The 211181-nt window shown below is 62.1% G+C and carries 186 protein-coding genes and 14 pseudogenes; 120 read left to right on the top strand and 80 right to left on the bottom strand.

Going from position 1 to position 211181, the window contains the following annotated elements:
* On the bottom strand, positions 1 to 751 hold a 751-nt coding region (locus FJ930_RS13730), incomplete at its 3' end, for an NmrA/HSCARG family protein (RefSeq protein WP_141838272.1).
* 119 nt (positions 752 to 870) lie between these two features.
* Between FJ930_RS13730 and FJ930_RS13725 the strand changes: the two genes are divergently transcribed.
* From FJ930_RS13725 to FJ930_RS13680, 10 genes are all read left to right on the top strand, one after another.
* Positions 871 to 1764 carry a LysR family transcriptional regulator gene (locus FJ930_RS13725; RefSeq protein ID WP_141838270.1) on the top strand — a complete coding sequence of 298 codons (894 nt, stop codon included), beginning with the start codon at positions 871 to 873 and terminating at the stop codon, positions 1762 to 1764.
* The gene (locus FJ930_RS13720; RefSeq protein ID WP_141838268.1) at positions 1736 to 2236 is read left to right on the top strand and encodes a hypothetical protein; all 501 of its coding nucleotides are present in this window, start codon (positions 1736 to 1738) and stop codon (positions 2234 to 2236) included. Before FJ930_RS13725 ends, FJ930_RS13720 begins: the two co-directional genes overlap by 29 nt.
* A 166-nt stretch (positions 2237 to 2402) precedes the next feature.
* Entirely contained in the window at positions 2403 to 3425 is a 1023-nt protein-coding gene (locus FJ930_RS13715; RefSeq protein WP_140746066.1) for a LacI family DNA-binding transcriptional regulator, read from the top strand.
* Positions 3426 to 3617: 192 nt separating this feature from the next.
* Positions 3618 to 4631, top strand: coding sequence for an SIS domain-containing protein (locus FJ930_RS13710; protein WP_141838266.1), 1014 nt, complete (start codon positions 3618 to 3620; stop codon positions 4629 to 4631).
* Positions 4632 to 4659: 28 nt separating this feature from the next.
* The gene (locus FJ930_RS13705; RefSeq protein WP_141838264.1) at positions 4660 to 5982 is read left to right on the top strand and encodes an extracellular solute-binding protein; all 1323 of its coding nucleotides are present in this window, start codon (positions 4660 to 4662) and stop codon (positions 5980 to 5982) included.
* Between the two features lie 128 nt (positions 5983 to 6110).
* On the top strand, positions 6111 to 6953 hold the full coding sequence (locus FJ930_RS13700; protein ID WP_246676910.1) for a sugar ABC transporter permease: 843 nt from the start codon (positions 6111 to 6113) through the stop codon (positions 6951 to 6953).
* Positions 6950 to 7810, top strand: a complete 861-nt coding sequence (locus FJ930_RS13695; RefSeq protein WP_140746074.1) for a carbohydrate ABC transporter permease — start codon at positions 6950 to 6952, stop codon at positions 7808 to 7810. The genes FJ930_RS13700 and FJ930_RS13695 overlap by 4 nt, the downstream gene beginning before the upstream one ends.
* 23 nt (positions 7811 to 7833) lie before the next feature.
* Positions 7834 to 8688, top strand: a complete 855-nt coding sequence (locus FJ930_RS13690; RefSeq protein ID WP_141838262.1) for a sugar phosphate isomerase/epimerase family protein — start codon at positions 7834 to 7836, stop codon at positions 8686 to 8688.
* On the top strand, positions 8685 to 9545 hold the full coding sequence (locus FJ930_RS13685; RefSeq protein WP_141838260.1) for a PfkB family carbohydrate kinase: 861 nt from the start codon (positions 8685 to 8687) through the stop codon (positions 9543 to 9545). The genes FJ930_RS13690 and FJ930_RS13685 overlap by 4 nt, the downstream gene beginning before the upstream one ends.
* 2 nt (positions 9546 to 9547) lie before the next feature.
* Positions 9548 to 10966 (top strand): FAD-dependent oxidoreductase, encoded by a 1419-nt coding sequence (locus FJ930_RS13680; RefSeq protein ID WP_141838258.1) that lies wholly within the window; start codon positions 9548 to 9550, stop codon positions 10964 to 10966.
* 78 nt (positions 10967 to 11044) lie between these two features.
* Here the strand turns inward: FJ930_RS13680 and FJ930_RS13675 are convergent, their stop codons facing one another.
* From FJ930_RS13675 to FJ930_RS13665, 3 genes are all read right to left on the bottom strand, one after another.
* Positions 11045 to 11929, bottom strand: a complete 885-nt coding sequence (locus FJ930_RS13675; protein WP_140746082.1) for an SMP-30/gluconolactonase/LRE family protein — start codon at positions 11927 to 11929, stop codon at positions 11045 to 11047.
* Positions 11930 to 12035: 106 nt separating this feature from the next.
* Positions 12036 to 12806, bottom strand: a complete 771-nt coding sequence (locus tag FJ930_RS13670) for an SDR family oxidoreductase (RefSeq protein WP_246676909.1) — start codon at positions 12804 to 12806, stop codon at positions 12036 to 12038.
* Between the two features lie 170 nt (positions 12807 to 12976).
* Complete coding sequence (locus tag FJ930_RS13665; RefSeq protein WP_140746084.1) at positions 12977 to 13753, bottom strand: SDR family NAD(P)-dependent oxidoreductase; 777 nt, start codon at positions 13751 to 13753, stop codon at positions 12977 to 12979.
* Between the two features lie 204 nt (positions 13754 to 13957).
* Here FJ930_RS13665 and FJ930_RS13660 point away from each other — a divergent pair, with 204 nt between their 5' ends.
* Complete coding sequence (locus FJ930_RS13660) at positions 13958 to 15352, top strand: NAD(P)-binding domain-containing protein (RefSeq protein WP_141838256.1); 1395 nt, start codon at positions 13958 to 13960, stop codon at positions 15350 to 15352.
* 9 nt (positions 15353 to 15361) lie between these two features.
* Here FJ930_RS13660 and FJ930_RS13655 read toward each other — a convergent pair whose 3' ends face one another.
* The gene (locus FJ930_RS13655; protein ID WP_246676908.1) at positions 15362 to 16435 is read right to left on the bottom strand and encodes a helix-turn-helix transcriptional regulator; all 1074 of its coding nucleotides are present in this window, start codon (positions 16433 to 16435) and stop codon (positions 15362 to 15364) included.
* Between the two features lie 84 nt (positions 16436 to 16519).
* Here FJ930_RS13655 and betI point away from each other — a divergent pair, with 84 nt between their 5' ends.
* From betI to FJ930_RS13620, 7 genes are all read left to right on the top strand, one after another.
* Positions 16520 to 17149 carry a transcriptional regulator BetI gene (gene betI, locus FJ930_RS13650; RefSeq protein WP_141838312.1) on the top strand — a complete coding sequence of 210 codons (630 nt, stop codon included), beginning with the start codon at positions 16520 to 16522 and terminating at the stop codon, positions 17147 to 17149.
* Positions 17150 to 17263: 114 nt separating this feature from the next.
* Complete coding sequence (locus tag FJ930_RS13645; RefSeq protein ID WP_141838255.1) at positions 17264 to 18073, top strand: SDR family oxidoreductase; 810 nt, start codon at positions 17264 to 17266, stop codon at positions 18071 to 18073.
* A gap of 57 nt (positions 18074 to 18130) precedes the next feature.
* Complete coding sequence (locus tag FJ930_RS13640; RefSeq protein WP_141838253.1) at positions 18131 to 19066, top strand: ABC transporter substrate-binding protein; 936 nt, start codon at positions 18131 to 18133, stop codon at positions 19064 to 19066.
* 38 nt (positions 19067 to 19104) lie between these two features.
* Positions 19105 to 20244, top strand: a complete 1140-nt coding sequence (locus tag FJ930_RS13635) for an ATP-binding cassette domain-containing protein (protein WP_246676907.1) — start codon at positions 19105 to 19107, stop codon at positions 20242 to 20244.
* The gene (locus tag FJ930_RS13630; protein WP_141838251.1) at positions 20241 to 22331 is read left to right on the top strand and encodes an ABC transporter permease subunit; all 2091 of its coding nucleotides are present in this window, start codon (positions 20241 to 20243) and stop codon (positions 22329 to 22331) included. The genes FJ930_RS13635 and FJ930_RS13630 overlap by 4 nt, the downstream gene beginning before the upstream one ends.
* Positions 22332 to 23237: 906 nt before the next feature.
* Complete coding sequence (locus tag FJ930_RS13625; RefSeq protein ID WP_140746098.1) at positions 23238 to 23498, top strand: ribbon-helix-helix domain-containing protein; 261 nt, start codon at positions 23238 to 23240, stop codon at positions 23496 to 23498.
* Positions 23498 to 23842 carry a type II toxin-antitoxin system RelE/ParE family toxin gene (locus FJ930_RS13620; protein WP_141838249.1) on the top strand — a complete coding sequence of 115 codons (345 nt, stop codon included), beginning with the start codon at positions 23498 to 23500 and terminating at the stop codon, positions 23840 to 23842. The genes FJ930_RS13625 and FJ930_RS13620 overlap by 1 nt, the downstream gene beginning before the upstream one ends.
* Positions 23843 to 24414: 572 nt before the next feature.
* Here the strand turns inward: FJ930_RS13620 and FJ930_RS13610 are convergent.
* The 4 genes and pseudogenes from FJ930_RS13610 to groES form a co-directional block, all read right to left on the bottom strand.
* A pseudogene (locus tag FJ930_RS13610) lies at positions 24415 to 24645 on the bottom strand (transposase); the annotation flags it as partial.
* Between the two features lie 30 nt (positions 24646 to 24675).
* On the bottom strand, positions 24676 to 24897 hold the full coding sequence (locus FJ930_RS13605) for a hypothetical protein (RefSeq protein ID WP_140746107.1): 222 nt from the start codon (positions 24895 to 24897) through the stop codon (positions 24676 to 24678).
* 65 nt (positions 24898 to 24962) lie between these two features.
* Positions 24963 to 26591, bottom strand: coding sequence for a chaperonin GroEL (gene groL, locus FJ930_RS13600; protein WP_141838244.1), 1629 nt, complete (start codon positions 26589 to 26591; stop codon positions 24963 to 24965).
* 57 nt (positions 26592 to 26648) lie between these two features.
* A complete protein-coding gene (gene groES, locus FJ930_RS13595; protein WP_141838242.1) occupies positions 26649 to 26963 on the bottom strand; it encodes a co-chaperone GroES in 315 nt (104 codons plus the stop codon).
* A 325-nt stretch (positions 26964 to 27288) separates the two neighbouring features.
* Between groES and FJ930_RS13590 the strand changes: the two genes are divergently transcribed.
* The 3 genes from FJ930_RS13590 to FJ930_RS30095 all read left to right on the top strand — a co-directional run bounded on the left by FJ930_RS13590 (position 27289) and on the right by FJ930_RS30095 (position 28288).
* Entirely contained in the window at positions 27289 to 27636 is a 348-nt protein-coding gene (locus FJ930_RS13590) for a hypothetical protein (RefSeq protein WP_246676906.1), read from the top strand.
* Between the two features lie 13 nt (positions 27637 to 27649).
* Entirely contained in the window at positions 27650 to 27928 is a 279-nt protein-coding gene (locus tag FJ930_RS13585; RefSeq protein WP_140746116.1) for an usg protein, read from the top strand.
* A gap of 222 nt (positions 27929 to 28150) precedes the next feature.
* Positions 28151 to 28288: a hypothetical protein gene (locus FJ930_RS30095; RefSeq protein ID WP_181763373.1), complete on the top strand. Its 138-nt coding sequence runs from the start codon at positions 28151 to 28153 to the stop codon at positions 28286 to 28288.
* 364 nt (positions 28289 to 28652) lie between these two features.
* On the opposite strand, the gene FJ930_RS13575 is transcribed toward FJ930_RS30095, so the two are convergent.
* The 16 genes and pseudogenes from FJ930_RS13575 to FJ930_RS13505 all read right to left on the bottom strand — a co-directional run bounded on the left by FJ930_RS13575 (position 28653) and on the right by FJ930_RS13505 (position 45435).
* Positions 28653 to 29114 carry a phasin gene (locus FJ930_RS13575; protein ID WP_141838240.1) on the bottom strand — a complete coding sequence of 154 codons (462 nt, stop codon included), beginning with the start codon at positions 29112 to 29114 and terminating at the stop codon, positions 28653 to 28655.
* A gap of 337 nt (positions 29115 to 29451) precedes the next feature.
* Positions 29452 to 29594, bottom strand: a pseudogene (locus FJ930_RS30470) (IS110 family transposase); the annotation flags it as partial.
* A 257-nt stretch (positions 29595 to 29851) separates the two neighbouring features.
* Positions 29852 to 31051 (bottom strand): mandelate racemase/muconate lactonizing enzyme family protein, encoded by a 1200-nt coding sequence (locus FJ930_RS13570; protein WP_141838238.1) that lies wholly within the window; start codon positions 31049 to 31051, stop codon positions 29852 to 29854.
* Positions 31051 to 31962, bottom strand: a complete 912-nt coding sequence (locus tag FJ930_RS13565; protein ID WP_141838236.1) for a D-2-hydroxyacid dehydrogenase — start codon at positions 31960 to 31962, stop codon at positions 31051 to 31053. Before FJ930_RS13565 ends, FJ930_RS13570 begins: the two co-directional genes overlap by 1 nt.
* Positions 31959 to 33464: an aldehyde dehydrogenase gene (locus FJ930_RS13560; protein ID WP_141838234.1), complete on the bottom strand. Its 1506-nt coding sequence runs from the start codon at positions 33462 to 33464 to the stop codon at positions 31959 to 31961. The genes FJ930_RS13565 and FJ930_RS13560 overlap by 4 nt, the downstream gene beginning before the upstream one ends.
* A 29-nt stretch (positions 33465 to 33493) precedes the next feature.
* Complete coding sequence (locus FJ930_RS13555) at positions 33494 to 34237, bottom strand: ABC transporter permease (protein WP_141838232.1); 744 nt, start codon at positions 34235 to 34237, stop codon at positions 33494 to 33496.
* A gap of 49 nt (positions 34238 to 34286) precedes the next feature.
* Positions 34287 to 35054, bottom strand: a complete 768-nt coding sequence (locus FJ930_RS13550; protein WP_141838230.1) for an ABC transporter ATP-binding protein — start codon at positions 35052 to 35054, stop codon at positions 34287 to 34289.
* A gap of 64 nt (positions 35055 to 35118) precedes the next feature.
* On the bottom strand, positions 35119 to 36117 hold the full coding sequence (locus FJ930_RS13545; RefSeq protein WP_141838228.1) for an ABC transporter substrate-binding protein: 999 nt from the start codon (positions 36115 to 36117) through the stop codon (positions 35119 to 35121).
* 51 nt (positions 36118 to 36168) lie between these two features.
* A complete protein-coding gene (locus FJ930_RS13540; protein WP_246676905.1) occupies positions 36169 to 37089 on the bottom strand; it encodes a dihydrodipicolinate synthase family protein in 921 nt (306 codons plus the stop codon).
* A gap of 141 nt (positions 37090 to 37230) precedes the next feature.
* A complete protein-coding gene (locus FJ930_RS13535) occupies positions 37231 to 38334 on the bottom strand; it encodes an ABC transporter ATP-binding protein (RefSeq protein ID WP_141838224.1) in 1104 nt (367 codons plus the stop codon).
* Positions 38321 to 39472, bottom strand: coding sequence for a sialidase family protein (locus FJ930_RS13530; protein ID WP_181763371.1), 1152 nt, complete (start codon positions 39470 to 39472; stop codon positions 38321 to 38323). Before FJ930_RS13530 ends, FJ930_RS13535 begins: the two co-directional genes overlap by 14 nt.
* A gap of 42 nt (positions 39473 to 39514) precedes the next feature.
* Positions 39515 to 40723 (bottom strand): sialidase family protein, encoded by a 1209-nt coding sequence (locus tag FJ930_RS13525; protein ID WP_141838220.1) that lies wholly within the window; start codon positions 40721 to 40723, stop codon positions 39515 to 39517.
* A gap of 41 nt (positions 40724 to 40764) precedes the next feature.
* Positions 40765 to 42234, bottom strand: a complete 1470-nt coding sequence (locus tag FJ930_RS13520; protein ID WP_141838218.1) for an aldehyde dehydrogenase family protein — start codon at positions 42232 to 42234, stop codon at positions 40765 to 40767.
* Complete coding sequence (locus FJ930_RS13515) at positions 42231 to 43097, bottom strand: carbohydrate ABC transporter permease (protein ID WP_141838216.1); 867 nt, start codon at positions 43095 to 43097, stop codon at positions 42231 to 42233. The genes FJ930_RS13520 and FJ930_RS13515 overlap by 4 nt, the downstream gene beginning before the upstream one ends.
* Positions 43097 to 43999 (bottom strand): sugar ABC transporter permease, encoded by a 903-nt coding sequence (locus tag FJ930_RS13510; RefSeq protein ID WP_141838214.1) that lies wholly within the window; start codon positions 43997 to 43999, stop codon positions 43097 to 43099. The genes FJ930_RS13515 and FJ930_RS13510 overlap by 1 nt, the downstream gene beginning before the upstream one ends.
* Positions 44000 to 44094: 95 nt before the next feature.
* Positions 44095 to 45435, bottom strand: a complete 1341-nt coding sequence (locus FJ930_RS13505; protein WP_141838212.1) for an extracellular solute-binding protein — start codon at positions 45433 to 45435, stop codon at positions 44095 to 44097.
* Between the two features lie 191 nt (positions 45436 to 45626).
* Between FJ930_RS13505 and FJ930_RS13500 the strand changes: the two genes are divergently transcribed.
* Positions 45627 to 46700, top strand: coding sequence for a helix-turn-helix domain-containing protein (locus FJ930_RS13500; RefSeq protein ID WP_181763370.1), 1074 nt, complete (start codon positions 45627 to 45629; stop codon positions 46698 to 46700).
* A 321-nt stretch (positions 46701 to 47021) separates the two neighbouring features.
* Here FJ930_RS13500 and FJ930_RS13495 read toward each other — a convergent pair whose 3' ends face one another.
* Together FJ930_RS13495 and FJ930_RS30465 are read right to left on the bottom strand one after the other, a co-directional pair.
* Positions 47022 to 47207 carry a hypothetical protein gene (locus FJ930_RS13495; RefSeq protein WP_141838208.1) on the bottom strand — a complete coding sequence of 62 codons (186 nt, stop codon included), beginning with the start codon at positions 47205 to 47207 and terminating at the stop codon, positions 47022 to 47024.
* A gap of 282 nt (positions 47208 to 47489) precedes the next feature.
* Positions 47490 to 47885 (bottom strand): hypothetical protein, encoded by a 396-nt coding sequence (locus FJ930_RS30465; protein WP_246676904.1) that lies wholly within the window; start codon positions 47883 to 47885, stop codon positions 47490 to 47492.
* A 1046-nt stretch (positions 47886 to 48931) separates the two neighbouring features.
* Here FJ930_RS30465 and ligD (FJ930_RS13475) point away from each other — a divergent pair.
* Positions 48932 to 50701, top strand: a complete 1770-nt coding sequence (gene ligD, locus FJ930_RS13475; protein ID WP_141838206.1) for a DNA ligase D — start codon at positions 48932 to 48934, stop codon at positions 50699 to 50701.
* Positions 50702 to 51055: 354 nt separating this feature from the next.
* Here ligD (FJ930_RS13475) and FJ930_RS13470 read toward each other — a convergent pair whose 3' ends face one another.
* The gene (locus FJ930_RS13470; protein WP_141838204.1) at positions 51056 to 52231 is read right to left on the bottom strand and encodes an acetyl-CoA C-acetyltransferase; all 1176 of its coding nucleotides are present in this window, start codon (positions 52229 to 52231) and stop codon (positions 51056 to 51058) included.
* A 131-nt stretch (positions 52232 to 52362) separates the two neighbouring features.
* Between FJ930_RS13470 and FJ930_RS13465 the strand changes: the two genes are divergently transcribed.
* The 20 genes and pseudogenes from FJ930_RS13465 to FJ930_RS13370 all read left to right on the top strand — a co-directional run bounded on the left by FJ930_RS13465 (position 52363) and on the right by FJ930_RS13370 (position 72770).
* Positions 52363 to 54300 carry an acetoacetate--CoA ligase gene (locus tag FJ930_RS13465; RefSeq protein ID WP_141838203.1) on the top strand — a complete coding sequence of 646 codons (1938 nt, stop codon included), beginning with the start codon at positions 52363 to 52365 and terminating at the stop codon, positions 54298 to 54300.
* Positions 54297 to 55448: a thiolase family protein gene (locus tag FJ930_RS13460; RefSeq protein ID WP_140746181.1), complete on the top strand. Its 1152-nt coding sequence runs from the start codon at positions 54297 to 54299 to the stop codon at positions 55446 to 55448. Before FJ930_RS13465 ends, FJ930_RS13460 begins: the two co-directional genes overlap by 4 nt.
* Positions 55448 to 55888, top strand: a complete 441-nt coding sequence (locus FJ930_RS13455; protein ID WP_141838201.1) for a zinc ribbon domain-containing protein — start codon at positions 55448 to 55450, stop codon at positions 55886 to 55888. Before FJ930_RS13460 ends, FJ930_RS13455 begins: the two co-directional genes overlap by 1 nt.
* On the top strand, positions 55885 to 56337 hold the full coding sequence (locus FJ930_RS13450) for a MaoC family dehydratase (protein ID WP_140746187.1): 453 nt from the start codon (positions 55885 to 55887) through the stop codon (positions 56335 to 56337). The genes FJ930_RS13455 and FJ930_RS13450 overlap by 4 nt, the downstream gene beginning before the upstream one ends.
* Positions 56334 to 57578, top strand: a complete 1245-nt coding sequence (locus FJ930_RS13445; RefSeq protein WP_141838198.1) for an MFS transporter — start codon at positions 56334 to 56336, stop codon at positions 57576 to 57578. The genes FJ930_RS13450 and FJ930_RS13445 overlap by 4 nt, the downstream gene beginning before the upstream one ends.
* Positions 57579 to 57650: 72 nt before the next feature.
* Positions 57651 to 58487, top strand: a complete 837-nt coding sequence (locus FJ930_RS13440) for a GntR family transcriptional regulator (RefSeq protein WP_140746193.1) — start codon at positions 57651 to 57653, stop codon at positions 58485 to 58487.
* Positions 58488 to 58689: 202 nt separating this feature from the next.
* On the top strand, positions 58690 to 59466 hold the full coding sequence (locus FJ930_RS13435; protein WP_140746196.1) for an SDR family oxidoreductase: 777 nt from the start codon (positions 58690 to 58692) through the stop codon (positions 59464 to 59466).
* Positions 59467 to 59493: 27 nt separating this feature from the next.
* Positions 59494 to 60153 (top strand): L-fuculose-phosphate aldolase, encoded by a 660-nt coding sequence (locus tag FJ930_RS13430; protein ID WP_140746199.1) that lies wholly within the window; start codon positions 59494 to 59496, stop codon positions 60151 to 60153.
* Between the two features lie 63 nt (positions 60154 to 60216).
* Complete coding sequence (locus tag FJ930_RS13425; protein WP_210245358.1) at positions 60217 to 61218, top strand: sugar ABC transporter substrate-binding protein; 1002 nt, start codon at positions 60217 to 60219, stop codon at positions 61216 to 61218.
* Positions 61219 to 61283: 65 nt separating this feature from the next.
* Complete coding sequence (locus FJ930_RS13420; protein WP_181763368.1) at positions 61284 to 62810, top strand: sugar ABC transporter ATP-binding protein; 1527 nt, start codon at positions 61284 to 61286, stop codon at positions 62808 to 62810.
* Positions 62807 to 63838 (top strand): ABC transporter permease, encoded by a 1032-nt coding sequence (locus FJ930_RS13415; protein ID WP_141838196.1) that lies wholly within the window; start codon positions 62807 to 62809, stop codon positions 63836 to 63838. Before FJ930_RS13420 ends, FJ930_RS13415 begins: the two co-directional genes overlap by 4 nt.
* Positions 63835 to 64821 carry an ABC transporter permease gene (locus FJ930_RS13410; RefSeq protein ID WP_141838194.1) on the top strand — a complete coding sequence of 329 codons (987 nt, stop codon included), beginning with the start codon at positions 63835 to 63837 and terminating at the stop codon, positions 64819 to 64821. The genes FJ930_RS13415 and FJ930_RS13410 overlap by 4 nt, the downstream gene beginning before the upstream one ends.
* A 20-nt stretch (positions 64822 to 64841) precedes the next feature.
* Positions 64842 to 65807, top strand: a complete 966-nt coding sequence (locus tag FJ930_RS13405) for a sugar kinase (RefSeq protein ID WP_141838192.1) — start codon at positions 64842 to 64844, stop codon at positions 65805 to 65807.
* Positions 65804 to 66571 carry an SDR family NAD(P)-dependent oxidoreductase gene (locus tag FJ930_RS13400; RefSeq protein WP_141838190.1) on the top strand — a complete coding sequence of 256 codons (768 nt, stop codon included), beginning with the start codon at positions 65804 to 65806 and terminating at the stop codon, positions 66569 to 66571. Before FJ930_RS13405 ends, FJ930_RS13400 begins: the two co-directional genes overlap by 4 nt.
* Positions 66572 to 67510: 939 nt before the next feature.
* On the top strand, positions 67511 to 69172 hold the full coding sequence (locus tag FJ930_RS13395) for a choline dehydrogenase (RefSeq protein WP_141838188.1): 1662 nt from the start codon (positions 67511 to 67513) through the stop codon (positions 69170 to 69172).
* Between the two features lie 171 nt (positions 69173 to 69343).
* Complete coding sequence (locus tag FJ930_RS13390) at positions 69344 to 70069, top strand: TIM barrel protein (protein WP_246676903.1); 726 nt, start codon at positions 69344 to 69346, stop codon at positions 70067 to 70069.
* 102 nt (positions 70070 to 70171) lie between these two features.
* Positions 70172 to 70326 (top strand): annotated as a pseudogene (locus FJ930_RS13385) (IS110 family transposase); the annotation flags it as partial.
* Between the two features lie 195 nt (positions 70327 to 70521).
* On the top strand, positions 70522 to 70887 hold the full coding sequence (locus tag FJ930_RS13380) for a nuclear transport factor 2 family protein (RefSeq protein ID WP_141838184.1): 366 nt from the start codon (positions 70522 to 70524) through the stop codon (positions 70885 to 70887).
* 46 nt (positions 70888 to 70933) lie between these two features.
* Entirely contained in the window at positions 70934 to 71536 is a 603-nt protein-coding gene (locus tag FJ930_RS13375; protein WP_141838182.1) for a DsbA family protein, read from the top strand.
* 64 nt (positions 71537 to 71600) lie between these two features.
* Entirely contained in the window at positions 71601 to 72770 is a 1170-nt protein-coding gene (locus tag FJ930_RS13370) for an MFS transporter (RefSeq protein ID WP_141838180.1), read from the top strand.
* Between the two features lie 492 nt (positions 72771 to 73262).
* Here FJ930_RS13370 and FJ930_RS13365 read toward each other — a convergent pair whose 3' ends face one another.
* Complete coding sequence (locus tag FJ930_RS13365; RefSeq protein WP_246676902.1) at positions 73263 to 73835, bottom strand: DUF6101 family protein; 573 nt, start codon at positions 73833 to 73835, stop codon at positions 73263 to 73265.
* Between the two features lie 531 nt (positions 73836 to 74366).
* Here FJ930_RS13365 and FJ930_RS13360 point away from each other — a divergent pair.
* From FJ930_RS13360 to FJ930_RS13350, 3 genes and pseudogenes are all read left to right on the top strand, one after another.
* Positions 74367 to 74953, top strand: a pseudogene (locus FJ930_RS13360) (IS110 family transposase); the annotation flags it as partial.
* A 598-nt stretch (positions 74954 to 75551) separates the two neighbouring features.
* Complete coding sequence (locus FJ930_RS13355; protein ID WP_141838178.1) at positions 75552 to 75779, top strand: hypothetical protein; 228 nt, start codon at positions 75552 to 75554, stop codon at positions 75777 to 75779.
* 466 nt (positions 75780 to 76245) lie between these two features.
* Positions 76246 to 76575, top strand: coding sequence for a hypothetical protein (locus tag FJ930_RS13350; RefSeq protein ID WP_141838175.1), 330 nt, complete (start codon positions 76246 to 76248; stop codon positions 76573 to 76575).
* Between the two features lie 212 nt (positions 76576 to 76787).
* Here the strand turns inward: FJ930_RS13350 and FJ930_RS13345 are convergent, their stop codons facing one another.
* Together FJ930_RS13345 and FJ930_RS13340 are read right to left on the bottom strand one after the other, a co-directional pair.
* The gene (locus FJ930_RS13345; protein ID WP_141838174.1) at positions 76788 to 77483 is read right to left on the bottom strand and encodes a thermonuclease family protein; all 696 of its coding nucleotides are present in this window, start codon (positions 77481 to 77483) and stop codon (positions 76788 to 76790) included.
* Positions 77484 to 77629: 146 nt separating this feature from the next.
* Positions 77630 to 78238, bottom strand: a complete 609-nt coding sequence (locus tag FJ930_RS13340; protein ID WP_141838173.1) for a hypothetical protein — start codon at positions 78236 to 78238, stop codon at positions 77630 to 77632.
* 28 nt (positions 78239 to 78266) lie between these two features.
* Between FJ930_RS13340 and FJ930_RS13335 the strand changes: the two genes are divergently transcribed.
* Genes FJ930_RS13335 through FJ930_RS13275 form a run of 13 tightly spaced genes read left to right on the top strand, consistent with a single transcriptional unit; the run spans position 78267 to position 91089 of the window.
* On the top strand, positions 78267 to 79283 hold the full coding sequence (locus tag FJ930_RS13335; RefSeq protein WP_246676901.1) for a lytic transglycosylase domain-containing protein: 1017 nt from the start codon (positions 78267 to 78269) through the stop codon (positions 79281 to 79283).
* Between the two features lie 11 nt (positions 79284 to 79294).
* Positions 79295 to 79633: a TrbC/VirB2 family protein gene (locus tag FJ930_RS13330; RefSeq protein ID WP_140746000.1), complete on the top strand. Its 339-nt coding sequence runs from the start codon at positions 79295 to 79297 to the stop codon at positions 79631 to 79633.
* 3 nt (positions 79634 to 79636) lie between these two features.
* A complete protein-coding gene (locus FJ930_RS13325; RefSeq protein WP_141838171.1) occupies positions 79637 to 79936 on the top strand; it encodes a VirB3 family type IV secretion system protein in 300 nt (99 codons plus the stop codon).
* A gap of 2 nt (positions 79937 to 79938) precedes the next feature.
* A complete protein-coding gene (locus FJ930_RS13320) occupies positions 79939 to 82353 on the top strand; it encodes a VirB4 family type IV secretion/conjugal transfer ATPase (RefSeq protein ID WP_141838169.1) in 2415 nt (804 codons plus the stop codon).
* The gene (locus FJ930_RS13315) at positions 82350 to 83414 is read left to right on the top strand and encodes a lytic transglycosylase domain-containing protein (RefSeq protein WP_141838167.1); all 1065 of its coding nucleotides are present in this window, start codon (positions 82350 to 82352) and stop codon (positions 83412 to 83414) included. The genes FJ930_RS13320 and FJ930_RS13315 overlap by 4 nt, the downstream gene beginning before the upstream one ends.
* A 32-nt stretch (positions 83415 to 83446) precedes the next feature.
* Complete coding sequence (locus tag FJ930_RS13310; protein WP_246676900.1) at positions 83447 to 84145, top strand: type IV secretion system protein; 699 nt, start codon at positions 83447 to 83449, stop codon at positions 84143 to 84145.
* Positions 84142 to 84360 (top strand): hypothetical protein, encoded by a 219-nt coding sequence (locus tag FJ930_RS30460; RefSeq protein ID WP_141838163.1) that lies wholly within the window; start codon positions 84142 to 84144, stop codon positions 84358 to 84360. The genes FJ930_RS13310 and FJ930_RS30460 overlap by 4 nt, the downstream gene beginning before the upstream one ends.
* A gap of 9 nt (positions 84361 to 84369) precedes the next feature.
* The gene (locus tag FJ930_RS13300; protein WP_141838161.1) at positions 84370 to 85371 is read left to right on the top strand and encodes a type IV secretion system protein; all 1002 of its coding nucleotides are present in this window, start codon (positions 84370 to 84372) and stop codon (positions 85369 to 85371) included.
* A gap of 50 nt (positions 85372 to 85421) precedes the next feature.
* On the top strand, positions 85422 to 86117 hold the full coding sequence (locus tag FJ930_RS13295; RefSeq protein WP_141838158.1) for a type IV secretion system protein: 696 nt from the start codon (positions 85422 to 85424) through the stop codon (positions 86115 to 86117).
* On the top strand, positions 86114 to 86926 hold the full coding sequence (locus FJ930_RS13290; protein WP_141838156.1) for a TrbG/VirB9 family P-type conjugative transfer protein: 813 nt from the start codon (positions 86114 to 86116) through the stop codon (positions 86924 to 86926). Before FJ930_RS13295 ends, FJ930_RS13290 begins: the two co-directional genes overlap by 4 nt.
* Positions 86926 to 88143 carry a type IV secretion system protein VirB10 gene (virB10, locus tag FJ930_RS13285; protein ID WP_141838301.1) on the top strand — a complete coding sequence of 406 codons (1218 nt, stop codon included), beginning with the start codon at positions 86926 to 86928 and terminating at the stop codon, positions 88141 to 88143. Before FJ930_RS13290 ends, virB10 begins: the two co-directional genes overlap by 1 nt.
* Positions 88124 to 89149: a P-type DNA transfer ATPase VirB11 gene (gene virB11, locus FJ930_RS13280; RefSeq protein WP_141838154.1), complete on the top strand. Its 1026-nt coding sequence runs from the start codon at positions 88124 to 88126 to the stop codon at positions 89147 to 89149. The genes virB10 and virB11 overlap by 20 nt, the downstream gene beginning before the upstream one ends.
* Positions 89146 to 91089: a type IV secretory system conjugative DNA transfer family protein gene (locus tag FJ930_RS13275; protein WP_141838152.1), complete on the top strand. Its 1944-nt coding sequence runs from the start codon at positions 89146 to 89148 to the stop codon at positions 91087 to 91089. The genes virB11 and FJ930_RS13275 overlap by 4 nt, the downstream gene beginning before the upstream one ends.
* Positions 91090 to 91414: 325 nt before the next feature.
* Here the strand turns inward: FJ930_RS13275 and FJ930_RS13270 are convergent, their stop codons facing one another.
* The 6 genes from FJ930_RS13270 to FJ930_RS13250 all read right to left on the bottom strand — a co-directional run bounded on the left by FJ930_RS13270 (position 91415) and on the right by FJ930_RS13250 (position 94451).
* Positions 91415 to 91696: a hypothetical protein gene (locus FJ930_RS13270; RefSeq protein ID WP_141838150.1), complete on the bottom strand. Its 282-nt coding sequence runs from the start codon at positions 91694 to 91696 to the stop codon at positions 91415 to 91417.
* A 243-nt stretch (positions 91697 to 91939) separates the two neighbouring features.
* Entirely contained in the window at positions 91940 to 92260 is a 321-nt protein-coding gene (locus FJ930_RS13265) for a hypothetical protein (RefSeq protein WP_141838147.1), read from the bottom strand.
* A 37-nt stretch (positions 92261 to 92297) separates the two neighbouring features.
* On the bottom strand, positions 92298 to 92471 hold the full coding sequence (locus tag FJ930_RS30090) for a hypothetical protein (protein ID WP_181176492.1): 174 nt from the start codon (positions 92469 to 92471) through the stop codon (positions 92298 to 92300).
* A 33-nt stretch (positions 92472 to 92504) separates the two neighbouring features.
* The gene (locus FJ930_RS13260) at positions 92505 to 93632 is read right to left on the bottom strand and encodes a WD40 repeat domain-containing protein (RefSeq protein ID WP_141838145.1); all 1128 of its coding nucleotides are present in this window, start codon (positions 93630 to 93632) and stop codon (positions 92505 to 92507) included.
* Between the two features lie 19 nt (positions 93633 to 93651).
* On the bottom strand, positions 93652 to 93978 hold the full coding sequence (locus FJ930_RS13255) for a hypothetical protein (RefSeq protein WP_141838143.1): 327 nt from the start codon (positions 93976 to 93978) through the stop codon (positions 93652 to 93654).
* A complete protein-coding gene (locus tag FJ930_RS13250) occupies positions 93975 to 94451 on the bottom strand; it encodes a hypothetical protein (protein ID WP_141838141.1) in 477 nt (158 codons plus the stop codon). Before FJ930_RS13250 ends, FJ930_RS13255 begins: the two co-directional genes overlap by 4 nt.
* Positions 94452 to 95015: 564 nt before the next feature.
* Between FJ930_RS13250 and FJ930_RS13245 the strand changes: the two genes are divergently transcribed.
* The 10 genes from FJ930_RS13245 to FJ930_RS13200 all read left to right on the top strand — a co-directional run bounded on the left by FJ930_RS13245 (position 95016) and on the right by FJ930_RS13200 (position 105389).
* Positions 95016 to 96683: an aromatic/alkene/methane monooxygenase hydroxylase/oxygenase subunit alpha gene (locus FJ930_RS13245; RefSeq protein ID WP_141838139.1), complete on the top strand. Its 1668-nt coding sequence runs from the start codon at positions 95016 to 95018 to the stop codon at positions 96681 to 96683.
* Positions 96684 to 96739: 56 nt separating this feature from the next.
* Complete coding sequence (locus FJ930_RS13240) at positions 96740 to 97801, top strand: 2Fe-2S iron-sulfur cluster binding domain-containing protein (protein ID WP_141838137.1); 1062 nt, start codon at positions 96740 to 96742, stop codon at positions 97799 to 97801.
* A 49-nt stretch (positions 97802 to 97850) separates the two neighbouring features.
* Complete coding sequence (locus FJ930_RS13235; RefSeq protein WP_141838135.1) at positions 97851 to 98909, top strand: aromatic/alkene monooxygenase hydroxylase subunit beta; 1059 nt, start codon at positions 97851 to 97853, stop codon at positions 98907 to 98909.
* Positions 98910 to 98925: 16 nt separating this feature from the next.
* A complete protein-coding gene (locus FJ930_RS13230; RefSeq protein ID WP_140745962.1) occupies positions 98926 to 99297 on the top strand; it encodes an MmoB/DmpM family protein in 372 nt (123 codons plus the stop codon).
* Positions 99298 to 99375: 78 nt separating this feature from the next.
* The gene (locus FJ930_RS13225) at positions 99376 to 100398 is read left to right on the top strand and encodes an amidohydrolase family protein (protein ID WP_141838133.1); all 1023 of its coding nucleotides are present in this window, start codon (positions 99376 to 99378) and stop codon (positions 100396 to 100398) included.
* 5 nt (positions 100399 to 100403) lie between these two features.
* Complete coding sequence (locus tag FJ930_RS13220) at positions 100404 to 101201, top strand: iron-sulfur cluster assembly protein (protein WP_141838131.1); 798 nt, start codon at positions 100404 to 100406, stop codon at positions 101199 to 101201.
* Between the two features lie 78 nt (positions 101202 to 101279).
* Positions 101280 to 102911, top strand: a complete 1632-nt coding sequence (locus FJ930_RS13215) for a molecular chaperone GroEL (protein ID WP_141838129.1) — start codon at positions 101280 to 101282, stop codon at positions 102909 to 102911.
* 39 nt (positions 102912 to 102950) lie between these two features.
* Entirely contained in the window at positions 102951 to 103994 is a 1044-nt protein-coding gene (locus FJ930_RS13210) for an NAD(P)-dependent alcohol dehydrogenase (protein WP_115144037.1), read from the top strand.
* A gap of 71 nt (positions 103995 to 104065) precedes the next feature.
* Positions 104066 to 104755: an MIP family channel protein gene (locus FJ930_RS13205; RefSeq protein WP_141838127.1), complete on the top strand. Its 690-nt coding sequence runs from the start codon at positions 104066 to 104068 to the stop codon at positions 104753 to 104755.
* 136 nt (positions 104756 to 104891) lie between these two features.
* Positions 104892 to 105389, top strand: coding sequence for a DUF1097 domain-containing protein (locus FJ930_RS13200; protein WP_141838125.1), 498 nt, complete (start codon positions 104892 to 104894; stop codon positions 105387 to 105389).
* Between the two features lie 848 nt (positions 105390 to 106237).
* Here the strand turns inward: FJ930_RS13200 and FJ930_RS13195 are convergent.
* The 3 genes from FJ930_RS13195 to FJ930_RS13185 form a co-directional block, all read right to left on the bottom strand.
* Complete coding sequence (locus FJ930_RS13195; protein WP_141838123.1) at positions 106238 to 108316, bottom strand: sigma-54-dependent Fis family transcriptional regulator; 2079 nt, start codon at positions 108314 to 108316, stop codon at positions 106238 to 106240.
* A gap of 83 nt (positions 108317 to 108399) precedes the next feature.
* A complete protein-coding gene (locus tag FJ930_RS13190; protein ID WP_141838121.1) occupies positions 108400 to 108873 on the bottom strand; it encodes a hypothetical protein in 474 nt (157 codons plus the stop codon).
* Between the two features lie 194 nt (positions 108874 to 109067).
* Entirely contained in the window at positions 109068 to 109373 is a 306-nt protein-coding gene (locus FJ930_RS13185) for a ribbon-helix-helix domain-containing protein (protein WP_140745948.1), read from the bottom strand.
* Positions 109374 to 109593: 220 nt separating this feature from the next.
* Here FJ930_RS13185 and FJ930_RS13180 point away from each other — a divergent pair, with 220 nt between their 5' ends.
* Positions 109594 to 109989, top strand: coding sequence for a VOC family protein (locus FJ930_RS13180; protein ID WP_141838119.1), 396 nt, complete (start codon positions 109594 to 109596; stop codon positions 109987 to 109989).
* 648 nt (positions 109990 to 110637) lie between these two features.
* Here the strand turns inward: FJ930_RS13180 and FJ930_RS13175 are convergent.
* From FJ930_RS13175 to FJ930_RS13165, 3 genes and pseudogenes are all read right to left on the bottom strand, one after another.
* A pseudogene (locus FJ930_RS13175) lies at positions 110638 to 112059 on the bottom strand (ISNCY family transposase); the annotation flags it as partial.
* Between the two features lie 449 nt (positions 112060 to 112508).
* Positions 112509 to 112727 (bottom strand): annotated as a pseudogene (locus tag FJ930_RS30455) (flavin reductase); the annotation flags it as partial.
* Positions 112728 to 112799: 72 nt separating this feature from the next.
* Positions 112800 to 113273, bottom strand: coding sequence for an Lrp/AsnC family transcriptional regulator (locus tag FJ930_RS13165; protein ID WP_141838117.1), 474 nt, complete (start codon positions 113271 to 113273; stop codon positions 112800 to 112802).
* A gap of 125 nt (positions 113274 to 113398) precedes the next feature.
* On the opposite strand from FJ930_RS13165, the gene FJ930_RS13160 reads away from it, so the two are divergent.
* Complete coding sequence (locus FJ930_RS13160; RefSeq protein WP_141838116.1) at positions 113399 to 115795, top strand: transketolase; 2397 nt, start codon at positions 113399 to 113401, stop codon at positions 115793 to 115795.
* 12 nt (positions 115796 to 115807) lie between these two features.
* Here FJ930_RS13160 and FJ930_RS13155 read toward each other — a convergent pair whose 3' ends face one another.
* The gene (locus tag FJ930_RS13155) at positions 115808 to 118060 is read right to left on the bottom strand and encodes a hypothetical protein (protein ID WP_141838114.1); all 2253 of its coding nucleotides are present in this window, start codon (positions 118058 to 118060) and stop codon (positions 115808 to 115810) included.
* Positions 118060 to 118434 carry a plasmid mobilization relaxosome protein MobC gene (locus tag FJ930_RS13150; protein WP_246676899.1) on the bottom strand — a complete coding sequence of 125 codons (375 nt, stop codon included), beginning with the start codon at positions 118432 to 118434 and terminating at the stop codon, positions 118060 to 118062. The genes FJ930_RS13155 and FJ930_RS13150 overlap by 1 nt, the downstream gene beginning before the upstream one ends.
* A gap of 297 nt (positions 118435 to 118731) precedes the next feature.
* On the opposite strand from FJ930_RS13150, the gene FJ930_RS13145 reads away from it, so the two are divergent.
* From FJ930_RS13145 to FJ930_RS13130, 4 genes are all read left to right on the top strand, one after another.
* The gene (locus FJ930_RS13145; RefSeq protein WP_140744731.1) at positions 118732 to 119430 is read left to right on the top strand and encodes a ParA family protein; all 699 of its coding nucleotides are present in this window, start codon (positions 118732 to 118734) and stop codon (positions 119428 to 119430) included.
* Positions 119427 to 119762 carry a hypothetical protein gene (locus FJ930_RS13140; RefSeq protein ID WP_141838112.1) on the top strand — a complete coding sequence of 112 codons (336 nt, stop codon included), beginning with the start codon at positions 119427 to 119429 and terminating at the stop codon, positions 119760 to 119762. Before FJ930_RS13145 ends, FJ930_RS13140 begins: the two co-directional genes overlap by 4 nt.
* A 183-nt stretch (positions 119763 to 119945) precedes the next feature.
* The gene (locus FJ930_RS13135) at positions 119946 to 120428 is read left to right on the top strand and encodes a helix-turn-helix transcriptional regulator (protein ID WP_140744729.1); all 483 of its coding nucleotides are present in this window, start codon (positions 119946 to 119948) and stop codon (positions 120426 to 120428) included.
* A gap of 181 nt (positions 120429 to 120609) precedes the next feature.
* Positions 120610 to 120855 carry a WGR domain-containing protein gene (locus tag FJ930_RS13130; RefSeq protein ID WP_140744728.1) on the top strand — a complete coding sequence of 82 codons (246 nt, stop codon included), beginning with the start codon at positions 120610 to 120612 and terminating at the stop codon, positions 120853 to 120855.
* Between the two features lie 216 nt (positions 120856 to 121071).
* Here FJ930_RS13130 and FJ930_RS13125 read toward each other — a convergent pair whose 3' ends face one another.
* The 13 genes and pseudogenes from FJ930_RS13125 to FJ930_RS30085 form a co-directional block, all read right to left on the bottom strand.
* On the bottom strand, positions 121072 to 121398 hold the full coding sequence (locus FJ930_RS13125) for a DUF736 domain-containing protein (protein WP_141838110.1): 327 nt from the start codon (positions 121396 to 121398) through the stop codon (positions 121072 to 121074).
* 641 nt (positions 121399 to 122039) lie between these two features.
* Positions 122040 to 122351, bottom strand: a complete 312-nt coding sequence (locus FJ930_RS13120; RefSeq protein ID WP_141838107.1) for a hypothetical protein — start codon at positions 122349 to 122351, stop codon at positions 122040 to 122042.
* Entirely contained in the window at positions 122332 to 123261 is a 930-nt protein-coding gene (locus FJ930_RS13115) for a DUF2493 domain-containing protein (RefSeq protein ID WP_141838105.1), read from the bottom strand. The genes FJ930_RS13120 and FJ930_RS13115 overlap by 20 nt, the downstream gene beginning before the upstream one ends.
* 344 nt (positions 123262 to 123605) lie before the next feature.
* Entirely contained in the window at positions 123606 to 124646 is a 1041-nt protein-coding gene (locus FJ930_RS13110; RefSeq protein WP_141838297.1) for a toprim domain-containing protein, read from the bottom strand.
* Positions 124646 to 128952: pseudogene (locus tag FJ930_RS13105) on the bottom strand (strawberry notch-like NTP hydrolase domain-containing protein). The gene FJ930_RS13110 and the pseudogene FJ930_RS13105 overlap by 1 nt, the downstream one beginning before the upstream one ends.
* A gap of 172 nt (positions 128953 to 129124) precedes the next feature.
* Positions 129125 to 129391, bottom strand: coding sequence for a DUF6117 family protein (locus FJ930_RS13100; protein ID WP_140744723.1), 267 nt, complete (start codon positions 129389 to 129391; stop codon positions 129125 to 129127).
* On the bottom strand, positions 129388 to 129807 hold the full coding sequence (locus tag FJ930_RS13095; protein ID WP_140744722.1) for a hypothetical protein: 420 nt from the start codon (positions 129805 to 129807) through the stop codon (positions 129388 to 129390). Before FJ930_RS13095 ends, FJ930_RS13100 begins: the two co-directional genes overlap by 4 nt.
* A gap of 84 nt (positions 129808 to 129891) precedes the next feature.
* Positions 129892 to 130137 (bottom strand): hypothetical protein, encoded by a 246-nt coding sequence (locus FJ930_RS13090; RefSeq protein WP_140744721.1) that lies wholly within the window; start codon positions 130135 to 130137, stop codon positions 129892 to 129894.
* A 188-nt stretch (positions 130138 to 130325) separates the two neighbouring features.
* Positions 130326 to 132449: a ParB/RepB/Spo0J family partition protein gene (locus tag FJ930_RS13085; RefSeq protein ID WP_141838295.1), complete on the bottom strand. Its 2124-nt coding sequence runs from the start codon at positions 132447 to 132449 to the stop codon at positions 130326 to 130328.
* A 331-nt stretch (positions 132450 to 132780) separates the two neighbouring features.
* Positions 132781 to 132912 (bottom strand): DUF2958 domain-containing protein, encoded by a 132-nt coding sequence (locus FJ930_RS30450; protein WP_246676911.1) that lies wholly within the window; start codon positions 132910 to 132912, stop codon positions 132781 to 132783.
* 123 nt (positions 132913 to 133035) lie between these two features.
* A pseudogene (locus FJ930_RS13075) lies at positions 133036 to 133941 on the bottom strand (zincin-like metallopeptidase domain-containing protein); the annotation flags it as partial.
* 508 nt (positions 133942 to 134449) lie between these two features.
* Positions 134450 to 134629, bottom strand: coding sequence for a hypothetical protein (locus tag FJ930_RS13070; RefSeq protein ID WP_141838103.1), 180 nt, complete (start codon positions 134627 to 134629; stop codon positions 134450 to 134452).
* A 106-nt stretch (positions 134630 to 134735) separates the two neighbouring features.
* Positions 134736 to 135050 (bottom strand): hypothetical protein, encoded by a 315-nt coding sequence (locus FJ930_RS30085; protein ID WP_181763366.1) that lies wholly within the window; start codon positions 135048 to 135050, stop codon positions 134736 to 134738.
* Positions 135051 to 135227: 177 nt separating this feature from the next.
* Here FJ930_RS30085 and FJ930_RS13060 point away from each other — a divergent pair, with 177 nt between their 5' ends.
* From FJ930_RS13060 to FJ930_RS13010, 11 genes are all read left to right on the top strand, one after another.
* Positions 135228 to 135560, top strand: coding sequence for a hypothetical protein (locus FJ930_RS13060; RefSeq protein WP_246676898.1), 333 nt, complete (start codon positions 135228 to 135230; stop codon positions 135558 to 135560).
* Positions 135561 to 136789: 1229 nt separating this feature from the next.
* Complete coding sequence (locus FJ930_RS13055; RefSeq protein WP_141838101.1) at positions 136790 to 137578, top strand: class I SAM-dependent methyltransferase; 789 nt, start codon at positions 136790 to 136792, stop codon at positions 137576 to 137578.
* Between the two features lie 343 nt (positions 137579 to 137921).
* Positions 137922 to 138773, top strand: coding sequence for a hypothetical protein (locus FJ930_RS13050; RefSeq protein WP_348642723.1), 852 nt, complete (start codon positions 137922 to 137924; stop codon positions 138771 to 138773).
* A gap of 57 nt (positions 138774 to 138830) precedes the next feature.
* Positions 138831 to 139811: a quinolinate synthase NadA gene (nadA, locus tag FJ930_RS13045; protein ID WP_141838097.1), complete on the top strand. Its 981-nt coding sequence runs from the start codon at positions 138831 to 138833 to the stop codon at positions 139809 to 139811.
* Complete coding sequence (locus FJ930_RS13040; protein WP_141838095.1) at positions 139808 to 141349, top strand: L-aspartate oxidase; 1542 nt, start codon at positions 139808 to 139810, stop codon at positions 141347 to 141349. The genes nadA and FJ930_RS13040 overlap by 4 nt, the downstream gene beginning before the upstream one ends.
* The gene (gene nadC / locus FJ930_RS13035) at positions 141346 to 142215 is read left to right on the top strand and encodes a carboxylating nicotinate-nucleotide diphosphorylase (RefSeq protein WP_141838093.1); all 870 of its coding nucleotides are present in this window, start codon (positions 141346 to 141348) and stop codon (positions 142213 to 142215) included. The genes FJ930_RS13040 and nadC overlap by 4 nt, the downstream gene beginning before the upstream one ends.
* A gap of 403 nt (positions 142216 to 142618) precedes the next feature.
* Complete coding sequence (locus tag FJ930_RS13030) at positions 142619 to 143326, top strand: gluconate 2-dehydrogenase subunit 3 family protein (RefSeq protein WP_246676897.1); 708 nt, start codon at positions 142619 to 142621, stop codon at positions 143324 to 143326.
* 3 nt (positions 143327 to 143329) lie between these two features.
* Positions 143330 to 145099: a GMC family oxidoreductase gene (locus FJ930_RS13025; protein ID WP_348642722.1), complete on the top strand. Its 1770-nt coding sequence runs from the start codon at positions 143330 to 143332 to the stop codon at positions 145097 to 145099.
* The gene (locus FJ930_RS13020) at positions 145096 to 146349 is read left to right on the top strand and encodes a cytochrome c (protein ID WP_141838089.1); all 1254 of its coding nucleotides are present in this window, start codon (positions 145096 to 145098) and stop codon (positions 146347 to 146349) included. Before FJ930_RS13025 ends, FJ930_RS13020 begins: the two co-directional genes overlap by 4 nt.
* Positions 146350 to 146866: 517 nt before the next feature.
* Positions 146867 to 147418 (top strand): hypothetical protein, encoded by a 552-nt coding sequence (locus FJ930_RS13015; protein ID WP_246676896.1) that lies wholly within the window; start codon positions 146867 to 146869, stop codon positions 147416 to 147418.
* Entirely contained in the window at positions 147406 to 147753 is a 348-nt protein-coding gene (locus FJ930_RS13010) for a hypothetical protein (protein WP_141838087.1), read from the top strand. The genes FJ930_RS13015 and FJ930_RS13010 overlap by 13 nt, the downstream gene beginning before the upstream one ends.
* Here FJ930_RS13010 and FJ930_RS13005 read toward each other — a convergent pair.
* Positions 147750 to 148553, bottom strand: a complete 804-nt coding sequence (locus FJ930_RS13005) for a plasmid partitioning protein RepB C-terminal domain-containing protein (protein WP_141838085.1) — start codon at positions 148551 to 148553, stop codon at positions 147750 to 147752. The two genes, FJ930_RS13010 and FJ930_RS13005, sit on opposite strands and share 4 nt — an antisense overlap.
* A 23-nt stretch (positions 148554 to 148576) precedes the next feature.
* On the bottom strand, positions 148577 to 150142 hold the full coding sequence (locus tag FJ930_RS13000; RefSeq protein ID WP_246676895.1) for a recombinase family protein: 1566 nt from the start codon (positions 150140 to 150142) through the stop codon (positions 148577 to 148579).
* Between the two features lie 246 nt (positions 150143 to 150388).
* Here FJ930_RS13000 and FJ930_RS12995 point away from each other — a divergent pair, with 246 nt between their 5' ends.
* The 5 genes and pseudogenes from FJ930_RS12995 to FJ930_RS30445 all read left to right on the top strand — a co-directional run.
* Positions 150389 to 150709: a YMGG-like glycine zipper-containing protein gene (locus tag FJ930_RS12995; RefSeq protein ID WP_140745712.1), complete on the top strand. Its 321-nt coding sequence runs from the start codon at positions 150389 to 150391 to the stop codon at positions 150707 to 150709.
* Positions 150710 to 150824: 115 nt separating this feature from the next.
* The gene (locus FJ930_RS12990; protein WP_140745714.1) at positions 150825 to 151445 is read left to right on the top strand and encodes a methyltransferase domain-containing protein; all 621 of its coding nucleotides are present in this window, start codon (positions 150825 to 150827) and stop codon (positions 151443 to 151445) included.
* 528 nt (positions 151446 to 151973) lie between these two features.
* Positions 151974 to 152837 carry a Ku protein gene (locus FJ930_RS12985; protein ID WP_141838084.1) on the top strand — a complete coding sequence of 288 codons (864 nt, stop codon included), beginning with the start codon at positions 151974 to 151976 and terminating at the stop codon, positions 152835 to 152837.
* 15 nt (positions 152838 to 152852) lie between these two features.
* Complete coding sequence (locus FJ930_RS12980; protein ID WP_141838082.1) at positions 152853 to 153662, top strand: Ku protein; 810 nt, start codon at positions 152853 to 152855, stop codon at positions 153660 to 153662.
* A gap of 88 nt (positions 153663 to 153750) precedes the next feature.
* A pseudogene (locus FJ930_RS30445) lies at positions 153751 to 154005 on the top strand (ATP-dependent DNA ligase); the annotation flags it as partial.
* Positions 154006 to 154022: 17 nt separating this feature from the next.
* On the opposite strand, the gene ligD (FJ930_RS12970) reads toward FJ930_RS30445, so the two are convergent.
* Entirely contained in the window at positions 154023 to 156668 is a 2646-nt protein-coding gene (gene ligD / locus FJ930_RS12970; RefSeq protein WP_141838080.1) for a DNA ligase D, read from the bottom strand.
* Between the two features lie 335 nt (positions 156669 to 157003).
* Here ligD (FJ930_RS12970) and FJ930_RS12965 point away from each other — a divergent pair.
* Positions 157004 to 157220 (top strand): annotated as a pseudogene (locus FJ930_RS12965) (DUF1173 family protein); the annotation flags it as partial.
* A 129-nt stretch (positions 157221 to 157349) separates the two neighbouring features.
* Here the strand turns inward: FJ930_RS12965 and FJ930_RS12960 are convergent.
* Both FJ930_RS12960 and FJ930_RS12955 read right to left on the bottom strand, forming a co-directional pair.
* A pseudogene (locus tag FJ930_RS12960) lies at positions 157350 to 157574 on the bottom strand (hypothetical protein); the annotation flags it as partial.
* Between the two features lie 138 nt (positions 157575 to 157712).
* Complete coding sequence (locus tag FJ930_RS12955; RefSeq protein WP_141838281.1) at positions 157713 to 158570, bottom strand: GNAT family N-acetyltransferase; 858 nt, start codon at positions 158568 to 158570, stop codon at positions 157713 to 157715.
* Between the two features lie 277 nt (positions 158571 to 158847).
* On the opposite strand from FJ930_RS12955, the gene argE reads away from it, so the two are divergent.
* The 6 genes from argE (at position 158848) to FJ930_RS12925 (ending at position 165430) form a co-directional block, all read left to right on the top strand.
* Positions 158848 to 159972: an acetylornithine deacetylase gene (gene argE, locus FJ930_RS12950; RefSeq protein WP_141838078.1), complete on the top strand. Its 1125-nt coding sequence runs from the start codon at positions 158848 to 158850 to the stop codon at positions 159970 to 159972.
* Positions 159973 to 159985: 13 nt separating this feature from the next.
* Positions 159986 to 160909, top strand: a complete 924-nt coding sequence (locus tag FJ930_RS12945) for a glyoxylate/hydroxypyruvate reductase A (RefSeq protein ID WP_140745736.1) — start codon at positions 159986 to 159988, stop codon at positions 160907 to 160909.
* 24 nt (positions 160910 to 160933) lie between these two features.
* Positions 160934 to 161287, top strand: a complete 354-nt coding sequence (locus tag FJ930_RS12940; protein ID WP_141838280.1) for a cupin domain-containing protein — start codon at positions 160934 to 160936, stop codon at positions 161285 to 161287.
* A 150-nt stretch (positions 161288 to 161437) separates the two neighbouring features.
* Positions 161438 to 162901: an aldehyde dehydrogenase family protein gene (locus FJ930_RS12935; protein ID WP_141838076.1), complete on the top strand. Its 1464-nt coding sequence runs from the start codon at positions 161438 to 161440 to the stop codon at positions 162899 to 162901.
* Between the two features lie 10 nt (positions 162902 to 162911).
* Positions 162912 to 163955, top strand: a complete 1044-nt coding sequence (locus tag FJ930_RS12930) for a tartrate dehydrogenase (RefSeq protein WP_141838074.1) — start codon at positions 162912 to 162914, stop codon at positions 163953 to 163955.
* A 17-nt stretch (positions 163956 to 163972) separates the two neighbouring features.
* Positions 163973 to 165430 carry an NAD-dependent succinate-semialdehyde dehydrogenase gene (locus tag FJ930_RS12925; RefSeq protein WP_141838072.1) on the top strand — a complete coding sequence of 486 codons (1458 nt, stop codon included), beginning with the start codon at positions 163973 to 163975 and terminating at the stop codon, positions 165428 to 165430.
* A gap of 12 nt (positions 165431 to 165442) precedes the next feature.
* On the opposite strand, the gene FJ930_RS12920 is transcribed toward FJ930_RS12925, so the two are convergent.
* Together FJ930_RS12920 and FJ930_RS12915 are read right to left on the bottom strand one after the other, a co-directional pair.
* Positions 165443 to 166717 (bottom strand): FAD-binding oxidoreductase, encoded by a 1275-nt coding sequence (locus tag FJ930_RS12920; RefSeq protein ID WP_141838278.1) that lies wholly within the window; start codon positions 166715 to 166717, stop codon positions 165443 to 165445.
* Positions 166718 to 166733: 16 nt separating this feature from the next.
* Positions 166734 to 167402: a haloacid dehalogenase type II gene (locus tag FJ930_RS12915; RefSeq protein ID WP_141838070.1), complete on the bottom strand. Its 669-nt coding sequence runs from the start codon at positions 167400 to 167402 to the stop codon at positions 166734 to 166736.
* A 317-nt stretch (positions 167403 to 167719) separates the two neighbouring features.
* Between FJ930_RS12915 and FJ930_RS12910 the strand changes: the two genes are divergently transcribed.
* The 7 genes from FJ930_RS12910 (at position 167720) to FJ930_RS12880 (ending at position 176116) form a co-directional block, all read left to right on the top strand.
* Positions 167720 to 168559 carry a GNAT family N-acetyltransferase gene (locus FJ930_RS12910; RefSeq protein WP_141838068.1) on the top strand — a complete coding sequence of 280 codons (840 nt, stop codon included), beginning with the start codon at positions 167720 to 167722 and terminating at the stop codon, positions 168557 to 168559.
* 13 nt (positions 168560 to 168572) lie between these two features.
* Positions 168573 to 169946 carry an aspartate aminotransferase family protein gene (locus FJ930_RS12905; protein WP_141838066.1) on the top strand — a complete coding sequence of 458 codons (1374 nt, stop codon included), beginning with the start codon at positions 168573 to 168575 and terminating at the stop codon, positions 169944 to 169946.
* 236 nt (positions 169947 to 170182) lie between these two features.
* The gene (locus FJ930_RS12900; RefSeq protein ID WP_141838276.1) at positions 170183 to 170905 is read left to right on the top strand and encodes an HAD-IA family hydrolase; all 723 of its coding nucleotides are present in this window, start codon (positions 170183 to 170185) and stop codon (positions 170903 to 170905) included.
* Between the two features lie 64 nt (positions 170906 to 170969).
* On the top strand, positions 170970 to 172580 hold the full coding sequence (locus FJ930_RS12895; RefSeq protein ID WP_141838064.1) for an ABC transporter substrate-binding protein: 1611 nt from the start codon (positions 170970 to 170972) through the stop codon (positions 172578 to 172580).
* Between the two features lie 85 nt (positions 172581 to 172665).
* Positions 172666 to 173616 carry an ABC transporter permease gene (locus tag FJ930_RS12890; RefSeq protein ID WP_141838062.1) on the top strand — a complete coding sequence of 317 codons (951 nt, stop codon included), beginning with the start codon at positions 172666 to 172668 and terminating at the stop codon, positions 173614 to 173616.
* Positions 173613 to 174464: an ABC transporter permease gene (locus tag FJ930_RS12885; RefSeq protein WP_140745758.1), complete on the top strand. Its 852-nt coding sequence runs from the start codon at positions 173613 to 173615 to the stop codon at positions 174462 to 174464. The genes FJ930_RS12890 and FJ930_RS12885 overlap by 4 nt, the downstream gene beginning before the upstream one ends.
* Positions 174461 to 176116 (top strand): ABC transporter ATP-binding protein, encoded by a 1656-nt coding sequence (locus tag FJ930_RS12880; protein ID WP_141838060.1) that lies wholly within the window; start codon positions 174461 to 174463, stop codon positions 176114 to 176116. Before FJ930_RS12885 ends, FJ930_RS12880 begins: the two co-directional genes overlap by 4 nt.
* Here FJ930_RS12880 and FJ930_RS12875 read toward each other — a convergent pair.
* Both FJ930_RS12875 and FJ930_RS12870 read right to left on the bottom strand, forming a co-directional pair.
* Positions 176117 to 176230 (bottom strand): annotated as a pseudogene (locus FJ930_RS12875) (Lrp/AsnC family transcriptional regulator); the annotation flags it as partial.
* A gap of 106 nt (positions 176231 to 176336) precedes the next feature.
* Positions 176337 to 178412, bottom strand: coding sequence for an NADH:flavin oxidoreductase (locus FJ930_RS12870; protein WP_141838058.1), 2076 nt, complete (start codon positions 178410 to 178412; stop codon positions 176337 to 176339).
* Positions 178413 to 178484: 72 nt separating this feature from the next.
* Here FJ930_RS12870 and FJ930_RS12865 point away from each other — a divergent pair, with 72 nt between their 5' ends.
* Positions 178485 to 179426, top strand: coding sequence for a LysR substrate-binding domain-containing protein (locus FJ930_RS12865; protein WP_140745764.1), 942 nt, complete (start codon positions 178485 to 178487; stop codon positions 179424 to 179426).
* Between the two features lie 43 nt (positions 179427 to 179469).
* On the opposite strand, the gene FJ930_RS12860 is transcribed toward FJ930_RS12865, so the two are convergent.
* On the bottom strand, positions 179470 to 179946 hold the full coding sequence (locus FJ930_RS12860; protein ID WP_140745766.1) for an Lrp/AsnC family transcriptional regulator: 477 nt from the start codon (positions 179944 to 179946) through the stop codon (positions 179470 to 179472).
* Positions 179947 to 180170: 224 nt separating this feature from the next.
* Between FJ930_RS12860 and FJ930_RS12855 the strand changes: the two genes are divergently transcribed.
* Positions 180171 to 181496 (top strand): FAD-binding oxidoreductase, encoded by a 1326-nt coding sequence (locus tag FJ930_RS12855; RefSeq protein WP_141838056.1) that lies wholly within the window; start codon positions 180171 to 180173, stop codon positions 181494 to 181496.
* 46 nt (positions 181497 to 181542) lie between these two features.
* On the opposite strand, the gene FJ930_RS12850 is transcribed toward FJ930_RS12855, so the two are convergent.
* The 5 genes from FJ930_RS12850 to FJ930_RS12830 form a co-directional block, all read right to left on the bottom strand.
* Positions 181543 to 182910 (bottom strand): FAD/NAD(P)-binding oxidoreductase, encoded by a 1368-nt coding sequence (locus tag FJ930_RS12850; RefSeq protein ID WP_141838053.1) that lies wholly within the window; start codon positions 182908 to 182910, stop codon positions 181543 to 181545.
* Positions 182907 to 183209, bottom strand: coding sequence for a (2Fe-2S)-binding protein (locus tag FJ930_RS12845; protein WP_141838051.1), 303 nt, complete (start codon positions 183207 to 183209; stop codon positions 182907 to 182909). The genes FJ930_RS12850 and FJ930_RS12845 overlap by 4 nt, the downstream gene beginning before the upstream one ends.
* Positions 183206 to 185191: a hydantoinase B/oxoprolinase family protein gene (locus FJ930_RS12840; protein WP_141838049.1), complete on the bottom strand. Its 1986-nt coding sequence runs from the start codon at positions 185189 to 185191 to the stop codon at positions 183206 to 183208. The genes FJ930_RS12845 and FJ930_RS12840 overlap by 4 nt, the downstream gene beginning before the upstream one ends.
* Before the next feature lie 4 nt (positions 185192 to 185195).
* On the bottom strand, positions 185196 to 187274 hold the full coding sequence (locus FJ930_RS12835) for a hydantoinase/oxoprolinase family protein (RefSeq protein WP_141838047.1): 2079 nt from the start codon (positions 187272 to 187274) through the stop codon (positions 185196 to 185198).
* An 89-nt stretch (positions 187275 to 187363) separates the two neighbouring features.
* The gene (locus FJ930_RS12830) at positions 187364 to 188269 is read right to left on the bottom strand and encodes a LysR family transcriptional regulator (RefSeq protein WP_141838045.1); all 906 of its coding nucleotides are present in this window, start codon (positions 188267 to 188269) and stop codon (positions 187364 to 187366) included.
* Positions 188270 to 188484: 215 nt separating this feature from the next.
* On the opposite strand from FJ930_RS12830, the gene FJ930_RS12825 reads away from it, so the two are divergent.
* On the top strand, positions 188485 to 189603 hold the full coding sequence (locus tag FJ930_RS12825) for an FAD-binding oxidoreductase (RefSeq protein ID WP_141838043.1): 1119 nt from the start codon (positions 188485 to 188487) through the stop codon (positions 189601 to 189603).
* Positions 189604 to 189973: 370 nt separating this feature from the next.
* On the opposite strand, the gene FJ930_RS12820 is transcribed toward FJ930_RS12825, so the two are convergent.
* Positions 189974 to 191101: a helix-turn-helix transcriptional regulator gene (locus FJ930_RS12820; protein ID WP_141838041.1), complete on the bottom strand. Its 1128-nt coding sequence runs from the start codon at positions 191099 to 191101 to the stop codon at positions 189974 to 189976.
* Positions 191102 to 191577: 476 nt separating this feature from the next.
* Here FJ930_RS12820 and FJ930_RS12815 point away from each other — a divergent pair, with 476 nt between their 5' ends.
* Positions 191578 to 192321, top strand: a complete 744-nt coding sequence (locus FJ930_RS12815) for a DUF1194 domain-containing protein (protein WP_181763365.1) — start codon at positions 191578 to 191580, stop codon at positions 192319 to 192321.
* Positions 192322 to 192769: 448 nt separating this feature from the next.
* Here the strand turns inward: FJ930_RS12815 and FJ930_RS12810 are convergent, their stop codons facing one another.
* The 4 genes and pseudogenes from FJ930_RS12810 to FJ930_RS12795 all read right to left on the bottom strand — a co-directional run.
* On the bottom strand, positions 192770 to 193903 hold the full coding sequence (locus tag FJ930_RS12810; protein WP_141838037.1) for a substrate-binding protein: 1134 nt from the start codon (positions 193901 to 193903) through the stop codon (positions 192770 to 192772).
* A gap of 84 nt (positions 193904 to 193987) precedes the next feature.
* Positions 193988 to 194260, bottom strand: a complete 273-nt coding sequence (locus tag FJ930_RS12805) for a hypothetical protein (protein WP_027024197.1) — start codon at positions 194258 to 194260, stop codon at positions 193988 to 193990.
* A gap of 90 nt (positions 194261 to 194350) precedes the next feature.
* Positions 194351 to 195928: an HD domain-containing phosphohydrolase gene (locus FJ930_RS12800; RefSeq protein ID WP_141838035.1), complete on the bottom strand. Its 1578-nt coding sequence runs from the start codon at positions 195926 to 195928 to the stop codon at positions 194351 to 194353.
* Positions 195929 to 196111: 183 nt separating this feature from the next.
* Positions 196112 to 196514: pseudogene (locus tag FJ930_RS12795) on the bottom strand (nucleotidyl transferase AbiEii/AbiGii toxin family protein); the annotation flags it as partial.
* Positions 196515 to 196526: 12 nt separating this feature from the next.
* Between FJ930_RS12795 and FJ930_RS12790 the strand changes: the two are divergent.
* The 11 genes and pseudogenes from FJ930_RS12790 to FJ930_RS12735 form a co-directional block, all read left to right on the top strand.
* Positions 196527 to 196681: pseudogene (locus FJ930_RS12790) on the top strand (IS6 family transposase); the annotation flags it as partial.
* Entirely contained in the window at positions 196626 to 197210 is a 585-nt protein-coding gene (locus tag FJ930_RS12785) for a hypothetical protein (protein WP_181763364.1), read from the top strand. The pseudogene FJ930_RS12790 and the gene FJ930_RS12785, both read left to right, overlap by 56 nt.
* Positions 197211 to 198036: 826 nt before the next feature.
* Positions 198037 to 198219, top strand: coding sequence for a hypothetical protein (locus FJ930_RS12780; protein WP_141838031.1), 183 nt, complete (start codon positions 198037 to 198039; stop codon positions 198217 to 198219).
* Between the two features lie 30 nt (positions 198220 to 198249).
* A complete protein-coding gene (locus FJ930_RS12775) occupies positions 198250 to 198432 on the top strand; it encodes a hypothetical protein (RefSeq protein WP_141838029.1) in 183 nt (60 codons plus the stop codon).
* Between the two features lie 387 nt (positions 198433 to 198819).
* The gene (locus FJ930_RS12770; RefSeq protein ID WP_181763363.1) at positions 198820 to 199854 is read left to right on the top strand and encodes a sigma-70 family RNA polymerase sigma factor; all 1035 of its coding nucleotides are present in this window, start codon (positions 198820 to 198822) and stop codon (positions 199852 to 199854) included.
* Entirely contained in the window at positions 199851 to 200309 is a 459-nt protein-coding gene (locus tag FJ930_RS12765; RefSeq protein WP_141838025.1) for a hypothetical protein, read from the top strand. The genes FJ930_RS12770 and FJ930_RS12765 overlap by 4 nt, the downstream gene beginning before the upstream one ends.
* Positions 200306 to 202894, top strand: coding sequence for an ATP-binding protein (locus tag FJ930_RS12760; protein WP_141838023.1), 2589 nt, complete (start codon positions 200306 to 200308; stop codon positions 202892 to 202894). Before FJ930_RS12765 ends, FJ930_RS12760 begins: the two co-directional genes overlap by 4 nt.
* Before the next feature lie 90 nt (positions 202895 to 202984).
* Entirely contained in the window at positions 202985 to 204745 is a 1761-nt protein-coding gene (locus tag FJ930_RS12755) for a molecular chaperone HscC (protein WP_210245356.1), read from the top strand.
* Positions 204746 to 204756: 11 nt separating this feature from the next.
* Positions 204757 to 207510, top strand: coding sequence for an SEL1-like repeat protein (locus FJ930_RS12750; protein WP_141838021.1), 2754 nt, complete (start codon positions 204757 to 204759; stop codon positions 207508 to 207510).
* A 1548-nt stretch (positions 207511 to 209058) separates the two neighbouring features.
* On the top strand, positions 209059 to 209733 hold the full coding sequence (locus FJ930_RS12740) for an ankyrin repeat domain-containing protein (protein ID WP_141838017.1): 675 nt from the start codon (positions 209059 to 209061) through the stop codon (positions 209731 to 209733).
* 195 nt (positions 209734 to 209928) lie between these two features.
* The gene (locus FJ930_RS12735) at positions 209929 to 210210 is read left to right on the top strand and encodes a hypothetical protein (RefSeq protein ID WP_141838015.1); all 282 of its coding nucleotides are present in this window, start codon (positions 209929 to 209931) and stop codon (positions 210208 to 210210) included.
* Between the two features lie 128 nt (positions 210211 to 210338).
* Here FJ930_RS12735 and FJ930_RS30730 read toward each other — a convergent pair whose 3' ends face one another.
* A complete protein-coding gene (locus tag FJ930_RS30730) occupies positions 210339 to 210689 on the bottom strand; it encodes a nucleotidyl transferase AbiEii/AbiGii toxin family protein (RefSeq protein ID WP_281408907.1) in 351 nt (116 codons plus the stop codon).
* Positions 210604 to 211181 (bottom strand): nucleotidyl transferase AbiEii/AbiGii toxin family protein (locus FJ930_RS30725; protein WP_281408906.1); only part of this gene is annotated, 578 nt, incomplete at its 5' end. The genes FJ930_RS30730 and FJ930_RS30725, both read right to left, overlap by 86 nt.

Below are 211181 nucleotides of genomic sequence, written 5' to 3'. Positions count from 1 at the left end.
GCTCGGCATTTAGGCGCATCTCGTAGGCCGTCCATTTCGGCATGAAGCTCGCCATGTTCTGCTCGAACGCGCCGGGATCGTCGCCCCCATAGACCACCGGGCGATCCAGAAGCTCCGACCAGATCTTAGCCACGTCGGGGCCGCTCAGCGTGTCGGGCCCAACCACGTTGATGGTCTCGATCGGCAGCTTGCCGGGTGCGGAGTCGCGGCGGATCAGCTCGATCGCTGCTACTTCGGCGATGTCACGGGCGTCCACCATGGCTACGCCCTTGCTGCCAATCGGCATCGGATAGACGCCGTGCTCCACAATGACGTCCCTTACCATCGACTCGTTGTCGATGAAGTAGGTCGGACGCAAGATGGTGGCGCTGAAGTTCATCTGCACCAGCATGCGCTCGGCGCCGAACTTCACGGCGAAATGCGGGACGTTCACCGCCCGATCGGCTTCGAACACCGAAAGATAGACGACACGGTCGACGCCCGCTTCGCGAGCAACATTGAGCGCGATGATCGCCTGGGCAAATTCGTCACCCGTGACGGCATTGAGTAGGAAGAGCGTACTCACGTCTTTGAAGGCGCTGCGCAGTGCATCGATGTCGAGGAAATCGCCCTTGGCGACGTCGACACCGGTCGGGAAGCTGGCTTTCGCGGGGTCGCGGGTCAGCACACGCACCGTCGCGCCGCGCTGAAGGAGTTGGTCGACGACATGGCGGCCGACGCGGCCGGTGGCACCTGTAACGAGGATGGTCATTGGGGTTCACTTTCTGTTTGAGTCAAAAGGCACGCTCAAAATGAGTGATCCACATACATCCCGATAGATGGTATGTTTGGACACATCGTCTCATTGGCGGAACAGCAAAGAACAAAATCGTGGATCTTCTCGCTCTTGCCGACTTCAACCTGGTGGCCCGCCACAGCGGGTTCGGAAAGGCCTCACGTGCCGCCGGCCGGCCAAAGGCGACCCTTTCCAGACGCGTGGCCGATCTCGAGGCAAGTCTTGATCTGCGCCTGTTCGAACGTGGTGCGCGGACGCTCAAGCTCACGGAGGAGGGACGAGCCCTGTTTGAACGAACGGGCTTTCTGCTCACAGAACTTGATGAGACGGCGAAAGCGATCGCTTCGGGCGGCCATAGCCCGCGTGGCCGGCTACGCATCAGCGCGCCACTGCTCTTTTCTCAGACCGCGGTCGGAAAGCTCGCGGCCGGCTTCGTCCTTAGATACCCGGAGGTTCGGTTGGAGATCACCACGGAAGACAGGGCCGTGGACATGATCGAAGAAGCCTACGACCTCGTCATCCGGGTCAACCCGGAGCCGGATGCCACCCTTGTTGGGCGAGTGTTCCTGCGCGATCGGCTAGTGGTGGTGGCTAGTCCGCACCTGACGCCCCCAACCTCGGGAAGTCTCGTTCCCGCGATCAGTCGAGGCTCGTTGAACGAGTCCGAAGCCTGGCAAGTCACGACCTCGTCCGGCAAGTCGACGATTAACGCCAAGCCAGTGCTCAGCCTGGCGTCGTTCGTCATGGTCCGGGATGCGGTGCGCATGGGGCTCGGCGCCGCGCGCCTTCCGTTGTCGCTTGCCAGCGGCGATTTGGCTGCCGGCACGCTAGTGCATTGGGGGGATGTGTCAGGGCCCGAGACGGCGCTTTGGGCCCTTTATCCCTCGAGGCGTTTGCTCAGCCCCCGCGTGTCAGCGTTCCTCGACTACTTGAAGGAAGCCTTTCCGCAGGGGACGGCTGATGAATTGGCAGCCTATGTCGCGGACTGAACAATCCGGCACCCTTCCCTATGAACCCACCTCTACAGCGATCAAAAAGGCGAACAAGCCAAGCGGATCAAGTGGGGAAAACTCCCCGTGGCGCAACACGCTCAACACCGCAGCCGCCATGACTCTGCGAAGCAGACCGACCGGTTTCGGCCCCATTTCAGTCATTCCAATCGCCGGCCTGTGGGCCTTTCTGCGAGCAATATATCGTTTCAGCGAGCGGCGATTGCCGATATGTCCGGCGCTCAGCAAATTCGTTAAAGGGTGCAGTGACGCGAAATCGACGCTGCGCCCTCGCAGATCGCTGGCTATATTTGCGATCTGTCAACCGTCGCACGACGGTGAGCCAAACTCGCAAATCTATGATTCGAGGGAAATTGGGGAGGAGGTGGCCGGCTCAATCTTCGAATACGGCGTCGGAGGAGGTGCACGGCATCCGGTACAGGCGTCGCACATCGGAGGGGTGGATGGCTGACAACAGCGGAATGGTTGCCGCAAGTGAAAGAATCCCCCAATACGCTTGTGCCCGGAGCCTTGGCACGAATGTTGGTGCCGTGACTATATGCGGCACAACGGCGGATGCAGCGCCGAGGCGGAAGGCGGCCTGGCACAAAATCCTGGTCGCGGGAGAACCATGAACCGTGACGCAAAAAGGGATCACCTTGAAAGACGTTGCCGCCGCGGCCAATGTCTCGCGAGCAACGGCGGCGCGGGCGCTCAACAGCTACGGTTATGTCGGTGACGAGACGGCGCTTCGGGTGATGGAAGCCGCCGATAGATTGGGCTATCGGGGAAATCTCGTTGCTCAGGCGCTCCGCAGCGGCCAGTTGCCGATCGTCGGTTTCGTGCCCGGCGATATCCAGAATCCCTTCTTCGCCCGAATCGCCCACGACATCGAGGTGGAACTGCGTAAGCATCGTCACAATCTGCTGATCGCCAGCAGCGAGGAGAATGTCGAACTGGAAAAGGAATTGCTGGACAGCCTGCGCGCCCTCAGCGTCCGCGGCTTCATCCTGGCCCCAACATCGGCAACCGACAGCGAGCATATCGTGCAGTTGGCGCGTGCAGGTTCGCCAATCGTGCTGATCGACCGCGTCGTCAAGGACTTGCAATGCGACAGCGTGGTCGTCGACAATGAAGGGGGAGCGCGCGAGGCGGTCGAGTACCTCGTGGCCAACGGTCATGAGCGAATCGGTCTGCTGCGGGACGATTCACGGATCTTCACCGCGCAAGAGCGTCTCGCCGGCTACCAGAATTCGCTGAAATCGCATGGCGTTGCGTTCGACGAATCGCTGATCGGCGTGTCGCGTTCGACTGTCGAGCATGCGGTGGAGGCCACTATAAGGCTGTTCAGCCGCCGCAACCGCCCTACCGCACTGTTCACCGTGGACAGCCTGATGACCCAAGGCGCGCTTCTCGGCCTGCGCTCGATGGGTCTGTCCATCCCCCATGACGTGTCGCTGGTCGGCTTTGACGATTTCAATCTCGCAACCTTCACGGATCCACAGATCACGGTCATCGCCCAGCCCATCTCCGAGATCGGGCCACTTGCCGCCAAGCTGCTGCTCGAAAGGCTGGCCGGCAAGAAGGTCGCGCCGCGCGATATCCGGTTCCCGACGCGCCTAATCGTGCGTGGATCGGTAGCTCGACCCCACAGGCGCTGACCGGCGCCCCAGCTTCCAGCATTGGCAAAACTGCGGTGAGGGGCTTGCAAAGCGCAAAAATGCGTGCCCACTATCGCCATGTGAGATCGATCTCATGTCATATGAGCCGATCGAAAAGGCTGGTTAAGACGGCGCATTGATGCTCGCGCCTGGGCAAAGGCTCTGCCGCATCCGAGTACAAGGAAGAACGACATGCTGAACTTTGATAAGGACCGCTTCATAAGGATCCAGAGCGGTGCGATTTCCATCGCCGGCCAGGCGCGCTCGCTCATGCGCACGCTGCTTTCGGAAGGCGTCGAGCGGCTGTTTTTCATGGGAACCGGCGGCGTGCAGCTTCTGACGCTTCCCGCGATAGAACTGGCGAAACGCCATTCGACATTTCCCGTGAGCGCCGAGTATCCCGCGCAGGTCGTTCTCGATCCACCGGCCGGCCTCGACAACAAGGCCGCGGTCGTCATTCCGTCACTATCGGGCACGACCAAGGAAAGCGTCGAACTCATGACTTTCCTGAAAAAACGGGGCGTGCGCACGATCTCGCTCACGGGTCATTTGGACACGCCGATCGCGCGGGAAGCCGACCACAACTTCACGAACTTCGCCGAGGACGACACCTCCTCCGAATCCTTCTACCTGCAGACGATGCTGATCGTTCTGGCGCTGCTGGCCGAGCGCGGCGAATATGATGGTTTCGACACCGCTGTCGCCGAGCTCAAGCTCCTGCCGGGCCTGCTCGCCGACGCAAAAGCCGACTTCGAGGACAAGGCCGCCGAACTGGCCAAGACCATCAAGGACGAGACCTATCACATCTTCACCGGCGCCGGTTCGGCTTGGCCGGAAGCCAATTACTACGGCATGTGCATCCTGGAAGAAATGCAGTGGATCCGCACCCGCCCGGTGCATGCCGCGGACTTCTTCCATGGCACCCTCGAGCTGGTCGAGCCGGGTGTCAGCGTCTTCGTGTTCAAGGGTGAGGATGCCCTTCGCCCGCTCGCCGACCGGGTCGAGAATTTCGCCCGGCGCTACACCGACCGCGTCCGCACACTGGATGCCGCGTCGGTCAAATTGCCGGCCATCTCCCAGCAGGTGCGCGGCATGATTTCGCCGGTGTTGCTCGCCACGCTGCTCGAGCGGTTGAGCGCGCATCTTGAGGTGCTGCGCAACCACCCGCTGACCACACGTCGCTACTACAAACGCGTTGAATACTGATCCACTCTCACCTCGGAAGGAGCTGCTTATGAAACGTTCGCTGCATGTCGTGGCGGTCACAGTGGCCGCGGTATCATCATTGGGGCTGTCGATGAGTGGCGGTTCCGCCGCTTCGCCAGCGGTCGCGGCCGATCCCAACGCCAAGGTCGAATATAGTGGCACGCTGTCGATCCTGACCAAGTTCGGGCTGCAGCAGCTGTCGCCTTATTTCGTCAACATGGCGCAGGCCTACGAGAAACTCCATCCGGGCGTGAAGGTCGAACTCATCCAGGAGAGCGACGACAGCGTGAAGGGCAAGACCAAGACGCTGGTCGCCTCCAACTCGCTTCCCGACATCTATTTCTCGTGGACGGGCAGTTGGGGCGGCAATTTCGTGCGCGGCAACCGTGCCGTCGACCTGAGCAAGGTCATCGGTCCGGACACCGACTGGGGCAAGACACTGTCGCCCGCCGCCGTCAAGGCGTTCGAATACAACGGCAAGTTCTATGGCATTCCGCTTTACCAGGATGCCAAATTCATGGGCTACAATAAGCAGACGTTCGCAAAGCTCGGCCTGAAGGCACCCGCGACTTTCGAAGAGCTGCTGACCAGCTGCGATGCCATCCGCAAAGCGGGCACGACACCGATCTCGCTCGGCAACAAGGAAGCGTGGCCGGCGATCCATTATGCGGGCCAGTTGCTCGCCTACAATGTGCCGCAGGCGACATTGGAACGCGATTTCGATCCCGCCACCGCCCAATATACGGATCCAGGCTATGTCGCGGCGCTCAAGCAGTACCGTCAGCTTGTCGAGCGTTGTACCGACGGCGCCGGCGTCAATGGCACGTCCTATGCCTCGGCTTTGCAGGCTTTCACGAATGCGCAGTCGGCCATGTACTATCAGGAAATCATCGAGTTCGATCAGGCCGCCACACCGGACTCGGCATTGAAGCCGGCCGATTTCGGCTTCTTCAGACTGCCCGTGCCCGAGGGCGCCAAGGGCGATCCCAAGTCGATCGAGGGCGCTCCCGAGGGTTACATGATCAATGCGGCCTCGAAGAATATTCCGCTGGCGATCGACTTCATGAAGTTCGTCACCTCGAAGGAAAACGCGCAGGTCTTGTCCGCGCCTCCGTACGGCCAGCCGAGCGCCACCATCGGCGGCGCATCGGAATCCAACATGAGCGCGTCGATCGTCGATGGACTGAAGGACATCAACGCGGCTTCGTTCCTCATGCCTTGGTTGGACACGGCCAATCCGCCGCGCGTCGCCGCTGTCTGGCTATCCAGCCTGCAGGCGCTGACGGGCGGCTCGATGACGCCCGAGCAAGTGATGGACGAGGTGCGCAAAGCCGCCTCGGCAGCCAAATAAAGCGGACCATGGTCAGGGCATCGGATACAATAGAAAGCGGCGCCGTCATTCTCGGCGCCGCCAGGCGGCGAAGGTCCAGAAGCCTGCGGACCCGCTTCCGAAATCTGTTGTCGTTCCGATGGGCGGCGATGGCGCTAATCCTCATCGGCTGGTTCGTCTATTATCCGATCGTCGACAATTTCGTCGTCAGCACCACCGATCAGGACATCTATACTGGCGAGGTCACCAATGTCGGCTTGGCCAATTATGACCGGCTGCTGCATGACCCGATCGTGCTGGTCGCACTCTGGAACAATTGCCTCTACGCCGTCATCTCCGTCATCTTCCAGGTCTTCGGCGCGTTTCTCCTGGCGGCCATCATCGAAGATTTGAGGAACGAGCGCTGGCGTCGGCTATGGCGCGCCGTCTACTTCGTGCCCTCGGCCATCTCGATCACCGTCACCGGACTGCTGTTCTATTTTATCTACCAGCCGCAGATCGGCTTGCTCGATGCCGCACTCAGCCGCCTCGGTCTCGGTCAGTTCGTCCTGCCCTGGCTCGGCGATGAGCACACGGCCATTTACGCCATCATCGCCATGAGCCAATGGCAAGGCTTTGGCTATTCGACGCTGTTGTTCGCCATCGCGATCCAGAAAATTCCGCGCGACCTCTACGACGCCGCCACGATCGACGGAGCCGGCCCGCTGCGCCGTCTTTGGAGCATCACCTTCCCACTGACCCGGGAAATGACCGGGCTGATGATCATCGTCACCATCACCGGCGCGTTCCAGGTGTTCAACGAGGTCATGGTCATGACCGCCGGCGGGCCCAACAACAGCAGCCAGGTCCTGGGCACATGGCTCTATCAGAAGGCGTTTATCGAAGACAATTTCGGCTATGGTGCCGCGATTGCCGCGGTCATCTTCGTGCTGACCATGCTTACCGGCGCGGCACAGCTCTGGTATACGAAGCGTCGCCGGGTGCAGCTATGAGCGCGACCCTCGCAGTCGCACGCAGACGGCAGGTCAACGTCTGGTCCGTCGTTGCCAGGACGTTCCTCTATTCGTTCCTCGTCTGCCTCGGCGTCGTCGTCATCTATCCATTGATCTGGATGGCTCTCAGCGGCTTCAAGGACAACGCGCAAATTTTCGGCGATCCCTTCGCCCCGCCGTTGCACTGGTCCTGGAACAACTATGTGCAGGCCTGGAACCAGGGCGTTCGTGGCTATGTGACCGTCTCCGTCCTGGTGACCGTTGCCTCGGCCGTTTGCACCGTGCTCATCAGCGCATGGACGGCGTTCGGCTTAACCCGGACCAGGATGCCGGGAAAATCACTGGTCGTCGCCGTCGTGCTGGGTGGGCTGATGCTCAGCCCTACAGTGGCGATCATCCCGCTGGTGAAGATGTTGCAGGCGCTCGGGCTCTACAACACTTACTGGGCGCTGATCATTCTCTACACGGCGTTCCGGGTGCCGTTCACCACCTTCCTCATTCGCGCCTACATGCTGGACCTGCCCAGCGATCTCGACGAGGCGGCGACGATGGACGGAGCCAGCGAAGGTCAGATCTTCTGGCGCATCACCTTGCCGCTGTGTCGGCCGATCATCATCTCGTGCGTCATCCTGCACGTCCTGTTCGCCTGGAACGAGTATCTGTTCGCCATGGTGTTCACGAGCGGCAGCGATGTGCAGACGCTGCCGGTCGGCCTCACTTCGATCATGGCAACGCACGGGACCAACTATGCCGTCGTGTTCGCGGCCATGACGATCTCGGCGCTGCCCATCGTCGTCGTTTTCTTTGCCGCGCAGCGCTACTTCATTCGTGGCCTATCCGAAGGCATCGGCAAGTAGCAATTCCCCTGAAAGGACCCTTCATGCCGCAGCTTGCCTTTCATCAGCTGATCGGAGCCAACTTCAGCTTTCAGCACTTTCCGTTCGACCAGGTCGCGAGGACTATTCGCGACTTCGGAATGCGGGAGATTGAATTGTGGGGCGTTGCCCAGCATCTCGACCTCTTCCACGCCACGGATGCGCGCGTCGACGCCGTCGGTCGCGTGCTGGCCGACAATGGCCTGTCCACCTGGTGCTTCACCCCCGAACAGGTGCTGTATCCCATCAACATCGCCTCTGGTGATGCGGATCTGCGCCGCGACAGCATCGAGCGGTTCCGCCGCGCCGGCGACATCTGCGCGATGCTCGGCGCGCGCTATCTATTCCTGACCCCAGGACGGGGATTCGAGAGCGAAGCACAGCAGCCGGCGTGGGACCGCGCGCTCGAGGCGCTCGGCGAGATCGCAGCGCACGCTGGCCGAAATGGCGTGCGCTGCCTTCTTGAACCGCTGCAGCGGTTCGAGACAAATATCGTCAACGATGCGGCAGGCCTGCGCGGGATGCTGGACATGCTCGACGCGGACAATATCGACGTGGTGCTGGACACTGTCGCCATGGCCACGGCGGGCGACACGGTGGCGAGCTATATCGACCTGTTCGGTTCCCGTTTGGCGCATGTCCAACTCGTCGACGGCTCGCCTGGCGGGCATCTTGTATGGGGAGACGGCTCGCTGCCGCTCGGCCGGTACGTCAGCGAATTGGCAAATCTGGGATACGCGGGGAAAATTACCTTCGAGCCCTTCGGCAACGGCTCCTACGCGCTCGATCCGGTCAAGGCTTGGACACGCTGCCTCGACGCCCTCGAGCCTTACCTGGACCGCGCGGCGGTGCCGGCATGACACGGATGCAGAACCTTGTCGCGGTCGGGGACAATTGCCTCGACGCCTATCTCAGCCATGGCCTGCTCACCGTTGGCGGCAACGCCCTGAACGTAGCCGCGCAATGGCGGCGCAGCGGCTTGGCCGCACGGTACTTCGGTGCGGTCGGCGAGGACCCCGAAGGCGAGGTGGTGCTTGCCGGCCTGGCCAGCGTCGGCCTGTCGCCGGACGATGTTGAGCGCCTGCCCGGCGACACCGCCGTTACCTTGCTTCGCGAGGAGTCCGGCGACCGGAAATTCCTGCATGAATCCTTTGGGGTCGGCGAAAATTACATGCCTTCGGCGGAGCACTACGCGCTCGTCGCCAGGGCGGACTGGGTGCATCTTGGCACCAATGCCAACAAGGACCTCGTCCGCCGGCTGGTCGCCGATCATGTGCCCTTCAGTGTCGATCTCTCGACGGCGCATCTGGCGCTGCCGCTCGAAGGCGTGCCCCTGCTGTTTGCCTCCGGGCCCGATGCCGCCGATGCTCCTGTCGAGCCGTTGTTGACCGCGCTCAGGGCGGCTGGTGCAGGACAGGTGGTGCTGACCTGCGGTCGACGCGGCTCCTACTTCGACGATGGCGCGAGCGTCGTGCACGCGCCGGCCACGCTGATCGATGTCGTCGATACGTGCGGTGCCGGCGACAGCTTCATCGCCACGTTCCTGACCGGCTTCCATTTCGATGGCCTTCGCGCTGTGGATGCGTTGCAAAAGGCTTCGATCGCGGCTGCGCAAACCTGCACCCATCTCGGCGGGTTTCCCCAGGAGCCGCGTCCCCTCCCGGGTTGGCTTCCGGCCAAATATGCCAGCTTCATCACAGACCCCCAAGGAGCCTGATCGTGACGACACTTCGTTTGCGACAGCCGGCGGTGGCGCTTCCGTCCGACCGGTCGTTCTGGCTGCAGGACATCGGCGCCGACGCTGTGACTGAGCCGATGCAAGGCAGCGAGCGCGCCGATGTGCTGATCGTCGGCGGCGGCTATACCGGCTTGTGGACGGCGCTGCGCATCCGTGAGCTCGCGCCGGAGACGCGGGTCATCGTGCTGGAAGCCGATCTCTGCGGTTCGGGTGCGTCGGGCCGAAATGGCGGCCAGGTTCATTCTTGGTTCGCCGAACTCGACCAGATCAGTGCCGTCGTCGGCCTCGAAGAGGCGCGGCAACTGTGCGCCGACACGGCGACTTCGATCGCCGAACTGAGAGGGCTGCAGCAAAGCGGCACGATCGACATGGATCTGCGGCTGGACGGATGGCTGTGGACCGCCAGCTCCAAAGCCCAGGAAGGGGCGTGGGATCGCGCGGTTGCCATGACGGCAGCGGTGGGCGAGGACCGTTTCAAGCCGCTGACGGCCGACGATATCAAACGCCGCACCGGGTCATCGGCGTCCTATGTAGGCGTCGTCGAGACCAATGCCGGCACGGTCCATCCGGCCAAGCTGGCCGCCGGATTGCGGAAACTGGCATTGACGCGCGGTGTGATCATTCATGAACGCAGCCCCGTCCTCGACATCGAGACGGGCAAGATGTGCAGAGTGCGCACGGCGCTGGGCACAGTGCAGGCAGAAAAGGTGGTGCTTGCCGCGAATGCATGGCTCTCGGCGCTGCCGGAACTGCGCCGCCATCTCTATGTCGTCGGCAGCGAGGTGATCGCCACCGCCGCCATTCCTGAACTGCTGGACGGCATTGGCTGGCGTGACGGTGCATCGATTTGCGATTCCCAAGCTCAGGTCCTCTACTACCAGCGTACCACCAAGGGCAGGGTCGTGTTCGGCCGCGGCAGCGGCGACGTTGCCTTCGGCGGCAATTTCGGCGGCGGCTTCAACCGCAGTCCGCGGCACGGCCGCGACAACCTTCGTGAACTGCACCGGGTCTATCCGGAGTTGCGCGGCGTGCGGATCGACCATGACTGGGCCGGCCCCATCGACTGTGTGCCGGAGCACGTTCCCGTCTTCGATCATCTGCGCGATCACCCCAACATTTTCTACGGCATGGGGTTCAACGGAACCGGAATCGCGCAGACGGCGATCGGTGGGCGCATCCTGGCCAGTCTCGTCCTGGAGCGTAAGGATCGCTGGAGCGCCAGCGGCTTGGTCGGCATCGGGCGGCGCATGGCGCTGCCGCCGGAGCCGTTCCGCTATCTCGGCGCCCGCCTCGTCGGTAGCGCCGTGCGTCGCAAGAATGAGGCCGAGATCCACAACCGGAAGGCGGACAAGATCACCAATCTGCTGTCTCGGCTGAAGCCGGGCTATCGCAAGAAATAGGGCGGTCATTGGACCTGCACTTTGTATGTCCGGGAAGCAGCCGATCCGTTGACCCGATCCGCAAAGGCCATCGCCAGGCTAGAGGGCTAAAATAGGCTCAGGTAGTCCAGCAATATCAACAGGCCGCATGAAGACTGCGCCACCGACATCGTTTGCCTTTGTCACCTCCGTCGTGCTGCTGTCCCAACCGGTAGTGACGCACAGGGCCTTGAGCTCTGGTCCCGCGAAACATAGGCTCGTGACGAAAGCGGCTGGCAAATAGAGTGACCGACGGAGTGTCCCCTTGGGGTCGATGCATACGACCTTGCTGCCGCCATACAGTGCACACCACACATTGCCTGCACTATCAACCGCAAGGCCGTCCGGCATTCCATCGATGTTGGCAAAAGCGAAGAACACCCGACGGCCTGATATCGATCCGTCATCGTCAAGGTCGTAGGAGAAGATACGACGGCCGACTGTGTCGCTGAAATATAGCTTGCGATTGTCAGGCGAGAAAGTTGGGCCATTGCAAATGACGAAGCCTCTGTCGCCGACTTCCCAATCAGAGCCAGGGACCATGCGATAGAAGAGAGCGTTTGGAACTCTCTCCGACACATCGTAGGTTCCCACCCAATAGCGCCCCGCGCGGTCGACCTTCCCGTCATTGTAAACAAGGTTCATTTTTCCTTGCTTGGGATCCGCAAAAAAACGCGCCTTCCCAGTATGTGTGTCGAGGAGATGCAGCCCATGATCCACAGCGAGAAGCAGGCCTTTGTCGGTAAGTACGAGCGACCCAATCGTCTCAGCGAAATCCAGCTTCCAGCTTTCGACAAGGCCGCTGCCTTGCCTTTGCCGATGGACAACCGGGCCGTAGAAGTCGATCCAATAGAGCGCTTGCTCTGCGGGGTGCCACAGTATGCTTTCGCCCAGCCGATCGCGCGTCGGGGCACAGATATTCCATTCTGCCTTGGACAGCGGCATGTTCCCGATCCTCCGGCCATTATAGTCGATCGTCGATCGGGCACAGGCGGCGATGAACCTTCTAGAGCCCGGCCGGCAGATGCCCGTGAAAAATAGAATCGGAGCTTCAGCTACCGATGTGGAAAGCCTCCGTGTGGCCGTCCACTGCTATAGCCTGACCTGTCACCATCTTTGCAGCCGGCGATGCGAGGAACAGACACATCTCAGCAATTTCCTCGGGATTGACAAAGCGCTTGATCGATTGGGATTGGACGTACTCCCTTTCCACGATATCGATAGCCATTCCGCGGCTCTCGGCCTCAGCCTTGATCACCTGTCGCATGCGCGTGCCGTCGACGGAACCTGGGCAAATTGCATTGGCGCGTACATTGTGGGGGCCAAGTTCCACAGCGAGTGATTTGGTGAATCCGATGACGGCCCATTTGGCTGCGGCATAGGGCGTTCGAAGGCCGTAGCCGTAAAGGCCCGCTGTCGAGGATATGTTGATGACGCTACCCGAACCCTGAGTCTTCATGACAGGCGCCGCACGTCGGGCACACATGAATTGCGCATCGAGACAGATGCCTACGCATTCTCGCCAGTCTTGAAGTTTGAGCTCCTCGACATAACCGGTGGGGCCCTTAGTGCCGGCATTGTTGATGAGAACATCCAGGCCTCCGAGATCGCCAAGAGCATCGTCGAACCAATCGTCGATCGCACTCTCATCGGATAGGTCCACTTTTCGTGCTGCGATCTTGGGATATGTCTGCGCGACAGTTTGCAACGCGCGTTCATCGACGTCACAAATATGAACCCTGGCGCCACTGTCGGCGAACGTCTTTGCGATAGCCCAGCCAATGCCTGAACCCCCCGCAGTGATCATCACTCGCTGGACCATTCTTCCGTCTCCTTCGCAATGGACGATCGGCGTCGCCTCTTAAGACTTAACCGATACCTGTAGGCGTGTTCCGATCGTCGGCGTCAGCCTCACACGATTGTCAACAGGCCGACACCTGTCTGCGTGTTTGGGCTTGCGGGCTGAAATCTCGGGGCGCGGCAGGTTGCCAGTCAGCGTGAAAGCTCGCCCCCGTCCACCACGATATTGGACCCGTTCACGTATGAGCAGAGACCTGAACAGAGTGCCACGGCGACGTAGGCGATTTCCTCGGGTTGCGCGAAGCGGCCCATCGGAATGGCCGCCTCATAGCCGGCGCGAATTGCCGCCGGGTCAGTGCCAGATTGTCGTGCTATGTTTGCCGTTGTTGTCGCAACCATCTCCGTATCGACACTGCCCGGTGAGATCGTATTCACGCGTATCCCGCGCGGTGCGAGCTCTCCCACAAGCGCATCGGCAAGTCTCAAGACACCCGCCTTGGATGCGCAATAGGCGCCCCAAAGAGGCCAGCCCTTCAGACCATACTGCGATGCGATAAGGACGAGATTACCACCCCGAGGCAGATGCCGTGATCCTTCCCTCGCGACAAGAAAGGCGCCCGTCACGTTCACGTCGAGCACGCGCCGGAAATCGGCCACGGGCATGTCGGCCAGGGGAGCGACAGCGCCGATGGCGGCAGCGTGAACGATGTCATCGATCGGACCATCGCGGGCTATCTTGGCCAAGACGCTTTTGACGGATTCCTCATCCGCAATGTCACAACGGTGAACCACGTCTGACGAATTGATATCAAGGCGGAAAACGGTTGCCCCGGCTTGGTCGAACGCGTCCGCGATTGCCTTGCCAATTCCGCGCGCGGCGCCCGTGACGACGGCGCGTCGTCCAGCAAGCAGGAGGGGCACCTGGAACAGCGAAGAGGACTTTTCCCGCGACGGGGTGTCGAGTGTCATTTGATGGCTCCGGCAAAGCGTTTTTGGCTGTGGCGGAGGCTATTTCACCTACGGTTGCCCCAGCAATGGTGCCGACGGTCACCATTCCATTATCGCTACGCCTGACCTGTGGCGCCGATGGTGACCGTCGGCACCATTGTTGGCGTCTCCGGGCCTGAATTAGGCTCCTGCCACGATCACGATTGTCTTGCGGGAGCCATTGCCATGAAGCCAGATACCCTTCCCAAATGCTGCATTATCGGAGCAGGCTGCAGTGGGATTGTCACCGCCAAGGCTCTTACCCAACGCGGCATTCCCTTCGATTGGTTCGAGATGAGCGATCGCGTTGGCGGTCAGTGGGCATTCGAGAACCCCAACGGGAAGTCGGCGGCCTATAGGTCCCTGCACATAGACACGTCGAAGCTGCAACTACAGTTGGCCGATTTTCCAATGCCTGCCGATACGCCGCATTATCTGCATCACACGCAGGTACTGTCCTATCTGATGGCTTACATGGATCATTTTGGCCTGTCAGGTAAGGTCAAACTCAATACCGAAGTCGCGAAGGCCGAACGTGACGCGGACGGCACCTGGCAAGTCCGGTTGGGCGACGGTCAGACGCGCCATTATGATGCGCTGTTCGTGTGCAACGGACATCATTGGGATTCCCGTCTGCCCGAACCGGCTTACCCGGGCAACTTCGACGGGGTCCAGATTCACTCCCACGGCTACCGCGACCCCTTCACTCCCGTTGATTTCAGGGGCAAAAGCGTCCTGGTGGTCGGGATGGGCAATTCCGCGATGGATATCGCTAATGAGCTCTGCCCACGTCATATCACGAAGAAGCTGTTCGTCAGCACCCGTCGCGGTGCTCACATCTTCCCACGTTTCCTGCTTGGCAAGCCTGCCGACAAAGGCAAGCTGTATCCCTGGTTGCCGCTGTCGCTGCAGCGCTGGGTCGGTCGCCGGATTTTCCATTTCGCGGTCGGTCACATGGAAGACTTCGGGCTGCCCAAGCCGGACCACCGCGTGTTCGAAGCGCACGTCTCGGTCTCGGATACGTTTCCGACGCTGGTCGCTTCCGGCGATATCGAAATTCGTCCCGGCATCAGGGAACTTGACGGGGATAGCGTCGTCTTCGAGGATGGGCGCCGTGAAAAGATCGACATCATCGTCTGGGCCACGGGCTACAAGGTCAGCTTTCCGTTCTTCGATCCATCGTTCATCTCGGCGCCGGGCAATCGATTGCCACTGTTCAAGCGCGTCCTCAAGCCTGGGATTCCGAACCTCTTCTTCATCGCCCTGGCTCAACCGAGCATCACCCTTTTCGCGCTAGCAGATCGCCAGGCAAAGTGGATCGCCGCATACCTTGCGGGTGACTATGCACTGCCCACGGTGGAGGAGCAGAAGCGTACCATTGTCGCCGATGAAAAGAAGCATATGAGCCGCTACTACGCGTCGGCCCGACACACGATGCAGCTCGACCAGGAGATCTATTTTTCGGAGCTGGAGGGTGAACTCAAACGGGGCCGAAAGCGCGCCCGATCCCTCGGGTTTGGCCACGTCCGGCTGCCTGTCCCAAGGACATCTGATGCCGAGTTTCGCTCCGCGGCAGAATGACGGGCACTGTCACGTGCCGGTCGCTCGCAAATGCTGGACATAAGTCAGAAAGAGTTCGCGTTCGGTTGTGATATCGAGCTTTTGGTACAAGCGCAGACGATGGTTCTTGATCGTTCCGCGCTTTACCCCCAATCGATCTGCTATACTGGCGATGGGGTGGCCTTCGAGAGTCAGTTCGACAATTTGCCGCTCGCGATGGGTGAGGGTGGCGAGCCAGGCATTGCGATCGGCACGGGGTGCATGCATGGCCGAAACTTCGACCTGGTCGCATTGGCCACCTGGTGCTGCCCCGAAATCGGCACCAAGGGCTGATCTCACAATAAGCCGACCGTCAGGCAGCAAAGCTTGCCTTTTGCCCGAGCTGGCCAACTCGACCAACGCCTCCACCAACCCTCCATCCGGCGCGGCGACCAGTCTGCGCCACGCGCCGTTCGCGGCAAGTTCGTCGCCGCGCCGGTCGAGAAGTCGCAATGGTTTTTCGGTTGCGTCAGCTGCCAGGCCATGGCTGATGATGGCCTTCAGGTGGGCATCATGCAGCCCGGCCAGCAAAGGAAAAGCGTTGTCTATTGTCGCCAGTTCGGTCGCAGTGAACTCACCAACGGCACGGTCGACAATGAGCGTCGGACTGGCGCCGCCAATTGGTGGCAGGAACACGGCAATCTCGTCGCTGATGCTGGCCGCGCGCAGGAACTCCAGAGCGTAACGGCTCTTCCACATTTCCGCCGGGGCCATCTGGCGCAAGGAACACACGGCCGGCAACCCGACAGTTCGCCAGTAGTCATGAAATGGGTCAAGCGCGTAGAGACCGGAGGCGTAAGGTGCTGCAACCTCGCTGCGAATTTCGCGCGGGATAATCAGGTCCGGCGCTCCAGAATTCGAATACCGGACCAAGGAGTGCTGATCGGCTTCCACCAAGGAGGTCATCACGTCGAGCATCCGGTCGTAGAAATCTTCTTCGCCAATCGCCGCACTGGCGCGTCCGATTGCCGTGCAGAAGCCGAGCTTTGCCATACTGTTCGGCATCTCGAAGCGAATCTGGCTGTGATCTGGAGCAAGCCTGCTCACCGGAGAATGGATGTTCATCTCTCCTCCCTTGGCCTTCTGGCCCAAAAATTGGTCAGTGGGCCAATTCTTGATCCTTTTGGCCAAACATGTCAATGTGGCCCTATGAGCCTGACAAAAATCAGTGACATTCGACGCCGCGAATTGCGGCACGCAGCGTTTGAGGTCCTGCAAAGCGAGGGGATGGCTGGCGCAACAATAGAGAAGGTTGCCCAGAAGGCAGGAGCCTCAAAAGGCATTGTTCATCACTACTTCAAAACCAAGCAGGAGCTCTTCGAGCACACAATGCGCCATTCGAATTCGCTGCTGCGCGATGAAGTCATTCGGCAGATGCGACTCGCACGGAGCCCCGAAGAACGATTGTGGGCCATCATCGCCGGCAATTTCAGCACAGCGTTCTTCACGCCGGGAATCTGTCACGCTTGGCTGGCGCTCTGCGCGGAAGTTCCGCGCGAGCCGCAACTGGCGCGAATCCAGCGTGTCGTTCACGCCCGAATGCATTCGAATCTGATGAGCGCCCTGTCCGAGCTTGTTCCGGTCGATCAATGTGAAGCCGTCGCGCTTGGCATAACAACGATCATCGATGGCCTTTGGCTAAGGCTTGGGTTGCGACCGGCGAGGATTTCAGCACTCGAAGCCCTTGCACAGGTGAGTGATTACCTGACCCACCGCATCCCTCACATCCGTTGGGACGAGCATTTGTCGCGAACGGATCCCAGCCGTCAGTTAGGCTGAATGGTGGTCGGCTCTCGGATCGGCCTGCGCTGGGAATGGTGACCGTTGGCACCATTGTTGGGCTCTGGATGGCTGAATACGCTTTGCGGGAGCTGAACTGGAAGGAACGACATCATGGCCGCGCGGCTATCGGAGAGAGTAACCCTCATCACCGGAGCGGCCTCTGGCATCGGCCGGGAAACGGCCAGACTATTTGCGCAAGAGGGCGCCACGGTATTCCTCGGCGATATCGATCGCGGCCGCGGGGAGGCGGCGGCCGCCGCCATAGGAGCGTCCGCGTCCTATGTCTCGCTCGATGTGACGAAGGAGGATTCTTGGTCGGGTGCTGTCGAAACCGTCGTGCAGCACGCCGGTCGGCTCGATATCCTGGTCAACTCCGCGGGTACTTGGAGCGACGGTGATTTCATTACCTACTCGCTGGCAGAATGGCAGCGCACAATGGAGATCAACGCCACCGGTACATTCCTCGGCTGCCGTGCCGCCGTTGCTGTGATGAAGGAAAAGGGCAATTCTGGTTCGATCGTCAACATCTCCTCGGTCTACGGAAACATCGCTGCGGATGACGCGGTAGCCTATGCTGCCAGCAAGGGCGCGGTCAGGATGCTGACCAAGGGAGTCGCCATTTACTGCGCTGCGAACGCGCTGCCCATTCGCTGTAACTCGGTTCATCCAACCTATGTCGACTCGGAAATGCTTGCGAGCTTCGCTCAGGAGGTCGGCGGGCGCGAAGCGGCGGTGGCCGGGTTGAGTGGGGTGGTGCCGATGCGCAAGCTGCCGGTCCCCTTGGACATCGCGGAGGCGATCTTGTTCCTGGCGTCTGACGCAGCTCGGCTCGTGACGGGGGCTGAACTGCCTGTCGATGGGGGGATGCTTGCCGGAATCTTTGCACCTGTCAGCGTTCCGACACGCCATCTCGGTGCTTGAACACCCCGGGAACCGGAGTTCGAAAACAAGAACGAATGACAATGGGAGAAAGAAATCATGATCGGTCGAAAAATTGCACTGTGGACACTCCCCCTTGCCGCGGGTCTCGCGATCGCCCCGCCGGCGATAGCGAAGCCCCTGGGCGATACGGATACCTCGATTAAGATCGCCATCAACGAATGGACCGGCCAGAACCTGTCCGCGCATATCGCCGGCAAGTTGCTGGAAAAGCTCGGATACAAGGTGGAATATATCACTGCCGGCACGTTGCCCCAGTTCACCGGTATCGCAAGCGGCAGCCTGTCTGTGTCGCCAGAGGTCTGGCCGAGCAACCTGGGTGATGTCTACCCGAAGGCCAAGGCCGAAGGAAAGCTCGAGGAGATAGGCGAACTCGGTCTCGACACAAAGGACGGGTGGCTCTACACCGCCGACACCAAAACAGTCTGTCCTCAATTGCCCGATTGGACTGCGTTGAAGGATCCAGCCTGTGTGCAGGCGCTGGCAACGCCGGAAACGTTCCCGAATGGGCGTCTTCTGGATTACCCGGCGGATTGGGGTTCGGCGAGCGGGCCAGAGCTGAAGAATGCAGAGATTCCATTCACGCCGGTGCCAGCTGGATCCGAGGGTGCGCTCGTCGCTGAGTTACAAGCGGCCGTGGCGGCTCACAAGCCATTGTTGATGCGCTTCTGGGCCCCGCATTGGGTGCTGGCCGAAGTGCCTGTGGAATGGCTCAAAATGCCGCCTTGTGACGAAAAGAACCTGGCCGAATGCATCGTGGCGCCGCCGGTGATCAAGGTTGTGTGGGCCGGATTCCACGAGAAGTGGCCAGCCGGATATGAGCTGATGAAATCACTTCAAATCCATGCCGATGACCAGCAGAAGATGATCTACGCCGTGGATAAGCAGGGCAAGAATCTCGATCAGGCTGTCGACGGTTGGATCGAGGAACACCAGAGCGACTGGCAAGCTTGGGTGAAAGCGGCTCAGAACTGATTTTGAGCGAGGCCAATCGCAGCTGGTGAAAGCTGTGATTGGTCGTGACCCTTCTGCAACCGGCTGAAGAAAAGTTGGATATGACCAATCCTGTTGGTGGATCAGAGACCCCGAGCAAGGCGACCGCCAAGCTCAGGTCTCGCAATCTTTGGAAGATATATGGACCGCGGCCGGCGAAGGCGCTTGAGATGGCGCTCTCATCGAGCGAGCCTGTCGCCGCGCTTAAGCGCCGGCTGGAGGCGAGTGGGAATTTTCTTGCCTTGGCGGATGTCAGCTTCGACGTTCAGCAAGGTGAGATTTTCGTTGTCATGGGCCTTTCCGGCTCAGGCAAGTCAACACTGGTGCGGTGCCTGTCCCGCCTGGTCGAGCCAACACATGGCGAGGTATGGCTTGGCCAGGAAAACCTCCTGTCCGCCACCGAGCGCCGATTGGTGGAAATGCGCCGCAAAGTCATGGGCATGGTCTTCCAAAGCTTCGGATTGCTTCCCCATCTCAATGCCCTCGACAATGTGATGTTTCCGCTGCGAATGGCAGGCATGCCACTGGCGCAGCGCTTGAAAACCGGCCGGGAAATGATCTCGCTCGTCGGGCTGCAAGGGCGCGAGCGCAGCATGCCGCACGAACTTTCCGGCGGTCAGCAGCAGCGCGTTGGCATCGCTCGTTCGCTCGCTGTCAATCCCGAGCTGTGGTTCCTTGACGAACCATTCTCAGCTCTTGATCCGCTCATCCGGCGCCAGATGCAGGACGAGTTCCTACGGCTGCAGCGCATGCTGCAAAAGACGATTGTGTTCATCACCCATGACATCCAGGAGGCCTTTCGCCTGGCCGACAGGATCGCAATCATGCGAGAAGGCCGGATCATTCAGATCGGAACCCCGGCCGAGATCATGCTTCACCCGGTCAACTCCTATGTGGCAAGCTTCACCGAGGAGGTCTCGCTCACCAAGGTGGTAACTGCTGGCTCTGTCATGGAGGTGATCCCCGCGGACTGGACTGGCGGTGAAGGCGTTCATGAAATCGATGCGGCCGTGCCGATCGAGGCCCTGTTGCCTCGAAGCATTGCCGGCACCCGATCATTTGTGATTACGCGAGAAGGTGAAGGTCGGGTTGGCCTTTTGCGATCCGAGGTCATCGCCAAAGTGCTGGCAAATGACACAATACAGCGGGGTGCAACGTGAGCGCTCAACAGGCTGTGTTTGCACCAAACGAAAGCGTGCCGATCAAATCGAGGCAACTTTTGTGGCTCGTCGTTCTGGCCTTCATCGCGATTTGCATCGCAATGCGGCCCGCGTTGCCATGGCTTGTGACCTATCCAAGCTCTTGGTTGCTGCCGGTCCCATCCATCATAAACAGCGTCTTTGGCTTCCTAATTCCTTTGCTAAAGCCGATCTGCGCGGTCTTGGCGATCATCTTGCGAGCAGCTTTGGATGCCTGCAGCGCAGCGCTCCAATGGATGCCTTGGCCGGCGATGATCCTCTTCTTCGCCATCCTGGGTTGGTTGGCACGAGGTTGGCAACTCGCGCTGTTTACGGCGGTAGGCCTCGGTTATGTGGTGATGGCCGGCTACTGGGAACAGGGCATGAATACCTTGTCGCTGGTCACATTGGCGGTGCCGCTGGCAGTGGGCTTTGGTTTCCTGCTCGGTGTGGCTGCTCACTCATCGCGGTATGTCCGCGGCATCACGATGGTCGTGCTCGATCTGCTGCAGACGGTGCCGGCCTTCGCGTTCTTGATCCCGCTGCTGCTGCTTTTCGGTTTCGGACCGATCGTCGGCCTGATTGCCTGTCTTGTCTATGCAGTGGCCCCCATGGTCCACTGCACCATGCTCGGGCTAGAGCGTGTTCCTCCCTCACTTCTTGAAGCGGCTAGCATGGCGGGCTGCACGCGCCGGCAACGGTTCTGGCATGTCATCCTGCCGACCGCCAAACGGGAGATCTTGACGGGCATAAACCAGACAACGATGGCGGCCTTCAGCATGGTCATCATGGCGGCCATCATCGGGGGCTTCAACGACGTCGGTTGGGAAGTGCTGAACTCCATGCGGAAGGCAGAGTTTGGCCAGAGCCTATTGTCCGGCCTCGTAATAGCGGTCCTGGCGATGGTCGTTGACCGTATCACCTTCGGCATGGCCCAGCCGGCGCGTGACAGAACACAGACGACATTGCGCAACGGCCTGCGAATGGCAGTCATCCTGGGGCTGCCACTTTTTGTTGCGTTCTTGTTAAATGCCTCGCCCTCCACCATGGCCTGGGCCGATAAAGCGCAAGGGGTCATAGACCCGTCCGGTTTGAACCGGGTTGTTATCAGGTTTGTGCAAGACTTCTCTGCACCGCTGGACGCCTTCAAGGTGTTCGTCCTGTATCATTTCATGCTGCCGCTTCGTATTGGTCTGGTTGGCGCCGTAACGCCCTTCACATGGGGGTTTGCCTGGACATTTCAGGTCAGCACCATTTATTGCGGACTCTCGCTGTCGCTCGCTGTCTGGCTATGGTTCAGAGGCCAATGGCAGGGTGGCGCCGGCGTTTTGATCGGCTCGACATTGTTGCTGCTGGGTTTCAATGGGTTTCCCTGGCCGGCGTTTGTCATCGTCGTCACTGCCTTGGCGTGGTCGGTAAGCGGTGCGCGCCTGGCATCTCTGGCGGGCCTCGGAACTTGCTTTATTGTTGGCGCCGGCCTTTATGGCCCGCTCGGTCAGTCTCTCTATCTGTGCCTTCTTGCCGTTTTGATATGCATGTTTGTCGGCGGACTTCTAGGTGTCGCGGCAGCCAAGAGCGATCGCTTTTCAGCTGTTTTGAAGCCCGTATGTGACGCGCTCCAGACCATGCCCCAGTTCATATTTCTCATCCCTGCCTTGATGTTTTTTCAGGTGGGCGAACTCACCGGCCTGATTGCCATTGCGTTGTACGCAATCGTGCCGCCAATCCGCTATGTGGAATATGGGATAAGAAGCGTGCCAGCCGATCTCGTCGAGACATCGCGGCAGATCGGATGCACCGCATGGCAACGTTTGATCCATGTTGAGTTGCCAGTCGCCAAGCCGGTCGTTGTGCTTGGCGCAAACCAGACGATCATGGCTGCCCTTTCGATGCTTCCGGTGGCGGCGCTGGTCGGCACGAAGGATCTCGGACAGCAGGTCTATATCGCACTCAGCAAAGCGGATGCAGGCCTAGGACTGGTCGCAGGCCTATCGGTTGCACTGGTCGCCATGATTTCAGATCGCATCATGCGAGCGACTGTCTCAAACACGGGGGGCGCATTGGATTAGGCTGCTAGGGTGCCTTGAATCCTTGCTCCCTTGCAGCTTTGAGCCAAGCTGGTCCGGATTTACGTGCACCATAACTTCCAATTACTCGTACGGGGCGGAGAGCCTAACCCCGGCCGGAATGAAAACGCGCCGGCGTGAAGGTCTTCCCGACTCAACGGCTCCTTTGGGTTCGCTGAGATCTAAATCCGCCGCTTCGAAGTCGGCCCCTAAGCGGATGGTCCGCAACGCGCCTTCGTGTGGCCGTAAAGGCAATTTTGTGAGCGCCCAGAAGCGGACTTCGCGGATGACCATGCTGCAGGTCGCAGCGCGCCATCGACATTCCAGGAGCAACCGAGCGATGTGTCCAGGCTTGCAAGAAGAGTTCGGCCGCAGACCATCTTTTGAGTGGGAAGATGGCTAGCGGCCGACCCGCTGAGTGGATTGTCGGCATCCGTCGGCGCGCGCGCCGACATGCGGGTTTTTGACCCGTCTCATGCAAGTGAACACTGCCGGCCTTATGACGGCCAGCGTTGCGATGACCCAAGACCCAACCAACGCCAAAACTTCCTTGCCTATGCGGTTGCGCTCCGCCCCATCCCATCGGGCGTCACCTTCGAGAACTCCTCCGTGACGACCCCGATCGGCCATCCCGGCAACAATCCCCATAGCGCCAGATCACCCGGCGGCTTCGCTCAATCCGGCTTGCAATGAGATCCGATGTTGAGGCCGCGTGCCAAACCAGTGTCTCGGACCTCACAGAACCCTCCAGATTGAACCCTCCAGATTCCCATGAGCGAGAATATCTGATTCATCATTTCTGCTGGATATGGACGCCAGCAGGCATGGTTAAGCTGGGTCATCCTCGCAACTTCGATTGACGGCACGGAGCGAATTTGTAATACTGCGTATTACAAATGGAGAAGTGCAATGCCTAAATCAAATCTTTCTGACCCGATCACAATGCGCTTGCCGGAGGAGGTCTTGGCTGCAATCGAACAGATTGCTGAAACCTGCGACAGGTCGCGCAGCTGGGTGATGGTCAGGGCGCTGAAACTATACCTTGCAAGCGAAGGATCTGACATCCTCGCTGTTAGGAAAGGCCGGGAGCAGGTGGTCGACGGCGATGTCCATGACATGGATGAAGTTCTCGGAGAGATCCACGAGATCGTTAACCGCAAGGTCGCCTGATGAAGGTGCGTTTGTCGGGAGATGCGCGGGCTTATCTTAGACAGGAGGCCGCTTATCTTCAGAAGCACAGTCAGAAAGCAGCCAAGGCATTCGTCGACAGGATGACTGAAGCTCGCAAGAATCTGGCTCGGTTTCCAGAGATAGGCAAAACGTTTGATCGCCTGCCGATTCCGGGTTCCCATCGATTGGTCGTTGGGGACTATCTTCTCGATTATGATCTAACCGATGAAGAAGTGGTCATCCTTTCAATACGTCACGGTCAACAGCAACCATTGACTCCAGAAATTGAAGACGACTTCGATTACGAAGAGAATGCCGCGAAGCCATCCGACCCCAAGCGGTAAATGGGCTTAACCTTCAGCCCGATCGATTTCTGGCAGCGAGAATCTGAGACCAAGGGTTTGTTGTCCGGACTAGCCGGTGCTGCAGCTTCGTCGCTCTGCATGTAGTCTCAACGTCAGAAGCGCCTAGTGTTGACAAAGGTGTCGTGTGCTTCCGCGGCGTCCTTGAGAAGCTTGGATTTCTCCTCGGCGCTGAAGAGATCCTTCGCACCGGCCAGGTCCGAAAGCTCCAGCGTTGCCAGCAAATCGGGGGCGGTGGCCGACAGACAGACCCGAGTGGAAGCCGGGTTGGCGGAAACCGAGACCGCCCTTGCGGCAGCGCAAGCACGCTGGGATCGGGAAAAGGCACTTGTGACCGACCTGCGCGACTTCATCGAGGCCCATAAGCAGGGAGTATCCTGCCACGTCTGCGGCGAAATGGCCGCAAGGCGGCGATGCACTCGTCGTTCGGTCACAGGCAAGATCAGAAGGAAGAAGATTGTATGAATGACCGCCCGCCAAGTCTACAAGCGAGACCGGCGTTTGGACACCAAAACCAAGCCGTCACAAGTGCGGCGTGTTAGAGTGGGATGAGATTACTTCCGGTCATATCCTGAGTTTTCGAAGTAGTTTGAGCACTCCATTGGTGTGACGCGGTCGAGGGTTTGGCCGATCGCGTCGCAAACCGTTTCAATGGTGCGCCTTGCGGCCATTCTCAGCCAGTGCTTGAGCTTTGAGAAGAGCTGTTCGATCGCATTGAGATCGGGCGAGTATTTCGGCAGGAAGAAGAGCTTGGCGCCGGCGGCGCGTATGGCGCGGCGCACCGCCGGCCTTTGTGTGAAGGGGCCTGATTTCGCTCAGCTTCGCGCGGATGCTTCGGCGGCCGACACCTGCTGTGCGGCAAGAAACATTAGCGCCGAGGCGACGGTCCGGCGGTTCCATCCGGCAGACTCGGCCGTGTCGAGCAAGTCTGTCAGCAGCGGCTTCAGCGCGCTTCGGCATTCGGCCTCATGGGCCAGGAATTCGCTTGCCGGATGCGTCGGGGGCGGAATCGAGCCACTGCCGCTCATCATATTCATGAGGGCCTCCCATTGTTGTTGGCGAAGCGCCCGCTCCCGGCCGGGAGCGGGCTTCCGTCTGCGTCTCAGAAGTCCATGCCGGCGCCCGCCGGCATGGCCGGGGCGGTTTCCTTCTTCGGCTTTTCGGCCACCATCGCTTCCGTGGTGACCAGCAGGCCGGCTACGGAGGCAGCGTCCTGAAGGGCCGCGCGCACCACCTTGGCCGGATCGATCACGCCTTGGCCGTAGAGATCGCCAAATTCGTTGGTCTGGGCATTCCAACCCCAGCCGAACTCGCTCCTTTCGCGCAGCTTTCCGACGATAATTGAGCCCTCGGCGCCGGCATTCTCGGCGATCTGCCGAACCGGCGTTTCGATCGCGCGACGCACGATCTCGACGCCGGTTTTCTGGTCCGGGTTGTCGGTCTGCACAAGGTCGAGCGCCTTCGCGGCCCGAAGCAGTGCGACACCGCCACCGGGCAGCACGCCTTCCTCGACGGCGGCCCTGGTGGCGTGAAGGGCATCGTCGACGCGGTCCTTGCGCTCCTTGACCTCGACTTCGGTCGAGCCGCCAACGCGGATTACCGCGACGCCGCCGCCAAGCTTGGCTAAGCGCTCCTGCAGCTTTTCGCGGTCATAGTCCGATGTCGTTTCCTCGATCTGCGTCTTGATCTGGGCAACGCGGCCTTGGATTTCTTCCTTGCGGCCGACGCCGTCAACGATGGTCGTGCTCTCTTTCTCGATCACAACCTTCTTGGCGCCTCCCAGCATCTGCAGCGTTACATTCTCAAGCTTGATGCCGAGGTCTTCCGATATCGCGGTGCCACCGGTGAGGATCGCAATGTCCTCCAACATGGCCTTGCGGCGGTCGCCGAAACCGGGGGCCTTGACGGCCGCCACCTTCAGCCCGCCGCGTAGCTTGTTAACGACGAGCGTCGCCAGCGCCTCGCCCTCGACATCCTCGGCGATGATCAGCAGAGGTTTACCTGACTGGACCACGGCTTCGAGTACGGGCAGCAGAGCCTGGAGGTTTGACAGCTTCTTCTCGTGAACCAGGACATATGGCTCGTCGAGCTCGACACGCATCTTGTCCTGATTGGTGATGAAATAGGGCGAGAGATATCCGCGATCGAACTGCATGCCTTCGACGACTTCAAGCTCGGTCTCGGCGGTCTTGGCCTCCTCGACGGTGATCACGCCCTCATTGCCGACCTTCTGCATCGCCTCGGCAAGGAAGCGGCCGATCTCCGCATCCCCATTGGCCGAGATGGTGCCGACCTGGGCGATCTCGTCGTTCTTGGTGACCTTGCGGGCGTTCCTCTTGAGTTCCTCGACCACCGCATCGACCGCCTTGTCGATGCCGCGCTTCAGATCCATCGGGTTCATGCCCGAGGCGACAGCCTTCGCGCCTTCGCGCACGATCGCCTGGGCAAGCACGGTGGCCGTCGTGGTGCCGTCGCCGGCGATGTCGCTGGTCTTCGAAGCGACTTCGCGGACCATCTGGGCGCCCATGTTCTCGAACTTGTCCTCAAGTTCGATTTCCTTGGCGACGGTGACGCCGTCCTTGGTGATGCGCGGGGCGCCGAACGATTTGTCGATGACGACGTTGCGGCCCTTGGGGCCGAGCGTGACCTTCACCGCGTCGGCGAGGATGTTGACACCGCGCAGCATGCGCTCACGGGCGTCGGAATGGAATTTGACTTCTTTGGCAGCCATTGGATCACTCCTTCACTCTAGGCAGCTTTCATTGACTGGTTGGATTCCGAGAAGCCCTCAGGCGGCCTTCTTTACTTGCGCGGTCTGCTCGATCACGCCCATCACGTCGCTTTCCTTCATGATGATGAGGTCTTCACCGTTGAGCTTGATCTCGGTGCCGGACCACTTGCCGAACAGGATACGGTCGCCGACGTTGACGTCGAGGGGCACGAGCTTGCCGCTGTCGTCGCGGGCGCCCGGACCGACAGCGATGACTTCGCCTTCCTGCGGCTTTTCCTTGGCAGTGTCGGGGATGATGATGCCGCCGGCCGTCTTCTCCTCGGCCTCGATGCGGCGGACCAGGATACGGTCGTGCAGTGGACGGAACGTCATATCGTTCTCCTTCAGGACAAACAGATTGCGAGAAGCTCCTCCGCTCCGGACCGGCAGGACCGGAGCGGGCCTCGCGCGACCCTTTCGGCATCGCGCGCATGTCGAGTTAATTTTGCCTTCTTCTACTTTCAAGGGGCGCCGCAAAATTTTTAGCACTCTCGACCGTCGAGTGCTAGCCCGCTGAAAACATGCGGTAAATTCGATCGTGCGAACCAAATGAGAGGCTTGAATTCGCTATTGAGCTGAACAAGATTAATCGGCGCCCGGCACCGCCGGGACCGCTGAGACAAGCCAAACAAGGAGTTTTTGGATACGGAGGACAGAAATGAACCGACAGACGCTTTCGCCGATTATTCCTTCCCTGACTCGCGAAATATCAGATCTTTCGCTCGACCGGCTGCTGTCGCCGGCCAGCCATTTTCAGCACCCGCAGGACGTGCTGGAAGACGGCTCGCTCGACCTATTGGATAAGCGGGCGATCCTTTCGTCCTGGGCATCCGACGCTTGCGCCGTGGAATCGATGCCAGCGCTGCGCCAACCACCGGGCACCGAGCGGCCGGTTTGCTTCGACGACATCATGGATGCGTTGCGTCGGCTGGATACCGCTGCCCCGCCGCCTCGCAGCCCCGCCGATGACGACCACCGGCAGCTGTTCGACCGTCTGAGCGCGTGAGGCGCGGAAGGCGATGGCGAGCGCGGTCAGCAGGGAATTCCGCTTGCAGATGAATGGCTACGGCTTGACCACTGCCGAAATCCACTACTATCTGCCCGACCATCCGAACCTGCTGCAGCTTTACGTCTGGCAGGACTACGATGTCGCCCCGGATTTCCCCGCGCTGAGGGACTTCCTGGGCTTTTGGGAACGCGAGCTGGAGGGTGGCTTGCACTCTGTGCGCGTCGCCCACCATGGGCTTATCGGGCCATCCGAATGGCGGGCCGTCGACGGGATCATCGCGATCAATTGAAGATCACCCCGGCGGCGCGCCAAGGGCGCCCGCAAATCATCATCGCGTGCCTGCTGCAGGCAGGCGAGGATGGCGGCTTTTCACGACCTTGACGATGGCTTCCGCCGGGCCTAGGCGTCCAGGCTCGGAATCCCCAGGCCGGTGCTTGAGAGACCGGCAAGGTCAAGGGGCGCCGCTTCCTTGGCGTTCCTCGTATATTGTTGCTCAAGGGAGGATATAGCTATGAGAACCACGTTTGACTTCGGTCCCCTGTTCCGGTCGAGCATCGACTTCGATCGGATCCTCATCGAGATCGCAGCCGCCAAGGCGATGCCCAAGGGCACGACAAACAAGATCGAAGCCGAGAAGCAGGCCGCCTGAGGACGTTCCTGTGACGGCGTGACGCGATTATGCCGGACCGTCAGTGTGAGGTCGGTTTCTTGCCGCCTCAAGAGCCTTGATGGCGTTATAGACGGCCTGACGCTTGGACTCGGCGGGCTCGTTGGGATGGAAACGAGCCTGCCCCAGCCGGGTGAAAGCCACCGTCAGGTCGGCAACACGGTCGCGTCCTTGCTGTCCACTTCCTTCCTCTCGATCCTGGGAGGGTCGATCGGGTTACCACGGCAACTGATAAAGCTCACTGCTTAGGCGACAGAGTTCCTTTGCTTCGCCACGCTTCGGGGGAAAATGGACGAAGACCGGCCGGCGCGAAGAGCCGGTCTTCGTCTCCCATCGCGTGAGGCAGTCAGGCCGCCTTAAGCCCCTTCAAAGCCTTCTCGAAGGCGGACTTGACCGGCTTGGATACGTCCTCGACGGCTTTGGTCGTGACGGCTTGGAGTTCCTTGGCCTGCTCGACGGCCGTTTCAACCTGCTTGCGGACAAAGGCGATTTGCAGGTCAATGAATTCGGACGGCGACTTAACGGCAAGCAGGGCTTCAAAGTGCGAGAAGGCGGCTTCAGTATTGGCGCGCAGAACAGCAATTGTCTTCAGCGACACATCGCCGCCAACGGCTTTGGCCGTTTCGAAGCTCGACTCGAGAGCGTTCTGGGCGTCTTCAGAGCCCGCCTTGAACCTGGCAAGAACTTCTTTTGACTGTTCGACGCCTCTTTCAGCTGCAGCGCGGAACTCAGCCGCAGCCTTGGACGGGTCAAAGGTCGGCAACGCGGCGCCTTCGATATTATCAGGGGTCTTTTCAGCCGTGGACATGGTTCCATCCTTCCGTGGGCAGCCCCAAAACGCCTCCTCAATTTATGAAACCCGCTCGAACCGATAGCAATGCTTTTGTGCGCTGCACTATGAATTTCTTCCCTTGCGGTAACTAAGCGCTGAAGGCAGGGCCATCGCATGAGACGTGGCACCCACAAGGTTCGAACTTGTGCCCTGCCTTTGCGGAGGGCAGGCTGTCTTGATTGGCGACGTTCGCGCTTTCGCTGAACGTCGCCGAAAATAGAAGAGAGTTTGCTCGATAGTGGGTCTCACGATTTAGCGGTCCTCCGCGACCAATCGCCCGTGCATGCCAAGCGCCCCACTGGCCACGATGCAAAGTAAGCCCGAAGCAGGCCGCGACGACAGGCAAGCCGCGGGAAGGGAAGTCTTGTCGATCGCCGTCATGAAGGAGAGCGCCGTCACCGGGCCGACCCCAGGGTTCGCCATGCAGCGGCGGCATGGATCACTGCGCGCGATGATCTTCTAGTGTTGTGACCCTCTTATCACCGTGATCCAAAGTGATGCGCAGACTTGTTCGTCCCATGTCATTGCCACAGGTCTGTTGCCGTTGATGGGCAGCACCGGGACGAATAGGCCAAGAGACGACGGTTGATCGAGCTCTTATCCGCGGATTGGCTACCGCAGTTCCGTAACTCAGATCGGGGCAGCGCTGATCGCGGCTTATCGCGTTGCCGCAAAACGTCGGTTTCGACCAACATCCGCGACCGAATTTACCGTCAGTCCTGCCAGTAGCTGTCCGGGGGAGGGCCCCAGTCGGTCAGTACACAGGAATAGACGGCGGTCTCGTCAAACGGATAACGCGCTTCCATCTCCGGGGTGAGCGTTAGGCCGAGCCCTGGCGCGGTTGGGCGGATCAGCCTTCCGTTCTCTATACGGCCCTGGTCGCCGATCATCTCGGCGCCTAGCGGAAAGTCGAGCATCGGGTATTCGACCAGGGTACCGCCGGCTGCGAAGGCCGCGTGGTAGCTCGCCATGATCGCAGCCGCCCCGCCCCAGGCGTGCACCACAACGCCGGTGCCCTTGGCCTTGGCTGCCTCAAACACCTCCATTACCGCCGAAATTCCACCCATGACGGATGCGTCGGGCTGGACGAAATCATAGACGTCGGCGTTGATCCGCTCGATCATCTCCTTCGGCGTGGTGACGATCTCGCCACCGCAGACCGGAACGTCAATTCGCCCGCGCAATTCGCGAAAGGCGTCGGGTTGATCGGGGCCGAGCGCCTCCTCGACGAACACCATGCGCTGGTCGGTGATGGCGTGAACGGCCGTGACGAAGGCGACCACGTCGTCGACCGCCTGCGGCGGATCGGCAAGGTTCTGGCACATGTCGACACCCACTTTGATGCCGCGCCGTCCGGCCTCCTCAAGCACCCAGGCAGTGCGCAGGATGTCACGCTTGACCGAGCGGATCTTGTAGATCTCGATGCCGAGCGAATTCAGCATGTCCATCTCGCGAAGGAATTGGCTCTTGGCGTCGCAACAACCGCCCGAGCCGTAAATCTGAATGGACGAGGCCCGCGCGCCGCCCAGGAGTGTGTAGACCGGAATGCCCAGGCTCTTGGCCTTGGCATCCTGCAACGCGATCTCGAATGCCGCGATGACGTGGCGGGCCGCCCCTTGAAGAGACCAGTAGTCGCACAGACTGCGAAGGTCCTTGACCCGACGGTCAATGTCGAAGCCATCGCGCCCCAGCACCTGCGGACGGCAAAGGTCGACGATCGATTGGAACACCAATGGCGCGAAGACCGCGAGATAACCTTCGCCAAGCCCGGTCACGCCGTTGTCCAGCGTGACCTCGACCATGCCGATGGTGCGCTTGGGACCGTTGGCAAAGCATTCCTTTATTTCCGGATCGTCGGCGTCGGCGTAGGGCGACGACAGCAGGACGCAGCGAATATTGGTGATCTTGGCCATCAGTATCCTCTTGAGAAATTGACGATGCCTTCGAGCGGCGCACCGGCACGAAACCGCCCGAGGTTCGCCAGGAAGACATCGATCTTGCGGTCAAGCTCGTCCATGGTGCCACCGCCGGAATGCTGCGTGAGGATGATGTTCGGGCAGGTCCAGAATCTGTGTTGCGCGGGCAAAGGCTCATCGCGAGTGACATCGATCACCGCGCCTCCCAGCCGGCCTGTCTCCAACGCGTCGGCAAGTGCATCCTCATCCAGGATCGACCCGCGCCCGAAATTGCAGAAGACCGTGCCCCGGCGCATCATTGCAAGACGGGCGACACCGAACAGCCCCGCGGTGGCAGGGGTGGAAGGCGCAGTGCAGACGACAAGATCAGCGTCGGCAATTGCGCTGTCGAGCGCTTCCAGCCCGCCGGCGCGCGTGATCGGCGTGATAGCGCACCCAAAGGGTGCCAGCAGGTCCGCCAGCCGCTGGTTAATCGCGCCGTAGCCGAACAGCACGACGCGCGCTCCACGCAGGACCCTGAGCCCGGTCCGGATCGGGTCGCCGACCCAACGCTTCTGCGCCTGAAGCCCGACAAGCCGGTCAATGCCTCGGTAGAGTGCGAGTATCCCTGCAAGCGCGGATTCGGCGACCGGATCGGCGAAGAAGCCGGCAAGGTTCGTGACCACAATATCACCATGGCTGCGCGCGAGGTCGAGCCCGGCATACTCGCCGAAACCCACCGATTCGAGCTGCATCCAACGCAGTTTCGTATTGCCCGCGACCATTTCCGGTTCCGGATTGCCAAACACGATGGCGCAATCGCATGGCTCATGCGCCGCCACCAGCCTGACGGGAAGATCAGCGGCGCCTTGCCTCAGCCTCGCCACCTGATCGTCCGAAAATACACCGCAGACGCCGATCTCCATCATCGGGATGCCGCTGGAATCTTGGTGCTGATCCAGATCGTCTTTGTCTGCAGATACTGGTCCATGGCCTCGGTGCCATTGTCGCGCGCCAGCGAGCCGGAACGCTTGTAGCCGCCGAAGGGTGTCTTGACGTCGCCTTCAGAAAAGCCGTTGACCGAGACCGTCCCGCAAGGCAACCGCCGCGCCATATGGATGGCGCGGTCGATGTCCTTGGTGAACACGGTCGCGTGCAAGCCGTAGTCGGTGTCGCGCGCGATCCGTAGCGCCATCTCCATTCCGGCCACGGGTAGGATGCCCAGGACAGGGCCAAAGATCTCCTCGCGGGCAATGCTCATCGTGGGCGTCATGTCGGCAAACACAGCGGGCTCGATGAAGCAGCCTGGCCCTGTCTTGCCGCCGCCGGTCAGCAAGCGGGCGCCTTCGGCCGATCCGCGCTCAATGTAGCCCATCACACGCGTCTGGTGTTCGGCGGTGACCATGGCGCCGATGTTGGTGGCGGGATCGAGTGGATCGCCGACACGGAATGCCTTGGCGCGGAGGGTGACGCGGTGCGCGAACTCCTCGGCCAAGCTGCGGTCGATGAGCTGCCGCATGTTCGCGGAACAGTTCTGTCCGCCATTCCAGAACGCTGACATAGCGGCATGCTCGATCAGGTCGTCAGTGAGATCGGCATCATCGAGTACGATGAACGGGCTTTTGCCGCCCATCTCCAGGCCAATCACCTTGAGATTGCTTTCGCCGGCATAGCGCAGGAAATAGCCGCCAACCTCGGTCGACCCGGTAAACGAGACGATGTCGATATCGGGGTGACGGCCGATCGCCTGACCCGTGGTTTCGCCGAGGCCGGGCAAGACGTTGATCACACCATCGGGGATCCCGGCTTGCTGTGCCAGTTCGGCAAGGCGCAGGACGGATAATGGCGTCTGCTCGGCGGGCTTCACCAGGACGGAGCAGCCGGCGGCGAGCGCGGGCGCCATCTTCCAGGCCGCCATCAGCAGCGGGAAATTCCATGGCAGGACCAGGCCGACGACGCCGGCAGGCTCCTTAACGATAAGCGCCAGTGCATTCTCACCCGTGGGTGCGACCTTGCCGAATGACTTGTCGGCGAGTTCGCCATACCACTGGAAGAAGTTCGGAACCTCGCGCCCGATCTCGTTGGCACAGTCGGTGACGGTTTTGCCGCTATCGATGCTTTCGAGGACGACGAGCTCGTCGGCATGGGCGCGTACGAGGTCGGCGAGCCGCAACAGCGCTTCCTTTCGAAACTCGGGAGCCGCCCGCGACCAGGCACCGTCGTCGAAGGATCTGCGGGCAGCCCTGACGGCGCGATCGACATCGGTGCCGCCGCAGTGCGCCACAGCTGCAATGACCTGGCCGGTGGCCGAGCTGGTGGTATCGAATGTCGCACCATTGGCCGCCGCGGTGAACTTGCCATCGATGAAGGCGAGACCGTTCGGGGCCAGCTTCGAAGCGATCGCATGGGCGCTGTCTTTGCTCAGGGTCACGTCTTGTCTCCGTCGGATGCGTTGAGAGTTCAGTGTGACTGGCGCCGCACCGAGATGTGCCAGGGAATGAGAAGGCGTTCGGCGAGCGTCACCACGCCGAATAGAGCGAGGCCCAGGACTGTCAGGAAAAAGATGCCCGCGAAGGCAAGGTCTGGACGCATGTTGCCGGTGACGATCTGGATGTAGAAGCCGAGCCCCTGGTCCGAGCCGATGAACTCCGCGATGGCGGCGCCGACCGTCGCGTTGATTGCGGCGTATTTGAAGCCGACGAAGCATTGCGGCAGCGCGGCCGGCAGCCGGACCTTGACGAAGGTGCGCCATACGCCCGCGCCGGTCGAGACGCTGAAGCGCGACAGCTCCTCGCTAAGCGAACTGAACGCGAGAATGGCGTTGAGCACGATGGGAAAGAAACAGACCAGAAAGACGATGATGACTTTTGGCAGCAGGCCAAAACCCAGCCACGAGATGAAGAGCGGCGCGAACGCGATCTTGGGCACCATTTCGACGCAGACGAAAAACGGATAGATCGTGCGGCGCAGGACAGATGAGAATGCGATGGCGAGGCCAAGCGGTAGCGCCAGAATGACCGCCACCCCGTAGCCTAGCAGCACCTCCACGCCGGTGATCCAGGTGTAGTAGAGCAGCCTGTCGATATCCGCCCAGCCCTTCATGACGATGACCGAGGGAGGCGTGAGGATGTAGCGGGGGATTTCGAACCAGACCGTTGCATATTGCCAGATCAGGAAGAATGCCGCGAAGAAGGCGATGGACATCCAGGACCGCGCAATCCAGCGGGCGGCGCGCTCCGGTGACGGGTGTCGATCAGAGGACGCCATAGCCGCGAAATATCTCCTGTGCCTGCCGGACGTAGCCAATGAATCGCGGGCTGCTCTTGACCTCGAAATCGCGCGGATAGGGCAGATCGACGGAAATTATGCGTTCGATGCGTCCGGGGCGCGGCGTGATGATGGCGACGTGGGTCGAGAGCTGGATAGCCTCCTCGATCGAGTGGGTGACGAACACAACTGTGGGATGGCGTTGCATCCACAGCGCCTGCAGGTCGGTGCGGATTGCTTCCCGGGTCATGGCGTCGAGCTTGCCGAGCGGCTCGTCGAGCAGCATGGTCGCGGGCTGATGCACCAATGCCTGGCAGAACGCGGCACGCTGCTGCATCCCGCCGGAGAGCTCGTGCGGGTAGCGTCGTTGGAAATCCTGGAGGTGGACAGAAACAAGCAATTCGTCCACGCTGGCGCGATGGTCGGCCAGCGACAGGCCTCGCAGTTCCAGCTGCAGCTCGATGTTTCCTCGCACGGTGCGCCACGGCACCAGCGTGTTGTCCTGGAACATTATGCCGATGTCGGTCTGCGGTCCGGCGACGGTGCGCCCGTCGATGGCGATGCGCCCTCTCGTAGGGTTGAGCAGTCCGGCAATCATGAGCATGAGGGTGGATTTGCCGCATCCAGACGGCCCGAGCAGCGAGACGAACTCACCCTTCTCGACCTTTAGGTCGACCGGTCCGAACGCGTGCAGGGCGCCGGGGCCTGATCCGAACACTTTCTGCACGCCCTCAAGTTCGATAAGCGGATTCATCGGTCCAATCTGTTACTGCACGGCGCGAGGACCGGAGTGACGGCAAGCCACTCCGGTCCGCCGATTACTTGACGAAGTCGTTGGTGTAGAACTGCGTGGCCGCGACCTTGGGGTCGAGATCATTGTACTTCTTCATGAGGGTCACCATGCTTTCCCAATCGGAGGGCACGTTGAGGCCGAGCGTCTTGTCCTTGTTCGCGGCCGAATAGAGAAGGCTGAGCGTCACATCGAGCACGGCGCGGGCCTGCGCTTTTCCCTCATCCTCGTTCATCGTTCCGCCGACGATGTCGCCGATTGCCGCGATCGCGGCATCAGGATTAGCCGCGGCCGCCTTGTATGACTTGATGGTCGCCTGCACGAACCGTTTCACGAGGTCCGGGTTTTTCTCCACCATCTCCTTGCGAGCCACGATGCAATATCCGATCTGGTTCACTCCATAGCTCGAATAAGGAAAGACTACCGGCGCGGCTCCGCCGTTCTTCTTGATCTCGGCCGGCTTGTCGTCGATGCCGCCAAGCATGCCCACCGCGTCGCCGGCACCTTGCAGATAGCTTGATACGAGCGCGCCATCAGGCACGTTGGTGAGCGTGATGTCGGAAGGCGCAAGGCCGGCCGTGGACAGGACGATCGGAAAGAACGTGTTGACGCCGGCATTGGATGTGGTGAGCAGCTTCTTGCCCTTGAGGTCGGATATCTTGGTGATGGCAGCGTCGGGACGAACCAATATCGCATCCGATCCCATCGCATCGATCACCGCGACCGAGATCAGCGCGGCACCTTGCGAGGCGAGGTTCACCATCGATCCGCACGAGCCATAGGAAAAATCGCTGTCGCCGTTTGCGACCAGGCGATGAGCGGAGCCCGAACCGTTGCCTGAACGGATATCGAGATTGATTCCGGCATCCTTGTAGAAACCCTTCACCTTGCCGAGGGCGAAGCCGGCATGGGAGCCGTAATACATCCAGTTGAGGCGTAACTTCACATCGTCGTCGGCTTTGGCGGCGCTGACGAGCAACATCGTGGTTGCCACGGCTCCGAGCATCAAATTCTTCAAATTGGTCATAGCAGTCGCTCCTTTTGGTTTGTCGCTTCTTGTTATGTTCCCTATGTTTTTCTAATTGGCCACGAGGCGTGGCACGCCCGCGGCCCGCATCATGTCAAGTGTCCTGGCACGATAGTTCTGGCGAATGTCACGCGTCGGCGGGCGGCAGCGGCTCGACGGCAGTCCGATCAATTCCATGCACAATTTGTCGAGATAGCCGTCACCGCTCGTGTAGCCTTTCTCGATCTCGACCCATAGCTTATAGAACGGCATGGCCTCCTCCACCATCATGCGCGCGATCTCGGTGTAGTTCTGCGCCTTGACCTCGTCGATCAGCTTTATTCCCCATTCCGGCCAGTAGTTGCACAGATGCACCTCGAAGGCTTGCGCGCCCAGAGACGGCATCGCCGAGTAGGGAAAGAACAGATTGTTGTCGATGATGGTGAAGCGCTTGGAGAAATTGGACGTGACGTCCTCGAACTCCATGGCGTCCGTTCGCGGCGTCGCCCATTTCAGCCCGACGACATTGTCGATCTTGGCAAGGCGGTCGATCATGCCGAATGACAGGCTCGTCGACGTCCAGAACGTATTGTAGACAATGATGCCGATGCGGGGCGCCGCCTTTGCCGCAGCCACGACGAACTCCTCGAAATCGGCTTCCGTGTGGGTGAAGTAGAACGGGCACGAGACCTGCAGGAAATCAAACTCCATCGACTGCGCCGCCTGGGCCAGCCGCACCAGTTCCAGCGTGCTGGTCGATTGCCCGCCGAAGGCCAGGGGAACACGCCCCAGTGCTTCGTCGACAACGGTTTCGCCGACGCCGATCCGCTCCTCGAACGACATCGTCGAAAAGTCGCCCGCCGCCCCGCCAGCCAGCAGCGTGGCATATTCAGTGTTAAGGCCATTTTCGATCAGGAAGCGCACATAGGCCCTGATCGCCTGATGACTAACCGGAAAGCCGGTGCTGTCCTCGAATGCCGTGGGTATCGTCACGTAGCAACCCGCGAGGCGTGATTTCAATTTTTCGAAGTCCAAAGTCATCTCCCTTGTGCAGGCCGTAGGTCGCGCTGCTCGCCACTGTTCGTTCGCGTTGACCGCGGCCTCTCCAGGCTTCTGGATTGACAGCAGCTGGATCTAAGGCTCTCGTTTAAGCGGAATTGCTCCTCCGTCCCGCGCGAACAGATGCGCCTTGCGCCAGTTCACGCCGATCTCGTATTTGCCCGCACCGGAGCCTCTGTCGTTCTCGTCGCTCTGGCGCATGACCAATGCGCCAGCCGGATGCGCGGGCGCATGCAGGAAACTCTCCCCGCCAAGCCGTTCGACGAACTCGACATCGGCCAACAACCGGGGGCCGGCTGCTCGGCGCGCATTGAAATGTTCCGGCCGCAAGCCGACCACCACGCCGCCCGTCAGCGCTGTGGGGCGCTCTAACTCGAGTTCCACGCCGCCGCCGGTCGTCCCGGCGATCTGAAGCATCAGCCGTGTGCCTTCCACGCGCTCGATGAAGGCCTCGAGGAAGCTCATCTTGGGCGAACCCATGAAGCCGGCCACGAAGCGGTTGCAGGGCGCGTCGTAGATCTCTGTCGGGGTTCCAAACTGCTCGATCACGCCGTCCCGGAGCACGACAATCCGGTCGGCAAGCGTCATGGCCTCGGTCTGATCGTGCGTGACATAGATCATCGTGGCGCCCAGGCTTCGATGCAGCTTGGCAAGCTCGAGCCTCATCTGCACGCGCAACTCGGCGTCAAGGTTCGACAGCGGTTCGTCGAACAGGAAGACCTCCGGTTCACGCACGATCGCCCGGCCTATCGCCACGCGCTGCCGCTGCCCTCCCGAAAGCTCCTTGGGAAGCCGGCCAAGCAGCGGTCCAAGTTGAAGCGTTTCGGCAACGACCGCGACGCGCCGGTCGCGCTCGGCCTTCGGCATGCCCTGCATCAGCAGCGAGAACGCCATATTCTCGGCGACCGTCTTGTGCGGGTAGAGCGCATAGCTCTGGAACACCATCGCCACGCCGCGCTTTGCCGGCGGCACGCCGCGCATCGGCTTGCCGCCAATCACAACCATTCCGGCACTGATCGGTTCAAGCCCGCAGATCATGCGCAGCAGCGTTGATTTTCCGCAGCCCGACGGTCCGATGAAGACCAGGAATTCGCCATGCTCCACGGTGAGATCGACACCATGGATGACCGCCTTTTCGCCGTACTTCTTGCTGACGCCCGAAAGTTCAACCTTGGCCATGGGATGGTCCTTCCTGGCGCCAGCCCTCAGCATCGGGCACGAGGACGCTGGCATGGATGCCCGTCACGCCTTCGCTATCCTGTGCGTAGTAGACGATGAACAGACTGCCATCTTCGCGCAGTGCGAGCGACGGATAGCCGAGATCCCGGTTGGGCAGACCCGAGCGCACCGCATGGGAGCGCGCCGGATTCCAGCTGTTTCCCTGGTCATTGGACATGTAGAGCGTGATGCCGAACGGCTCACGGCGCCGGCCGGCGACGCAGGCGATGCGGCCATCGGCGAGTTCAACCATGTCGGCCGGATAGTCGTGGATTCCCGTCGGCGACGGTGCGCTCCAGGAATGTCCCGCGTCGGTGGATGAGACGACATGCAGGACGCGGGTGAGATTGTCGCGCAGCAGCATGACGATGCGGCCGCCGCGCAGCAACAGCGGCGCCGGTTCCTCGAACTCATGGCCTTCGCCCGCCGCGACAAGTCGCGGCTTTGACCAGCTTTCGCCGCCATCGCTCGACCGCACGGTGAAAACCGCGGCATAGTTCGGCACGTCGCAAAGCGGCAGCACGATCTCGTCGGCGAGATCGACGCCGCCACGCATGCCGTATCCGCCACTGAACGGCGCCGTGTCGATGCGTGTCGACGCGGTGAAGGTCTTGCCGCCGTCGTGCGAACGATGCATCCAGGTTTCGCCGCCGCCGCGTGCCCAGGGATAGCGCTCGGCGATGGTCGCTTTTTCGGGCGTCCAATCAGCGAGTTCGGCAGCCATGGCGTTCGCCCCGACCAGTTCCTCGGGCCGCTTGTAGCAGTCGCGGGCGAGGTTTGCCTCCGCGTAAGCCAGCGTGTGCCAGTCGAACCGCCACTGGTTCAACAACACCACGCCGGACCGCAATGGGGTCAGCCCGGCGCATTCCACGCCTTGCCAGCCGAAACCGGGCACGACGGAAGGCGCCGACCAGCTTCTGCCTTCGTCCGCCGAGCGCATCAGCATGTTGCGGTACAGCGGATCCTGCGGCGGATGCAGCACCCCGGCGCGGCGACGAGACTGCGTGAAGACCAGCAGCCAGTTGTCGTTGGCGGCAACCGCGAGATGCGGATGCGCGCTATAGGCATGCGGATCGCGATGGATCGTTTGGTGATCCATCGACCGTCTTGGGTTTACCGCGCCGGGTTTCATCGCCTGGACTCAGATCCGGAAGCGTGTGCAGCGGACATATTGCAGCGGTTTGGGATCATCGCTCCATTCGTGGTACGAGCACACGATGGTTCCATCCGTCGCCTGGACGACGCTTGGATAGCCGATGTGCTGATAGATGCCTGGGTGGTTCCAGTCGACGCCGCCGCCTTCGATCTTGCCCGATGCCGGCGACATGCGGCTCGATCCGTGCGTTTCGGTCACCGTCTGGCCGGGCACGCCGCCTTCGCGGATGACGAATTCGTTCTTCACATCCCAGGTGACGCCGTCATCGGAGATGATGGCGCGCACGCCGTAAGGAGGCCGGCGATAGCCGTAGACCATCAAGTAGCGGCCGTCCTGAAGCGCGATCAGTTCCGGCGGATAGCCCCAGATGTTGGTCCACTTCGGCGGCGTCCAGCTGAAGCCGTCATCCTCCGAGACGATCATGACCATGTTCTTGGCATCGCTCGTCGGATTGACATGCGTGCGCATGAAGCAGACCAACCTGCCGTCGGCGAGCCGCACCAAGCCAGGCTCCTCATAGTCGATGATGCTGGCCGGGTCGTAACCGAGCGTGGAGAAGTATTCCCAATTGTCGCCGCCATCGTCCGAGCGCATCAGCGCCGAACGCGTGCTTTCGCCCTCACCCTCTTCCTCATAGCCATGGATGCGGCCGTAGAGCCCCATCAGCAGCGAGCCGTTCGGGAGCTCCCAGCAGCCGAGCCGGCAGCCGCCATGCTTGAGCGGGCGAACATTGACCGGGATCGGCTGGGTCCAGGTCTCGCCGCCGTCCTTCGACTTGACGAGGAAAGTGCCGAGCCAGGCCTGCGTCTTGTAGGCCCAGGTCCAGTCACCCCATTCCTTGGTGTTGGGGTGCGAGCTCCACGACGGCTGCTCGGGCTTGATGCCCCGCTTGAAGAAGCCGGTTATGGTCAGATTGACGATCAGCGTGCCGTCATGCATCTCACAGATGCCGCAGTCCCAGTTGCCCTGCGTTTCCGACCAGGGCAGAACGACCTTTGGCGCACTCCAGCTCTTGCCTCCGTCCTTCGACCGGGTCATCAGGGTCTGGCCGCTGTCGTGATGGAACGGAAACCGCTCCTCATTGAAGACGGCCAATATGTCGCCGTTCTTCAGAAGTCTGGTCGCGATCTGGTTGACGCAATGCTTCGGATCTTTGAAGATCGTGAAGTGCTCAACGTCTTTTATAACAGTCATTCCGTGGTTTCCTCTATTGGGACGTCTTGTTTTTCCGGCCTCTAAAGCCGAATTCCGATGTTCTTGGTGCTGAGGTAATTGCGTATGCCCGGCAGGCCGCGCTCGCGGCCGATGCCGCTGTCCTTGATGCCGCCGGTCGGCGCCTGCGCGCCGCCGATGAACCAGCCATTGATCCACACCGAGCCGGCTTCGATATCGCGGGCAAACGACAGGGCGCGGGAAATGTCGCGGCTGTAGACGCCGGCGACGAGCCCGAAATCGAGACCGTTGGCCATGTCGAGCGCCTCGTCGGGGGCGTCGAACGAAAGGGCGACGGCGACCGGGCCGAATATCTCTTCGCGGGCGAGGGCGCTGGCCGGATCGACGGCGTCGAATATGGTCGGCTCGACGAAGTATCCAGCATCGAGCCCGCGCGGGCTGCCGCCGCCGAGACGCAGTTTTGCGCCAGCCCTGCTGCCCTCCTCGATATAGGACCGCACCTTGGCGTATTGTTCTTGCGAAACCAGCGGTCCGAGATCGCAATTGTCCAGACCTCGACCGACGGTCAGCTTCGCGGCGCCTTCCGCCAGCCTGTCGAGGAACTCGTCGCGGATCGAGCGATGCAGCAGGAAGCGCGACGACGACGAACAGACCTGACCGCTGTTGCCGAAGCAGCCGTCGAGCGCATCGAACGCCGCCCGTTCCAGATCGGCGTCCTCGAACACGATCATCGGGTTCTTGCCGCCGAGTTCCAGGACAACGGGCTTGAGCCCCAGGGCAGCACCGGAATAGATCTTACGGCCGGTTGCGACCGACCCGGTAAAGGTGATGCCGCGCACCAGCGGATGCGAGACCAGCGCGGCCCCGGCGTCTTCGCCAAACCCGGCCACGACATTCACGACGCCATCGGGAAAGCCCGCACGCTGGCAGAGTTCGGCGAAGGCGAGGGCGGTGAGCGGTGACTGTTCGGCGGGCTTGATCACCGCCGTGCAGCCAGCGGCAAGCGCAGGCGCCACCGAGCGCGCCACCATGCCTAGCGGGTAGTTCCAGGGCACGATATGCGCGGTGATGCCGACCGGCTCCAACATGGTGAAGTCGACGAAGTCGCGGCCGAGCGGAACTGTCTGGCCTTCCATCTTGTCGGCCGCGCCGGCATTGTAGCGCAGCGTCGCGCAGACGCCGCGGACATCGCCGAGCGCCTCCCTGACCGGCTTGCCGACGTCGAGCGTCTCGAGCAGCGCGAAGCGCTCGGCATCCATTTCGAGCATATCGGCGAGCTTGAAGATCAGCCGGCCGCGCTCGGCCGGCGAAACATCGCGCCAGTCGCCACGCTGGGCCCGATGCGCGGCCTCGACGGCCTTGTCGATGTCGCTCGCATTGCCGCGCGCCACCTTTGCCAGGACCTGCTCGCTGCTGGGGTCGATGGTTTCGAACGTCCGGCCGTCGGCGGATTTGCACCATTGGCCGGCGATGAAATGCGCGTCGGGGATCGGACCCCCGAGATCCGCGCGGGAATAGGCTCTTTCGGTCATTGCTTGACGCTGCCTTGCGACAGTCCCTGAATGAAGTAGCGTTGCAGGAAGCAGAACAGCAGCAGGCTCGGGATGCTGAGGATGGTCACCGCCGCCATCGCGATGCTGAAACCCTCGATCTGCGTGCGTGTTCCAACGACCGGGGTGAAGGCGGCGACGCCCACAGGGAGGGTTTTCATCGACTCGTCGAAGGTGACGAGCAGCGGCCAGAGGAAATTGTTCCAGTTCAGCGTGAAGATGATGACCGAAGCCGCGATCGCCGGCGCCCTGGCAAGCGGAAGCGCGATGCGAAAGAATAGGTTGAACGGGCCAGCGCCGTCCATCTTGGCGGCCTCCTCCAATTCCTTTGGAAACGACATGAAGAACTGGCGAAAGACGTAGACGCTGAAGACATTGCCGATCGAAGGCAGGATCAGCGCCTGATAGGTGCTTGCCCAGCCGATCTTGACGAAGCCGAGCAGCAGCGGGATCACAGACACTTCCGTCGGGATCATCAGCGACGCCAGGAAGATGTAGAACAGCATGTCGCGGCCGGGGAACCGCATCCGCGCCAGCGCATAGCCCGCCATCGCGCCGAACAGCACGCAAAGGAAGGTCGACACCGTCGCCTGTACGACGCTGTTGATGCCCCAGCGCACCACCGGGTAGTCGAACACCTTGATGTAATTGTCGAATGTGACACGCCTGGGCAGCCACTCGATATCCCTGGTCATGACGTCGCCCGGAAGTTTGAACGACGTTGAAACCATCCAGACGAAGGGCAGTGCCCAAAGTACCGCGACCGCCATGCCGAGTGGCCAGATCAGGAGATCGGCCCGTTCCAGACCGCGCTCGTCGAGCTTCGCGTCAAGCCACGCCTTCATCACACGCGCTCCCTGAGAAGGAACCGCTGCACCACCGTGATGGCCAGGATCAGGGCGAACAACAACAAGGATACGGCGGCCGCGTAGCCGAACAGGTTGCGGACGATAGCGAGGTTGTAGATGTAGTGGATAGGCGACGACGACGAACTGGCCGGGCCGCCATTGGTCATGACGTAAACCTGGCTGAAAATGCGCAGGGTTGCGATCAGCTGCAGCGTCACGACCATGCTGATGACGGGCCGCAAATGCGGCAGGATGACATGCCTGAAGCGCTGCCAGCGGCCTGCGCCGTCCACCCGCGCCGCATCGATGATCTCGCCCGGAATGTCCTGCAGGGCGGCCAGGAACAGCACGAAGGCCAATCCCAGGTCCCACCAGATCGAGGCAATGCTGACGCCGACCAGCGACCACCGCGTGGATGTCAGCCAGGGCACATCGTCGAAGCCGAGAAAGGAGAGGTAATAGTTGATGAGGCCGTATTGGGTGTCGAGCATCCAGACCCAGACGAGCCCGATCACCGTCGCCGAGACCACGGTCGGGGCAAAGAACAGCGTGCGCGCCAGGCCTGACAGCGGATAGCCCTTGTTGACGAAGAGCGCGAACAGCAACCCCAGCACCGTCACACTGGGAACGATGATGGTGCCGTAGAGAAAGACGTTCCTGAAGGCCTCGGCGACCCACTGGTCCTTGAAGGCAGTGGCGTAGTTGCTGAAACCCACCCATTTCGGCGAGCCCACGATGCTCCAGCGCGTGAAGGAAACGTAGACGCCGAAGAGGACGGGAAGGATGTTGAAGAGGAAGAACGGCACCGCGAAGAACGCGACCAGGACATAGCCCGCCCCATCGGTCTGACGGCGCTCGGGCATGGATCCGGCGCTGCTTTGTGCGGTTGTCATCGTCATGTCGATCGGTCTTCCGCGACGATTGTATGACCCGTCGCGATCGTGGTCGCGACGGGCAGGCGGGTCGGCGATGTGCCGACGATTGCCGTCCCGGCTCAGCCCTCGTCGAGGTCAGCCTGCCATTGGGTCTGGATCTGCTGCATGGCCGCGTCGATCGTCGTCTGCCCGGACCAGACGCCCTCAAGCGTCTTGGCAAGGAAGTTCCCACCCGAGTAAATGGTGAAGTTCGGGCCGTTGACGACGGGGATTTCGCCGATCGAGGCGAAGGACATGCCATCGACGAAGGCGCCTCGGATATCCCATGGGCTGCCGGCGGTCTTGTAGTCGGGACGTGTCAGCAGGGATTTGCGTGGTGAGGCGCCCCGTCCAACAGTCGTCCACAGGAACGAGTTGTCCGACAGCCATTTGACGGCCTGCATCGTGGCCTCCTGGCGCCCCGTATCGGCCTGCTTGTAGAGCTCGAGCCCGCCCATCTCGAAATAGGTGACGAGCTTGCTGCCGATCTTGGGAAACAGAACTGTTTTGAAGGGCAGTTTCTGCGCCACGTACCCGGCAAGTGTCCATGGGCCGGTCCAGAAGATCGAGCCCTGTCCGGTGCCGAAAGCCTTGTAACGGTCGGTGACGTCGCGGGTCGAAACCTTATGCTTGTCGAAAAGGTCGAGCACCCATTGCATCGCCGCCTTGCCTGCCTCCGGGTTGACGCAGGCGGTCTTGAGGTCGTTGCTGGCGCGCTGGAAGCCCATCTGCTCGGCGACGATACCCCAGGTTACCGTCGGCTGGACGCCCGAGCCGGTCATCATGATGCCCGAGCGTGTGACCTTGTCACCTTCGCGCTTGGTCATCGCCTTTGCCCATTCCAGAAGCGTGGCGCCATCCGTTGGCGGCTTGCTGATGTCGAGCCCGGCTTCCTTGACGTGGTCGGTGTTGATTTCCGGCTGCAGGCTCATCAGATCCATCGGGACCATGAAGATCTTGTTGTCATATTTGGGATAGCGTGAAGCGGCGATCGACGACGCACTGAAATCGGTCAGGTCGAGGCCCGAGGCGGCGATCAGGTCGTCAAGCGGCACGATGACTTCGTCGCGTGCCAGCTGAGCGCCCTTGCCGGCCGTGCCCCAGCCGAAATCCGGCGCCTTGCCCGTGGCCGATGCCGCGAGCACCTTGGTGACATACTGCTCTTCGGGGACCACCTCCATGCGGATCTGGACGCCCTTGTCCTTGTGTGCATCGTTGAAATTGGCGATCATTTTAGCCCAGACTTCGCCATCCGAAGCCGCCAGCCAACTCCAGTGGACGATCTCGATCGGATTGGCCGCGCAGGCGCGACCGGTCCAGAAGTATGGAACGGCAAGACCTGCTCCCGTAAGCGCGGCCGTTTGCAGAAGCGTTCTGCGATTCACCGGAACCCGCGGTTTGTTCAAGAAATTGAAATCCATGACAATCTCCCTCGCGGCAAGCGATGGCCTACCACGTTTGTTCAACCTGATTTTCTATGTTCCCTCGCCGATCACCATCCCAGGAAGTGCTTTCGGCGTGTGTAGTGTTGGTCAATCCGCCGCAAGATAGTTGACCGACAGCGTCAATTATTCTACGTACAACGTCAGAATTCATTTTCTCGGGAATGACCTTGCACGTCGAGCAAAATCCGGTCATCGCCGCCGCCTCCAGCCGGCGACCTCGGTTCGCCTTCATGCTGCAGCCCGAATTCCCGATGAATGCGCTCATCATGGCGACCGAGGCGCTGCGGATCGCCAACCAGAACAGCGGTCAGGATCTTTTCGAGTGGACCATGATTTCGGATCAAGGCGAGGCTGTGCGCGCCAGCAATGGCATGTGGGTTTCGACGCACCATGATCTGGCCGACTTTCCGCGCTGCGACTTCCTGGTCGTGCTGGAGGGCAACCTGCCGACGCAGAACATTTCGGCTGGTGTGCGCGGTGCGCTCCGCAACGCCTATCGACATGGTTCGATGATCGTGGGTATCGATACCGGCGCCTTCGCGATCGCGGCGGCGGGGCTTACGGGCGATCGCGCACCGGTCGTCCACTGGGAGGCCGCCTCGTCCTATCACGAGCATTTTCCCGATTCAGGAACCAAGAACCAGATCTATTCGATCGACCGTCAGCTCGCCTTCTGTGCCGGCGGTGTGGCGACGCTCGACCTGATACTGGACCTGATCGGCAGGCTGCGCGGCACCGTGCTTGCCAGGGAAGTCGCGAACGCGCTGATCCATACGCCGCGCAACGACATTCACCCGCAGCGAACCGACGACAACGAGGCCGGCGAAACCAAGCCTTCGCTCTCGCGCCGCATCGTCGCCCTGATGGAAGGCAATCTCGATTTTCCGCTGGAGCCGAAGAGCCTCGCCCGCCATCTCGGCATTTCGGTGCGAACCTTGGAGCGCTGTTGCCTGACGCGGTTCGGCCAGACGCCGAACCAGCTTTATTTGCGCACCCGGCTGCAGGCGGCGCGCAATCTGCTCTTTTACGAAGAGCGCGAGATCAAGGATATCGCCGTCGCCTGCGGCTTCTCCTACCCGTCGGTGTTCTCCAGGGCCTTCTCCGCCCAGTTCGGCCAGTCGCCGCGAGCATTCCGCCGGGCGTTCCGGGAGACGCAGCTTACCGTGCGGCCAGAAATCATGCGAATGTCGCGAACCTATCGGTCCGACCCAGAAGTACTTGCCGAAAAAGCCACTCGGTGAGCAACCGGTCGCATTTCAGCCGAGATCATCCGACCGCATTCCAGTTGGAGGCTCATGCTTGTCGGTCCCGACATGGAAGCGGGGTTAATGTAGCAACTCGCTGATCGCGACATGCTTCATGCGAAGCGGAAGCGCCCGATGGAGGCGAGTTTAGGCACGAGCAGAGCTGATGTTTCTCGTCATGGGTAAAGTAGCTCGCCTCCAGTGAGCAGGGACGTCAAAGGGTCGGCTCGGCCTCGCCTGTCACAATGCGCATGACGCGGACGGCATTGCCTCTCACACCAGCGGGCGTTCCTGGCCTTTAGGCCCAGTCGGTAATCCCTAGTTCTCCGCGTGACTAAACACGACAGCACCGTTGTCCTTGCGAACTTCAACGCACACGACGCCATCGTCACCCCTTCGGGTCTGGAACATAGCGATTGCATGATCCTTGGCCGTCTTCTCGGCGTCGAAAGTCACCTGGTCGATAACGCCCTCTCTTCCATACCAGATCACAGTGAAGGCCATTACCGTTCCCATCTTAGCGGAAAGCATAGGCGCTTTCGCTTTCCCCTTCAAACGGGATAGGTGATTGGGCAAATTTCAAACTGAGACCCTACCCAGTCGTTGCGATTGTCTGCCTCTGGTATCGCACGGCGACCATGGCGTGGAAGCAGCGGGCCGCGAACGATGAGGATGCGCACCATGGCCATGCTATCCGTGGTCATTCTTGGCTGAGGCCCTCCATCCCACGCTGCATATCGGTCCGGTCGACCGCCAAGCAGATCCGCAGCTGGCCTGGAACCGGGATCATGAGACGCGCAGCGCCATCGCCATCAGCGCAATGGCAGCCTCGCCTTGCTGACGGTCTTCAGCTCGATCACCGCTGGTGGCCTGTTCAATCACCGCGGCCACTGCGGACGCTTTCGACAACATGATCATGTGGCTGCGTTCGACCGTCCTGGTCTTCGCTTTGATAGTTTGGCCATTCCGCGCCTCGAGCGCCGGTTGGATCGCGCGGTCAGGCGGCGGATAAAGCCGAGCTGACGGGAACTGCCAAGCGTTTCCAACTTGCGGGTTGGCCCAAGAAGGATAGTACTCGCCGCTGACAGGCAGGCGTTGGGATAGAGATATTTGGTGATGCGAATGGCTGCTTGAGTACCGTCGCCTCGACATCCTCCCAGCATCGACATAGATGCCGCGCATCAGCTGGACGAGCCTGCCCGTCTCAGCCTGAGAGTGGCTGCGGGTTTTGTCTGTTTTTTCCAACCAGGTGCAGGGGCATTTTCTAACTTTCGCGTATCTCACATACGCCAAAGTTAGGAAATGCAGCGACTTTTTCGGCCTGGTCGGACAGCATATTTTGAGTGGTCACAAAAGGATCAGTCATGAGCAGCCGACGCGCTGGCTTCCGTGCTGACGCCGCCAGCTGCGCAGCAGCAGTAGGTTCAATTGCCCGGTGCGTTGCACCTCAGCCATAGGGCCATTCGGTTCGCCATTTCCCATCCAGACCTTGGACCAGTACCTCTGCCCCATGTCCTAAAGCAGCGGCGCTGCTCGCAGCTTTGGTCGCGGCCAGGACAGCTTCAGAGTGCGTCTCAAACGGATAGTCCTTATCGTCGTACCGGACCTTCCAACGATCGGCGACTTTCGACACGTAGTATCTAACATTTGCCAAAAGCGCCCCCCGTATGCCATGCCTGACCAAACCATGGCGGCAGACGCGCTGCAATGCCTGGCATGCCAAATGCCGTCGCTCACGGCTCAGCCTTACATTTGTGCAATTTTTTGAAAGCGCAGCAAGATTGTTAAATTCCACGACCGGCCTTGCCCAAGTGTCTATCACCTGAATGCCGCGCTTCGCGGCCAAGCTTGCGATCGCCGCAGCGACGACCAGCGCGCGGCCCGCAGCGAGGTTGCCTCGTTCGCTGTGATTGTCGACGTGAAGGACGATGGCGCCCGAGCCTTTTACGAGCGTGAGAGTTTTCTGCCGTTTCCAGACCAGTCGATGAAGCTGTTTCGACCGATGGCCGACATAGTAACGCTATTCAGGTGAGCAGATAAGACGAGGGGAGGGCCAAAAAATGTTTACCCGTTTACATACGGAAAGGCCGCCGACGATCCATGTAACGAACGTTTGTGGGCCGGCTCTGCAGCCTTATCCAGACCCGTATTACATTCATTTTTTCTAAAATACCCGGAACCGATAGCGCTCGCACGGTTTGAATCCCGGTTCAGGGAGTTCCGAGCCCATGCGTAAACCGACGGGCCAACTCGCCTTCATCGATTTTCAGTCGCCGACGCTGGTCGAGAAGGCTCCCGACGGCGACAACTGGCTGCATGAGATCAAATACGACGGCTATCGGACGGAGCTTGTCATCGAGGGTGGCGCGGCACGTGCCTTCACTCGTCGCGGCTACGACTGGTCGCATCGGTACAAGCGTATTGTCCAGACGGCTGCGAACCTGCCGGTCAAATCCGCCATCATTGATGGCGAGGCTGTCGTGCTCGGAGCCACCGGTTTGCCCGACTATCAAGCCCTCGAGCGGGAGCTGGGGAATCCGAACTCGCCAAAGCTGATGTTCTTTGCATTCGACCTTCTACACCTCGATGGCCGCGATCTTCGGCAACAGCCGCTGATTGAGCGCAAAGCCGCACTGCGAGACCTGCTGGACGAAACGGCGCCGACGCTGACCTATGCCGAGCATCTGGAGCTGGGTGGTGAGGATGTGTTCGATCATGCCTGCCGCTTGGGCCTGGAGGGCATTGTCTCCAAGCGGGCAGATTCTCCTTATCGCTCGGGCGTCCAGGCGAGCTGGCTCAAGGTGAAATGCGTCAAGAGCGACACGTTTCCGATTGTCGCATTCGTTGAAAAGCTCGGTGCCAAACCGCGCCGTATTGCATCCCTGTATATCGGCAGGCGAGAAGGCGACCGGCTGCTTTATGCCGGGAAGGCCAAAAGCGGCTATACGCTGGAAGCAGCGCGGCGCGTTCGGGAGCGGCTTGATCCGCTCATAACGGGCAAATCACCTTTGTCGGAACCCATCAAGAAGCCCAAGGCGACGTGGGTGGAACCCGTGGTGCTGGCCGAGGTGCAGTTCAGTGGCGTGACGGATCGCGGGATATTGCGTGAGGCGGTGTTCAAGGGGTTGCGCGAGGATCTGCAGACGATCCCGGCCAAGCCGCCATCACCTTCCAAGCGGCGCTCGGACAGCCAACACGGGGTTCCTCGTGAGAACATTCTGCAGCTTCTCCCCGAAGGCGTCACACCCTCCAAGGAAGAGCTCGCACAATACTGGGAGCGGGTGGCCGATCAGGCTCTGATCCATCTCGGCCGACGACCGCTAAAGCTGGTCCGCCATGCCTTCGGCGCCACCTTCTACCACAAGGGACCGCTGCCTCCGATACCGGCATCGGTGCACCAGCTACGGGTGCAAAAACGCGAAGGCGGCGAAGGCGTCCGGGTGTGGGTGGATGGTCTCGACGGCCTGCTTGGCCTAGTAGAAATGGATGCCGTCGAGCTTCATCCGTGGAACGCCACTATTGACGATATCGAACATGCCGACCGGCTCGTCCTGGACCTCGATCCCGGCGAAGGCGTTCCATGGGATGCGGTGATCGAAGCCGCGCTGTCGCTACGCGGCATCTTGGAGGCAACTGGCCTGGAGAGCTGGCCGAAGCTCACTGGCGGCAAAGGCATCCACCTGATGGTCCCGCTCGCTGTGAAGATGACCCATGACAGTGCCCGGCAACTTGCCAAGTCAATCGCCCAATGCCTCGTTGACGCCGATCCTGACCGGTACCTGCTGTCAGCCGACCCAGCAGCTCGGAGAGGCCGCATCTTTCTTGACTATCTCCGAAACGGCCGGGGCAATACCGCCGTCGGCGCGTTTTCACCACGAGCCCGCCGCGGCTTCCCAATCGCCCATCCAGTTACGTGGAAACAGGTCGAGGCTGGCATTCGGCCGGACGCTTTCACGCTGGCGCACCCGTTCAAAGCCACGCCCCGAAAAGCCGCGTAGCCCGTGACCGGCGTCACCACCGTGTGCGGTATCCCGAGCGGGAACTATCCAACTCGATCCGGAGATTGATTTGCAGCGCGATCTCTGAAGTAGGTCGAAAGGTTCCAATGGGTAAGATGGCGACATTGCTCACGTCTACCTGAATGTCCGCCTTTGAGGATTCGCGCCTGAAGCTGCCGGTGTGCCTCCGGTCCCAAGCGACTCCTCTGGCCCAAGGCTATCAGACAGCAATGCCCCAACGTCCGCCATAGGGTTCAGTGCTACCAAGCTGCCCTTCGCTGGATCGATGCTGGTAGACGGCGTGGCCACGCCACCATCAATTTCCGCACACATCAACCACTTGGCGTGTCCGGCTCATCGCTCCAGGCAGATCGCCACACCCTGGCCGCCGCCGATGCAGAGGGAGGCGAGGCCCTTCTTCGCATCGCGGCGGATCATCTCGTAGAGCAATGTCACAACGATGCGGCAGCCGGAGCCAGCCAGGGGATGGCCAAGCGCAATGGCTCCGCCGCTCATATTGATGATGTCCTCGTTCCAGCCCATCTCGCGGTTGACCGCGATGGCCTGTGCGGCAAAGGCCTCGTTGATCTCCATGACGTCGAGGTCCGACGACCGCCAGCCGGCCTTCCGAAGCGCGAGACGCGAGGCGGCAACCGGGCCCAGCCCCATGTCCATCGGTTCGACGCCAGCCGAAGCATAGGAAGCGATCCGGGCCAGGGGTGTAAGCCCTAGTTCGTTCGTTCGTGCTTCCGACATGACCAGGACGGCGGCGGCACCGTCGTTGAGGCCGGAGGAATTGCCGGCGGTGATCGACCCGGCCGGGTCGAAGACCGGCTTCAGGCGGCCAAGACCTTCGATGGTGGTCGAGGGATTTGGGTGCTCGTCCCGGGCGACGTTAGAATGGCCTTGTCTGGTCTTTACCGAGACCGGGACGATCTCATTGTTGAACCTTCCGGCCCGAATGGCGGCGCCCGCGTTCTCCTGCGAGCGCAGCGCGAAGCGATCCTGCTCATCGCGCGTGATCTGATAGCGCTTTGCGAGGGACTCGGCCGTCATGCCCATGTGCACATTGTGGAAAGCATCCCACAGCCCGTCGGTGATCATGGAGTCCTTGGCCGTCTGATCACCCATGCGCACTCCGCCGCGCGCGCCGGAAATGAAATGCGGCGCCGATGTCATCGAGTCCTGCCCGCCGGCGATTACGCAGTCGGCGTCGCCGCAGCGTATCGCCTGCGCGGCAAGATGGATCGACTTCTGGCCGGCGCCACAGACCTTGTTCACCGTCAAGGCGGGAACGCCGACCGGCAGGCCGGCCTTCAGCGACGCCTGCCGTGCCGGATTCTGCCCAGCGCCGCCGGTCAGCACCTGGCCCATGATCACCTCGCTGACGGCGTCGGGCGCAAGCCGCGCATCGACCAGAATTGCTTGGACAACTTGCGCGCCCAACTCCGCCGCCGAGAGGGTCGCAAAGGCACCGTTGAGCTTGCCAATCGGCGTGCGTTTGGCGGCAACGATGTACACGGCATCCATTTCCAGTCCTCCACAACGCGAATGGCGTGCCCACGATAGCTGCTTGACATTCTGGTTATAACCAATAATCTGAAATGCATCGGCAGGCAAGGTCGCGGTATCCGGCTGGCCTGCATTGCGGGAGGAAATCCATGTCGTCCGTGCTTTGGACGCCGGCGCCGGCCGCGTTCCAGTCGTCCAACCTTGCGCGCTTTTCTCTGGCCAACGGCTTCGACCCGCGGGACTACGAGACGCTGCATCGCTGGTCGATCGGCGAGCCCGGCGCATTCTGGCGCGCCGTGTGGGACTTTGCGGAGGTCATCGGCGAGCCTGGCGCTATTTCCTTTTTTCGCGACGATCAGGCGCCGATGACGCGGAGCCGCTTCCTGCCAGAAGCGCGGCTCAACCTCGCGGAAAATCTGCTGCGCGGCGACGAGGAAAAGCTCTCGGTCATCGAGGCCGATGAGAGCGGTCATTTCCGCACCACCACGTTCGGCGAACTGCGTCGTCTCGTCGCCAGGGCGGCGCAAGGACTGCGCGAAGCCGGCGTCGGCAAGGGCGATTGCGTCGGCGGCATCTTGCCCAATCGCCTCGAGGGCCTCGTCGCGCTTCTGGCGACGCTGTCGATCGGCGCCATCTGGTCATCCTGTTCGCCGGATTTCGGCGCCGCCGCGATCGTCGATCGTCTCGGCCAGATCGGCGTCAAGGTGCTGTTTGTCGCGCCACGCTACCGCTATGCGGGCAAGGAGCACGACATTTCCGGCCGGCTGGCCGAAATCGTAGCCGCGCTGCCGACGGTGACGATGGTGGTGCTGACGGGCGGCGACAAACCCGCCATGACCGCGGCTGTCGCTTTCGAGGATTTCGGCGCCGACGTACCGCTGGCTTTCGAACGCGTGCCGTTCGACCATCCGGCCTATGTGCTCTACACCTCCGGCACTACGGGCGCGCCGAAGGCGATCGTCCATCGAACCGGCGGCGTGCTGCTCCAGCATCTGAAGGAACACCTGCTGCATGGCGACGTCCGCCCGGGCGACGTCGTGAGCTGGTACACCAACACGGCCTGGATGATGTATCACTGGCTGATCTCGGGCCTTGCTTGCGGCGCGACGGTCGTTCTCTATGACGGCGCGCCGATCCTGAAATCTGCCGACGGCCTCGACCCCAGCCCGCTCTGGACAATGGCGGAACGCGCCAAGGTCACCCATTTCGGTACGAGTCCGAAATATCTGGCCACGCTTGCGGCCGAAAGCTATGCGCCGGGGCGTCTGCACGACCTTTCATCGCTGCGCTCGTTGCTCTCAGCCGGCGCGCCCGTCTCCCCCGGCCAGTTCGATTGGGTCTACGCGCATGTGAAGCGCGACATGATCTTCGCCTCGATCTCCGGCGGCACCGAGATCATCGGTTGCTTCCTGCTCGGATCGCCCATCCATGCGGTTCGTCGTGGCGAACTGACCGTAAAAGGTCTTGGCCTCGCGGTGGCGGTGATGGACGAGCGCAACGCGCCGCTCATCGGTCGACAGGGCGATCTCGTCTGCACCGAACCCTTCCCGTCGATGCCGCTCACCTTCTGGGGCAAGGACGGCGACGCGCGCTATCACGCCACCTATTTCGCGGCACGCCGCGAAATATGGACGCATGGCGACGTGGCCGAGATGACGCCTTATGGCTCCGCTGTCATCCATGGCCGCTCGGACACGACCTTGAAGCCCGGCGGCGTGCGCATCGGCACGGCAGAGATCTACGCGGCTTGCGAGACCTTTGCCGAGATCGAGGATTGCCTCGTTTTCGGCGCGCCGGTCGAGCGTGACGAGGAAATCGTGCTCTGCGTCAAGCTGCACGATGGCTTCGCGCTGACACCCGGACTCGCAGCCCGCATCCGCCACGCCGTCCGTGAAGGCGCATCGCCGCGCCACGTGCCGCATCGCATCCATGCGGTGCAGGCCGTGCCCTATACGCTGAACGGCAAGCGTGTGGAGGCTGCGGCTCGCTCGACCCTCGAAGGCAAGCCGGTGAAGAACATGGCTTCCCTCGTCAATCCCGCATGCCTCGAGGAATACCGTATGCTCGACCGGAGCGAGGCGGCATGAGCCGGTCGAAAGGAGCCATCGTCGGCATTGGCGAGCTGAAGCCGCAGCGCCTGACCAGCGGGGTGACGACGCTGGAAATGATCGCCGAGGTCTCACGCCTGGCGGTCCTCGACGCGGGACTGGAGCGGGGAGCCATCGATGGGCTGCTGGTCGGGCCGCAAGTCGGCGAGACGCCGCAGCATGTCCCGGCGACCATCGCCGAATATCTGGGACTCGCTCCGACCATGGCCAATGTCGTCGATCTAGGCGGCGCGTCCGGCGCCGGCATGGTCTGGCGCGCGGCTGCGGCGATCGAAGCGGGTATGTGCGAGGCGGTGCTCTGCGTGCTCGCCAACAACCGCGAGGCGGCAGCACCCCGTTCGCCCAATCGCAATCCGATCCGCGAGTTCGATGTGCCGTTCGGCGCCTCGGGCGCCAACATTTCCTACGCGCTGCTGATGCAGGCGCATATGGCGGAATACGGCTCGACGGCGCGGGATTTCGCCATGATCGCGGCGGCGGCGCGCGCCAATGCGCAGTCCAATTCCGACGCCATCTTCTTCGGCAAGCCGGCCGATGTGGAGGCGGTGCTGGCCTCGCCGATGATCGCCTCGCCGCTGCATCTTCTAGAAATCGTCATGCCGGTCGCCGGCGGCGAGGCTGTCGTCGTCACCTCGGCCGAACGCGCTCGCTCGCTGCGCAAGCCGCCCGTCCATCTGCTCGGCGCCGGCGAGAAGGTCACGCACCGGGCCGTCAGCCAGGCGCCCAGCCTCACCTCCGGCCCGCTGAAGAGCGCCATGGCGCGGGCGTTCCAGCAGTCCGGCACGCAGGCCGACGAGATGGACCTTCTCTCGCTCTACGATTGCTACACCATCATGGTCGCCACAACGATCGAGGATGCTGGCCTCTGCGCGCCGGGCGAATTCGGCGCCTGGCTGCGCGATCGCGATCTATCACACAAGGGCGACATGCCGCTGAACACGCATGGCGGCCAGCTGGGTTTCGGCCAGCCGGACCTTGCCGGCGGCATGACGCACGTCGTCGAAGCGGTGCGCCAATTGCGCGGCGCGGCGGGCGGACGCCAGATCGGCAAGGCCGAGCTCGCTTTGGTCACCGGCAATGGCGCGACGATGAGCGAGGCGACCGCCCTGGTGCTGGGAGCCGCCTGATGTCCGTCGATCTCAACGCTCTGAAAACCGCCGCCCCGACGATCACCGCGCTCACTGCACCCTTCTGGGATGCCGCCGCCGAGGGGCGGCTGACCATCCAGCGCTGCGAGGACTGCGGCGAGGCCGTCTTTTATCCACGCCCGATCTGCCCACATTGCTGGAGCAAGCGCCTCGTCTGGCAGGACGCCTCCGGCAAAGGCCGGCTGAAATCCTTTTCGGAAGTCCACAAGCCGGGTCATCCCGGCTGGTTGCCGGCCGCACCCTATGTCGTCGGGTTGGTCGAACTGGCCGAAGGGCCAACGATGCTGAGCTTCATTCAGCCCGGCGCGCGGCCGCCGCAAGTAGGGGACGCGCTGCTGCTCGCGCCGACGGCTATCGGCGGCCGCGTCCTGCCGGCCTTCAAATCAGTCGAACCAGCAACAGAGGAGAAGCCGGAATGAGCACCGAGACGAAAGACGGTTGGGCAGGCGTCGTGAAGGGCCGCCCACAGGTCGGCGCCTTTGCCGAGCGCACGCGGCGCACGCGCATGAGCGACATCGAAGCCTTCACCGACATCACCGGCGATCGCAATCCGCTGCACTACGACCGCGCGCTGGCCGAGAAGTCGGTGTTCGGCAAACTAATCGTCCAGGGCGGCGTCACTTCGGGTATCCTCAATGCGCTGGTCGCCGAGGACCTGCCAGGCCCTGGGACCGTGTTTCTCGAAGTGGCCTGGAAGTTCGTCAGGGCGGTTGGCGTTGACGAGGAGATCACCGGACGCGTGGAGGTCAAGGACGTGCGGCCCGACAAGCCGATCTGCAAGATCGAGACCAGCGTGCGCAACGGGCAGGGCGAGCTTTGTCTCACCGGCACCGCCACCGTGTTCACCGTCCCGCTGCAGGCTGGATGAGCGCGCTGAATGACAGCCGGCCCCGCATGGCGGCCGACACGGAACGCTGGCGGCTGCTGGCGTTGCTTTGCCTGGCAGTCGTTCTGTCGCTGACGACATGGTTCTCCGCGACCGCCATCCTGCCCGAGCTGAAGCAAGAGCTGGGGCTTGGGCCAAGCGCCGAGGCCTGGCTGACAAACGGCGTCCAACTCGGCTTCGTCATAGGCGCGCTGGTGGCGAGCCTGGTCAACCTGCCCGACCTGGTGCGGCTCAGCCGCCTCATGGCAGTGGCCGCGCTGGTCGCCGCGCTCGCCAATGCAAGCCTGCTGCTTCATCCCGGGCCGGGCGGCGTCATTGCCGCGCGGATCATGACCGGTATGGCACTGGCCGGCGTCTATCCGCCGGCGCTGAAGCTGGTGGCGACCTGGTTCACGCGCGACAGGGGCCTGGCGCTTGGCGCGGTCATTGGCGCGCTCACCATCGGCTCGGCGCTTCCCCATCTCTTCCGCGCGGCGTCGAGCACACTTGACTGGCGGCCGGTGGTTGCCGCCGCCAGCGTGGCGACCGCCATTGGCGCGCTGCTGTTTCTCTTGTTTGCCAAGGAAGGGCCCTATCCCTTCGGCAAGGCGGTGTTCGAGCCGTCGCGCATCGGCCAGGTGTTCCGCGAGCGGCCTTTGCTGCTCGCCAATCTCGGCTATCTCGGCCACATGTGGGAGCTCTACGCCATGTGGGCGTGGCTGCTTGCCTACACGCGCGCTGCCTTCGAGGCGCAGGCGATCGGCACGGCCGCTGCGGCGTCTTTGGCGACCTTCTTTGTCGTCGCGTCCGGCATTCTTGGCTGCCTGCTCGGAGGCTATCTGTCTGACCGTATCGGCCGTACGGCGACCACCGCCGGCATGATGATCGTGTCGGGTGGCTGCGCATTGCTGATGGGCTTTGTGTTCGCGGGCCCGCTCTGGCTCTTCATGCTCGTCGCCGTCGTCTGGGGCATGTCCGTGATCGGTGATTCGGCGCAGTTCTCCGCGGCCGTCACCGAACTCGCCGACCGCCGCTTCGTCGGCACCGCACTCTCGGTGCAACTGGGCGCGGGCTTTGCGCTTACCGTGCTCGCCATTTGGCTGACGCCGCGTTTCGCCGATCTCATCGGCGGCTGGCGCTGGGCCTTGCTGCTGCTGGTTCCGGGACCGGTTCTTGGGACGATCGCCATGCTGTGGTTGCGAAAGTTGCCGGAGAGCGTGAATATGGCGGGCGGCCTCCGTTAAAGGAGGCGCTGCCGCTTTGAAGTCGCGGCACATGACTGGCTGCAGGCTGACCGAATGGAACAGATGACCAGAATGCGCGGGCGTCCTCGCTACGACCAGGAAGATGCCGCGGCCGCCGAGGCGTTCCGCTCGATCGGCTCCAAGGTCCAGCTCAATCGCGACGAGGCGGCCCCCCTCTGGGTCCAGTTGCGCAATCAGGTCGAGGAAGCGATCAACACCGGCCTGCTGGCAGCCAATTCGCGCATCCCGTCCGAGCAGGCGCTCTGCGATTTCTTCGGCGTCTCGCGCCCCGTCGTGCGCGCGGCGATCGGTTCGCTGTCCAGCGAGGGCCGCATCATCAAGATGCCACGCAAGGGCATGTTCGTCGCCGCGCCCCGCGAGCATGTCGACTTCATGACCGCCAATCTCGGTGTGTTCGACGACCTGACAGCCAAGGGCCACAAAGTCTCGACGCGCACGCTGTCGATCAGCCGCTGCCCGCCGAGCGAGAAGGAATCCAGCGTCTTCGGCATTCCCGCCAACGGCAGCGTGGTCAGGATCAGCCGCGTCTACATGACCGACGGCTCGCCGATCACCATGACGCGCATCAGCCTGCCGGGGCATCGGGTGCCTGGCCTCGAAAACATCCTGTCGGAGAACCAGTCGATCTTCGGCACCATCCGCGCCGTCTTCGGCCTGACGGTGAAACGCGCCGACCGCTGGCTGCGCGCGGCGCTTCCGACCAAGGAAGAGGCCGAGCAGATGGGCGTTGCCGCCAACACGCCGCTGATTGAGATCGAGTCCATCGCCTATGACGCCGATGGCGCCGCGCTCGAATATTACGAGGCCTTCTACAACTCCTCCGTCGCCCGCATCCACATGGCAGTGGAGCAGCCGTCCGCGACTGTGAACGGGGTGGATCGCACCTGATCTCGGAACGTCGACAAAAAAGTTCGTTTTCTGGTTATAACCAGATTGACGATCCCGGGCATGTTCTGTAACGTGCCTGTCATGGGGTCGGGAGGAGCCTGACCCGGAGGCATTCTCAGGATCGACACGGCTTGAGGCGCCGCTTCGGCGGCGAAGGGAAGATTTTGCCCACGCTTAAGCCTGGTCCTGACGGAGGACGTTCATGGACTACCGGTCGCAATTCGACCTCACGGACGAGGTCGCCGTAATCACCGGCGGCGCCAGCGGCATCGGCTTCGAGGCCGCCAGGGCGCTCGGTACCTGCGGCGCGCGCGTCGTCCTGCTCGACATGAACGCAAGCGGCCTGAATGCGGCCGCGGGAATGCTGAAGGCAGGCGGGGTCGCAAGCGTCGAGGGCCGCGTGCTCGACGTCACCGATCCGCGCGCCGTCGAGGCAATGGCCGCCGGGATCGTCGAAGATTTCGGTCAGGTCGATATTCTGGTCAACAGCGCCGGCATTGCCCGCCTCAACACCGCGCTCGACACGCCGGACGAGGAATGGCGCCTGGTGATGGATGTCAACGTCAACGGCGTCTACTGGGCCTCGCGTGCCTTTGGCCGTTCCATGGTCGCCCGAGGGAAGGGCTCGATCGTCAATCTGGGTTCCATGTCGGGGCTGATCATCAACCGTCCGCAGACAGCGCCGTCCTACATGGTCAGCAAGGGCGCCGTGCACATGATGACCAAGGCGCTTGCGGTCGAATGGGCAAAGTCGGGCGTGCGCGTCAACGCGTTGGCGCCGGGCTATGTCGGCACCGAGATGACGCTGAAGATGCGTGAGCGTCCCGAACTCTTCAACACCTGGCTCGACATGACGCCGATGGGGCGGCTCGGTGAGCCACAGGAGATCGCTTCGGCCATCCTGTTCCTGGCTTCGCCGGCGTCGAGCTACGTGACGGGCGCGATCCTGTCGATAGACGGCGGCTACACGGCCTGGTGACGGATTGAGCAAGGATTGGAATATCGCATGACCGTTTCGGACCGAGAGGTGCGCCAGGCAATCATCGACGCCTGCATAGAGATGAACGCGCTTGGCATCAACCAGGGCACATCCGGCAACATCAGCTGTCGCCATGGCGACGGCATGCTGATCTCACCGACCAGCACCCCCTACGACACGCTGGTGCCCGAAGACATCGTCTTCATGGACTGGAACGGTGAGGTCGACGGCCGCCTCCCGCCGTCGAGCGAATGGCGCTTCCATTTCGACATCATGAAGGCGCGGCCCGAGGTCATGGCCGTCGTCCACGCACATCCGACCTACTGCACCACGATCGCCATCATGGGCATGAAAATACCGGCGATCCACTACATGATCGCCGTAGCCGGCGGCAGCGACATCCGTTGTGCTCCTTATGCCACCTTCGGCACCGCCGAGCTGTCGGCGCATGCGGTGGAGGCGCTGCGCGACCGCAAGGCATGCCTGCTCGCGCAGCACGGCATGATCGCCGTCGGCACAAGCTTGAGCCAGGCGATGTGGCTTGCCGTCGAAGTCGAGACGCTGGCGCGCCAGTACCACGGCGCCTTGCAGATCGGCCAACCGCCGGTCCTGTCCGACGAAGAGATTGAAAACGTCATCAAGCGCATGGCCAGTTATGGCCTCCGCGACAAGGAGGCAGCTGCCTGAGCGCGCTCACTTCATAGAAATCCTCCGGGAAGACCCGGTGCGATCAACAAGGGAGGAACTGAAATGACCAGATCAATGAAAGGCGTCGTCAGGGCGCTAGCTTTGGGGTTGGCGGCGGCTTGCAGCCTGGCCGCCATCTCCGGCGCGTCCGCCGAGGAGCTATTACTGAAGGGCAAGCGCATCGGCGTTTCCGCAATCGGCACGGACCACTACTGGGACCTGATGGCGTTTCGCGGCATCCAGGATCGCGTGAAGGAACTCGGCGGCGAAGTGATCGCCCTCGACGCCGGCCGCAAGGACCAGCAGCAGATCGCCCAACTGCAGACGCTGATCGCGCAGAAGCCCGACGCCATCATCGAGCAGCTCGGCAATCTCGAAGTGCTGAACCCGTGGCTGCAGAAGATCCGCGACGCCGGCATCCCGCTTTTCACCGTCGACACCGCCACGCCGCACGCCATCAACAACACCACGTCGAACAACTACAACATCGGCGCCGAGATCGCGCTGCAGATGGTCGCCGACATGGGCGGCAAGGGCAATGTCCTCGTCTTCAACGGCTTCTACAGCGTGCCGGTATGCAAGATCCGCTATGACCAGCTGAAATACGTGCTGACCTCGTTTCCGGATGTGAAGATCGTCGAGCCGGAACTGCGCGATGTCATCCCGAACACGGTGCAGAGCGCCTATTCCAACGTCACCGACATGCTGACCAAGTCGCCCGAGAAGGGCTCGATCGGCGCGGTCTGGGCTTGCTGGGACGTGCCGCAGATCGGCGCCACGCAGGCGGTCGAGGCGGCCGGCCGCACCGAGGTCAAGACCTATGGCATCGACGGTAGCCCGGAAGTCATCAAGATGGTGATGGACCCGAAGTCGTCGGCGGGCGCGGTCGCGGCGCAGCAGCCCTATGAGATCGGCAAGACCTCCGTCGACAACGTCGCCAAGTATCTGGCCGGCCAGAAAGTGCCGCCCTTCACCTTCGTCCCGGCGGTGCTGATCAACAAGGAAAATGCCGCCGAAAAAGGAAAGCCTTTCCTCGACGCAGCCGAGAAGGCTGGCGTTAAATAGAGCGGACGAAACGGCGGGCAGCCAACCTAATGGCTGCCCGTCACATCCAACCAGGATTCATGGCCATGCAGACAGCAAAGCGTGACATTGCTGTGTCGATGACGGGCATATCGAAGCGCTTCGGTCCGGTGCGCGCGCTGGAGAACGCGAACCTCGAGATCGCCCGCGGCTCGATCCTCGGCCTTATCGGCCAGAACGGCGCCGGCAAGTCGACGATCATCAAGGTGCTGGCCGGCATCATCAAGCCGGACAGCGGCACTATTCTCATCAATGGCGAGACCGTATCCTCGCTCACGCCGGCCTCGGTCGAAAAGCTCGGCGTCCACTTCATCCACCAGGACAGGCTGCTGGTGCCGACCGCGACCGTCGGCGAGGCCGTGTTCCTCGGCCACGAAATCGGCCTCGGCCCATTCGTCAGCCGCCGTGCCATGGACCGCGGGGCCGCCGACCTGTTGAAGCACTTCTTCGGTATGGAATTGCCGGCGGGAACGCTGGTCAAGGACCTGACCACCGCGCAGCAGAAGGTTGTGCAGATCACACGGGCGCTGGCGCAAAAAGCATCTGTGCTGGTGCTGGACGAGCCGACTGCTGCGTTGGTCAAGCGCGAGGTGGACAGCCTGTTCGACGTGCTGCGCAGGCTGCGCGACGACGGCATCGCCGTGGTCTTCATTTCTCACTACATGCAGGAGATCGAGAAGCTCTGCGACCGCGTCACCGTGATGCGCAACGGCACCGATGTCGGCACCGTCGATCCGCGCCAGACGCCGATCGACGAGATCATCTCGATGATGATCGCCCGCGAGGTCGGCGAGATGTTTCCCAAGCGCTCGGTCACTTTGGGCGCGCCGGTGCTGGAGGTTTCCAATCTGCGCCTCGGCGGCAGCTTCGAAAACATCGGCTTCAACGTGCGCGCCGGCGAGATCGTCGGCCTCACCGGCCTGCTGGGCTCCGGCGCCAAGGAGGTCGTCCAGTGCCTGTTCGGTCTCAAGACCGCTGATGGCGGCTCGATCAAGGTCGAAGGCAGGGAACTTGCGCTGTCGACGCCGGTCAAGGCGGTGCGCGACGGCATCGCCATGCTGCCGGAAGACCGCCGCGCGCATGGCGTGGCGCTCGGACTGTCGGTGCGCGAGAACATCTCTTTGGCCAGCCTGCGCCGCTATTCGCGCAGTGGCATAGTCAGCCGCGGCAGTGAGAACCAGGCGGTGGACGGCCTGGTCAAGGAATTGTCGATCAAGACGCCGCATCGCGACGCGCTGGTGCGCGAGCTTTCCGGCGGCAACCAGCAGAAGGTGGCGATCGCCAAATGGCTGAGCTGCCAGTCGCGCGTCTATGTGCTGGACGAGCCGACGGTGGCCATCGATATCGGCGCCAAGGTCGAGATCTATAATCTCCTGAACCGGCTGGCGGGAGAGGGGGCGGCGATCCTGCTTCTGTCCTCCGACCTGCTTGAGCTTGTCGGCGTCTGCGACCGCGTACTCGTCGTCTATCGCGGCAGGCTGGCCGCCAGCTTCTCCGGTCCGTCGATGAACAGCGATGCGCTGCTGGCGGCCTCTTCCGGTGCCCGCTCGGGCGCCGATGGAGTAGCGGCATGAGCGCGACCACTCTCCACGCCGACGCCAGTGTTCCCGACGAAAAACAAGCCGCTGCCAAGAGCGCCGGCCGGCGCTTTGGCGCGCTGGTCGTGCGGCTCGGCGCGATCGCCGCCTTCGCTGCGATCATGGCCTATTTCGTCATCTTCGCGCCGGGCTTCACCTCGACCTTCAACCTGATCAACGTCGTCGAGCAGTCGGCGATCCTGGGCGTGCTTGCCTATGGCATGACGGCCGTCATTATTGGCGGCGGCTCCGATGTCACCGAAGGCGGCATCGATCTGTCGATCGCCGCCAATATGGGGCTCTGCGCCGCCGTCTACGCGACGCTCTTGTCGATGGGCTATGGCGACTTCCTCTCCGTGCTCGCGGCCATCGCCGTCGGCATGGGGGTCGGTGCGCTGAACGCGGTAGCCGTTGTCGGCCTCGGCATCCTGCCGCTGCTCGCAACGCTTGCCGTGCTCAACGTCGCGGCCGGCATGGAACTCACGCTCACTCAGAACACGGTCGTCGGCGCATCCTCCCCGCTGCTGGGCGTGCTGGTCTCCGGCAGCTTCCTCGGCATCTCCGCGCTTGCCTGGGCGCTGATCGTCTTCTCCGCGATTATGATCGCGGTCATCCACGGCACCGCGTTCGGGCTCAGGCTCTACGCTGTCGGCGGGCATCCCGAGGCGGCGCGCGCGGCCGGTCTGAGCGTGCCATTCTACGTGTCCTTCACCTACGTGCTGAGCGGCTTCTGCGCGGCGGTGGCGAGCGTTCTCACCGTCTCGCGCCTGTCTGCCAGCACGCCCGGTTCCGGCGAGCTGCTTCTGTCGGTGCTGGCGGCGGCACTGCTCGGCACCGTCTTTTCGCGCCGCTTCGTGCCGACCATGGGCGGAACGCTGCTCAGCGTGCTGTTCATCGGTCTTTTAGCCAACGGCTTCCAGCTGCTCAACGTCTCCAGCTACTGGGTCAACGGCGTGCAGGGCGCGCTGATCCTGCTGGTCGTGGCCATCACTTCCTTTGCCCGTGGTTCGGAGGGTTCGCGATGAGCGTCTCGGCCAACGACAACGCCGCCCGGCCAAGCCTGCGCGGCTTCCTCGCCAAATACAGCGTGCTGATCGCATTTGCCGCCATTGTCATCTTCTTTTCGGTGGCAAGCCCGACCTTCCTGACGCCGGCCAACCTTTTCAACGTGCTGGTCAACAATGTCGTCATGCTGGCGATCGTTGCGCTCGGCCTCACCATCGTTATTTCGTCCGGCGGCATCGATCTCTCCGTCGGCGTCTCCGTCGACATGGCAAGCATGGTCTTCGTCATGCTTCTGGCCGCCGGCTACAGCGGCGTGACCGGTGTCGCCGGCGGACTTGGCGCCGCGCTGATTGTCGGTGTGCTGAATGCGATCCTGATCACCAGGCTCAACATCAGCCCATTCCTGGCGACGCTCGGCGTGCTCTTCATCGGCCAGAGCACGCAGCAGCTCGCCACCAGCGGCGGCCAGCCGATCTACCTCACCAGCGGTTATGCCGCCGACCAGTTCAACGCCATCGCCCGCACCGCTTTGTTCGGCGTGCCGACGCCGGTGATCGTCCTGATCGTCCTGGCTTTCGCGGTTCACGTCCTGCTGCATCGTTCCGTCTTCGGCCGCTATGTTCAGGCGATGGGCGCGCAGCCCGGCGTCGCCTGGTATTCCGGCATCCGCGTGTCGCGCGAATTGTCGATGGTGCATGTGCTTTGCGCGCTGCTCGCCGGCGCCACCGGCATCTTGCTGTCGGCCACGGTGAAGTCCTACGTGCCGCTGTCGGGCAATGCTTTCCTGCTCGACGCCATCGGCGCCACCTTCATCGGCACGACGCTCAGCCGCGAGCGCAAGCCATCGGTGATCGGCACGCTGCTCGGCGTTCTATTGCTCGCCATCGTCAAGAACGGGCTGCTGCTTGTCGGCTGGAATTTCTACTGGCAGCAGGTCGGCATTGGCGTGCTGGTCTTCCTGGTGTTGGCCGCAAGCTTCGGCCTGCGCCGCGCCGCCCATTGAGCTCGAAAGGTTCGTCAATCATGCCACAATTCGACGTCAGCTCGATCGGCTTCTACGTCCTCGACATCCTGGGACGCCCGGTCTCGTGCATCCCCGAAGGTGGCCGCGCCGACTATATCGAGGAGATCCGCATGACGGTTGCCGGCACGGCCGGCGCCACCGGTATGGACTGCGCGATCCTCGGGCTGAAGACGCGCGCCGTCACCACACTCGGCACCGACGACATGGGCGACTGGTTCCTTGCCAAGCTGAAGAAATACGGATTGGAGACGGATCTCGTGCGCCGCGACGGCAGCGTCCAGACTTCGTCCACCATCCTGCCGGTGCGGCCAAATGGCGAGCGCCCGGCGCTGCATGTGCCGGGCACCGCCGCCTTGTTCGAGGTCGCCGCCGCCGATTTCGACGCCGCCCTTGACGCCACCGTCGTTCATGTCGGCGGCACCGGCCTGTTGAAGCGCTTCGACGGCGAACCGACGGTCAGGCTTTTGAAGCGAGCCAAGGAGCTTGGCCGCACCACCACCTTCGATCTCATCCAGGCGACCCCCGAGACGTGGAAGCTGGTCGAACCCTGCCTGCCTTATATCGACTATTTCGTGCCCAGCATCGACGAGGCCGGCGAGATGGCGCATGACAGGGATCCTGGCCGCGTCGCCGCCTTCTTCAAGGCAAGGGGCGTCAAGAACTGCATCCTCACCCTTGGCGCGGATGGCGTCTATGTCTCGCCAGAGTACGGCGAGGATTTCCATTTGCCGGCCTTCGAGGTCGAGGTCTTCGACACCACGGGCTGCGGCGATTCCTTCACCGCCGGCATCATCGTCGGCATCGTCAAGGGCTGGGACCTCAGGCAGTCGGCGCGCTTTGCCAGCGCGGTTGCGGCCAAGGTTGCAATGGGGCTTGGCTCCGACGGCAAACTCGTTTCATTCGACGACACGATCGCGGCGATGAATTCGCTGCCGGTCAAGACATCAAAGGTGGAAGCAGCATGACCACTCTTCCAGAAGCCAGGGGCAAGACGGCTCTCGTTACAGGCGCCAGCCGCGGCATCGGCAGGGCGCTCGCGAAAGGGCTAGCGGAGGCGGGTTTCGACGTTGCCATCACCGATCTGCCGTCGCAAGCAGCCGAGCTCGACGTCACCAGGGGCGAGATCGAGGCGGCGGGCCGCAAGGCCTATGTCTACACGATGGACGTCAGCAGGAAAAAGGACATCGAAGCCACCGCGCAGACGCTTCTCAAGGCCGCGGGCAGCATCGACGTGCTGGTCAACAATGCCGGTATCCTGAGACCCAGCCTGCTCCAGGATCTCGATGAGGCCAATTGGGACGCGCATTTCGACATCAACGCCAAGGGCGTGCTGATGATGTGCCAGGCGGTGCTGCCGCATATGCGCGAGAAGAAATCGGGCCGGGTGATCAACATCGCCTCGATCGCCGGGCGTCAGGGCGTGCCGACGCAGGGCCATTACGCCGCCACCAAAGCGGTTGTGATCACGCTCACCCGCGTGCTGGCGCAGGAAGTCGGCATGGACGGAGTCACCGTCAACGCCATCTGCCCAGGCATCATCCTGACCGAGATGGGCAAGAACAATCTGGGCAGCGAAGCCGCGATCCGCCATTGGGAGGACGTTGCCGCGCTGAAGCGCCTCGGCGCACCGGAGGACATCGTCGGGCCGGTGCTGTTTTTTGCCTCGGACCTCTCGGCTTTCGTTACCGGACAGGCGCTCAACGTCGACGGCGGCATCTATTATCACTGACGATCCGCTTCAGCGGCACGGCAGCTGCGCCTTCTTGCCGAGTGTGGAACCATTGAAGTCGACCGTTTGGCTGCTCGAGCCTCGAATTCCTGCCAGGCGGATACACCAAGTTTGGCGCGCATCTGGTGGAAGGCGGCCCGGCTCGGAAGGTGACGCTCGGCCGTAGGCATGAAGCCAGATCGCTATGTGTTCGACACACTGTCTGGAAGGCACCTTTCTGGCAAGATCGTCCAGAACCGGACCGTCTGCCTCCGGTTCCAATGCTGCCCGGCTATGCGGCGCAAGTAGGTCGTCTATTATATGCAACCGCAAGCCCCAGGGCAGCCGTTCGCGTTCTGACGCGGGCTGCTGTTTGGGCGGGGCGTCCGCCGAGGAGCTTCGGCCTTGCCTCCGGTTCAAGCGCCTCGCTGAAGTCAGCAGGATATAGTCGCGCCAGTACAGAAATGCCCGCAGCGAGACCGCGCGGCTCGTCAAAGTCGCTTTGGAGCGAGGTGGGGGCTCTGAAGCAGCTGGGTTAGAAGCGCAGGTCAGCAGTTCAGATCATCGGGCGTTGGCAGCGAAATTTTCATGGCTGCCAGGTACTAGGTTAATGGCACTATTTGGAGAGCGGGTGAGATGCGTTTTCAAGACAAGGTCGTGATCGTCACTGGAGGCAATTCCGGGATTGGACGTGGAATAGGTGGGCGCGATTTCCCGCCCGGTGGTGCGTTCGCCGCAACTGCGCATGCAGGCGGCTGAACTGGATCGCCTCTGGCGTGCAGCCCAGATCGCCGACCTACGTCCGATCCCAGGTGCGGATACAGCGCGGCCTCGGCTGGTAACAGCCTGAAGGGACCACACTCTCCAGGCCAGCTCCAAACGGGGTTGGCCGTTCATCTCTTCATCGCGCAATGGCGCTAAGCCATTGCCACCTCCTCGCCCGAACGATTGGTGCGCAAGATGCGTAAAGACTATGACTACATCATCATCGGCGCAGGCTCCGCAGGCTGTGTGCTCGCAAGCGAGTTAAGCCAGGATCCAGATGTCCGGGTCCTGATCCTGGAGGCCGGTCGCCGAGACTTGTCGCCGATGATCCACATGCCTGCCGGCATCCAAAGCCTGATCGAAGGCACCAAGTACAACTGGGCGTTTCGTACGGCCCCTCAGAAGCACCTGAACAATCGGGAAATGTTCATCCCACAGGGCAAAGCGATCGGGGGTAGCAGTTCAATCAACGGCATGATTTATATACGCGGCAGCCATCAGGACTATGACCGTTGGGCAGAGGATGGCTGCATAGGTTGGAGCTACCAAGACGTTCTGCCGGTCTATAAACGCCTTGAAGCCAATACCCGTTTGCACGACGAATATCACGGCAACGACGGCCCGCTAAACGTCACCGACTTCACCTACCTTAATCCTCTGACCGCGACCTTTATCGAAGCCTGTACGGAGGTCGGCATACCGCGCAGCAAGGATTTCAACGGTGCTACCCAGCACGGTGTCGGTCACTTCCAATACACCGTGAAAGACGGACGGCGCATGAGCTCCGCCCGCGCGTTCCTACATCCGGCGCGCAAGTCCCGCTCGAATCTCGACGTTTACGCGAACACCCTCGTTTCGCGGATCATCATTGAGAAAGGGCGTGCCGTGGGAATCGAACTGGTCGGGAATGACAACCGCACCACAAGGGTGAGCGCGACGCGCGAGGTTATCGTCAGCTCGGGAGCTTTTAATTCTCCCAAGCTCCTCCTTCTTTCCGGCATCGGTCCGGCAAGTGAGCTTAAGCAAGCCGGCGTGACAGTAGTGCACGACCTGCCCGGTGTCGGCAAAGGCCTGCAGGACCATCTCGACGCGGCGGCCATCTGGCACGCGACCACTAAACTCACCTACGATGACGCGGCGCGTTTCCCCTACAAATATATTCACGGCGCCCGCTACCTCCTCTTCAGGTCAGGACCGGTCACATCGTCGGGATGCGAGGCTGTCGCTTATACCAAGAGCGAAGCTGGGCTCGAGGAGCCAGATATCTCTGTCCACTTCCTGCCGGCGTGGGTCATCGACCACGGGTTCACCAAATTGCCCGGCAATGGCATCACGCTGCACAATAATAACATGCGGCCGGTCAGCCGCGGCGAGGTCAGACTTACCTCGTCGAACCCGTTAGATGCTCCCCTGATCGACCCAAACTTCATGGCCGACCCTATTGACGCCAATAAGATGATCGCTTGCGTTAGGATTGGAAGGGAAATCATGGAGTCCAAGGCATTCAGGCCCTATGTGTCTCGCCCCTACGCCCCCTTAGCCGACGTCAAGACCGACGCGCAGATCCTCGACTTCGTCCGGCAGACTGCTGAGACCGACTACCATCCGGTTGGCAGTTGCAGGATGGGAGTTGACGAGCTCGCGACAGTCGATCCGAGGCTCAAGGTTCGTGGCCTCGAGGGATTGCGGGTTATCGACTCGTCCATCATGCCGAGGCTGATTGGCGGTAATACCAATGCTGCATCGATTATGATCGGTGCCAAGGGCAGCGACCTCATTCGTGAAGACAACGGGGGAAGCGTTGGGGCGTGGTCCACGGGAAACCGCGCTTCCAATTGGTCGACGCAAGATGCCTGATGATGGCGGATCCGGTGGCCGCCACGAACGCCATCCTAATCAGCGACCATGAAACCCTGATCAACAAGACAGCGTTCGGATTCAAAAACCCAGGACACTTCGTCCAATGATGGATCGACTATGCTCCGCTTCTCCGCAAACCTAGGATTCTTGTGGCCCGACCGCCCGCTCGTGGATCGCATCGACGCGGCAGCGGCGGCTGGATTCAAAGCCATCGAATTGCATTGGCCCTACGAGACGCCAGCGGGATTGGTGAAGCAGCGCTGCATCAATCACGGCCTAACTCTTCTCGGGATCAACACGCCGCTGGGCGATACCGACAAGGGCGATTTCGGACTGGGCGCCATCGATGGACGCCAGAGCGAATTTCGCACGGGATTCGCGATGTCCGCCGGCTATGCGCGCCAAGCCGGCGCGAACTCGATCCACGCGATGGCTGGCGTCCTTCCGCTGGACCAACGAGCGCGAGGAAAGCAAGTGTTCATCGAGAATCTTGTCTTCGCCACCAATGCTGCCCCAGACCTGACGATCCTGCTGGAGCCAATCAACCAGCGCGACAAACCGAACTACTTTTACTCCACGATCGAGGAAGCCGCTGACATGCTTGATCAAGTCGGAGCGCCGAACCTAAAGATCATGTTTGACATATACCATGTCGGGATTAGCCAAGGCGATGTGCTGACTCGACTTTCCCGTCACTTGCCGAAGATCGGCCACGTCCAGATTGCGGCGGTGCCGAGCCGTGCCGAGCCCGATGAAGGCGAGATCAGCTATCTTGCCGTGTTTGCAGCGCTTGAACGGCTTGGCTATCGGAACTGGGTTGGATGCGAATACAAGCCCAGGGCCGCAACCGACCATGGCTTGAAATGGATTAAGACGCTCAGCCTTGAATTATGAGACTTGCGGGCAATTCGACACGCGATGTCCGAGAAAGGGTTCGAGCATCTCGCAGATCGCATCGGGGTCGGTCACGACCGCCACCTCCAGATGCACCTCGCGCTGCGTCGCGTCGCTCACGAGACCGGATCGCTGTTGCCCTGGCTGCATCCGGAGCTCAAGAAACTCGGCCTGGAGACGCGACACCGTGCGTGCCGCGATGTCGGCGCAGCGCACAAGACGCCCTCATCATGCGCACCGGCTGGTTCCGCCAAGCTGATAATCAACTCGGACAACGATTTGGATCATTTTTCCGGCGCGGGCTTCGGGTCAGCGATGTGTCCAGGCTTGTAAGAAGAGTTCGGCCGCGGACCATCTTTTGGGTGGAGAGGCCAGCGGCCGACCCGTATTGGAGGATTGTCGCATACCTGAGAAATCCCTAATATAGCGATCTCGCGCCCGGAGGGCCGCCGATGTCGACCCACGAGGAACTGCAGGTTTTCTGGAATGCCTATGTGGCTGCCTATCGTGCCGGCGACACCAAGACATGCGGCGCGATGTTTACGGCTGATGCCGAATTACATTCGCCCTACGCGCCTCCGGCTAGAGGCCGCGACGCGATCGAAGCTCTCCACGCAACCTGGACGAATGGGCACAGCGAGGCGACCGACAAGAAAATGAAATTGATACATGCGGGCAGATCCGGTGACCTGGCTTGGTGCCTGGCGAGGTATACCGAGGGCCTTGAGGTCGGCAACGGTACGTCGGTCGACGTCTTCGAGCGACAGGCCGACGGGTCATGGCTAATACGCATGTGCAGCCTTAACAGCACCGACTGAGGAATAGGTTTGTTGCCGACTTGGCGCGGCCGCGGAGGAGGAGGGAATGAAGCAGATCGACTTCTTCTATTTTTTCGGGAGCGGCTACGCATATCTGTCGGTGATGCGCATTGACGCCATGGCGAAACAGTCGGGCGTTGCCGTTCGATGGCGCCCATTCAATGTCCGCACCGTGATGGCCGAGAACAACATTGCCCTCCGCACCCAGGCGGCAAAGGTAAAGTACATGTGGCGCGATGTGGAGCGGCGCGCGGCGACGCACGGCATCCCTTACGTAAGGGCTCCCATCTGGCCGACCGACCCGGACCTTCTGGCTAACCGGGTCGCCATGGTAGCGGCCGAAGAGGGCTGGTGCGAGGTCTACACCGTCGCAAGCTTCAGGGCGTGGTACCTGGAAGGCATGGAACTGGGCAGCCGCGTCCATCTGGGGCATGTGCTGGCTCCCCTGGGTCAGGACATCGACGATGTGGTTGCCAAGGCTGACGGCGCCCGCGCCCATGAGCGTCTCAAGCAGGAGACCGACGCGGCTCGCAGCTATGGCATTTTCGGCTCCCCGGCCTTCGTCGTCGATGGCGAAACATTCTGGGGGGACGATCGGTTGGAAGAGGGGCTTGCCTGGGCCGCTGGGCGACATGAACTGCAACGTTGAATCATGACGAAGAGGACGCATTTGGTGAAGCCATGCGCTGATCGTCAATCCCAGGGGGGATCAAGTGCGAAGCCGCTGGATCATTCTTGCTGTCTTGTTCGTCGCTCGTGCCGCCTTCGCCTTTCAGTTTGGCAGCGTAGGGGCCGTAGCGCCGCAGCTTAGCGAAGGTCTCGGCGCCAGCCTGACCGACATCGGCATCCTTATCGGAGTCTATTTTGCGCCGGGCGTCCTGCTCGCCTTCCCCGCTGGCACCATCGGACGCCGCTATGGCGATAAGGCGACGGTTCTCGCCGCACTCCTGGCGATGCTGGCTGGCGAATTACTGATGGCTGCATCGGCGTCATGGAGCGTGCAAATCGCAGGCCGACTGATTGCGGGCACTGGCGGTATTCTCCTCAGCGTTCTGATGACCAAGATGGTCGCCGACTGGTTTGCCGGCCGGGAAATCGCAACCGCGATGGCCATTTTCGTCAACTCGTGGCCGGTAGGCATCGCAATCTCGCTCATGCTCTTGCCATGGATTGGAGCGAGATTCGGCCTTTTTGCCGTCAACCTAGCCGTCGCAGGGTGGATCCTGATCGGCTTCGGCCTGATGGCGTTTTTCTATCGCGCGCAGGAAGCGGCCGTCTCCGTTGAAGGCGAACGAGGCAGTGTGACCTCGGAAACGGTCTATGCTGTCATTGCCGCTAGCTCGATCTGGTGTTTCTACAATCTCGGTTTGGTGATGATCTTCAGTTTCGCCCCAACGATGCTCGTCGAGCGAGGCTGGTCCATGGCTGCAGCTGGATCAACGATCAGCATGGTCCTCTGGCTCACGGCGATTTCGGTCCCCTTGGGAGGCTTGCTCGCTGATTTGACCAAACGCGGCGAAGCTATAATTGTCGCAGGCTGCATCGGCTTTGCGCTGCTGACGGTTCTCCTGTCGCGAAGCAGCCAGGTGCTTCCTGCCGTCATTGCCGTCGGGACCGTTTGCGGCCTGCCTGCCGGCGCCATCATGAGCCTACCCGCGCGCGTGCTCGAGCCGAAGACGCGGGCGATCGGAATGGGAATATTCTATACGGCTTTCTATGCCGGAAGCCCGGTTGGGTCCGCGATCGGCGGAAAGCTTTCCACGTTGCTCGGCTCCGCGAGCGCCGCGCTCGATTTCGGCGCCCTCATGCTCCTGGTTTGCCCAGCAATTCTGTGGGTCTTCCACCGTATCGTTGCTGGCCAAGATCGCCCGGCACTTCCCTAGGGGCGGCGGATGCCAAAGCTCATAGCCAACCTATTGCTCCATTTCGCCACCGTGATTGTTGGCGCCGAAAGCGGCTCGGTCCTGTAGGTTGCGATGTCGACCGAAGCAGCGGTGCGCCTCACCTCTCAAACCGACGCTGGCGCTTCCGACGCACCGATCCACGGCTTTGCCGGCGCACCGGCAGGCTGGGCGCTCTTGTCGGCAACGCGCACCGCCGCGCCTAGCCGCGATTGCACGGCTTCGAAAACGATCCGTCAGTGAGATGATGATTCCCGATCAAGCACTGCATCCCCGCAGGTCCGCGGCAGTTTGCCGACGCCGAGAGATCGGCCAGACGAAGGGCCGGGAAAGCGGTCCAGTCCTTGGCTAAGACTGGCGGTCTTTTCAACCACGCCGACGCTACCTGGCCGCGCCTAGCGGGGGTTCCCCAGCAATCGACACAGTGGGGAGGATCGACCCTGCTGCCCAAATGAACACGAGACACGTGTCACATCACTTCCGATCCACCAGTCGACCGATTTGCTCTAATGGCGTCAGTTTGTTCATCAGGCCAGCATCAGAAAGCCTGGCCGCATGATCCAGACGCAGCCCATGTCGCTGGGGTGAGAGGGCGTTGATGTTGGCACCGAGCGTTTCCTCAAGCGTGCGGGCAACGCCGTCGGCACCAAGCAGAAGCATAGGCAGACGGTAGGCCTCGGCCCAGGCACGCCAGTCGGCGGCAACAAGTTCGAGATCGTCGGACACCAGCAGTGGCACCGTCAGCATCGGATCGTTGTGCAGAAGCTTGAGCTCCGATGTGAATTTTCCATCCGGATCCTCCATCGCGCAGGCGGCCACGCCGCGGAAAACCTTGGCGGGAAGGGCAATGATTGCCGGTACGCTGCTTAAATCCTGCATGCGTCGGACCACCACACCACGCTGGTTGAGCGTGAAGGTCACGTCGCCATAGGTGTCGCGCGTGGTATAGCTCACCATCTCCGGCAGGCGCGATGGGTCGAGACGCCTGTTGCGGCCGGTCCAAGAACTCGTCTCCGGTTCAGTACGAGCCCGCTCACTATCGTCCATCACTGGCACCTGGAGGGAGAGAGCTCCTGAAGCACAGCGTGCAACCAGTGCCCCGAGTGAGCCCCAATCCTTTGCGGCGCCGTCTTCGGCTTGAGTCCAGCAACAGCTGCGTGCCTTCGCAATCTCTACTCCTTATTGAGGTCGAACGATGTACCCGCCTCGAACTCTCACTCATGTCCTACTGTCACATAAAATAGCAGTGTATTCTGTATTAGCGATTACTAATTTATGTCAATTTTTCGTTAACCTTGGCAGAATGGGCGTCGGCTGAGCTATGCAACTCGACAGACGCGGCTGGACCCAGTCAGCGCATTTGTTGCGCGCCGATTCCGAGTAGGCTTCATCGGTTTTCAGCTGGTCGTCGGTGATGAGGATATCGGCCGGTTAGCTGTCCCCCGGTTGAGGTAGCCAAGCGTCCGCCGCCAAGCGCAGTTCGTTTTCGGTGTTCTTGCCCAGACTGAGCTTAAAAGTCGGAACGGCGATGGGTGCCATGGGCGTCGATAAGGCGTACATTGTCATAGAGACTTCGATTTGGGCCACGGGGCCGGCTCGCTGTCGCCGTGGATGCACCCGGAACTGAAGAAACTCGGCCTGCCGGCCATCTGCCTGGAGTCGCAGCATGTGCGCGCCGCAATGTCGACCCAGCGCAACAAGACCGACAAGCCCGATGCGCTGGGCATCGCCCACATCATGCGCGCCGGCTGGTTCCGACAGGCCTACATCAAGTCGGAAAGCTGCTACCGAACCCTGTTTCTGCTGACGCACCGGCCCAATCTGAAGGCCAAAGTTCCTTGACCTGGAGAACGCCATCCGCCACTCGCTGAAGTCGTTCGGCATCTGCTTGAGCAAGGTCGGACGCTCGGCATTCGAGCACGCGGTGCGCTAGGCTATGGCGGAGGATCCGCTATGGGTCGAGCTGATGGTAGCGATGCTGTCGGCGCGCGCGGCGCTGTGGCGACAGTATTGCCGACTGCATGACATGGTCGTGAAGATCGTCACCCGCAACGAACCATGCCGGCGCTTCATGACCGTCCCCCGCGGGCCCGGTGACCGCGCGCTCCTTCCTGACCGCGACCGACGATCGGTCGCGCTTCCGCCGCTCGCGTGATATCGCGGCCTCACATTGAAGGTCAGCTGTCGTGCTTCCCTGGTCACAAGCGAACTGACCGCTACCGGCCCCATCTCAGACTACCAGTCCGAAGGCCGATAGCGTCGGCGGCAGCAGGCTGCCTTCTCGCCAAAAGATTGGTCGCTTGCGGCCAACGCGCCGCCGCCAGCCAGCGACGCAAGGTCGACTTCCGACGCGAAATACTCTTTCTGAGCGCCGGTTGACTGCGGTGAGTTCTTGCGCAGTGGAGACGCTGTGGGCACCGGCCGATCTCATTTGGGCTAAATTCTACATTTTGCGAGGATCGTGTACCCCTCCGTTCCATTGCAGGCCAACAGGCCCCTTCGACGTCGGCCGATCGGGAAACCCGATCTGGCAATGATGCCTGTCGATCTCGCACGCTGGTTGCCTTGGCGCGAGAGCTCTGCGATAAATTGCCTCTGCGCCAGCTTCCGAGGTCCTCCTGCGAAGCTGTAGATGGCCAGGGACGACACGACGAATGTCCTAGGCGTAATGCCTCAGGATCGTGGCTCACCCCGTGAGTTTCCAACGTCCGGCCTTGCAGCGCATAGCTGCCGCTCGCCGGATCCACCGCGGGAGGCTTTTGCATGCCAGAAATTCATATTGACCGGCTTGGTTCCGGCCACGCAGAATTGACGCTGTGGGAGTTGCTGGACCCAGCAGCGACGGTACGGGCGACGATAGAGCTCTATGGTCCAGATGCGGCGACAGCCGCGGCATGGTGCGCGCTGACCGCTAATTTCGACGGACGCGATGACGACTATCGCTTTTGGTGTCAGGTCTTCTCGAAATTGCGCAACGAGCCGCAGGCCTGAACTGATCGACTGACGCTCTAAAACCAATACCGAGCCGATGACAGGCTAGACTTCGCAAGGCCGAATATTTCGAACCCTTCAACCTCAGCGCATTATATTTCAGTCGCTTCACATCATTTCATCCAACTTTAGCACGGTGGCTGCCGCAATTGCGCTATGCTTCCCCTATTCTGGCGTTCTGCCGGTTTTGCATTGGTGGCCTCGCTACCGAAACCAACACTGGCAGCATCCAAGGATAACGCTTCGTGGCATTGGTCGGCCACGATGTACCCTTTGGGCGATCTGCGCAGCTTGGTAAGGAAGGATGACGGGACAGAAACACACTGGGAATGCGGCCAAGCCGCAGAGGCCAAGCGAAGTCGTTGATCAAGGATTATCCACCGAGCATGACAGCTCCAATTCGCGGCCGTTGGGACGCGGCCGCGACGGCTGCCCCGCTCGGCGCAGGGCCGCAAGTCCCACTGCCATGGCACGCAGCATAACCCGGCACCGCCGCCTGCTCGATGCCATCGAAATGTTCTCCCGCAAGACAGGCTCCGGTCGCTGGACGGTTCGCTCCACCCCTGTCCGGTTGTGCCTGGTCCTAAGCAATCTTCTCGAAGCTTCAGCGCGGCGGCGACTGATCAGACTCCAGGCCGGGAACCGGCTGGAGGCTGAGCAGAAGGTCCGCTACCTGATCGCTACGATGCTGGCACGGAAGGTGAAGCTGCAGCCAAGCGAGGTCGACACCGTGAAAGCCAGCGTCGGAGAATTCCATCCGGATATTGCCGGGTTTCTGCGAAAGCAAAGCGGCTAAGTTTCGGAACGAATTTAAGATGTTGTCGGGCGGGATGAGATTATACGGCTTCTTCAGGTAATGCGTGTCGACTTCCGTATGCCCACGAAGTCATCGACCTTGTGCTCCGGTGTCAGTTTCAGCTTTCTGATCTCATCAGCGGTCAAGTCTTGCGAAGTCTGTGGGGCCACCAACCCGGGCCAACCCGGGCGCTACCAATCACTGCGATATCTCTACCGGTCGGAGCGGGCAGGGCGCTTTCCAGCGTCAAGGAATGGTGGCGAGATGTCCTGCTCGCGCTCGCCCAGCAGATTCAGATCGGCCAGCGGCTTCCGCCCCAGGGTTCTGTCCACTGCCTTGGCGCGCCATTCATCCGGATCGATCACATATGTCGCCCACATCCCATAGCGCGCTGACATGGCGTAGCGCTGCCATTTCCAATACTGCGAGCTCGCGGGGGAGGGGCCTTGGACTCGAGCCCAGCCAGCACGCAGCATGCCGACCGCGAGATCGCGTCCACCCGCGATGCATCGGCCCGTCAGGGCTCCGTCGACGGAATAGGCTGAAATGCGGCAGACGACCGGGCTGTCGCCGACCAGCCGCTTCAGCCAGGCTTTGGACAAGGCTCCGCAGGGCACCGGCTTCAGGACCAGGCTGTCGCCATGCTGTTTTGGATCAAATGCCCATTGCGGCAGGTCGCATGCGTCGATGCCGTCGAGCCGAACCGTCTCGGACACATCGGGAAACCACAAGGTGCGGCCGTCGACCACTGTCACGCGACCGGCAAGCCTTGCCATACCGGAATCGGAAAAACCCGTCGGCACGGTGTCCGCGCGCCAGCCGCGTGCAAGGTCGGCCGCGAACACGGGGGAGGGAAGGCCGCAGACAATCAGCGCCGTCAGGGCGCAAGGCACGATTTTGCTTTTCATGGCTGGACGCCATGGAGGTCGTCGCCCAACCCTGCATCGATCGAGATGACGATCGCCTTCAATGCGCTCCCTTGGCCTTCCGTCGAAACGGCCGGACCGTGCGCGGTCGATCCCGATCGCTCGCGCAAACAGAAAAGCCATGCTCCTCATTGATCCTTGATCCTCGGATCCGCCCACATGCCGAAGCCGCCGCGGCCAATCTTTTCGGCTTCTTCGAGGTCCTTGCGGGCGGGCGTACCATCGGGCTTCTTTGCAATGCGGTGTGTGCCGATCGATACCAACTGCTCCTCCAACATGTCGATCGTGTCCAGGCTCCCGGGGTAGTTGAAGTAGCCGTAGCAGGTGGCATCCTGGGCCTGAGCATTGGTCTCGCTGAGGAAGGCCCGGCAGAAGATCACTTTCGGTGACTGCAGCATCGTCTGGAGCCCGCGCCTGGCGTAATCGGCGCAGGTGCCCGAGAAGTTCTCGCGCTGGTTGACCAGGTCACCGTCGCAGGGCTGGATGCCATAGAGGTGGACCGTCAGTTTCTCATCGACTTGAAAGTCGGTTGGTGAGACGGCGTCGAAGCCCTTGGCCGAGGCAAAGCCCCTGCGATCCACGATGGCGCCCTGGCCATCGTAATATTCCATGACCAGCACCGTTTTGCCGGGCGCCGCGAGCGACCTGACATAGGCCTGGTCGATGGGTGGGGCGCCGCTCGCCGGCGACGCCAGCGCAAGGCCAGCAACGAGGCTGCCCAATATCCTGGCTTTCATCGCAACGCTCCTCTCGACATCCAATCACGTGGCCAATGTGCCCAGTTCTGATTTGCCGCGCAATGAAAACAATATCAGTTTGACATCTTTTTTCAAGTCGCTTACCGATACCGGGCATTCTTCGAACCGGGCCATCCGAGGGCTTCCGATGACTGACACCCTGTCCAGACGGACGAACCGGCATCTGTTTCTCGCGCTCACCAGCACGGCTCTGGTCGCGGTCTGGACCCCGTCATCGGCCGTTGCGGAAGATGCCCGGTCAGGAACGGAACTAACCTCAAACCACGCTGCGATCCGGCCTTTTCAGGCGTCCGATGAAACTGTTGCAGCCGTCTTCGACGCCCGCTGGGGAACTGACGCCAGCGAGTATGAACTTAGGCAGGATGGACAGCTTCATCGAACGAGCACGGCCACCGCAAGCCTGCCCAGACCGGGCTCCTCCGGACCGGGCGCTTCACCGGCACCCGAAAAATACAGTCAATTTGACAGTTCACCTGTTCCGCACCGGAATCCGCACGCAAAACCATGTGGCGCCTCGCCGACCAGCGCTGCGGAGATCGCCCGGCTCGTGAGGGCCGCGGCTTACAAATACGATGTCGATCCGGATTTCGCGCTTGCGATCGCCACGGTCGAAAGCCAACTCGACAGGGTCCGCAATTCCCCCAAGGGTGCGCGCGGGCCCATGCAGCTGATGCCGGCGACAGCAGGCGAGCTTGGCGTGAGCGACATATGTGACCCCGCCGACAACATCGACGGCGGCGTCAGATTTCTGCGGCAGCTGTTTGCGACCTATCGCGATCCGCTGATCGTTGCCGCCGCCTACAACGCCGGCGCCGCTCGCGTGGACGACTATGGCGGCGGCATTCCGCCTTTGCCGGAAACCGTGCGCTTCGTGGCCGAAGTCATCAAGCTGCGGCCTGGTGCGCCAAGCGCGGATCCGCAGGCTCGCGCCGCCGATGCCGCCGTCGATCTCCCCACGGCCGATACCGAAACGATTTCGCCTACCACACGCCGCCAATGGGTTGGTGGCGTCATGCAGTTCTAACGGAGCCAGACATGACCCGGATCTTGCCGACCTTAACGCCAACAGCCAAGACACGAACCGTCATCGCGGGCCTGGTTCTTGGGGTATCGCTGAGCGCGATCGCCGACCCGGCATTTGCCCAGACGTCGGGAGCCTTCGCCCCGCTCGAGACGGCGGTGCAGATGATCGTCGATTTCATCACCGGTCCCTTCGGCCGGCTGCTCGCCATCATCGCCGTCATCGGCCTCGGCTTCCTCGCCTTCGCCGGCCGGCTGTCCTGGTTCACCGCCGGCGCCGTGGTGATCGGCATCGGGCTGGTATTCGGCGCGCCGGCCATCGTCGACCAGATGATCTCGGCCGTGGGCAAGTGACCGATGGACGAGGCAACCAACGACAAGCCACAGCTGACGCCACTGGTAATCGGGCTGACGCGGCCGCCGATGATGTGGGGCGTTCCGCTCAGCGCATTCTACATCATCATTGGCATCACGCTGATCGCATTCCTGGTGACCGGCAGCTTCTGGTCCGTTGCGATCGCCCCGGCGACTTACCTCGCCCTGTTTGCCCTGTGCAGCCGCGATGTCCGTATTCTCGACCTTGCCCAGGTCGCCGGCCGCCGCACGCCACGCACGCCCAACAGGATCTTTTGGCAAACCAATTCGTATGGGGCCTGACCATGCTGAACATCGTCATGGACGAATTGGGCTTTGGCCGTGAGCGCCGCCGCGACAGACCGGTGGCAACGCATGTGCCCTATATGCGCCACCTGGCAAACGGCATCGTCGGTCTGGAGAGCGGCGCGCTGGTCTGCGTGATCAAGCTCGATGGCCTGTTTTTCCAGACCGAGGACCAGGCCGAGCTCAATATGCGCGCCAGTGTCCAGAACACGATGATCCGTGCGCTTGGCTCAAGCCGGTATTCGCTCTGGTCGACGATCATCCGCAAGGAGGTCACGCCCGCGATCGACGGCTCGTTCGCCAATCCGTTCTGCGACACGCTCAACGCGCGTTACATGAGCGGGCTCAAACAACGGCGCATGTTCACCAACGATCTCTACCTGACCGTGGTGCGTGCCCGGATGCGGGGCGCCTTGGGAGCCGCTGAATCTCTCGCCAGCCTGTTCGCCTGGTCGTCCGATCGCGAAGCGCGGCTGCTGCAAAGCCGAGAGCGCATCAGCGAGCTGGAGGAAGTGGCGGCCAACATCACGCGCGAGCTGCAAAGATATGGCGCCCGCGTGCTTGGCATCGTCTACCGGGACGGCGATCCCTATTCCGAGCCTTGCGAGTTCTTCAACACGCTTTTGACCTGCGCAACATCGCGGCCAATGCGCCTGCCGCGCATGGCCATTCGCAATTTTGTCGGCACATCACGCCTGCATTTCTCCAGGCGCACGCTGCAGGCGCAGGCGCCAACGGAGGCTGACAGCCGCTTCGGCGCGATCCTGTCGATCAAGGAGTACCCGCCATTCTCGGGCCCGGGGATACTGGACGGGCTCCTCCAGCTCAATCATGAATTCATCCTGACCCAGTCGTTCACGATCGCCGACAAGCCGATCGCACAGGAACGGATCGCAAGGCTGCAGCGGCAGATCCAGGCCTCCGACGAGGCCGGCAGCACGGTCGAGACCGACATCGATTTCGCCTTCAACAGTCTCGTCAACCAGGAGGCAGTGTTTGGATATCATCATCTGAGCCTGCTTTGCCTGGCGCGTGATCTCGGCGGCGTGGACAGATCGGTGTCGGAGCTTGGCGCCTGCCTGACCGACATGAACATCACCTGGCTGCGCGAAGACCTCAACATGGAGGCTTCGTTCTGGGCGCAACTGCCGGGCAATCACAGCTACATCGCCCGCTCCTCGATGCTGTCCAGCGCCAATTTCGCCGGATTCTCCTCGATGCACAATTTTGCGACCGGAAAGGCGCAGGGCAATCATTGGGGCCTGCCGATCTCCATCCTGGAGACGACGTCGCAGACGCCCTACTGGTTCAACTTTCATCAGCGCGACATCGGACATTTCCTGGTCACCGGTCCGACGGGATCGGGCAAGACGGTGGTGCTCACCTTCCTGCTTGCGCAGGCGTTTCGGATCTCGCCGCAACCACGGGCGGTCTTCTTTGACAAGGATCGCGGCGCCGAGATCTTCATTCGCGCCGTCGGTGGCACCTATGAGGTGCTGCGGCCGGGCATCAGCACCGGCTTCAATCCGCTCCAGATGGACAACAGCGCGCCAAACCGCGAATTCCTGCTGCGCCTGCTCAAGGTGATGCTGAAGCCCGCCGGCGGGCACGGCTTCTCGCAGGAAGAAGAGGACATTTTGGAACAGGCGATCGGCCGCATCTGCCGCGAGCCGATCGAGCAGCGCACGCTTGCCAATTTGTCCGGGCTGCTGATGGGGCGATCGCGCTCGGACGCCAACGATCTCCAGTCGCGCCTGCGGCCATGGTTCGAGGGCGAGAAGGCATGGCTGTTCAACGCGCCGCGCGACGCATTGTCGTTGTCCAACAGCCGCGTCTTCGGCTTCGACATGACGCATGTGCTCGACAATGCCGAGGTGCGGACGCCGGCCTTGATGTATCTCTATCACCGCCTCGATGAGTTGCTTGACGGCGATCCCGTCCTGATCTTCATGGACGAGGGCTGGAAGCTGCTCCAGGACGCGACCTTTTCCAATTACATCGTCGACAAGATGAAGACGATCCGCAAGCTGAACGGCATCGTCGGCTTCGGTACCCAGTCGGCCGCCGACATCGCCAGGGCGCCGCAATCCAACACGCTGATCGAGCAATCGTCGACCAACCTGCATTTTCCGAACCCGCGCGCCGACGCGGAAAGTTATGTTGGCCGCTTTGGCCTCACCGCCAAGGAGTTTGCGTTCATCCGCAACACGCCGCCCGAGCGGCGGACATTCCTGATCAAGCATGGCAACGATTCCGTCATTGCCCGGCTCGATCTTTCGTCGATGCCCGACATGCTCAAGGTCCTGTCGGGCCGCAAGGAAACGGTCGAGCTCTGTGCCGCGTTGCGCGCCCGCCTTGGCGATGATCCGGCCAACTGGTTAGCCGAATTTTGCCGGGAAGGGACCTCGACATGATCCGGCGTTTCCCGCTCCTGCTGGTGCTGCTTGCCTCGCCCGCGGCCGCCGACATTCCAACTTTCGATGGCGCGGTGCTTGATCAACGCAAGCACACAAGCGGCAAGATCGCCGCGATCGACGACATAGATCGCCAGCGCCTTGGCAACAATCAAGGTGTCACCTGCGCGCTCTACCGCCCGGCCCGTACGGACGATCCTGTCGCCGCCGCCAAGGCCAACGCGTCGATTGCCGGGCTGGTCCGGCGCGTTGCGCGCGAGGAGGGCGTTGACGAGAACCAGTTCCTGGCGCTTGTCTACCAGGAAAGCCGCTTCAACCCTTGCGCCAGATCGGGCGCCGGCGCGATCGGACTGGCGCAGCTGATGCCGGCGACCGCCGCCGAGCTTGGCGTCAATCCCTACAGCATCGAGCAGAACCTGCGCGGCGGGGCGCGCTATTTCAAGCAGCAGCTGGAGCACTTCAACGGCAATGTTGGGCTGGCGTTCGCGGCCTACAATGCCGGTGCCGGCAATGTCGAAAAATACGGCGGCATTCCGCCCTTTCGCGAAACCCAGGGCTATGTCGCCAACATCACGCAAAGATGGATGCCGGCATTTGGCGGCTCGGACAAGTCCGGCATTCCGTTGAATTTCGGCGGCACCGGCGAGGCCTATGCCGGTATGCGCACGGCGACGCTGGACGCCATGGCGCTGACCGGCGCCTTCGGCGACGGATCGGGCGGCGTCGCGTCCTGGTTTCAGCAGCGCGCCAGACAGCCAACGGGCACCATCCAGGAGAGCTGGGATCAGAACTCCGGGGCCCGCAACGCCAACATCGAGATGCTGAACCGCATGATTGAGCTTGGCGCGAGCCTTGCCGACCTCGTCAATTCCCGCAATGCCCTGGCGCTGAGCGACATTTCCGGGGCGCGCCGCTCGGGCGATTACAGCAATGGCGATCCGCAAGACGGCACGGAAACGACCGGCCGCTGTGACGAGCCGGGCCTCAAGTGGAGCCCCGACGTGCAAGGCTGCGTGCAAAAGCTCGACGCCAAGCCCGAGCTGCTTTTGACCGCGCAATGACATCTCACCCCGCAATGAACAGGAGAACCCTCGTGAAACATGTTTTTGCCCTCATCGCCTGCGCCGCAATCACCGTCAGTTCGGCCAGGGCCGACATCCCGGTGATCGACAAGACCAACTACGCGGTCGCCAAGGACACCGCCGACAAGGCGGCCAGGATTCTCGACACCAACAAGGATATCCTGGCCACGGTCGACAAGACCCTTGAGGCCGTCACCGGCGCGCGCGGCAGCGACGCGGGCGCGCTCAAGGACCTGGCGGTCGGCAATGGCTTCAGTGTCTCTTCGGTGCCCTCCCTCGATGGCCTGCTCAAGGGCGGGATGCCGGATTTCGGATCGATGGACCCGCAGCTTGCCAAGGCGGCAAGCGCCTTCCTCAACGGCCTGAAACTGGTGAAATCGCTTTCGGGCAAGGAAAACTCGTCGCTGGCCAGCGACAAATCCTATGAGGAACTGGTCAAGACGGTGCTTGGCGTCTCCGCCTTGATCAACGGCTCGCGGCAGGCGGTCGAGACGCGGCGGACAGCGCTCGAAAATGCCGGCCAGGACATCGGCCAGGCCAAGGACATCAAGGGCTCTATTGACCAGAACACGCAGCTCCAGGTCCAGACCGGCCTGACGCTCAACGAGATGATCGGCGTCATGAACAGCGCCGTCCAATCGCTGCAGGCCGAGAACCAGCGGCGGCTGACCGACATCTCGAACACCAAGAAGGCGCTAACCTACGAATGAGACGGTCGGGGCGCGCAATGATTGCGATGTGCGGCGTGTTGCTGCTGACGGGGTGCGGGACGGCCAGGGAAAAATCGGCACCTTGCAAACGGCCGGACACCCTCACCAGTTTCGCGCCCGATCACCGTGCGGAGTGCGGCCCGATGAAGGCGGTGAACGCCGACAGACAGGCAGCGCAGGCGGCGATCGCGGCGCTCGGAAATCATGTGGAATAGGGCAGGGCGGTGGACAATTTCATAGGCGAGCTTCTGCAGCGCATCGATGCGTCCGGCAAGAACTTCTCAGAGCGCGCGTTCGAGGTCCTGAGCAGTGACATCGAGCCGCTGCTTCGCCTGCTCTTCATCCTGGTCGTCCTCTTTTACGGCGCGCAGCTGGTGCTGGGGACGTCGCGGCTGAGCGCGGGCGAGATCGTCGGCCGGATCACCAGGGTGTTCCTCATCCTGGTCCTGGTGAGCAGCTGGTCGAATTTCGATAGTCTTGTCTATCTGTGGCTCACCAAGGTTCCCGAGGCCGCGGGCCGCGCGGTGCTCGCCGCATCGGCCACGGGCGTCACCGAACCGAGCAACGGGCTTTCGCAGATATGGCAGACAGCCAATCTGGCTGCCTCGACATTCTCCGAACAGGCGGGCTACTTCTCGGTGCTTCCTGCCCTGATCGGCATGGTCATCATGGCGTTTGCCGGCCTCTTCGTGGCCGTTGCGCTGGGCATCCTGGTGCTCGCCAAGGTGATCTTGTGGGTCCTGCTTGGCACCGCGCCGGTGTTCATTGCCTGCATGTTCTTCAATGCCACGCGCGGCTACGCGGTTGGGTGGTTCAACCAGTCGCTGCTCTATGCGCTCATTCCGCTGTTCGTCTACGTGATCGCCGCCTTCCTGATCGCGGCCATGGCGCCCGAGCTCACCAAGATCGACCAGATCTCGGGCAATCGCGAACTGAAGCTCAGCGATCTCGGCGCCTTCATCATGTTGTGCCTGGCCGGAAGCTTCGTGCTCATCCACATCCCCTCGCTCGCCCAGGGCATCGTCGGCGGCCTGCCAATGCCGGTCGGCCATCGCTCGCGCGCGCTCACCCAACAAGGTGTCGTGCTGGGCCGCAGGGTCCTCGGCGGCTCGGCCGGTCAGATGCGGGCCGCGGTTCAGCGCGTCCAGGCAAGGCTGCATACGCCGCGGACCTTGTCGCGCGATGCCATGCAGCGCGCTATCGCGGCCAATGGCACTCCGCGATAGCGCGCGCCGAGGTTTCCGAGATCTGGCCTCCCAACGAATGGAATTGATCCATGGCAGCAGACACCCAGGACGGACTTCGATCCTACTTTCAGGATGGCGATGTCTGGGAACATGAGATCCTGAGGCACGCCAGGCGTTCGAGCCGCATTGCCTGGTTCTTCACCCTGATCTTTGCCGCGTTCGCCCTGCTTGGCCTGCTGGCGGTGGTGCTGATGCTGCCGCTGAAGAGTTTCGAGCCCTACGTCGTCGAAGTCGACAAGAACACCGGATACATCGAGGTGAAGTCGGGCCTGACCAAAGCCTCGACACTCTCGGGCCAGGAAGCCGTCACACAGGCCAACATCGTTCGCTACATCCGCAATCGCGAGGGTTACGATCCCTTTGCGATCGAGGAGTATTTCGGGATCGCGGCGCTGTTGTCGACGGGCGAAGCCGCACGCGACCTGCAGACGCGGTTCAGCGCGGCAAATCCGAAAAACCCGGCCAAGGTCAACGGCCTGCTGAAACGGGTGCTGGTCGATATCAAATCGGTGTCGTTTCCCAATGACAGCACCGCCATCGTTCGCTTCTCCACCACCGAAAAGAGCGAGACGGAATCGATCGACAGGCATTGGATCTCGGTGGTCAGGTTTCGCTATACCGAGACGCCGCTCAAGAACGAATGGCGCTTTGAAAACCCGCTCGGCTTCCAGGTCTACAGCTACCGCCGCGACCAGGAGACGGTCACGCCAGGGTCAGCCGGATGAGAACAGGCGCGATCGTCGTGGCGGCGCTGGTGGTTTGCAAGCTGACCACGCCGGCAAGCGGCGCACAGGCGCCGAAAGCCGGCGCCCTGGACGCGCGCGTGACCAGTGTCGCCTACCAGGAGAACAACGTCGTGCGGGTCTCGGCCACCTACGGCATATCGACAATGATTGTCTTTGATGAAGACGAGAAATTCGAAACCATCTCGCTGGGCGACAGCGAGAGCTGGCAGGTGGTGCCGGCCGACAAGGGCAACATCCTGTTCGTCAAGCCGATCGCCAGGAATGTCGCCACCAACATGAACGTCGTCACCAACAGACGCATCTACTTTCTCGAGCTCGATGACAGTGCGCCCGACAGCGGCAGGCAGGTTTTCGGTATCCGCTTCTCCTACCCCGACAAGAGCCTCAACGCCACGCTGCGGCAAGAGGCGGAGCAGCGTCTGGCCTGGCCAAACATTGCCGGCATCGAGAAGGCCAACGTCAACATCGACTATTCCTATTCTGGCGATGCCCGGCTGAAGCCGTCCCTGGTTTTCGACGACGGTCACAAGACCTTTTTCACCTTCAGCGGACGCGTCCCGGCGATCTTCGGCGTCAATTCGGATTTCTCCGAAACGCTGAAGAATTTCCGCAAGGAGGGCGAGTACATCGTGCTTGACGGCGTCTCGACCCAGTTCACGCTCCGCGATGGCGATCAGTGGATCTGCATCTTCAACCTGCGAAAGCCCGACTTCGGCGCGCCCGATGCCGATGTCATGGCTCCCGCAAGGGACACGCAGGCAAAGATACGCAGGAGGAGCGGCAATTGATCCAGCGCAGTCCGGAACTGGAGGCCTTGGCCAACAGCGGCGGTTCGGCAATCGCCGATACATCCATGCGCCGCAAGAACCTGTTTGGCGGCGCCGTCCTGATGCTGTCGGGGCTGCTTGCCGGGTACCTGGTGCTGGCCGGGCGCCAACCGCCGCAGCGCGACATCCTCGCCGGCGACGAGGAATTCTCGACCACGACTTTTCGTCCGCCGTCCTTTGTCCGCGACGGCGACCCGCAGCCCAAAACGGCCGAACCCGCGGTCATCGAGTTGCCGCCGCCACCGCCGTCGCCGCCAGCAAAGACCAACCCCGACACCACGCAGTTTGATGTCCCGCCACCCCCCGGCGCCACGCCCGTGGCGCCAGACGGCTCGGTGGCGCCAGCCGATGAGTTTCCCAAGCGCTATCGCTCCAACATGGTGGTGTTCGACAACAAAGGTTCCGCTGGCGGACTGGATGGCCAGCCAGATGCAACCGGGCAAGGCGCAGTGGTTGCCGGCGAAGACCGAAACAGCAAATTCCTTGCGGCAGCGTCCGGACTTGGTGATCGCTCCGCCGTCGCCAGGAAGCTTCGGCGCATGGACGCGCTCGTGCCCGAAGGCACGCTCCTTGCCGGAATCCTGGAGACCGCGATCGTCAGCGATCTGCCTGGCCAAATTCGCGCGATCGTATCGCAGGACGTTTATTCCTTCGATGGCCGGCGCGTTCTGATCCCGGCCGGCACGCGTCTGATCGGCGAATACCAGTCCGAAATCACCCAGGGACAGAAACGGATCTTCGTCATCTGGACACGCCTGCTTCGCGACGATGGGGTCAGCGTGCGCCTGAACTCGATCGGTGCCGACAGCCTCGGTCGCTCCGGCCTTGGCGGCCATGTCGACAAGAAATTCCGCGAACGCTTCGGGGCAGCGATCCTGCTGTCGATCGTCGGCGGCGGCGCCAGCTATCTCACCGGCTATGGCAGCCAGGCGGCTACCGGAGGCAGCGACGAGGGCCAGCGCGCGCAAGAGATCGCCCGCGCCACGCTTGCCCAGACTTTTTCAGACATGGCCAATCAGGTGCTCGGCGAAAGCCTCAAGATTGCGCCAACGATCAGCGTACCGCAGGGCGAACGTATCTTCGTCTTTGTCCGTCAGGACCTCGACTTCTCGGCAATTTATGAAGATCCCCTCTCGCAAGCCATGAAGGACATCCGTCGTGAGCGCGGCCTCGACTGACAGTGCTGCAAGCCACCAGCATTACTTCCTCTATCGGGCGCTTGAGCCGCTGGCGGCGTTCCTGGCCGATCCAGAGATCATCGAGATCTCGGTCAACAAGCCTGGCCATGTCTATGTCGAGCGGCTTGGGGCCGATCACATGGAGTTCCATTCGATCCCGAAGCTGACCAGCGCCGAGATCGCCAACATGGGCGAACGGGTCGCGGCCACCACCAACCAGTTCATCAGTCCCGCCAACCCGGTCCTGAGCGCGGCCCTTCCTTCGGGTGAACGCATTCAGTTCGTCCTCCCGCCGGCCTCGCCCTGTGGCGGTGCGGTCTCTATCCGCAAGCAGGTGGTCGGCGATTTCAGCCTCGAGGACTATCGCGACAGGGGCGGCTTCGATCGGGTTTCGGTGGCGATCGGCGGGATCAGCGATGGTATCCGATCGCTGATCGAGCTTCTGCTTGGCGACGACATCCATGGCTTTGTTCGCGGTGCGATCGCCAACCGCCTGTCGATCCTGATCAGCGGCGGAACCTCGAGCGGCAAGACCACCTTTCTCAATGCGTGCCTGAAAGCGGTGGATATGCACGAACGCATCATAACGCTGGAGGACACGCGCGAACTCTATCCGCCACAGCCCAATACCGTTCATCTGCTTGCTTCCAAAGGCGATCAGGGCACGGCCAGCGCCACGGTTCAGACCCTGCTGGAGGCTTCGCTTCGCATGCGCCCGGACCGGCTGTTCGTCGGCGAGGTCAGGGGCGGGGAAGCCTTTTCGTTCCTGCGCGCCATAAACACGGGCCATCCGGGATCCATGTCGACTGTCCATGCCGACACCCCCCATGGGGCCTATGAGCAGCTCGCCATGATGGTGATGCAATCGGGTCTCTCCGCGGCCTATCCCAAGGCCGACCTGATCTCATACATCCGCAGCGTCATCCCGATCGTCATCCAGCTTCGGCGCCACGGCGGCAAACGCGGCGTGTCGGAAATCTATTTCTCCGCGATGGACAAGCCATGAGCGGCCCTTACCGCATCGCCTACATCGCATTTTGCCTCGCGCTGGCGATCGTGGTCTGGCTGCTCGCCTATGGTCTGGGCTTGAGGCTGCTGCATGGGGACAGCCGCATCCTTGACGTGACGATCACCACGAACCCGTTTGCACCTTTTCAGCAGCTGATCCGATATGCCGACAGCCCTGTGCTGCGTCGTGTCGGCCTGGGCGCCCTCATTCCCGCACTGATGTGTGCGAGCCTGGTCGCCTATGCCGGTCTGAAACCGGTTTCCAACCCTCTGGGCGATGCGGAGTTCCAAACCCTGCAGTCGCTTCGTCGAGGCAATTGGTTCCGGCGAAGGGGTCACATATTGGGCCGCTTCGGCCGACGATTGTTGCGCGTTGAGGATGAACGCCACCATCTGGTTATCGGGCCGACGCGCTCGGGGAAGGGGGCTTGCTACGTCATCCCCAACGCACTGACCCATGAAGGTTCGATGATCGTCACCGATCTCAAGGCGGAGATCTTCCGGTCGACGGCGGGCTACCGGAAGGCGCAGGGCAATCAGGTCTTTCTGTTCGCCCCAGGATCGGAGAGGAGCCACCGTTACAACCCGCTCGATTTCATCAGGACCGACCGCGGCGAGCGCACGACAGACATCCAGAATATCGCAAACATCCTCGTGCCGGAAAACGCCGAGTCCGAGAATTCGATCTGGCAGGCGACGGCCCAGATCGCGATCGCAGGCGCGATCAGCTACATCGCCGAAAGCGATTTCTATCGAGACCGGCGTAACCTTGGCGAAGTGACATCCTTCTTCAACAGTGGGGCCGATCTCCAGGCCCTCATGAGCCGGATCAAGGAACGAGAACCTTACCTGTCGCGCTTCACGCGCGAGAGCTTCAATGCTTATCTCGCGCTGTCCGAACGCGCCGCCGCCTCCGCCTTGCTGGACATCCAGAGGGCCCTGCGACCGTTTCGCAACGAACGTGTGGTGGCGGCCACTTCGGTCAGCGACATGGATCTGCGCGCGCTGAAGCACAGGCCGATATCGATCTATCTGGCGCCCAACATCACCGATGTCGCGCTGTTGAAGCCGCTGCTTTCGCTCTTCATCCAGCAGACACTTGATGTGCTGCTGCGCGCGCATGATCCGAAGGCCGTACCGGTCTACTTTCTTTTGGACGAGTTCCGCCAGCTGCGACGGCTGAGCGAGATTACCAGCAGGCTACCCTATGTCGCCGCCTACAACATAAAAATGGCGTTCGTCATCCAGGACCTCAAGAACCTTGACGAAATCTACGGCGAAACCACGCGTCATTCGCTTATGGGCAATTGCGGCTATCAACTTGTCCTTGGCGCCAACGATCAGGCGACGGCCGAGAGTGTATCGAAGGGACTGGGCAAGAAGACGGTGCGCTACAAGACCGAAACGCGCACCATCGAGTTGATGGGACTGCCCCGACGCACCAAGGTCGAACAGCTCCGCGATCGTGATCTGATGATGCCTCAGGAGGTCAGGCAGCTGCCGGCTGACAAGATGATCATCCTGGGCGAGGGACAACGGCCAGTCCTGGGCCAAAAGCTGCGTTTCTTTGCAACGGCACCCTTTATCGCAATGGAAAAATACTCGCAGCTCAACGTCCCCGATGTCCCGCCAACAGAGTTTCTACCGGGCATGGGCGTGCCCGCGACCGCGGCTGGTTATGGCAGGGCTGACGTTGAGCCCGGGCCGATGGAGAGGCCCGGGGCAGCCCGGTCACAGACGGGCTCCGGCCGCCCGATACCCGGACAGGCAGTTGACCCGCAGACAGACCCGCGCATGGACACAGAAACCCGTTTTGCCGCCGCGGCCCGCAAACTCAAGCTGCTGACGGCCAAGGCCGCCTCGAATTCGACCGGCGCGCGCGCCAGGGATTGGTCGGCCATCTTTGATGAGACTGTTCCCGATGAAGAAGATGCATAAGGCCGTGATGGCGGGTCAGCATGAATTTCGGTCTGCGACGATCGTCAGGCGCACAAAGCAGCCGCCTGCGGTTATTCTAAATGCCCCCCGGGCAGCCCAACCGAGCCAACTCAACGCTGGAAGACGAGATCGCGCTTTCGCCCGGACGAGGACGAAGGCGCCACGGCTTTCTCAAATCGCAACCGTCGCCGAGCGCGCCGAACACCAGTATGCCTCCCCTTCCGGCCAGATCGGTCGCCGTTGCGACATTGTCCAAGCCTGTGTCGGCGCGCGCTTAGGGATGGTCTCGATCAAGATGAGAGAGGATGGAAAGGGAAGCGGGAGGCTATGGTCGCAGGAGTGCGCCACCAAATTGCGCCCACAATCGATCGCAATCCCTTGCCCTGAGGCTAGGCGTTCCAGGTTCGCCATAAAAGACCATGGCCGAACGGACATCGTAGCCGAGCACGGAGGCATTGGCCACAAATTGGATGGCCATTCCCAAGTTGCTCGGTATGGGCTTTGACTCGGTTTTATTGGTGAGGTCGACGACGCCAACAATTTCGGCGTTCCCGCTTCTGCTCGCCAGGACCGTCATCGAGATCGCGTTCTCCATGGCAAGGAGCATTTTTGTTCGGTCCCCGGAAAGCCGGCTCCTTAACGCGCTTGAGCCAACTTTGTTCCCCGCGGAATGCTTGTCGCCGATCCGCCGAGCTTGTGGTCACATCCCCGATGCAATTGGGGAAATGATCCCGTGAGTTACGAGGACGTGAAGATGGGCTGGTCGAGGTCGGATCTTATCGTCGTGGCGGATCGACAATCGTGCGGCTGGTGAGATCCCAGGAACCGTTCTAGCACCTGCCAATTTGAATCAGCGCCTGCCGCGCTTGCCGTGCTTCGGTGGCTTGCTCTTGGAAGGCTTGGAACCGTAGGCACTTTCAATGATCCGCAACGCGTCTTCAAGAGGGATGCCGCACTTCCTGGCGTAGTAATCCGCCTCGGCCAATCGTTCTTCCGATACGGCTTCAGTGATCAGTCCAGTTTTCTTCCCCACGGCAGACCCCGGATGGTGGACCATAGCCGATTCTCGGGAAATTTTCATCGGTGCCAGCGCAGTCGTCTTTGGTAGCCGGTGCCTCTCGTTGGCGATTGCCCGAATGGCGCCGGCCTGACAGTTGCGAGCATTGCTCACGGCGAAATCCTGCCGGCCACAAAGCCAAATGAACTTCCTAGTTGGTCTTCAACCGTCCAACCCGGTTCTCGGCGATCCAGCGGGCGGCGAGCACCAGCGCGCCCATGCTGAAATCCTTGCCGTGCTTGGCCACCATCTCTTCCGACAGTTTGGCGAGTTGTTCGAAGAACGCGTCCTTGCTCTCTTCCTCTGTGGTGATTTCGGTCTGCATTCCATCCTCCTGTTTTACGCGGGGCCGCGCCCCTTATTTGAACATCTGCACTGGGAAAGTGATGATCGCTGCGGTGCCGTTGACCATGCCTGCAGCCAGGTGCCGTCCGTCGCTCGACCAGGCCAGCACCGCTATCCCACCGCCCAGCGGCCTGATGACAAGCTCGTCGCGTCCGCCGATCTGGGCGACCGTTATGCGGCCGTTGGTATAACCGGCCGCGACAAGTTTCTTCTGCGGATGCGCGGCCACCGTCTCGACCAGAACGAGACCGGCGCGACCGGTTTCCAATGCTCCGGCGGTTTCGCCGTCAAGCGGCGGCGCGGTCATCGACCAGCCGGCAATCCGGAACGCACCCGAGGCAAGCAGCGCATTCGCCGGCGCGCTCCAGCACACCGCGCGTACCGGGGAGGGAAATCCCGCAACGACAGCCGTTAAACCGTCGGCAGGGCTGATCAGCCCAAAGCCACCCGTCTCGAGACCGCAAGCCAGCCATGTGCCGTCGCCGCTCCAGCGGATCGATATTGGGCGCGCCGGCAAGGAAAAGTCTCGTATCAGGCTGGCAGGCCCTTCGACCGCCCAGATCGACAGTCCATTGCCCAAGCCGCAGGCGAGACGGCGTCCGCCCGGCGAGAAGGCCACTGCGTGCGTCGATGATGTCACATTGCGTTCCAGTCTCGCCACATCGCCGCGGTTGCGCGACAAGAAGACGTCGTGCCCGTCGCTGACCGCTGTCACCGCTGTCCGTGCACTATGATCGATGGCCACGATGGGGCCTTCGATCTTGACCAGCGTCTCCGCAACTTCGCCGCCAGCCGTCAGATGCACTGCTTCGCCGGCCGCCGTTCCGACAAGGAAGCCGGAACGCAGGTAAGCGACGAGGGGAGGATCGCCATCGCCAAATGCGGCGGACGCGATCAACGGCACCGGGGGCTTCTCGCGCGGGCGGATCGTCGTCTGGCCGAGATCGCCGCTCACCCGGATCCGCGATTCCGGCGGTTCCTGATCAGCGACCGCGGCAATGGCGACGGTTCCGTCCACGGATGTGAAAGCAACGGTCGAATCATCGGCGCTAAAGCAGAGGGCGGCCACCGCCGACGACCGTCGCCAGCTGCGAGCCAGGAGGTCGAACAGCGTCAGGTTCTGCATCATCTGCTGGTTCACTGAGTCTCTCCTATCAGTCCTAGTTCACTGTCGCCGCAAGCTCGCGATCGACATCCGCGACATCGTCTTCGGCTGCGGCGATACGGTCCTCGCATGCCGCGCATGCCTTCATGATCGCCTCGGCGCTCTCTTTCGCCTCATGCAAGTCCTGCACCAGTTGCACGCTGGGGCCGTTCCTGCCGATCTCGAGTTCCACGCGCAGCACATCCATCTCAAGGCCGGCGCGCTTCTGATTGAGCCGCAATGCCTCGGCGGTGAGCGCCGAGACGTTGCCGACAAGCGCCAGCCGGCGCTCGAGCAGCACCTCACGCGCAGCGGCTTGTCCCTTCACTGGACCCTTCATCATTTTTCCTCGCCGGCTGTCGGCCAGGCCGGGGGCTCGAAGGCCGAAAGCAGATTGGGCAGAGTGTGAGCCTGCGACTGGAATTGCTTTTCGGCCGTCTCGATGTGGCTCTTGAGTTGGTCCCAGATGTCGACGCGGATCATCGATGTCGTGTCGCCGGTCAGGCGCTCGATCTCGTCCACAGGGAACTGGCGCGCCAGCGAAACGCCGGAAAACACGAAGTCGCGCAAAAGGATCGCATGCCTCTCGATGAACAGATGGATCATCGGATGCGTTTGCGCGGTGACGCCGCCGGCGGCCAGCTCGGCGCGGATGAAGTCCTGGAAATGGCGCTGCAGCCGGTGCTGGCTTTCGCCCATGAAGCGCATGACGAAGACGAGGTCGCGCGGCATCAGCCTGACAAGATCGCCGGTGACGCCGTCGGCCTGACTGGACAGCGGTGTGGGTGGCCCCTGGCTGTGTTTACCGTTCGGCATGATCTTTCTCCAGCGTCAGGACAACACCGGCCGCCGTCTCCACGTAGTATAGAATGACGAAAAGTTAAATGGCTTGAGGTGAATTTTGGTGTTTGCTGCGACTGCTAATTGAATATCTCGCACATGCGAAATAACGCTAAATATTACACGCGTAAGTTACATCTGTAAAATAACGTTACAGTTTGCACCTTGCCCATCTGCGCAAAGAGCGGGGATTTTGTTGTGAGTGCCAGTTGTGGGCGCTGTCGCCAAACTGGCACGGCGTTTGCTTTGTCTCTTGCACAAGAAGCCCATCGCGCTTTGACGCAGGGCCAAAAGAACGAAGGACCGGAGGAAGCAGGACATCGGCTTTGATACGCCATCGCAGCTGCGATCGGCGCCTCGCAGCTCACGCCAAACGCCTCGAACACCTTTGCCCGATCCATTTGAACGGCCCGACCTTGTCGAGCGCGTTGCCGCGCAACCCTTTGTCATGCCGTTCGCACTCTCACTGGCGGTGCTTTTGTGCCGCTTCATGCCGGGGTCAAGGGACCCTCGGCTCAAACCTGGTGGAGGCTTATGACCATGACGTCTCTGACGCTCAACAAGATTACCTCGCAACGCGGCATCTCCGTGGGCGAAGCGACCAAGAAGATTGCCGACCTCGGCTGGAATCCTTCCTACGTCCAGGAAGCAATGACGTTTCCGACCGACTACAAGATCAACAAGACGCCGCGCGATCCGATGAAGCAGGTCCTGCGATCCTATTTCCCGATGCAGGAAGAAAAGGACAATCGCGTCTATGGCGCGTTGGATGCGGCGCTGCGCGGCGACATGTTCCGCAATGTGGAACCGCGCTGGGTCGAGTGGATGAAACTCTTCCTCGCCATCATTCCCTTCCCGGAAATCTCCGCTGCCCGCTCGATGGCAATGGTCGCACGCATCGCCCCCGGCGAGGAGCTCAGAACCGGCTTCACCATGCAGATGATCGACGAGTTCCGTCACTCGACGATCCAAATGAATCTGAAGAAATGGTACATGGAGAACTACATCGATCCGGCGGGCTTCGACATCACCGAGGAAGCCTTCGGAAAATGCTACGCCACCACCATCGGGCGCCAGTTCGCCGAGGGCTTCATCACCGGCGACACCATGACCGCCGCCTGCATGTACCTGACCGTGGTGGCCGAGACCGCCTTCACCAACACGCTGTTCGTTGCCATGCCCTCGGAAGCGGCCCGCAACGGCGACTACGCGCTGCCGACGGTCTTCCTGTCGGTGCAGTCGGATGAAAGCCGGCACATCGGCAACGGCCACTCGCTGCTGATGGCGGCGCTCAAGGAGCCGGAAAACCACCTGCTGCTCGAGCGCGACCTGCGTTACGCCTTCTGGCAGAACCACGCCATCGTCGATGCGGCAATCGGCACTTTCATCGAATACGGCACCACCAACCGCGACAAGAACAAGGAGTCCTACGCGGAAATGTGGCACCGCTGGATCTATGAGGACTACTACCGCACCTACATGCTGCCGCTCGAGAAATACGGCATCAAGGTCCATCACGACGACGTCCAGGCTGCCTGGGAGCGCATCACCAAGAAGAACTACGTCCACAAGGTCGGGCAGTTCTTCGCGGTGGGCTGGCCGGTCAATTTCTGGCGCATCGAAGCCCAGACCGACAAGGATTTCGAATGGTTCGAGCACAAATATCCGGGTTGGTACGCCGAGTTCGGCGATTTCTGGAAATGGTATGCCAAGCTCAGCCACAAGGGCGAGAAGGTGCTGCTGTTCAACAGCGACGTCGGCTACGTCTATCCGCACCGCTGCTGGTCGTGCCTGGTTCCCTGCCTGATCCGCGAGGACATTGTGGTCGACGAGATCGACGGCCAGTTGCACACCTTCGCCCACGAGCTCGACCGCTGGACCGCTGTCGAAGCCTTCGCGGACGAGTATCAGGGCCGCCCGACACCCGCCATGGGCCGTTTCAGCGGCAAGCGCGAGTGGGAGACGCTCTATGACGGCTGGGATCTGGCCGATGCGATCAAGGACCTGAACTTCGTCCGTTCCGACGGCAAGACGCTCGTTCCGCAGCCGCATATGCGCTTCGACGACAAGGAAATGTGGACGCTCGACGACGTGCGCGGCAACACGCTCGGCTCGCCGTTGAAGGCGCTCCGCGCCATGACGCCGGCCGATCGCGACAAGCATCTCGCGGAATATCGCGCGGGCTTCACGATCAACCCTTGCAACTGATCGGCCAAGGGGGGCGGGTTCGCCCCGCCCCCGGCTCATCCCAACTGGAGGTCCGCATGTCGGAAACCCACACGGTCAGGCTTAGCCCGGTCGGCGTCGATTTCGAGGTCGAGCATGGCGAAACGGTGCTCAACGCCGCGTTCCGTCAGGGCATCGCCTTGCCCCATGGCTGCAAGGAAGGGCAATGCTCGGCCTGCAAAAGCGTGTTGCTCGATGGCGAAGTCGACATGTTGAAATACTCGACCTTCGCCTTGAACGACATGGAGAAGGAGAGCGGCCACGTCCTTTTGTGCCGCTGCGTTGCCTACTCCGATTTGGAAGTCGAGCTTCTCAATTATGACGAGGAGATTTTGGCGAAAGCGATCGCCGTGAAGACGTTCAAGGGCCGGATTGCTCTCATCGAGCAGCTGACTCACGACATTCGCGGCATCGAGATCGAACTCGGCTCCCCGATAAAGTTCTGGGCGGGGCAATATGTCGACATCACGGTTACCACGCAAAAAGGGGAGACGATTACGCGCTCGTTCTCCATGGCAAATACGCCGGACCAAACCGAGAAACTCTGCTTCATCATCAAAAAATATCCTGAGGGAAAATTCTCCGGAGAACTCGATTCCGGAGGCATCAAGGTCGGAGCCGAGGTCACCGTCGTCGGACCTTACGGAACCTGTTTCCGTCGGGAAGAGCGGCAAGGACCTCTAGTCCTGGTCGGCGCCGGCTCGGGCATGTCGCCGATCTGGTCGATCCTCAACGACCACCTGAAGAGCGGCGAGAAGCGTCCGGTCTATTTCTTCTATGGTGCCCGCACCCGCAACGACCTGTTCTATCTCGACAGGATCGCCGAGCTGGTCGGCAATCATTCGGACGTCACCTTCATTCCCGTGCTGTCGCACGCGAACGACGACGCCGAATGGCGAGGCGAACGCGGCTTCGTACACCAGAGCGTCGATGCCAAGCTCAAGCAACTGGCGCTCGACGGGCAGGGCGATGTCCATGCCTGTGGCCCGCCGCCGATGATCGATGCACTGCAGCCGGTCCTGTTCATGAATGGGTTCGAAACGGAGCGGATCTTCTTCGACAAGTTCACCACATCGGCGGGTGCGACGCCGGCCCATTGAGGGCGGCTGGTGCCGAGCCAACCACAACTGCAACAAGGGAGAGAGAACTATGCCAGCAACCTCGAGTTCAGTCGGATCAGGAGCCGCCGGCGCGGCGATCTTCGCCGACTCCGACAGCCGGAAGTACCGGTATTTCGACCCGAAAGGCCAGCGTGCCACCCACTACGAGGACATGACGGTCGACGTTCAGCCCGATCCGGAACGCTACCTGAGCCAGGACTGGATCATCTCGTTTGCCGACGGCAAGGGCGCCTACGTCAAGCAGAACACCGCCGCGCAGAGCTCCAACTGGCATGCTTTCCGCGCCCCCGACCAGGAATGGGAGCGCACCCACTACCAGCGCCAGTCGAAGATCGAGACGATGGTGCAGAGCGTCATCAACAACGCCCGCAAATCAGGCGCGCCGAAGACCTTCGACAAGGCCTGGATCAAGATCCTGCAGACGCAACTCGGCGCCTGGAAACACGCCGAATTCGGACTCGGCACCTCGCTGATGCAGGCCCAGCGTTACGGCTACACCCAGATGATCAACAACGCGACGCTGACCAACTCGTCCTACAAGCTCAGGCTTGCCCAGGACATCACGCTCTATCTTGCCGAGATCGGCATGGACCTGCCTGGCTGGGACGACGAACTCGGCAAGAAGGCCTGGCTCGAGGACCAGAACTGGCAAGGCGTGCGCGAAGCGGTCGAGACCATCATGGGTACGTCCGATTATCTCGAGCAGTATTTCGCCATCAACATCATCTTCGAGCCGCTGGTCGGTGAAGTGTTCCGCTCCGGCTTCCTGATGCAGATCGCGGCCGCCAATCATGACTTCATCACGCCGGCGGTGATCTCGGCGGCCGAGGCCGATTACGAGCGCAACCTCGCTAACACCATCGACCTCATGCATCTGCTCGCCAATGACGAGACGCATGGCGGCGCCAACCGGAAGCTCTTCCAGGGCTGGGTCAAGAAGCACGCGGCGCTCGCTGACAAGGCGGCCATCGGCCTGCAGCCGATCTGGTCGATGCCGCATTCCAAACCGGTCGCCTTCGCCGATGTCCGTGCCAAATCCGAGGAACGGATTGGCCAGATCCTTGGCGAACTCGGTCTCAAGCGCTGAAACAGGAGAAATCGTCATGTCACTAGCAGCACGCGACGCAACGCACTCCAACATCTTCAAGGAGATGAAGGACATCACTTTCGAGCAGACGATTTCGCATCAGTGCGGCGTCACCATGAACGATTCGGTCGAAGCAAGGGCCATTGCTGAATTCATGGGCAAGAAGCCGGGGGTGACCATCACCTACCAGCCGGCGCTGATCCGCATCGACGGCGACGGCAAGCTGATCTTCAAGATGGATGCGATCGGAGAATATCTCGGCCGCGAAATATCGGCCGAGACCTTCGAGGTCAACACCTCCACCCATTACGGCCGCATGGTTCGCGTCGACGACAACACCGTGATCCTGTTCGGCAACATGGACGAGATGTTCGAGTACATCGAATAGGCGCGCCCCAAGAATCCGGCGCGCCGCGTGGGTCGCGGCGCGCCGACCCGATCAACGCGATTTGCTGCGGAGGCAACAATGTACAGAACACCGGAAGGCAAGGACATTTTCGTGGTCGACGGCCACACCCATTTCTGGGACGGCAGCCCGGAGAACCAGAAGAACATCCACGGCAAGCAGTTTATCGAGTGCTTCTACGCCTATCACACGGGCTTGAGCCCGAAGGACCAGCTCTGGGAGAAGAGCAAGTTCGAGAAATACAGCGCCGACGATCTCTACCGCGACTTGTTCATCGACGGCCCTGATGATGTGGCGATCGTCCAGTCGACCTATCTCAGGGATTTCTACAAGAACGGCTTCAACACCATCGAGCGCAACGCCGAGGTTGCCAAGCGCTATCCCGAGCGTTTCATCGTCAACGGCGCCTTCGATCCGCGCGACGGCGAGAAGGCGCTCGAATACATCCACTTCCTCAAGGAGACGTACGACGTCAAGGGCGTGAAAATGTACACGGCCGAATGGAACGGCGCGTCCAAAGGCTGGAAGCTCACCGATCCCGATGCCTACAAATGCTTCGAACTCTGCGACAAGCTCGGCATCCGCAACATTCACGTCCACAAGGGCCCGACGATCATTCCACTTTCGAAGGACGCCTTCGACGTGCATGACGTTGACCACGCAGCGACGGACTTCCAGGGCCTCAACTGGATCGTCGAGCATTGCGGCCTGCCGCGTCTCGACGATTTCTGCTGGATCGCCACGCAGGAGACCAATGTCTATGGCGGCCTGGCGGTGGCGCTGCCCTTCATCCATGCGCGCCCGCGCTATTTCGGCGAGGTCATCGCTGAACTGCTGTTCTGGCTTGGGCCGGAAAAGATCCTGTTCGGCTCCGACTATGCGATCTGGACGCCGCGCTGGCTGGTCGAGAAATTCTGGGCCTACCAGATTCCGGAGGACATTGCCGCCGAACGCGGTGTGCAACTGACCAACGAGATCAAGGAAAAGATCCTCGGCCTCAACGCCGCGCGGCTCTACAATATCGACATCGAAGCCAAGAAGAAGGCGCTCGCCAGTTCGCCCTTCAGCATCGCGGCGGAGTAGGGGCCATGGCAACCGCCAGCATTTCCGACGGCCGCGAGAAGGAACTCTGGCGGCGCCTTGGTGAGGTCAACGACCCCGAACTCGACGAGCCCGTCACCGAGATGGGCTTCGTCGAGCGGGCACAGGTGAAAGGCGATGGCGGCGTGGACGTCGATTTCCGCCTGCCGACCTACTGGTGCTCGCCCAACTTCGCTTTCCTCATGCTGGACGGCGTCCGTAAGGCGCTCGACCAGCTGTCCTGGTCGCCCGCTTACTGCGTCAAGCTGCACGACCACATGTTCGCCGACGAGGTCAATCGCGGCTTGGAAGCCGGCAAGACGTTCGGCGATATCTTCGCCGAACTTGCCGATGATCAGGATCTCGGCGCCTTGCGCGAAACTTTCCGCATGAAGGCATTCAAGCGGCGCCAGGAGGCTGTCTTGCGCGGCCTCAAGGCGCACGGTCTGACCGCTTGGGAAATTCTCGGCATGGGCTTGCCAGCATATGACGTCGCGCGGTTCGAACCGGGCGAAGCAGCCAGGCAGAAGCCGAGATACAGGGCGGCCCTGCTTGAGCGTTTTCCCAGCCGCCGGGCAGATGATCCGGTCTTCGTCACATGGGATGGGCAGCAAGTTTCGCCCACGGGATTGCCTGCCTATCTCGGCGAACTGCGCGCGGTGCGCATTAACATGGAGTTCAACGGCGGGCTCTGCCGTGGACTGAAACACACACGATACAAGGAACTGGGTGTGGTCGACGGCGAGCCGACGCTGGTCGATTTCATTCTGGATCGCGTGCCCGATCGAGCCGCGCCGACAGCCTGAAGCAGAACTGACAGCAACGGCCTCCAGTTGCACGAGGCCCCCAACCAACAAGCCGCCCGTAAGGCGGAAGGAGGAATCATGCCCAAAATAATGCTCCACAATTCCGATGCCCGTCGCGCCTTGGCCCGTGGCGTCTTCCGGCTGGCGGCGGCCGTCGAGCCGACGCTCGGCCCCAAAGGCATGAACGCAATGATCGATCGACCGATCGGCACGCCGATGGTGACTCGCGACGGCGTCAGCATCGCCTCCGAGATCGAATTGCACGACCGTTTCGAGAATATGGGCGCGCAGGTGGTGCGCGAAGTGTCGATGCAGACCAATGAGGTCGCCGGCGACGGCACCACGACCGCGATCGTGCTCGCCAACGCGCTCATCCAGGCCGGCATTGAAGCCAATGAGCGTGGCGCCAAATCCGTCGATCTCTGCAAAGGCATTGAACTCGCTGTGGCTTCGGTGGTGGCGGCACTCAAGGCCTCGGCAAAACCCGCCAAGGGGAATGGCATCCTGGCCGCTGTCGCCAACATCGCTGCGACCAACAGTAAGCTTGGCGCGCTCGTGGCGGAAGCTCATCAGCGCGTCGGCGCCGAAGGCGTCATCACCACCGACTTCAGCGTCACGACCGAGACCACGCTCGATGTGGTCGAAGGCATGTCCTTCGAACGTGGCTATCTCTCGCATCACATGGTCACCGACCAGGAGAAGATGGAGGCTGTTCTCGAACGCCCCTACATCCTGATGACCGATCTCAAGATCAAGGATCCCGGAGCGCTCGATGCGGCGCGCCGCATCGCCGACGAGGACGGGCGGCCGCTGCTGATCGTGTCCGAGGAAATGTCCCCGGAAGTGGTGGTGACGCTGCTCGGCAAGCAGGGACCGGGAAAATACCTCGTCGTCCATCCGCCGGAATATGGCCACTGGCGCAAGGCGATGATGGAGGATCTGGCCATCATCACCGGCGGCAAGGTGATCGCGCGCGATCTCGGCGGGCGGCTGGAGAATGTTACCGCTGAAGACCTCGGCACCGCCGACCGGGTGAAAACCAGTTCTTCCTACACCTCGATCATTCGCGGTGGCGGCGACCATGCGGCAATCGCCTCGCGCCGCGCTCAGGTGCAGCGGCAATACGAAGCCTCGCCGCCGAACATAGACCAGGACAAACTGCGAGAACGCCTGGCCAAGCTCTCCGGTGGCACCGCGATCCTTTATGCCGGCGGTGTCACGCCGGTCGAGCAGAAACGGACGATTCAGCTCATCGAAGATTCGCTCAATGCGGTGCGCGCCGCATCCGAAGAGGGCGTCGTCGCCGGGGGTGGCTCCGCACTCGCCCAGATCGCCCCACTGCTGGACAAAGTGGCGGCCGGAGTAGCCGGCGATACAGCCGAAGGTGTGCGCCTGGTGCGGTCTGTTCTGTCGCGACCGCTATGGCGCATCGCCGCCAATGCCGGCGCCGATCCAGAGGCCGTCGTCGCCGAGGTGACGCGCATCAACGGCGGCTACGGCTACAACGCATCCGCCGGCAGCTACCAGAACATGTTCGAGGCAGGAATCATCGATCCCGTGCGCGTCACCTACACGGCGCTGGCCAATGCGGCTTCCGTCGCGACGCTGATCCTGACCACTGAAACGCTGATCGGCGATCTCGCCGAGGATGAGGATCCGACTGCCGGACCCGCACGGGGCGGCGGGTCCGAAAAGCTCGGCCGCGCCTGAAGCAATTCCAGACACATTCGACGTTGAAAGGACACGACGATGAAAGCTGCCAGACTGTACGAATACGACCCGAAAATGAACGTCCAGCTACGGATCGAGGAGGTCAAGGCACCGACGATCACCGCGCCTGACGAGGTCATCGTGCGGGTGGGTGCCGCCGGCCTCTGCCGCACCGACCTGCACATTATCGAAGGTGTGTGGAAGCCGACGATGGATCCCGAAGGCACGCTTCTGCCTTACATCATGGGGCACGAGAATGCCGGCTGGGTCGAGGAGGTCGGCAGTGGCGTCCGATCCGTCAAGCGCGGTGACGCTGTGATCTGCCATCCGTTCCGCTCATGTGGCATCTGCCTCAACTGCCGCCATGGCGAGGACATGTATTGCGATAACGGCCAATTTCCTGGCCTTGGCATGAATGGCGGCTTCGCAGAGTATTTCATCACCAGCGAGCGTTCGCTGATCAAGCTGAACGCCAACATCACGCCGATCGAGGTGGCACCGCTGGCCGACGCCGGTATCACCGCCTACCGCGCCGCCAAGCGCGCGGCAAAGCTGCTGCGGCCAGGAAGCTATTGCGTGCTGCTCGGCATTGGCGGGCTTGGGCATATCGCGCTGCAATCGCTGCACGCGATCTCGGGCTGCCGCATCATCGCCGTCGACCGCGAGCCGGCGGCGCGGGTGCTGGCCAAGGATCTCGGCGCCGATTTCGTCCTCGATGGTGGACCCAATGTCGTCGAGGAAGTCAGCCAGATCACCGGCGGCGGCGCGCATGTGGTGATCGATTTCGTTGGCGAACTCGGTGTCGAGAACATCTGCTGGAAGATGGTGCGCAAGGGCGGACAACTGTTCGTCGTCGGCTATGGCGGCACCGTCAACGTGCCGACCGCCCATCTCGTCATCGAGGAGATCAACATCGGTGGCAGCCTGGTCGGCAATTTTACCGAGCTGGTCGAACTGATGGAGCTCAACGCCGACGGCAAGGTGAAGATGCACTACACCGAGTACAATCTTGCCAGCATCAACACGGCGCTCGACGACTTCAAGAACCGGCGGTTCACCGGCCGCGGCGTCATCGTGCCCTGAAGCACCTGGACTGGACACGTGCGGGAACCGGCGCGGCCTCCAGTCCTCGTCACAAATCTGGAGAGGAAACAATGAACAAATACGTCTGTGAATTCGTCGGGACTTTCGCGCTGGTATTCTTCGGTTGCGCGGCGGTTCTTTTCATGCGCTCCGAAGTCGGTCTGCTGGGCGTGGCCATGGCATTCGGCCTTTCGGTGGTGGCGATGGCCTATTCGATCGGACCGGTGTCGGGGGCTCATCTCAATCCGGCCGTAAGTCTCGGCTTTTTCGTCGCCGGCCGCATGAAATCGAACGACCTCATCGGCTATATCCTCGCGCAATGCGCGGGTGCGATCGTCGCCTCGGCGGTGCTCTATGTGATCGCGCAAGGCAAGGTGGGCGGCTTTGACGTGGCGGCGAACGGTTTCGCCCAGAATGGCTGGTCAACCTATTCGGCGACCTCGGCGTTCCTGTTCGAGGCGGTCGCCACGTTCCTGTTCCTGCTGGTCATCCTGCGCGCCACCGCCGAAGGCGGCGCCGGTCCTCTGGCTGGCCTGGCGATCGGGCTGACGCTGGTCATGATTCATCTTGCCGGCATCGCCGTATCCGGCTCGTCGGTCAATCCGGCCCGCTCGCTCGGCCCGGCACTGTTCGCCGGCGGAGCGGCGCTGTCGCAGCTCTGGCTCTACATCGTCGCACCCTGCCTCGGCGCGGCTGCCGCAGGGCTGGCGTCGCGCGCTGGCGTGATCGGTGCGGGCCAAGCAGCAGCGCAGCCGGCCTGATCGCCTGCCGGACCGGGCAAGCTCTTTTCTTGAAGCCGCGTGGCTACCGCCGCCGCGTTTTGGGTGTCGGGACGTCAGCGAAGCGCGATCCTGAAACGAGTTCTTTGCTTTGAGCTTTGGAAAACGGGAGGACAACATGGATCTTATCACGGGGCTGGCCGTCGTCATCGGCATCATGGGTGGCATTGCAACATGGGCGGCGATCACGATCGGCAGTCCCTATCTGCTGATCTGGGCGGTATTTGTCGGCTGGGGGAGTTTTTACCACTGCAGCGGCAAGGAGGCCGGGTTCAGGAATTCGGCGGTTGCAAACCTGTGGGGAGCGACCTGCGCGGCCGGCGCCCTGATTGCGCTGACGTCCATCGGGGTTACGGCGAGCATGGCTGGTATTTGCGTCGGCGTTTCAATCGTGGTGCTGATTCTCGCAGCCAGACTGCCGCTGCTGAGCGCCATCCCGTCGGCGGTCTACGGCTACGCCACGACCGCCGGGCTTTTTCTGCTTGGTGCCGCCGCCTATGGCGAAGGCGCCAGCGGCATAGTCAAGGTCGCAGCCGCCGTGGTGATCTCGCTGATCATCGGCAACATCCTAGGCTACGCCTCAGAGAAAGTGACAGGAGCCCTCGTAAGGAGCTGATCATCCGCGCGACCGCTGCTGCCTGACAGCAGTTTCGGTCGACGAACTTCCCCACCCTGCGGCGCGAATGCCGCGGGTTTTTTTGCAACGGATTTGAATCAAAGTGTGTCGGTGGTGGCTTTCGAGAGCACCGGAAGCCTAGAAAACTGCGGTCTTATGTAGCAGACGCACCAAGTTCCCGCGCGACTTAAAGGGTGGGTTCCCATAAAATCCGGGCATGCCAAGAGTAGCGCCCTTAGTCCGCTCGACCCGATACCAGCACGCCGTCAACCCCCTTGTCGCCAAGCGTGCCGAGATTTCCGGGCTAATCCGCCTCAAGGTTCGAATCTGGCTCACCAACAAGAGCACATAGACGCTGTGCTGCTCCCCCTCGCAGTTGAACACTAGGATGAGGGCGGCTTTAATTGCAAATGTCAGTGAAAAACTCGGCTAAATTGTTCCCGGAGGTTATCTACGCCATTCAGGGCGATCCCGCCGAATAGCCGCCGCGTCTGTTGGCATCAAACCGTACGCATAAGGGCGACGGCGGAACAAACGTCGAACCCTCGCGTTCGCTGTCGATGGCGCCTAAACGACGACGCCATAGGCCGTAGCCATGGAACCGTGGGAGCCTGACGATTACTTCAATATTAGCGCGCGCCTATATCAGCAACGGGCGGTGGAACATGTTGAGGATTTGCGCTCAGATATCGAAGAGACGCGCCGGATAATCGAGGACTCCCGCAGGCTGCTGGAGCGACTTGCCGCCAAGTCAGGCGCGGTCCTCCCGTAGACACCTTTGGTGCGTTTGCTACATAAGACCGGAAAACTGGCGCTTACAGGTCGGCATCACCTGAAATCAACACACCCTAGAGGAAGCCGCGCCGGATCCCGTACTGGCCAAGCTTGCGGTAGAGGGTCGGCCGGGAAACCCCAAGCCGCAGTGCGACCTTGCTGAGATTGCCACCCTCGGCGGCAAGCGCATTCTTGATCGCCTGGCGTTCGCCATCCTCGAACGAGCACACCGGTGCCTCGAGCATGGCTGTGGGGTGGTCGCCGTGCATGGCCTTGTCGTCGCGGTTGCCCGCACTGATTTCGCCGGGAAGATCCTGGAGCTCGACCGTGCCGCCGCGCGCCAGCACATGCAGACGCTCGACGAGGTTTTTCAGCTCGCGGACATTGCCCGGCCAGCGATAGGCCCGCAGCGCATCGAACGCTTCGTTCGAAAACTCCAGCGGATCATTGCCCGCCAGCCTTGCAATGTGGCGATTGAAATGCTCGATCAGCAACAGCACGTCGTCGCCGCGCTCACGCAAGGCCGGGACATGAATCGAGACCGCGCCGATGCGGTAATAGAGATCGCTGCGGAAGCGGCCGGCGGCGACTTCCTGCTTGAGATCGCGATTGGTCGAGGCGACGAGCCGGACGTCCACCGGACGCCCCCTCGAGTCACCGATGCGGTGAACCACACGCTCTTCCAGTACACGCAACAGGAAGGGCTGGATTTCGAGCGGCAGTTCGCCGACTTCGTCAAGGCTGAGCACGCCGCCGTTGGCGAGTTCGAAGACGCCCGGCTTGCCGTCGCGCGAGGCCCCGGTGAAGGCCCCGGCGACATGACCGAACAGTTCGCTGCCGAACAGTTCCTTGGTGATCGCCCCGCAATTCATGGCGATGAAAGGATCGTTTTCCGAGCGCCGGCTGCCGGCATGAACAAGCCGCGCGAACAGCTCCTTTCCGACACCCGTTTCGCCTTCTATCAGCAGCGAGGTGACGCCGTTCGATCTTGCGACGCGGGAGGCGACATCGATGGCGGCAAGCAGCTTGTCGCTCTCGCCGACAATCATCGCAGCCGCCGTCTGCAGCTGCTTGTTCGGCTGCCGGTCGATCACGGTCACGCCGGAGACGACCGGCACCGAAGGGAAAACCAGCGCCGCGCCTCGAAGGTCACCGTCGAGCTTCAGCGGCGTGACATGGCAGGATCGCAGATGCGCCGGCAGCGCGTTGGCGAGATCGCTCTCCGAGCCGGAGGCCGGCAGGTTCATCAGCCAGCGACCGCGGCCCGGTTCCATCGGGCCGTCCATCATCTCCGTCGTGTCGCCGTTGGGCACGTTGTTGCAGAAGATCGCGCGGCCGCGATGATCGACGATCACCAGCCCATCCTTGCGGCGATAGCTGGGGGCCGACGAGATAAAGGCCTCGAGCAAGCGCGTGCGCTGCTCCTGCTGCTGTTCGGCCAGCGCCTTTTCGATCTGCCTGGCGGTGGCGGCGACGAGTGCTGTGTTGTGCGGCCGAAAAATCGGCGAATAACCGGACAGGTCGACCACGCCGATGATCTTGCCGTCCAGCGGATCGCGGATTGGCGCTCCGGCGCAGGTCCAGGACTTGATGCCGGCGCAGAAATGTTCGGCCGCATGGACGAAGATCGGTTCGCCGGTCCACAGCGCGGTACCGATGCCATTGGTGCCGACGGCGTCCTCGTTCCATTTGCCGCCGATGCCCAGATGAATGTCCATGCCGTCATGCAAGGTCTTCTTGTCGCCGATGGCGTCGATCAGCACGCCGTCGCTGTCGGCGAGCACCAGCATCGCTCCCGTCCCTTCCAGCAACTGGCCAAGGGACTCGAACGATCGCCGCGCCGCCGAAAGCAGCTCGGCGTTGGCGCGGGTCAGGTATTCTATCTCGTCACGGTCACTGCTCAGCGGCGCTTCAATGCCTTGCGCATTGATGCCGCCGGTGGCGCTGCGATACCAGGAATCGTGGATCAGCGAGCGGACGTGGACCGGATCGCGTGCGCTTGTCGGCTCGTCGGAAAGAAAACTCTCCCACGCACGCATGGTGGCGCGCTCATCATAGTCGATCTTGTCCAGAACCAGTTGCCCGGTGGCCATCGACGCACGCGCCGGAAGAGCACCGGGTTTCATAGGATTGGGGCCGCTCGCGTGTTTCATTCAGTCATCACAGTACCTTTGAGGTATGCCATTTCTGTATGCTGTCGCGGCGGACGTGCACAGCCACGCCCGGATATCAGTCCTCAGTCGATGCCTAGTCTCGCCCCGATGTCGGCAGCAAGCTGCTCTTCGCTGTAAGCCGCCGTCAGCCGCGATCCATCCAGCCCGGCAAGCGCCTCGGCGATGGTGTCGTCGACCGGTGAGAAAAAGCCGTTCTTCTTCGTAGCCACCACGAAGGTCTGGTCTCCGTTGCGATTGCGGACATCGCCGATATGATGAAGCTGGCGGCCGGTATTCTGATCCTTTGAGATCACCCGGCCATTCATCGTCACCTGGATGGACGGCTTGGCGTCAGTCGCGGTTGTCGCGCTGCCGCCGACATGGATGATCAAGCCTTCCGCCTTGCGTTGCTGGCGCGGCTGCTTGGACGCCGAATAACTACCACCGCTGATCTGGTCGGCGAGGCGAACGATGGTGGAGCGGTTCTGCTCGATCAGCCGCTTGACCTGAACATCCTCGCGTCGCGGGCCGTCCCGCTTGGAGATGATCTCGACCATGAATCCTCCCAGATTCGTTTGCCGGCGTCCGTAGGCGCGGGGGCGCATTCTTTTTCTTTGCAGCGAACCTTACACTGCCACCGTCCTGGTCCGCCATTCACATTTAGTTAGCGCCGAAATGAGTGTCGTTGGTAGCAGGTGGCTGCTACACGCGGGAGAGCCGGTATTCGTACGTTTGATGAGTAGTGCCCGTGTCAGGCCGCCTTGTTCTTCGATTCCGAGGGTTCGCTGTGGAAAGGGTGCCTGTCGCGCAGATAGAGCGCGCATGTGGTGCGCAGCATCGAGGCAAAGTTCGGGATATGACCGTTTATCTCGATCGCTTCATCGTAAAGCGTCGAGAGGAATTTCGGCGCCGTCATCCCCTGTCCATGAGCGATCTCGTCCAATAGCGTCCAAAAAGTGGCTTCGAGTTGGATGCTCGTCGAGTGGCCGCCTATTCGAACTGAGCGATTGATTAATCGATACCCTTCCGGATCCTGCCCGGCAAAGACCTTACACATGTGATGACCTCCCGTTTGATATTGCTTTTGGGCGAAGAGCTTCCAGGTCCATTCTTCTGGACGATACCAACCCAGCGCGCATTTTCCCTTCAATTTGCAGTGACCGCAATCGGACCTTGGTGCGTCATCCAGCCAAACACCTCTCGACGTGGTAACCGGCTGCTACCCGCTTTGTAGCGGTGAGCGGTATCCCAGACCACGTGCTGGGCGGGAGGCTTCTTTGGCGAAAGCAATACATTCGATGATCCGGGTGACCGACGAGAACCTGTCGGTCAGCTTCTACAGAAGCGCATTTGGATTCAATGTTGCGGACCGGTTGGATTTCGACACGTTCACATTGGTTTATCTGCGTGGTGCAGAATCCGATTTCGAGCTTGAACTGACGATCAACAAGGGCAAGAGAGAACTCTATGCGCTTGGCGAAGGCTATGGCCATTTGGCCTTTTGCGTCGACGATCTCGAATCCGAATACAAGCGCTTGGCTGCGGCAGGCTTCAATCCGCGAAAAATTGTCGAGTTCAAGCGCGAAGGAGCGCTGCTCGCGCGGTTCTTTTTCGTGGCCGACCCAGATGGTTACCAGATCGAAGTGCTGCAGCGCCACGGACGCTATCAATAGGGGCGTTCGATGGAGGCACGCTCATGACTTGCACAATCGCGACTTCTTGATACCTGCGCGATCGCTTGGAGATAACATAGGCCACGAGATGACGGCGCAAGGTGACTAAAGACATGACGGCTCCGCAATGGGCCCAGTCTCACGCCAAGCTCTGTGAAGTCGCCAGCCTTCCTTTCCAGCTTCGTGTTGGCGAGCCGTCAGCTGTGAAAGTCGGGGACTGTCGCATCTCTAAATTGCTCAAGTGTCGCATCTCTATATAGCTGCATATAGCTGCTACACGTCATGTTGCAACCAGGTTCGAATGTCGCGCTCTCAGCAAAGTAGAAATGTCGCCAGGGCCTGTTCAAAGGGCAGGGCTCAGCAAGTTGGAAATGCGACGCTGACGCGCTTCCCTGGCTCCAGCATGAGCCCCCGATCGGGCGTGAGCTGGTCGGGGTTGCGTAAGCCCGATCGGGTGCGATCCAATAGATCTCCGTCGGCTTTAGCTTTGAGAGCCGCGTGGCACGCTTTGAGCTACAAGCCGGCTTCCGTTGTCGGTTGAGCCTTCCGGTTGATTGGAAACTCGTCCAGCACTGCAAGGACATCCGCAATACGATGCCTATCGCTCTCTGTGAGTGTCAGATCGACTTTGTCGGCCTGGATCTCGACCTTCGCTGCGGGCATTCTAGCAAGTGCCTGCTCACGCCGCACGACGACCGCGGGGTCCTTTGTGAAATCCGTCCGTCGACCAGGCTTGCGGCCACGCTTCTGGTAGCCATTGCTCTGGCTGCCATCGGGAATACCGAACAAGTGGTTCGCCTGGCCTGTGCGCCGCGGTCCGTGTTGGCTGCGTGTCAGCTCACGGCCGGCCTGCATCTCGGCGACCATCGCCAGTGCTTCGTCTAGGCGCTTGTTCTCCACAACCTCGGACCTGTGAACCGAGCGCAGCTTGTCAAAAGTTCTATAGGGTAGGGACGTGCTGCCTTCCATGATCTCGAGGCGGCCATCGGGATAGTCGCACACGACGACCTTCTTACCGGCCAGGCGCTTAGCGAGGACGCTCGGATCGAGAATGAACAGCACCTTGTCGTAGCGCAGTGTCAAAGCCTGGGACAGCGTGCGGAATTCCTTGCGACACATCGCGCCGTCGAGGTTCTCATGCTTGGCGAGGAGGCGGTGCATATCCTTCGGATTGCGTGGTTCTTTGCCGAAACGGGCATTGAAATCGGCGGCGAACTCGGCCGCATAGGCATTGGCCGCCTCGATCGTGCTGATGCCGCGCAGACGCAGCTCCTTCACAAGCCGGTCTTGCAGCGTCTGATTGGCACGTTCGACTCGACCTTTGGCCTGCGGAGTGTTGGCGCAGATGATGTCGATGTTGAGCTCATAAAGCGCGCGACCGAACTGCGTCAGGCCAGTCGTTCGATCCTTCTCCGAACCATGCGTCGTGCGAAACACGCCATGCTTGTCGCTGTAGAAGGAGATCGGCTTGCCCCATTCCTGCAAATACGCCTTGGTGGCGATCAGGTAGTCGAACGTGTTCTCGGAACCAGCAAAGCGCAGATGCAGCAGCTTGCCCGTCGCGTCGTCGATGTAAACGAGCAGGGCGCATTTAGGGCCGCGGTTCTCGAACCACCAATGGTGCGAGCCGTCGATCTGAACCAACTCGCCGAGGCAGTCGCGCCGACCCCGTGGCTGGTGAAGCTGCTTCTTGCGCTCCCGGCGCGATGTCCAAATGCCAGCTTCCGTCATCCACTTGCGTAGCGTCTCTGTGCTGACGGCGATCTGGTGCCACTCAAGCAGTTTCTCGCTGGCAAGCGTCGGGCCGAAGTCTCGGTAGCGATCGCGCACGAGATCCAGTGTGGTGTTGCGAAAGTCCTCATCATGGCGCCGATTGCTCGGCCGGCCGCGCTTCTTCGACGCCAGCCCGCCGGCGCCGTCCTGGTCATAGGCCTGCAACAGCCGGTGAACCTGACTGCGGCTGAGATGAAGAAGCTCCGCCGCCTGGACGACGCTCAGCCGTCGGTCGCGGATCTTCTGGATGGCTTCGAGACGATGCAGCTCTTTTTGCGACAAGGTGACCAAAGGCATGACGGCTCCCGCAATAAGCCCGCTCTCACGCCAGGCTCTGTGAAGTCGCAAGCCTTCCTTTCCAGCTTCATGTTGACCAGCCTCGGAAGCGGGAAGTGTCGCATCTCTAACTGGGGCAACTGTCGCATTACTAAATAGCTGCTACACGTCAAAGTTGCATAACATGTATTATGGAACTTACTTAAGACATTTGTTTTTACGTCAAGAAATCTCACGCGGCGAGCCATTTCGGTACGAACGTGCGACCCATCGGGATCGTTCGGCCTTTGCAGCCCGTATGTCCCTGCCGGGCGGACGTGCAACAGGTGTAATATCGATAGTACTTCCGCTTTTCCGAGGTGCGCAGGGTCAAAATCAGCTTCCGGATCGACGACATGCAGTTCGGCAACAATGAAGGCCGCTCACCTGCCTCTCAACGCGCTCGACAAGGGCGTGCCGGGAACGATCTCCAGGCAGTCAGCGACCAACGGGGCTCACCTCTTTTGCCGGGCGCGTCTTCAGCCCAAAACGCTGAAACTTGTCTACGGAATCATCAGAGCAATTGCCGATATCGGCGACGGTCTCGCCAGATCGATTGTTGGAATAGCGATGACGCATACCGGTTTCTTTCAACGCCCGCTGGCTGTAGTCCCAGGATCCGACACGCAGCCGATCAGCGGTGGCGCATGCTAGTCTCGCGCTCGCCTTTGATCCCGATCGTGCCGATGTCCTATCGATCTCACCGACCGGCCGTGAGCATCTCAAGGGACGATCGGCAACCCATGAGCATGCTTGACTTGACCAAGAGCAAAGCTCGTTTCGATTGACGCCACGCCATCAAGCCTCGTCAGCTTCTGTTTCAAGAATGTTTCATAAGCACCCAGATCCTTGGCAACGATCCGCAGCAGAAAATCCATCTTTCCGGTCATCAGATAGCACTCCACGACCTCCGGCCAGCGAAGGACCGCGCTCGAAAATCGATCGAGCTCTTCTTCTCTTTGTCGCTCCAGCTTCACCGACGCAAAGGCGCTGACCGGCAACCCAACCTTCACCTGGTCGACGATCGCCACGTAGGCCTTGATCACACCGGACTGCTCGAGCATCCGCACCCGGCGCGCACAAGGCGACGGCGAGAGCCCAGCGATTTCACTGAGGTTTTCCGTCGTTGCATGGGCATCTGACTGAAGCGCCGCCAGCAACTTGCGATCGATGTCGTCTATCGTGATTTTTGGCATGATTTTACCATCCTGAGGCTATCCTTGGCTGAAACTGGCAGAATTGGCATTAAATTAGCGTCACTTTAGCCGCAATCGTCCGCGAGATATTTCTACTCTAGGCTCTTCGAATGATGGAGCAAGAAATGGACGATCCGAGACTCGCCTGCCTGGAGGATTTGGAGAAGAAGGTATTGTGGCTGTCCACCTGGATGATCCACAATGCCAACCACCTTCGTGACAACGACGACGGACTCAAGGTCGGCGGGCACCAGGCGTCATCGGCATCACTGGCGACCGTGATGACGGCTCTCTACTTCGCTGCCCTGCATCCGGAGGATCGGGTAGCCGTCAAGCCGCATGCAAGTCCGATATTTCATGCCATTCAGTATCTCTTTGGCAATCAGACACGCGACAAACTGGAAGCCTTCCGGGCCTATCAGGGCGCACAATCCTACCCGTCACGCACGAAGGACGTCGACGACGTCGATTTCTCGACCGGTTCTGTCGGCCTCGGAGTGGCGCAGACGCTGTTCGCATCATTGGTGCAGGACTACCTGCGGGCCAAAGGAATGGCCAACCAGCGTGCCGAGGGCAGGATGGTTGCGCTCGTTGGCGACGCCGAAATGGATGAAGGCAACATCTTCGAAGCCTTGTTGGAGGGTTGGAAGCACGGCCTGCGCAACACCTGGTGGATCATCGACTATAACCGCCAAAGCCTCGACGCGGTCGTAAGGGAAGGCCTGTGGGAGCGATTTGTCTCCCTGTTCCGCAATTTCGGTTGGGATGTGGTCATCCTCAAATATGGAACTCTGCTCGAACAAGCCTTCAGCGAGCCTGGCGGCGAAGCTTTGCGGAGTTGGATCGACAGCTGCCCCAACCAACTCTATTCGGCGCTGGCCTATCAGGGCGGAACAGTATGGCGCAAGCGGCTGCTGGATGAACTCGGCGACCAAGGTCACGTTTCCAGGCTCATCGAAAGCCGCTCGGATGAAGAGCTGGCGCGGCTCATGACCAACCTCGGAGGACATGACCTGCCGTCATTGCTCAAGGCATTCGAGGATGCACGCATGCACGACCGGCCAGTCTGCTTTGTCGCCTACACGATCAAGGGGTTCGGCCTGCCCCTGGCGGGTCACAAGGACAACCACGCCGGCCTGATGACGACGGCGCAGATCGAGAACTTGCGCGCCAGACTTGGTGTGCGCGCAGGTCGCGAATGGGATCGGTATGAAGGACTTTCTCTTCCCGCCACGCAACTGGCGGATTTTATCAAGCAAGCCCCCTTCAACAAGATCGGACGCCGCCGCTACGAAGCGGCAAAGGTCACCGTGCCCGCCCACCTGTCGGTTCCACCACAGTCACTCATTTCGACGCAGCAAGGGTTTGGGCTTCTCCTGCATGGGATTGCCAAGGATGATACCGAGCTCGCAAGCAGGATCGTCACAACATCGCCCGACGTGACGGTCTCCACAAACCTTGGCGCATGGGTCAACCGCCGTGGTCTTTTTGCCAGGCAAGAGGCCGCCGATTTGTTCAAGAAGGAGAGGATACCATCGACATTCAATTGGGGGTTCTCACCCAAGGGTCAGCATTTGGAACTCGGCATCGCCGAGATGAATCTTTTCCTCACGCTGTCGGCTCTCGGCCTTTCTCACTCGATCTTCGGCGAACGGCTGTTGCCGATTGGAACCATCTATGATCCGTTTATCGAACGTGGCCTCGATGCGCTGAACTATGCCTGCTACCAGGATGCTCGCTTCATAATCGTTGCCACACCCTCCGGCATAAGTCTTGCCCCGGAAGGCGGCGCCCACCAATCGATCGCCACGCCACTGATCGGCTTGGCACAGGATGGCCTCGCCAGTTTCGAGCCGGCCTACGTCGACGAGCTCGCGACGATCTTGCGGTTTGCGTTCGACTACCTGCAGCGTGACGGGGAAGGTCAACCCGACGCTGCGACATGGTTACGAGATACGCTCGGTGGCTCAGTCTATCTCCGGCTGTCGACACGCCCGATCGAACAGCCAAAACGCGTCATCGATCAGGCGTTGGCGGAAGACATTCTCAATGGAGGCTATTGGATGCGCAAGCCAGGGCCCAACGCGCAGATTGTCGTCGCCTATACCGGAGCAGTCGCGCCCGAAGCGGTGCAGGCGGTTGGATTGATCGGGGAAGATCGCCGCGACGTCGGCCTGCTGGCGATAACCTCGGCGGACCGCCTGAACGCAGGCTGGACCGCAGCACATCAGGCACGCGAGCGCGGCGTGGTTCACGCGCGAAGCCATATCGAACGACTGCTGGCAGGCGTCCCGTCGAACTGTGCCCTTGTTACGGTTATCGATGGCCACCCGGCCACGCTGGCCTGGCTCGGCTCCATCCAAGGTCACCGGACGCGATCTCTGGGCGTCGAGCACTTCGGCCAAACCGGCACGATCGGCGATCTTTACCGGCACCATGGAATCGACGCTCAAGCAATCGCAACCGCTGCGGAAGCCATATCACCCGGCAGGCCCATCAGGCATCTGCGGGCAGCCATTTAATGATCGTATTGGCTAGCGCTCGCGATCGTCCTCGCGCGCACTCTTTTGCTGGATTTGCCTTTCCAGTTCCCGCAAGCGCGCATCACGGTTTGCCGACGGATCGGGCCGAGGCGAACGCTCCTCGGCCGACTGGACCAGCGCTGGGCGATCTGGTGCATTCTTCCTCGTAAAGGCGGCTAGGCTTTCATGTCGGGCCAGGCCTTCGTAAGCCCGTTCGCCGTCGCTCTTCGCGAGATGGTCGCTGTTGAATTCGCCACCCCGGTCTGTGCTCCCGGCTGCGATCGAGGCATCGTTGGCCGGCTTACCGCCCGCCCCACCGCTGACCTTCGCTGACGGTCGTGCTTCCACCCTGGCCGCTTGCGCGTCGGCCTTGTCTCGATCGTGGTCGCGACCTTGCCTGTCGGACCGTCCAAACGGCTCATGCGCTTGCAAATGACGGGGCGTGGGCGCTCTCGGTTCCTCGACAGAACCTTCCCTGTCGTAGACACCTTCACCGATTGCTCGCTCCGCAATCTCGAGATGTTCCCGTCGGATGTCTATCACTTCGCGAGCTGCTGCGACGATATCGAGGAAATCCTTGCGCACCTCCGGCTCGATCGAGGCCGCCATGCGATCCAGTGCGGCCTCGACGCGCTGCTCATAGGCCTCAAACTGCCGACGTGTCATCTCAAGCATGGGGGGTTCCTCGCCTCCGATCAAGTCTCGAAACACGATCCAGTCGACCTTCGTTTTTACGATTTTATCACCAATATCATGCCAATCAATGTCATATTGACTGTTCGTGACGGCATCCTGAATCCGCTGGAGTCGACCCTCGGCAAACCCGGCGATCCCGCGATCCTGGCTGGTTCGCGCGAATGTCCGCCAAGTCCGGATCACCTCCGCAATGTACAGGGCGCTTCGGTCCGAGTTCGCGACATTGCGCTGGTTCAGGCGTTTGGCGTCATAGCGCCGCTGCGCAGCCCGGCTTGTGCCCTCGTGCCTAGTTCTGCCGGAATAGCTGATGGGCCTGACCTGGCTACGCGAATAGGGCGGGGCGCTTGCAACATCGCGGCGATCCGTAAGCTCCATCTCGATGCCGCGCTCCCGCGCCTTCATTGCCATTGATGCACGCCATTCTCGAAACACCCGGGGACTTGTCTCGATGCGCGCTCCCGTGTCCGAGCGCATGGTAACAATGGCGTGGGCATGGACATGCGGGCGCTTGCCACCTTCCCCAAGCGCCTTCGGGTCATCGGCGGGACCGTGCATGGCAAAGACGTACCGGTGCCCATCAAACTGGTCTCCGAGGAAGTCGCGCACGGCGCTGCGGAACGTGGTCTCATCCGTGCCGGCGCGCGCCGAGATGACCAGATGCATGACGTCCCTGCCCTTGCGGCTGTGCAGTTCTTTGCGCCATTCCTTCTGCGCAAGATCGCCGGCCTGCGCGACAGTACCGATCCGACGTCCCCGATCGTCGCGAACATTGCCGGTGAAGCGTTCGACCAACTCGCGGATGCGAGCGGTCGCAAACTGCACCCCATTGCCATGGCCATGGAATCGGAAGGACGCCGCCACGTGGTTGCTGATATCCGTTTCGTTGAACCTCTGCTGGACAATGGCTGTGGCCTTGCGATCACCGGTCATGCGCTCACCCTGCCGGTCGCGAAGCACCAGCACTCCGCGCACATCAAGTTCTTCACCCTGGCCCTCGACCGCATACGCGAAACGGCGTTCTCCGAAGCCCGCCTGCAGCACTGCGTGGATGATCTCGTCGCGGCCTCCGTTGGCTTTCGCCAAACCCTTCAGCGCGATGTGAAAAATGCCAATGTCCCGGCTCGCCGTCCGATTGTTGAAAAGGTGTTCCCATTCAGAGCGTATTTCCAAGAGCGCCGTTTTCCCCAGAACAAGTTCGCCCTTCTCGTTCTCGACTGCCAGTTTTCCACTTCGCGACGCATAGCTTATCATCGCGGCCACGCGCAGGCCGCCACCGTAGGAGGCTAGCTTTACGACCGCGGCCTGGCTTCCGCGCGCCAACCCTGCAAACCGTGACCGCATCGCGCGACCAAATTCGCCGCCTTCCGGCCGAAGCGAAACCTGGCCCAATCCGCGATCGCCTTTCCCCCTGCCTACACTATCTGGGTTGCCTTGAGGCGGGCTCCCCATCCCTCCCCTCCTCCGCCAATCCCAACCTATCTCCTCAGCCTGTCCTGGCTGCAGTTCATGAAGCAGCGCGGCGCGGCGCCGTTCCCATTCCTTTTCGAAGGCGCCAAGAAAGAACTCCATCAGCGTTCTCGGGCGCGTCTGGCGACACCTGCGCGTTTCGTCATCCCGGCGAGTTCGGCCGCGACGGTAATGACAACGGCGCGAGCGTCGGCGGCAGCCACGACAAGATCTGAAGGGGTTTCCAGGCACCCGGTGTTCAGTGCACGAACCGCTTGGTTGAGTGCGTTGCCAATGGCTAGCATGTCTTGTCCCAGAAGTTCCATGATGGCGCGGTCCGCCTCATTCATGAAGGGCAGTACGCCGGCGCCCTCCAGCGCCAACGACCGCACGAACGCGGAAACAGTCATCCCGGCAAGCTTCGCTGCCGCATCGACGGCTGCGTAATCGTCGGCGGATAGGCGAGTTCGCACCACCTTGTCCTTCTTTGAAGCCAAGCATCGGACCTGCCGATTTTCTCCAATCATAGTGCCCTACCGGCTCCCATAACCGCTGCAGGCGGCGGATCGAGGGCCCGTCCCTCGATCGTCAGGAAAATGTACCACATTTTTCCGTATCCTGCCAACCAAATAAACATCAAAAATCGGCAAACATGCCTATACACGCAAATTATCGTTGTCAGGTTGACGCTATTTTTCTACAATCATTCAAGTCCATGCAGACACAAATCCATGTTCGAACAGAGCTGGATTGCTGCGTGACTAGAAACACACATTCCTGGGGAGAGCCCGCTCATGACGATCGTAATCTCTGCCATCAACGGCAAAGGCGGCGCCGGCAAGACCACCGCGTTGATGAACATCGCTGGCGAATATGCACTGCGTGGCGCAGCGGTCGCCATGCTCGATATGGATGGGCGAAGCAATCTGACGAAATGGTGGAGCGACTGCCATGACAAGGATGCCCAGCCAGACGGCATCAGCGTCTTCGGCCACAAGACGGCCAAGTCGCTGGATGCGTTCATCCAGCGCCATGCGCAACGTTTTGACTACCTCCTCATCGACACGCCAGGGGAGGATATTTCCACAATCGATCCGGTGATCGGCTGGTCGGATCTGGTGATATCTCCGATCCAGCCGTCAAAGCGCGAGGTCCTCGGCGCGATCGACTGCTTCCAGTCGATCATCAGGATCAATGAGGCGGGCGCCGGTACCTGTCGCCACGGAGTCCTGCGAACCCGCATCTCGTTGACGGTCCGACAGACTGAACTTTACCGGAAGATCCGCCCGATCATCGAGGACAAGGTCGGGACCTATCTGTTCAGAACTGAAGTCATGGAACGCAATGTGTATAAGGACATCCAGAACGGCACCGGCACTCTCCAGATGCAGACGCTATCCCCCGCTGTTGTTAAAGCGCGCCGCGAGACGCAAGAAATCGTCAGCGAGATCGATGCTCTGTTGAGCCACGCAGAAGAAGAGCATGCTTCATGAGCCGCCGGGAAAGCCTCTCTCTGGACGAGTTCGCGCTTGCTGCGCGCAGACAAGCCCCGGCTGGTGACGACCATCGCCGGTCCAACAACCTCGAGGCACACCGTGGGCTCGACAGCCCATTGCACGGTCCACGGGACCCACGACACGAGGCCAGGAAGGCCCTGCGGCGCATGAAGCGAGAGCGGGTAAAGGGGGAAACTTGCTTTGTGAACGTCAACCTCGACCGACCAACAAAACGTCGGTTGAAATTGGCGTCATTTAATGCCGAGACATCGATGCAGGCAATCATGGAGCAGGCGATCTTAAAGTATCTGGATGACCTTGGCCTCTGAATGCGGCAACCGCCCGTCTCTCGATCGACCTTGGATAAAGGCAATTTGATTGCGGGCCCCTCACCTGTTAGGCTTAGGGCCAGGTTAGCCCTTTTTTTCCCCAAATCGGGCATTTGGAGGCGAAGAATCGCGTCTTATTGACGTGCTTCAGCGGCGCAGACGGGAGCAGGCGAAAGCTGTCGCATGGCAATCAAGGACGTCCAAAGATATATTGGTGAGCATGGTCTCGTCGAAACGGCAGACCCTGAATGCGACAAGCCGGTCTACAGGAAACCGGGCTTCGAAGGCATCCGTAGCTTCGGCGACATGGAGTGGGCTTTCAGCCGGTTCATACGCGAGCGCCGCGATGCCAGGCGCCTCAATCGGGCGCAGATGGGCACAATGGTCGGCCTGCATGAGACAATCTTCGCGCGCTATGAGCGCGCGTTTTCCAAGCTGCATGCGACGCGACTGATCCATATATGCGAGATTCTGGACTGTTCACCGATCGAGATGATCCACTCGGCGGCCCCGCATTTTTTCGGTGAGAATCGGGAAGAGGCTGACGACAAGCTGAAACTGATATTGCGGGTGCTTGACATGCCGGCGTCGACCGCATCGAGCCTATTGAACCTCGTCGAGGGGCTCGCCGGCGAAGAACCCGGCGACGATCCGCGCAAGCGGTGATGCGGTCACCATAAAAACCACCGATCGCGGCGGCTTATCCCGTTTGTACGCCATACCGGCCACAGTGCTGTTGGCCTCACCCGCGCAGGCTCGACAACCATCAACATCTTGAATCGGTGCCCACCGGTTGATTCAAAAAATGCGTTGGACGGACCGCGGGCGACGAAAGAAAATCCGGTGCATGAACACTATGCATCCCGTATTCCTGCGCCGAACCGATGCCGCTCGCAATATGGCCCGGTACTATGTCCTGTCGTTGCAGCCCACGCTTTTCGGCGAAGTGTCCGTCGTACGGCAGTGGGGACGGATTGGCACGCGAGGCCGTCAGAAGATCGATTTTTTCGAAGATGGCAATGAAGCAGATGCGGCGCTGTCGCGGCTGGCTGAGCGAAAGGCCAAACGCGGATATGCGGGCAAGGGTCCGTGAGATGCTCCATGCCTTCCGCGTCCAATGCAGGAACGCAGCGCTGGTCCCATTCAACCGGGGACTACAGATGATCACGTACCGTTCGGACCCACAGGGGTGCCTCATGGGCGCGAAGCCAGTTTCAGGTGACGGCCAAAGCCACGTCCCTCCGCCTCGCCGTGGACTGATTTCGTGACCGACGGGCCCCGGCCTGGAGGCCGGAGCCCTGTGGGGACCTCAGTCGCTTCGCCGCCCGTTCGGGCGCGACCAGATCAGCGACAGGCCCTCGCCGTCTTCATCGGCGAACAGGTTGGCATAGATCGGAGCGGTGAAGCTGGGATCGTCGAGCTTGAGACCCAGGTACTTGCGGCCCTCATTGGACTGCTTGGACCAGGCGGCGCCGATTTCGATCCGGCCGACGAAGACCCGGTGGCTGGGAGCGTTTTCGCCGCTGGAGCGCGTATCGGGAACGATACGGACCTTCTTGGCCTGGAGCGAGAGGGTGACGATCTCGCCGTTGAACTCGTTATCGCCGGACTGCTGGAAGGTACCGATGGTAGCCATTGTCGTTCTCCTGACTGGTTTGCTCGAAACCGCCCTATGCGGCCTCGATAGCGGTCATGAGGCGACGGTTTGGCCGACTGCATCCTACGGGCCGAAGCGTCAGCGGAGGACGGCGGTAGCCGAGCTTGTTGCCCCGCGAGGAATGCGGCAAAGCCGCAGGGGAAGAAGGTCGGTGAAGCCGTTGCAGGCCAAGGCCGGGACGGCGCCAGACCAGCCAGAAGAGAGGCCGTATGGGGAGGTTCAGCATCGGTCTCACGAGAACGACGCTGGTTGTCGGTCCTTCTGCCATGCATTCGGCACAAGCGGCGCGATTCTTCCGCTTCATGAACCTGACGTCAGAGCTTGTTTCCTGATCCGCGCTGATACGCGGATTAGCCTCACATCCGGTCGCCAATCGTGCGGCCACACCATAATCCCGCCTTCGACGGCAAGGACTCAGGAGGGCGGACCAGTCTCGATGACGGCGTATACCCCACGCCGCAACGCGCTCGTCAGCCTGGTTCCGGCCGGGCTGATCAGGTCCGGGCCGAACTGCGATTCACCAAAGTCGTCATGGCCTGACGAGAGCTCCCTGAACCACCACGCCACCGCTGACATACTTCCACAAGCCACGACCAGCTTGCGGACCGGCGCGGTGATCATCACAGTCTTGAAGCGACCGTCATTCCGGGCAACGCAGTTCCTTCAAAAGCTGCCGCAGCCCGTTCTTTACAAGTTGCGCAAGCTCCTTCTTGCATTAGGGGACGCCTTGCCCCAACAGGCGCATCTTGTTGCCATCGCACTTCACCCGTCGCCATCGTCGGCGGCAAGGTTTGAGCAAACCAAAACATCGTTTCGGTCATGTTGACCGAATTTCCGTTGGGTTCTGATTTGGACAGTAATTTGAAGCGACGCCGATAATTGCCGTTCGCATCGCTGGAGATGGCGCTGGCACTATGTGCCCCCTTTGCCATACCTCCATACCGGGATACCAAGCCTGTCCGCCTTGTCGGCAAGATTGTCCTGAATGCCGGTGCCAGGGAAATGTATGACACCGATCGGCATGACATCGAGCATCTGGTCGTTGCGCCTGAACGGTGCCGCCTTCGCGTATTTGGTCCAGTCAGGGGCGAAGCCGATCTGCGGCACGTTTCGATTTGTAGCCCAAAGCGAGGCAATCTTCTCTGCGCCCTTAGGTGACTTACCGTGGATCAGCACCATGTCCGGGTGCTTGGCATGGACCTGATCGAGCTTGGCCCAAATGAATGTGTGGTCGTTGAAGTCGAGCCCGCCGGTGAACGCGACTTTCGGACCTGCCGGCAGCAATACTTCGTTGTCTGCACGCCTCTTGGCGGCAAGGAAGTCGCGGCTGTCGATCATTGCCGAGGTCATATGCCGATGGTTGACCATCGATCCGTTGCGGGGGCGCCAGCCTGAGCCGGTGTGCTGCTCGTAATGTTCGGCGGCCTGGTCTCGCATCAGTTCGAAGGCATCGCGCCGCTCGATAAGGGTCTGGCCCTGGGCGATCAGGCTTTCCAATTCGACCGCCTTGATCTCGGTGCCGTCCTGTTCCCGCTGCAGACGGCGTTGGGCCTGCTCGTTGTCGTCCAGTTGCCGCTCGATCCTGAGCAGCGCCCGATGGAAGACATTGGTGACCGACCAGAGCAGGTCGTCGAGGTCAGGCTCGAGGCGTGTGTCCTCGAAGGTGACAACAAGGGCGTCGAAGATATCCGCCACGGCACCCGCCACATGGTCGCCTTCGGGAAGCGGGCGCGGGTCGGGCTCTTCGGCGAAGGGGCGCCAGCCATAGAGCTGGAGTTCGGTGAGGACGTGATCGGTTGGCGATGCGGCGCGGTGCGGTGCGGTATCGTCGTGCTCGCTCATGGGGGTTCTCCCGTCGGCTGGACCGCGACCCTCGCGGCCTTCATGGCGACGAAAGCCCACACGTGGGACGGCACGGCACCAGGAGCGAAGCGGAGGGCCGGAGCGCAAGCAGAGGATGGCGGCGGCCGGCTATTTTGCCTCGCGATGGAAAGGCGTCGCGCTTGGTCGCTATCTCTCGCCAAGACTCGCCCGCCGCCGGAAAATAGTCGGCCTCCGCCATTGCCAGGCCGGCCCGCTTGTGGGCCGATCGCCCTCTCGAAGGCCGGGGCTGCGGCTCTTTCCGGCGGTGGCTCATCGGCGGCGGTGACGCCCTTGACCGTGCCGCGCCGCTTTTCGTTTCCAGGTCAGGCCGCGCGATCGAGGAAGCGACTGCGATCCCGTTGGACGAGCTGGCCCGCGATTGTCGCGCGAAGAGCGGCGAGGCCTCGATCGTGAAGATCTTCGTTGAAGTCCTTCCCTACCGGCGAGAGAACGATGGCTTCGATCCCGGCCTCCCTCGCGCGCTCCATCAAGCTGTCTCGCGCACCGTCACCGGCTGGATCCTTGTCACGGATGATGTAGAGCCGGCGTAATCCCGGCGGAAAGAGGATGGCGGCGAGATGGGCGGCGGAAAGCGCGGCTGCCATCGACATCCTTGGCAAAGCGCATCTGAGCGACAGCGTCGTTTCGATGCCTTCGCCTGCCGCCATGACGCTCCCGGGCCTATCAAAGCGCACGGCGTTCCCAAGAAGGTCTCCCATGGCGCGGCGCGGCGTTTCGACGGGTGCCTTGCCCATGCCGCGCCGGGCCAGCCAGGTGCGGTGCGCGCCGGTCAGCCGCCCCTCGAGATCGGTGACCGCGGCGATCATTGCCGGCCAGGTTTCGGTCCCCCCGTTGTCCTCAGGCCGATAGTAACAGCGCGGGTGAAAGCGCAATGATCCGGCTCCAACCAAAGTGGTGATGGCGCGCCGGCGCAAATACGTTTCGACAGGCGTGCCGATGATCGGCCTGGACATGGCGAAGAGTCGCCGAGCGGCTTGTGGCGATCCGATGGGGACCGGATCTGGTCTCGTCATCGGCCGTCCCGGTGCTTGCTCTGGCCTGGGCATGGCGAGAAAGGCGCGCGCTTCCTGGGCGATGTCCTTGAAGTCGATCAGCCCGAGGGACTCGCGGATCACGTCGAGCAGGTCGCCATGCTCGCCGGTCGCCGCATCGGTCCATTTCCCCGCCGGTCCCTTCGACGAGGACGTGAGGCGAACGAACATGGAACGACCCTGCGTGTTGCGGACGTCCCCGACAAGCCAGTATCTACCGGAGCGGCGGCCATTCGACAGGTAGTGCCGGCATACCGCCTCGGCATGGCAGCCGAGACTGTTTGCAAGATCGGCAGCGTCGTGGCGGGTCATCATGGAGCCTCACGCTGGCTGATGCGCTCGATCGGATAGCGGCCAAGCACGCGTTCGAGCACCGCCGGGCCAGCGGCGGCGGTCGGCACGAACATCCTGAGTTTCCACGAGATGATTTCGTGAAACAGCCCATAGGCCGACAGCTGCTGGCGCATGGTGTCGGTGAAGCCGGACAGTTCGAGGCGCCATGCCCCCATGACGCGGCTGCGTCGAAGCTGGAGGCCTTCCGCGAGAACGAGAACAGTGCCGCCGTCCATCAGCGCGGCAAAAGCCTGCTGCGGCGAGAGCGACGCGGTACCCGTGGTGGTGGCGTTGGCCGCCCAGGCCGGCGAGACCTTGCGGCCGATGATGCGCTCGCCCGCATCGGTCTGGAGGCGATAGACCCGGGCCGACTCGTTGGGGAGCCGCTTCCAGATCGGCAGCAACAGGCCGGTCACCATATGCAGGACGGAGTCGGAAAACTCCGGCACCTCGCAAAGTTCGGTCGTCCACGTCGCGGCGAAGGCATCGCGGTCAGCCTCGACCCAACGCGTCTCCCCCATTATCTTGAGGGGCATGGTCTGGGCGTCCATCGGCCGAACCAGGCGCACCCGCCGCTGGATGTCGCCGTCGTCGAGCATGATACTGCTCGTCGGTATCTGCACGGCGGCGCGGCGCGACTGCTCGTTGATCAACAGTTTCGCACGAGGGTCGGCGAGGTGATCGAGTGCGACGTCGAGCGCGACCGGACGGTTTCGCCTGCGCTCTGTTATGGTCAGCAGCCGCGTTTCGGCACCGGTGCGCGGATGCGTGTAGATGACCTGCCGGTCGGTGACGAGAAAGCTTTCAGCCCGCAGCGTCTCCAGCCCGGCGTCGTACGCGCCCGAAGCGATGGCGCCCTCGATTCTGGCCGCAAGCAATTGCTCGAATGCCCCGAACAGCACGCCCTGCAGCCCGATGGTGAGCGCCAGCAGGCGATTGAGGAAGGTGGTGATCGGCGGCAAGTCATCCTTGATGCCGTTCGCATCCGTGAGCTTCAAGCCGGTGGCTGCCTCGAAGCGTTCGAGCGAGCAGCCCTCGACCTTACCGCGCGCGATCAGCAGATAGAGCTGGCGCAACGCGTCGCGGGCGTAGTGGCTCTCCAGATTGTCCTCGGGCCGGAACAGCCCCTGACCACCGGTCTGGCGCTGGCCGCGCGTGATGGCGCCCAGCGTGTCGAGACGCCGGGCGATCGTCGACAGGAAGCGCTTCTCGGCCTTCACATTGGTGGAGATCGGCCGAAACAGCGGCGGCTGGGCCTGATTGGTCCGGTGCGTCCGCCCCAGTCCCTGGATAGCGGTGTCGGCTTTCCAACCGGCCTCGAGCAAATAGTGGATGCGCAGCCGCGTGTTCCGGGCCGAGAGTTCAGCGTGATACGACCTCCCCGTCCCTCCCGCATCACTGAAGACCAGGATGCGCTTCTGGTCGTCCATGAAGGCAGCCGCCTCGGAAAGATTTGCCGAGGCGGCGCGGTTCTCGACGGCCAGCCGCTCTCCTTTGCGCACGACGCGACGGCAACGGCCGGTGACCTCGGCCACCACATCCACACCGAAATGCTGGACGATCTGATCGAGTGCGCCAGGCACCGGCGGCAGGCTGGCCAGTTGGGCGATCAGTTCGTCGCGCTTGGCCACCGCCTCGCGGCTCTCGACCGGCTGGCCGTCGCGATAGACCGGGCGTGACGACAGATTGCCTTCGCTGTCGGTAAATGGCTCGTAGAGCTGCACCGGGAAAGAATGGGCAAGGTAGTCAAGGACGTATTCCCTGGGGGTGATGTCGACGCGAACGTCGTTCCATTCCTCGCTTGGCAGTTCGGCCAGACGCCGTTCCATCAGCGCCTCACCGGTCGAGACAATCTGAACGACCGCGGCATGGCCGTCGTCGAGGTCGCGGGTGATCGACCGGATCAGGGTCGGTGTCTTCATCGACGTCAGAAGATGACCGAAGAAGCGCTGCTTGGCGGATTCGAAGGCGCTCCGTGCCGCCGCCTTGGCTTGGGCATTGAGCGTGCCGGTGCTGCCGGTGATGTTGGCGGCCTGCATGGCCGCATCGAGATTGTTATGGATGACGGCAAAGCCGCCGGCATAGGCGTCGTAGATGCGCACCTGTTCGGGCGTGAGTTCGTGCTCGAGCAGCTCGTATTCGACGCCGCTGAAGGAGAGCGAGCGTGCCGTGTAGAGGCCAAGCGCACGCAGGTCGCGGGCCAGCACTTCCATGGCCGCCACGCCGCCGGCTTCGATGGCCTCGACGAATTCGGCGCGGGTCGAGAACGGAAAGTGCCCGCCGCCCCACAGGCCGAGCCGCTGGGCATAGGCAAGATTGTGAACGGTGGTGGCGCCGGTCGCCGAGACATAGGTGATGCGCGCATTGGACAGCGCGTGCTGGAGCCGGAGCCCGGCACGGCCCTGCTGAGAGGCCGCGACATCGCCACGTTCACCCTTGGCGCCGGCGGCGTTCTGCATCGCGTGCGCTTCGTCGAAAATGATGGCTCCATCGAAATCGGAACCCAACCATTCGACGATCTGCCTGACCCGCGCTCATCGGAGCGCAGCGTGGCATAGGTGGTGAACAGGATGCCTTCATGCAACGTGACCGGCTTGCCTTGCGGGAAGCGGGACAGCGGAGTGATCAGCAAGCGCTCCATGCCGAGCGCCGACCAGTCGCGTTGCGCGTCCTCAATCAGCTTGTCTGACTTGGATACCCAGATCGCCTTGCGGCGGCCGCGCATCCAGTTGTCGAGGATGATGGCAGCGGATTCCCTTCCCTTGCCGACGCCGGTGCCGTCGCCCACCATGAAGCCCTGCCGAAAGCGGACGGCGTTGGCTGCATCGTCGCGGGCGGCGGTGACGACATCGAAGGTGGCGTCGACCGCCCAGGTCCCTGCGAGATATTCGGCATGAGCCTCGCCGGCATAAATGATCGCCTCGAGCTGCGCGTCGGAGAGCAGGTCGAGGACGTTGCCTGGCAGGCGCGGTCGATGGCTTGGCTTGGGCGGCGAAACGCTTGCCATCGCCGCCGACTGCACGAGCTGCGTCGGATGGGCCTGGGAGCCGGGAATACGGATCGCGTGAAGCCCGTATTCCTCATAGATCGCGTCGCTGATGGCGGCGCTTTCGGCAACTTCCCCATCGACGATCTCATAGGTGAGGTCGATGCCTTCGGGACAGGCGAGCGGTGCTGAGATGACACCCCGGGCAGAGCGGCCAAGGTAGCCGCGAACGGTTCGCGGTGCGGACGCGGCCGGTGCTCGGGCCGTCGCTGTCGCCAGCGTCACCGGCTTGCGCGCGGGCACGTGCTCGCAAATCCAGTCCATGAGCGTGGCGGTATCAGGCGCGACGCCCAGTGCTGCCGGGAAGACACTAGGGTTCTGCGCCGGGATCTTGTCGATGACGGTCAGTCGCGTATCGATCGTCGTGCCGTGCTTTGCATAGACCGATCCGTCGACCGCGGCCGAGAACACCACCCGGCCGCGCTCTTGCAAGCGCGCAAAGGCCAAGGCCCAGACTGGATTGTCGGGTGCAAAGCTGGCCCCGGTTATGGCCACCAGCCGTCCCCCGGGAGCGAGACGCGCCAGCGCCGAGGCGACATGGCGCAATGCGGCGTCGGCCATACGCCGGTCGACATGGGCCGTGGCCGAGAATGGCGGGTTCATCACCACGACGCTGGGCACCACGGCCGGATCGAGATGGTCGTCGATCTGGGCGGCGTCGAGACGGGTGACGGGAACGGCGGGAAACAGCGAAGAGAGAAGACTGGCACGTACACCGGCCAGTTCGTTGAGGATGAGCGTGCCCCCGGCGGTCTCGGCAAGGATCGCCAGCAGCCCGGTGCCGGCCGAAGGCTCCAGCACACGATCGGCCGGGGCGATGGCGGCTGCCGTCGCCGCAGCCAGCCCAAGCGGGATGGGGGTCGAGAACTGCTGGAAGGCCTGCGTCTCTTCTGAACGGCGCGTATGGCTCGGCAGGAGGCCGGCGATCCTCGACAAGGCGGCAAGCCGCGCAGCGGGAGATGCGGCTTTGCGAAACAGCGCCTTTCCGTATTTGCGCAGAAACAGAACGGTCGCGGCCTCGCAGGCGTCATAAGCGGCCTTCCAAACCCAGGCGCCGGTGGCGTCGGAAGCGCCGAAGGCCGTCTCCATCGCCGCGCGCAGCTTGGCCGCGTCAACGCGTTCGCCGCGTTCGAGGTCGGATAGTATGAGGTAGCCGGCGGCTACGACAGCGGCGGCGGTATCGGTCTCGCAGGTGAGCGGGAGCGACGCGGCGGACGTGGCGGACGAGATCATGTTCATGGTGCAATCCTTGGGAGAGCGGGACAGGGACCGAGCCGCACGGTGCTCTCTCTGGACCGCATCGGCTCAAAACCGTTCCGGCCGCCTCTTCCTCACAAAGGCCACGTCAAGGCCGACAGGAAACAGGCGCTCCGCCGCGGGCGGAGCGCCTGTTGATGTCAGGTGATCGCGATCATGCCCGGCGGCCGGGTCCGTCTTCCGGCACGAAGCCAGCAGGGTCGTTCGGATCGGGCGGCAGATAAGCGTCGTATGGATTGCCATCGGCCAAATGGCCAAACGGTGTGAACATGTAGTCGCCGCCATCGCGTCCGACAGCGCAGATCACGTAGCGCGGCTGGCCGGTTTTGGCATCCGCGCATTCCATTAATGCGAGGTTGCCGTCGCTGGCGGCTCGAAGCAGCGTCTGGAAATTGCTGCGGGCGTGGTCTGGGATGCTCATGTCGGGCCTCCCGTCTCTGTCGGTTCATGGGGAGCGTTGGCCAGAATCGCTTCGCCTACCGAGATGGGCCACGCGGCCTTGCCCATCCATTCCGCCGCGGTTACCCTGCCTGCCTGGGCGTCACCAACCATGATCTTGGGCAGGCCGGGCAGACGTTCGAAGTGGGCTGCCTGGCGCTGCACCGTCTCCTTGAAATGGCCCGGCACCGGGATGGCGGCACCACGGCAGGCAGCATCTGCGCCTTGCCAGATGCCGGTGATATGGGTCTCGCCAGCAGGCTCGTAGCCGAGCCGTTCAGCGGACCAGTCATCGTCTCCGATGGCCAGCCGATAGGCCGCTTCGGGCGTATCGGCCAGATAGCTGCGGTGCCGGAAGACCGGCAGGCGGTAGCTTGTCTCTATGTTGAATGCGGGCATCGTGCTGCTCCTGATTAAAACGCCGCCCGGCGCTCTTTTGAGAGCCCGGGCCGTGGTGTCTGAAGATTGATGCTGGGTGGGGCGCTAGGCGGCTCGCCCCGCCACTCGCCCTTTGGCGACGTCGGCGCCGACTTCGTCCGCGGTGACCTCTTCAAGGCGCACATTGCGGTATCCGGTTTTGGCCAACCAGAGTTCCGCCGCCTCCCGGCTCTCGGCGAGGTGCGGCAACTCGTTATCGTCGCCGATCTGCCCCACAACGCGGACTATGCCGATACCGGGTCGCTCGACGATCTCGGGACCGAGCCCGCTGTTAACCGAGCGGGAGCGCATGACGGTGACGAGGATGACGCTGTCGGAGGAACAGTTACCTGAGCGTGATCGAGGCTGGCGCGAAGCAGGTCGGACGGGCGCGCGGCGGTGCGTTAAGGACCGCCGCCTGAAACCGAAATTGGCCCGGCGCGCCGCCGGGCCATGAGGTGCAGGGGTCGGGGGCGACCGGAGCCGCCCGGGGTTGGATACTATTCGGCGGCGATCGCCTGCGCGGCGTCCGCTGAAACATCCGAGCTATCGCCCCCGTCGCCGGAGAGGAATTCAGGCAGCGCCTCAACCTCCTCGGCCTGCGCCTCGGTGCCCCAGAAATCACCGATCAGGCGAAGCGGCTCGGGCAGCCAGCCGCTGTCGGCCAGCAGGCGCTCGGCCTCCCTGGCCATGTCCCCCTTTTTCATGTGGTCGATGAGCTGGGCTGCCTGCTCGCCGGCGCCCTCGCGCACCGCTTGGAGGATGCGGGACTTGGTGACGCGGCCGAGATAGTTGTCGACCGTCGGGCGCCAGCCCGCATCCACCATGTCGAGCCCGGTGGCGGCGGAGAGCCGGTCGGCCTCGCGCAGACGCTGGTCGAGCCCGTGCTGGGAAACGCCACCACCGCCATAAGGGTTTGGGCGTTCGTAGAGGGCGTTGATCCCATAGCTGACGCAATGCGCCAGCAGCGCCTGCCGGCTCGCGTCATCGATACCGTCGAGCCAAGCCCAGAGAGCCTCGTCATCGTCGAGCGGGATGTCGCCCTTCCATGCGTGATGGCGCTCGTCGAGCGCCTTGGCCGCCGGGCTGTTTTTGAGGCCGGCATCCTGAACCGGCAGATAGGAGTGCCGGATCGAGGCCTCGACACAGCCGTTCGAGGAACGCTGACCGAAAGTGTCGACAACAAGCCGATGCAGCAGCGCCGTGATTGCCACATGCGGGCTCGCGCCCACGGCGTTGCGCAGCGCGAGTGTGCGATGCGCGGTCAGCTCGATGACCAGGCGCTCTGGCAGCGGCTTGATGGCCTCGCCTTCATCCTCCTCGGGCTCGGATGCCTGGGCGCCGACGTTGATGGTAGTGCGATGAACCGAGGGATTGCCCCTCCCATCGTCACTCTCCGTCGGATCCCCGGCGCTATCGCCGTCGGCCGTCTCCGGTGCCTCGTCGTCGGGACGTACATAACCACGATCGACGACGAGATTCCCATCGCGGTCGATGCTGATGAAAACCCCGGCGCGGCCGATTTCGGCCGGATCGTAGATCATTGGCCGGCTCTCGAAGGCCTCGAGCGCGGACTCGATCTCGCCAAGGCGTCGGTCGGCGTCGTCGGGGAGATCGTCGACCTCGCCATATTCGGCCTCCAGCCGATCGTATTCCGCGCGCAGGGCTTCGCGTTCTGCCCGTTCCTCCTCGGTCAGGTCGGCAGGGATGCCGGCGAGTGCTCGCAGGCCGTGATTGTGGCCATAGGGCAGATCGACGTCGACGACGATCCACTTCCAACCCTCGCCAGCGATCTCGTCGGCGACTGACTTGAGTTTCTCTCCCACCAGACGGTCGAGCAGCGCGGGGTCCTGCATCCAGCCACCATTATCGGCTTCGAACAAATCGCGAAGCACGTTCCCGCCGGCGGCTACGAAGGTGTCGACACCGACGAACAAGGCGCGGCGGTCACTGACCCGAACGGTGGTTTCGGTCAGCATGCGCCGGATCTGATACGGTTCCTTCGACCACGAATTCTCAAGCGCCTCCCAGACCTGTTCCTGACGCGCATGATCGTCGGTTACGGTAAAGGCCATCAGTTGCTCGAGCGTCATGCCCTCCTGCTCATAGATCTCGAGCAGCTTGGGCGAAGCCTTGGCGAGCCGCAGGCGCTGCTGCACGAATGTCGGCGACACGAAGAAGCGCGCGGCGATCTCCTCATGGCTCGCGCCCCGGCCATGCAGGGTCTGGAAGGCGCGAAACATGTCGAGGGGATGGAGATCTTCGCGCTGGAAGTTCTCAGCCAGAGAATCCTCCTCGATCGGCACCGTGCTGTGGGCGTCGGTCACGACGCAGGGCACCGGCTCTGTCTTGGCCATGCGCTTGTGCCTGACCAGCAATTCCAGGGCGCGATAGCGGCGCCCGCCTGCGGGCACCTCGAACATGCCGGTCTCGTTGCCTTCGTCATCCAGCGTCGGCCGGACGTTGAGGCTCTGGAGCAGGCCGCGCCGTTCGATCGAGGCGGCGAGGTCCTCGATGGTTTCCCCGCGCTTGATACGCCGGACGTTGGACTGGCTGAGCACCAGCTTGTGGAAGGGGATGTCGCGCGAGGCGTTGAGGGTGATCTTCTGCTTGGCGGTAGCCATCGAGATTTCTCCGCGACGGGCGGCCGAGACTCTCCCGACCTCCAAACCCGTCACCAAGGCAGGCGCCGCCCTCTCACTCTGAGGGCGGCGCCGCGCACCGGACGATCCAGGCAGGAACAGAGCCACGGACACGAGGTGCGCTTCGGCGGCTCCACGGTTTTCAAGAAGGCAGATGCCGGCCCGAGACAGTGTGGCGGATGAAAAGATGAGCCCGGCCGCACGGATGCTGCCCGAGCCCGACGGGCGGCCTCGGCCCAGATGGAGAGCGGCACTGTGCATGCCGACCACGATGTCGCGCTCGATGCCCCAGCTGGATGGCAGGCGGGCAGGCTTATCTCCATGGGCGAAAAGCTGCCAATCTCCGGATCGCCGCGATCGGCGATGCCGTAGAGACTGTCGCCATCGGCATGAGCTCGGTGGCGAGCCAGACGCCTTCGCCAATTGGGTTGAAGACCTTGACCACGGGCAAATGGTCGCCGCCGCGATTGCTGCAGTTGGCGAGCAGGCGCTCGCGCAGATCGGGCGCGCGAGGATGATCATGCCGCCCTCCCCCGATCACAGGCTCGGCCCCGCCGACGTCTTGGGCCGGGACGAAGCCAAGCAGCCAGGAGGCCGCCTTGCTGGCATGGGACGCAGCGCGCACAATAGCACGGTTGTCCTGCCGCAGCACGTCGAGCCAGGAGCCGATGTAGTCCGCGTGGCGAACGGTCGGCACGATGCCCAGCGAGGCGCAGCAGAACGCAGCGTTCATCTCCGCGATCAGTTCCTCGAAGGCATACTTCTTCGTGCCGAAACTGCCGGTCATGTCGCGGTCGAGACGGGATCGATGTCCGGTGGCGTGGCCAAGTTCGTGAAGCGCTGTCCGATGCCAGTTGATCGTCTCGAAATAGGCCTGGGGCGGCGGAACCTGCACATAATCGAGCGCCGGAACATAGAAGGCTCGGTTGCCGCCGATGCGGAAGTCGATTGCCGTAGCGCGGATCAGCGCCTCGACCTTCGGCTCAATGAGGGCGCGTGGCGGAGGCGGAGCGACGCTCGCGACACCTTCCGGCAGATTCTCGCACTGTGCGGTGTTGAAGACGGTGAAGCGCTTCAGGAACGAGATCGCCTGGACTTCGTCGCCAGTGTCGCGCGCGCGCCGCTTCTCGTCGTCAGGCACAAATTGGTCGGCATAGACCACGGTCGTGCCGTGTTCGCCCTTGCGCACATTGCCGCCGAGCGCGACCGCCTGGCGAAAGGTGAGCCAGCTCTGGGCGCAAAACCCGTGATCGATCACGGCGCCCCACAGGATCAGCACATTGATCCCGGAATAGTGACGGCCGGTGGCGGCATTCCTGGGCATGGCGAGCGGCGCCTTGGCGGCCGCGGTCCCCCAGGGCTGGACCCAGGGCACGCACCCTGCCTCAAGATCGGCGATGATCTTGCCGGTGATTTCGTCGTAAAGACTCGCCCGCTCCGGGGCGGTTTGAGCGCATGTGCTTTTTCTGGACATGGCGGAGCTCCGCGACGGGCGCCGGGAGCCTCTCTCCCAGCTCTCAACCCGTCACGGCAACCCGGTTGCACTCTCCCTCTGAACCGACGGTGCGGCGCCTCCTGGCGCAGCTGCCTGATGAAGGCGCGCACCTCACAGATCTTTGTCGTCGCCGCGCGTAATGGTGCCTGATCTGCTGGCTGTCAGCATATGGACCGTCTGCTGCGGTAATTTTAGCCGTTTTGCATTGCCCAAAGGCCGCCGCTACGCCGGCGCGGCGAAGTTGATGACGTCCCTCCGGCCGTTCAGGACAGCGTTGCGGCCGGACCGTCAAGCGCGGAGCTGCGCAGCGTCATTTGGCACTATCGAGACAATAAGTGGAAGTGCGGTAACCCTTGATTCAACCATTGATGGTATTGTTGAGGGATGTGGTGGCGGCTCCGACAGTGCGGCGGGGGCTGTGTTGCCGGAGCCGCCTGCGCGGCCGGTTGGGGGTTTGACCGCGCTGTCCCAGAATAGGACAGCGCGGTCAACGATCCGTTAATCGTGTCATAAGTTTGCGCTGGCGACGGCACATCTTCACATAAGCCCCGATGGAGAGTAGGTGGGCCACCTGCTTGCCAAGGCCAATTGTGAATTCGCCATCGTTGGTAGCAAAGTCCCAGCCGAAGAATGCTGCCCAGCAGAAAAGCAGAATCGAGAAGCGCATTAGCGATTTCTAAATTAGATCCATTGAAGGAAAGTTAAGGTATGAAACCGGCGTCACCTCGTGAGCCTCACGCCGCGCCAAGGTCATCAGCGCCAGGGTTCGCCACTCAAGGAACAGGCGCAACGGACGGAACATCAGTCGAGATAAAGGCTGCACCCGCCTCGGCGCGGACCAGCGGGTCCGGCGGCAGCAACGCCGGAGCGGGTGTCAGCGGCAGCACCTCAGGTACCCGCGTCAATGGCGGCACAGGTGTAAACGCTACCGGCTCGGGCGCGGCTACCGGCGGCACCATCGCCACCGATCCCAACGCGACGAATTCGACGAACGGCATGAACGACCGCTGCAAAGACGCTGCCGGCAACGACGTCGACAACAGTATCGCAAGCGGTACGACCACCTCGCCCTCACGAAACTGCAACAAGTAACTGGACGCCCGAACCCTTCAGGTCTGCCACTGACGGCGGACCTGAGGATCCCCGTTTCATCGTGTCATTCCCGGCATTGATTGGCTCAGCGTCGGGCGCCGCGAAAGCAAATGTAGCGTGCCGGCAAAGAAGCAATACACTGTGGATGACCTTGGATACGGTCGGTCTGCCCAATGGCGAGCGCCAGCGTTTTGCGCTATCGTCCCGGGATGGGACGGTTGAACTTCGCGGAAGAACTCCACCTCGCCTCTGACCGGACGGCTGAAATGTCAGGTGCTGATCTGAGGGCTCTGCTTCGCCGTGCGGCCTTGATGCTCAGGAATGTGAGCGTTGGCCTGGACGTGGAGCCTGCCATCGAGGCAGCTCTGGAAGGGGTTGCAGCCGAGATGCGGCTTTCGAGGCCGCAATTGCTGCAGTCAATCGTCACGCAGTGGCTGTTCGCCAACGCCTACCTGCCGTACTATGAATCCAATGAACGAGATCATAGCGGCGACGGAACATCCTGAGCAGCTACTCTCCCGGCGTCTTCTTTCTCGCGGTCCTATACTCATCCTCCCAAGGCAGGGTGCCAAAATCTGGCTGGTGACCCGCAGCGCGGTAGGCATGTTCCGTGACGTAGGTGCCCTTGAGGCCCTCGACGACGCAGGCGAACGGCGGATTCCCTGGACATCGGTAGAGACCAACAACTTTCATCCAGACACCTCAATCCTTGCCTCTCCACTCCCTCGCAGCCAGAAGCTCTCATGGCCGTCCCGTTGATGTCGCCATTCATTTCAATGAGAGCGTTCGGTGCAATGCACACCTCCATGTTGCGCGTGCGAAACCCATAGTTTGGCCTATCATCAATTAGCACACACCCATACGATAGTGGAATCGAGCAGGCGGACGCGGGGAACATGAGGCGCTCCTGGACGCGCAGCTTCAGCGCGATCCAAAACGCGCAAAGCCGGCGATGGTCATTCACCTGACAACTGTTGAAAAAAATCCTTGGGACGATGACGCCCGAGGCATGGGCCCCGACACGGCGATGTTGCTTGCGGGCGTGGGACCAGTGCTTCCTGGCGACTTCATCGAGGCTTGTGTGGAGAACGTGCCAGTACTTCAGTTGTGGTGATGGGTGCGAATAGCCATCAAGGTCGACCTGTAGCGAACTGCCAGCCATAGCCGGAGCGATTGGCGTCTTCCACAACTGGTACGGAATCGACCGACAATCCGGTGCGGAAAAAGGTGAGCGTCGCACCCTTGCGCTATGTTTCGAAGTCTTCACCCGATCTTGAGGTGGCCGCAAGCCATCCTGACAACCTCACGGGTCGCTTCCTTACAAATTCGTAAAATACGCTTCATGCAAACGGATGAAGCGTGATCGCCGAACGTGGTGCGAGTTTACTCGCGAGAAGTGCGGGTGCCGCTGACACCTTGTTGTCGGAACGGCTGAAGGACCCGCTCTTGCATGAGACTACATGCAGCTTGTTTGAAACCTTCCAAAACGAACTTGCAATCGACACCAATCATCGCCAGGCAAAGGACCTCCGCCTCAGCAAAGGGAGATTAACACCAAACTTTGGCATGTCTAATAACGCAGTCTCCAGGACGCTATATTTCGCACTGGAAGAGAGAACGTCGAAATGTGTAGCCTTGATTGCTTTAGGTCCACTAAGCAGCCACGCGATCTGAGGGGAGGCAAGGATAGCCACGCCGCCCTCTCAGCATTCTTGCCCCGATTGGACGGACCACAATGACCGGGTGGCCGCTTGCATGCGTGTCGTCTAGCAAGCGCTACCGCCCTTCTGAAGAGGGAGCCTACAGTAATTACCGCACGAGCCACCAGGGTGTTGGCTACGGTGCGCAGTACGGCGCAACCTTTGCTTCCGGCTACTATGCGGCTCTATGGTCGCACATCGAAATGCCTTTGGTCGAAAGCATTCTCTCCCCCCTGGGTGGGCCGAGCCATAGCTGCCTGGACTTCGCATGCGGTACAGGTCGCATCACAAATGTCGCCGCCCACTTATTTGGGGAGGTCTATGGTGTTGACGTATCTGAATCGATGCTTGCTTGCGCACATACCCTCGAGAACGTGACGCTGGTTCAAACTGATCTGACGCTCGAACCGCTTGGCAAAACGTTCGACGTAGTTACAGCTTTCCGGTTCTTCCTGAACGCTGAAAATGCACTCAGGCACGATGCGATGTCGGCCATTCATGCGCATTTGAACGAAGGGGGATTACTCGTCTCAAACATTCACATGAATGCGACCTCGCCAATGGGGGTTGCATGTCGCATCTTAAATCGATGCGCGGGACGAACAATCCACAATACCTTAGGCATCGCCAGATTTAGGCAGATGCTCCTTTCTAATGGTTTCGTTGTCGAGCGAATAATCGGCTACGGTTATCTGCCGCGACCCGGGAATCTATTACCACGGCTCTGCGAAATGTTCGTTGAGCCTTGTGAAAGGATAAGTAAAAAAGCGCGAGTTCCGGCACGGCTTGCGCAGAATTTCCTGGTGGTTGCAAGAAAGCAGTAACGGGACATAAGCATCATGCGGCGCGTGGCGGGTCCGCAGAGGCGCAAAGCTACCGTTCGCCTTGTAGAAGACGGGCTTGGTTTCTGCGGTTCAAATCACGGGCGCGCGACAACCGATATCGACATTTGGTACTCGACATCCCAGGGTTTCAAAGTTGACTGCCACATCGGGCCGGTTCACGGTCGGAAGCAAGGCGGGCTACACCAGGGCATCAAAGTCGACAACCGCATGAGCGTGATACGGTAATCAGTTGAAGCAGTCTGGAAATGCCGACCGGCGACATTCCATTGGGGCTGAGTTGATTGCGGTGCTGGTCGCGGTAACGGCCGGCCAGCCCCGCGTCATGTCCGGCGAGAACGGCAACGCCTTGCCCTCTGGCCCGTTCGAGCTTGGACACCGTTCGCTGCAATCGGGTCTGCGGGACTGGGTGGAACAGCAGACGCGGCATCCCCTGGGCTACATCGAACAGCTCTACACCTTCGCCGATCGCGACCGTGCAGTTGATGAAGCCGAGCGGGTGATCTCGATCAGTTACCTTGCTTTGGCGCGCGAAGGCCAAGCAGCGCCAGCCGACAAGGCGAGATGGCGCAACTGGTACGACTATTTTCCTTGGGAAGATCATCGCGACGGTGTTCCACCTGCATTGCCGAATGTGATTGTCCCGCAGCTGAATGCCTGGGCGAAGGCCGCCGACAACCTTTCGGTGCGCAGTGAGCGCCAGCAGCGAACAGCGGTCGCCTTCGGTCTCGATCGCCACAGTTGGAACGAAGAGCTGGTGTTGCAACGCTACGAGCTGCTGTATGAGGCGGCGCTTGTCGAGGAGGCGCATCGCAACAAGGTCAAGGCCAACACGCTGTCGGTGTTCGGTCCGGCCATGGCGGCGGATCACCGTCGTATCCTTGCCACTGGCATCGCCAGGCTGCGTGCCAAGATTAAGTATCGTCCCGTCGTCTTCGAGCTGATGCCACCGACGTTCACGCTGCTGCAGCTCCAGCGCAGCGTCGAGGCGCTGGCCGGACGGCTCGTGCACAAACCGAATTTCCGGCGGCTGGTCGAGCAGCAGGAACTAGTCGAAGAGACCGGAGCGATGACGACCGACATGCGTGGCCGCCCCGCCAAGCTGTTTCGCTTCCGCCATTCCGTGTTGGCCGAACGCGCCGTTGCCGGAACGAAATTGCCACTTACGCGCGCTTGACACTTATACTCAAAGTCAGAATATTGGCGATATATACTCACACGGAGCATATATCGAATGGCGATTTCCCACACCCAGGTCCGGAGCTCCGCCCTCTACGACCGCGTTCGCCGCGTCATTCCGGCCATCGAATGGCCGGTATTCGCCGATGATGTCGAGGCCATCCTCGATCTCAAGCGGCAGCGAAACGCCGTGATCCTGGCTCACAATTATCAGACACCGGAAATCTTCCACTGCGTCGCCGACATCGTCGGCGACAGCCTGGCGCTTGCCCGCAAGGCGATATCGACAGAAGCCGACGTCATCGTGCTCGCCGGGGTGCATTTCATGGCCGAGACGGCGAAGCTGCTCAATCCGCAAAGGACCGTGCTCGTCCCCGATTTGCAGGCGGGATGTTCGCTGGCGGACTCCATCACCGCCGCCGATATCCGTCTGCTGCGGCAGCGCTATCCCGGCGTGCCGGTCGTTACCTATGTCAACACGTCGGCGCAAGTGAAGGCCGTCTCCGACATATGCTGCACCTCGGGCAACGCGAAGGCGATCGTCGAATCCCTTGGGGTTCCCCGGGTGATCATGCTGCCGGATGAATATCTGGCGCAGAACATCGCCGCCCAGACGGACGTGGAGATCATCGCCTGGAAAGGCCATTGCGAGGTGCACGAACGCTTCACGCCCGCCGACATCCGCCAGTTGCGCGAGGATCATCCCGGCGTGACGGTCCTGGCCCATCCCGAATGTCCGCCCGAAGTGGTGGCCGAGGCCGATTTCTCCGGCTCGACCGCGGCCATGTCCGATTATGTCGGGCGACAAAAACCGCCACGCGTCGTGCTTATGACGGAGTGCTCGATGAGCGACAATGTCGCGGTCGAGCATCCCGAAGTCGAGTTCATCCGGCCCTGTAATCTATGCCCGCACATGAAGCGGATAACGCTCGCCAACATCCGGGCAGCACTGGAGCAGAACCAGCATGTCGTGACCATCGATGCCGATATCGCCGGCCCCGCTCGGCTGGCCGTCGAGCGGATGCTGGCCGTATGAGCATGGATATTCATGATCTCGCCGGCCGGCCAGTCATCATCGGCGGCGGCATAGCCGGATTGATGACGGCGCTGCATCTGGCGCCCGAGCCGGTGCTTGTGTTGTCGCGGTCGCCGCTCGGCATTGAGGCCTCCAGCGCGTGGGCGCAAGGCGGGCTCGCCGCCAGCCTCGGCGGCGACGATGACCCCGGCCAGCATCTTTCCGACACGCTCGCCGCCGGCGACGGGCTTTGCGATGAAGAAGCGGCAACGCGCATTCTGTACGCGGCACCCGCCGCGATCGAGGAACTGGCCCGGCTTGGGGCTCGCTTCGATCGGACAGCCAAAGGCGCTCTTCGTCTCGGACTGGAAGCCGCTCACAGCCGCCGGCGCATCGTCCATGCAGGCGGTGACGGCAGCGGACGGGAGGTCATGCGCGCACTTGTCGCCGCCGTGCGGTCCACGCCGACCATTGAAATCGCCGAGGGAATCGAAGCGCGCCGGCTGGTGGTGGAGAACGGCAGAGTCAAGGGCGTGCTTGCGAGTTCTTCGACAGGTCCATTGTCCTTCGCCACGGGACGGGTCGTTCTCGCCACCGGCGGCATCGGCGGCCTGTTCCACGACACGACAAACCCGCTGGGCAGTTGCGGACAGGGTCTGGCGCTTGCCGCGCGCGCCGGTGCAAGCCTTGCCGACCTCGAGTTCATCCAGTTCCACCCGACCGCGCTTGACGGGCCGGGGCGTCCGATGCCGCTGATCAGCGAGGCGGTTCGCGGCGAAGGCGCGACGATCGTTGACGAGACGGGCCGGCGCTTTCTCGATAGCGTAGCGGGTGCGGAACTTGCACCGCGCGACATCGTCGCGCGCGCCGTCTGGAGACATCTTGCGCAGGGCCATCGCGTCTTCCTCGACGTGCGCGAAAGGCCAGGCGCGGCATTCGCGCGGCAGTTCTTGACGATTGCGGCGGCCTGCCGCCGCGCCGGTATCGATCCGACGCGTGATCTCCTGCCGATCCGGCCCGCCCAGCACTACCACATGGGCGGTATCGCCGTGGATCAGGCCGGTCGCACCTCGGTTCCAGGACTTTGGGCTTGCGGAGAGGCCGCCTCGACCGGTCTTCACGGCGCCAACCGGCTGGCCAGCAACTCGCTGACCGAGGCGGTCGTCTGCGCGCGCTGGGTCGCCAATAGCGTGACCGGTTCGCCTGACGGCAGTGGAAAGCGAACGGTGGCGCCCCACGAGCCGGCGTCCGACCCGGGACCAGTTCGCCCTCTCCTGTCCCGTGCCCTCGGCCTCACCCGGGACGGCGGGGGGCTGCGAGCGGCTGCGCGCGCCCTGCTGCCGCTGGCGGAGCGGCATGGCCCCGCGTCCGATCCCGCCATTGTCGGGCTGATGATCACGATTGCCGCCCTGCGGCGAAAGGAAAGCCGCGGGGCTCATTTCAGGACAGACTTTCCACATCATGCGCCCGGCGCCCGACGCTCCGAAATCACCCTCGATGCCGCCTTGGCGGCAGCGCGGGAACTCGCCCACTCTCCAGCGCTGGAAAGCGTCACATGACGGACCTCTCGCCGCTTCCCGCAATCATGCTTGAGCCCCTGGTACGCACTGCTCTTCTCGAAGACCTCGGTTGGGCCGGCGACCTGACCACGGATGCCATCGTGCCGAAGGACCGCCATGCGACGACCGTGCTTTCGGCGCGCCAGGCCGGCACTGTCGCCGGGCTCGATCTGGCGATGCTGGCGTTTCGGCTCATCGACCGGGATATCGAGATGATCGTGCATCGTGCGGATGGCGGCGAGGTGGCGCAAGGCGAGGTCATTGCCTCGGTCAGCGGTCCGGCTCGGGCCATACTTACGGCGGAACGCACGGCGCTCAATTTTCTGTGCCACCTGAGCGGCATCGCGACTGTGACGGCATCGATTGTGAACGCGATCCACGAACACAAGGCGAAAATCGTCTGCACGCGCAAGACGACCCCCGGCTTGCGGGCCATCGAAAAATACGCCGTGCGCGCTGGTGGCGGGTCCAATCACCGCTTCGGCCTCGACGACGCTATCCTCATCAAGGACAACCACATCGCCATCGCCGGCGGAATTCGCTCCGCCATCGAAAGGGCGCGAAGCAACGTCGGCCATCTCGTCAAGATCGAAGTCGAAGTCGATACGCTGGCCCAGTTGAATGAAGCCCTAGCGTTCGCCCCTGATGCTGTCCTGCTCGACAACATGTCGGTCGAGCAATTGCGCCAGGCGATGGCCATGGTTGGCGGCAGGGCGATCACGGAAGCCTCAGGCAGGATCACAGCCGCGACGGCGCCCGCTATTGCCGCGACCGGTGTCGGCCTGATTTCCGTCGGATGGTTGACTCACAGCGCGCCGATCCTCGATATCGGCCTCGACTACCGTGAACTCGATCGTCCGGTTTGACCGACGGCACTGGACTGGCCTCTTCCGGCATAGTTCGCCAGGCTCAAGGGCGCCGATGTCGCCACAACGCAAGCAGCAGAATGGAAATGCACGCAGCGACTTGGGAAATGACCATGCCAGGGGCGGATCGTTTGTCGTTCGTTACACGACCCCGCCACGCAGTCACGTCTGGCCCCTTGCGGGTCCTGGAGGATGCGGATCAGCGTCGGCCTGTCGAGGGTAAGATTTCATCGGAAGGATCGTTCGCGCTCGCGTGCGGCCAGTCACTGCGGCGCGCAGATAATTCGTGCCCCCGGGAACAATTGGTCGTCCGGGCTGTTCTCGCTTTGCAGATCAGTCGATGGCCCGTCCCATGTCCGCAAGCACTTTCAGCCGCCGTCAGATCCTTACGGCAGGAGCATCGGTGGCGACTGCGTCGGTGGTGTTAATGCCGTCCGGGGCCCCTGCTCGCGAAATCAAGGGCCGTGTTGATGATCCTTGGTTGCCGCACCAGGCCGACGCGCCCGCTCCACTCCAGGACCCCGGCTATGTTTTCTTCACGCCCGAGGAAGCAGCCTTCGTGGAAGCGGCGACGGAGAGGCTTATTCCAGAGGATGATCTCGGCCCTGGCGCGAAAACCTGTGGGGTTCCGCTGTTCATAGATCATCAGCTCGCCGGTGCGTTCGGACGCGCGGGCAGCTGGTATATGCAAGGGCCTTGGGGAAAGGGCCAGGACACGCAAGGTTTTCAATCGCGCATGATGCCGTCCGCCCTTTATCGTGCGGCCATCAAGGCAATAGACGAACACGCGGTGTCGTCGGAGGCCGGCAAGCTCTTCGCCGATCTGCCGGCCGAAGCGCAGGATGCAATCCTGTCGGACCTCGAACGCGGCAAGCTCGATCTTGGCGGAGCCGATGCCAAGACCTTTTTCAAGATGCTTTGGCAGAACACCAAGGAAGGGATGTTTTCCGACCCGATCTATGGCGGCAACAAGGACATGGCGGGCTGGAAGATGCTCGGTTTTCCCGGCGTCCGCTACAACTACCTGGATTGGGTGGATCGGCACGGAGAACACTACGACCAGCCGCCGGTCGGCATTCGCGGCCGCCCCGGGTGGAACAGCACGGGTTAGGGAATGATGGCGCAAAGACTTCCGAGCGTCGACGTGCTGCTGGTCGGGTTCGGCTGGACCGGGGCGATCATGGCGCAGGAACTGACCGAGGCTGGCCACGACGTGCTTGCGCTTGAACGCGGCAGTTGGCGCGATACCGGAACCGACTTCGCTCCATCATTCATCCAGGACGAACTGCGCTATCGCTACCACGGGCACCTGTTTGAGCAGACCGCCCAGGAGACGCTGACCTTCCGCAACACGCCCGACCAGACGGCCCTGCCGATGCGACGTCTCGGCTCCTTCCTGCCTGGCACAGGGGTGGGTGGTTCCATCCTGCACTGGAACGGCCAGGCGTTCCGCTTTCTGCCATATGATTTCGAAATCCGACGTCAGACCGCCGCTCGTTATGGCGAGGCGATGATTCCGGCGGATATGACGCTTCAGGATTGGGGCGTTACCTACGACGAGCTCGAGCCGCACTACATGCGCTGGGAAGAACTATGCGGCATCGCTGGCCAAGCCGGCAATGTGAAGGGGCAGAAACTGCCTGGAGGCAACCCTTTCGAGGGCCAGCGCTCAAAACCTTATCCTACGCCGCCGATGAAGCAGACCTACGGTCCTGCCTTGTTCGGCGAGGCAGCCGGTTCGCTAAAGCTGCATCCGTTCCCGTGCCCCTCCGGGAACATGTCCCAGGCCTATACGAACCCGCTGGGCGTCAGCATGGCGCCCTGCACCTACTGTGGCTTCTGCGAGAAGTTCGGCTGCGGCAACTATTCCAAGGCGAGTGTCCAGACGACGATCCTGCCCGTGCTCATGCAAAACAAGAACTTCACTTTGCGGACCGAATGCGAGGTGACGCGGATCAATCTCGATGCTTCCGGCACGCATGCCACCGGTGTCACTTACGTCGATGCCCATGGGAACGAGTTCGAGCAACCGGCGGAGCTCGTGATCGTCTGCGCCTATATCCTGCACAACGTGCACCTCCTGATGACCTCGGGCATCGGGACCAAGTACGACCCGGCAACCGGCCAGGGAACGCTCGGCAAGAACTACTGCTACCAGCTCACGCCCTCCGTGGATGTCTTCTTCGAGGATAAGGTTCTCAATCCCTTCGTCGGCGCGGGCGCACTGGGCATGATCGTCGATGACTGGAACGGAGACAATTTCGACCATACCGGGCTAGGCTTCATCCATGGCGGCTATATCGCCGCCTATATGACCACCGGCCGGCCGATCGAGACTGAGCTGCTGCCGGAAGGCACCCCGAAGTGGGGCGCCAAATGGAAGCAGGCATTCGTGAAGAACTACCTGACCTCCATGTCGATATCATTGATGGGCGCGGTGATGCCCAACAAGGTCAATTATCTCGATCTCGATCCGACCTATCGCGACGTCTATGGGCGGCCGCTGATGCGCATGACGTATGATTTCAAGCAGAACGAGCTGAAGCTGCAGGATTTCGCCTTGGGCAAGATGGCGGACATAGCAAAAGCCATGCATCCACGCGAGATCAAGAAATCGCCGCGTGGCCCTCACTATGACATCGTTCCCTATCAATCGACGCACAATACCGGGGGCGCCGTCATGGGGGTCAGCCGGCGCGAAAGCGTGGTCAACCGCTACCTTCAGCACTGGGACGTGTCCAACCTCTTCGTCGTCGGCGCCAGCGCCTTCCCCCACAATAGCGGCTATAATCCGACCGGCACGGTTAGCGCGCTTGCGTTGTGGGCGGCCGAGGCGATCCGCAGCCAATATCTCAAACATCCCGGCCCGCTGGTGCAATCATGAACCGGCGCGCGCTTCTCGTCCTGATCGCCAGCACCACTTTGACGGGCGCCGGGATGCTGGCGTTCGGCCCGTTGGCGCATGGACAGATCGGTGACTTCGCCAAACAGGAGCGCGGCCGCCAACTGGTCGCCGCCGGCGACTGCGTGGCCTGCCACACAGCGCCGGATGGCAAACCATTTGCTGGGAACAGGGCGATCGAAACGCCCTTCGGCACGATCTACTCGGCCAACATAACGCCCGATGCCGAAACAGGCCTCGGTGCCTGGACCGAAGCCCAGTTCTATCGGGCCATGCATGAAGGAATCGCTTCCGACGGCAGGAGGCTCTATCCCGCCTTCCCATACCCGTGGTTCACAAAGGCTACACGCGAGGACGTGGACGACATTCGCGCCTATTTGCGCACGTTGGAGCCGGTGCGGTCGGTGCAGCGCGCCAATGAGTTTCCCTGGCCGCTCAACCATCGCATCGCAATGGCGGGGTGGAACGGACTGTTCTTCACACCCGGCGAATTCAAGCCTGACAAGAACCGATCAACTGAATGGAATCGTGGCGCCTATCTGGTCGAGGGCCTCGCCCATTGCGGCGCGTGCCATACGCCGAAGGACGTCTTCGGAGCCGACAAGACATCGCAAAGCTACCAGGGATCGGAAGTCCAGAACTGGTTCGCACCCAACCTGACTGGTGATTCCCGGACTGGACTAGGAGGGTGGAGTGAGCAGGACATCGTCAGCCTTCTGAAGGCCGGCCACAACGACCGAACGACCGTCTATGGCCCGATGGCGGAGGTCGTCAAAGACTCCACGTCGAAAATGACTGATGCGGACCTGAAAGCGATCGCCGTGTACCTCAAATCGTTGCCGGCGTCACCGGCGGACACACCGGCCGCTCCCGCCGGGAATGTAATGAGCGCTGGGAAAAACATTTATCTAGACCAATGCTCGGCCTGCCATCAACTTGGGGGCGACGGCGTCAAGAACATATTCCCCTCGCTGAAGGGAAGTGCTGCTGTCCAATCGCGTCTGCCTCTTTCAGTTGTGCGGCTCATCCTGAACGGAGGACATCCCGCCTCCGGTCCAGGAAGTCCGAACGCCCTGTCGATGCCATCGTTTGGATGGAAGCTTTCGGATAATCAGGTTGCCGCAGTGGCGACGTACATTCGAAACGCGTGGGGGAACACGGCCGATCCAGTTTCAGCGACTGACGTTAAAGACCTACGCCAGCGGGTGGAAGCTGTGAACGGCGCCTATTAGCAAGGTGTCGGCAATCGTGACATCCTCGATTGCTTCTGAGGGCATAACCTAGGCTAAACAAACAACCCTAACTCAATGCCTGAACGGCTATGGCGCCGCTGTTTCATGGATAGATCGAGAGGCTTCGGGCCGGCTGAGTTTGCTGCACGATCGATCATTGATGCAAAAAGGATTCGCCAGGTTCCCCGGTCTTGAGAAGGTGGCAGTGAAGGTCACATTGGCGACGCTTCCTATAAGCCCACCATAGCGGCCTTGGCCACGCGTGGCGATCTGCCCCTGCCAGAGTATTACCGACTAGAACGCACGCGCGCGGCGGACGAAGTTTATGACCGGTCGCGCAGAAGGCGACACGAGCGTGAGGCTCAAAGCCGGAGAGCTTTCGGTGGACGAAATTTCAGAAGCGTCGCAGCTGGTTCCAATGGCTTATGGCCAGGCTACCCATAATGCATCTCCAACTCGAACGAAATAAGAACAAAGAGCCATCGTCGGGCTTGACGGGAGAGGAATATATTCCTTATTGCTGACTGGATATGAGCAGGAAGGGCTATGGGAACGCGCCGCAAACGATCGTACCGGCAAAGCAATGGCGGACTCAGCAGAGGACAATTTCCGGATCGAAGTCTGGGACCGAGAGGAGAAGACTCATCTCGAAACGATCTCGCGGTCGCCGGATGCCGTGGTCAGCCTGGCCGCGTGGCAGGCCTCGATACGCGGTCGCCCTGGCGCGCTGCTGATCCACTATGACAGCCGCCACGTCACGGAAAAGATCATGACTCCGGGCGGGGTCAAAATCCCGCCGCAAACGATTATCGACGGCAGCATTCACGCCGGGTTGGATGTTGCGCTCGGCGATCTGCGCTCATGGCACACGTTGCGGGCCCGGTGCACAAAATGCTCGCATCATGCAATGATAAAGCCGGACGGGTTGATCCGGCGATACGGCAAGGATGCATTCTTCAGCTCAGTCGAGCGGGCTCTTTTCTGCACCAGTTGCAACAAAGGTGGCCCGGTGAGGCTGGAAATCCACAACGTTCACGAAACTGAGGGAGTTGGAAAATGCACGACTTGATCGACTTCTTCCAGACCAATGCGGCTCTGGTGTTCGCCAACCCCATAGCCTTCATGACTTTCGCAGTTCTTTTTGGAGGCGGAGGGTTCATCGTGGGCCGCTACTTTCTAGCGGAACGCATCGCTAACCTCGAAAGCCGCATTGCCCGGCGTGATGACGAAATCGCAGCGCTGAAGGCTGGACGTCGTGAGGGCACGACTGAAGAGGCGTCACTGATCCCAATCATAGGGACTTCGGCAATTGGCGCGAACGGCGCAACGCCGCTGTTGGGAAAATGGCCGGATCGGCGCCGACCAGGAACACTCTCTGCGCCACCACGTCAACGACGTGGCTAACCATCTGGTTGTTTAGGCTCGGTTGCCCTTTGAAATTCAGAAAGGGCCTCGGGGAATTTCTGCGCGAGATAGCGAACGACGCGCACATTGTTTATCAGCTCTTTGAGATATTCGCGTGCTGCGACAAGCTCAAGGGCAAGAGCTCCATACTGCTCCATCGTGTTCCGAAACCGGTTGCACAGACTGGCGAATTGGCGTTTCAACGCTGCCAATTGCGCGTCGGTCAGGCGGGCGAACCTCCGTTCTGGGCTCGATGGATCGGCTAGCTGCGACTGTGAACTCAAGGCCGAGGCCATCTTCGCATAGTTGTAGGTTACCCTGTTCATGGCAACCATAAGCTTGGCGACTTCGAGCTGTCGGGCAGGAGCCAGCCTTCGCAGCACGCCAAAAATTTTGGGCGGCAGACAGCAGTTCTGGAACAGCTCAACCACCTCTGGGGTAATGCCGCCGACAAGCTTGCTGCCGCCGACAGCACCGGCGACGGGCCGATAAACAGCGATCGAATTCGTCATATCGTGCTCGTCATGCATAATTCTGATGGCCAGCGTTCTTGGCAATGTCGCCAGATTTTCCGCAAGAAGCAGCTCACGGAATCGCTGGTCTGCCACTAAGGGTCGAAGCGTTATGGCAATCTTACCGATGCTACGCCGCATCAAGTCGCCCTCACGAATGAAGGCACGCTTCCTTTTGCATTCACCCTCGTATATTTTCAGGAAACGTGGGGTGGGGAAAGCGGCAACCGGCTCTTCTGGGCGTCCATCCGCCAGTTTAGTGTGCCTTCCTTGGCTGTTTTTTAACATTTCGAGGCTCGATACCCAAACCACTATCGCAACTCCCCGACCGCCGCTCGCTCAGCCAGCGCGACGAGCGGCCCAAGCGATGCAAAAAGGAAGGCGTCGACCCTTGTTCCATTGTTCGCCGCCATCCCCTCTTCCAGATATTTCACCTCAGTGGTGGGAGCGATCAGGTAATCCTTGACTGTCTCGTTGTCCGGATTCATGCGAATGAAAACACAGATGTCGGGGGCGGGCTTTCGTTCGACACCTGTGACCCATCGCGGATAGCCATAGGCTGTTGCATGGCAGCGCGCCATTGCCATCGCAATCGTAACCTCGCCGTTGATGATGACGAGATTTTCTTCGCTGTCATACACAGCCTGACCACCCGCATTGTCTATTGCAGCGAGAAGTCCGTTGATCATGCTCGCCCGCATCGCTCGAAGGCGCTTGTTGGCGTCGAAGAATGCGACCTCCCGACGTGGCACATATCCGATCATTCGGTAGGTGCCCAGAAGACCGCCAAAACGCTTGTTGTATCGGTCAGCCGGCGGACATTCCGGCGCGGCGTCTATGATGGCGCGGGACAATTTTCCGCGCCTTTCAAGAAGTTTGGACAGAGCTGTCAACATCTGCTCCTTGCTCATGAGAACAGATTGGGATTTCACCAGGGCTTGCGCACGGTTGAACAGCTTTTTCTCGACAATGGCTTCGAAAGCATCGTCTTTTCGCGCCCATTGAGATGGCGGATTGCTTATACGTGTCCGACTGAGCTTGCATGAGCCTCGACCCCAGACGTTGTGGCCGATGTACTTCTCGCAGGTGATGATGTGGTGTACCGATTCCCGCGTCCAGGCCTTGCTCAGATCCGTCACAGTTCCACGGTTGTTGAGCAGCCTTGCGATCTCGAGCTGTGTCTTGCGGCCCTTCACGAACTGATTGAATATCGACCGTACAACAGCGATCTCTTCCGGTGGTCCAGGTACCAGGATGACCCGGTCCGTCTGTAGGCACTTATATTCGTGGTGCGCAAGGATGGCCTTTGGCTGCCCCGCTTTATCCAGCAGCAGGCGTCTGAGACCGAGGCCGGGAATTCCGCCCTGCCAAAAACCCATCCGAACCAACCTGCATTGGCCAATGAAAACTTTCTGCGAGAGCATCCGGCTTTGCTCGGCCGCCATGCTGCGCTTGATGGCCTTGAGCACATCGGAGCCGATGCTGCCGTCATTGACGAACTGCTCCGCGCAATATTCGATCCGCACGCCTGCGATCTGGCATCGATATTCATAGGAAGCGCTTTCATCGATGTTTTGAAACCGGCCCCAGCGGCTGACGTCGTAGACAATGACGGTTTTGAAATCCGCGCGTCCTGTTTCAATGTCGGCCAGGAGGCGCTGTAACCCGACTCGCCCCCCAATCCTTAAGCCGCTTTTGCCGGCGTCCTCATAGGTGGCGACGATGTCGTAGCCCATGATCTCGGCATATGCATCGATCGCGTCTTTCTGGTTCGCAATAGAATAGGTCTGCAGGTCGGTTGACATGCGTACGTACTGCGCCGCGCGGGTTTTCGGCTTGAATGCGGAGGCCTTCGGAACGCTCGCATCTTTACCCATAGTTTCTCGTGCCCGCAGCGACGTCGGTCTGTACTATATGACCAGCTTCAACCTGCCGTCAGGTTACGGACAACCCGACAGTTTGTATCGAATGGGTTGTTGTGACGACGATAAGCGGCTCGGGACGAAACATTCAACCAGCGAGAAACCATGTCTTATATCGTGACGAAACACGCCCCCGTTCCGCCGTATTGCGGCCGCACGGGACGATCGATAGGGATTTCAGACCTTTAAGGGAGACTTCACATGACCTTTTACAAAGCCATAGCCGCCGTGCTTCTGGCCGCGGCCGTCGCCGGCTGCCAGTCGCAGACCGAAGGCCAGCAGCGGGCCACCACCGGTGCCCTGCTCGGTGGCGCCGGCGGCGCGCTCGTCGGCCAGGCGATCGGCGGCAACACCAAGAGCACGGTGATCGGCGCAGCTAGCGGTGCCTTGCTCGGCGCTGTCGTCGGCTCGGCCACCACCCCGCAGGAGCCGCGCGGTCAGCAACTCTGCCGCTACCAGGACCGCTACGGCCGCATCTACACCGCGCCCTGTGACGACCGCTACTACAACGGCAATTATTGAGCGAGACGACACCACCGGTTTTCCCTTCTCCCTTGTTGCGGGAGAAGGGGCGATGTCATCTTTTGCGCATTTGACGGTGCTATAGGGCTGATACGGCGGGCAAAGGAGGGTCGAAATGACCACGATGAGCCTTGCCGGCGCCTTAGCGAGCCGAAGCAAACATCTTGCAAAGCGTCTGCTTGGTTATGATTCCCGCAACTGGCTGCGTATCCGCCAGATCGAGGCCTTCACGCTCTTCCTTGAAGCGGCAAACCGCAAGGCCTCGGACGTTATTGAGATTTCGCCCGGCTGGAACCGATACTGGCGAGCGATGTGTCCGAACTACCGGTCGGTCGATTTCCCCGATTTCGACATCTGCAAGGACCGCACCGAGGAGCAATATTCCATCGTCATCGCCGACCAGGTGCTGGAACATGTGCGGCGGCCGCTGGCGGCGGCACAAAATATCCACGCCATGACCAGACCCGGCGGCTGGGCGATGGTGGCGACACCCTTCCTGTTCCGGGTGCACGCCAGGCCCCACGACTACAGCAGATGGACCCCCGCCGGCCTGAAGCAGCTGATGGTCGAAGGCGGCTTCCCCGAAGCCAACGTCAAGGTCGATGGCTGGGGCAACAAGGCTTGCGCCAGGGCCCATATAGGCGGCCCCGTACGCGCCTACGGCCTGTGGCGCGATCTAAGCAACGACGAGGAATATCCGCTGATGGTCTGGGCGTTCGCCAGGAAGGCTCTGTAGATCCAAGCCTAGGTGTTTAGTCCCGGCATTTGATGGATTGATTGGATCGGGTCTGAATCGCTGAAACGGCTTACCGACTTTCCGTGGCCGAGGGGATCGGGATAGGGACCCCGGTAGGTCCGTCCGACTGTCCGGCCCGGCGGTATTGTCTCGATCTCAAGCTCTGCTCGTTCGACATCGTGCGGGGGGTGGAACACCGGGCATTCAGTCGAAGTCGCTTCTGGCGATGCTTTCTGCCGCGGCCAACGCCGAGGCCAAAAACTTGCCGCCGATCAGCGGCGTGCGCTGCGATTGACGGTGAGCCTTTTAATTGGCCAAGATCCTGAACGGGTCAACACGGCAGCATCGGCGCAGACGTCTTTCCGGTGCCCTGCCATAAGAACCCTCAGCGGGGGGCGCGTTTGTGTCAGATGGGCCAATGCATCGGGCCGCGCCTAACCCCTTGAAACAGATTCTTTTTCAAGCCGGAACAATTGGCACGGCAGTCGCTTTACTGACTCGCGTAGGTTGTGTCGGAGCGCGAGTACGATGGTTGCGGCGCGAGCAAACTGGAAGGGTTTCATCAAGTTCGGAGAAGTCGCCTGTGCGGTAGCGTTGTACACGGCCGCATCCTCTTCCGAGCGCATCGCCTTCAACACACTCAATCGTGCGACCGGCAACCGCGTTCGCCGCGAATTCGTCGACAGCGAGACCGGCGATCCGGTCGGGCGGGACGATCAGGTCAAGGGATACGAGATCGAGAACGGCGACTACGTCGTGCTTGAACCGGAGGAAATCGCGGCGGCGGTCCCCGAGAGCGACAAAACCCTCAAGGTCGAAGCGTTCGTTCCCTGCGACGAGATCGACGACGTCTATTTCGACAGGCCGTACTACCTTGCGCCGGACAGAATGGGCGCCGACGCCTTCCGGCTGCTGCGCGACGGCATGCGGCAGGCGAAGGTCGCCGCGCTAGCACGAACCGTTCTGTTCCGGCGGCTGCGCACCGTGTTGATCCGCCCGCACGGCAATGGCCTGATCGGCACGACTTTGAACTTCGATTATGAGGTACGCTCGGCAAAGGAAGCCTTCGACGACATCCCGGAAATGAAGATCGAGGGCGAGATGCTCGATCTCGCCAAGCACATCATCAACACCAAGAAGGGTTCGTTCGACGCGAAGAGCTTCGATGACCGTTATGACGCAGCGGTCGCCGAACTCGTCAAGGCGAAGATCGAGGGCAAGGCATTGCCGAAGAAAAAGGCGCCGGCGCCATCGAAGCCGAGCGATCTTCTGCAGGCCCTGCGTCAGAGCGCCGGTTTGGGATCGAGCGAGAAGCCGAAACGCGCCGCCGCGGAGAGCAACGCGGGCGCGAAGCCGCCGAAGCGGGCGGCCAGCTCGAAACGCGCAGCCTGATCGGAGGAGAACGACATGGCGGTGCGTCCCTATTGGAAAGGCTACCTGAAGCTCTCGCTAGTTACCTGCCCCGTGCAGATGATGCCGGCGACCTCGGAAAGCGAGAAAGTCCGCTTCCATACGCTCAACCGCAAAACCAATAATCGCGTCGTGAGCCACTACGTCGATGCCGTCACCGGCAAGGAAGTCAGGGAGGAAGACGAGGTCAAAGGCTACCAGCGCGGCGAGAACGACTACATCATCCTCGAAGACGAGGAACTCGAAAATGTCGCCCTCGACAGCACCAAGACCATCGATATCGACGTCTTTTCCCCGCGCGATTCCATCGAATGGATCTGGCTCGATACCCCTTACTATCTGTCGCCCAACGATGCGGTTGGTGAGGAAGCGTTCTCGGTCATCCGTGATGCCATGGCTGCGGAAGACATGGTCGGCATCTCCAGGCTGGTGATCTCACGTCGCGAACGCGCGGTCATGCTCGAACCGCGTGACAAAGGGATCGTGTTGTGGACGCTGCGCTACGGCGATGAGGTCCGCGACGAAAACGCATATTTCGGCGATATCGACAATGCGAAATCCGATTCCCAGATGATGCCGCTCATCCAGCAGTTCATCAAGAAACAGACACGCCATTGGGACAGCAAGCTGGTGTCGGATCCCGTTCAGAACAAATTGCTGGAAATCATCGAGTCCAAGCGCAAGAAAACAAAACGGCCGGCAAAGACCAAAGGCGCCGAGCCGAAGGCCACGCCCAATAACGTCATCAACATCATGGACGCCCTGCGCAAGTCCGTCGAGGCCGAGAACCGTCCGCCCAAACGCTAAAGCGGGCGATCGTGCAAACCGGCCGCCCCGCTGCTCGCGCGCCAGCTGACCCGGCGATCCGGGCACGTCGTGAACACCAACGTGACCGAAGGCACATGCCTGGGTCCACGTCGGCTCTGTCGGGACCGGCTTCAATCGGGAGGATGCCGCCTTTTTCCCGACGCGTTTGACAAACCGCGGACGCGAACGCCAGCCGTGCCGTTAAAGGGCAGGAACCTCGTTTTCGCTCAGCCAACGCTGATCGCCGAGATCGAATTCGCGGCTCGAGCAAGGATGGCAAACTGCGTCACGCCTCGTATAAGGACTGCGCGAGCTCCAGGACAATGCCGCGGTTTGGAGGTGAGCGATCGCAAAATCTGATCAGGCCGCCTGCTTCATCGTGCGTGCGAGCTGCTTGATCGCGGCCTCCAGCGAGCGATGCCCGTTTTCATAATCTTTCCACGCCGCGCTTTTCGAGAGCAACCCAGGCACGGTCCGTAGCGTAAAGCGCTTCGGGTCAAGATCGGTTTTGACCTGGGTCCAGGTGAGCGGCATAGACACGGTCGCGCCAGACCGCGCGCGAGGTGAAAGCGGGGCAACCGCCGTCGCCATGCGATCGTTGCGCAGATAGTCAAGAAAGATGCGACCGTGGCGGTGGCTCTTCGCCATCTTGATCAGATACAGGTCCGGATTGTCGCGCGCCATGCCCAGGCAGACGTCATGCGCAAAGCCCTTTGCCTGCGGCCAGGTGAGCTTGCTGCGCTTGGCGACCGCCAGCGGCGTCACGACATGCAGTCCCTTTCCGCCGGTCGTCTTGCAGAAGCTAACGAGCCCCAGATTGTCCAAGCGCTCTCGCATTTCCCTCGCCGCTTGTACGACAGTCGAAAACGGAACGTCTGGACCCGGATCGAGATCGAAGACCAGCCGACCCGGGACCTCCGGATGCTGCGGCTCGCAATTCCAAGGGTGCAGCTCAAGTGCGCCGATCTGTGCCACGGCGGCCAAACCTTCGACCCGGTCGATCTGCAGGTAAGGCTTCTTATCGCCGAACACTTGCACCAGTTCCAGGAGGTTGGAGGTCCCCGGCATGGCATGGCGCTGGAAGAACTGCTCGCCGCCGATTCCATCGGGCGCCCGAATAATCGAGCACGGCCGTCCGCGGATGTGCTCGATCAGCCAGGGGCCGACGGCCTCATAATAGCGGGCAAGGTCTTCCTTGGTCACGGGCCGGCCATCGTCGGCATCGGGCCACAGCGGTTTGTCCGGGTTCGAGATCAGCACGCCCATGACGTTGACCTTGCCGCCGCGATGGGGAGATTTCGACGTCGTCGGCGCGGCCGGTTCCGGCACCTCCGTCTTTGCCGGCGACGCGGCATTCTCGGCCTCGACCTCGGCGGCGGGTTTGTCCTCACGCAACCCCTTGAATGCCGCCTGACGAACGAGCCCGTCCGAGGTCCAGCCGGCGAACTCGATTTCCGCGACGAGTTCCGGCTTGAGCCAGACGACGCCAGCCTCCTTCTTCGGCGCGCCGATCCCGGTAAACGGTGACTTCGTGGCCTCGACTGCCTTCAGCTTTGGCAACAGGGTTTTGACCTTTTCGGCGCCGTAGCCAGTGCCGACGCGACCGACATAGACGAAGTGGTCACCGCGGTTGACCCCGACCAGAAGTGACCGGAAGGTGCCGTTGGTCGTCGAATAGCCTCCGATCACCACCTCGTGGCCGGCACGGCACTTCGATTTTGCCCAGGCCTCCGTGCGGCCGGAAACGTAGGGCGCGTCGGCGCGTTTCGAGATTATCCCTTCGAGCGACAAGCGACAGGCCGAGCGCAGAACTGCCTCGCCACCCGTCTCGAAGTGCTCCACGAAACGGATGCGATCATCCTCGCCAGCATCGGAAAGAAATTGCTGCAATCGCGCCTTGCGTTCACTCAGGGGCAAAATGCGCAGGTCCTCACCGCCTTTGAATAAAAAATCAAACGCGAAATAAACCAGCGCATTTGTCTTCCCTTCGGAAAGGGCAGCCTGCAGGGCGGCAAAGTCGGGGGCGCCGTTCTCGTCAAGCGCGCAGATCTCGCCATCTATGATCGCGTCCGGGAGCTCGCCGGCCGAACGCGCAATGGCAGCATATTTGGCCGTCCAGTCGAGACCCTTGCGGGTCTTCAACGTGGCTTCGCCGTTCAGCACGCGCATCTGGATGCGGTAACCGTCGAATTTTATCTCGTGCAGCCAGCCGCTTCCGGAGGGCGGCCGCGCAAGCGTCTCGCAAAGCTGTGGTGCGATGAAATCGGGCAGATCGGCAGCGCTGGCCGTATCCGGCTTCCTTTTTCCGCGACCTTTCGCTTTCCGCTCCTCGGCCGCAAGCCCTTTGCGACTGTCCCAGACGGCATCGGCCTCCACCTTGCTGGCCTGCAGCATGAACGGCTTGGGCTTGCGGCCTTTGCCGGAAGCAATCGCCTCCATGCTGCGGCCGGAGGCGACAGAGGTCTCGTTCTCTTCCAGAACCGCGCCGCCGTTGTCCTCGACAGCGAATTCATCGCAATGCTTGATCAGCAGCCAGTTGGCGCGTTTGCTCCGCTCCCGGTCGTTGGCCATCCGGACCAGAACAAAACCGCCATGCAGCCGCTCTCCGTCGAGCGTGAATTTGAAATCTCCCTTCGCCAGCGCCTGCTCGGGGGTCTTCTTTCCCTCCGGCTCCCAATAGCCGCGGTCCCAGAGCATCACCGTTCCGCCGCCATACTGCCCCTTTGGAATAGTCCCTTCGAAATCGCCATAGTCGAGTGGGTGATCCTCCACCTCCACGGCAAGACGCTTGTCGTGCGGATTGAGCGAGGGGCCTCGGGTGACGGCCCAGGATTTGAAGACGCCGTCGAGCTCCAGTCTCAGATCATAGTGCAGCCGCGTGGCATCATGCTTCTGGATGACGAAGCGCCGACGGTTAGCAGGTTTGATCGCTTCCTGGCCGCTCGGTTCCTGCGAGAGTTCGAAGTCGCGTTTGGCCTTATACCTTGAGAGCTTGTCGGTCGCCATCGGTTCCTCGGATTGAGGGCAAGGTCCCTCTCACGGAAAGAATGTTCCGAATGAAGAACAGGTTCCACGACCGGGCATGTTGGTCGGCACGACAGGGAAGGTCGTGGATGGCCGATCACAGATCGGAGCAGTCCGAGCTTTCGCGTTACCACGGAGTTGCCGAACGCCATGTGCATTTTTTGCGCCGCAGCCCCACGTCTGTGGCGCACCGTCGCCGCCTTCAGGAGGGCTAAAAGCTAACATTATTAGTGCCACCACCGCGTTGGACCCGCCGAAGCGTATCTAGAAGGCCATCCGCTCAACGCTGTCGATTAGACAATCCAGGTGAAGGAGTTTCCGCTGCCAGAGAGGCCCAGGAGATCGTGGTGCGACATATGAAGTCTCCGCTGATGATCGGGGAGGGCACATGGCGGCGCCTACCGGCACCCATGAGACCGAGCCCGAACTCTGGCGCTTGAGCGACGCCTTCAACCTCATTGTCATTGCAACCTTCGGTGTCTCAACTGCGGCATCGCGTCAGTCGAAGAGGTCGCGCTGATGGTGGACAATGAAGACTGACGAGGTTGTCATACTCAGCGGCCAATGATGCGGCGAAAGGTTCAACCGCATCCAGGTTTTAAGAGTGAACCGAATTTTGGCGGAAGACGACGCGACGCTCTGAGGCCGCCCAAGTCATGCGAATCACGACGCGTCTGGTATTCGGTACCCGACAATTCGCCCGGTCGGTACGAGTTGGGAAAGAAAGTCGAAGTCCCGAATGTTTTCCGTGAGCAGACTTGCACCCAGCTGCCGCGCCTGCAGGAACAACAAGGCGTCGTTGACGAACTTGCGCTCATGGCCTTCACCCTTCGGCAAATTGCTCATTCGGAACAGAAGACCGGCGAGGATGCCGGCTTGCCCCCAGAGGCGGCTTTGATAAAGCAGGTGTCGAATTCTTAAGGCAGGGGCAAAAGATTGAGGAACCGGTCCAGTTGGAGATGCATAGGGAACAACCATGCAACGGTTGAATGTTGGCCGGCTCTTTTTGTCGACGAGAGCACCGGCCTACCCGAGAGTTTGGCTCGCCAGAGCATAGGTCTTCGGCGTAGCCGGGCCGCCGACGGAGAAATCGGCGAGGCGTTTGCCCAACGACATGGTCAGCACCGTATCGAAGACCGGCATCCCGGCGTGCGAAAGAAAGGCGGCGAACTCGCCGCTGTCCATGTGGGTGTCGACCCGAAGGAAAGATCCCGAATGGTCGGCGACGTGCGGCCGCACGATAGCTACGGCGTCGGTATCGCTTTCGGCCACGACCGGTCCCACCACATGGCCGCGCCCGAATGGCCGGCAGAGCGCGAAGGCGCTCAGCCTGTCGCCCTTGAAAAGCCCATAGCCGGCCGAATGCGCGAAGAGCATTTCAATGAGCGCCGTCCGCTTCACGCCAAAGCCGGCCGCGTCGAGCGCGATCCCTGCCGGAATATCGCTTGCCGTCAAAGCCCGGATGTCGCCGCGCGCGCCCGGCTGACTATCCATTGTTGGCATGCGGGCGATGCCTTGGCATTGATAGACGGTCTTCTCCGGCTGGAAGTCGAGCGAAAGGTAGAGCCGCCTTGCCGCCCGGGTCGCATTGAGGCGCAGGTCGCGCCCGGCGACCTTCTCGAAGACCCGCTGCATCAGCCATTGCCCCGCACCGAGCGTCTGCAGTCGCGGCGAGGTGATGACCATTCCAACGGTCGCGAAATCGGCGCCATGCGCGAACCACATGGCCGAGCCCAGAACACGGCCAATCTCATCAAGCGCCACGAGCCCTTCCCCCACTTCGCGCAGGAACTGCCAGTCTTCGGCTCGGTGCGGCCATCCCACAGATAGGGAGTGCGCGTGCAACCGGTCGAGTTCGATGCCCTCGATGTCGCCGATGCGCATCGAGAAGGCATCGATTTTGAAACTTCCGGACGGCTTCAATTTCTTGCCTCAGAACGATTGCTAAGCGGGTGACACACAATGGCCGCCCGCCCCTGCCAACGCTAGACAACCAGGTCGATACGATTTGCTCGAAAGCCGCGCGCCAACGCAAGATTCGACTGAAACATTTCCGCTTTCAGCACGCAATCGCGAAAGAAGCCGCACATGCTGTTCCGACTTGTTGCAGCATACGGTCGACGGCACCCATCCGGCGCACCCGAAATCCCTGAGGGCTGGAATGGACGTCTTCGACATCCTCGACCGTCTCGTCGCCTTTCCATCGGTCGCCGGCAAACCGAACGGTGATATCGCCGGCTGGATCGAGACCTATCTCACGGAGCACGGAACGCAGGTCACCGTGCTCCCCGGACCGGAAGGCGATCGTTCCAATCTTTTCGCGACGATCGGCCCTGCTGATGTCCCCGGCTACATACTATCCGGCCACATGGACGTCGTCCCTGCCGCAGAGCCGCAATGGACCTCGTCCCCTTTCGCGCTGCGCCAGGAGGGCGAAAGGCTCTACGGACGTGGCACCACCGACATGAAAGGGTTTCTTGCCGCGGTGCTCGCGGCCGTACCCGCACTGACGGGACTGCGCCTTGCCAGGCCGATCCATCTCGCCTTCTCCTATGACGAGGAGGTCGGGTGCCGCGGCGTGCCGCATCTGATTGCCCGCCTGCCTGCCCTTTGCGCGAAGCCGCTCGGCGTCATCGTCGGCGAGCCGAGCGCCATGCGCGCCGTGTGCGCCCACAAGGGCAAGGCAGCCGCCCGCGTGACGATCAACGGGCGCTCCGGCCATTCCTCGCGGCCCGATCTCGGGCTTAACGCTATCCATGCCATGGCCGCGGCGCTGAGCGAGGCCGTGAGCGAAGCCGAGCGGTTGACGCATGGTCCGTTCGACCCTGCCTTCGAGCCGCCCTACTCCTCGCTCCAGGCGGGCGTGGTGGCAGGCGGACAGTCAGTCAACATCATTCCAGACACCTGCACTTTGGACCTGGAGGCGCGCGCCATACCCGGCGTCGATCCGGCCAGCCTGCTCGCGTCAGTCAAAGCGCAGGCAGAGGTTCTTACGGCCGACGGCTTCCGGGTCGAGTGGACGCCGATCAGCGCCTATCCGGCGCTATCGCTTCCGCGAGACGCGGCGCTGGCGACCCTGCTGTGCGAGTTGACCCGCGAAGCGCCGCTCGGCGCCGTCAGCTACGGCACGGAGGCCGGCCTCTATCAGGCCGCCGGCTTCGACGCGATCATCTGCGGCCCAGGCGACATTGGCCGCGCCCACAAGCCGGACGAGTACATCCTTGCGAGCGAACTCGCCGCCTGCCAGCGATTGATCGGGGCGCTGGGCACGCGCTGCGCGTCGTGACGAGGCAACCGCGATGACATTCCTGTTCAATTCCGATGCGCGCCGCGGTGCCGTCTTCGCCGAGGCGTTCGCGGGAGAATTACCGGACATCCCTTTCACGATCGATGCCGCAGCGGTCGATCCAGACGCCGTGCGTTACCTGATCAGCTGGACCGTGCCGGACGACCTCGCCCGCTACAGGAATCTGGAAATCCTGTTTTCCATCGGCGCCGGCGTCGACCAGTTTCGCCTCGATGCGGTGCCTCAAAACGTGAAGATCGTGCGCATGATCGAGGAAGGCATCGCGCGCATGATGCAAGAATATGTGACTATGGCCGTGCTCGCGCTCCATCGCAACCTGCCGGCCTATCTGTCGCAGCAGCGCGCCCGCCAGTGGAATGATATCGCGCAACTGCAGGCCCGGTCGCGCAGGGTCGGCGTGCTCGGCCTCGGACAGCTTGGCCAGGCCGTCCTAGACAGGTTGAAGCCCTTCGGATTCCCGCTTGCCGGCTGGAGCCGCTCGCCGCGACGGATCGAGGGCGTGACTTGTCATCATGGCGAGCTCGGGCTGGAACAGATGCTCGCGGCCAGCGACATACTGGTCTGCCTGCTGCCGCTGACCGAGGATACGCGCGGCTTCCTTGATGCCGGCCTGTTTGCGAAGTTGCCCAAGGACGCGGCGCTCGTCCACACCGGCCGGGGGCCACAGCTCGATCACGAAGCGCTTGTCGCCACGCTCGACAGGGGTCGCCTGTCGGCCGCAATGATCGACGTCACCGATCCCGAACCGCTGCCCGCGAGCCATCCTTTCTGGTCGCATCCAAAGATCATCCTCACTCCGCATGTCGCCAGTGTCACCCAGCCAGCGACCGCCGCCCGCGCCGTCATCGACAACATCAAGCGTCACCGCGCCGGACTCGACCCCATCGGGCTCGTCGACCGGTCGCGCGGCTATTGACTTTCCAACATGAAAGGCCGCTCCTTGCTCCTGCTCAAGACCGTCGACACCAACCCAACCTTTTCACCGCGCGAATCCAAGGCGTTGCCCGAACGGCTGATAGCCGGCAATCCCGTCTTCAAGACCTGGGCACAGGACGTGGCCAAGGACGACCTCATCCATACCGGCGTCTGGGAGGCGACGCCTGGGGAGACGCGCTCGATCAAGGGGGAGACCTTCGAGTTCTGCCATATCCTCTCCGGCATGATCGAAATCACCCCCGACGGCGGCAAGCCGGTGACCTACCGCGCCGGCGACAGTTTCGTAATGAAGCCTGGCTTCACCGGGGTTTGGAAGACCGTCGAAACGGTGCGCAAGATCTACATAACCGTGGGGTAGAGGGCGTCCGCGACAGGCGCCGACCTGCGCGGAAGATTTTGCCGTACCCCGCGCCCAGCACGCAACATTCGGCGGCGACGGGCCACCGAACAGCGCATGCTGCGTGCTGGCACGCGCTACGCTCCGGTCAATGCAGGAAAGTGGTCGCCCATGAGCCTAAGCTTCGATCCGGATACAGTTCCCTTCCCCGTCGGGCATTTCATTGGCGGAGAGCTGATCGCCGCCGAGGGTGCGATCGAGATGCGCCGACCGTCTGACGGCAAGCCATACACCGCCTGCCCCATTGCCGGCATCGACATCGTCACCCGCGCGGTAGAGAGCGCCAGAGCCGCACTGAAGTCCAGCAACTGGGGCGGCGTTCGGCCTCGCGAACGCACCAAGGCGCTCCAGGCCTGGGCAGACCTGATCGAGGCGGAAGCCGAAGCGCTCGCCAGAATCGAGGCCGTGAGCTCGACCCGGCCCGTGGGACAGCTCATCGCCGGCGACATCGCCGTCACCGCCGAGCAGATCCGCTTCTTCGCCGAGTTCGCCGACAAGGAAGGCAGCGAGCTCGTGCCGACCGACGATACCAGCCTCGGCATGATCATGAGCGAGCCCTATGGCGTGGTCGGCGCGATCACGCCGTGGAACTTTCCCATTTCCATGGCCGGCTGGAAGCTCGGCCCGGCGCTGGCCGCCGGCAATGCTGTCGTGCTGAAGCCCTCCGAGATGACGCCCTTCTCGGCAGTCTACATGGCGCAGCTCGCCGTCAAAGCAGGCCTGCCGGCCGGGCTCATAAACGTTGTGCTCGGCGATGGTCCGACGACCGGCACGGCGCTCACCGGCCATCCTGAGATCGCCAAGGTCAGCTTCACCGGCTCGACCCGGGCCGGATCGGCAATCATGGAGAATGTCGCGCGCACCGGCGTCAAGCCGATGACGCTGGAGCTCGGCGGCAAGAGCCCGCAGATCGTCTTTGCCGATGCCGATCTCGACAAGTCGGCGACTGCGATCGCCGGTAGCGTCATCTTCAACGCCGGCCAGGCCTGCGTCGCCGGCACGCGCCTGATCGTCGACAAGCGCGTGGCCGACCGGCTGACGGCCGCGATTCTGGAGCGGATGAAGGCGGTGCGCCCGGGCCCTACCTGGGACGAGGCGACACACTATTCGCCGATCGTCTCAGACAGGCAGCGGACACGTGTCGATGGCATCGTGCGGGCCTCCGTCGAGGCCGGTGGCGAGTGCTTGACCGGCGGCGCCGCCATGGACAATTCCGGCTATTTCTACCAGCCGACGCTGATCGCCAATGTCGACCAGGCCAATCCCGCAATCGTCGAGGAGATTTTCGGTCCGGTCCTGACCGTCCAGACCTTCGAGACCGAGGAAGAGGCCCTGGCGCTGTCCAGCCATCCGACCTACGGGCTGGCTTCCGGCCTGTTCACCGCCGACCTGTCCCGCACGATCCGCATCGCGCGCAAGCTCGAAGCTGGCACCGTCTGGGTCAACCGCTACAGCCGCTCGCGCGACCACATCCTGCCGACCGGAGGCTACAAGCACTCCGGCATCGGCAAGGACCTTGGCCGCGAGGCCTATCTCGCCAACCGCAGGACCAAAAGCGTCCTGGTCAGCCTTTAGAGAGATGCCGATGAAGTCCTATTCGATCGCCCTGATCCCCGGTGACGGCATCGGCCACGATGTAACCGCCGCCGCCTGGGCGGTACTGGAAACGGCAGCCCAGCACGCAGGCTTTGCCCTGACGGCAACTCAATTCCCCTGGTCCTGCAAATTCTACAAGGAGACCGGCCGCATGATGCCAGAGGGCGGCATTGAGACGTTGCGCGGCTTCGACGCCATCCTCCTCGGCGCCGTCGGCTGGCCGGCGGAGGTACCGGATTCGGTCTCGCTTCACGGCCTGCTGCTGCCGATCCGCAAGGCATTCGTGCAGTACGCCAACATCCGGCCGCACCGCCTGCTTCCCGGCGTCAGGGGACCATTACGGGCGGAAAACTTTGACATCCTATGCATCCGCGAGAACACCGAAGGCGAATATTCCGGCGCCGGCGGGCGCGTGCATCAAGGCACTGCGGACGAGGTCGCGGTGGAGACCTCGATCTTCACCCGCGCCGGCGTGGAGCGCATCCTTCGCTTCGGCTTCGAGCAGGCGCGGGCACGGCGGGGCAAGCTTGCGTCCGTCACCAAATCCAATGCGCAGAAATATTCGATGGTGTTCTGGGACGAGATCACGCGAAAGCTCGCCGCGGAATACTCCGACGTCGCCGTGACCAGCTATCATGTCGATGCGCTTGCCGCGCGCATGATCATGGCGCCGGAGAGCCTGGACGTGGTCGTCGCCTCGAACCTCTTCGGCGACATCCTGACCGATATCGGCGCTGCGATCCAGGGCGGACTGGGCTACGCCGCCTCCGCCAACATCAACCCCGACCGTTCGGCGCCATCCATGTTCGAGCCGGTGCACGGCTCCGCGCCTGACATCGCCCATCTCGGCATCGCCAATCCGATCGCCGCCATCTGGTCCTGCGCCATGATGCTCGATCATCTCGGCGAAAAGGCTGCGGCCGGCCGCGTCATCAAGGCGCTCGAGGCGACGACCGCCAGAGGCATCGGCACCATCGCCGGCAAGGACCGGACGGAGGCCATCACGGCCACCGTCATCGCGGCACTCACCTGATTGCAAGGTCGTTTTCGATGAAAAACTTGAAGGACAACACTCTCTTCCGCGAGGCAGGCCTGATCGGTGGCGAATGGGTCGGGGCCGGCTCCGGCAGAACGGTCGATGTCATCGATCCGGCGACGCAGACCGCGATCGGCGCGGTGCCCGACATGGCCTGCTCCGAGACCCGCGCGGCAATTGACGCCGCGGTTTCCGCCTACCGGGATTGGAGGAAAAAAACCAACGCCGAACGCGCTGTCCTGCTGGAGGCCTGGCACAGCCTGATGCTCGCGCATCTGGACGATCTGGCACTGATCCTGACGACGGAACAGGGCAAGCCGCTGGATGAGGCCAGGGGCGAGATCCGTTATGGCGCATCCTTCGTCAAATGGTTCGCCGAGGAAGCGCGTCGCATCAACGGCCACACCATCCCCTCGCCGACGTCCGACCGCCGCATCATCGTGCTGAAGGAACCGGTCGGGGTGTGCGGTATCATCACGCCGTGGAATTTTCCCAACGCAATGATCACCCGCAAGGTCGCGCCGGCGCTCGCCGCCGGCTGCACGGTGGTCGTCAAGCCGTCCGAGTTCACGCCCTATTCGGCGCTGGCGCTCGGCGTGCTCGCCGAACGGGCGGGCATTCCCGCCGGCGTCATCAATATCGTCACCGGCATGCCGACCGAGATCGGCAATGAGATCATGGCGAACGAGACCGTGCGCAAGATCTCCTTCACCGGCTCGACGCGAGTTGGCTCGCTGCTGATGCGCGGGGCGGCCGACAGCGTGAAGCGGCTCAGTCTCGAACTCGGCGGCAATGCGCCCTTCATCGTCTTCGACGACGCCGACCTCGACCTCGCCGTCGAGGGCGCGCTCGCCTCGAAGTTCCGCAATGGCGGTCAGACCTGCGTTTGCGCCAACCGCATCCTCGTCCAGGCCGGCGTCTACGAAACTTTCGCCGCGAAGCTTTCCGCCCGCGTCAACGCCATGACAGTCGGGCCAGGCACACAGCCCGGCGTCGCCATCGGGCCGATGATCAACATGGCAGCGGTCGAGAAGATCAACCGGCACGTCGAGGACGCGCTCGCCAAAGGCGCCTCGATCGTCACAAAGAGCCCGGCGTTGCCGGAGGGCGGTCAGTATGTCGCGCCGCTGGTGCTGACGGGCGCCACAAAGGATATGCAGCTCGCCGGCGAGGAGACCTTTGGTCCGGTCGCGCCGCTTTTCCGCTTCGAGACGGAAGAGGAGGCAATCGCGCTGGCCAACGGCACGCCCTATGGGCTTGCCTCCTACTTCTACACCGAAAACCTGCAACGCGCCTGGCGTGTCGGCGAGGCACTGGAGTTCGGCATGGTCGGGCTCAACACCGGCTCAGTCTCGATGGAGGTGGCGCCCTTCGGCGGCATCAAGCAGTCCGGCCTCGGGCGCGAGGGCGCACAGGCCGGCATCGAGGAATATCTCGAGATGAAGAGTTTTCACATCGGCGGGCTGGGCTGAACCCAGCCCCGATTACCGTATCCGGTCGAGCGCCTTGTAGTAGAGCCCGACCATCGGCAGGAACCAGGGCTTGCCGGAATAGCCGGGAATTGACGGCCACTCGAGCCCCTTCATCGGATTGCGGTCCTCGCGGCCGAGCATGGCGTCGGCCATGATCATGCCGAGATGGGTGGAAAGCTGCGCGCCGTGGCCGGAATAGCCCATCGCGTACCAGGCTCCGTCCTGGTAGCCGGCGCGCGGGAAACGGTCCTTGGTCATGTCGACCAGCCCGCCCCAGCAATAGTCGATCTCGACCTTGGCGAGTTGCGGGAAAATCGCGGCGAGGCCCGCCTGCAATATCTGTCCGCTCTTGGCGTCGGAGCGCTGGTCGGATGTCGCCGAAAAGCGGGCGCGGCCGCCGAAGATCAGGCGCTTGTCCGGCGAAAGCCGGAAATAGTTGCCGATGTTCATCGAGGTCACACATGTCCGGTTGCCAGGCATGGTCGATGCGATCTCGGCATCGCTCAACGGTCTGGTGGCGATGATGAAGCTGCCGACGGAGATGATCCTGCGGCGGAAATACCCGAAATTCGGCGTGGTGTAGGCCCCGGTCGCCACCAGCAAATTGTCGGCGCTGATCTGGCCACGGGAGGTGGTGATCTCATGCCTGTTGCCGGCCTGCTTGCGGTCAGTCACCACCGCATTCTCGTGGATGACGGCGCCGTGGCGGACGGCGGCCGTGGCGAGACCGGCCACATAGCGGCCCATATGCATCATGGCGCTCTTCTTCGACAGCATCGCGCCATGGAAGGGAGAGCCGATCTCGGACTTGAGATCGGTCGCCGACAGCAACGCCGTGTCCGGATCCACTTCGGCATGAATGGCTTCGAAGTTGCGCGCAATCGCCTCGAAATGCTGCGGCTTGGAGGCGAGTTTCAGCTTGCCGGCGCGACGGAAATTGCAATCGATGCCTTCCTCGGCGACCAGCGCCTCGATAGTGTCGATGGAACTGTCCAGCGCGCGGTAAAGTGCGATCGCCCGTTCCCTGCCGAGCTCCGCCTTGGCCGAAAGGTAGCTATGTGCGAGGCCGTTGTTCAGGTGCCCGCCATTGCGCCCGGATGCGGCCCAGCCCACCCGCTCCGCTTCCAGCACCGCCACCTTCGCGCCGGCCTTCGCCAAATGGCGCGCGGCGGCGAGACCGGTGAAGCCGCCGCCGATGATGGCGGCGTCGTAGTGCCCCTCGACCGGGCCTTGCGCGCCGCCGGAAAAGACTGGGGCGGTGTCGTGCCAGTAGGAGACCAACTTCATCGGCATCCTGTCTGTCTCAAAGCCCAACCACGTCCGGAAGACCCGAAATATCGGCGATCTCGACATAGCCGTAATACGGGTTGGCCGGCTCGTGGCCCCGGTTGACCCAGACCTTGTTCTTGATGCCGAGGTCGTGTGCCGACATCAGGTCGTAGCGGAACGAAGACGAACAGTGAAGCACCTCTTCCGGGCCGCAGCCCAGCATGTCGAACATATACTCGAACGCCCTGAAGCGGGGTTTGTACGCCTGCGCTTGTTCGGCCGTGTAGACGGCATGGAATGGCGCGCCGAGCTTTTCGACATTGGACATGATCTGCGCGTTCATGGCGTTGGAGAGGATGACCAGCGGGATTTCCTTGGCGACCTTCGCCAGGCCGGCCGGAACGTCCGCGTGAGGCCCCCAGGTCGGAACACGCTCATAGACCATTCTGGCGTCCTCGGCGCTGAAAGCGACGCCGTTGCGCTTGCAGGAGCGCTCGAGCGCGTTGTGGACGACGTCGGCATAGGGCTTCCAGTCGCCCATGATCTCGTCGAGCCGGTAGGCCGCGAAGTTCTTTATGAGCTCCTGCATGCGCTGTTCGTCGAGACGGCTGCCGTAGAGATCGCGCGCCGCTTCCGCCATCTGGAAGAAGGTCAACGTGCCGTAGCAGTCGAAGGTGATGTATTTGGGCCTAAAGGAAGCCATGTCCGTCGATCTCCGGTAGAAGCACATCCGCATTCGGGATGCTTGATCATATGCCGGCATACGGCGAGCCACCTGACCGAAATGAACCTCCCGAAAGCAGAAAGTTCCGTATCCGCCATCCCGTTTGGCACGCTGTAGCATCTTGCCTGGCGATGGCAGCGCGATCTCGTGGCGTGGCGCGCTCGCTTCGGACGGCGCCGGCACAAGATGCGGCGCGCCCCTCACGCTACGGCGAAAGATACTGCCAAAGTCGAGGTCTTCAGACGATCTGCTGCGCGCCAATAGCCGAAACTTGGCATCAGACGAAAGGACGCTCAATGCAGCAGGGCGAGATCGAACTCCAGGCCTTCCGGCCCGACCACATCGAGGGCGCGGTGGCGCTTTCCCGCCAGGAGAAATGGCCGCATCGGCAGCAGGACTGGCAGATGGCGCTGCAGCTTTCGAGCGGCGCGGTCGCGCTCGACGACCAGGGCCGCGTCACCGGAACCATCCTGGTCACGCCCTACGGCAAGGACTGCGCCATGATCAACATGGTGATCGTCGACAGGGACGCGCGGGGCAAGGGGCTCGGGCGCCGTCTCATGGAGCAAGCCTTCACCCTCGCGGGCGAACGTCCGCTGCGGCTCGTCGCGACGACCGACGGCATGCCTCTTTATCAGAAGCTGGGCTTCGTGCCCTCCGGCACCATCATGCAGCATCAGGGCAAGGTCACCGAGCTTGAGGCGCCCGACGGCGTGGACGCAGCAGGCGCCGATGACCTGCCGGAAATTAAGGCGCTGGACCGCGGTGCCTATGGCGCCGACCGTGAAGCCTTGATCGATGCGCTGGCCGAGCGCGGCCAATTCGCCATGATCCGCCGCAACGGGGTTATCGAGGCCTATGCCGCGATCCGACCGTTCGGACGCGGCGAGGTGATCGGTCCGGTCATCGCGGGAAGTGCTGACGCCGCGAAGGCCCTAATCGCGTTCTTCGCCGCGACCCGCCCCGGCGCCTTCCTGCGTGTCGATACCGACAGCAGGACCGGCATTGCCGGCTGGCTCGAGGAAATCGGCCTCGCCCATGTCGGCGGCGGGGTGGCCATGGACCGTCCGCCCAAGAAAGATACTGAACAGTCCAGGCCAAGAATTTTCGCCCTCGCCAACCAGGCGCTCGGCTAGTCCGGAGACAACAATGCTCGCCAATTCCCTGATCGAACTCGACCGCGCCCATCTTATCCATCCTGTCGCCTCATACCGTGGCCATGAGGCGGTCGGCGTACGCGTGCTGAAATCGGCCAAGGGCGCCACCGTGACCGATGCGTCCGGCCGGCAACTTCTCGACGGTTTCGCGGGGTTGTGGTGCGTCAATGCCGGCTATGGCCACGACAGCATAGTCGAGGCGGCAGCCCGGCAGATGCGCGAGCTTCCCTACGCCACGGCTTATTTCGATCTCGGCTCGGAGGCGGCCATCCGGCTCGCCTCGGAGCTGGCCGAGCGCGCGCCCGGCGATCTCAATCACGTCTATTTCACGCTCGGGGGTTCCGACGCGGTCGACAGCACGATCCGTTTCGTCCGCTACTACTGGAATGCGAGGGGCGAGCCGAAACGCGACCAGTTCATATCCATCGAGCAGGGCTATCACGGGTCGTCGGTGGTCGGCGCGGGCCTCACCGCCCTGCCCGCCTTTCATGCCGGCTTCGGCATTCCCTTCGAATGGCAGCACAAGATCCCTTCCCCCTATCCCTATCGCAACCCGGTAGGCGAGGATGGGAACGCGATCATCGCCGCGTCGCTTGCCGCGCTAAAGGCCAAGATCGAGGAGATCGGGCCGTGGCGGGTCGCCGCCTTCTATGCCGAGCCGATCCAGGGCTCGGGCGGCGTCATCGTCCCGCCGAAAGGCTGGATCAAGGCCATGCGCGAACTCTGCCGGGAGTACGGCATCCTGTTCATCGCCGACGAAGTGATCACCGGCTTCGGCCGCACTGGGCCCCTGTTTGCCTGCACGGACGAGGACATCGTTCCCGATTTCATGACGACGGCGAAGGGCCTGACCTCGGGCTATGTTCCGATGGGCGCGGTGTTCATGGCCGACCATGTCTACGAGGTCATCGCCGATGGCGCGGGCGCCTCGGCCGTCGGCCACGGCTATACCTATTCCGCCCACCCGGTCAGCGCCGCCGTCGCCCTCGAAGTGTTGAAGCTCTACGAAGACGGTCTTCTGGAGAACGGCATCAAGGCCGGCGCCCGCCTGATGGCTGGCCTGTCGGGCTTGCGCGACCATCCGTTGGTCGGCGATGTGCGCGGTCGCGGCATGCTCGCGGCGATCGAACTTGTGGTCGATAAAGAGAGGAAGACACCGCTTCCAGCGTCGGCCATGCCGGCGCGGCGGGTCTTCGACAGGGCATGGGACAACGGCCTCATCATCCGTGCGTTTGCGCATGGGGTTATCGGCTATGCACCCCCGCTGTGCTGCACAGACAGCGACATCGACGTGATCGTGGAGCGCACGCGCCGAACGCTTGACCAGACGCTAGAGGACCTGGATGTTCGCCAGGCCCTGCCATGACGGGCAGCGAATATTTCGTGTCTCGAAATATCGCCGGGGCAGATGATTTCGCAATTTTGTGCCGCCCCCTCACGCCTTTTCGGCGAATCCAGCGCGGGGGAAGTGCCAGACTGCTGTTAAGACAAGGCCAGAAGACCCGAAGTTCCGGGCCTTTGAAAAGGCCGACGCTCCGGACAGCACGGAACTTTGTTCTGTTCAGCACGATTAATGCGGCCGCGCGCAGAGGAGAGCCAGTCTTGGCCAGGGGCTTCAGCGAATCCAAATATATGACCTTCGACGTTGTCGGCACGCTGATCGACTTCGAAGGCGGCATTACGACCTGCTTGGCCGGGATTGCCGCCGAGGCCGGCGTTGCCATCGATTGCGAAGCCGCGCTGGCCCTGTACCGGCAGGCTCGCTACATGCCCGATGCGGGCCTGTTTCCCGACGATCTCGTGCGTGTCTACATGGTTATGGCCCCACAACTCGGTCTGCCGGCCGAGGAGAAATATGGCGTCCGGCTGCGGGACTCCGCCAGTGCCTGGCAAGGTTTCCCCGACAGTGAGGCGGCATTGGCCGAGCTTGCGAAGTCACACAAGCTGATTGCCATGACCAATGCCCGGCGCTGGGCGCTCGATCATTTCGAGAAGCAGCTCGGATCACCCTTCTTCGCCACCTTCACGGCCGACGAGACCGGCACGGAGAAACCCGACCCTGCTTTCTTCCAGAAGGTCTTCGATTTCGTCGCCTCAAGGGGCGACAGCAAGGACGACATCCTGCACGTCGCGCAAAGCCAGCATCACGACATCGGCGTATCCCGGGCGCTCGGCATGTCCAATTGCTGGATCGAACGCCGGCACGCCCAGAAGGGCTATGGCGGCACGATCGAGCCCGAGCGCTTCACCGTACCAGACCACCACTTCACCTCGATGGCCTCCCTTGCAGCGGCCGTTCGGGAAAGCCTGAAGGAACGAACCTGAGCCAAAGCCCGGAAAGCCGCAGCAAGACGAGCATCCTGACCAAACAACAGAAAGGGGAATGAACATGAAAGACAAGATCACGAACTGGACCAGCGCAGACGATGCCATGGTCGAAAATGCCATTCGGCGGGGCGCGAACCGCCGCGAACTTCTCAAGATGCTGTTGGCCGGTGGCGCCGCGATTGCCGCGGGCAGCGTGGTGCTCGGCCGCGCCACCCAGGCCGTAGCCGCCACGCCGGTTTCCGGCGGAAATTTCAAAGCCGCCGGCTGGTCGTCCTCGACCGCCGACACACTCGATCCGGCAAAGGCGTCGCTCTCCACCGACTATGTCCGCTGCTGCTCGCTCTACAACCGACTGACTTTCCTCGACAAGGATGGCGTCACGCAGATGGAGCTGGCCGAAAGCTTCGACAGCAAGGACGCCAAGACCTGGACCGTGAAGCTGCGCAAGGGCGTCACCTTCCACGACGGCAAGGACCTCACCGCCGACGACGTCGTCTTCTCGCTGAAGCGCCATCTCGACAAGTCGGTCGGTTCCAAGGTCGCCAAGATCGCGGCGCAGATGACCGGCTTTAAGGCGATCGACAAGTCGACCGTGGAAATCACGCTCGCCGACCCGAATGCCGACCTGCCGACCATCCTGGCGCTGCACCATTTCATGATCGTCCAGGACGGCACCACGGACTTTTCCAAGGGCAATGGCACCGGCGCGTTCGTGCTGCAAACGTTCGAGCCTGGCGTGCGTTCGGTGGTCACCAAGAACAAGAACTACTGGAAATCGGGCAAGCCCTACCTGGATTCGTTCGAATTCATCGCCATCAGTGACGACAGCGCCCGTGTCAACGCGCTCTTGTCCGGCGACATCAGCTTCGCCGCCTCGATCAATCCGCGCGCGATGAAGCTCATCAGCGGCCAGCAGGGTTTCGAATTGTCGAAGACGACCTCGGGCAACTACACGGATCTCAACATTCGGCTCGATATGGACCCCGGCAACAAGGCCGACTTCGTGGCCGGCATGAAATATCTCGTCAACCGCGAGCAGATCGTCAAATCGGCGTTGCGTGGCCTCGGTGAAGTCGGCAACGACCAGCCCGTCTCGCCGGCCAATGTCTTCCACAACGCCGACGTCAAGCCGAAGGCTTTCGACCCGGACAAGGCGAAGTTCCACTTCCAGAAGGCAGGCCTGCTCGGCCAGTCCATCCCGGTGGTCGCTTCCGACGCCGCCACCTCGTCGATCGACATGGCTGTGATCATCCAGGCCGCCGGCGCGGATATCGGTATGAAGCTCGACGTCCAGCGTGTCCCGGCCGACGGCTACTGGGACAATTACTGGCTCAAGGCGCCAATCCATTTCGGCAACATCAATCCGCGCCCCACGCCGGACATTCTGTTCTCGCTCCTCTACGCATCCAACGCGCCGTGGAACGAAAGCCAGTACAAGTCCGAGAAGTTCGACAAGATGCTCATCGAGGCGCGCGGCCTGCTCGACCAGGCCAAGCGCAAGGAGATCTATGGCCAGATGCAGGCTATGGTCTCCGAGGAGGCCGGCACCATCATCCCGGCCTACATTTCCAACGTGGATGCCCTCTCCAGCAAGGTGAAGGGTTTGGAGGCGAACCCGCTCGGTGGCATGATGGGGTACGCAATGGCGGAATATCTCTGGCTCGAAGCCTGAGGGAAGCCAGCCGGGGGCCAGTCAGCCAGCCCCCGGCATTTCGTTGCGCAAGATTACTTGGCCGAACAACCGCAGGAGCGCTTCCATGACGTCTGGGGTTCTCAACCTCGTGCTGAAGCGGCTGGGGATCGCGGCGGTCACGCTTCTGATCGTGCTGTTCGCCGTTTTTTTCGCCACCAGCATGCTGCCCGGCGACACCGCGTCGATCCTGCTCGGCCAGGCGGCTACACCCGAAGCCGTCGCCGGCCTGCGCGAGGCCATGCATCTCAACGATCCGGCAATCCTGCGCTTCCTGCGCTGGCTTCTCGGCCTGCTCCACGGCGATCTCGGCACTTCCTATGCCAACCAGATGCCGGTCGCGGCGCTGATCGGTGGGCGCTTCGTCAACACCATGGAGCTTGCCGGCATCACCACCCTGCTCTCGGTGCCCCTGGCGCTGACGTTGGGTATCACCGCCGCCATGCTGCGCGGCTCCCTCTACGACCGCACCGTCACCGTCGTTTCGATCGGCGTCATCTCCGTGCCGGAATTCATGGTCGCGACCCTCGCGGTCCTGCTCTTCGCCGTTTATCTCAAATGGCTGCCGGCGCTGTCCTCGGTCAATGAGGCGCATACTCTGACCGACCTCGTGCGCATCTATGCAATGCCCGTGATCACGCTGACCTTCGTCATCTCCGCTCAGATGATCCGCATGACCCGCGCCGCGGTCATCGAGACGCTCTCCACGCCTTATGTCGAGATGGCGCTGCTCAAAGGCGCCTCACGCGGCCGCATGGTGCTGAGACACGCGCTCCCCAATGCGCTCGGGCCGATCGTCAACGCGGTCGCGCTCTCGCTGTCCTATCTGGTCGGCGGCGTCATCATCGTCGAGACGATCTTCAACTATCCCGGCATCGCCAAGCTGATGGTCGATGCCGTCGCCACCCGAGACCTGCCGCTGATCCAGAGCTGCGCGATGATCTTCTGCCTCGGCTATCTATTGCTCATCACCGCCGCCGATGTCGTCGCCATCATGTCCAACCCGAGGCTCAGATGACGATTGCGCGCGCCACAACCTCCCGTCGATCCTTCCTGGGCCACAGCTACAGCCTCGTGGGCATCGTGGCCGCTTTGGTCATCCTGGCTTGGACGCTTGTCGCGATCCTCGCGCCCTACATCATTCCTCATTCGATTGGAGACATCGTCGACGACGATTATTTCGGCCCGATGCGTCAGGGGCTATGGCTCGGCTCGGACTATCTGGGGCGCGACATGCTCTCGCGGGTGCTTATGGGCGCGCGCTACACCGTCGGCATATCGCTCGCCTCCGTCGCCATCGCCTGCTTTTCGGGCGTCGTGCTGGGGATGATCGCGGCCGTCACCGGTGGCTGGCTCGACATCTGCCTCAGCCGCTTCCTCGACGCCATGAATTCCATCCCCAGCAAGCTGTTCGGCCTTGTGGTCGTCGCCGCGGTCGGCTCGTCGATCCCGGCGCTGATCCTGACGCTGGCCGTCATCTATATACCAGGCGCCTACCGCTTCGCGCGGGCGCTCGCCGTCAACATCAACACCATGGACTTCATGACCGTCGCTCGCGTCCGTGGCGAGAGCACCGTCTATCTCATCGGGTCGGAGATTCTGCCCAATATCATCCGTCCGGTGCTTGCCGACTTCGGCCTGCGCTTCGTCTTCATCGTGCTCCTGCTCTCCGGCCTCTCGTTCCTGGGGCTCGGCCTGCAGCCGCCGCTCGCCGATTGGGGCGCGCTGGTGCGCGAGAACATCGGCGGCCTGCCCTTCGCGGCGCCTGCAGTCATCGTGCCTTCGCTGGCGATCGCTAGCCTGACCATCAGCGTCAACCTGCTGATCGACAACCTGCCGCAGAAGATCAGGGACAGGGACGCATGACCAATCTCGTCGAGGTCAGGAACCTGAGGATCGAGGCGACGACCGACGCCGGACGCGTCGTCGAGATCATCAAGGGCGTCAGCCTCGACATCGCCGATGGCGAGATCGTCGCCCTGATCGGCGAGAGCGGCTCCGGCAAGACAACGGTGGCGCTCTCGCTCATGGGACACGCGCGATCTGGCTGCCGGATCACCGGCGGCGAAATCAATGTGAACGGCAAGAACATGGCCGCGCTTTCCGAAAAGCAGCGCGCCAGGTTGCGAGGCACCGACATTGCCTATGTTCCGCAAAGTGCCGCCGCCTCCTTCAACCCTTCGTCCACCATCATGGAGCAGGTGATCGAGGTTACGCGCATCCACAGGCTGATGCCGTCCGAGCAGGCGCGAAAGCGCGCGGTCGAGCTGTTCAGGGCCTTGTCGCTGCCGGACCCGGAAGGAATCGGCGCCCGTTATCCGCACCAGGTTTCAGGTGGGCAGTTGCAGCGGCTGTCGGCGGCCATGGCACTTATCGGCGATCCCAAGCTGGTCATCTTCGACGAACCTACGACGGCGCTCGACGTGACGACGCAGATCGATGTGCTGAAGGCATTCAAGTCGGTCATGCGGGCCGGCGGGATAGCGGGTGTCTACGTTTCGCACGATCTCGCGGTCGTTGCCCAGATCGCCGACCACATTGTGGTGCTGAAGGGCGGCCAAGTGCAGGAGACCGGCACCACGACTCAGATTCTTTCGGCTGCGCAGCACCCCTATACGCTCGAACTGCTGGCTGCCTTCGAGCCGAAGCCGCGGCAAGCGCACGCGGATGCAGATGCCGGCGCGAAGCCGTTGCTGCGCATCGATAATGTGACGGCCGGCTATGGCGCGCTGCGAGATGACGGACTGCCACTCATCAGGGCCGTCGATTCCGTCAGCCTGGTCGTCGAGAAAGGGCGCAACCTCGGCGTCATCGGCGAATCCGGCTGCGGAAAATCGACGCTGGCGCGCGTCATCGCCGGCATTCATCCGGCGGCGGCCGGCGACATCATCTTCGACGGCAAGCAACTGGAGCGTGCCGCAGGCAAACGCAGCCAGGACCAGCTGCGCGAGATGCAGATCGTGTTCCAGTATGCCGACACCGCGCTCAATCCAGCCAAGGCGATCGAAGACATCATCTCCCGTCCACTGGCCTTCTATCACCGGCTCGACCAGCAGGCGCGCTCGAAGCGCGTCGACGAACTGCTTGACATGGTCCGCCTGCCCAGGGCGCTGCGCTACCGTCGCCCGTCGGAGCTCTCGGGCGGCCAGAAGCAGCGGGTGAACTTCGCGCGCGCCCTGGCGGCCGGGCCCAAGCTCATCATCTGCGACGAAATCACCTCGGCGCTCGACGCGGTGGTGGCGGCCGCCGTGATCGAACTGCTCAAGGAACTGCAGCGCGAGTTGGGCCTTTCCTACATTTTCATCAGCCACGACCTCTCGGTCGTCGAGGCCATCTGTGACCAGATCATGGTCATGTACAATGGCGAGCGGGTGGAGCAGATCACGCCCGACAAACTGCAGGCGCCCACCCACCCCTATTCGAAGCTTCTGTTCTCCTCAGTCCCGAAGCTCGATCCGACGTGGCTCGATAGCCTCGTCCGAGACCCCGAGCTGGTCAGCCAGTACGGCCATCGCTGACTACAAGGGAAAGAGGCTGGGCAGCGACATATGCGTCTTGACGGTGGGAGACCTCAGCACCGCGAAGCTGAAATATTTGTCAATGCCGATATCCATGTCGGTGAGCTGCTCCATGGATCTCGATGTCAATTCGATCGAGTTTGATGAACTGTCCAGGAATAGAGGTTTTGGGAGCCGCCGTTAGCTCCGCCGTCATCCGTGCCGCGGAACTCTCCCGACGCTACAATTGCGAGCAGAGCCGGTAGGCCTCGTAGATCGACGAGTAGATGTCCCGGCTGGCAACCGCGTCTCCAATGCGGTGCAAGACAAACGATCCAGCGGCTTGGGCATTATCAGCTTCCTTTGTCCCCGCGCCGGTCATGAGTGCTATGTCGGTGACGCCGTTGTTGGCTGAGCACGCACGCAATTCCTGGTAGGTATCCTCCATGGGGGCGGTGCCGCGCTCGACAATGAGTTGGGCTGCGAGCACTTCCGTTTCCGCACCGGTGAGTTCGTGCCGGAATGTGGCGGCTATTCCGTTGCCTTGGCGTGCTGCCTTGACCAGGCGCACGTCGCTGATGACGCGGATGCCGCGTTCCGAGGCGCGTTTGCGAAAACTCACCCTGTCCGGATAAGGCGTCTCGATCGCCAGGGTGTCGTCCGCTATGGCCAGGCTGACCAAGCGCCCCAGACGGGCAAGATGCAGAGCGCAGGAAATTGCGGCCTGGCGTCCGGTCTCATCGTAGATGAGCACATCGTCCTTCGCCGGCACCACCCCGGTCAAGACGTCCCAGACGCTGTGGCAATGTTCGGCGCCCTCCAGCCACTCCATGTCGGGAACGCCGCCGGTGGCGATGATGACCGCGTCCGGTTTGTCGGCGAGGACCACTGCTGCGTCCGCATAGGTGTTGAGACGAACTTCCACACCAAGGCGAGTGAGTTCGCCGGTGCGCCAGTCGACTATGCCGATGAGATCCTTGCGGTCGGAGGCGGAGGCCGCGACGAGCACCTGTCCGCCAAGCCGTGCTCCGGCTTCAAGCAGGGTCACTTTGTGTCCGCGCTCGGCGGCGACCCGTGCCGCTTCCATCCCACCCGGGCCACCGCCGACCACGACCACCCGTTTCGGCGTTTCGGCCCGGTCAATGATGTGGTTGACGATCGTCTCATGGCCGCTGGCCGGGTTGTGAATGCACTGCACCTTCTTGTACAGGCAATAGGATGCGCCGACACACGGGCGGATGCGTTCTTCTTCTCCGCGCATCACCTTGTTGACGATATGGGGGTCGGCGATATGCGCCCGGGTCATGCCGACCAGATCGACCAGGTTTTCGCGGATGGCATGTCGAGCCGTGGCTACATCCCGGATTGCCGCGGCGTGGATCACGGGCAGTTTGGTTTCCCGCTTGAACCTGCCGACCACGGGCAAAAACGGCGCGCTGGGGCTAAACATGCCGGGCATGTTTTGCTCGGCCAGGGACAGCTCAGTGTCCATGCGGCCAAAGATGCAGTTGAAGAAGTCGATATGGCCTTCCCGCTCGAACAGCCGGGCGAAATCAAGGCATTCCTCGAAATCCGGTCCGTCTTCGACCGCCTCGTCGATCACGAAGCGGATACCCACAGCGAAGTCGTCGCCGACTGCGCGGCGGATCGCCTCGTGAACCATCAAGCCGAAGCGGGCACGGTTTTCCAGCGAGCCGCCGTAGGCGTCCGTGCGCCTATTGGTTCTACGCGACAGGAATTGCCCGATCAGATGGCCGCCGGCAACGGTTTCGATGCCATCCAGACCTCCGTCACGGCAGCGCCTGGCGGCGCTGGCGTAATCCTCGATGATCCTGCCGATGTCCGCAGCGTCCATCTCCTTCGGGAAATTCCGGTTTCGCGTCTCTCGGATGCGTGACGGTGCCACCGGCGGGAGCCAGTTCCCGGCGTAGGCGGTGGCGCGCCGGCCAAGATGTGAGACCTGGCACATGACGGCGGCGCCGTGGCGATGGATTCGCTGCGATAGCAACTGGAGATGAGGGACGATGCGATCGGTCGAAAGGTCCAGCTGACCGCCACCCCAACTGGAGTCGGGCGAGGTCATGGCCGAGCCGCCCGCCATGGTCATCGCCAGGCCGCCGCGCGCCTTCTCCTCATGGTAGCGTTGGTAGCGCTCGAGCGGCAGCCCGCCATCGTCCAGCATCGAGGCGTGACTGGTGCTGACGACACGGTTGCGCAGCGTCAGACCCTTGAGCCGAAACGGCTGAAGCAGAGGATCGCCGGACGCGCCGCCTGCTGGAAATGCCGCTGTGTTCACGTCGTGCCCCCTCCCATTCATGAAGGTTATAGTCCGTCATTTGTGAGGCTGGAGAAAGCTTGAAAATTGTTACGGTGGCTATACGCTGAGCGTATGGCCAGTTTCGCAAAACTCATCCCTTCCGCGCGCGGACTGCTTGTTTTCGAAGCTGCTGTCCGCTCTGGCAGTTTCACCGCCGCAGCGCGCGAATTCAACGTCACGCAACCGTCGGTCAGCCGCAGCATCGCCCAGCTCGAGGCCGATTTTGGGGTCGCGCTTTTCACGCGCAGTCCAGCGGGATTGGCCCCGACCGCAGAAGGGCGTGCCCTCTATTCGGCCGTGCGGGAGGGGTTTGACGGCATCGAGGAGGTGATCCGGAGAATCAAGCAGAGCGGTGCTGCAAAGCCGATGGTCACCCTCTCTCTATCGAGTTCTCTGGCAACATATTGGTTCGTTCCCAGGTTAGGAGCTTTCAACACGAGGTTTCCGGATGTGGACCTGAGGTTCGAACTGATCGCGGGCGTTCTGAGAGGGCCGGCCGAGAATGTCGACCTTGCCACGAGGATCCTGTCGGACGACGACACCCACTATCACCGCTGGGCGTTCTCGCCGGAAATCATTGTTCCGGTATGCAGCCCATCCTATTTGTCAGCCCACGGTCGGTTGATGCATGCCGGGACTGGGGAGGGTCATGCCCTGCTGCATCTGACGGACGCCAAGGAGCAGTGGCTGGACGCTTGGGGCAACGTGGCCAACCGCAGGACCAGCAGGGCAAAGTGGCTCGAATTTTCCGACTACGCGGTCGTGCTTCAGGCCGCGATGAACGGGGAAGGCGTGGCGCTCGGCTGGCTCAGCAACGTCTCAAGAGCGTTGCTTCAGGGAACCCTTGTCCCAGCTTCGGACCGGCAGATCAATACGGGCCGGATCCATCAGCTTATTGCACCGCGCTCACGGCCGCTACGGCCGATCGTTTCTGACATCCGCGCCTGGATGGTCGCCGAGATGCAAGCCGAATTGAAGGCACTGCACCCGATCTTGCGGCCGGACATCTTGTAGCGGACGGCAGGCCACAAATGCAGCACGGCTCGGCCAGCGCCGACTACATCGGAAACAGGCTGGGCAGCGGCATGTGCGCCTTGACGATGGGAGACTTCAGCACCACGAAGCTGAAATATTTGTCGATGCCGATATCCATATCGGTCAGCCGCTCCATGATCGTCTGGTACTCGCCAATGCCGGCGGTGACGAACTTAATCAGGTAATCGTAGCCGCCCGAGACGAGATGGCATTCGATGACCTGGTCGATCTTCTCCACCACGGCGAGAAAGCGGGCGAAGTCCACCTGGCGATGGTTCCTCAAGGTGATCTCAGTGAACACGGTCAGCATCTGGCCGAGCTTGCCGATATTGATCTGCGCGGAATAGCCTTCGATATAGCCCTCCGACTGGAGTTTCTTGACCCGCATCAGGCATGGGCTCGGCGACAAATGGACCAGCTCGGCCAGTTCCACATTGGTGACGCGGCCGTTCTTCTGCAGTTCGTGCAGAATCTTGATGTCGATCCGATCCAGTTTCATGGCCGTCTCCGAACAACGCAAGCCACAGCACAAAATGCTGCCGTGCCAATAACCATCGACACTACCACAGCCCGTCTGCCTGTCCATCCGAACGAACACTGCTTTGAAACGCAGGGACTTCCGATTTCCACGGGGTCGTCGGAATAAAATTCTGCTTCGCCTTCAACTGCAGCAGCGGCTGCCTGCGCAACGCGATAGATTGAAACGTCAAATGAGAGAGGATCATGCGCGCGCCGCTGCAGCAAATCGAGACATCCGGCGAACTGCCGCAAGCCGCGGACGCGGTTATAATCGGCGGCGGCGTCGTCGGCGTCTTCACGGCCTATTACCTGGCGGAGCGCGGCATGAAGGTTGCGCTCGTCGAAAAAGGACGCATCGGCGCCGAGCAGTCCTCCCGGAACTGGGGATGGTGCCGCCAGCAGAACCGCGACGCCCGCGAACTGCCGATGGCGACACGAAGCCTCGATCTGTGGGAGCGTTTTGCGGCGAAGACCGGGGAAGACACCGGCTTTCGCCGCTACGGCCTGCTCTACCTCAGCAATGACGAGGCGGAACTGGCCGGGTGGGCGCGCTGGCGCGACTTTGCCAGAACGGCTGGCGTCACGACGCACATGCTCGACGGCGCCCAGGCCAGCGAGCGGGGCGGCGCCACGGGCCTGACGTGGAAGGGCGGCGTCTTCTCGCCAACCGACGGCACCGCCGATCCGTCGCAAGCCGCGCCCGCGGTCGCTCGTGCCATCCTGAAGCTCGGAAGCACAGTGCACCAGAATTGCGCCGCACGCGGCATCGAGACCGAGGGCGGACGCCTGAGCGCCGTGGTCACCGAAAACGGGACGATCCGCACCAAGGTGGCGGTCCTGGCTGGCGGCGCCTGGGCCTCCTCCTTTTGCCATCAGTTTGGCTTCCGCTTCCCGCAGGCCTCGGTTCGCTCCTCCATCCTGTCCGTGTCGCCAGGCGCGGAGGGCCTTCCGGATGCGCTGCACACGGCACGGATCTCGGTTACACGTCGCGGCAACGGCGGCTATACGCTCGCCATAAGCGGTCGCGGACGCGTGGACGTCACGCCGCAGCAACTGCGCTTTTCGTCGCAGTTCGTGCCGATGTTCCTGAGGCGGTGGCGCAGCCTCGCGCCCGGCGGGCTGCAGGGTATGCGTTCTGGGCACGAAACGCTCCAGCTTTGGCGGCTCGACCAACCGACGCCAATGGAGCGCATGCGCATTCTCGATCCGGCCCCGGACCAGGCGACCATCCGCCTGACCCATGCCCGTGCGCTTGAGTTGCTGCCGGCGCTGCGCAAGACGACGATCAGCGCGGCCTGGGCCGGTTACATCGACAGCACGCCGGACGGCGTGCCCGCCATCGGCGAGATCCCTACCCTTCCGGGTTTCTTCCTGGCTGCCGGATTTTCGGGTCATGGCTTCGGCATCGGGCCCGGCGCTGGACACCTCGTCGCCGATCTGGTGGTCGGGTCGGAACCGATCGTCGATGCGACACCCTACGATCCGCGCCGCTTCGACGCTTCGGCCTGGGGCAAGGTCGCCGACTTCTGAGAGGCGATTCATGCCCGCCCCCATAGCCGTGGCTTTAGCAATCACATCAGCTTTCCCGAAGAAAGGCGCCGATCGGCGCTGGTCGGACAGGCGCCTGCCCGCGAAACCGGCCGACGGCGTCGGGCTTGCAACCGGCCTTCGCCGCAACGAGTTCGACGGCGGCCAGTTGGCAGTAGCGCCCCTGGCAGCGCCCCATGCCGACGCGCGAAAGCGACTTCACCCTGTTGGCCTCGCCGCCGCCGGCGTCCGCGCTCTCGCGCACGACGCCCGCGCTCACATTCTCGCAGCGGCAGACGATCGCGTCCTCGGGCAGTGCCCGCACCATCTCGGACGGCCAGGGAAACGCGCAAGCCAGACCGCGGGCAAAGCGCTCGAGCCGCGCGAGCTTGTGCAGATCGGCGTTGGCGGAAGGCGCCGGACGTCCGAGATCGGCAAGGCAGGCGGCCGCGGCAAGGCACCCAGCGATCTCCGCGCCGTCCGCCCCGAGGAGACGGACCCCATCGCCGGCGAGATAAATCCCATTGCCGGCCCGACCCATCCGATCGATCTTTGGCAGCCATTGCCGCCACTGTTCGTCATAGGTGAAGGCGCATCCTGCCAGGTCGGCGAGATGCGTCTCGGCCCGCAAATGCCAGCCCATGCCCACCATGTCGCATGATGTGGCGCGCTGCCTTCCACCAGCGTCGCGCCAGCGCACCGCCGCCACGCCCGACCCGTCGGTCTCGATCCGTTCGAGCGTCACGCCCGCATGATAACGGCCACCAAGCTGCGCTCGCATAACCAAGCCGCGCAACGCGACGACTGGCCGAGCGGCAAGCTCCCACAGCCCTCGTAGTTGCTGGCGCCAGGGAGAGGTGTCGAGCACCGCCGGCACATGGGCGCCGGCCTTGACGAGTTGGGCGCCAACCAGGGTCAGTAAAGGCCCGGATCCCGTCAGGACGATCCGTCGCCCGAGTGCCACGCCTTGTGCCTTCAGCGCGATCTGCGCCGCGCCGAGGCTGTAGACGCCGGCGCTCTGCCAGCCGGGGACGGGAGCAACGCGGTCGGATGCGCCAGTGGCAAGGATCAGACGGTCATAGAAGATCACCTGGACGCCGCTCTCCCGCAGAACATGCAGACGACCCTCATGCACGGCAATGACCGAGCTGCGCGCATAATGGGTGAGCCGCCCCTCTGCGGCCAGCTGGTCGAAGAGCGAATGTAGCGCGCGCGCCTTCTGCGCCTCCGACCCGTAGAGCTGCTGCGGGGGGCGGGTAAACCCGGCAGGCGGGCGACGATAGATCTGTCCGCCCGCGCGCTGCCCCTCGTCGATCACAATCGGATGGAAGCCAGCATCGACCAGCGTCGCCGCAGCCCTTATACCGGCGGGGCCTGCACCCACGATCACGATCCGCGGCGAGGCAAGATCGCTCACGGCCAGTTCTCCGGCGGCGTCGTGCGCAGCCGCATGCCCTCGGCAATCAGGGTTGTGCACGCGCGCAGACACGGTCCCTCCTCTTGCCAAACCCAGCAGTCCTGGCAGGCGCCCATCAGGCAAAAACCGGCGCGCGACTCCGATCCGAACTCGGAGTTCCGCAAGGCGTGTCCTGATGCCAGCATGGCGGTCAGCACGGTGTCTCCCGCGAGCGCGCCGCGCATCTCACCGGCGAGAAGGAAATGCACCTCTGCCCGGTCGCGCTCCGCCAGCCGGACGATGCGGCCGGGCGTGATCATTCCGCGGCCTCTCGCACCGGGCAAGGATGCGGCAGTTCGGGGAAGCGTTCGCAGACCGCATCGAAGGCCGCCTGAACGCCCTCCGGCCCGGCGCGTCCCTTCATGCGCCGGAAGATTTCTGTCTTGGCGAAGAACCGCCAATGGATCGGCAAGGCATCCAACAGAGCGTGGAGCCGATCATAGGAGGCCGGCGTCCACTGTGCTTCGTAGCCGTCGCGCTCCGGACCGAAATGGAAATGGCCGGCAGGGGGCCCGTGCCGTGCGCGCTGCTGCCTCGTCGCCTGCTCGTCGACCTCGCCGCCGCGCAGGACGACGCCGTAATCGCGCTCGGCCGCTGCCGCCGAGACATAGCCGCGCCGCACGTCACGCGCGACCTGCCACGGCTCGCGCTGATACGGATCGCCACGCCCACCGCCCCCAGCGGAGCGGATCTCGAGCATGTCACCTGGCTGCAGGACCGCCGTGTCGATATTGCCCAGCCGCCGCTCGTGCTCGGTCCCGGGATTGACGACCATGTCCGACAAGCCGGCCGCCTTGCCGCCCAGCACGCCCCAGGGACGGAAGAAGCTGCGGTCGCGGTTGCGTGCTGTAATCCTGGAGTCGGGGGCGAAGACGCGGAAGGCCATTTCGGTCGCCAGCCCGCCGCGCCAGCGGCCCGCACCACCGCTGTCCCTGGCGAGCCCGTATTTCACGAATTCGACCGGGGTTTCGGTTTCGGTGATCTCGATCGGCGTGTTCCTGAGATAGGCGGCATCCGCGCCCGATCCGTTTGTCCCATCGCGATGCGGCATCGCCCCGCCGCCACCCACCACGGGGTTCACCGCCGCGATGACGGTCCGGCTGGTGCGCTCGTCCGTGGTCATGACGTTGACGATGCAGTTGTTGCCGGCCGGTGCTGCGGGCAGCCGCTCTGGCACGGCCTGCGAGAAAGCGCCGAAGATAACCGAGCGTAGCCGGGCGCAGGTCAGCGAGCGCATGCCCACGGCGGCCGGGTGGACCGGATTGAGCACCGAACCCAGGGGCGTGATGCAAGTAAATGGCCGGGTGAGGCCCGCGTTGAGCAGGATCTTCGGGTTCAGCGTGTAGAGCACATAGTAGACGCCTACCAGCAGCATGGTGTGGCGCGGGTCGCCGCCCGAGGGCACGTTGAGCGAGGAGCCGAGCTGCGGATCGGAGCCGGTGAAGTCGAGCACCGCCTCGTCGCCCCTGATCGTCAGCGTCAGCTTCAGCCGGCAAGGATTGGCTTCGACCGAATCCTCGTCGGCATAGTCGGCGAACTCCCATGTGCCGTCGGGCATGGCGCGGAGCACGTCACGCGCCTGTGCCTCCGCGTGGTCGAGAAGCGCGGCGACGCCTTCGACGAAGCCGGCCCTGCCGAACTTCTTCACCATCGCCTGGATCTTGCGCTCACCGGTGTTGAGTGCGCCGACCAGCGCCTTGATGTCGCCGATGTTGAGGTCGGGCTTGCGCACATTGGTGCTCATGATGCGCAGGATGGTCTCGTCGAAGACGCCCTCCTTCACCAGCTTCATCGGCGGAAAGCGGATGCCTTCCTGGTGGATTTCGGTCAGCGCCCGGCTGAGCGAGGCCGGCACCGCCCCGCCCATGTCGGTGTTGTGGATGTGTCCGCCGGTCCAGGCGACGATCTCCCCGTCGACGAAGACCGGCTTCCATAGATGCGTGTCGGGCGCATGCGTGGCGACGTGGCCGGAATAGGGATCGTTGGTGAAGGCAACATCTCCCGGCCGGTAGTCGCTGACCATCGCGATCGCGCGGTGGTACGAAAGCCCCGGATACCAGGTGGCACCGAGTTCCATCGGCACGGCGAAGGTCGCGCCCGTGCTGTCCATCAGCATCACCGTGAAGTCCTGCGTCTCCTTGACGAAGGCAGAGTGCGCGGTGCGGTGGAGCGTGTGGGCCATGTTTTCGGCCGCCGCGCGGGCATGGTTCGCCAGAACCTGCAGGTTTGTGCGGTCAAACATGGCGTCACTCCGGGAAGGTGAGCAGAAGGTTGAGATGGCGGTCGACCCGTGCCTGCGCTCCCGCGGGGATTGCAAACGTTGTATCTTCCTGAACGACCACGGCAGGCCCATGGAACGTGCTGCCAGGCACGAGGGTTTGCCGGTCGTGAAGGTCGACGGTCTCGACGCCGAGTCCCGTATAGACCGCGAGCCGTCGTGCCGGATTGGCCGGGGCGTCGACCTCATCGGCTTGCGGGAGGGAAAGTTTCGGCCCCGCGCCTATGGCGGATAGCCGGATGTTTACAAGCTCAACGTCGCCGTCCGGATCGTGAAAATCGTAGAGTTGCTGATGGGTGAGATGAAAAGCCTGCACGATGGCGGCCATATCGCCGTCCGCCAGCCATTGCGGCGAAAGGACCACTTCGATCTCATAGCTCTGCCCGACATAGCGCATGTCGCAGAAGAGATTGAGTTCCGCGGCCGCGTTATACCCCTGCGCTGCGAGCCAATGACGGCCCTCACCCGCAAGCGCGTCGAAGGCCTCGCGAATTGCCGGCAGCGACGCGTCCGACAGCGGGCTGAAGACGGTCCGGATGAAATCTCCGCGCAGATCCGCCACCAGCCCACCCAGGGCCGACACCACGCCGGGGCGGCGCGGCGCCATGACGCGTTTCATGCCAAGTTCGCGGGCAAGGAAGGCGCCGAGCATCGGGCCGCCGCCGCCGAAGGGCATGAGCGTGAATTCGCGCAGGTCCACGCCGGCGCGCGAGGCGAGTTTCTCGACCTCGACGAACATTTCCGACACGGCGATGTCCAGGATCGCCTGGGCCGTCTGCTCCACCGGGCGGCCGAGCCGGGCGGCAAGGTCACCGACCGTGCGATATGCCAGCCGGGTATCGATGCGAAGCTGTCCATAGGCCATCTCGCTGTGACCGAGCCAACCGCATACCACCATGGCGTCCGTCACTGTCGCCCGCTCGCCGCCCCGGCCATAGCATGCAGGCCCAGGTGTCGATCCAGCCGATTCCGGCCCGACGCGCAGCACACCCTGCGCGTCGACACCGGCGATCGAGCCGCCGCCGATGCCGATCGAGCTCACCGACACGGAGGGGATATAGAGCGGGAATTCGCCGATCAACTCGCCGGTGCCGAATTGCGCCTTGCCGCCGATGATGAGGGCGAAGTCGGCCGAGGTCCCGCCGATGTCGAGGGTAAGAACCTTGTCCTCGCCAGCCTGGCGCGCCAGCCACGAGGCGCCGATCACTCCTGACGCCGTCCCCGACAAAAGCATGTTCACGCAGGCGCGCTTGCCTTCCGCAGCGTTCATCAGCCCGCCGTTCGACTTCGTCAGCATCGGGCGCGTCGGTACACCGCGGCTCCTCAGCCGCTCTTCCAGCGCCGTCAGATAGCCCGAGACGCGCGGATGGACATAGCCATTGAGAATGGCGGTCGAGCTGCGCTCGTATTCGCGGATGACGGGCCAGACCTCGGCAGAGGTGAAGACGAACAGGTCGGGCGCAAGGCGCGTGATCACCGCCTTGACGGCGGCTTCCTGCGCAGCATTGCGCCAGGCATGAAGGAAGGAGATGATGATCCCTTGCGCACCGTTCAATTTCGCCGCAGCGACCGCGCTTTCCACCGCCGCCATGTCCGGCGCCCTGGACTCCCTCCCGTCGGCGCGCATGCGAGCTGGAATGCCGAAGACCATGTCGCGCGAGATCAGCGGATCCGGCCGCGAGCAGAACAGCGAATACATGTCCGGCATGCGAAGCCGAGCCAGTTCGATGACATCCTCGAAGCCGGCATTGGTGAGCAGCGCGAGCGGCGCGCCCTTGCGCTGGATGATCGTGTTGATACCGACGGTCGTGCCGTGCACGAAGCGCGTCATACGGACTGGATCAAAGCCTTCGCGCTCGGCCAGAAGGGCAAGACCTGTCATCAGTTCGGCGCCGGGATCCTCCGGCGTCGTCAGCACCTTCAGCGAAGCGAGGCGTCCGGAGTTTACTTCGAGCGCGCAGAAATCGATGAATGTCCCGCCAATGTCGACGCCGACCTTCCAGTCAGCCTCTTGCCGCGCCTCATTCGCCGCGATCGTACCGTCCATGATGCGTTCCTTCCTGTCCGCCGACCAAGACTGGCACGAACGGACGGTCAGGGTCCAAGATGGATGACGAGCAAAGATATAAGCCTTGCTTATGCTTTGGCGCGATGTTCGCCGAGGACGGCCGAACAGGCCGCACGGATTTCGTCGCGCATCATCTCGTCGGCCCGCGAAAGCCCCCGTGTGCGCGAGGTGAGCAACGCTATCGGAAATTCCGGCCCTTCCGCCAGCGGCCTGACCGCAAGCCCGGCAAACTGGTGCCACGGCAGCAGCGCGTCGACCAAGGCGATGCCGAGACCGGCCTGGACGAAGCCGACTGCGGAAATGGAGACGTCGATCTCGAGCGACGGCGAGAGCGTGACGCCCTGCGCGCGGCCCGCGTGGGCCAGTTCGTCAGCGGGACGGGTATTTCCGCGATAGGATATCAACTCCTCCCCGACGAGATCAGCGAGTATCAGCTCGGTTTTCCTGGCCAACGCATGCCCGGCGGGCAGCAGGCAAGCGAAGCCTACGCTGCCGATCACTTCGGCCTCGACGTCGGGCGGCATGCGGTCGTCCATAGCCACGCCGAGGCTGGCATCGCCGGCGCGCAGCATGTCGATAATCGCGGCGATCGGCGCGATATGGGAACGCAGCAGAATATCGGGATGCCGCGCCCGAAATTTGGTGAATGCGCGGGGCAATACCGCCATGGCCGGCGGCGGCGAGGCCGCGACCCGCACCAGCCCGGTCCGGCCGAGACGCAGGTCGTTGGTCTTGCGGCGCAAGCCTTCCAGCCCCGCCGACAGCCTTTCGGCATCGGCGAAGATCTCAAGCGCCTCCGGGGTCGGCCGCAGCCTGCCCTTGACGCGCTCGAACAGCGTGAAGCCGAGCTCGTCCTCGGTGTGGAGCAGGATTTGGCTGAGCGCAGGCTGGGAGATGTTCAGCATCCGCGCCGCGGCGGTCACGGTGCCTGCGCGCATGACCGAGATAAACACTTCGAGCTGCCGGGCCCGCATTGCCACTCCATAGGTAAAACTTATGGCTCTCTTTCAAACCCATCTTTGACGCAATGCCGTCGCGGGGACAAGATCGGCGTGTTCAAGGATTATCCGCTCTTTGCCAGATCAGGATGATGTTTGGTTGAATCGTCCTCTTGGTCCAGCTCTGGTTGCAGCATGATCTTTTCGCAAAACCGGTTCCCACTTTCGGGATCATGCTCTGAGAAACGACTATGGATGTGATCGTGCTGGGCGGCGGATTGATGGGGACGGCTTCAGCCTATTTCCTTGCCAGGCGCGGCGCGCGCGTGACGTTGATCGAGCGCAATCGGATCGGCACGGGCGCAACCGTCGCCTCGTTCGGCAATATCCGGCGCACCGGGCGCCATCTGTCCCAGCTTCCGCTAGCCCACCGCTCGCTCAGGCTGTGGGGCGAAGCCGAGAAAATGCTGGGCCGCGACGTGGAGTTCCGCGCCACCGGTCATGTCCGACTGATCTTCGATGAAGGCGGTCTCGCCGACATGCGCGCCTATGCTCAAGCGGCGCGGCCCTGGGGGTTTGAACTGGAAGAACTTGGTCCGCGCGAAATTCGTGCCCGTTTTCGCGGACTCGGTCCCGACGCGATCGCGGCCTCGTTCTCGCCCCGCGACGGCAGCGGCAACCCGCGGCTGATTGCGCCAGCCTTTGCCGAGGCTGCGCGCAAGTTGGGCGCGGAAATCGTCGAGGGAGCTGAAGTCCAGACGATCAAGCATACGGATTCCGGCTTCCTTGCCGCCACTGGAAAGGGCACGTTCGCCGCCGAGTGCCTGCTCAACACCGCCGGCGCCTGGGGCGCGCGCATCGCCGCGCAGTTCGGCGAAGAGGTGCCGCTCGACGCCCGTGGCCCGCAGATGGGCGTGACCGAGCCGCTGCCGCATCGCATCCTGCCGGTAGTCGGCATCTGGACGCGTGACAAGGACCATGGCGCCTATCTGCGCCAGGTCGAGCGGGGCAACATCGTCTTCGGCGGCGCGGCCGAAAGGGTGCCGGTGGACCTGGATCCGGGCTATGCGACGGCCGACCCCAGGCGCCTGCCGGCACAGTTGCGCGCCGTCGTGCGGCTGCTGCCGGCAATCGCTCAAGTCGCGGTTATCCGTACTTGGTCCGGCTGCGAAGGCTATATGCGAGACATGCTGCCCGTGATGGGACGCTCGGCAACGACGCCAGGGCTGTTTCACGCCTTCGGCTTCAGCGGACACGGCTTCCAGCTCGGCCCCGGCGTTGGTGACGCCATGGCCGAACTGATCGTGACCGACCGTTGCGAGACACCGATCGACGATTTCAGGATCAATCGCTTCAGCCGCGCAGCCTAATGAAGCGAACCGATCACGGTTGGCCTCCCCGAAGCCATGACCGTTTTTGGGAAACACCAGAGCTTACCGCAACGGGCGATATCGCTGAACGGTTTCGGGTGCCGTCAGGCGTACGAAAGCATGCAGGAACCCGCGGGCCGCAAGCGGTGGGCTATGGGGATTTGTGTTTCGGGGTAAGCCAGCGCCTGCCGCGGACGTCCACATGGGGCGCTTGTGGCTGGTCGAGCATGCGGCTTTTGGTGGGCTCAGGTAGAACAAGCTGCCGTTGCCCGATACGTCATCAGTCCCGGACTGCCGATGATGCCACTTGCGGGCCAACGATCGCCTGTTGCTAACCTTGTGACCGATTGAACGGGCAATGAGCGGCCGTCTAATGCCGCGAAGGTATGGACAAGCGGGACAACAGTGCCGCCAGTTCGGCCTGGCGGCCCGTCCCCGTTTTCGCAAAGACAGCCCGCAGCTGCGTTCGGGCAGTCTCGCGGCTGATGCCCAATTTTGCGCTCGCCGTGCGAATGCCTTCCCCAGATGCCAATTGCGAGGCCAGACGCGCTTCCGCTCTTGTCAGCTTGAAAGTCACGCTCAGCAATTGCTCATTCAGAACCGGTTCGGTCACAAGATTTGTGAAATACAGTAAGATGTCGCCGCCATTGAACAGATCACGACCTAATGCAGTCATGGGCATCACCTCCGCTATCATCCGGGGGTACCCCTGACGCGTAATGACAACAGGTTCGGACCGAACCGACAGACCCGAAACGGCGGCTCTGATGAAGCCTTGAAGACGGGCGTCACTCGGCTGATCAGTCGCGCGGATGCGGCCGTGTCGGACAACAAGGTCGGAGCCGAACAGGGCTGCTGCGCGTTCGTTAAACCGCCTCACGCATCCACGACAGTCCAGCAGCACCGCGCCAAAATTGAGCCGATCAAGAGTTACTAGGCTTGGACCGACAGATAGCTCGCCGAGCTTCTCTGCTGTGCTTATGATCCGGCTCAGGTCCGGCGCCACTCTCAGGAAATGATCAGCTTCGCTCGGGTAGAACGGTCCTCTCTGAGCATCGCGGTACAGCGACACCCCCCATCTGCGGTTCTTGACCACCAAGCCGACCAAGGCCCACCATTCTCGGTGTCCGGGACGGGCGATCTCTTCATAATAAGACAGCCCCCTTCGTTCCTGCGGAGTTGTGATTTCGTCCTCTACAGTGAAACTGATCGGGGGTTTCGCGAGCAGCTGCGGCCTCTCAAGATGGGGACTGGGAGCGTCTCCGATCCGCTCATGCCAAAGAGCCGAAAATTCAGCATGTTCCGTGGAGTCCGGCACGCTGCCGGCTTTACCACGCTGATCGGCCGCAAAAGGGTGCGCTTTTTCGCAGGTGCGGAGAGCGCAGCTCGTCGCGCCCAGCGCATCCGCAAGTTTTTGCAGCCCTCCCGGCCACCGCTCAAATTCGAAAGCGGCGTCGTAGCAGGCCTCTAGGGCAAGTGCGGTTGCATCGGGAGCCATTCGAAACCCACCTTCATTTGGATGAGTTACCACTCACCCGCGACGATATCACAGATGGCTGAAATTCAGCACAGCAAGTCACTCATCGCCGATCGCGGGACGTGGTGAAAGGCGACGACAAGGCTCACTCGGCTATCTGGTCGGTAACCCTGACCGGGCGTAGAGGCGGACATCCTCGGCGCTGCGCGTGCCGGTGCCACGGCGTCGTACCAGACTTTCGCGGCCCGCTCAGGCATCTACCACCTCCCGGCAGGCAGGAATCTCGACGCGTTGGTGCTGGATTCCGGCCCATATTCACTAGGAGCAGCGTAGTCGCGATATTCACCCATACGGGTGATGGCAGACAAAGTCGCCGGCGGCATCTTCCCGATCGACCGTCGGATGGACGCAGTGAGATGATGTCTTTCGTTCCACGCTACGCTGCGCAAAAAGGACAGGCACGAGGCCGATTGTTCGCTGTCGCGGTAGGCGTGACAATGTCGATGTCAGCCACGGCTGAGCCGGTTTCCTCGGTGGATCTCGAATTGGTTCTTAGCGTCGATGTATCATCTTCAATGAGCGAGGCGGAACAACGGCTGCAGCGGCAAGGATATGTCGAAGCGCTCCAGGATGCAAAAGTTTGGCAGTCCATCAAATCCGGCCGGCGCGGCAGAATCGGAATAACCTATGTCGAGTGGGCAGGCCCAGACCACCAGAGCGTTCGGATACCATGGGCTATTCTGGAGCAGCCCGACGATGCGGCCGCCTTCGCAGAGGCGCTGCGAGCCCAACCGATCATCAGGGGGCGCGGCACCTCAATCTCAGGGGCGCTCCTGTTGGCGGGCAAGCTGCTGGCGGGTGGGCCTGCAGGCGATCGCCAAGTCATCGACGTCTCTGGCGATGGACCCAACAATGCCGGCCTTCCGCTTCAACCGGTGCACGACACACTCATAGCCGATGGCGTGACCATCAATGGGCTGGTGATCTCGCTGCACGCAGACGACACACTTGACAGCTTTGGTCCGCGTTATGTCGAGTTGTACTATGAGAGCTGCGTCATCGGCGGTTCCGGGACTTTCGTTGTCACCGTAGCGAACACAGCCGACTTCGCAAACGCGATCCGAAACAAGCTCGTAAATGAGATTGCTGGTCTGTCTGCCAGCGTGCACCCTGCGGCTTATCAGGTCCACTCAGGACCGGTTGTCGATTGCGACACGGTCGGAGAGGCGCCTGGACGATAAAGAGCCCCTAACGTTAATTCCGCAGCGGCCGATTTGTCACGAAAGCCAGGGGCGTTACGAAACGAGAGCCGGAACGCCCCACCGGTGCGCACATCGTGGAGTTCTCGGGAACGCAACACGTTCGAAATTCCTCTACAACGACGCTGCGCCCCTCGTTCTGCTACGCGTTCGCATCGGGGCGCTTCAGCTCCTGGCACTCGACCCAATTTCCCTCCGGCGATCGCCACTGCCCATATCAGCGACAGTTCAGCTCCAACATTTGAAAACTCTTCCGATATTTAGGCATCATGAACACCTGTTCCGAATTGTGGCTGGTAAAACTGACCATTGCGACCAATGACCTGCTTTATGGGTGTGATTGGGACAGTCACTGTGGGTCTGGTTGGGTGGCGAGGGCACGCAACTGGCCGCCCCCGCCACCCGGAAGAACGGGATTCACGCGGCCAAGTCAACCCACGTTGTCGAGGTGGAGTTCGCCGGTGAGCACGCGCTCGTTCGGATCGATCGGGCCCAGATTCTTCACAACCCGGAAGCGGCCGCGCTGCGCCTGCGCAATGTACATGTTCATGCGAACATGGTGCTGGCCGGGGACCATTTCGGCCGGACCGCCCGGTCCCTCGCCTATCCGGGTATGATCGAGCGCCCGGATGACCGCGTCGCGCTCGACCGTGCCGGCCTCTTTCACCGCCGCTTCCCACATTCTGATCGCCCGATAATGGCCGGTGCAGCCGCTGCCCGCGGTCAACATCGCGCTGCCGGGGAACCGGTCGCTGTATCGCCCCAAGAGCGCGCGGCCAAACGGATCGTCGAGCTCCTGGTAATAATCGAGGCAGCTGTACAGGCCCTCGATCTGCTCGAACGGGACAAGATTGAAGAAATTCTCGTCGAAATAGGTGCAGACAATCCGGCCGCCGCGCTTCCCGAAACCGGCCTTATGCAGTTCTTCGAGGAAAGGCGTGAGGCCCGGCGGAACGATCGTGTTGAACACCACGTCGGCGCCGCTGGCCATGATCTGCTGCACCGTCCGTCGGAAATCGACGGTATCGAGCGGGAAATACTCCTCGCCGACGATCTCGCCGCCATTGGCGCGCACCACCCGGCTCGCCGCCTTATTTAGAATGTGGGGCCAGATGTAGTCGGCCGACGGCAGATAGAAGCTTTTCGCCCCTGTGGTTTTCATCAGCCACGGTATCAGCGGCTCGACCTGCTGCGAGGGTATGGGACCCGTGCAGAAGATCAGGCGGTCGTTCTCCTGCCCCTCATACTGCTCGGTGTAGATGTAGAGCGTCTTGCCGCGTGTCACCGCCTCGCTCTTGATGGCGAGACGGGTCGAGCTGTAGATGCCGCCAACGACCAGGTCGACCTTGTCGACATCCACGAGTTTCGCGGCCCTTGCCTTGGCGGCGCTGTCGGTGGTCTCGCCATCCTCGATGATGAGCTTCACCGGCCGACCGAGGAGGCCGCCGCCGGCGTTGATATCGTCGACAAGCATGGTCGTGAGGTTGGCGTTGGCAATACCCATGAAGGACAAGGGGCCGGTGAGTTCGGCGATGAGGCCGATCTTGATGGGATTCTGGTTCATCTGATCTCTCCGATATTGTAGGGTTTCATCTCCGGGTCTTCGTCGGGCGCGCCGCCGCCGATGGCGGCGGAGCGCAGCGCGGATTCAAGCCTCGTAGTGGCCGAGCAGCAGTGCGGCCTGCGGCTTACCGACATGACCTGCTTCCTGCAGGATCGCCGGTACTTCGGGATCCGACACAAAATTCTTCCAGCCCTCGGCGTCCCAGTCGAAGATCGCCCAGACGCGGTCGGGCTCGCTCGGGTCGCGGAACACCGTTGCGCCATTCGAGCCGTGCAGCCGGCGCTTGTCGGCGCCCTTGGTTGAAAAAATACGGATGAAGTGGTCGACGTCCGCCACCTTGGTCGTTGCGAGAAGCATGGGATTTCCTCCTGTCGGTCGCGGCCACCATTGGTCCATCGACAGGATCACGATGCGTGCCCTGGAGCGGGTGCACATGGGGTGGATTCCCTATGCCCGCGTTTCTCCTGGCCGGACGAGGCCGTGCTCGACGGCATAGAGCGCGGCGGCGGCGCGGGTGGTCACGCCGACCTTTGAATAGACGCTCTCGATATGGTGGTCCGCGGTCTTGGGGGAGATATCGAGCTTGCGCGCCGCCTCCTTCGCCGTAAATCCGGCGGCGATCAGGCGCAGCACCTCGATCTCGCGCGGCGTCATGCCGGCCAACGCCCGCGGCAGTGCCCGGCGCGACGGCTGCCCGGCGAAGGACAATACGGCCTCGGCGGCCTCGGGGCAGATACAGCCCTCTCGAACAGCGGCGCGGAGCTGCGCCGCCGCCGCCTCGCTGGACAGCGCCTTGCGATGAGGGCGCTCCTCCCTCGACGTCTGGAAGGCCTCGGCAGCAGCCAGGATCCTCGCTGCCGGCGACAGGTCGGAACCGCCGACCTTGCGGTGATAGCCCGAGCCATCGAGGCGTTCGTGATGACGCAGCACCATCCCGGCCATGGCATCGCCGTCGCGGCCGAAGGAGGTCAGCGCCCGCTCGCCATAATAAGCGTGCAGTTGCGCCGCGTCGCGCTCGCGGACCGACAGCGGACCGTTGCGCATCCAGGTCGCCACCGGCACCACCAGTTCGCCAATGTCATGGATAAAGCCCGACCAGCGCAGCGCGCGGAGGTCAGGGGCCGGCAGCCCTGCTCTTGCTCCCGCGCCCTCGGCCAGGTCCGCCACCATCCGCGAATGGCCCTGCGTGAATGGCATGCGCATGTCGATCATGTCGGCAATGGCGAGGAAAGCTTCCTCGCAAGCCGCCTCGTCCAGCATAACCGGGGGATCGGGCTCTAGCGCCAAAATCGTCTCACGGTCGACCGTCGCGCCGATGCCTTCCATCAACACCGCTGCGTTAGCGGAGACGAGACGGGCCAGACCTGCTTCGTAGGGGCCGTCGCCGCGGTTTGCGACGATTTCGGCCATCGCCTCAATGCCGACGGCATCGCTGAGCGCAATGACGTCCTGCGCCAATGTGATAAGTCGCACAGCCGGCAGAACATCCTCGCCGCTCAGTCCGCGCGGCAGGCCCTTGCCGTCCCAGCGTTCATAAATCTGTCCAAGATTACGCCGTATCTCGTCGGACAGGCCGAGCCGCTCGCCGAGCCGCTGCGCGACCTCGCAATGCGCAGTGAGCACCGGGCGGGCCACGGCGAGCGCCTGCGACATTGCGGCCTCGATCGCCTTGGCCTGCGCATCGGGGTCGAGATCATAGTAGAGCCGCCTGAAAGCCTGTACGAAGACCCTACCCAATTCCGCGCGGTTGCCCATGTCGAGACCGACGAGATCCTGGCGAAGCGCGATTTCATCCCCGAACGTGGCCGACAGAAGGTCGGTGTCGGCATTGCAACCGACATAGCGCAGCATCGACTGGTGGTAGGCGTTGCGCCGAACCTGCTCCGATAGGCCGGCAAGCTCGGCGATCCGCATCGCAAGCACGCATGATTTCAGCGCGAAGTCCCGTGAATGGCCGGTGGCGAGGTCCGAAGCATAGGCAAGGACCATCATGAAGTCCGCACGGCGCATCGAAACCTTTGTCATCGCCCATCTCCCGTGAGCAACGTTAGCCCCGCTTGTCGTTAATACCTAGGATAAAATCCCAAGTCCGACACGCCAGTTTAGGGCGCGGAGCTCGCTTCGCGCGACGGCTTTCACGCAACCCCGAACGTCGGGAGTCGACACGCAGCGATGTCTGGTCCTAAGGACCAGAGTGACCGGCGGAATGGCCGGGATGCGGCGGATCGCACCCGCGATGAGGGGATGGACCGTACCATCGACCCACTCCGGCAGGCGGTCCCGAACGCCCTTCGACCAGCGCTTCTCCTCGCTCCGATTTTTCGGCAGCGCCTCATCATTCTCGCCCACCAAGTCGGGTGCAATGGCGCGAATATCGAACGTCAGGTCCACGTCCTCTGAAAAGCGCCGGATAACGCCGTAGGCCTTAGACAGTGACGTGCCGCCCTTGAAGACCAGATGATGGCCAAGATCGGACCCGAACAACGTCGATAGGGCCCAGACGACCCACACATCTTTTTCCGGTAGATGCGCCGGACGGCCGGATCGATCGGCGACAACGGCCAGCCTCGCTTCGATCATTCGCCGACAAGGTGAGGAACGCTTCAGCCATGCGCTACTTTACCGACCGTCCTTGCAAGCCGGGTGGGCAGCTGGGGCCACCGCCACAACCATCCTGTCTGGCATCGAGATGATCCATATGATGCGCAACGACAGGCGAGGTATGCCTACAATCCTGCACCATCGCTTGCCGAGCAGTTTGAAATCCTGGCTGCGTGAAAACAGGACAGGCAGCCTTTCCACGATTCAGCCTGACGCCAGGAATTTGACGCACGAATTGAAGCGCAAACCGGCCACGCTCTGCTATGGTTCCGGACTGGAGGCTCCTAAATTGTTTCCTATCCCGCCGCCTAACCGTCTGATCGACCCCCGGCTGTTTCGGCCAACAAACGGCGGAACGTCATCGCACTCGATCTGGAGCGATCTCGCCGAAGGCGTTTTTGCCCTTGGCTTCTTTGCCTTCGCCTTTGCAGTGGCGATCTGGGCGGCCTCTATTGTTTTGGCCACTTCGCCCCTGCTGGCTCTCGTCGCGGCGTCTGCGGGCTTCGTCGCCGCGCTCCAATTGAAGCGCGCCCCTATTTGGCTCATTGGGCTGTCGGAAACGATGCTCTTCACCTTCCTGTCCTTTGAAATGCGCGTGCGTGGCCCGGACGATTATGTTTCCGATCCAATCTGGCCCCTCGTCGCTCTGGTCGCGGTGCTGTTTCTCTGGTCAACAATCATGACGGTTCGTCGCAGACGCGAATAAGCATGGGAGAAGTCTGGGCCTGTCCGTCGTTGTCGGCCGCCATCCCGCGCCTTCCCTTTCCGACGCCGAGGGCGGAGACGTCGACAGATTGTGCGCTTTCATCGCCACTTCCGAGGCATTTTTCATTTTTTTGGCGGGAATTTTTTGAGCGCGTTCGTTCTTCCTTTCGATGCTGGGCGAAAGGTCTGGCGAGAGACCGGAACATTCGCCATGACCCCGCTTCGCAAAAGGCTTTTCGCGCTTATCGCAGCGTCCGCTCTGCTGTTTGCCCTTTACGCCACTCCATCCGATGCCGCGATAGGCAAAGGGCCGGACGTCGCTGAACCCAGTGGTGTTACCGGCCACTGCGGCGACGTACCCACCCATTATGTCAATATCCGGCGCCCTGAATACGATTGACTTGACACCCGTGTCGCGCGGCGCTTCGTCCCCTTTACGGGTGCCTTGACGATTGCACGGAACAAGCAGGCGCGATGAGTGTGGGGCATTTCTCCTGCGCGACCGTTGGCAAGATATTGCCAAGCAGGCAGATCCTCGCCGGCGGACGCGGTTTTTGCACTCGGTGGAAATCTTCGGCGACGGCAGCGAAATCGCCGAGAAAGTAGCGGATCTTGCCGCACTCGCCCTGCCGCGCGAGGCGGCAGATCTAGCCCAGGCGCCGGCGGATGCACCTGTTTGCTTCTAAGCCCGCGCCCGTCTTGGCGGCCGCTGATCCGCGTTGGCGCAAATATTTCGATTTTTTTCATCGGAGGCCGGGAAATGCGGCGCCCGTCCGTCTCTCCTTTCGACGGCGATGATTGCCCTCGCAGCAGCAACGGAGAGTTTCATGACCAACGCCAAACGCCTGGCCTGCGTGGTCGCCGCTTTTGTGACCCTCGCTGGCGCCCCCGCCGCCCGTGCCGGCGACTTCGACGTGGACAACAGCTCGACCACTGTCAGCAATTCGCCTCGGCCAGCGTCGGGAGGGCCCGTCCGCCATCCCACCGCCGTCGCCGCCGTTCGGGGCTGAGACCTTCCTTTCCTGATCTGGAGAAAACCAATGACACTTGCCCGCATTTTCACCGTCGCCGCTTTGCTCTTCCCCAGTCTCGCGGCTTCTGCTCCCGCCTCGGCCTGCGGCTGTAGCTCCGGGGCCGAAGTCGGCAGCGACAATTGCAACGGCGGCGCAACGGCCGGCGACCGCGCCGCCATGGCCGCCCAACGCGCCATGAACCAGCATTGAGGGAGGCGCCATGTTTCACTCCCTGCTTGTTATTGCGACGCTTGGAGCTTGCGCCGTCCCCGCGGCGGCGCACGAACGAGACCTCAGCGACCATTGCCGGCAGCCGCAACGCTGCTGGATCGAGCCATGGTATTGCAACCCGTCGCACGAGCCGCCGCCCTACGATCGTCCCATGCCGCGACCGCGTCCCTACGGCGGCGAGGAATGATCCTTTCGCTTGTCACCAAGTCAGGCGGCGCCGGCGCCGCCTTTTTTCGCCCTGGAGCCGCTGTGACCTCACTGTCGAAATTGCGCGCCGCTCCCACAGCTTCCGCCGCAGGTCGACCCAGTAGTCTTCCTGAGGATAACGCGCTAACCTTGGTCACGGCTTCTTCAATCGGGAAGGCCATGCAGCGCGAGGACAACCAACCGGGAAAGATTCTCGCGGCGCTGGCGCAAGACAGTCCGGCGACATGGGAAGCTTTCGTCCGTTGGGCGAGCGGGCCGCTTTGGGCGGCCTGTCTGCGCGCGGCTCCCCGCAAGGCGTCGGCCGAGGTTCTGTTCACTGAAATCGCAGAAAGATTTCACGACGAGCGCTTGGCGCTGCCGGACCGCTTCGCCGCGTCGGGACTCTCCTCGGCGTCGGCCTTTATTGCAAATGAGATCGACGAAAATATCGGCGGCGGCATCGCCGCCGCGTTTCTCGCTAGGGCGACGACGGCGGCGGACTCGTTCGTGCGCTATTTTCATACCGACATCAAAACCTGGGTTCAGCGCGATTCGGCGCCCAGCGAGCGCGGCACCCTGGAAGACCGGGTGCAGGACGTTTACGCCCTGCTGCTGCAGGATGGCGGCCGCCGTCTCGCCGCCTATCCCGGCGGCGGTAGTTTCCGCCTTTTCCTGCGCCGTCTGACGCTCAACGCGCTCACCGATTCCCTTCGTCGCGATCACGGCCGCAACAGACCGAAAGCCGCCATCGCGCGGTTGAACCCGCTGGAGCAAAAGGCTTATCGCCTCCTTTACGAGGAGCGCCTTTCCAGCGAAGCGGCGATTGCGCGGCTCGCCGAACCGCAGGCGCGCGACGCGGTCAAGACGGCGCGCGCGCTGGGCGATCTCGGCCCGATGCGGACCGGCGCGCGTCCGCGCGTCGTCGGTCTCGACGACGGCGAAGCGCCTTTCGATCCGCCCTCTCCCGACCGCGATCCGGAAGCAGAGCTGATCCATCTGGAAGACGTTGCGCTCAGGACCGAGCGCGAATATGCGCTACTTGCGGCATTGCGCAACGAGCCGCCAGACGTCCGCGAGATTTTGCAATTGCGATTCCTTGACGGCCTCAAACCGTCGGAAATCGCAGACAGGTTGGGACGCGACCGGAAAGACGTGTATCGCGTTCTCGAACGCGCCCTGGCGCGGCTGAAATTTTTATTGGCGAGGCCGTCATGACCGATCCACGCTTGCAGGCCCTGAAGGGCGCGCTGGCGCGGCTGCGCGACGAACAGCAGCCGCCGGAACATCTCGTCCAGGCAGCGATCGGTTTGCACGACCGCGCGCCCGCCGCCGATATTTTTCACCTGCGCGCCGCTGCGAGCGAATCCCTCCGCGAAGGCCTCGCGTGCACGAGTCAATCAGGCCTTTTGACCCTCGAAATTTTTGTCGCGCGCGGTTCCGGCGAACCTCCGACGCGCGGCCAGGTTCTGCTCAGCATTCACAGCGATCACCGCGCCGCTTTCGAGGCTCGCACCGCGCTGATTTTTGTAAGAACCGATGACGGCGAACGTGTGCTGGCGGATTCTGTCATCCGCAACGGCGAAATGCTTGCTGACATTGATCTGGCCGGGCTCGATCTGGCGCGCCGCGACGCCATCAATGTCGTATTCGGCCCGGTCGCGCGAAAGTGAGCGACGTCTGGATCCTCGTCACCGCCGGTCTCGAACGCGGCGAGGCGGCGTCGCTGCATGTGACCCTCAGCGAAGGCGTGCACGGCGAAAGCGTGAGGCGTGTCGATTTTCCCGGCGGCGGGGCGGAATTGGTCCGTTCAGCGGCGCACGCCTGCGGCGAGGCGGCAAGAATTCTTTATCGGGAACGCTATCTCGACAGGCAGATTCTGGTCCGCTTTGCCACGTTGGACGCGGGATCGATCCACGGGCGCAGCGCCGAACTAGCGTTTGCGCTGGCGCTGGTAGGCGCGGCTGTAAAAATTCCCCTGCCCGCCATCGCCGCCACCGGACTGGTCGAAGCTGGCGGCGCCATTCGCGGCGTCGAAGGGGTCGAGGCGAAAGCTGCGGCGGCACTGAAAGTTCTGCCGCGCGGAGGGCGCTTCATCTATCCCTGCTCAAACGATGCCGCGCTGTCGCCGGAATTGCGCCGTCAGGCCGCCGAAGCTGACGTCGCGCTCACGCCTTCGCACCGGCTCGAAGATCTGTTAGCGGATCTCGGCCTCCCCATTGCTAAGACATGGCTCGACGACCCCTATCGTGGCCTCGAACCGTTCGAGTTCGGCCATGCCTCGATCTTTTTCGGCCGCGAGGCGGAAATAGAGGAATTAGTCGCGCTGCTGGCGCGTCGCACTGCCGTGCTGGTGCGCGGACCGAGCGGCGCCGGCAAATCTTCCCTCGTCCTCGCCGGCCTTTTGCCGGCCCTGCTGCGTCGCTCGACGCAGGGCCAAAGCCTGCGCTGGGGACTGCTGCGGCCGCGCGACATTCGCCCGGATCCCGCGCCCGAGCGGGAGCTGGACCTTTTGCGCGCCACTCTCGCCGCCTCCTGGCGGCACGAGTCGGAAGGCGGTCTCGACGCACGTGTGGACGAAATTCCACCCGCTCTCGACGCGGCGGCTTTCACGATGCGGCTGCGCGCCGCCGGCGCGAGCGAGGCCTTGTGGGTCGTCGATCAGTTCGAAGACGTGTTCGATAACGGACTGTATCCCGAAACGATCGAGGCGCTGACCGATTTCCTCGCCCAGGCCAACAGCCACGGGGTCAAGATCGTGGCGACGATCACTAATGCCGCTTTGGCGCGACTGAATGGATTTCCACGGCTCGCCGACCTGTTCGGCGTCGAAGGCGTATTCGCGCTCGAACCGCGCCACGACGCCAAATTTCTTCAAGCGATCACTGGCGGTCCGGCAGCGGCAGCCAATCTTAGCTTCGAGCAGGGCCTCGATGCCGAGCTGATCGCGGCCGCGAGCCACGGCGGCCCGGACGTTCTTCCGCTTCTCGAACTCCTGCTGACCGAACTGTTCGAGCGGCGCGACCAGGCGACGCGCGAACTGCGCTGGAGCGACTATCGCGCCGTTGGCGGACTCGATGGCGTGGTCAGCGCCCGCGCTGAGTTGGTCTACTCGGCTCTGGCGCCGGAGCAGCAGGCCTCCATAGGTAAGATCATCTGGAAGCTGGCGACCGACGGCGCCGTCGAGACCCGCGATTACAACGCGCACGAATCGATTCATGCCGCCTTTGCGGCCTTCCAGAGGCGCCGTCTGCTGGTCCGCGACGCCGCGGCGCAAGGGGCCCGGCTTCGCGCCGCGCACGAATCGTTGCTGCGCCATTGGGAGCGCGCGCGAACGCAGCTGCAAAGCGCGGAAGCAGATATATCAATCTGGCGCGAATTGCAGCGAGAGGCCCGCCAGTGGAGCGCCGGCAAGCGCACGTTAATGCCTTCGGGGCCACAACTTCTTGCGGCCGGCGACTTGCTCACCCGGCGATCCACGGACTTCACGGCGTCCGACCGCGAGCTGGGGGGCTATGTCGCCGCATCACTGCGCCAGCGTGATCGCCGGAGACTGCTGACCGGACTGGCGCTTGGCCTGCCAGCGGCGGCGGCGGGCGTCTTTGGCGTCTTCAAAGTGCATGACGCTTACGAAGCTTCGCGGCTGACCGACGTAAATTTCGACGATGCCCCGGCTCCCGCCGGAGAATATCGCATCGCCGCGGCGCCGTTTCTTGAACGAAACGGTCTCCGGTTGACCAATCGGTCGCCGGCGGAATCGGAACTCGCAATTTTGAAATTCGACCCTGTTCAGGGAAAGGGTGTCGGGTTTCTCTCCCGGGCGCGTCCGATCGCCTCGGCTGGCGGGCCGCTCTCGCCGCTGCGCGGCATGTTGACGCAAATCGTGTCAAGCCAGGTCGATGATCTGAGTTTCAGCATCGCGTTCCTATGGCCTTTGACGTCGTTCCGCGCCCTGCCGCTCTCCCGCGCCGCCCTAATCGATCTCGGTCTGGTTCAGGCCGCCGAATGGGAGCTAATTCCGCTCGACGAGAACGGCCATGAATTGGACGTCACCGCCTACCGTGCGTCGCGCCGGTCGGTCGGCGACGGAAACTCCTGGCTGGTTGTCGACGCGCCAGCCGGCGCGAGGCTCCATGGCGTCAAGATTTCGACCTATCGCCATTCGCCCCGCAACAGCGATCCGGGCGCGAGCCCTGCCGCGGAGGACTTCGACGGCGTCCACGCGGTCCTCATCCAAAAGCTGCAAATGTTGCGGTGACACTTGCTCGGCGTTTCGTCCCATTGCCCAGCAAGATGCCGTGGGCGCGAGGAGACGCACGAAGCGCTGTTTCGGCGTCTGGACTGGCGCATGGCGGATTTCATCGGCAGCGGCTATAAAACTGGACTGAGAAGGTACGAAAAAATGATCGTCGGTGTCGACCTTGGGACAACCAACAGCCTGATCGGCGTCTGGCGAGACGGGCGGCCCATCCTTGTTCCCAACGCGCTCGGAGAGGTTCTGACGCCGTCGGCTGTCAGCGTGGCCGAAGACGGCGCCATTCTGGTCGGCATGGCCGCGCGCGAGCGGTTGTCCACCCATCCGACGCGCGCGGCGACCGCATTCAAGCGCGTCATGGGAACCAATCGCGAGTTCACGCTGGGCGCCCGCACTTTCCGTCCCGAGGAGCTCTCGGCTTTGGTCCTGCGCTCGCTCAAGTCGGATGCGGAGGCGTTTTTGGGCGAACCGATCCGCGAGGCCGTCATCACCATACCCGCCTATTTCAACGACGCCCAACGTAAGGCGACCAGGGCGGCGGGCGAGCTCGCCGGCCTGGAGGTCAAGCGACTGCTGACGGAGCCGACGGCGGCGGCATTGGCCTACGGCCTGGATCAACCGGCGGCCGATGAAATGGTCCTGGTGACGGACCTCGGCGGAGGGACGTTCGACGTTTCGCTCCTCCATATGTTCGAAGGCATTACCGAAGTGCGGGCGACAGCAGGCGACACCTGGCTCGGCGGCGAGGATTTCGTCGATGTCATTGTTCAGGCGTTCATGCGCGCGGTCGGTGGGAATGCGGGCATACCGACGACGCCGGGCTCAATCGCGCAGGCGTCGCTTCGCCGCCAGGCTGAACTCGCCAAGCGCCAGCTGGGAGAGGCGGATCGCACAGCGCTTCGCGTCGTGCACAATGAGCGAACGATCGAGCACGAAATCACCCGCGTCGAGTTCGAGGCTTTGTCCGAGCCGCTGCTGGCGCGCCTCAGGTTCCCCATGGAGAGAGCGCTCCGCGACGCCCGCGTCGACCCCGACAGGGTGACTCGCGTGATCCTCGCCGGCGGCGCCTCGCGCATGCCGATGTTTCGCCGGCTCATCGGCCGCATTTTCCGTCGCCTGCCGTTGCAGACTATCAACCCGGAAGAGGTCGTGGCGCAGGGAGCGGCGATCCGCGCTGGCATGCTGATGCGCGACGCCGACTTGATCGAGCGGGTGATGACCGATGTCGCTCCCTTCACCCTCGGCATCAGAACTGGCAGGATGCTCGCCGATGGCAATCAGGTCGGCAATTTGTTTGCGCCGATCATCGAGCGCAGCACTGTCATTCCGGCGAGCCGAGTGAAGCGTTTCATCACAGGACGCGATAACCAGACCGAAATCGATGTGGAGATCTATCAGGGCGAGTCCCAGTTCGTCGATGATAATATCCGGCTCGGCGGGCTTGCCATAACGGTTCCCCGGGCGCCTCAAGGCGAACAGGAGATCGAGGTGCGCTTTACATACGACTCCAGCGGGCTGCTGGAAGTCGAAACGGCGTCCATCAGCACTGGCGTCAAGCGTACGCTCGTCATCGAAGGAAATCCTGGCGTTTTGAGCCAGGCCGAAGTCGCGGCGCGGCTCGCCGCGCTAGACGGTCTCAAGATCCATCCGCGCGACCAGGCTGAGAACCAGGGTTTGCTCGCACGCGGCAAACGCCTCTTTGAGGAACGGCTTGGAGCGGAGCGCGGCTTGATCGGCGACGCGCTGGTGTTTTTTGTCGCGTCGCTCGACGGACAGGACGCCGAACGCGTGCGCCTGGCCCGTAAGGCCCTGGAGGCCGTGTTCGCCCGCCTCGACGGGGATTTCTTCGTCTAGAGGCTTACGTGATGAGTTACTGGCCCTGGGACGAACTCGAAATCACGCCGACCACTGATGCGCGCGCCATCCGGCGCGCCTATGCGCAGCGCCTCAAGGCGATCGACGTCGAGGGGGATCCCGCTGACTTCATGCGCCTTCGCGAGGCCTATGAGGATGCGCTGCATTATGACGGCGATGACTGGCGGGACTTGCCGCCGCACGGCGCTGGAAGGACCTTCGCCGATGATGGCGCCGCTGCGCCGGAACCAGAGACCCCTGTTGTCGATCATGGCCTTTTGAATATTGTTCCCGCCACGCAGGACGAGGTTTACTGGGACCATCGCTCGTTCCGCGCGTTCGAAGGGACCTTCGCCCGAGCCCTGGAAGCGGAGGGCGTCGGCGCGGCGCTGGCGATCTACAGGACGGCGTTCGCCCAGGGCGTCATCGCGCTCGGTGAAGAGATGCGCTTCCGTGACGCCCTTATCGACGCTGCGCTGGCCGATACGACGCTATCGCCGAATGAACTGGAGGAAGTCGAACGCCTAGCCGGCGGCGAACCGATCGCACACGGCGCGGAATCCGCGGACAGGCTGCGTTTTATGCGCCGCCGAGCAGAGACGGGAGATCCGCGGGCGCAGCACGCCCTCGCCAACGCATTGGCCCAAAGCGAACAGGACCAGATCGGAAGCTATGGTGAGGCGGCTGACTGGTATGCGAAGGCCGCTGCGCAGGGGCACGCCATGGCGCAGCAGGATCTGGCAAATCTATACTATGGCGGCTGCGGAGTGACCCAAGATTTTGCCGAGGCGGCGGCCTGGTATCGCAAGGCCGCTGTTCAAGGAAATGTCAAATCGCAGTTCATGCTGGGTGCCATGTATTTTCATGGCCTCGGCTTGGGTAAAGATTATGTCGAGGCGGCGGCCTGGTATGCAAGGGCCGCGGCGCAAGGGCACGCCAAGGCGCAGTCCGATCTGGGGAGTCTATATTATGACGGCCTTGGCGTTGTTCACGACGAAGACGAGGCGATGGCTTGGTATAGCAAAGCCGCCGACCAAGGGGAGCCCTCCGCCCAGTATTGCCTTGGCCAAATGTTCAGGCACGGCCGCGGCGCGCCGAAGAGCGACATCGAGGCCGCGGCCTGGTATGCCAAGGCCGCAACGCAAGGCTATGCCTCGGCCCAATGCAATTTGGCGGCCATGTACCTTGAAGGACGCGGCGTTGTTCGCGACGAAGCCGAGGCGTTGGCTTGGTACCGCAAGGCAGCCGACCAGGGGGAGGCAGCCGCCCAAAACGGGCTTGGCATGATGTTCCGAATAGGACGCGGCGTGATCCGGGATTTCGCCCAGGCAGCGGCCTGGTATCGAAAGGCCGCCCTCCAGGGACATGCCGAAGCCCAGTATCGTTTGGCAATCATGTATGACAACGGGCTGGGTGTGCCGCTGGACAAAGACGAAGCCAACTGGTGGCGCCGCAAGGCTGCGGCTCAGCGGCATGTCCACGCCCAATACGAACTGGGACGAGCGTCTTACAACGGCGACGGCACGCCACAGGACGACGCCAAGGCCATTGACTGGTGTCGCAAAGCCGCCGAGCAGGGACATGCTGCGGCTCAGAGTTTTCTCGGGTTTATGTACGAATATGGCCGCGGCGCGCCGCTCGATTATAAGGAGGCGTTGACCTGGTATCGCCGCAGCGCGGAACAGGGTCACGCCACGGCGCAGAGCAACCTTGCGGAAATGTATCAATATGGCCGCGGCGTGCCGCGCGACGACGCCGAGGCGGCGGACTGGTATCGCAAAGCCGCCGACCAGGGTTACGCCAATGCGCAGCGTCAGCTCGGGCTGATGTATCTCCATGGCGAAGGCGTGGTCCGGGACCGCGCAGCGGCCCATGACTGGTTAAATCGGGCGGTCAAGGGAGGAGCCGACGCCGCGGACGAACTCGCGCGAGCGGCCGCTGCGTTGGAGGCAGAGCGAATCGCCGTCGCGGACGCAAAAGCCGCCGTTAAAACAAAAGAACGTGAGGAGCTTGGCGACCCTCGCGCCTTCCCTGCATTCGAAGCCGCCTTCGCCGCAGCCTTTGCGGCCGGAGAATCGCGCGCTGCGCAATCCGCCTTCCAGACCGCTCTCGCCAAAGGCATTCTGCCCATCGGGGCCGAGACGGATTTTCTGGAGAAAGTCCTTGCCTGCGCCCTGGCCGACAGCGCGCTCTCGCCGGAGGAATTGGAGGCCGTGGGTCGAATCGCTGGCGAAACGCCCATGGCAGGCGGCGGCGAGGCGGCGGCGCGGCTGTTCAGCGATTTGCGCGCCCGGGCGGAGGCTTTGCGCTGGTACGGCCGGATCGAAACGGATGCGCGGCGCGGCGACGGGCGGCTCAAACATTTCCAGCCCTCAGCGGCGCGTATCGCCCGGGCCATCCGCGACGGCCGCCTCAACGGCCTACCTGGACGCGACCTTCCCGCTTTGCACAAACAGATCGCCGAGGGGCGCGGTCACCTGCGCTGGCTCGAAGGCCGGCTCCGCCTCGGCGAACTCGAAGTCCAAATCAAGCGATTCGAGCGGCAGCGATGGGGAATAGTCGTCGCCATCCTGTTTCTCGTCATGCCGGCCACAGCCAAGATCTGCGACCTGGCTCACATGGACAAGGACGTCGGCGGGTTGCTGTTGCTGACCCAGTTCGCCCTCACCCTCATCGTCATCGGCGGCCGCATCCTGCTGACGATCGGTATCGCGCTGTTGGCTTTCCTAGCGTTCATCGTAACAGCGATTTATTTCGTCCTGTGACGGGGAAACAGCCTTCTGCAAGCGGGCGTTGGCGGCGCGTAGCTGGACGCCGGCTCCCAGAACGGACGGCGTGACGACCGTCATTGTCGATAACTCGAGCAATCCAATAGGGTCGGAGAATCCGACGTGAGCCGCCCGACGTATCGATTACGTCTGTTTTAGGCGCTCCATACAGGATCGTCAGACCATCGACCGGCGCTTTATCTGGCGACTGCGCTGCGGCCGGCGTGGATTGCGGGCCAAAAAAATGCGGCTTGCTCAGTTGAATTCGGCAGGAAAATACTCTGGTCGTCCGTCAAGGGATTTGGTTGCGGCGATGGAACGACCGACGCGCTCCATGCAAGGCGACCGACAGACGAGGAAATCCCTCCTCGTACAAACCAGGAGACGAAAATGCGCAGACGCCTTGTAGGAGCTTTGTTCGGAGGTGTGGCTTTCCTCGTTAGCGCTCTCGCCCAGGCCTCCACAACTGGCGCGCCTGGAACGCCAAATTCGGCCCCGGACCCTTGCCGCAATTGCGAAACGCCAGCGCCAGTCCAATTGCCCGATAATCGCGAACATGTTGAACCGCGACCCGCTCCAAACCCGACGGGCGACCCTGACGTTCAGCGTGGAATTGATAATTATCGAGAACCCGGTTAGCGAGAACGCCCACCTTGATCAGGACATCTTGCGCTGGCGTGCCGCAGTCATGACCGGATGATTAAGCATAATTCTGAGCGTCCGTTGCCTTATTCGTGAAAAACCGGGCGCTGCGTTGGCGCCCGGCACCTTCTTACGCATCGCCGCGCCGTCCATTGCCTCGCATTTGTTAGCGGCGTTTTATCAACTAGCGATGGCGTCGGCATCGACCTGGCATCGACACTCGGCGTCGCTCCGGTTGTCGTCTTCTTTTCTCCAAAGCGAGACAGAACATTAGGCGATAGCCGAGTTCGAATTGGATTACCCGCATGGCAAGGCTCAGGAACTCGAGCCACAGAAAATTTGGGAAAAAGCGATCCCCGTCCGTCAATCAAGGCAGGGACAGAGAATGGTTCGCTCTTCAACAAGAGGCAATGCCATGCGCTATTCAATTCTTATATCCGCCATAATGGGCTTTGTCGCCGGACTCGCGTCCGATAGCCTCGGCTCGGCCAATTCACTTCGCCGCCGCGTGCCTATCTGTAAGGTCAACAAAAGCTTCGGCATTTCCACATTCATATTAACCAGAGGCGGAACAAAAATGAAAAAATCTCAGAGAGCCCCCGAAAGATACTTCGCGGCGATTCTGTCAATCGCGTTCATCGTATTTCCTAGCTTTGAGGCGCTTGCCCAATCCTCGCCGCCAGTCTCTGCCCTGCCGACGGTAAGGCGTCCCCAAGTATGCGCCGAGCAGTATTCGCCCGTGTGCGGCCGACTCGCTGGGAACAATAAGACCTACTCGAACAAGTGTTTTGCGGATGTAGCCGGAGCCCAGTTTCTGTATGATGGCCCTTGCAGCGGTGGCCAGGAGAGCCCTTCCCCAAACTGAAATGCAGGGTGGATCAATTTGGGCCCACTGGAACGTGCATGCGTTTTGAAAATAAGCGCGTGCAGGGACGAAAACGGCTTTGGAGGAAAGCGATGGCAGCGCCAGTGGACGACAATGACGCGCGCGCAGGCGATTTGCTCAATTCAGCAATCAGCAACGGCGACTATGAGCAGACCCTCGTACTGCTCAATCAAGGCGTGAGTGTTGCCCAAAAGGATTTCATCGGGCAGTTGCCGATGTTCGTTGCCGCGCGCGACGGACGGGAGAACATCGTCGCGCTGCTGATCGAGCGTGGCGTCGACGTGAATTCGCCTGCTCGCGACGGACGCGGCCCGCTTTATTACGCGGCAAGCAAAGGGCATTCTGGCGTCGTCCGTCTGTTGCTGCGCAACGGCGCGGTCGTGGACGCAATCGACCGCCATGGGCAGACGCCGCTGCTTACAGCCTCATGCATTCTATCTTCCGAAAGTTTGAACGTTTCTGATCTGCGCCTGTGGCGCATGCAGCAGGAGTGTTCGACCGATGGCTTAGCGGCGGTTGTCGAGGCGCTAATTTTAGCGGGCGCAAACGTTCATTTCAGCCGAAATGGCGCTCATACATCAAACCATTTCATCCGTCAGACGAAGATCGACCGGCTTATCACTTTGGTCGATAGACAACCGCCCCTCGTGCGCAAGCGTTCGTTCTGGGTGGCATTGTTCGGACGCAACTAGACACAGGATTAATCAGTTGACGGGCTGTCGTCCTCGCGCTCGTTACCTTCCCTTCCCGTGTTCGACCTCGACGGTTTGCGAGCGCGCGCACGAGGGCGGGAAAGGATAGGTGGGACCTGTCTATCGCACCAGGGGCAGTCCACATTCTCCGAGCGTGGGGCGCCGCCAAGTCGCAGAGCACTCTCGAAGCCCAGCTTGAGCATTGTCCGATTTCCAACAACTGAGCTGCTGATGTCGCCATCGACGAAAAGTCCACTCGACCAATTCGAGGAACTAGCTGAAGCTTCGTATGAGGCGATGTATGATGCGCGACCTCCGATCGCCAAGGAGTATTTTGAAGCCGCACGGCGATACTTTCAGTTAGCGATAGACAAGGCTGGCGAGGAGAACGATCTTGCGCGGGTGGATCGCCTGAAGCGCCGACTCGCCGAGGTCGTTTCGCTTTACGATCATCAATTCAGATATGTAGGCTACTGATGGCGCGGCGGACCAAAGCACTAACGCGCGCCTTTCTACAAAGCGTCCGCGACCTTTGACTCGGTAGCAAAATTCGACAGCGTTGGGCAACGGGAGGCGAGCCAGGCGCCGCGCAGCAGGTCATGAGCCTACCTGTTGATGGTTTCCTGGAAATTCTCAATCCTGGAAAGAATGTCGTCGGACGACGGCGGGGTGTCATCGAACATCATGGGCGCCATTGCCCGATAATCCGCTCTGAGATCGTTGGTCCGCGCCCCGCTTGGCATCAGCCGCAAAGTGCCTGGGCGCGCCGTATCGTAATTGGCCCAGCCCGAGCGAAAGAACGTCGCCTTGTGCTTTGCCACGGTGGCTAGCAGCTCGAGATCAGCGGCGGCGGCCTTACCCTCGAGGGAGTCAAGCATCATGGCGAGGTCGTAGTAATGGCGCGAGAAATATTGCGGGGTGGCCGACTCTTCCGGACGATGGGCTTCTGCGTGCAAGGCAGTGGCTTTTTCCCAAAAGGTGCGCCGTGCAGACAGGACCCGTGACGGTCGTATCCGGATCTTCGAAGAAATCGGGAAAATCCTCGGCCGCGCAGGGGCGAATGACCTTCTGCTCAGCGGGCCAAGGATCGCCGCGGGCGCCGAGCTCAAGCCTAACCCGTGGTGTGATGTACGCCATGCCTTGATACTCGGCCGTCGGAAGCGCGACCGGGTAGTGGAAGTTCAGTGACTGCGCGTCGGCTTCATCGATCACTAGCGACCACCCATCGTGCTTCGGTTCGCCGAGCTCTGGAACGATCGCGGCGCGAAGGGCGGGAAGCAGCCTGTCTGGGATATGCTTCTCGACATCTCCCACCAGGTCGTCGATGAGTTGACCTGATTTCTTCCGGCTGATGCCCTTCTTTTCTGGATCGCGACCACCTGTGTAGCCGAGGTCGGCCCGGTCGAAGGACAAATCGATGTCCTCGGAGAAACGGCGGATGATGCCAA

Origin of the sequence: Mesorhizobium sp. B2-4-15, from assembly GCF_006658505.1 — a bacterium.
In the GTDB taxonomy this organism is placed as follows: domain Bacteria; phylum Pseudomonadota; class Alphaproteobacteria; order Rhizobiales; family Rhizobiaceae; genus Mesorhizobium.
This window is presented reverse-complemented; position numbering and strand designations above follow the sequence as displayed.

Excerpts from the sequence above, each read along its gene's own strand:
- FJ930_RS13200 (WP_141838125.1), top strand. The coding sequence starts at position 104,892 with ATGGATCTTATCACGGGGCTGGCCGTCGTCATCGGCATCATGGGTGGC.
- FJ930_RS13640 (WP_141838253.1), top strand. The coding sequence starts at position 18,131 with ATGATCGGTCGAAAAATTGCACTGTGGACACTCCCCCTTGCCGCGGGT.
- FJ930_RS13125 (WP_141838110.1), bottom strand. The coding sequence starts at position 121,398 with ATGGCTACCATCGGTACCTTCCAGCAGTCCGGCGATAACGAGTTCAAC.
- groES (WP_141838242.1), bottom strand. The coding sequence starts at position 26,963 with ATGACGTTCCGTCCACTGCACGACCGTATCCTGGTCCGCCGCATCGAG.
- FJ930_RS12830 (WP_141838045.1), bottom strand. The coding sequence starts at position 188,269 with ATGCGGGCCCGGCAGCTCGAAGTGTTTATCTCGGTCATGCGCGCAGGC.
- FJ930_RS13055 (WP_141838101.1), top strand. The coding sequence starts at position 136,790 with ATGACCGGGTGGCCGCTTGCATGCGTGTCGTCTAGCAAGCGCTACCGC.
- FJ930_RS12955 (WP_141838281.1), bottom strand. The coding sequence starts at position 158,570 with ATGCGCATCGGCGACATCGAGGGCATCGAACTCGACCGGTTGCACGCG.
- nadA (WP_141838097.1), top strand. The coding sequence starts at position 138,831 with ATGGCGATTTCCCACACCCAGGTCCGGAGCTCCGCCCTCTACGACCGC.
- FJ930_RS13705 (WP_141838264.1), top strand. The coding sequence starts at position 4,660 with ATGAAACGTTCGCTGCATGTCGTGGCGGTCACAGTGGCCGCGGTATCA.
- FJ930_RS12990 (WP_140745714.1), top strand. The coding sequence starts at position 150,825 with ATGACCACGATGAGCCTTGCCGGCGCCTTAGCGAGCCGAAGCAAACAT.
- FJ930_RS12885 (WP_140745758.1), top strand. The coding sequence starts at position 173,613 with ATGACGATTGCGCGCGCCACAACCTCCCGTCGATCCTTCCTGGGCCAC.
- FJ930_RS13435 (WP_140746196.1), top strand. The coding sequence starts at position 58,690 with ATGGACTACCGGTCGCAATTCGACCTCACGGACGAGGTCGCCGTAATC.
- FJ930_RS13695 (WP_140746074.1), top strand. The coding sequence starts at position 6,950 with ATGAGCGCGACCCTCGCAGTCGCACGCAGACGGCAGGTCAACGTCTGG.
- FJ930_RS13605 (WP_140746107.1), bottom strand. The coding sequence starts at position 24,897 with ATGAATATGATGAGCGGCAGTGGCTCGATTCCGCCCCCGACGCATCCG.
- nadC (WP_141838093.1), top strand. The coding sequence starts at position 141,346 with ATGACGGACCTCTCGCCGCTTCCCGCAATCATGCTTGAGCCCCTGGTA.
- FJ930_RS13140 (WP_141838112.1), top strand. The coding sequence starts at position 119,427 with ATGAGCCGCCGGGAAAGCCTCTCTCTGGACGAGTTCGCGCTTGCTGCG.
- FJ930_RS12805 (WP_027024197.1), bottom strand. The coding sequence starts at position 194,260 with ATGCTTCTCGCAACGACCAAGGTGGCGGACGTCGACCACTTCATCCGT.
- FJ930_RS13575 (WP_141838240.1), bottom strand. The coding sequence starts at position 29,114 with ATGTCCACGGCTGAAAAGACCCCTGATAATATCGAAGGCGCCGCGTTG.
- FJ930_RS13405 (WP_141838192.1), top strand. The coding sequence starts at position 64,842 with ATGCCACAATTCGACGTCAGCTCGATCGGCTTCTACGTCCTCGACATC.
- FJ930_RS30090 (WP_181176492.1), bottom strand. The coding sequence starts at position 92,471 with ATGCAGACCGAAATCACCACAGAGGAAGAGAGCAAGGACGCGTTCTTC.
- FJ930_RS13325 (WP_141838171.1), top strand. The coding sequence starts at position 79,637 with ATGGACGAGGCAACCAACGACAAGCCACAGCTGACGCCACTGGTAATC.
- FJ930_RS13155 (WP_141838114.1), bottom strand. The coding sequence starts at position 118,060 with ATGGAGTTCTTTCTTGGCGCCTTCGAAAAGGAATGGGAACGGCGCCGC.
- FJ930_RS13050 (WP_348642723.1), top strand. The coding sequence starts at position 137,922 with ATGTCCGGCGAGAACGGCAACGCCTTGCCCTCTGGCCCGTTCGAGCTT.
- FJ930_RS12740 (WP_141838017.1), top strand. The coding sequence starts at position 209,059 with ATGCGTTTTGAAAATAAGCGCGTGCAGGGACGAAAACGGCTTTGGAGG.
- FJ930_RS13160 (WP_141838116.1), top strand. The coding sequence starts at position 113,399 with ATGGACGATCCGAGACTCGCCTGCCTGGAGGATTTGGAGAAGAAGGTA.
- FJ930_RS13320 (WP_141838169.1), top strand. The coding sequence starts at position 79,939 with ATGCTGAACATCGTCATGGACGAATTGGGCTTTGGCCGTGAGCGCCGC.
- FJ930_RS12910 (WP_141838068.1), top strand. The coding sequence starts at position 167,720 with ATGCAGCAGGGCGAGATCGAACTCCAGGCCTTCCGGCCCGACCACATC.
- FJ930_RS13380 (WP_141838184.1), top strand. The coding sequence starts at position 70,522 with ATGTCGACCCACGAGGAACTGCAGGTTTTCTGGAATGCCTATGTGGCT.
- FJ930_RS13700 (WP_246676910.1), top strand. The coding sequence starts at position 6,111 with ATGGCGCTAATCCTCATCGGCTGGTTCGTCTATTATCCGATCGTCGAC.
- FJ930_RS13190 (WP_141838121.1), bottom strand. The coding sequence starts at position 108,873 with ATGGTCGAGATCATCTCCAAGCGGGACGGCCCGCGACGCGAGGATGTT.
- FJ930_RS13100 (WP_140744723.1), bottom strand. The coding sequence starts at position 129,391 with ATGAGCATCCCAGACCACGCCCGCAGCAATTTCCAGACGCTGCTTCGA.
- FJ930_RS13470 (WP_141838204.1), bottom strand. The coding sequence starts at position 52,231 with ATGGATGCCGTGTACATCGTTGCCGCCAAACGCACGCCGATTGGCAAG.
- FJ930_RS13040 (WP_141838095.1), top strand. The coding sequence starts at position 139,808 with ATGAGCATGGATATTCATGATCTCGCCGGCCGGCCAGTCATCATCGGC.
- FJ930_RS13400 (WP_141838190.1), top strand. The coding sequence starts at position 65,804 with ATGACCACTCTTCCAGAAGCCAGGGGCAAGACGGCTCTCGTTACAGGC.
- FJ930_RS13460 (WP_140746181.1), top strand. The coding sequence starts at position 54,297 with ATGAGCCGGTCGAAAGGAGCCATCGTCGGCATTGGCGAGCTGAAGCCG.
- FJ930_RS12840 (WP_141838049.1), bottom strand. The coding sequence starts at position 185,191 with ATGTTTGACCGCACAAACCTGCAGGTTCTGGCGAACCATGCCCGCGCG.
- FJ930_RS13660 (WP_141838256.1), top strand. The coding sequence starts at position 13,958 with ATGAAGCCAGATACCCTTCCCAAATGCTGCATTATCGGAGCAGGCTGC.
- FJ930_RS12930 (WP_141838074.1), top strand. The coding sequence starts at position 162,912 with ATGAAGTCCTATTCGATCGCCCTGATCCCCGGTGACGGCATCGGCCAC.
- groL (WP_141838244.1), bottom strand. The coding sequence starts at position 26,591 with ATGGCTGCCAAAGAAGTCAAATTCCATTCCGACGCCCGTGAGCGCATG.
- FJ930_RS30465 (WP_246676904.1), bottom strand. The coding sequence starts at position 47,885 with ATGCGCGGCATCTATGTCGATGCTGGGAGGATGTCGAGGCGACGGTAC.
- FJ930_RS13205 (WP_141838127.1), top strand. The coding sequence starts at position 104,066 with ATGAACAAATACGTCTGTGAATTCGTCGGGACTTTCGCGCTGGTATTC.
- FJ930_RS13230 (WP_140745962.1), top strand. The coding sequence starts at position 98,926 with ATGTCACTAGCAGCACGCGACGCAACGCACTCCAACATCTTCAAGGAG.
- FJ930_RS13110 (WP_141838297.1), bottom strand. The coding sequence starts at position 124,646 with ATGACCCGCCACGACGCTGCCGATCTTGCAAACAGTCTCGGCTGCCAT.
- FJ930_RS12935 (WP_141838076.1), top strand. The coding sequence starts at position 161,438 with ATGAGCCTAAGCTTCGATCCGGATACAGTTCCCTTCCCCGTCGGGCAT.
- FJ930_RS12890 (WP_141838062.1), top strand. The coding sequence starts at position 172,666 with ATGACGTCTGGGGTTCTCAACCTCGTGCTGAAGCGGCTGGGGATCGCG.
- FJ930_RS13565 (WP_141838236.1), bottom strand. The coding sequence starts at position 31,962 with ATGATGGAGATCGGCGTCTGCGGTGTATTTTCGGACGATCAGGTGGCG.
- FJ930_RS12825 (WP_141838043.1), top strand. The coding sequence starts at position 188,485 with ATGGATGTGATCGTGCTGGGCGGCGGATTGATGGGGACGGCTTCAGCC.
- FJ930_RS13445 (WP_141838198.1), top strand. The coding sequence starts at position 56,334 with ATGAGCGCGCTGAATGACAGCCGGCCCCGCATGGCGGCCGACACGGAA.
- FJ930_RS13120 (WP_141838107.1), bottom strand. The coding sequence starts at position 122,351 with ATGGCAAAGGGGGCACATAGTGCCAGCGCCATCTCCAGCGATGCGAAC.
- FJ930_RS12915 (WP_141838070.1), bottom strand. The coding sequence starts at position 167,402 with ATGGCTTCCTTTAGGCCCAAATACATCACCTTCGACTGCTACGGCACG.
- FJ930_RS13270 (WP_141838150.1), bottom strand. The coding sequence starts at position 91,696 with ATGCTCCTTGCCATGGAGAACGCGATCTCGATGACGGTCCTGGCGAGC.
- FJ930_RS13090 (WP_140744721.1), bottom strand. The coding sequence starts at position 130,137 with ATGCGCTCCCGCTCGGTTAACAGCGGGCTCGGTCCCGAGATCGTCGAG.
- FJ930_RS13425 (WP_210245358.1), top strand. The coding sequence starts at position 60,217 with ATGACCAGATCAATGAAAGGCGTCGTCAGGGCGCTAGCTTTGGGGTTG.
- FJ930_RS13510 (WP_141838214.1), bottom strand. The coding sequence starts at position 43,999 with ATGACGATGACAACCGCACAAAGCAGCGCCGGATCCATGCCCGAGCGC.
- FJ930_RS13410 (WP_141838194.1), top strand. The coding sequence starts at position 63,835 with ATGAGCGTCTCGGCCAACGACAACGCCGCCCGGCCAAGCCTGCGCGGC.
- FJ930_RS13060 (WP_246676898.1), top strand. The coding sequence starts at position 135,228 with ATGGCGAGCGCCAGCGTTTTGCGCTATCGTCCCGGGATGGGACGGTTG.
- FJ930_RS13235 (WP_141838135.1), top strand. The coding sequence starts at position 97,851 with ATGCCAGCAACCTCGAGTTCAGTCGGATCAGGAGCCGCCGGCGCGGCG.
- FJ930_RS12980 (WP_141838082.1), top strand. The coding sequence starts at position 152,853 with ATGGCGGTGCGTCCCTATTGGAAAGGCTACCTGAAGCTCTCGCTAGTT.
- FJ930_RS12780 (WP_141838031.1), top strand. The coding sequence starts at position 198,037 with ATGACCAACGCCAAACGCCTGGCCTGCGTGGTCGCCGCTTTTGTGACC.
- FJ930_RS13665 (WP_140746084.1), bottom strand. The coding sequence starts at position 13,753 with ATGACACTCGACACCCCGTCGCGGGAAAAGTCCTCTTCGCTGTTCCAG.
- FJ930_RS13525 (WP_141838220.1), bottom strand. The coding sequence starts at position 40,723 with ATGACTGTTATAAAAGACGTTGAGCACTTCACGATCTTCAAAGATCCG.
- FJ930_RS12855 (WP_141838056.1), top strand. The coding sequence starts at position 180,171 with ATGCGCGCGCCGCTGCAGCAAATCGAGACATCCGGCGAACTGCCGCAA.
- FJ930_RS12755 (WP_210245356.1), top strand. The coding sequence starts at position 202,985 with ATGGCGGATTTCATCGGCAGCGGCTATAAAACTGGACTGAGAAGGTAC.
- FJ930_RS13345 (WP_141838174.1), bottom strand. The coding sequence starts at position 77,483 with ATGAAAAGCAAAATCGTGCCTTGCGCCCTGACGGCGCTGATTGTCTGC.
- FJ930_RS12845 (WP_141838051.1), bottom strand. The coding sequence starts at position 183,209 with ATGATCACGCCCGGCCGCATCGTCCGGCTGGCGGAGCGCGACCGGGCA.
- FJ930_RS12865 (WP_140745764.1), top strand. The coding sequence starts at position 178,485 with ATGGCCAGTTTCGCAAAACTCATCCCTTCCGCGCGCGGACTGCTTGTT.
- FJ930_RS12925 (WP_141838072.1), top strand. The coding sequence starts at position 163,973 with ATGAAAAACTTGAAGGACAACACTCTCTTCCGCGAGGCAGGCCTGATC.
- FJ930_RS13585 (WP_140746116.1), top strand. The coding sequence starts at position 27,650 with ATGGCGAGCGCGGTCAGCAGGGAATTCCGCTTGCAGATGAATGGCTAC.
- FJ930_RS13330 (WP_140746000.1), top strand. The coding sequence starts at position 79,295 with ATGACCCGGATCTTGCCGACCTTAACGCCAACAGCCAAGACACGAACC.
- FJ930_RS12800 (WP_141838035.1), bottom strand. The coding sequence starts at position 195,928 with ATGACAAAGGTTTCGATGCGCCGTGCGGACTTCATGATGGTCCTTGCC.
- FJ930_RS13290 (WP_141838156.1), top strand. The coding sequence starts at position 86,114 with ATGAGAACAGGCGCGATCGTCGTGGCGGCGCTGGTGGTTTGCAAGCTG.
- FJ930_RS13450 (WP_140746187.1), top strand. The coding sequence starts at position 55,885 with ATGAGCACCGAGACGAAAGACGGTTGGGCAGGCGTCGTGAAGGGCCGC.
- FJ930_RS13375 (WP_141838182.1), top strand. The coding sequence starts at position 70,934 with ATGAAGCAGATCGACTTCTTCTATTTTTTCGGGAGCGGCTACGCATAT.
- FJ930_RS13315 (WP_141838167.1), top strand. The coding sequence starts at position 82,350 with ATGATCCGGCGTTTCCCGCTCCTGCTGGTGCTGCTTGCCTCGCCCGCG.
- FJ930_RS13020 (WP_141838089.1), top strand. The coding sequence starts at position 145,096 with ATGAACCGGCGCGCGCTTCTCGTCCTGATCGCCAGCACCACTTTGACG.
- FJ930_RS13165 (WP_141838117.1), bottom strand. The coding sequence starts at position 113,273 with ATGCCAAAAATCACGATAGACGACATCGATCGCAAGTTGCTGGCGGCG.
- FJ930_RS12835 (WP_141838047.1), bottom strand. The coding sequence starts at position 187,274 with ATGGACGGTACGATCGCGGCGAATGAGGCGCGGCAAGAGGCTGACTGG.
- FJ930_RS13395 (WP_141838188.1), top strand. The coding sequence starts at position 67,511 with ATGCGTAAAGACTATGACTACATCATCATCGGCGCAGGCTCCGCAGGC.
- FJ930_RS13620 (WP_141838249.1), top strand. The coding sequence starts at position 23,498 with ATGAAGGTGCGTTTGTCGGGAGATGCGCGGGCTTATCTTAGACAGGAG.
- FJ930_RS13440 (WP_140746193.1), top strand. The coding sequence starts at position 57,651 with ATGCGCGGGCGTCCTCGCTACGACCAGGAAGATGCCGCGGCCGCCGAG.
- FJ930_RS13685 (WP_141838260.1), top strand. The coding sequence starts at position 8,685 with ATGACACGGATGCAGAACCTTGTCGCGGTCGGGGACAATTGCCTCGAC.
- FJ930_RS12815 (WP_181763365.1), top strand. The coding sequence starts at position 191,578 with ATGTCGATGTCAGCCACGGCTGAGCCGGTTTCCTCGGTGGATCTCGAA.
- FJ930_RS12810 (WP_141838037.1), bottom strand. The coding sequence starts at position 193,903 with ATGAACCAGAATCCCATCAAGATCGGCCTCATCGCCGAACTCACCGGC.
- FJ930_RS13000 (WP_246676895.1), bottom strand. The coding sequence starts at position 150,142 with ATGGGTAAAGATGCGAGCGTTCCGAAGGCCTCCGCATTCAAGCCGAAA.
- FJ930_RS13550 (WP_141838230.1), bottom strand. The coding sequence starts at position 35,054 with ATGAATCCGCTTATCGAACTTGAGGGCGTGCAGAAAGTGTTCGGATCA.
- FJ930_RS13145 (WP_140744731.1), top strand. The coding sequence starts at position 118,732 with ATGACGATCGTAATCTCTGCCATCAACGGCAAAGGCGGCGCCGGCAAG.
- FJ930_RS13185 (WP_140745948.1), bottom strand. The coding sequence starts at position 109,373 with ATGTGTAAGGTCTTTGCCGGGCAGGATCCGGAAGGGTATCGATTAATC.
- FJ930_RS13215 (WP_141838129.1), top strand. The coding sequence starts at position 101,280 with ATGCCCAAAATAATGCTCCACAATTCCGATGCCCGTCGCGCCTTGGCC.
- FJ930_RS12880 (WP_141838060.1), top strand. The coding sequence starts at position 174,461 with ATGACCAATCTCGTCGAGGTCAGGAACCTGAGGATCGAGGCGACGACC.
- FJ930_RS13465 (WP_141838203.1), top strand. The coding sequence starts at position 52,363 with ATGTCGTCCGTGCTTTGGACGCCGGCGCCGGCCGCGTTCCAGTCGTCC.
- FJ930_RS13415 (WP_141838196.1), top strand. The coding sequence starts at position 62,807 with ATGAGCGCGACCACTCTCCACGCCGACGCCAGTGTTCCCGACGAAAAA.
- FJ930_RS13670 (WP_246676909.1), bottom strand. The coding sequence starts at position 12,806 with ATGGTCCAGCGAGTGATGATCACTGCGGGGGGTTCAGGCATTGGCTGG.
- FJ930_RS13515 (WP_141838216.1), bottom strand. The coding sequence starts at position 43,097 with ATGAAGGCGTGGCTTGACGCGAAGCTCGACGAGCGCGGTCTGGAACGG.
- FJ930_RS13520 (WP_141838218.1), bottom strand. The coding sequence starts at position 42,234 with ATGACCGAAAGAGCCTATTCCCGCGCGGATCTCGGGGGTCCGATCCCC.
- FJ930_RS12765 (WP_141838025.1), top strand. The coding sequence starts at position 199,851 with ATGACCGATCCACGCTTGCAGGCCCTGAAGGGCGCGCTGGCGCGGCTG.
- FJ930_RS13085 (WP_141838295.1), bottom strand. The coding sequence starts at position 132,449 with ATGGCTACCGCCAAGCAGAAGATCACCCTCAACGCCTCGCGCGACATC.
- FJ930_RS13645 (WP_141838255.1), top strand. The coding sequence starts at position 17,264 with ATGGCCGCGCGGCTATCGGAGAGAGTAACCCTCATCACCGGAGCGGCC.
- FJ930_RS12820 (WP_141838041.1), bottom strand. The coding sequence starts at position 191,101 with ATGGCTCCCGATGCAACCGCACTTGCCCTAGAGGCCTGCTACGACGCC.
- FJ930_RS13250 (WP_141838141.1), bottom strand. The coding sequence starts at position 94,451 with ATGCCGAACGGTAAACACAGCCAGGGGCCACCCACACCGCTGTCCAGT.
- FJ930_RS13130 (WP_140744728.1), top strand. The coding sequence starts at position 120,610 with ATGAACACTATGCATCCCGTATTCCTGCGCCGAACCGATGCCGCTCGC.
- FJ930_RS13245 (WP_141838139.1), top strand. The coding sequence starts at position 95,016 with ATGACGTCTCTGACGCTCAACAAGATTACCTCGCAACGCGGCATCTCC.
- FJ930_RS13720 (WP_141838268.1), top strand. The coding sequence starts at position 1,736 with ATGAATTGGCAGCCTATGTCGCGGACTGAACAATCCGGCACCCTTCCC.
- FJ930_RS13420 (WP_181763368.1), top strand. The coding sequence starts at position 61,284 with ATGCAGACAGCAAAGCGTGACATTGCTGTGTCGATGACGGGCATATCG.
- FJ930_RS12770 (WP_181763363.1), top strand. The coding sequence starts at position 198,820 with ATGCAGCGCGAGGACAACCAACCGGGAAAGATTCTCGCGGCGCTGGCG.
- FJ930_RS13070 (WP_141838103.1), bottom strand. The coding sequence starts at position 134,629 with ATGCGCTTCTCGATTCTGCTTTTCTGCTGGGCAGCATTCTTCGGCTGG.
- FJ930_RS13530 (WP_181763371.1), bottom strand. The coding sequence starts at position 39,472 with ATGGATCACCAAACGATCCATCGCGATCCGCATGCCTATAGCGCGCAT.
- FJ930_RS13115 (WP_141838105.1), bottom strand. The coding sequence starts at position 123,261 with ATGAGCGAGCACGACGATACCGCACCGCACCGCGCCGCATCGCCAACC.
- FJ930_RS13555 (WP_141838232.1), bottom strand. The coding sequence starts at position 34,237 with ATGTCCATCGCCTTCTTCGCGGCATTCTTCCTGATCTGGCAATATGCA.
- FJ930_RS13095 (WP_140744722.1), bottom strand. The coding sequence starts at position 129,807 with ATGCCCGCATTCAACATAGAGACAAGCTACCGCCTGCCGGTCTTCCGG.
- FJ930_RS13690 (WP_141838262.1), top strand. The coding sequence starts at position 7,834 with ATGCCGCAGCTTGCCTTTCATCAGCTGATCGGAGCCAACTTCAGCTTT.
- betI (WP_141838312.1), top strand. The coding sequence starts at position 16,520 with ATGAGCCTGACAAAAATCAGTGACATTCGACGCCGCGAATTGCGGCAC.
- FJ930_RS13220 (WP_141838131.1), top strand. The coding sequence starts at position 100,404 with ATGGCAACCGCCAGCATTTCCGACGGCCGCGAGAAGGAACTCTGGCGG.
- FJ930_RS12785 (WP_181763364.1), top strand. The coding sequence starts at position 196,626 with ATGCCTACAATCCTGCACCATCGCTTGCCGAGCAGTTTGAAATCCTGG.
- FJ930_RS12945 (WP_140745736.1), top strand. The coding sequence starts at position 159,986 with ATGACATTCCTGTTCAATTCCGATGCGCGCCGCGGTGCCGTCTTCGCC.
- FJ930_RS12995 (WP_140745712.1), top strand. The coding sequence starts at position 150,389 with ATGACCTTTTACAAAGCCATAGCCGCCGTGCTTCTGGCCGCGGCCGTC.
- FJ930_RS13135 (WP_140744729.1), top strand. The coding sequence starts at position 119,946 with ATGGCAATCAAGGACGTCCAAAGATATATTGGTGAGCATGGTCTCGTC.
- ligD (WP_141838080.1), bottom strand. The coding sequence starts at position 156,668 with ATGGCGACCGACAAGCTCTCAAGGTATAAGGCCAAACGCGACTTCGAA.
- FJ930_RS13710 (WP_141838266.1), top strand. The coding sequence starts at position 3,618 with ATGCTGAACTTTGATAAGGACCGCTTCATAAGGATCCAGAGCGGTGCG.
- FJ930_RS13625 (WP_140746098.1), top strand. The coding sequence starts at position 23,238 with ATGCCTAAATCAAATCTTTCTGACCCGATCACAATGCGCTTGCCGGAG.
- FJ930_RS13655 (WP_246676908.1), bottom strand. The coding sequence starts at position 16,435 with ATGAACATCCATTCTCCGGTGAGCAGGCTTGCTCCAGATCACAGCCAG.
- FJ930_RS30095 (WP_181763373.1), top strand. The coding sequence starts at position 28,151 with ATGAGAACCACGTTTGACTTCGGTCCCCTGTTCCGGTCGAGCATCGAC.
- FJ930_RS13195 (WP_141838123.1), bottom strand. The coding sequence starts at position 108,316 with ATGAAACACGCGAGCGGCCCCAATCCTATGAAACCCGGTGCTCTTCCG.
- FJ930_RS13545 (WP_141838228.1), bottom strand. The coding sequence starts at position 36,117 with ATGACCAATTTGAAGAATTTGATGCTCGGAGCCGTGGCAACCACGATG.
- FJ930_RS13495 (WP_141838208.1), bottom strand. The coding sequence starts at position 47,207 with ATGGCCTTCACTGTGATCTGGTATGGAAGAGAGGGCGTTATCGACCAG.
- FJ930_RS12895 (WP_141838064.1), top strand. The coding sequence starts at position 170,970 with ATGAAAGACAAGATCACGAACTGGACCAGCGCAGACGATGCCATGGTC.
- ligD (WP_141838206.1), top strand. The coding sequence starts at position 48,932 with ATGCGTAAACCGACGGGCCAACTCGCCTTCATCGATTTTCAGTCGCCG.
- FJ930_RS13005 (WP_141838085.1), bottom strand. The coding sequence starts at position 148,553 with ATGTTAAAAAACAGCCAAGGAAGGCACACTAAACTGGCGGATGGACGC.
- FJ930_RS13570 (WP_141838238.1), bottom strand. The coding sequence starts at position 31,051 with ATGGCCAAGATCACCAATATTCGCTGCGTCCTGCTGTCGTCGCCCTAC.
- FJ930_RS13255 (WP_141838143.1), bottom strand. The coding sequence starts at position 93,978 with ATGATGAAGGGTCCAGTGAAGGGACAAGCCGCTGCGCGTGAGGTGCTG.
- FJ930_RS13275 (WP_141838152.1), top strand. The coding sequence starts at position 89,146 with ATGAGCGGCCCTTACCGCATCGCCTACATCGCATTTTGCCTCGCGCTG.
- FJ930_RS13535 (WP_141838224.1), bottom strand. The coding sequence starts at position 38,334 with ATGGCCAAGGTTGAACTTTCGGGCGTCAGCAAGAAGTACGGCGAAAAG.
- FJ930_RS13240 (WP_141838137.1), top strand. The coding sequence starts at position 96,740 with ATGTCGGAAACCCACACGGTCAGGCTTAGCCCGGTCGGCGTCGATTTC.
- argE (WP_141838078.1), top strand. The coding sequence starts at position 158,848 with ATGGACGTCTTCGACATCCTCGACCGTCTCGTCGCCTTTCCATCGGTC.
- FJ930_RS12775 (WP_141838029.1), top strand. The coding sequence starts at position 198,250 with ATGACACTTGCCCGCATTTTCACCGTCGCCGCTTTGCTCTTCCCCAGT.
- FJ930_RS13505 (WP_141838212.1), bottom strand. The coding sequence starts at position 45,435 with ATGGATTTCAATTTCTTGAACAAACCGCGGGTTCCGGTGAATCGCAGA.
- FJ930_RS13590 (WP_246676906.1), top strand. The coding sequence starts at position 27,289 with ATGAACCGACAGACGCTTTCGCCGATTATTCCTTCCCTGACTCGCGAA.
- FJ930_RS13455 (WP_141838201.1), top strand. The coding sequence starts at position 55,448 with ATGTCCGTCGATCTCAACGCTCTGAAAACCGCCGCCCCGACGATCACC.
- FJ930_RS13350 (WP_141838175.1), top strand. The coding sequence starts at position 76,246 with ATGGCACGCAGCATAACCCGGCACCGCCGCCTGCTCGATGCCATCGAA.
- FJ930_RS12750 (WP_141838021.1), top strand. The coding sequence starts at position 204,757 with ATGAGTTACTGGCCCTGGGACGAACTCGAAATCACGCCGACCACTGAT.
- FJ930_RS12985 (WP_141838084.1), top strand. The coding sequence starts at position 151,974 with ATGGTTGCGGCGCGAGCAAACTGGAAGGGTTTCATCAAGTTCGGAGAA.
- FJ930_RS13340 (WP_141838173.1), bottom strand. The coding sequence starts at position 78,238 with ATGAAAGCCAGGATATTGGGCAGCCTCGTTGCTGGCCTTGCGCTGGCG.
- FJ930_RS13365 (WP_246676902.1), bottom strand. The coding sequence starts at position 73,835 with ATGGACGATAGTGAGCGGGCTCGTACTGAACCGGAGACGAGTTCTTGG.
- FJ930_RS13010 (WP_141838087.1), top strand. The coding sequence starts at position 147,406 with ATGCACGACTTGATCGACTTCTTCCAGACCAATGCGGCTCTGGTGTTC.
- FJ930_RS30460 (WP_141838163.1), top strand. The coding sequence starts at position 84,142 with ATGAGACGGTCGGGGCGCGCAATGATTGCGATGTGCGGCGTGTTGCTG.
- FJ930_RS12920 (WP_141838278.1), bottom strand. The coding sequence starts at position 166,717 with ATGAAGTTGGTCTCCTACTGGCACGACACCGCCCCAGTCTTTTCCGGC.
- FJ930_RS13355 (WP_141838178.1), top strand. The coding sequence starts at position 75,552 with ATGCCAGAAATTCATATTGACCGGCTTGGTTCCGGCCACGCAGAATTG.
- FJ930_RS12860 (WP_140745766.1), bottom strand. The coding sequence starts at position 179,946 with ATGAAACTGGATCGGATCGACATCAAGATTCTGCACGAACTGCAGAAG.
- FJ930_RS12905 (WP_141838066.1), top strand. The coding sequence starts at position 168,573 with ATGCTCGCCAATTCCCTGATCGAACTCGACCGCGCCCATCTTATCCAT.
- FJ930_RS13225 (WP_141838133.1), top strand. The coding sequence starts at position 99,376 with ATGTACAGAACACCGGAAGGCAAGGACATTTTCGTGGTCGACGGCCAC.
- FJ930_RS12870 (WP_141838058.1), bottom strand. The coding sequence starts at position 178,412 with ATGAATGGGAGGGGGCACGACGTGAACACAGCGGCATTTCCAGCAGGC.
- FJ930_RS13025 (WP_348642722.1), top strand. The coding sequence starts at position 143,330 with ATGATGGCGCAAAGACTTCCGAGCGTCGACGTGCTGCTGGTCGGGTTC.
- FJ930_RS13210 (WP_115144037.1), top strand. The coding sequence starts at position 102,951 with ATGAAAGCTGCCAGACTGTACGAATACGACCCGAAAATGAACGTCCAG.
- FJ930_RS13295 (WP_141838158.1), top strand. The coding sequence starts at position 85,422 with ATGGCAGCAGACACCCAGGACGGACTTCGATCCTACTTTCAGGATGGC.
- FJ930_RS13430 (WP_140746199.1), top strand. The coding sequence starts at position 59,494 with ATGACCGTTTCGGACCGAGAGGTGCGCCAGGCAATCATCGACGCCTGC.
- FJ930_RS13675 (WP_140746082.1), bottom strand. The coding sequence starts at position 11,929 with ATGCCGCTGTCCAAGGCAGAATGGAATATCTGTGCCCCGACGCGCGAT.